Source organism: Companilactobacillus sp. HBUAS56275, from assembly GCF_036913655.1.
Taxonomy (GTDB): Bacteria; Bacillota; Bacilli; order Lactobacillales; family Lactobacillaceae; genus Companilactobacillus; species Companilactobacillus pullicola.
The window spans coordinates 57,672-242,275 of record NZ_JAYKKK010000005.1 but is presented as its reverse complement, the minus strand read 5'-3'; the positions used below and the strand labels follow the sequence as shown (position 1 = coordinate 242,275).

166 protein-coding genes, 2 tRNA genes and 1 other annotated feature (1 of these 169 only partly in view) are annotated in these 184,604 nt (G+C 35.7%); of the genes, 106 read left to right on the top strand and 62 right to left on the bottom strand.

Going from position 1 to position 184,604, the window contains the following annotated elements:
- The first annotated feature begins 802 nt into the window (after positions 1–802).
- Positions 803–3,433: a glycoside hydrolase family 3 protein gene (locus tag U8526_RS11060; protein WP_334342021.1), complete on the top strand. Its 2,631-nt coding sequence runs from the start codon at positions 803–805 to the stop codon at positions 3,431–3,433.
- Between the two features lie 685 nt (positions 3,434–4,118).
- Here U8526_RS11060 and U8526_RS11055 read toward each other — a convergent pair.
- Positions 4,119–4,667 (bottom strand): NADPH-dependent FMN reductase, encoded by a 549-nt coding sequence (locus tag U8526_RS11055; protein WP_334342020.1) that lies wholly within the window; start codon positions 4,665–4,667, stop codon positions 4,119–4,121.
- A 314-nt stretch (positions 4,668–4,981) separates the two neighbouring features.
- On the opposite strand from U8526_RS11055, the gene U8526_RS11050 reads away from it, so the two are divergent.
- A complete protein-coding gene (locus tag U8526_RS11050) occupies positions 4,982–5,662 on the top strand; it encodes a hypothetical protein (protein ID WP_334342019.1) in 681 nt (226 codons plus the stop codon).
- Positions 5,663–5,998: 336 nt separating this feature from the next.
- Positions 5,999–6,997 carry a zinc-binding alcohol dehydrogenase family protein gene (locus U8526_RS11045; protein WP_334342018.1) on the top strand — a complete coding sequence of 333 codons (999 nt, stop codon included), beginning with the start codon at positions 5,999–6,001 and terminating at the stop codon, positions 6,995–6,997.
- Between the two features lie 42 nt (positions 6,998–7,039).
- Here the strand turns inward: U8526_RS11045 and U8526_RS11040 are convergent, their stop codons facing one another.
- On the bottom strand, positions 7,040–7,816 hold the full coding sequence (locus U8526_RS11040) for a Cof-type HAD-IIB family hydrolase (protein WP_334342017.1): 777 nt from the start codon (positions 7,814–7,816) through the stop codon (positions 7,040–7,042).
- Positions 7,817–7,910: 94 nt separating this feature from the next.
- Between U8526_RS11040 and U8526_RS11035 the strand changes: the two genes are divergently transcribed.
- From U8526_RS11035 to U8526_RS11025, 3 genes are all read left to right on the top strand, one after another.
- Positions 7,911–8,660, top strand: coding sequence for a response regulator transcription factor (locus U8526_RS11035; protein ID WP_334342016.1), 750 nt, complete (start codon positions 7,911–7,913; stop codon positions 8,658–8,660).
- On the top strand, positions 8,660–10,153 hold the full coding sequence (locus U8526_RS11030) for a HAMP domain-containing sensor histidine kinase (RefSeq protein WP_334342015.1): 1,494 nt from the start codon (positions 8,660–8,662) through the stop codon (positions 10,151–10,153). The genes U8526_RS11035 and U8526_RS11030 overlap by 1 nt, the downstream gene beginning before the upstream one ends.
- A 185-nt stretch (positions 10,154–10,338) precedes the next feature.
- A complete protein-coding gene (locus U8526_RS11025) occupies positions 10,339–11,970 on the top strand; it encodes a hypothetical protein (RefSeq protein WP_334342014.1) in 1,632 nt (543 codons plus the stop codon).
- Between the two features lie 59 nt (positions 11,971–12,029).
- Here the strand turns inward: U8526_RS11025 and U8526_RS11020 are convergent, their stop codons facing one another.
- Both U8526_RS11020 and U8526_RS11015 read right to left on the bottom strand, forming a co-directional pair.
- The gene (locus U8526_RS11020) at positions 12,030–14,198 is read right to left on the bottom strand and encodes an LTA synthase family protein (protein ID WP_334342013.1); all 2,169 of its coding nucleotides are present in this window, start codon (positions 14,196–14,198) and stop codon (positions 12,030–12,032) included.
- A gap of 538 nt (positions 14,199–14,736) precedes the next feature.
- Positions 14,737–16,902, bottom strand: coding sequence for an LTA synthase family protein (locus U8526_RS11015; RefSeq protein ID WP_334342012.1), 2,166 nt, complete (start codon positions 16,900–16,902; stop codon positions 14,737–14,739).
- A 113-nt stretch (positions 16,903–17,015) separates the two neighbouring features.
- On the opposite strand from U8526_RS11015, the gene U8526_RS11010 reads away from it, so the two are divergent.
- The 4 genes from U8526_RS11010 to U8526_RS10995 all read left to right on the top strand — a co-directional run bounded on the left by U8526_RS11010 (position 17,016) and on the right by U8526_RS10995 (position 20,211).
- Positions 17,016–17,636: a VanZ family protein gene (locus tag U8526_RS11010; RefSeq protein WP_334342011.1), complete on the top strand. Its 621-nt coding sequence runs from the start codon at positions 17,016–17,018 to the stop codon at positions 17,634–17,636.
- A 55-nt stretch (positions 17,637–17,691) separates the two neighbouring features.
- Positions 17,692–19,032, top strand: a complete 1,341-nt coding sequence (locus tag U8526_RS11005) for a glucose-6-phosphate isomerase (protein ID WP_334342010.1) — start codon at positions 17,692–17,694, stop codon at positions 19,030–19,032.
- A 233-nt stretch (positions 19,033–19,265) separates the two neighbouring features.
- Complete coding sequence (locus tag U8526_RS11000) at positions 19,266–20,024, top strand: helix-turn-helix domain-containing protein (RefSeq protein ID WP_334342009.1); 759 nt, start codon at positions 19,266–19,268, stop codon at positions 20,022–20,024.
- Position 20,025: 1 nt separating this feature from the next.
- Complete coding sequence (locus tag U8526_RS10995; protein WP_334342008.1) at positions 20,026–20,211, top strand: hypothetical protein; 186 nt, start codon at positions 20,026–20,028, stop codon at positions 20,209–20,211.
- Positions 20,212–20,255: 44 nt separating this feature from the next.
- On the opposite strand, the gene U8526_RS10990 is transcribed toward U8526_RS10995, so the two are convergent.
- Positions 20,256–20,738: a GNAT family N-acetyltransferase gene (locus tag U8526_RS10990; protein WP_334342007.1), complete on the bottom strand. Its 483-nt coding sequence runs from the start codon at positions 20,736–20,738 to the stop codon at positions 20,256–20,258.
- 182 nt (positions 20,739–20,920) lie between these two features.
- On the bottom strand, positions 20,921–22,639 hold the full coding sequence (locus tag U8526_RS10985; RefSeq protein ID WP_334342006.1) for a DUF6792 domain-containing protein: 1,719 nt from the start codon (positions 22,637–22,639) through the stop codon (positions 20,921–20,923).
- A gap of 177 nt (positions 22,640–22,816) precedes the next feature.
- Between U8526_RS10985 and licT the strand changes: the two genes are divergently transcribed.
- From licT to U8526_RS10960, 5 genes are all read left to right on the top strand, one after another.
- On the top strand, positions 22,817–23,656 hold the full coding sequence (gene licT, locus U8526_RS10980) for a BglG family transcription antiterminator LicT (protein ID WP_334342005.1): 840 nt from the start codon (positions 22,817–22,819) through the stop codon (positions 23,654–23,656).
- 99 nt (positions 23,657–23,755) lie between these two features.
- Positions 23,756–25,618, top strand: a complete 1,863-nt coding sequence (locus tag U8526_RS10975) for a beta-glucoside-specific PTS transporter subunit IIABC (RefSeq protein ID WP_334342004.1) — start codon at positions 23,756–23,758, stop codon at positions 25,616–25,618.
- A gap of 17 nt (positions 25,619–25,635) precedes the next feature.
- Positions 25,636–27,075, top strand: a complete 1,440-nt coding sequence (locus U8526_RS10970; protein WP_334342003.1) for a glycoside hydrolase family 1 protein — start codon at positions 25,636–25,638, stop codon at positions 27,073–27,075.
- A 151-nt stretch (positions 27,076–27,226) separates the two neighbouring features.
- Positions 27,227–27,448 (top strand): transcriptional regulator, encoded by a 222-nt coding sequence (locus tag U8526_RS10965; protein ID WP_334342002.1) that lies wholly within the window; start codon positions 27,227–27,229, stop codon positions 27,446–27,448.
- Positions 27,449–27,460: 12 nt separating this feature from the next.
- Positions 27,461–29,545: an ATP-dependent Clp protease ATP-binding subunit gene (locus tag U8526_RS10960; RefSeq protein ID WP_334342001.1), complete on the top strand. Its 2,085-nt coding sequence runs from the start codon at positions 27,461–27,463 to the stop codon at positions 29,543–29,545.
- Positions 29,546–29,590: 45 nt separating this feature from the next.
- On the opposite strand, the gene U8526_RS10955 is transcribed toward U8526_RS10960, so the two are convergent.
- The 3 genes from U8526_RS10955 to U8526_RS10945 all read right to left on the bottom strand — a co-directional run bounded on the left by U8526_RS10955 (position 29,591) and on the right by U8526_RS10945 (position 32,923).
- Entirely contained in the window at positions 29,591–31,255 is a 1,665-nt protein-coding gene (locus tag U8526_RS10955) for an ABC transporter ATP-binding protein (RefSeq protein ID WP_334342000.1), read from the bottom strand.
- 103 nt (positions 31,256–31,358) lie between these two features.
- Complete coding sequence (locus U8526_RS10950) at positions 31,359–31,733, bottom strand: GNAT family N-acetyltransferase (RefSeq protein WP_334342028.1); 375 nt, start codon at positions 31,731–31,733, stop codon at positions 31,359–31,361.
- Positions 31,734–31,900: 167 nt separating this feature from the next.
- Entirely contained in the window at positions 31,901–32,923 is a 1,023-nt protein-coding gene (locus U8526_RS10945; protein ID WP_334341999.1) for an SLAP domain-containing protein, read from the bottom strand.
- A 358-nt stretch (positions 32,924–33,281) separates the two neighbouring features.
- Here U8526_RS10945 and U8526_RS10940 point away from each other — a divergent pair, with 358 nt between their 5' ends.
- Entirely contained in the window at positions 33,282–34,646 is a 1,365-nt protein-coding gene (locus U8526_RS10940; protein WP_442886247.1) for an NCS2 family permease, read from the top strand.
- Positions 34,647–34,793: 147 nt separating this feature from the next.
- Positions 34,794–35,141 carry a hypothetical protein gene (locus U8526_RS10935; protein ID WP_334341997.1) on the top strand — a complete coding sequence of 116 codons (348 nt, stop codon included), beginning with the start codon at positions 34,794–34,796 and terminating at the stop codon, positions 35,139–35,141.
- A gap of 33 nt (positions 35,142–35,174) precedes the next feature.
- On the opposite strand, the gene U8526_RS10930 is transcribed toward U8526_RS10935, so the two are convergent.
- From U8526_RS10930 to U8526_RS10920, 3 genes are all read right to left on the bottom strand, one after another.
- The gene (locus U8526_RS10930; protein ID WP_334341996.1) at positions 35,175–35,936 is read right to left on the bottom strand and encodes a LytR/AlgR family response regulator transcription factor; all 762 of its coding nucleotides are present in this window, start codon (positions 35,934–35,936) and stop codon (positions 35,175–35,177) included.
- The gene (locus U8526_RS10925) at positions 35,936–36,619 is read right to left on the bottom strand and encodes a GHKL domain-containing protein (protein ID WP_334341995.1); all 684 of its coding nucleotides are present in this window, start codon (positions 36,617–36,619) and stop codon (positions 35,936–35,938) included. Before U8526_RS10925 ends, U8526_RS10930 begins: the two co-directional genes overlap by 1 nt.
- Positions 36,620–37,345: 726 nt before the next feature.
- Complete coding sequence (locus tag U8526_RS10920; protein WP_334341994.1) at positions 37,346–38,677, bottom strand: sensor histidine kinase; 1,332 nt, start codon at positions 38,675–38,677, stop codon at positions 37,346–37,348.
- 178 nt (positions 38,678–38,855) lie between these two features.
- Here U8526_RS10920 and U8526_RS10915 point away from each other — a divergent pair, with 178 nt between their 5' ends.
- On the top strand, positions 38,856–39,692 hold the full coding sequence (locus tag U8526_RS10915; protein ID WP_334341993.1) for a helix-turn-helix transcriptional regulator: 837 nt from the start codon (positions 38,856–38,858) through the stop codon (positions 39,690–39,692).
- A gap of 36 nt (positions 39,693–39,728) precedes the next feature.
- Here the strand turns inward: U8526_RS10915 and U8526_RS10910 are convergent, their stop codons facing one another.
- From U8526_RS10910 to U8526_RS10900, 3 genes are all read right to left on the bottom strand, one after another.
- Positions 39,729–40,751, bottom strand: coding sequence for an SLAP domain-containing protein (locus U8526_RS10910; protein WP_334341992.1), 1,023 nt, complete (start codon positions 40,749–40,751; stop codon positions 39,729–39,731).
- Between the two features lie 170 nt (positions 40,752–40,921).
- The gene (locus U8526_RS10905; RefSeq protein WP_334341991.1) at positions 40,922–41,185 is read right to left on the bottom strand and encodes a DUF4430 domain-containing protein; all 264 of its coding nucleotides are present in this window, start codon (positions 41,183–41,185) and stop codon (positions 40,922–40,924) included.
- Entirely contained in the window at positions 41,172–41,303 is a 132-nt protein-coding gene (locus U8526_RS10900; protein ID WP_334341990.1) for a hypothetical protein, read from the bottom strand. Before U8526_RS10900 ends, U8526_RS10905 begins: the two co-directional genes overlap by 14 nt.
- Before the next feature lie 878 nt (positions 41,304–42,181).
- Here U8526_RS10900 and U8526_RS10895 point away from each other — a divergent pair.
- Genes U8526_RS10895 through U8526_RS10885 form a run of 3 tightly spaced genes read left to right on the top strand, consistent with a single transcriptional unit; the run spans position 42,182 to position 45,301 of the window.
- Entirely contained in the window at positions 42,182–43,102 is a 921-nt protein-coding gene (locus U8526_RS10895; protein ID WP_334341989.1) for an energy-coupling factor transporter transmembrane component T, read from the top strand.
- Positions 43,036–44,640, top strand: coding sequence for an ABC transporter ATP-binding protein (locus U8526_RS10890; RefSeq protein ID WP_334341988.1), 1,605 nt, complete (start codon positions 43,036–43,038; stop codon positions 44,638–44,640). Before U8526_RS10895 ends, U8526_RS10890 begins: the two co-directional genes overlap by 67 nt.
- Entirely contained in the window at positions 44,630–45,301 is a 672-nt protein-coding gene (locus tag U8526_RS10885; RefSeq protein WP_334341987.1) for an ECF transporter S component, read from the top strand. The genes U8526_RS10890 and U8526_RS10885 overlap by 11 nt, the downstream gene beginning before the upstream one ends.
- Before the next feature lie 243 nt (positions 45,302–45,544).
- Here the strand turns inward: U8526_RS10885 and U8526_RS10880 are convergent, their stop codons facing one another.
- Both U8526_RS10880 and U8526_RS10875 read right to left on the bottom strand, forming a co-directional pair.
- Entirely contained in the window at positions 45,545–46,378 is an 834-nt protein-coding gene (locus tag U8526_RS10880; RefSeq protein WP_334341986.1) for an aminoglycoside 6-adenylyltransferase, read from the bottom strand.
- 231 nt (positions 46,379–46,609) lie between these two features.
- Positions 46,610–47,329 (bottom strand): MIP/aquaporin family protein, encoded by a 720-nt coding sequence (locus U8526_RS10875; RefSeq protein WP_334341985.1) that lies wholly within the window; start codon positions 47,327–47,329, stop codon positions 46,610–46,612.
- Positions 47,330–47,477: 148 nt separating this feature from the next.
- Here U8526_RS10875 and U8526_RS10870 point away from each other — a divergent pair, with 148 nt between their 5' ends.
- Both U8526_RS10870 and U8526_RS10865 read left to right on the top strand, forming a co-directional pair.
- Complete coding sequence (locus U8526_RS10870; protein WP_334341984.1) at positions 47,478–48,047, top strand: cob(I)yrinic acid a,c-diamide adenosyltransferase; 570 nt, start codon at positions 47,478–47,480, stop codon at positions 48,045–48,047.
- 98 nt (positions 48,048–48,145) lie between these two features.
- Positions 48,146–48,754, top strand: coding sequence for a sugar O-acetyltransferase (locus U8526_RS10865; protein WP_334341983.1), 609 nt, complete (start codon positions 48,146–48,148; stop codon positions 48,752–48,754).
- Between the two features lie 225 nt (positions 48,755–48,979).
- Here the strand turns inward: U8526_RS10865 and U8526_RS10860 are convergent, their stop codons facing one another.
- The 4 genes from U8526_RS10860 to U8526_RS10845 form a co-directional block, all read right to left on the bottom strand.
- Positions 48,980–49,774 (bottom strand): Cof-type HAD-IIB family hydrolase, encoded by a 795-nt coding sequence (locus tag U8526_RS10860; RefSeq protein WP_334341982.1) that lies wholly within the window; start codon positions 49,772–49,774, stop codon positions 48,980–48,982.
- A gap of 2 nt (positions 49,775–49,776) precedes the next feature.
- The gene (locus U8526_RS10855) at positions 49,777–50,631 is read right to left on the bottom strand and encodes an AraC family transcriptional regulator (RefSeq protein WP_334341981.1); all 855 of its coding nucleotides are present in this window, start codon (positions 50,629–50,631) and stop codon (positions 49,777–49,779) included.
- Positions 50,631–51,440, bottom strand: coding sequence for a Cof-type HAD-IIB family hydrolase (locus U8526_RS10850; protein WP_334341980.1), 810 nt, complete (start codon positions 51,438–51,440; stop codon positions 50,631–50,633). Before U8526_RS10850 ends, U8526_RS10855 begins: the two co-directional genes overlap by 1 nt.
- Positions 51,441–52,136: 696 nt before the next feature.
- Positions 52,137–53,111, bottom strand: coding sequence for an ROK family protein (locus U8526_RS10845; protein WP_334341979.1), 975 nt, complete (start codon positions 53,109–53,111; stop codon positions 52,137–52,139).
- Between the two features lie 151 nt (positions 53,112–53,262).
- Here U8526_RS10845 and U8526_RS10840 point away from each other — a divergent pair, with 151 nt between their 5' ends.
- Positions 53,263–54,309 carry an alpha/beta hydrolase fold domain-containing protein gene (locus tag U8526_RS10840; RefSeq protein WP_334341978.1) on the top strand — a complete coding sequence of 349 codons (1,047 nt, stop codon included), beginning with the start codon at positions 53,263–53,265 and terminating at the stop codon, positions 54,307–54,309.
- A gap of 206 nt (positions 54,310–54,515) precedes the next feature.
- Here U8526_RS10840 and U8526_RS10835 read toward each other — a convergent pair whose 3' ends face one another.
- From U8526_RS10835 to U8526_RS10825, 3 genes are all read right to left on the bottom strand, one after another.
- A complete protein-coding gene (locus U8526_RS10835; protein ID WP_334341977.1) occupies positions 54,516–54,719 on the bottom strand; it encodes a hypothetical protein in 204 nt (67 codons plus the stop codon).
- A gap of 112 nt (positions 54,720–54,831) precedes the next feature.
- The gene (locus U8526_RS10830; protein WP_334341976.1) at positions 54,832–56,202 is read right to left on the bottom strand and encodes an MATE family efflux transporter; all 1,371 of its coding nucleotides are present in this window, start codon (positions 56,200–56,202) and stop codon (positions 54,832–54,834) included.
- Positions 56,203–56,374: 172 nt separating this feature from the next.
- Complete coding sequence (locus U8526_RS10825; RefSeq protein WP_334341975.1) at positions 56,375–59,077, bottom strand: glycoside hydrolase family 65 protein; 2,703 nt, start codon at positions 59,075–59,077, stop codon at positions 56,375–56,377.
- 203 nt (positions 59,078–59,280) lie between these two features.
- Here U8526_RS10825 and U8526_RS10820 point away from each other — a divergent pair, with 203 nt between their 5' ends.
- Positions 59,281–61,257, top strand: a complete 1,977-nt coding sequence (locus U8526_RS10820) for a glucose PTS transporter subunit IIA (protein WP_334341974.1) — start codon at positions 59,281–59,283, stop codon at positions 61,255–61,257.
- Between the two features lie 124 nt (positions 61,258–61,381).
- On the opposite strand, the gene U8526_RS10815 is transcribed toward U8526_RS10820, so the two are convergent.
- Positions 61,382–61,741, bottom strand: a complete 360-nt coding sequence (locus tag U8526_RS10815; RefSeq protein ID WP_334341973.1) for a transporter — start codon at positions 61,739–61,741, stop codon at positions 61,382–61,384.
- A gap of 175 nt (positions 61,742–61,916) precedes the next feature.
- Here U8526_RS10815 and U8526_RS10810 point away from each other — a divergent pair, with 175 nt between their 5' ends.
- The 4 genes from U8526_RS10810 to U8526_RS10795 all read left to right on the top strand — a co-directional run bounded on the left by U8526_RS10810 (position 61,917) and on the right by U8526_RS10795 (position 66,797).
- On the top strand, positions 61,917–62,444 hold the full coding sequence (locus U8526_RS10810; protein ID WP_334341972.1) for a GNAT family N-acetyltransferase: 528 nt from the start codon (positions 61,917–61,919) through the stop codon (positions 62,442–62,444).
- Between the two features lie 450 nt (positions 62,445–62,894).
- Positions 62,895–64,430 carry a gluconokinase gene (gene gntK, locus U8526_RS10805; protein WP_334341971.1) on the top strand — a complete coding sequence of 512 codons (1,536 nt, stop codon included), beginning with the start codon at positions 62,895–62,897 and terminating at the stop codon, positions 64,428–64,430.
- A gap of 57 nt (positions 64,431–64,487) precedes the next feature.
- Entirely contained in the window at positions 64,488–65,840 is a 1,353-nt protein-coding gene (locus U8526_RS10800) for a gluconate:H+ symporter (RefSeq protein WP_334341970.1), read from the top strand.
- Between the two features lie 246 nt (positions 65,841–66,086).
- A complete protein-coding gene (locus U8526_RS10795) occupies positions 66,087–66,797 on the top strand; it encodes a LysM peptidoglycan-binding domain-containing protein (RefSeq protein ID WP_334341969.1) in 711 nt (236 codons plus the stop codon).
- A gap of 77 nt (positions 66,798–66,874) precedes the next feature.
- On the opposite strand, the gene U8526_RS10790 is transcribed toward U8526_RS10795, so the two are convergent.
- Positions 66,875–67,180, bottom strand: a complete 306-nt coding sequence (locus U8526_RS10790) for a hypothetical protein (protein WP_334341968.1) — start codon at positions 67,178–67,180, stop codon at positions 66,875–66,877.
- Positions 67,181–67,962: 782 nt separating this feature from the next.
- Positions 67,963–68,820: a MurR/RpiR family transcriptional regulator gene (locus U8526_RS10785; RefSeq protein ID WP_334341967.1), complete on the bottom strand. Its 858-nt coding sequence runs from the start codon at positions 68,818–68,820 to the stop codon at positions 67,963–67,965.
- A gap of 139 nt (positions 68,821–68,959) precedes the next feature.
- Between U8526_RS10785 and gnd the strand changes: the two genes are divergently transcribed.
- The 8 genes from gnd to U8526_RS10745 all read left to right on the top strand — a co-directional run bounded on the left by gnd (position 68,960) and on the right by U8526_RS10745 (position 79,357).
- Positions 68,960–69,862: a phosphogluconate dehydrogenase (NAD(+)-dependent, decarboxylating) gene (gene gnd / locus U8526_RS10780; RefSeq protein ID WP_334341966.1), complete on the top strand. Its 903-nt coding sequence runs from the start codon at positions 68,960–68,962 to the stop codon at positions 69,860–69,862.
- 27 nt (positions 69,863–69,889) lie between these two features.
- Positions 69,890–71,425, top strand: a complete 1,536-nt coding sequence (gene gntK, locus U8526_RS10775) for a gluconokinase (protein ID WP_334341965.1) — start codon at positions 69,890–69,892, stop codon at positions 71,423–71,425.
- A gap of 70 nt (positions 71,426–71,495) precedes the next feature.
- Positions 71,496–72,848 (top strand): gluconate:H+ symporter, encoded by a 1,353-nt coding sequence (locus tag U8526_RS10770; protein WP_334341964.1) that lies wholly within the window; start codon positions 71,496–71,498, stop codon positions 72,846–72,848.
- A gap of 220 nt (positions 72,849–73,068) precedes the next feature.
- Positions 73,069–74,952, top strand: coding sequence for a BglG family transcription antiterminator (locus U8526_RS10765; protein WP_334341963.1), 1,884 nt, complete (start codon positions 73,069–73,071; stop codon positions 74,950–74,952).
- Positions 74,945–75,409, top strand: coding sequence for a PTS sugar transporter subunit IIA (locus tag U8526_RS10760; RefSeq protein WP_334341962.1), 465 nt, complete (start codon positions 74,945–74,947; stop codon positions 75,407–75,409). Before U8526_RS10765 ends, U8526_RS10760 begins: the two co-directional genes overlap by 8 nt.
- A 14-nt stretch (positions 75,410–75,423) precedes the next feature.
- Positions 75,424–76,860, top strand: coding sequence for a PTS fructose transporter subunit IIC (locus U8526_RS10755; protein WP_334341961.1), 1,437 nt, complete (start codon positions 75,424–75,426; stop codon positions 76,858–76,860).
- 124 nt (positions 76,861–76,984) lie between these two features.
- Entirely contained in the window at positions 76,985–78,412 is a 1,428-nt protein-coding gene (locus U8526_RS10750) for a C69 family dipeptidase (RefSeq protein WP_334341960.1), read from the top strand.
- Positions 78,413–78,520: 108 nt separating this feature from the next.
- Positions 78,521–79,357: an alpha/beta fold hydrolase gene (locus U8526_RS10745; RefSeq protein ID WP_334341959.1), complete on the top strand. Its 837-nt coding sequence runs from the start codon at positions 78,521–78,523 to the stop codon at positions 79,355–79,357.
- Between the two features lie 642 nt (positions 79,358–79,999).
- Here U8526_RS10745 and U8526_RS10740 read toward each other — a convergent pair.
- On the bottom strand, positions 80,000–80,434 hold the full coding sequence (locus U8526_RS10740) for an ACT domain-containing protein (protein WP_334341958.1): 435 nt from the start codon (positions 80,432–80,434) through the stop codon (positions 80,000–80,002).
- A 143-nt stretch (positions 80,435–80,577) separates the two neighbouring features.
- Between U8526_RS10740 and U8526_RS10735 the strand changes: the two genes are divergently transcribed.
- The 8 genes from U8526_RS10735 (at position 80,578) to U8526_RS10700 (ending at position 85,385) form a co-directional block, all read left to right on the top strand.
- On the top strand, positions 80,578–81,270 hold the full coding sequence (locus U8526_RS10735) for an NAD(P)H-dependent oxidoreductase (RefSeq protein WP_334341957.1): 693 nt from the start codon (positions 80,578–80,580) through the stop codon (positions 81,268–81,270).
- A 2-nt stretch (positions 81,271–81,272) separates the two neighbouring features.
- Positions 81,273–81,455 carry a hypothetical protein gene (locus tag U8526_RS10730; RefSeq protein WP_334341956.1) on the top strand — a complete coding sequence of 61 codons (183 nt, stop codon included), beginning with the start codon at positions 81,273–81,275 and terminating at the stop codon, positions 81,453–81,455.
- Positions 81,456–81,576: 121 nt separating this feature from the next.
- A complete protein-coding gene (locus tag U8526_RS10725) occupies positions 81,577–82,440 on the top strand; it encodes an SDR family oxidoreductase (protein ID WP_334341955.1) in 864 nt (287 codons plus the stop codon).
- Between the two features lie 120 nt (positions 82,441–82,560).
- Positions 82,561–83,184, top strand: coding sequence for a hypothetical protein (locus U8526_RS10720; RefSeq protein ID WP_334342027.1), 624 nt, complete (start codon positions 82,561–82,563; stop codon positions 83,182–83,184).
- Between the two features lie 134 nt (positions 83,185–83,318).
- On the top strand, positions 83,319–83,594 hold the full coding sequence (locus U8526_RS10715) for a hypothetical protein (RefSeq protein ID WP_334341954.1): 276 nt from the start codon (positions 83,319–83,321) through the stop codon (positions 83,592–83,594).
- Positions 83,595–83,704: 110 nt separating this feature from the next.
- Entirely contained in the window at positions 83,705–84,157 is a 453-nt protein-coding gene (locus U8526_RS10710; protein WP_334342026.1) for a MarR family winged helix-turn-helix transcriptional regulator, read from the top strand.
- Complete coding sequence (locus U8526_RS10705) at positions 84,154–84,675, top strand: GNAT family N-acetyltransferase (RefSeq protein WP_334341953.1); 522 nt, start codon at positions 84,154–84,156, stop codon at positions 84,673–84,675. The genes U8526_RS10710 and U8526_RS10705 overlap by 4 nt, the downstream gene beginning before the upstream one ends.
- Positions 84,672–85,385: a B3/B4 domain-containing protein gene (locus tag U8526_RS10700; RefSeq protein ID WP_334341952.1), complete on the top strand. Its 714-nt coding sequence runs from the start codon at positions 84,672–84,674 to the stop codon at positions 85,383–85,385. Before U8526_RS10705 ends, U8526_RS10700 begins: the two co-directional genes overlap by 4 nt.
- A 46-nt stretch (positions 85,386–85,431) precedes the next feature.
- On the opposite strand, the gene U8526_RS10695 is transcribed toward U8526_RS10700, so the two are convergent.
- Positions 85,432–86,637 (bottom strand): MFS transporter, encoded by a 1,206-nt coding sequence (locus U8526_RS10695; RefSeq protein WP_334341951.1) that lies wholly within the window; start codon positions 86,635–86,637, stop codon positions 85,432–85,434.
- A gap of 98 nt (positions 86,638–86,735) precedes the next feature.
- Positions 86,736–87,509, bottom strand: a complete 774-nt coding sequence (locus tag U8526_RS10690) for an NrtR DNA-binding winged helix domain-containing protein (RefSeq protein ID WP_334341950.1) — start codon at positions 87,507–87,509, stop codon at positions 86,736–86,738.
- Between the two features lie 225 nt (positions 87,510–87,734).
- Between U8526_RS10690 and U8526_RS10685 the strand changes: the two genes are divergently transcribed.
- Positions 87,735–88,325, top strand: coding sequence for a WxL domain-containing protein (locus tag U8526_RS10685; RefSeq protein ID WP_334341949.1), 591 nt, complete (start codon positions 87,735–87,737; stop codon positions 88,323–88,325).
- A gap of 67 nt (positions 88,326–88,392) precedes the next feature.
- Positions 88,393–89,451 (top strand): DUF916 and DUF3324 domain-containing protein, encoded by a 1,059-nt coding sequence (locus U8526_RS10680; protein WP_334341948.1) that lies wholly within the window; start codon positions 88,393–88,395, stop codon positions 89,449–89,451.
- An 84-nt stretch (positions 89,452–89,535) separates the two neighbouring features.
- On the opposite strand, the gene U8526_RS10675 is transcribed toward U8526_RS10680, so the two are convergent.
- Complete coding sequence (locus U8526_RS10675; RefSeq protein WP_334341947.1) at positions 89,536–89,847, bottom strand: DMT family transporter; 312 nt, start codon at positions 89,845–89,847, stop codon at positions 89,536–89,538.
- Between the two features lie 168 nt (positions 89,848–90,015).
- Here U8526_RS10675 and U8526_RS10670 point away from each other — a divergent pair, with 168 nt between their 5' ends.
- The 5 genes from U8526_RS10670 to U8526_RS10650 all read left to right on the top strand — a co-directional run bounded on the left by U8526_RS10670 (position 90,016) and on the right by U8526_RS10650 (position 96,350).
- Positions 90,016–91,206 (top strand): NADH-dependent flavin oxidoreductase, encoded by a 1,191-nt coding sequence (locus U8526_RS10670; protein WP_334341946.1) that lies wholly within the window; start codon positions 90,016–90,018, stop codon positions 91,204–91,206.
- A gap of 96 nt (positions 91,207–91,302) precedes the next feature.
- Positions 91,303–92,964 carry a DUF6056 family protein gene (locus U8526_RS10665; RefSeq protein ID WP_334341945.1) on the top strand — a complete coding sequence of 554 codons (1,662 nt, stop codon included), beginning with the start codon at positions 91,303–91,305 and terminating at the stop codon, positions 92,962–92,964.
- Between the two features lie 69 nt (positions 92,965–93,033).
- Positions 93,034–93,594, top strand: a complete 561-nt coding sequence (locus tag U8526_RS10660; RefSeq protein ID WP_334341944.1) for a sugar O-acetyltransferase — start codon at positions 93,034–93,036, stop codon at positions 93,592–93,594.
- Positions 93,595–93,684: 90 nt separating this feature from the next.
- A complete protein-coding gene (locus U8526_RS10655; RefSeq protein ID WP_334341943.1) occupies positions 93,685–94,164 on the top strand; it encodes a MerR family transcriptional regulator in 480 nt (159 codons plus the stop codon).
- Positions 94,165–94,253: 89 nt separating this feature from the next.
- On the top strand, positions 94,254–96,350 hold the full coding sequence (locus tag U8526_RS10650) for an LTA synthase family protein (protein ID WP_334341942.1): 2,097 nt from the start codon (positions 94,254–94,256) through the stop codon (positions 96,348–96,350).
- 59 nt (positions 96,351–96,409) lie between these two features.
- Here U8526_RS10650 and U8526_RS10645 read toward each other — a convergent pair whose 3' ends face one another.
- A complete protein-coding gene (locus tag U8526_RS10645) occupies positions 96,410–97,453 on the bottom strand; it encodes an alcohol dehydrogenase catalytic domain-containing protein (RefSeq protein ID WP_334341941.1) in 1,044 nt (347 codons plus the stop codon).
- A gap of 169 nt (positions 97,454–97,622) precedes the next feature.
- On the opposite strand from U8526_RS10645, the gene U8526_RS10640 reads away from it, so the two are divergent.
- From U8526_RS10640 to U8526_RS10630, 3 genes are read left to right on the top strand one after another with little or no spacing between them, the layout of a single operon-like run.
- Positions 97,623–98,330 carry an AzlC family ABC transporter permease gene (locus U8526_RS10640; protein ID WP_334341940.1) on the top strand — a complete coding sequence of 236 codons (708 nt, stop codon included), beginning with the start codon at positions 97,623–97,625 and terminating at the stop codon, positions 98,328–98,330.
- Positions 98,317–98,643 (top strand): AzlD domain-containing protein, encoded by a 327-nt coding sequence (locus U8526_RS10635; RefSeq protein WP_334341939.1) that lies wholly within the window; start codon positions 98,317–98,319, stop codon positions 98,641–98,643. The genes U8526_RS10640 and U8526_RS10635 overlap by 14 nt, the downstream gene beginning before the upstream one ends.
- A 28-nt stretch (positions 98,644–98,671) precedes the next feature.
- A complete protein-coding gene (locus U8526_RS10630) occupies positions 98,672–99,622 on the top strand; it encodes a zinc-binding alcohol dehydrogenase family protein (protein ID WP_334341938.1) in 951 nt (316 codons plus the stop codon).
- A gap of 147 nt (positions 99,623–99,769) precedes the next feature.
- Here the strand turns inward: U8526_RS10630 and U8526_RS10625 are convergent, their stop codons facing one another.
- Complete coding sequence (locus U8526_RS10625; protein ID WP_334341937.1) at positions 99,770–100,489, bottom strand: GntR family transcriptional regulator; 720 nt, start codon at positions 100,487–100,489, stop codon at positions 99,770–99,772.
- 189 nt (positions 100,490–100,678) lie between these two features.
- Between U8526_RS10625 and U8526_RS10620 the strand changes: the two genes are divergently transcribed.
- Genes U8526_RS10620 through U8526_RS10600 form a run of 5 tightly spaced genes read left to right on the top strand, consistent with a single transcriptional unit; the run spans position 100,679 to position 108,359 of the window.
- Positions 100,679–102,097 (top strand): PTS sugar transporter subunit IIC, encoded by a 1,419-nt coding sequence (locus U8526_RS10620; protein ID WP_334341936.1) that lies wholly within the window; start codon positions 100,679–100,681, stop codon positions 102,095–102,097.
- 26 nt (positions 102,098–102,123) lie between these two features.
- Positions 102,124–104,736 carry a glycoside hydrolase family 38 C-terminal domain-containing protein gene (locus U8526_RS10615; RefSeq protein ID WP_334341935.1) on the top strand — a complete coding sequence of 871 codons (2,613 nt, stop codon included), beginning with the start codon at positions 102,124–102,126 and terminating at the stop codon, positions 104,734–104,736.
- Between the two features lie 55 nt (positions 104,737–104,791).
- Complete coding sequence (locus U8526_RS10610) at positions 104,792–106,090, top strand: glycoside hydrolase family 125 protein (RefSeq protein WP_334341934.1); 1,299 nt, start codon at positions 104,792–104,794, stop codon at positions 106,088–106,090.
- Positions 106,091–106,095: 5 nt separating this feature from the next.
- Positions 106,096–106,857, top strand: coding sequence for a glycoside hydrolase family 3 N-terminal domain-containing protein (locus U8526_RS10605; protein WP_334341933.1), 762 nt, complete (start codon positions 106,096–106,098; stop codon positions 106,855–106,857).
- Positions 106,836–108,359, top strand: coding sequence for a glycoside hydrolase family 3 C-terminal domain-containing protein (locus U8526_RS10600; RefSeq protein WP_334341932.1), 1,524 nt, complete (start codon positions 106,836–106,838; stop codon positions 108,357–108,359). Before U8526_RS10605 ends, U8526_RS10600 begins: the two co-directional genes overlap by 22 nt.
- 116 nt (positions 108,360–108,475) lie before the next feature.
- Here the strand turns inward: U8526_RS10600 and U8526_RS10595 are convergent, their stop codons facing one another.
- Positions 108,476–109,150: a dihydrofolate reductase family protein gene (locus U8526_RS10595; protein ID WP_334341931.1), complete on the bottom strand. Its 675-nt coding sequence runs from the start codon at positions 109,148–109,150 to the stop codon at positions 108,476–108,478.
- Positions 109,151–109,304: 154 nt separating this feature from the next.
- On the opposite strand from U8526_RS10595, the gene U8526_RS10590 reads away from it, so the two are divergent.
- From U8526_RS10590 to U8526_RS10555, 8 genes are all read left to right on the top strand, one after another.
- Positions 109,305–109,829, top strand: coding sequence for a PadR family transcriptional regulator (locus U8526_RS10590; RefSeq protein WP_334341930.1), 525 nt, complete (start codon positions 109,305–109,307; stop codon positions 109,827–109,829).
- 30 nt (positions 109,830–109,859) lie between these two features.
- Complete coding sequence (locus U8526_RS10585; RefSeq protein ID WP_334342025.1) at positions 109,860–111,032, top strand: MFS transporter; 1,173 nt, start codon at positions 109,860–109,862, stop codon at positions 111,030–111,032.
- A gap of 816 nt (positions 111,033–111,848) precedes the next feature.
- A complete protein-coding gene (locus tag U8526_RS10580) occupies positions 111,849–113,012 on the top strand; it encodes a cation:proton antiporter (RefSeq protein ID WP_334341929.1) in 1,164 nt (387 codons plus the stop codon).
- A 107-nt stretch (positions 113,013–113,119) separates the two neighbouring features.
- Positions 113,120–114,220, top strand: a complete 1,101-nt coding sequence (locus U8526_RS10575) for a lactate oxidase (protein WP_334341928.1) — start codon at positions 113,120–113,122, stop codon at positions 114,218–114,220.
- A 171-nt stretch (positions 114,221–114,391) separates the two neighbouring features.
- Positions 114,392–116,155: an ABC transporter ATP-binding protein gene (locus tag U8526_RS10570; RefSeq protein WP_334341927.1), complete on the top strand. Its 1,764-nt coding sequence runs from the start codon at positions 114,392–114,394 to the stop codon at positions 116,153–116,155.
- Positions 116,142–117,941, top strand: coding sequence for an ABC transporter ATP-binding protein (locus tag U8526_RS10565; RefSeq protein WP_442886237.1), 1,800 nt, complete (start codon positions 116,142–116,144; stop codon positions 117,939–117,941). Before U8526_RS10570 ends, U8526_RS10565 begins: the two co-directional genes overlap by 14 nt.
- A 110-nt stretch (positions 117,942–118,051) precedes the next feature.
- On the top strand, positions 118,052–118,903 hold the full coding sequence (locus U8526_RS10560; protein ID WP_334341926.1) for a DUF3737 family protein: 852 nt from the start codon (positions 118,052–118,054) through the stop codon (positions 118,901–118,903).
- Positions 118,904–119,408: 505 nt separating this feature from the next.
- On the top strand, positions 119,409–120,584 hold the full coding sequence (locus U8526_RS10555) for a MalY/PatB family protein (RefSeq protein ID WP_334341925.1): 1,176 nt from the start codon (positions 119,409–119,411) through the stop codon (positions 120,582–120,584).
- Positions 120,585–120,659: 75 nt separating this feature from the next.
- Here U8526_RS10555 and U8526_RS10550 read toward each other — a convergent pair whose 3' ends face one another.
- Entirely contained in the window at positions 120,660–121,355 is a 696-nt protein-coding gene (locus U8526_RS10550) for a hypothetical protein (RefSeq protein WP_334341924.1), read from the bottom strand.
- Positions 121,356–121,438: 83 nt separating this feature from the next.
- Positions 121,439–122,155, bottom strand: a complete 717-nt coding sequence (locus tag U8526_RS10545; protein WP_334341923.1) for an alpha/beta hydrolase — start codon at positions 122,153–122,155, stop codon at positions 121,439–121,441.
- 74 nt (positions 122,156–122,229) lie between these two features.
- Positions 122,230–122,462, top strand: a binding site (T-box leader).
- 62 nt (positions 122,463–122,524) lie between these two features.
- Between U8526_RS10545 and asnS the strand changes: the two genes are divergently transcribed.
- The 4 genes from asnS (at position 122,525) to U8526_RS10525 (ending at position 127,188) form a co-directional block, all read left to right on the top strand.
- Entirely contained in the window at positions 122,525–123,916 is a 1,392-nt protein-coding gene (gene asnS, locus U8526_RS10540) for an asparagine--tRNA ligase (protein ID WP_334341922.1), read from the top strand.
- A 19-nt stretch (positions 123,917–123,935) separates the two neighbouring features.
- Complete coding sequence (locus tag U8526_RS10535; RefSeq protein ID WP_334341921.1) at positions 123,936–124,442, top strand: GNAT family N-acetyltransferase; 507 nt, start codon at positions 123,936–123,938, stop codon at positions 124,440–124,442.
- A 287-nt stretch (positions 124,443–124,729) separates the two neighbouring features.
- Positions 124,730–125,662 (top strand): ABC transporter ATP-binding protein, encoded by a 933-nt coding sequence (locus tag U8526_RS10530; protein WP_334341920.1) that lies wholly within the window; start codon positions 124,730–124,732, stop codon positions 125,660–125,662.
- On the top strand, positions 125,662–127,188 hold the full coding sequence (locus tag U8526_RS10525) for an ABC transporter permease/substrate-binding protein (protein ID WP_334341919.1): 1,527 nt from the start codon (positions 125,662–125,664) through the stop codon (positions 127,186–127,188). The genes U8526_RS10530 and U8526_RS10525 overlap by 1 nt, the downstream gene beginning before the upstream one ends.
- 52 nt (positions 127,189–127,240) lie before the next feature.
- Here the strand turns inward: U8526_RS10525 and U8526_RS10520 are convergent, their stop codons facing one another.
- Positions 127,241–127,510, bottom strand: a complete 270-nt coding sequence (locus U8526_RS10520; protein WP_442886246.1) for a SemiSWEET family transporter — start codon at positions 127,508–127,510, stop codon at positions 127,241–127,243.
- A gap of 259 nt (positions 127,511–127,769) precedes the next feature.
- Positions 127,770–128,954 (bottom strand): acetate/propionate family kinase, encoded by a 1,185-nt coding sequence (locus U8526_RS10515; protein ID WP_334341917.1) that lies wholly within the window; start codon positions 128,952–128,954, stop codon positions 127,770–127,772.
- A gap of 186 nt (positions 128,955–129,140) precedes the next feature.
- Here U8526_RS10515 and U8526_RS10510 point away from each other — a divergent pair, with 186 nt between their 5' ends.
- The 3 genes from U8526_RS10510 (at position 129,141) to U8526_RS10500 (ending at position 131,910) form a co-directional block, all read left to right on the top strand.
- A complete protein-coding gene (locus U8526_RS10510; RefSeq protein ID WP_334341916.1) occupies positions 129,141–130,610 on the top strand; it encodes an MFS transporter in 1,470 nt (489 codons plus the stop codon).
- 393 nt (positions 130,611–131,003) lie between these two features.
- On the top strand, positions 131,004–131,594 hold the full coding sequence (locus tag U8526_RS10505; RefSeq protein ID WP_334341915.1) for a type 1 glutamine amidotransferase family protein: 591 nt from the start codon (positions 131,004–131,006) through the stop codon (positions 131,592–131,594).
- A gap of 70 nt (positions 131,595–131,664) precedes the next feature.
- Positions 131,665–131,910, top strand: coding sequence for a GlsB/YeaQ/YmgE family stress response membrane protein (locus tag U8526_RS10500; protein WP_334341914.1), 246 nt, complete (start codon positions 131,665–131,667; stop codon positions 131,908–131,910).
- An 85-nt stretch (positions 131,911–131,995) separates the two neighbouring features.
- Here U8526_RS10500 and U8526_RS10495 read toward each other — a convergent pair whose 3' ends face one another.
- Positions 131,996–132,565, bottom strand: a complete 570-nt coding sequence (locus tag U8526_RS10495; RefSeq protein WP_334341913.1) for a TetR/AcrR family transcriptional regulator — start codon at positions 132,563–132,565, stop codon at positions 131,996–131,998.
- A 125-nt stretch (positions 132,566–132,690) separates the two neighbouring features.
- Here U8526_RS10495 and U8526_RS10490 point away from each other — a divergent pair, with 125 nt between their 5' ends.
- The gene (locus U8526_RS10490) at positions 132,691–133,722 is read left to right on the top strand and encodes an SDR family oxidoreductase (RefSeq protein WP_334341912.1); all 1,032 of its coding nucleotides are present in this window, start codon (positions 132,691–132,693) and stop codon (positions 133,720–133,722) included.
- 14 nt (positions 133,723–133,736) lie between these two features.
- Here U8526_RS10490 and U8526_RS10485 read toward each other — a convergent pair whose 3' ends face one another.
- Complete coding sequence (locus U8526_RS10485) at positions 133,737–134,651, bottom strand: hypothetical protein (RefSeq protein ID WP_334341911.1); 915 nt, start codon at positions 134,649–134,651, stop codon at positions 133,737–133,739.
- A 267-nt stretch (positions 134,652–134,918) separates the two neighbouring features.
- On the opposite strand from U8526_RS10485, the gene U8526_RS10480 reads away from it, so the two are divergent.
- Both U8526_RS10480 and U8526_RS10475 read left to right on the top strand, forming a co-directional pair.
- Positions 134,919–135,197, top strand: coding sequence for a hypothetical protein (locus tag U8526_RS10480; RefSeq protein WP_334341910.1), 279 nt, complete (start codon positions 134,919–134,921; stop codon positions 135,195–135,197).
- Positions 135,198–135,445: 248 nt separating this feature from the next.
- Positions 135,446–135,913, top strand: a complete 468-nt coding sequence (locus U8526_RS10475) for a DUF1097 family protein (protein ID WP_334341909.1) — start codon at positions 135,446–135,448, stop codon at positions 135,911–135,913.
- A gap of 397 nt (positions 135,914–136,310) precedes the next feature.
- On the opposite strand, the gene U8526_RS10470 is transcribed toward U8526_RS10475, so the two are convergent.
- Positions 136,311–136,382 (bottom strand) — tRNA-Gln (locus tag U8526_RS10470).
- A 473-nt stretch (positions 136,383–136,855) separates the two neighbouring features.
- Here U8526_RS10470 and U8526_RS10465 point away from each other — a divergent pair.
- The 10 genes from U8526_RS10465 (at position 136,856) to U8526_RS10420 (ending at position 147,194) form a co-directional block, all read left to right on the top strand.
- Complete coding sequence (locus tag U8526_RS10465) at positions 136,856–137,041, top strand: CsbD family protein (RefSeq protein ID WP_334341908.1); 186 nt, start codon at positions 136,856–136,858, stop codon at positions 137,039–137,041.
- 171 nt (positions 137,042–137,212) lie between these two features.
- Complete coding sequence (locus U8526_RS10460; protein ID WP_334341907.1) at positions 137,213–137,539, top strand: heavy metal-binding domain-containing protein; 327 nt, start codon at positions 137,213–137,215, stop codon at positions 137,537–137,539.
- A gap of 9 nt (positions 137,540–137,548) precedes the next feature.
- Positions 137,549–138,979, top strand: coding sequence for a C69 family dipeptidase (locus U8526_RS10455; RefSeq protein ID WP_334341906.1), 1,431 nt, complete (start codon positions 137,549–137,551; stop codon positions 138,977–138,979).
- Positions 138,980–139,018: 39 nt separating this feature from the next.
- A complete protein-coding gene (gene yjeM, locus U8526_RS10450) occupies positions 139,019–140,554 on the top strand; it encodes a glutamate/gamma-aminobutyrate family transporter YjeM (RefSeq protein WP_334341905.1) in 1,536 nt (511 codons plus the stop codon).
- Positions 140,555–140,704: 150 nt separating this feature from the next.
- Positions 140,705–141,526 (top strand): hypothetical protein, encoded by an 822-nt coding sequence (locus tag U8526_RS10445; RefSeq protein WP_334341904.1) that lies wholly within the window; start codon positions 140,705–140,707, stop codon positions 141,524–141,526.
- A gap of 178 nt (positions 141,527–141,704) precedes the next feature.
- Positions 141,705–142,754 (top strand): type I glyceraldehyde-3-phosphate dehydrogenase, encoded by a 1,050-nt coding sequence (gene gap / locus U8526_RS10440; RefSeq protein WP_334341903.1) that lies wholly within the window; start codon positions 141,705–141,707, stop codon positions 142,752–142,754.
- Between the two features lie 151 nt (positions 142,755–142,905).
- The gene (locus U8526_RS10435) at positions 142,906–143,859 is read left to right on the top strand and encodes a quinone oxidoreductase family protein (RefSeq protein ID WP_334341902.1); all 954 of its coding nucleotides are present in this window, start codon (positions 142,906–142,908) and stop codon (positions 143,857–143,859) included.
- Positions 143,859–144,293, top strand: a complete 435-nt coding sequence (locus U8526_RS10430; protein WP_334341901.1) for a MarR family winged helix-turn-helix transcriptional regulator — start codon at positions 143,859–143,861, stop codon at positions 144,291–144,293. Before U8526_RS10435 ends, U8526_RS10430 begins: the two co-directional genes overlap by 1 nt.
- 100 nt (positions 144,294–144,393) lie before the next feature.
- On the top strand, positions 144,394–146,232 hold the full coding sequence (locus U8526_RS10425) for an SLAP domain-containing protein (protein WP_334341900.1): 1,839 nt from the start codon (positions 144,394–144,396) through the stop codon (positions 146,230–146,232).
- Positions 146,233–146,360: 128 nt separating this feature from the next.
- Positions 146,361–147,194, top strand: a complete 834-nt coding sequence (locus U8526_RS10420; protein WP_334341899.1) for an SLAP domain-containing protein — start codon at positions 146,361–146,363, stop codon at positions 147,192–147,194.
- Positions 147,195–147,425: 231 nt separating this feature from the next.
- On the opposite strand, the gene U8526_RS10415 is transcribed toward U8526_RS10420, so the two are convergent.
- The 5 genes from U8526_RS10415 to U8526_RS10395 all read right to left on the bottom strand — a co-directional run bounded on the left by U8526_RS10415 (position 147,426) and on the right by U8526_RS10395 (position 151,848).
- Positions 147,426–148,097, bottom strand: coding sequence for a type 1 glutamine amidotransferase domain-containing protein (locus tag U8526_RS10415; RefSeq protein ID WP_334341898.1), 672 nt, complete (start codon positions 148,095–148,097; stop codon positions 147,426–147,428).
- A 3-nt stretch (positions 148,098–148,100) separates the two neighbouring features.
- Positions 148,101–149,315 (bottom strand): NADH:flavin oxidoreductase/NADH oxidase family protein, encoded by a 1,215-nt coding sequence (locus U8526_RS10410; protein ID WP_334341897.1) that lies wholly within the window; start codon positions 149,313–149,315, stop codon positions 148,101–148,103.
- Between the two features lie 63 nt (positions 149,316–149,378).
- Positions 149,379–149,687 carry an ArsR/SmtB family transcription factor gene (locus U8526_RS10405; protein WP_334341896.1) on the bottom strand — a complete coding sequence of 103 codons (309 nt, stop codon included), beginning with the start codon at positions 149,685–149,687 and terminating at the stop codon, positions 149,379–149,381.
- A gap of 105 nt (positions 149,688–149,792) precedes the next feature.
- Positions 149,793–151,031: a serine hydroxymethyltransferase gene (gene glyA / locus U8526_RS10400; protein ID WP_334341895.1), complete on the bottom strand. Its 1,239-nt coding sequence runs from the start codon at positions 151,029–151,031 to the stop codon at positions 149,793–149,795.
- A 4-nt stretch (positions 151,032–151,035) separates the two neighbouring features.
- Positions 151,036–151,848: a DNA/RNA non-specific endonuclease gene (locus U8526_RS10395; protein WP_334341894.1), complete on the bottom strand. Its 813-nt coding sequence runs from the start codon at positions 151,846–151,848 to the stop codon at positions 151,036–151,038.
- A 197-nt stretch (positions 151,849–152,045) separates the two neighbouring features.
- On the opposite strand from U8526_RS10395, the gene U8526_RS10390 reads away from it, so the two are divergent.
- Positions 152,046–152,642 carry a sugar O-acetyltransferase gene (locus U8526_RS10390; RefSeq protein ID WP_334341893.1) on the top strand — a complete coding sequence of 199 codons (597 nt, stop codon included), beginning with the start codon at positions 152,046–152,048 and terminating at the stop codon, positions 152,640–152,642.
- A gap of 55 nt (positions 152,643–152,697) precedes the next feature.
- Here the strand turns inward: U8526_RS10390 and U8526_RS10385 are convergent, their stop codons facing one another.
- From U8526_RS10385 to U8526_RS10375, 3 genes are all read right to left on the bottom strand, one after another.
- Complete coding sequence (locus U8526_RS10385; RefSeq protein WP_334341892.1) at positions 152,698–153,894, bottom strand: hypothetical protein; 1,197 nt, start codon at positions 153,892–153,894, stop codon at positions 152,698–152,700.
- A 195-nt stretch (positions 153,895–154,089) separates the two neighbouring features.
- Positions 154,090–154,998 carry a zinc metalloprotease HtpX gene (htpX, locus tag U8526_RS10380; RefSeq protein WP_334341891.1) on the bottom strand — a complete coding sequence of 303 codons (909 nt, stop codon included), beginning with the start codon at positions 154,996–154,998 and terminating at the stop codon, positions 154,090–154,092.
- A 12-nt stretch (positions 154,999–155,010) separates the two neighbouring features.
- A complete protein-coding gene (locus U8526_RS10375; RefSeq protein ID WP_334341890.1) occupies positions 155,011–155,559 on the bottom strand; it encodes a LemA family protein in 549 nt (182 codons plus the stop codon).
- Between the two features lie 163 nt (positions 155,560–155,722).
- On the opposite strand from U8526_RS10375, the gene U8526_RS10370 reads away from it, so the two are divergent.
- From U8526_RS10370 to U8526_RS10360, 3 genes are all read left to right on the top strand, one after another.
- Positions 155,723–156,799, top strand: a complete 1,077-nt coding sequence (locus tag U8526_RS10370; RefSeq protein WP_334341889.1) for a serine hydrolase domain-containing protein — start codon at positions 155,723–155,725, stop codon at positions 156,797–156,799.
- Between the two features lie 187 nt (positions 156,800–156,986).
- Positions 156,987–157,817 carry an aldo/keto reductase gene (locus U8526_RS10365; RefSeq protein ID WP_334341888.1) on the top strand — a complete coding sequence of 277 codons (831 nt, stop codon included), beginning with the start codon at positions 156,987–156,989 and terminating at the stop codon, positions 157,815–157,817.
- A 188-nt stretch (positions 157,818–158,005) separates the two neighbouring features.
- Positions 158,006–159,778 carry an oleate hydratase gene (locus tag U8526_RS10360; protein WP_334341887.1) on the top strand — a complete coding sequence of 591 codons (1,773 nt, stop codon included), beginning with the start codon at positions 158,006–158,008 and terminating at the stop codon, positions 159,776–159,778.
- Positions 159,779–159,826: 48 nt separating this feature from the next.
- Here U8526_RS10360 and U8526_RS10355 read toward each other — a convergent pair whose 3' ends face one another.
- From U8526_RS10355 to U8526_RS10345, 3 genes are all read right to left on the bottom strand, one after another.
- Positions 159,827–160,456: an NUDIX hydrolase gene (locus U8526_RS10355; RefSeq protein ID WP_334341886.1), complete on the bottom strand. Its 630-nt coding sequence runs from the start codon at positions 160,454–160,456 to the stop codon at positions 159,827–159,829.
- 48 nt (positions 160,457–160,504) lie between these two features.
- Complete coding sequence (locus tag U8526_RS10350; protein ID WP_334341885.1) at positions 160,505–161,332, bottom strand: helix-turn-helix domain-containing protein; 828 nt, start codon at positions 161,330–161,332, stop codon at positions 160,505–160,507.
- Positions 161,333–161,442: 110 nt separating this feature from the next.
- Entirely contained in the window at positions 161,443–161,619 is a 177-nt protein-coding gene (locus U8526_RS10345; protein ID WP_334341884.1) for a hypothetical protein, read from the bottom strand.
- Between the two features lie 192 nt (positions 161,620–161,811).
- On the opposite strand from U8526_RS10345, the gene U8526_RS10340 reads away from it, so the two are divergent.
- Complete coding sequence (locus U8526_RS10340; protein ID WP_334341883.1) at positions 161,812–162,249, top strand: hypothetical protein; 438 nt, start codon at positions 161,812–161,814, stop codon at positions 162,247–162,249.
- Positions 162,250–162,800: 551 nt separating this feature from the next.
- Complete coding sequence (locus U8526_RS10335) at positions 162,801–163,433, top strand: SAP domain-containing protein (RefSeq protein ID WP_334341882.1); 633 nt, start codon at positions 162,801–162,803, stop codon at positions 163,431–163,433.
- Here the strand turns inward: U8526_RS10335 and nfsA are convergent.
- The 3 genes from nfsA to U8526_RS10320 all read right to left on the bottom strand — a co-directional run bounded on the left by nfsA (position 163,430) and on the right by U8526_RS10320 (position 164,778).
- Entirely contained in the window at positions 163,430–164,167 is a 738-nt protein-coding gene (nfsA, locus tag U8526_RS10330; protein ID WP_334341881.1) for an oxygen-insensitive NADPH nitroreductase, read from the bottom strand. The two genes, U8526_RS10335 and nfsA, sit on opposite strands and share 4 nt — an antisense overlap.
- On the bottom strand, positions 164,151–164,543 hold the full coding sequence (locus U8526_RS10325) for a nuclear transport factor 2 family protein (protein ID WP_334341880.1): 393 nt from the start codon (positions 164,541–164,543) through the stop codon (positions 164,151–164,153). Before U8526_RS10325 ends, nfsA begins: the two co-directional genes overlap by 17 nt.
- Positions 164,544–164,643: 100 nt before the next feature.
- Positions 164,644–164,778, bottom strand: coding sequence for a hypothetical protein (locus tag U8526_RS10320; RefSeq protein WP_334341879.1), 135 nt, complete (start codon positions 164,776–164,778; stop codon positions 164,644–164,646).
- 132 nt (positions 164,779–164,910) lie between these two features.
- Between U8526_RS10320 and U8526_RS10315 the strand changes: the two genes are divergently transcribed.
- A complete protein-coding gene (locus U8526_RS10315; protein ID WP_334341878.1) occupies positions 164,911–166,095 on the top strand; it encodes an MFS transporter in 1,185 nt (394 codons plus the stop codon).
- Positions 166,096–166,110: 15 nt separating this feature from the next.
- Here the strand turns inward: U8526_RS10315 and U8526_RS10310 are convergent, their stop codons facing one another.
- Complete coding sequence (locus U8526_RS10310; protein WP_334341877.1) at positions 166,111–167,385, bottom strand: replication-associated recombination protein A; 1,275 nt, start codon at positions 167,383–167,385, stop codon at positions 166,111–166,113.
- A gap of 22 nt (positions 167,386–167,407) precedes the next feature.
- Positions 167,408–168,328: an AraC family transcriptional regulator gene (locus U8526_RS10305; protein ID WP_334341876.1), complete on the bottom strand. Its 921-nt coding sequence runs from the start codon at positions 168,326–168,328 to the stop codon at positions 167,408–167,410.
- Positions 168,329–168,442: 114 nt separating this feature from the next.
- Here U8526_RS10305 and U8526_RS10300 point away from each other — a divergent pair, with 114 nt between their 5' ends.
- Together U8526_RS10300 and U8526_RS10295 are read left to right on the top strand one after the other, a co-directional pair.
- A complete protein-coding gene (locus U8526_RS10300) occupies positions 168,443–170,728 on the top strand; it encodes an excinuclease ABC subunit UvrA (protein ID WP_334341875.1) in 2,286 nt (761 codons plus the stop codon).
- The gene (locus tag U8526_RS10295) at positions 170,725–171,375 is read left to right on the top strand and encodes a sugar O-acetyltransferase (RefSeq protein WP_334341874.1); all 651 of its coding nucleotides are present in this window, start codon (positions 170,725–170,727) and stop codon (positions 171,373–171,375) included. Before U8526_RS10300 ends, U8526_RS10295 begins: the two co-directional genes overlap by 4 nt.
- 320 nt (positions 171,376–171,695) lie before the next feature.
- Here U8526_RS10295 and U8526_RS10290 read toward each other — a convergent pair whose 3' ends face one another.
- A complete protein-coding gene (locus tag U8526_RS10290) occupies positions 171,696–172,457 on the bottom strand; it encodes an Abi family protein (protein WP_334342023.1) in 762 nt (253 codons plus the stop codon).
- A 10-nt stretch (positions 172,458–172,467) separates the two neighbouring features.
- Positions 172,468–172,635 (bottom strand): hypothetical protein, encoded by a 168-nt coding sequence (locus tag U8526_RS10285; RefSeq protein WP_334341873.1) that lies wholly within the window; start codon positions 172,633–172,635, stop codon positions 172,468–172,470.
- A gap of 422 nt (positions 172,636–173,057) precedes the next feature.
- On the opposite strand from U8526_RS10285, the gene U8526_RS10280 reads away from it, so the two are divergent.
- Positions 173,058–173,130, top strand: a tRNA-Glu gene (locus tag U8526_RS10280).
- Between the two features lie 76 nt (positions 173,131–173,206).
- Here the strand turns inward: U8526_RS10280 and U8526_RS10275 are convergent.
- Positions 173,207–173,425, bottom strand: coding sequence for a hypothetical protein (locus U8526_RS10275; protein WP_334341872.1), 219 nt, complete (start codon positions 173,423–173,425; stop codon positions 173,207–173,209).
- Positions 173,422–174,120, bottom strand: coding sequence for a CPBP family intramembrane glutamic endopeptidase (locus U8526_RS10270; RefSeq protein WP_334341871.1), 699 nt, complete (start codon positions 174,118–174,120; stop codon positions 173,422–173,424). The genes U8526_RS10275 and U8526_RS10270 overlap by 4 nt, the downstream gene beginning before the upstream one ends.
- Positions 174,121–174,217: 97 nt before the next feature.
- On the opposite strand from U8526_RS10270, the gene U8526_RS10265 reads away from it, so the two are divergent.
- From U8526_RS10265 to U8526_RS10240, 6 genes are all read left to right on the top strand, one after another.
- A complete protein-coding gene (locus tag U8526_RS10265; RefSeq protein ID WP_334341870.1) occupies positions 174,218–175,939 on the top strand; it encodes an ABC transporter ATP-binding protein in 1,722 nt (573 codons plus the stop codon).
- Positions 175,939–177,807, top strand: coding sequence for an ABC transporter ATP-binding protein (locus U8526_RS10260; RefSeq protein ID WP_334341869.1), 1,869 nt, complete (start codon positions 175,939–175,941; stop codon positions 177,805–177,807). The genes U8526_RS10265 and U8526_RS10260 overlap by 1 nt, the downstream gene beginning before the upstream one ends.
- Positions 177,808–178,498: 691 nt before the next feature.
- Positions 178,499–179,467: a serine hydrolase domain-containing protein gene (locus U8526_RS10255; protein WP_334341868.1), complete on the top strand. Its 969-nt coding sequence runs from the start codon at positions 178,499–178,501 to the stop codon at positions 179,465–179,467.
- A gap of 203 nt (positions 179,468–179,670) precedes the next feature.
- On the top strand, positions 179,671–180,411 hold the full coding sequence (locus U8526_RS10250) for a metal ABC transporter ATP-binding protein (protein WP_334341867.1): 741 nt from the start codon (positions 179,671–179,673) through the stop codon (positions 180,409–180,411).
- Complete coding sequence (locus U8526_RS10245) at positions 180,411–181,262, top strand: metal ABC transporter permease (protein WP_334341866.1); 852 nt, start codon at positions 180,411–180,413, stop codon at positions 181,260–181,262. The genes U8526_RS10250 and U8526_RS10245 overlap by 1 nt, the downstream gene beginning before the upstream one ends.
- Complete coding sequence (locus tag U8526_RS10240; protein WP_334341865.1) at positions 181,259–182,194, top strand: metal ABC transporter solute-binding protein, Zn/Mn family; 936 nt, start codon at positions 181,259–181,261, stop codon at positions 182,192–182,194. The genes U8526_RS10245 and U8526_RS10240 overlap by 4 nt, the downstream gene beginning before the upstream one ends.
- 98 nt (positions 182,195–182,292) lie before the next feature.
- Here U8526_RS10240 and U8526_RS10235 read toward each other — a convergent pair whose 3' ends face one another.
- On the bottom strand, positions 182,293–183,636 hold the full coding sequence (locus U8526_RS10235) for a Mur ligase family protein (protein WP_334341864.1): 1,344 nt from the start codon (positions 183,634–183,636) through the stop codon (positions 182,293–182,295).
- A 152-nt stretch (positions 183,637–183,788) separates the two neighbouring features.
- On the opposite strand from U8526_RS10235, the gene U8526_RS10230 reads away from it, so the two are divergent.
- Positions 183,789–184,370: a thymidine kinase gene (locus U8526_RS10230; RefSeq protein WP_334341863.1), complete on the top strand. Its 582-nt coding sequence runs from the start codon at positions 183,789–183,791 to the stop codon at positions 184,368–184,370.
- A gap of 17 nt (positions 184,371–184,387) precedes the next feature.
- Positions 184,388–184,604, top strand: the 5' end (the start) of a protein-coding gene (prfA, locus tag U8526_RS10225) for a peptide chain release factor 1 (protein ID WP_334341862.1). 881 nt of this gene lie beyond the right edge of the window; the window shows 217 of its 1,098 coding nt (coding positions 1–217); the start codon lies at positions 184,388–184,390; its stop codon lies off the right edge, out of view.

Sequence of the window (184,604 nt, the reverse complement as noted above, 5' to 3'; positions counted from 1 at the left end):
ATCTGATGTGTATTTCGGCATGAAATCCCTCCATGGCTGAGAATATGAATTTATAGTATTTAAAATGTCAACCATAGTGGGACTATAGCAGGACGCCGTGGGCACGATTTGGAGCTAATTATTTTACACTGCGTGCAAAATAATGGATCTTCAAAGTCGGCCTCATTGTAAGTGGCAAGCCACTAACAATGATTTCACAGCTGAAGGCATTTCCAATTTTCCCTCCGGACTAAAGTGTACTTTTGTTGTTTTGTTGGTGATAAATTATTTCATCCGCTATCCTTGTTTTAGAAAATGTACGCAAATAAAAATGTTTGTTTCGGTATTATTTGTATGTAAACGAGAGTATTAAAAATATAAGTCGATTAGCTGGAGGTCAGACATTAATAGTGTCTGATCTTTTTTGTTTTTAGAATTATGGTCTATAATCGCAGCTTGATTACATTGGGCCGAAAGAACCATATAACTGTGATTCTAACCCAATAATAGAATCAGAAATATAGTCGGGAGTAGAAAATCTGTGGGCCCTCAGTAGCGAAATTCTACTTAGCTTGCGAAGCAAGGTTAGTAGAAGACCGGACTTGGAGATCCATGATTTTTCGCGAAGTGAAAAATTATTAGCTCCAAGCCGTGTCCGCTACGTTCCAGTGGCCCACAGATTTTCTACTCCCGACGGGCATACTTACACCACATCGGTTGATATTAACAGAATATTACAATTGATTTAGAAATTACTTTTTAATCAATTATTCAAAAGTGTAAAATTAAGGTAATTACATTTCCACCAAAGGAGAGTATCGCGATGGAAAACGTTATTTCACAAAGAGAATTAGAAAATAAAGAATTGGCTAAACAAGCCGCTGAAGAAGGAATCGTTTTACTGCAAAATCGGAATGCTACTTTGCCGATCAAGAATAAGACGGTTGCTCTGTATGGAAGTGGGGCTTTTGCCACGGTTAAAGGTGGTACGGGTTCGGGTGATGTCAATCAACGAAATGTGGTCTCAATTCTGGATGGATTAGAGAGTCATGGATTTGACGTTACTACTAAGTCTTGGTTGAGTCGTTTAAATCGTTATTATCAAAAAGAAAAACAATTGCATGATCAAAAATTAAAAGATGATCCTTTGGCATTATTGGCTCCAGCTTTTAAGTTCGAAGATCCTGAAGTAGGGGATTTTGAAGATAGTTTAACTGGAATTTATGTTGTTTCGAGAAGTTCTGGTGAAAATTATGATCGTAAGAATGAAGCTGGTGACTTTAAGCTAACTGGTAATGAACTTTCTAACATCAAGCGCATGAGTGAATATTACACTAACAGTATTTTATTATTAAATGTTGGCGGTGTGGTCGATACTAGTTTTATTGAAGAATGTCCTTTACTTGATAGTATTGTGCTCGTTTCTCAGTTAGGAATGACGACAGGAGATGCTGTGGCTGATGTTATTGATGGTACGACGACTCCTTCTGGTAAGTTGACGGATACTTGGGCTTATTCTTATGATGACTATCCAACTTCTGAAAACTTTGGGATGGAAAATCCTAAATACGTTGAAGGTGTTTACGTTGGTTATCGTTATTTTGACAGTTTCAACGTGAAACCAAGATATGAGTTTGGTTACGGCTTGAGTTACGCTGATTTTTATTTAAAGACGCAAAAAGTAAATATTAATGAAAAAAGAATTAAATTAAGCGTCAATGTCGAAAATACTGGTAACAAATATTCTGGCCGTGAAGTCGTTCAAGTTTACGTTTCTAAGCCACAAACAGGAATTCCAACGCCGTATCAAGATTTGATTGGTTATGAGAAGACTGCCATTTTGCGTGCAAATGCCCAACAGACGCTTGATTTTGAAATTAATACGAGTGATTTAAGTATTTTTGATGATGAATTGGGAGCCTACGTATTGGTACCAGGGACTTATCTGTTACGAGTGGGAAATAGTTCTCGCAATACTAAAGTTGTAGCTTCATTCAAGTTGGATGAGAAAGTCATTTTGAAAAAAGTTGATCCATTAATGAAGCCGGAAACTGATCCTACTGTTTTCACTGAGAATAAAGTTGAATTAGAAAATGTGACTGATGTACCACGTTTTATTTTGAAAGCTAATAATTTCTCTGAAACTCAGTTTGTTCAATATCAAGAAAAATCCGACGTGACAACTTTCATCAATGATGAGGATAAATTGCCTGGTAAGGGATTAGATCAAGTTGTGGAAGAAGTTCGTAACGCTGCTGGAAAAACGCTAGACGACGTCAATAATGGCGATGTCGAGTTAGCTGAGCTTGTTGCTAGTTTATCTACTAAACAGTTAGTTGATTTGGTAGAGGGCCAACTTTCTACGAAGGAAAACAGTGTTGTCGGTATATCATCCGATATTGTCCCTGGTGCCGCTGGACAAACGGGAATCATCGATCACAAAGCTGTTCCGGCTTTAGTAATGGCTGATGGACCTGCTGGTGTTAGAATCGACCCCGTATTTGAAAGAAACGGACAAACTATTACTCACTATGCAACAGCTTGGCCAATCGGAACAGCTTTAGCTCAGACCTGGAATAAGCGTTTAGTTAAAAAAGTTGGATTTGCGATAGGTACAGAAATGATTGAGTTTGGAGTTGATTTGTGGTTAGCACCAGGAATGAATATCCATCGAGATCCACTAGGCGGACGTAATTTTGAATACTTTGCCGAAGATCCTTATCTTTCAGGAACTATCGCTGCAGCTGAAACTAACGGTGTGCAGGACCATAAAAAGATTGGTGTTACTCTAAAACACTTTATTGGTAATAATCAAGAGAGCTTCCGTAACTCCGGAAATAGTGTGATTGGTGAACAAGCTTTACGTGAAATTTATTTACGTAACTTTGAAATCGCTGTAAAACAAGGACAACCAGTTGCAATGATGACTTCATATAATAAAGTTAACGGTGTCTTTTCAGGAGCTAACTTCGAATTACTAACAAATATTTTACGAGATGAATGGCATTTTAGAGGGTTAGTAATGACTGACTGGTTTAGTTCCGCTGATCCTAAAGAAAGTATGCATGCTGGTAACGATTTGATTATGCCAGGAAATTCGAAATCAGAATTACTATGTGCAGCCAGTGATTTTGGACCAGAGTTTGATGATCAAGGTAATATTAAGGTCAAAGAAGAGCTTGATATTAAGACCAAGGGTATCAAACGGACTGAAATGTGGAATGATTTTGTTCTTGATCCGGATGGAGAAGTGTTGGTAAAAGTTAGAGTCGATAGTAATTCCAACTTAAACAAGCAAGTACAGGCATGGGTTTACACCGGTGAAGCTCAAATTGTTGATGATGATCACGTCTTATTGACAGGAAAGTGGAAAGATAATAACACACTATATCTAGGTGATTTACAAAAATCCGCTATTAATGTCTTAAGAACGGTATTGAAATTGAAATTCTAAGAATTTTGAGGAGAGGGTTAAATATGCCGTCTTCCGTAAAAATGGGAAATGTATTGGAACGCTATGGGCGCGATTTGAAGCTAATTATTTTACACTGCATGCAAAATAATGGATCTTCAAAGTCGGCCTCATTGTAAGTGGCAAGCCACTAACAATGATTTCATAGCTGAATACATTTCCCATTTTTACTCCAGATTAGATTCTATACTTTACTTATTTAATTTTTTGTTTCCATACTAGAAAGCACTAAATAATTATTTCAATTATTTATTCCTTGTGATTTAGAATTAAAAATAGCGTCTACTAAGAATTCCAAGGCAAGCAATGCGGAATTTCAAGTAGACGCTATTATTTTTTATAAAATTAGAAAGCAAAATATAAATAGGATTACAATTCAACCCGGAGCAACAAGCCCGATTGGTCTCAGCCGTGAGATTTTACTTGGTGATTTATCACCTAGTAAAAGACCTGAATTTGAGACAATTGTGAACTTCAATTGGCTCAAATCAGTGTCCACAGCGTTCCAGACCAATCGGGCTTGTTGTGGAGAGTGGCATACTTCCCACCCAAAAAAAATAAGGATGTAGAAATCAAAATTGACTTCTGCATCCTTATTTCCTTTGATACGTTATAAACCGTTTGCAATAGACTGATTACGTACCGAAAGTAATATTATACCATTATATTAATATCTGCCTAATAATTCAACATAAGCATCAACAATACTTTGTAAGAAACCGATACTTCCTTGTACGACGTTGCCATCTTCATCAAGAATATTAGTTACATTACCGATGTATGCTTCTGGTTGTTGAAGAACTGGCATGTTCAAAAATACTAATGATTGGCGTAGGTGATGGTTGGCACCGAATCCACTGATAGCACCGGGTGAAACACTGACAATAGCAGCTGGTTTCTTGTCCCAAATACTTTGACCATATGGTCTTGAACCAACATCAATAGCATTCTTCAATGCAGCAGGGACAGAACGGTTGTATTCTGGAGTTACAAATAGAACACCCTTAGCATCTTTCATTGTATTTCTAAATTCTGTATATGATGCTGGAACAGATTCAGGTGTATCAATATCCTCATTGTAAAGTGGTAAATTACCGATTTCGACGAATTCTGGTTCGTATTGACTAGGGAAAAGTTTAGCAAGATTCTTAGCAATTTGTTTTGAGTATGATCCCTTACGTAAACTACCAACTAAAATAGCAATTTTTTCTGACATATTAATTCCTCCGTAACCTTTGATATTTTTAAATTATCATAAAAAAGAAGAATCAACAAATATTTGTTCTCGCAAACAAAAATATTTTTTCAGATGAGAAAACGATTGCAAAATAATTCCGACTGTGTTTACAAATTGTCAACAGATGTTTAAAAATGCAGATTACGATATTTTAATTACAATATTATGACCTTGATTACAAAAGCATTACAAAAATAGCATCAAACTGATTTTTTTTATTCTCTTCGTAATATGATTGAAATATTTATCTTGTATAGTTTCCTCTGGTAAACGAAAAACCGGGGAGAGATTATTTGTTAAAGCAATTTAAATTAGAAGCACTACTGATCATTAGTTTGATCGTTACAGGGGGTATGGGATATACAGTTGCCCACGCCGCAGATTCATCTACAGATCAAACAAGTAATGCAACGAATTTTAGAAAAACATTAACTAACTTGGAAACAAATCAAGCAGTTGATGGAAATGCCGAAAAATTGAATAAGAAAATTATTTTACCAGGTAACAAAGAATTTATGCCTGGAATTAAAAATAGTGAAAAAGATCCAAATGTGAATATGGACGAGATTGCTGCACAAGCAGAACAAAAGCAACAAGAAGTTGATCACGCACCAGTTCAAGAATCACAACCAGAACAAATTGAAGAATCCCAACAAGCAATAACACAAGCCGCTGCCGAACCACCAGTAGAAATGCAGTCAACAGGTAGAAACGTTGGTACCTTTAAAATCAGTTTTTATGATCCAGCTGTTTTAGGATCAGATATGGGTTATTCAGGAGTTGCCACAAACCTAAGCGTTATTCCCAGAGGATCAAGCTTAAAAATTACAACAGCTCAAGGTGATGTTTATTATCGAACAGTTAACGATACAGGAACATTTGCCTACGACAATCCATATCAAATAGATATGGCCATGCCAAATAGCATGATTCCTTCTTACGGAATTACAAGTGCTACCGTGGAAATTTTATAAAAAGAGAGAGCGGAGCAGGGGCGGTCAGCCTCTGAGGATTTGCCTAAGAACTGGAATCGCACGCGTATTTTGCGGGCAATTTCAGTTCTGTAGCAAACCACAGGAGGTTGCCCCTGCGTAGCTCGTTTCCACTATAAAACATAGAACCATGGTTATCTAAAAAGACAAAGAACTAAATTCAACAAAAGAAGACCAGTGCAACAACCAAAACGGTTGAAAGCACTGGCCTTTTTAAATACCATATCATCATGAGTGGGACAATAATTTAATTAAGCATCCTCTTATTGTAGAATAGACATATTAATAATGTACTTATTAATAAAGAGGGTTAAACAGATGAAAGCATTTGGAGCAACTAATAACAAAGTAGAGAGTTTCATAGAGTTTGATAAAGCAAAAGAAAATCCAACTGGCAGAGATCTATTAGTCAAAATAGAGGGAATCTCAGTTAATCCAGTGGATATTGCTACACGTAAAAATATCAAAAATGAATTAAAAGATCCTAAAATTTTAGGCTACGATGGTTACGGAATTGTTGAAGCTATCGGAAATACTGTTGAGGATTTCCAAGTTGGTGATAAAGTATTTTTTGCTGGCGACTACACTCGTGATGGCTCATATCAAGAATATGAAGTAATCGATGAAAGAATTGTAGCTCATGCACCTGCACAAACTTCAATTGAAAAAAGTGTTGCCATGCCATTAGTTACTTTGACGGCAAGTGAATTATTATTTGAAAAATTAAACATCAATCCAGCTACAGATAATCGTAATAAGACTATTTTGATTATCAATGGTGCTGGTGGAGTGGGCTCGATTGCCACACAATTAGCTCATTTAGCGGGATTAAAAGTTATTGCCACAGCTTCCACTCCTGAAAAAGTTAAGTGGGTTAAAGATCTAGGAGCTGATCTTGTGGTTAACCATCATCAAGACTTAATTAAGCAAGTGCACGATTTAGGGATTGAAAATGTTGATTACATTATTGGCTTAAGTGATAATGATCCGCACTGGCAAGAGATCGTCGAATTGATCAAACCATTCGGTACTTTTGCAACGATTACTAACTTGCGTGAATCACAAGTAATGGACTTGAAGCAAAAATCAGTTAATTTTGCTTGGGAATGGATGTTCACTAAGGCTAAATTCAAATTAGATTCAATGTCCGATCAGGGAGCTTATTTAGAGAAACTCGCTGATGGTTTGGACAGTGGCATGATTAAGTCAACTGTTACTAAAGTTTTCCATGGGTTTAACGTTGAAAATATTAAAGCAGCTACAGAATTAGTTGAAGCAGGACACATGATGGGAAAAGTCGTTGTCTTAGCTAAATAGTAAAAAGGGGATGATACCAACGTATCACCCTCTTTTTAGACATTAGATTAAATTGTAGTGTTTTAGTCCATTAACGATACCACCGTTAACGTTTTCAGTGGTAACATAAGAAGCAATGGATTTGACGGTGTCTAAACCGTTACCCATGGCAACGCTGTAATCGGCAAATTCCAACATTGGTAAATCATTGTTACCATCACCAAAAGCGTAAGTTGGTTTGTCTTCAAGATCTAATTCTTTCAAGAGATGTTTGATACCGCTCATTTTTGAAACACCTTTATTAACGGTATCGACAGATCTAGGACCAGTTTTATAGAAAGTCAATTCATCAAAAATTTCTTGATAATTTGAGCCATCGCCGGCAGTAACGATAACGATCATGGGAACTTTATTAGTTTTATAGAAATCAGGATCAATCTCAGGTAACTCTAAGTGAACGCTCTTGTAAAAGTCTTCAACAAAGGGAGTAACTGAATTAAGATATGATTGATCAGCTGAGTGAACACTGACAGTATCACCAAACTTATTTGCTTGTTTAAGAAGCTTTTCAATTAAGTCTGGTTTAATATTGTTTTCGTAAACTACTTTGCCTTGAGATTGGACATAAGCACCATCTAAGGTAATGTATGTATCAATATCAGTTGAATTAAGCACGGGGGCGATCTCAATAGGAGCGCGTCCGGTGTTAACGACTGGTAAGTAGCCATTTTCTTTGAGTTCGCGAGTAGCTTGAGCAACGTCCTCATCAATTTCTGAGTGGTCATTTAAGAGCGTTCCGTCGAGGTCGAAGAAAACAGTTCCTTTATAATTTGTTTGCAAAAGATCACCAACCTAAATAAATTTTGTATACTTATAACATATTACCAAGTTTTGAGTAAATCAGACAGTATAACTTTACAATGGAGTGATATTAATGAAGATATTAATGATTGAAGATAATAAATCAGTTTCAGAAATGATGGGAATGTTCTTCCAAAAGGAGAAGTGGGATGCTAGTTTTGCCTATGATGGCAATGAAGCCGTTGATATGTTCAACGCCAGCCCCAATGATTGGGACATGATCACATTAGACCTAAACCTTCCTGGAAAAGACGGAATGGAAGTTGCTAAAGAGATCCGCAAAGTATCTAAGACAGTACCAATTATCATGTTAACTGCCCGCGATACCGAAAGTGATCAAGTATTGGGACTTGAATTTGGTGCCGACGATTACGTTACAAAACCATTCAGTCCTATTACTTTGATTGCTCGTATAAAGGCTATTCACAGACGTGACGAGAATATGGCCGAAAAATTGGCTGAAAACCAAAATGTCAATGCAACGGTGGAAGAAGCAGATGATGGGTACGACATCAATACTGGTTTCTTCAAGCTCAACTCTAGCACGCGTGAAGCTTATTTAAATGGTAAAGAAATTCCTGATTTAACACCAAAGGAATTTGACTTGTTGAAGACACTAGCTAGCAAGCCTAAGCAAGTATTCTCTCGTGAACAACTACTAGAATTGGTTTGGGACTACGACTATTTTGGAGAAGAAAGAACAGTCGACGCTCATATCAAGAAGTTGCGTCAAAAGATTGAAAAAGTAGGTCCACAAGTTATCGAAACTGTTTGGGGCGTGGGCTATAAATTTGATGATACGACAGCAAGGGCTGAGGCTTAATGCGATTAATTTATCAAAACATGCTTAGCTTTTTGATCGTTATTTTAACGACTTTAGGAATTATTTTATATTCAGTTACGAGTGCCTCAACTAGCCAAGAATATAATCGAACCTACAAGAGTTTGGAAAGCTATGCTGGTAATCTGGAGAAGATTGCTTTGAAGACGGACCCTAAGACGGGCCAGATTCATAATATTACTGGCGACAATATTCGAACGGTTGAACAAGTTTTGTCAGAAAGAAATGTACAATTTGCGATTTTTGACTACAACAACAATCAAGTTTATCCAACGCCACCAACAAATGTGAAATTGCATTTGAAGGACTCTTACTGGAAAAAGCTTAAGCAAGGTAAGACAATCCGCAATGTGCAAAACTTGCAAGATACTACTGGAAATCCACGGTTACGAAAGGATGATAATAGAAGTTATGTTTATGTTCTGACACCGTGGTTCCAAAATGGGAAGTTGATTGCGGCTGTTTGGGCTGGATCAGACGTGTCTGAATTACAAACGAATATTGGTGAGATCAACAGTCGTTTGTACTTTGCACTCTTGATTTCCTTATTAGCAGCGGTTATTTTGAGTTTCTTGCTGTCTAGATATCAAGTTAACCGAATCAATAGTTTGCGTAGTGCAACGAAGAAAGTTGCCAACAATGACTTTTCAGTTCATATCGAAAGTAAAGGTCGCGACGAATTGGATGACCTAGCGGATGATTTCAACCAAATGGTTAAGTCATTAAAGGCCTCAGATACCGAAATTAAGCGTCAGGAACAACGTCGTAAGGAATTTATGGCTGATGCATCACATGAGATGAGAACGCCGCTAACGACTATTAATGGACTATTAGAGGGATTGGCCTATGATGCTATTCCGGAAGAGTCCAAGGGTCAAAGTATTCAATTGATGAGAAACGAAACCAAACGTTTAATCAGATTAGTCAATGAGAACTTGGATTACGAGAAGATTCGGACTAATCAGATTACCATGGCTAAACGAGTCTTTGATGCTAATAAACCATTGACTGATATTACCTCACAGTTGGAGAAGAAGGCTAAAGGCTCAGGTGATGAGCTGATTTTGAAGAAATATGATGGCGAATTGAATACATTTGCCGACTATGATCGATTCGTTCAGGTTATGTTTAATATTATTCAAAATGCAATTCAGTTCACTAATGATGGCAAAATTTTTGTTAGTGGAACTCGCGAAGAAGGCCGTCACGCCTCCGTATTCACCGTTTCTGATACTGGAATTGGAATGTCAGAAGACCAAGTTAAAAATATTTGGGATCGTTATTACAAAGCTGATCCTTCCAGAAAGAATCGTAAGTATGGCGAGTCCGGTTTAGGATTATCTATTGTGCATCAACTGATAGAGAATCATGGTGGTGAAATCGAAGTTAAGAGTAAGTTAAATGAAGGAACAACCTTCACAGTTACACTCTTTGACGAAGGCTACGAACACAAACCAGGCGATGAGAAAGAGTAATTAGAAAGTTTGAATATGATCTATTTTAAAAAGGGTTTATATCAACCGTAATTGGTCGATATAAACCCTTTTTTTAGAAATTTTTTTACCAATTAAAGAATCAATTAAATTTAAAATGCTTTTTGTGTTTAGACAGATATATCTCATATAATATAAGTGAAACAATTGTATTGGAGATTAATCTTATGAAGATAAAAATATCTAAGTATAGATCGATTTATATTATAATTTTTTACGCCGTCTTAGCTTTGTTGATGTATCTAACCATCAGGGCTAAATTTGTCTGGTACGGCGATGATACTTACTATCATTTTATAAGAATTATGGGATTGTCTGATAATTTCAAGCAAGGGATGTTGCAGTCTGGAGTGACTACAAATTTCTTTGGGAAAATAGGTTATGGAGTTAATATCTTTTATCCATGGATAACTTTGATCCCGTTCACCTTTTTTGAAATGTTGACCAATAGTTGGATTCAGGCTTACTATTTAGGCTTGATGTTCTATTTTTTCATTTCTTTTTTGATCAGTCATTACGCAATGAAGCAGTTTTCTGGTAATACTTTTCAAGCAATTATCTTTGCAGTTATATATGGATTCAGTACTTATCGCTTAATAGATTTCTTTTCAAGAGCTGCCTTAGCGGAGTATATTTCCACAGTCTTTTTGCCGTTGTGTTTCCTAGGATTTTACAATTTATTCTTTGGCGATGGTAAAAATTGGAAACCACTAGCAATTGGTATGTCGATGATTATTCTGTCACATATTTTGACGACTTTTATGTGTGTCTTATTATTCATCGTTATCTTGATTATTTTTTATGCCAAAGTAAAATTAGATAAAAGCCGTGTAATTAATTTTTTTAAGGCTGTAGGGATGACTATCTTAGCAACGCTGATATTTACGGTACCTTTTATTGCAGAAGAAACTTTCCAAAAATATGGGATGCCTAGTCCACAAAAATTACAAGGCAAATCGTTACTATCATTAGTAAAAGCTAGCTTTATGAATGTCAGTGGCCGTCAATATGAAGGATTTATTTATAATATCGGCTTGGTTTTGATTTTGGCCTTGATTGTAGGAGCAGTTCTTTTTAGAAAGTTCGATGCAAGTATTAAGGGCATCTTCATTTTGGCAGTTTTAACATTCTTCATGTCGAGTAGTTTCTTTCCTTGGAAACTCTTAGAAATGACGCCAGTTAAAGTGATTCAATTTCCATTTAGAAACTTAATGTTTGCGACATTATTTGCGGCCGTCGTTGCGTCGAAGTGTTTAGTGATTCTCGTTCAAAATAGTCGAATCAATGTTATTGTAGCAATCGTTGCGATGACATTTCTAAGTGCTGGCTTGTGGTATCACTCCTTTAATCGAGCCCTAGTCGGTTCTTATATTAGTCAAAAGAATCTGTTAATTACTGAGGAAATGGCCGATAAAGGACGTATACCTGAGAATTATCTTGATCAATATGTTCCTAAAAAATCTCAAGACGACTTGACTAAGATCGAGCAACATGAGGGTTATATTAATGACAAAACTTTTAACCAAATACCTGGTATCCAAAATGGAAAGAACTATTTTGAGATCAAGAATGTCAAGAAGGGTGACGTGCTTGATTTGCCATATATCAGATATCGGTTCACAAGAATCCTTTTGAATGATGAAGTGGGGCAGTTGTTACCAAGCAAAAGAGGAACGGTTAAATTCGTGGCACCGAAAAATTTTGATAAGTTAAGGATTCAGATCAGTTACGACGTACCAGCATTTCAATTGCTTTTTATTTTGAGTGCATTAGCATGGTTGATTCTGATCGTAATATAAAAAAAGTTTCAAAATAGTTTTTCCATAAAATAAATTAGGAAGACTGTTTTGAAACTTTTTTATTTCTCCTTTTTGCCTAAGTACGACCAGCTGTCAATTGGTGAGCGGTCATCCTGTAGTTGCAAGGCATCGGTATTATACAAATTAGTAGTTGATTTATTGCCATTACGAGAATAGATGCTAGTTGATTTGACTCCTAGATCATCGCGTAATTTAACTAATTGTTGGACTTGATTTTGATAAGAATAATTAGTTGGATTAACAGGAATAAATCCTTGTGGCGTGTAGAATCTCAAAAGGTTCTTGTTGTTAACGTTGTCCGAAACTTTTAATTTCAAACTAACATCTTCCAACCATTTTTCAGCTTGTCTAGCTAATCTAGGATTATCCTTTAAGGCAACTTCTTGTCCCGTCTTATTTTCATAAACAAACGGTGTACCGGAATCGTTAGGATAGACAGTATATTTAGGCGTAATCAAACTCTTATTTCTAAAGGCCACAACTTGGCTATGTTGCTTTGATAATAGATCAGTTCCCAGTTGGACGTATTGACTAGTATTGACACCGGCTAGATGAAGAATCGTCGGCAAGACGTCAATTTCACCGCCATAAGTATGCTTAATGCCACCTTTGAGTCCTTTCATATGGATCATAAATGGAACTCTTTGATATTGAGTTTCATTGAATTTGCTCCAAGTGTCAGGATCTTGACCAAACAAGCCAGTTGCTAATTCTTTATGTTGACTTTCACCCTTGGAATTTTTGTCGATTCCATAATGATCTCCGTAAAGGACAATCATGCTGTCTTTTGACAAGCCAGAATCATCTAAATAATTGAAGAATTCTTCAATCGATTTATCCAAATAATGAGCAGTCTTGAAGTATTGATTGATCTCATCATCATCTAAGTCAGTTGATTTGAAATCGCCATTGTCTTCATCAGAAAATTGATAGCGGACATGGTTAGTAACAGTTAAGAATTTAGTATAGAACGGTTGTTGCATTTGCTCGAGGTACTTCACACTCTCGGATAGCAGTAATTTATCCTTGATACCATAAGTATTAAGCGAAGCAGTGTCAGGATTTTTAGTGTCGTAATAACTTTTATCAAAGAAATAGTTGTAACCCATATTCTTATAAACCGAGTTACGATCCCAGAAACTGCCGACGTTACCGTGGAAAACAGCGCTGGTGTAACCCTTCTTCTGTGAAAGAATTGCAGGAGCAGCTTGGAAGGTATTCGCTGTACCCAATTTAGTGAACACTGAAGTTCCATTAGGCAAACCGAAGAGACCAGATTCTAGCATCGTTTCAGCGTCACTAGTTCGTCCAGTACCAACTTCATTGAAAAAATTATCGTAGGCAATCGTATTTTTATTGTGATAGAGCTTATTCAAAAATGGCGTAACTTCGACACCATTGACCTTTAAGCCAATAAGAAATTGTTCGAAACTCTCCAAGTGAATAATAATAATATTTTTGCCATTGGCCTTACCGAAGTAAGTTGGATTAGGAGCGGCGTAATTTTGATGAGTGTAATCTAGGACTTTGTCCATTTCAGATTCACTAGCTTTTGAACGAACTTGATCATTTTGAGCCGAACGAATTGAATCATAAGGCAGGAAAGTGTTTATTCCCAAATATTTGACGATATAAGAGTGATCAAAGGTTCTTCCAAGTAATTGGGGGCGATTAGCTTCAGAACCTGCTAGATCAGCTGAAAACAGCATTATACCCAAACAAGTCGTAGCGACCGCATTCAATTTTCTAAAAGGACGACGATCAATTTTTATGAAGTGGAAAACAAATAAAAGAGCAATAAAGACAATGTCGATCAGATAAATAGCATCTCGTGCTTGAACGACACCCAGAGTAGTAGTTCCAAGTCCCTTAGCAACCTTACCGACACCAGTGATTGAATTAAAGGAAATGAAGTCGGAGAAGGAACGAAAGTATAGTACATTACTATAAATAAAAATAGAGTCCGCAATATAAATAATTCCCATTACGATGTAAGAGAGAAGTCCCTTGTTAAAGTAAAGGGCAATACTCATTAATAAAACGATTGTGGCAAAAGGATTAACGATTAATAAAAAATGTTGCAGTAAATTCTCAATACCCAAGGAGAAATCAAGGTAGTATGTAACAATAGTTTTTAACCATAAACAAAGAATTAAGAAGGTCATAAATCCTAATCTAGTGTTTAATATGGATTTAATTTTTTTCATTTTTGTCCTCATAACTTAGTTAGTTCACCTTTTAATAATACTTTATCTGGTCAAATAAAAAAAGTCGGCTCTAGTTGGGGGATATGCTTAGATGCCATCTTCCGCAAAAGCTGAGAATGCATTGGAACGCTATGGACACGACTTGAAGCTAATTATTTTACACTTTGTGCAAAATAATGGATCTCCAAGCTCGGTCTCAATCTAAGTGGCAAAGCCACTAAGATTGATTTCATAGCTGAATACATTCTCAGCTTTCAGACTGAATAGCACGTTGATTGTTTTATTCATGCTAAATGATTCAATTCACTATTTCTTTTGTTCTTTTTAGTTTCAATGAGACATATAAAAAATATCTCACCGTTATTTTTAATAAACAGTGGGATATTTTACGTTGAACAGGCTTAATAATTTTGAGGAGAATATATAAGAAAAGTTATCTATGTTTAATTCTGACTGTATTCATCGTCGTCTATTCAAACTACAGATATTTTTTAAAAAATGAATCAGATTACTTTTTTCTAGCTAAATAATCAGAATGCTATTTAGTAGAGGTGGTGCTCTTTGTCTCGGAGTCTTCTTTTAAAATGCTAGACCAACTATCGATGTAAGTTCGATCACCATTTAGTTCAGGTGCATCAGTAGTATAGAGATTAGTTGTTGACTTGTTGTTATTCTGTGAATAAACGCTTGTTGATTTAAGTCCCAAATCATTACGAGTTTGCACAAGTTTTTGAATTTCATTTTGATAATCGTAATTCTTAGGATTGACTGGTGTAAATCCAGTTGGTGTATAGAATCTCAAAAGATTTTTATTGTTGATGGTATCGGAAAGTTTCAGTTTGTCGTTGACGTATTGCTGCCACTTTTCGACCTTCTTTTTGAGGATGGGATTTTGATCAAGATCGATCAATTCACCAGTTTTATTGCGATAAACTTCAGGTTGGTCGCTATTACCTTTTAGAACAGTGTAATGCGGTGTGACAAAATTCTTATTTCTGAAGATGACAATAGGATTATGTTGTTCGGAAAGTAGATCAGTACCTAACTGAACGTACTGTTTAGTATTGATACCTGCTAAATGAAGTAGGGTAGGCAAGACATCAATTTCTCCACCATAAGTGTGATTGATACCACCTTTGAGCCCTTTCATATGGATCATGAACGGAACTTTTTGCATTTGTGAATCGTTAAAGTCAGTCCAATCCTTAGAGTCAATACCTAAAACTGGTGCTAAATCAGTATTTTGGCTATTTGATAATCCGTAGTGATCACCATAAAGGACAATCATGGAGTTATCGTAGATACCGCTGCTCTTAAGATAATTAAAGAATTCTTTTAAAGAATTATCCAAATAGTGAGCTGTTTCAAAATAACCATTAACGGTACTGTTGTCAGTATTTGGCGGTGTGAAATCATCTTTATCTTCATCGGTCAATTGGAATGGATAATGATTAGTGACGGTGATAAATTTGGCGTAGAAAGGTTGTTGCAATTGTTCTAGATACTTAACACTTTCTGAAAGCATTAGTTTATCTTTCATACCAAATCCGAGTGTTGAGTCGTCACTCTTATTGAAGTAACTGGAATCAAAGAAATAATTATATCCCATATTTTTATAAACAGACGTACGGTTCCAAAAGCTACCGACATTTCCGTGGAAAACGGCACTAGTATAGCCTTCTTTTTGACTCAAAATAGCAGGTGCAGCTTGGAAGGTATTGTCGCTTCCTAGTTTCGTGAAGAGCGAACCTTCAGGTAGTCCGAAGAGACCTGTTTCCAACATATTTTCAGCATCACTAGTCCGACCTTGGCCAACTTCGTGATAGAAATTGTCGAATGACATCGTGTTTTTATCGTTATACAGACTGTTTAAAAACGGTGTTACTTCTTGACCATTAACTTTGTCGTTGATCAGAAATTGTTGAAAACTTTCCAAGTGAATAATGATAATATTTTTACCCTTAGCTTTGCCAAAGTAAGATTTATTCGGCTTGGCATAATTCTGTTGAACATCAGCTAGGACGTTATCCATATCGGTACCAACGGCTTCTGAACGGACCTGATTGTTCTGAACAGTTTTGATAGAATCATAAGCTAAGAAAGTGTTCAATCCTAAATATTTAACGATATAAGAGCGGTCAAAGGTTCTTCCTAACAGCTGAGGACGATTACTTTCCGCAACAGTTAAATTAAAAGAAAAGAGGAAGACACCAAGCATAGTCGTCGCTATGGCGGTTAATTTCTTCATGGGACGGGGATCTATCTTAATAAAATGAGTGAATAATAAAATGGCGATGATAATAAAGTCTAAGCCGTAAAAAATATCATGAGCCTGAATCAAACTAGTTGCACTGCCTCCAAGACCCTTGGAGACTTTGGAAGCACTGGTGATCGTATTAAAAGACAAAAAGTCACTTAACTCACGATAGTAAAGAACGTTTCCATACAAAAGGGCCGATTCCAAAACGTATATCACACCCATAACGATGTAGGAAATCCTTGAACGAGTAACGTATAACGATACGCTCAATAAAATAACGGCTGTAGCGATAGGATTAAAAATCAAAATTGCATGTTGTAACGGGTCTGTTGCGCCTAGAGAAAAGTCAGTATAATACGCTATAATGGTCTTGAGCCAAAGAGTAAAGACTAATAATGTTAAAAATCCTAATCTTTTACTCAAAAATTGTTTTAATCTATTCATTGAAAGTTCCTTATTTGTAAAAATTCTTTAATAAAATCTATTTAAGTACTAAATAAATTGTTTAATTGTTAGTATAATACGTTATAGGTAAAAAGTGGGGAAGAATAAGAAAAATGATATTTTTAGGACCGTTGTATACATACATTTATGAAAAGTATGCGACTAGATTCAATCATTTTCCATTGATTAGGCTTTCTTTTTACGCTGTGGATAAAGCAATATTATATACCTTGTTTTTTGTCATCTTGCGGTATATATGGGTAAAAGTTAAAAAGAAAAATACAACCTTTGGCCGTGAATTCGGCTTGACCGTATTTGTCTTCTACGTTCTCCTACTTTTTGCTTTAACAGTCTTTCGAGATGGCTATTTCATTTGGCAGTTCAAGTTTTATTGGCACCGTCCATTGTCCCAAATAAATATAATTCCACTAGTAGAAACGATAAAATTATTAAATGGTCAGTCTTTAGTCGACTTTTTTTATAATTTATATGGTAATATTATGTGGTTCGTACCAATGGGAATATTTATACCAGCGCTTACTGAAAGACATTTTGGCTTTTTCAAAGTTGTTTTGATTGGCGCTTTGATCTCGACCTCAATTGAAACGCTCCAGTTTATTTTAAATACTGGTGTAACGGATATTGATGACGTTATCTTTAATACTCTCGGCGCTGCGGTAGGATATTTTTTGTATTTTGTAGGAAAATGGATAAAAAAGCTAATAAAAATTTGAAATTTTCTTCAAAAATGATTAATCTAGTTTTGACGATATATATGGAGGAGAGAAAATGACACAAATTAAATTTGACGATTCAAAATTAGGCAAATTCGTTCATGAAAACGAACTTGGCGAAATGCAAGCTTTAGTTACAGCTGCTGATGACGAATTACGTAAGGGTACTGGTGCTGGTGCCGACTTCCGTGGTTTCATCGACTTACCTGTTGACTATGACAAGGATGAATTCGCTCGCATTAAAAAAGCTGCTAAAAAGATCCAATCAGACTCAGAAGTCTTCGTTGGAATCGGTATTGGTGGTTCATACTTAGGTGCACGTGCTGCAATTGATTTCCTAAGTTCATCATTCTACAACGTTAAGAATGATAAAGATGTCCCAGAAGTTTACTTCTGTGGTAACTCAATTTCTCCAAACTACATTGCTGACTTACTAGAAGTTATCGGTGACCGTGACTTCAGTATCAACATTATTTCAAAATCTGGTACAACAACAGAACCATCAATCGCTTTCCGTATTTTGAAGGCTAAGTTGATTGAAAAGTATGGTGTTGAAGGTGCTAAGGGACGTATCTACGCTACAACAGATCGTGCTAAGGGTGCTTTGAAGACAGAATCAGATGCTGAAGGCTACGAAGAATTCGTTGTTCCTGATGATATCGGTGGTCGTTTCTCAGTTCTTACAGCCGTTGGTCTATTGCCAATCGCCGTTGCCGGTGCTGACATTGATAAGTTGATGGAAGGTGCTGCTGCTGCACGTACTGACTATTCATCAGCTGATCTTACAAAGAACGATGCTTACAAGTATGCTGCTTTGAGAAATATCTTATACCGTAAAGGTTACACAACAGAATTGCTAGAAAACTACGAACCAAACGTTCAATACTTTGGTGAATGGTGGAAGCAATTGATGGGTGAATCTGAAGGTAAAGATCAAAAGGGTATCTACCCATCATCAGCTAACTTCTCAACTGACTTGCACTCATTAGGTCAATATATCCAAGAAGGTCGTCGTAACCTTATGGAAACTGTTGTTTTGATTGACCAACCAAGACATGATGTTACAATTCCTGCTGAAAAAGATAACCTTGATGGTTTGAAGTACTTGGAAAACAAGTCAATGGACTTTGTTAACAAGAAGGCTTACGAAGGTGTTGTTCTTGCACATACTGACGGTGGCGTTCCTGTTATGTCAGTTCACATTGAAAAACAAGATGCCTTTAACTTAGGTTACTTGATGTACTTCTTTGAAATTGCTGTTGGTATTTCTGGTTACTTGAACGGTATCAACCCATTCAACCAACCAGGTGTTGAAGCATACAAGAAGAACATGTTTGGTCTACTTGGCCGTCCTGGTTACGAAGAACTTGGCGAAGAATTAAACAAGAGACTATAATTTTATAAATTGATTAAGCCTTACATCGAAAGATGCAAGGCTTTTTTTGTCTATTTTTCTTTAGTAAAATTTGAACCACTTTCTTCCATTTGATACTAAAAATGCTTCATGACAATTTCAGCTCGGTATAATTTCCTTTACAGATACTGCCTTGATTGTAGGCTTCGTTCTGGCCTGAGTTTTGGTAAATTTGTAAAATATAATTACAACTAATGGAAGGGGAGATTGCGACGATGGATGATTTGTTTTACACACAATATTTGGATCATCTGAAATCGTATGTTCACCAGAGACCTGAAAAAAAGGCAATTATATTGCTGGGATATATCCAAAGAGATTTTCTTCGATACTATCGTCGAGGTGATTTAGTAGATGGATTTGAATTTATAAAGGAAAATATTGAAAGAAATACCGAGTTGGTGAAACATCTAACTGTAAATCAAATAACTTCTCAAATGCATAGTTTTGTTGATGATTTAGCACATGAGGGCATTCAAAATCATGTCGAGATCTATCCTTTTTTAGAATTACAACAAAAGTATCATGATTTGTTAAAGGACAAACCGGTGAAGGATTATTTGAAATGGGTTCAAAAAGTGATCTATGATTTCAGTCTGTTAATGAGAATTGATAATTTATCCTTTTCAAGTCGCTTGGAACCAACCTTGGATATTATTTATTACATTAATACTAATATTTATCATAAGATCACTGTTAAAAATGTTTTGATTCATGCCAATCAATATTGCAATCCGGCAAAGGCACAAAGAGATTTCAAGTATGAGATGAACATGTCAATCAGTGAGTTTATTAGTGCTAAGAAAATGAGTATTGCTCAAAAGTTACTACGAAATACTGATGATTCCATACAAGTAATTGCAGAGAAATTAAAATTCTATGATCTGAACGATTTTTCTAAACAATTCAAGAAGAAAGTTGGAATATCACCATTAATGTATCGTAAAAATATCTGCCGAAAAGAGGATAAGTAATATGTTGAATATAGGTATTGTGATTTTCGCCATTGGATTTATATTCGCCGGCATTGCCACTATTAGTTTTAGAATTCGAGCAATTGCAAATAAACCAGCTTGGGGTGGTGTGGCACTTCCCTTGGGGATTATTGGTTTTATTGGTCTTGTTATAGGAGTTATTTTGATAGCAATAACTCGAGCATAAAAAAGGAAAACACTATGATGAAAGAGAATCATAGTGTTTTCCTTTTATTTTGTAAGAATAATGTATTCCAAGTTGCCGTAAGCTGTATTTTCAACCACTTGTTCATCGATAGGTTCAAATTCAAACATTTCGCAAAAAGCTTGGGCAAATAGATTATCTTTCAATACCAGTAGATAAAAATTGTCGAAGTCTTCCTGCAAAATATCTAGGGTTGATTGGAAAAGTTTTCGACCGATACCTTGATGTTGAAACTTTGGTAAAACGTAAAGTGAATAAACTTCTCCATAATTACTAAATTCTTTTCTGCGACCAGGTCCATAAGTACAGATACCAACGATTTTTCCGGAAACGGTGGCTAATAAGGTATTATTAACGCGTTCTTTGGGATGCCAGATATCAACAGTTAAATGATCTAAAAACTTTTGTGGAACTATGCCAATGTAGTCGTAAGTCCAAGTTTGATAATAGAGTTCCTTGATAGCCTTAAAATCAGTCTGTTGATTGGCTTTAACAATATTAAAATCCATATCTAATCTCGACTTTCAAAAACTTACTATGTTATATACTGATGATAATGGCTCAAAGAAAGTTTTACAAAAGTTAAATCAGTAGCCAAAAATCTAAAATGGCCGGTATGTCTAGTGTGATGGGAAAACTCATAAATAATATTGTCGATTCGTATACATTAACCATTTTGGAATTATAAAAATTAAAATTTTGTCGGCGTGCGATTAAGAAAGTGTTTGGCACCATCTATAACGTGGAAGTAGGTGGCAAGTTTGAACATATCAGTATTTATACTCTTTAAAAACGGCCACTCACGTAACGATCCACGCAAAACAGAATTATTTTGTTCGATAAATTCTTGTCCCACCTTTTGTGGTTGATCATAGAAAGCACCGGATTGATAGAGATAGTTAGAATAGTCGAAAAAGTATTTCGCTGTCTGAGGGTCATTGATGTTGTCGCGTAAAATTTTAGTTCGAAGGCGGATAAAACTGACACTGTTTCGTAAGACTTGTCTACTAGTATTGGAACTAGACAAGTAAGCAAATAATTGTTCGAAGAAATGTTGATAGGCATGCACTTCACCACTATTCAGATAAGCACGGGGATGATTTTTGAACGGATATTTCCAATTACTCAAATTGTATTCCCATTTTTGACCGATCCAAAACGTAAAAGGCAGTTCATAAAAGACTTGTGTCATATCTTGTTCAAAGACTTCATTGATAATCTGTGAATAATCATGTGGCAAAAGACGATTGATCTGTTGGCACAATTCAGGAGTAATAAATTTAACATCGTTTTTGTCATCAGTTAATTCGAATAACTTTTTCCAGACATCATCCGAGAAAAGAGTCGGTTTAACGTGTTGAATCAGTTTCAAATTAATAGGTGCAGAATTGAGCGTATAGCCAGCGTCAAAACAGTAGTCCATCAGTTGCAAAGTTTGCACAAAATGCCCGCCCAATGAATGTCCTAAGCCGTAGATCAAAGTTTGAGGAGCAATGTTAGCTTCGATATAACGCATGAAATCACGGGCTACATTAAGTTGACTGAGATTTTTATCACTACCGATCAAAATGGCGTTAACATTGTAATCCCAGTCCTTATAAGTCTCTAAGATAGCTTTTTCAAATCGCTTGCTGCGAGAACTAACAGTATAGTCAACATTGACCTCAGTACCCTTGAAAGTAACGTAACATTCCTTGACATCATCAATTGAAATCTCATAAGCAATTCCGGAGAAACCACATTCAGCTGCTTCAGGAATAATCTCACGCGCATCATAAGATTTCACATAATCAGGCATTCGTTGTACTCGCGTGTAGATAAGAAAGCGCAAGTAGTTTTCGGGTTTGAATTCTTGGTAAAGATAACGATCGTAGTCGAATTGCAGTAATTTAGTCCGAAAATCATTATCATGTAATAATTCGCCAGCTTGATAGGGTTCCTTTCGCAACTCGATTGGGAGCAGATGATGAATCAAAAGAATCACGTAAATTTGATTCAGGTAACCGTGACAGAGATTAAGATTCTCATCTTCAATCTTGTCGATCAATTGCTTGAGTTTATTGATCTTTCTATTTCTAGAAGGTTGTTTAAGTTTCTGTTTACTGTGATTTTCATCAATATTTTTGAGTTTCAAAGCTTTATCAATAAGTTGTGGATGAATCGTTTTATTCAAAGAAAATTCAGGAACACGCAAATCAATCACCTGATTCAATAGGAGATTGGTTAGACGTGTTTTTTCTTTATTTAAGTAAGAATAACTGAATTGAAGACGTTTATTTTTAGGCAAGAGTTGCTTGCTGTCAGCCTTATTGAAAGTCAAAGGCAGATCTTTATGGGCACGGAAATTAAGTAAATCAATTTGTTCATAAACATGATTTAATCGGCTTAAAGTGCTTAATAATTCTTTCATTAAATCACCTCTCGTTACCTTTATTCTAACAAATTGTTGATATATAAGGAATTGAGAACCTTTTTACAAAAATTAGTTTGACAATTAGGAAAGCGCTTACTACAATGTTTCGTGAATGATGTTGTAACTTAACTTTGATTGAGGCAAAAATCATTAATTTGGTAGTTGGAGAATATAATGATGAGAATATACAAAGTTCTTAATAATAATGCTGCTGTTTGTAAAACAGAGCAGGGTGAGAGTTTTGTAGTTACTGGAAGGGGGATAGCTTTCGGTAAAAAGCCAGGAGATCAAATTGAAAATTCTGATAAAGTAAGTGTTTATACTTTGTCGAATCAACTTTTAAACGAAAAGTTTCAGCAGGTAGTATCTAATATACCTATAGCATATATCGAAGTATCAGAACAAATTGTTAATTATGCTAAAAGAACATTAAATAAAGAGTTTAGTGACGTTGTTTATATCACTTTGCCAGATCATCTTTATGGATCAGTTACTAGATATCAAAAGGGAATTAAACTCAAGAATAAACTTTTGTTTGATATAAAGAGAATTTATCCTAAAGAATATAAAATAGGACAAATGGCAATCAAAAAGTTGGAAACGGAATTTGAGATTTCCTTTTTGCCCGATGAGGCGGCATTTATAGCTTTGCATTTTGTCAATGCAGAGTTAGGCGATGATATTAGTGACGTTCAGAATATGACAGAAATTATTGATGGGATTTTGAACATTGTTAAGTTCCATTTTGGGATTGTCTTTGACGATGATAGTATAAGTTATAGTAGATTTTTAACGCATTTGAAATTCTTTTGCTATCGAATGCAGACAGATAATTCTGAAGATGATGCGGCAGATGAAATGTTGCCAATATTGGAGAAAAAGTATCCAGATACAGTAAAGTGCGTTGATAAGATTGTTAAGATGTTGAAACAGAATTACAACTATCAGGTACATGATGATGAAAAGATGTACTTGATGATGCATATAAATAGAATTTTACAAGAAAGTTTGTAAATAGGATTGTAACTTTTGGTAGGCAAAACCTAGATTAAACTTCACTTTTATAGTGGATTTTAGTCTAGGTTTTTTATTTTTAGAAATAAGGTGAATTTTATGAGTATAGATGGATCAGTAAAAGAAATACTTAAAGATGTTGGTGGACCTAAGAATGTTTCAGATTTGGTTCACTGTTATACCAGACTTAGGTTTACTTTAAAAGACGATTCCATACCTGATGATAAGAAAATCGAAAAAATTGACGGAGTTATGGGAGTCAATCGAGCTTCAGGTCAATATCAAGTAATCATTGGTAACGATGTGGCTGATTACTTTAAAGCAATGGAACCATTACTAGATGGGAAAACGAGTTTAAATTCTGATGATAAAAAGGATAAGGGAAACTTGTGGGATCGATTCGTAAAGTTGATTACGTCAGCTATTATTCCAGTAATTCCTGCTATTATTGCTGGTGGATTAGTTAAAGTTGTACTTTCCATTTTAAATTTAGCGGGGATAGTAGCGACTGGGACAATTAATTACCGAATAATCAATGCAATTGGTGATGCTCCATTCTATTTTTTACCAATTTTAGTAGCATTTTATTGTGCAAGATATTTTAAGGTTAATGTGCCGATTGCTGTTGGTACGATTGGAGTGTTAATTTATCCTGATTTTATTAACCTCTTAGCTAAAGGAAATGTACATTTCTTTGGCATTCCAGTTTACAGCACCAGTTATTCATCATCAATTATTCCTGTGATTTTGATTATCTTAGTAATGTCCTATATTGAACCATTGATTGACAAAGTAATTCCTAAAATGACCAAAGCATTCTTAGAACCACTAGTAGAACTGATGATCATGGCTCCATTGGCATTTGTTGCTTTAGGACCAGTCGGAAATATTCTTAGCATTGGTCTAACGAATGGAATTCAATTTATTTATGACAAAACAGGTATTTTGGCAGTCGTATTATTTGCTGCTCTATATGCACTAATGGTATTGACAGGATTACATCAAGGACTTGGACCTATTGTTTTACAAAATATTGCGACGTTGGGGTATGATCCGTTCATGATGGCTGCATGTTTAGCAAGCAATATGTCACAAGGTGGTGCTGCTTTAGCGGTAGCTCTTAAAGCAAAAGATCCGAAGTTAAAGGCTACGGCAATGGGTGCTGGAATTTCGGCAGTGTTTGGTGGAGTTACCGAACCAGCTTTATTTGGGGTTAACTTGAGATTGAAAAAACCTCTGTATGCAGCCATGCTATCTGCTGGTATTACAGGTGTTTTTATTGGAATCTTTAAGTTAAGAACATATGTTGTAGTCTCACCAGGCGTTTTGTCATTAGGAATGTTTATTGGTGGTAAATCAATGACTAACTTTATTGTTGCTATTATTGCCACAATTATGGCGGTGATTATGTCATTTATTTTCACTCTTATCTTTTGGAAAGAAGAAGTTGTCACTACTGACAAGGAAACAACAGTTAAAGATAATAAGATTTCTGTACAGGGTATTTCTGAAACAATCGACAGTCCATTAGTGGGTCAGTTTAAAAAATTAGAGGATGTCCCTGATGCAACTTTTGCCAAGAAAATGCTAGGCGATGGAATTGCTGTATACCCAACAGAAGGAAAAGTTGTTGCACCGTTTGATGGTGTTGTAGAGTCACTATTTCCAACAGGTCATGCTATCGGGCTTAAAAGTAATGATGGTATCGAACTATTAATTCATTTAGGTCTTGAAACAGTTAATTTAAAGGGTAAATATTTTGAAGCGCATGTTAAGCAGGATGATGTCGTTAAAAAAGGACAAATATTAATTACCTTTGATTTAAAGAAGATTGAGGCAGCTGGTTATAACATGATTTCACCAGTTGTTATCACAAATATGAATGAAGTAAAAAATATTGAGGTCAATAGTGATTTGAAAGATGTTGACAGTAATACTGCAGTAATAATCGCAAATGCATAAATATTAAGGAGAAAATTATGTCTGGATTTAAGAAGAATTTTTTATGGGGAAGTGCAATAGCCGCAAATCAAGTTGAAGGCGCATGGGATATTAATGGGAAAGGTCCATCAACCGCTGACATGTTTACAAGTGGTTCACAAAAAGATCCCCGAATATTTACGGAAAAAGTTGAAAATGATAAGTATTATCCGAGTCATGATGGGGTTGATTTTTATCATCATTACAAAGAAGATATTAAATTGGCTGCTGAAGAAGGATTAAAGGCTTTTAGATTCTCAATTAATTGGACAAGAATTTTTCCTACTGGTATGGAAGGTAAGCCTAATGAAGAAGGTTTGAAATTTTATGATAAAGTTCTAGATGAATTAATAAAATACAAAATTGAACCAATTGTAACTATTTCCCATTTTGAAATACCTTATGGATTAGTTAAAGAATTGAATGGATGGGCAAGTCGGAGAACTATTGATTATTTTGTAAATTATTGCGAATCCATATTTGATCGTTATCAAAATAAAGTTAAATATTGGCTAACTTTTAATGAAATTAACAATAGTACAACAGTGGCTGGACCATTAATTTCATTGGGGTTATTACAAGGATATCGTGGTACGGTTTTTGATTATCATTGTGATATGCAAACTAGATTGCAAGCGCTACATCATCAATTAGTAGCCAGTGCTAAGGTCGTTATTTTGGCCCACAATAAGTATCCTCAATTTAAAATGGGAAATATGGTGGCCTTTATTCCGTACTATCCGTATACTTCAGATCCTAAAGATGTTTTAGAGGCTGAAAAGCAAATGAATATTCTAGATTGGTATGTTTCTGATGTTCAGGTGAAAGGTAGTTATCCATACTTTGCTAAGAAATATTGGAATGATAACAATATAAAATTGAATATAACACCTAAGGATGAAGAAATTCTAAAAGATGGTACTGTTGATTTTTATTCATTAAGTTATTACATGAGTATGTGCGCTGGGCTTCAAAAAGATGTTGATACATCAGCTGGTAATTTTATCGATGGCATGAGTAATCCTTATTTAAAGGCTAGTGACTGGGGATGGCAGTTAGATCCAGATGGCTTACGTTATTCGTTAAATCAAATCTATTCAAGATATCAAATTCCTATAATGGTAGTTGAAAATGGGCTTGGTGCTATTGATAAGGTAACGGAAGATGGGAAGATCCATGATACCTATCGAATTGATTATTTGCGTTCACATATTAAAGCTATGCGTGAAGCAGTTGATGATGGTGTTGATTTGATAGGTTATACAAGTTGGAGCTTTATTGATTTGGTAAGTGCTTCAACAGGAGAGATGAGTAAACGTTATGGATTAGTTTATATTGATAAACAAGATAATGGTAAGGGAACATTCAATCGTCTTAAAAAAGATTCATATTTTTGGTATCAAAATGTAATTAAAAGCAATGGAAAAAATATGTATTAAAGGTAGAGTAGCATCTATTAGAAATATTGTGTGTATTGCATAATACTTTTAATAGATGCTCTTTTTGTTGAAAAATATATCACATTTGTGGTACTTTACATTTGTGATATATCACAAACGTGCTATAATGTAGTTGTGGAGGTTAGGAGATATGCAAATAGATATCAAATCGTACTTAGAAGACAATGACTTAACAATTTATGTAATTTCGAAGAAGAGTGGGTATGGTTATACGACTTTGCATAAATCCTTTAATAAAAAACAATCTTCCGCCACATCGCTCAATTTGCGTGACATAGAGGCAATTGCCAAAGCGCAGGATACGCAAATGTGGAGAGTTCTGCGTGAATTGGAGTTGCATTATCTGAAGTGAGGAGGCTTTTATATGGCAAGATCATTTTGGGACGACGATCCATTTAACGATAATATGGACGAAATATTTAAGAGATTGATGAATCAACAAAATGGCAATTCACAGGCAAAGTACTACGTGAATGGTCAAGAGTTGACTCCAGAAGAATTAGCAAAATATCAAGAAGCAAGAACTGTAGGACAAAATATTCCAATTAGTGATAATAGTAAAAACAAAAAAGGTACCATTTTAGAAAAGTTAGGCCGTAATTTAACTAAAGAAGCTCAACAAGGACTTCTTGATCCGGTTATCGGCCGTGATAAAGAGATTCAAGAAACAGCAGAAGTTTTGAGTCGTAGAACTAAGAACAATCCAATTTTAGTTGGTGATGCAGGTGTTGGTAAGACTGCGGTAGTTGAAGGATTAGCACAAGCAATTGTGAAGGGTGACGTACCTGAAGCTATCAAGGATAAACAGATCATTTCAATTGATCTATCGTCTCTTGAAGCTGGAACACAGTATCGTGGGTCATTTGAAGAAAATATTCAAAACTTGCTCAAAGAAGTGAAAAAAGCAGGTAACGTAGTTTTATTCTTCGATGAAATTCATCAAATCATTGGTGCTGGATCTTCAGGTTCTGACTCGGGAAGTAAAGGTTTAGCCGATATTATCAAGCCAGCTTTAAGTCGTGGCGAAATTTCAATTATCGGTGCCACTACTCAAGACGAGTATCGTAATACGATCATGAAAGACGCTGCTCTAGCTAGAAGATTCAACGATGTAACAATTGACGAACCAAGTAAAGAAGTCACATTGGCTATTTTGAAGGGACTACGTAAAGCCTACGAAAATCATCATCATGTCAAATTACCAGATGAAGTTTTAAAGGCTGCCGTTGATTATTCGGTTCAATATATTCCACAAAGATCTTTACCCGATAAGGCAATTGATCTGATTGATATGACTGCTGCCCATTTAGCAGCTAGAAATCCGGTTACCGACAAAGTAAGCTTAGAAAAATCCTTGAAACAGGCTGAAAAGGATAAGGAAGCAGCGGCTCAAAAAGAAGATTATGAGAAAGCTGCTAGTTTGAAGAAACAAATTGAAGATTTACAAGCTAAGCTCAATAAAGGTGACGAAAATCCTGATGAACCAGTAGCTAAGGTCAATGATATTGCGGAATCAGTTCAAAGATTGACTGGTGTACCGGTTTCCCAAATGGGCGCTAATGATATTGAACGTTTAAAGGGAATGGGTAAGAGATTAAAGAGTAAAGTCATTGGACAAAATGAAGCGGTAGATATGGTCGTACGTGCCATTCGTCGTAACCGTGCTGGTTTTGATGATGGTAATCGTCCAATTGGTAGTTTCTTATTCGTTGGACCTACTGGCGTTGGTAAGACGGAATTAGTAAAACAGTTGGCTAAAGATATGTTTGGTAATAAGAATGCCATCGTTCGTTTGGATATGAGTGAGTATTCTGATTTAACTGCCGTATCTAAGTTGATTGGTACATCCGCTGGTTACGTAGGTTATGAAGATAACGGCAATACTTTGACTGAAAAAGTACGTCGTAATCCATATTCCATCGTATTGTTAGATGAAATTGAAAAAGCTAATCCACAAGTTTTAACATTGCTTTTGCAAGTAATGGATGATGGTCGTTTAACTGATGGCCAAGGTAACGTCGTGGACTTCAAGAATACGATTATCATCGCAACTTCTAATGCTGGATTCAGTGATAATACTGATAAAGATAAGAAGTTAATGGATAAATTAGCACCATACTTCAAACCAGAATTCTTGAATAGATTCAATGGTATCGTTGAATTTACTCATCTATCCAAAGAAGACTTGAACCAAATCGTTGATCTAATGATTGATGACGTGAACGCTAACTTAGCTAAGAAGAATATCACTTTGAAGATTACTCCTGAAGCTAAGGAATGGTTGATCGACGAAGGATACGATGAAGCTATGGGTGCAAGACCATTACGTCGAGTTATCGAACAACAGATTAGAGATAAAGTTGCTGAATTCTATCTTGATCATCTTGATGTGAAGAATTTGCAAGCTGACTTGGTTGATGGAACTATTAAAATTTCTGAAGCTAAATAATTAAGAAAATCGTTACGGAATTTAAATTCCGTAACGATTTTTTGTTTAACCAATTAAATTCAATTTTTTCAACCAAGAATGAACACCGAAATCATTTAAACCACCTTGAACTTTTACTTCGCCGTTATCAAGAATGATGATTTCATCGGCTTGTTCAAATAATTGCTCGTCAAATTGGTGGGTGACAGTGATCCAACCGGAATGTAGATTGGTAAGAATTTTACTTATATCGTGTGCTGTTTTGGGATCTAAGCCCGTTAAAGGTTCATCTAAAATTTTGAAGTTAGCGTTTCGCAATAATAATCTGCCCAAGGTGATACGGCGCTTTTCGCCACCGGAAAAATTGTTATTGTGTGAGGATAGACCAGTAACTGATGCGTATTTTTCTAGACCAACGATGTTAAGTGTGTTGATCAATTCTTTGTCCGAAAACTGCTTGGAATATAACGTTAGGTTATTTTTTAAACTGTCATTGAACAGGTAACTATCTTGTTCTAACAAGTTGATTTGATTCAAAATGTCGGCTAGATTGTAGTGATTCAATGAATGATCATTCAGAAAAATTTCACCTTCAAAAGTAGTATGGCCCAGAGGTAGATTGATTAAAGTTGATTTGCCACTACCACTCTTGCCAACTAATAAATAATGTTTAGTTGAATCGAAATTTAGAGAAATGTTATTCAGAATGTTTTTTTGGTGATCCTTGAAATAAACTTTAGCGTAATCGAGTGATTTCAATTTTGGAAGTGATAAGTAATTGATTCTTTCAGTGGTGAAATTAATTTTAGAATTAATTTTTTGAGCGGCTTCTTTACCGCCTAAGACGTCACCGATTAAACCAGATGCGGATTGGATTGGCTCAGAGATGAAGATCATCAGTTGGGAAAAGGCCACTAATTGTCCTAGGGTGATCGACTTTTGCAGTACAAAATAAATACCAACGACCCAAGTTCCTAGATATAAGAAATTATCGAGTAACTGGCTGATGCCGCCGATTTGTTTACGGGTCAATTGATCCTTATTCTGACTTTTCAGTAATTCACTATTTTGACGGCTAAAAATATCGGTAAGTGTCTTTTGAAGATTGAACAGTTGAATAGTACGTAGTCCATTGGTGATGTCTTGCAGACGACCGGTGTATTTTTCAGATATGGTGATTAATTGATGCTTATTTTTTTTCAAAGTTTTTTGTCGATAGAAAGGTAAGAACAATCCTGGAAGGCAGAGCAAAATGATGGCAAAACTCAAAGCGGGCTTAATCATCAGTGAAAGAACTATTGCAATAAGAAATTGACAGATCTGTTTATAACAATTGATGCTGCCTTGAAGATAATCTGAACGCAAAATATCGGTAGTGGAGGTGAAATCGTTGTAATAATCAGTGGTAACTTTTTTCATGTCATGTCCGACACCGGTATTTTGTTGGAACATTGCCGAAAGCAGTTTATTTTTAATGGCACTGAGAATGTCGTTTAAAGTCGTTTGTCCCAGATAAGATGAACCAAAGTAGACCAAGGCATCAATCACAATATAGAAAATAACGAGAAAAACTAAATTGATGTAGGATAGAGATCCCTTGCCAGTGGCAGTATCGGTGATTAATTGCAGAAGATATGAGATAGAAATTTCTATGGCTGATGCAAATGGAATTAGAAGCAGCAATAATATGGATTTAGATTTAGCCATCCTGAAAAATTTTGATAATAACATTAATAGTTCCCCTAAAATTATAAATATTTTAATTTAATTATAACTCTAATAATTATTTTTAGAAGGAAAATAAAAAACGCCTCCGTTTAAGGAGACGTTTTTGTTAATTGAATCGACGATCCATGACGAAAGCTCGACCATATCCAGATGGTTTAACTTCCTGAAAGCCTAGTGATTGATAAAAGGCCAGAGTCTTGTCTTCAGGATCAGTGATCAATATTGTTTGTCCAACATTCTGATGTTTCTTCAAAAATTTATTAACTAGCTCCGTACCGATATGTTGACCTTGGTAAGTGGGGTCGACCAAAATATCCTGAACGTAGAGGACAGTTTTGCTATCGGTGATTCCACGACATAAACCGACTAGTCTTTGGTTATCAACAGCCCAAAGGACAACAGAATTATTGAGTGCTTCAATTGTTGTCTGTGGTTGTTGAACATAAGCTAACCAATCGACACTTTGGTAAAGGTCGAGAATTTGTTTAGAATCGATAAAATCTGGTTTTTGAAATGTGTAATCTATCGTTATAAATCATCCTTTTATTAAAAGTCTGGCGTGATAGATTAATTACGACGTTTTGTCACTTCAATCATCTCATTTCGATTATTTGATGATTATTATAATACGATTATTTAATTTTACAATTACTTAAATAAGTTACCAGCAAAGTATGGTTCATATGCAGATGAGTTGGCTAGTTCTTGTTGTAGAATATTATCGGTAAAGATTGAGCTACCAAGTGGAATCCATTCGTTGTTTGAAACTTTGGCGAAGAAGTAACCAGCACTATTTTCAACAGAAGCATTAACTTTCCAAGATGATCCAGCTGGAAGTGTTCTAGTCATTGAGTTACTTGAAGTATCGTAAAGTTGAACAGCTTTGGTAAGAGTAACTGTGGCTGCACCGTTATTAAAGATAGAAGTATTCTTATCTTCAGTAGCTAGTACCCATTCGTTAGTTGCTACTTGGTAGTATTGATGTCCGTTGATAGTTTTTTCTTGAGCTACTTTCCATGAAGAACCTTTTGGTAGAGTTGTTCCAAGGCTAACACCATTTCCATTGTAAAGAGTGGCATTAGTGCGTAAGGTAATTGGTTGGTGAGCAGTTGGAGTAGATGGTATTACAACGGTATGACTATCATTATTAGTTTCAGCACTGAAGTCTAGAGCTTTGACCCATTCATTAGTTGCAACACGGTAGTATGGGTATGTGTTGATGAATTTTGTTTGATCGACTTTCCAAGATGATCCGGCAGGCAAAGTTACACCTAGAGAATTACCATTATTGTCAACAACAGTGGCTCCCTTAGCACCAACAGTTTCAATACGGTTGACATAAGAGATTTCACTGCTGATTGGGTTGAGTAGTTTACCATTTTGAGTGATGTCCATGGCACTGGCAGAGATATATTGGTTAGTTGCTACTTCGTAGTAAGGATTACCCCCGATAGTAATTCTTTGTCCCAATTTCCATGAAGTGTAATTACCAAAAGCAGCACCGTTAATAAAGTGACCACTAGCATCGACAGCGACAGCACCACCGTGTCTGATAGTACCGACTAATTGTGCATCAGCGTGAACGATTTGTGTGGTTGGAAGTGTATTTAAAGCAGCTGGAGCAAGCAAAATAGCAAGAGTAGAGGCTAAAACAATTTTTTTCTTATTCATAATAATGATTCTCCCTATAAGTAATGTATTGTTCAATTACAAACTACTACTATTAGGATTTTTTAACGCGCTAAAAAAGGCGCTTTAAGAAAAACTTAATAGTTCGGTAAAAGACGTATATGAAATGAGGTTATGTCTTAAATAGTTCACTAATATAAACTACGCATTTTTGCTAGCAATATTAAGATAAATCATCCATTAATTAACATTTTTGAGTTAAAATAAATAAAATTATTACTCAATACGAACAATTTTGATGAAAATACATATAAAAGTTTTTATTTAGCTTGAAAAACCGTTTAAAATCTGTAATACTATATGAGTTCTCAAAAGTTTATTATTTTACAAGGGGCGAATTATATTGAATTCATTAGATAATAGGGGAAACTTGAGCTTAGTTGAGCGCTTGTTTCACTTAGAAGAAGCCAAGACAAATGTTAGACGTGAACTTTTAGCTGGTTTAACAACTTTTGTTTCTATGGCTTATATTTTGTTTGTTAATCCTCAAGTTTTGGGAGACTCAGGGATGAACAAAGGAGCACTATTCACAGCTACTGCACTAACTGCCGTAGTTGGATCAGTTTTGATGGGAATTTTGGCTAATTATCCAATCGCCATTGCCCCAGGTTTAGGTGATAATGCCTTCTTCAGTTATTCAGTCGTTATTGCGATGGGTATTCCTTGGCAAACAGCGATGGCAGGGGTATTCGTTGCCAGTTTGATTTTCTTAGTACTTTCATTGATGAAAATTCGTGAAGTGGTTATCAACGCAATTCCTAAGGATTTGAAATTGGCGGTTGCCTCCGGATTAGGTATCTTCATCGCCTTCGTTGGTTTGCAAGGTGGAGGTTTGATCACAGCAAGTAAAGATTCACTTGTTGCAATCGGATCATTTACTAACCCAACTACATTATTAACAATCGCCGGATTATTAGTTACAGCAATTTTAATGGCACGTAAAGTTCCAGGATCAATTTTTATCGGAATGGTCTTCACAACAGTTGCCGGTTTGGTAACAAAATTGATTCCAGCACCAGCACATATCATTTCAGGAATACCAAGTTTGAAGCCAACTTTTGGTGTTGGTGTAGCGCACATCGTTGATATCAAAGAGCCTCAATTGTGGGCAGTCGTTATTATCTTCCTATTAGTAGCTTTCTTTGATACAGCTGGTACTTTAATCGGACTAGCTGAACAAGTTGACGTTATGCAAGATAAAGACGGTAAAATGCCAAGAATTGGTCACGCTTTGATGGCTGATTCCATTTCAATGGTCAGTGGGGCTGTCTTTGGTACAACTCCTCCAACAGCATATGTTGAATCGTCAGCCGGTATCGCCGTGGGTGGTAGAACTGGGTTAACATCAATCACGGTCGGAGTATTATTTGCATTATCAATGTTCTTCTCACCATTGTTGTCAGTCGTAACAAGTAACGTTACAGCACCAGTACTGATCATCGTCGGTACTTTGATGGCACAATCAATGCGTGGAATTCAATGGGATAGATTTGAAATTGCGCTACCAGCATTCTTAACAATTGTTGGGATGCCACTAACATATAATATTTCATACGGAATTGCTTTCGGATTCCTAGTTTATCCAATTACAATGTTAGCAGCAGGTAAGAGAAAAGAAATTAATCCAATTATGTATGGATTGTTCGTTGTCTTCGTTATCTTGCTATACATTATTAACATTTTGCCAAAAGCTAGTTTAGCTTAAATTTAATAGTCCAACTGTTTCTATATTATATAGAAGCAATTGGACTATTTTTTTGAATCAAGATATCAATATTCGGGGTTCAGGATACTCTACCTAATTTAGGAAGGAAAAGTATTATATTGGAATAAGGAGGGGATAGAAGATAATATGGAAGAAAAACGTGAAGAACTTATAGATTTGGTTGAAAAAGCCTATAAGGATGTGCGAGATCTAAAATTTAATACTTTTAGAATAAAACTTTTACAATTTTCTAAGGATTTACACAACGGTAAGGATTGTATAAAAATCATGCTTGATTTGAGAGCTGAATTGTTGCAGGCAGACCTTTCTTTGAAATTAAAGGATCGTATATCTGGTTTGCCTAAGGAATATGGGGATATTTATAACTTTATCTTTCCACAATTAAAGAGAATAGATTCTAAAGTTTTGGACAGATATAGTCGTTATGGTTTTATTCCACTTAGATATGGAAGTGCTGTTAAGTACAGTAAATAAGCGAAGCACTTCGTAATGAAGGATGCTCCGCTTTTATTTTCCAATTAATTCAGAATGTTCTTTAGAGAAATCAACTAGCTTTCTTCTAGATATATCACAAGAAGATCCGTCTTTGAAATAAATTTTTCGTTCGGATTTATTGATGGATTGAATATTATTGGGGTTAATTAATAAACTCTTATGTGCCCGATAGAAATAAGGAACTCTATTTGAGATGGATTTTAGTGTGTCAGGAAATTCAATATTTTGATTAACCGCATGTAAAAATACATTTGTTGTTCTTTCTAATGATTCGAAATAATTAATTTGATCAATATCAAAAGCATATTGTTTCGGGCCGATTTGAAATTTGAATTCTTTCAAACGTGTATTTTGTGGTCTTACTAGTCGTTCAACAGTAATATCTAAGTCAGTATATATCTTTTCTTTAATAGCATTGATTCCTGTTTCTTTGGCAATATAATCCAGAGGTTCAACCTTTCTTTCAAATATCATCGGCATTAATTCTTCGTGGGTAGTAATGAAAACAATCTTTGCGTTTAAATCATTTTTTCTGATTTTAGTAGCTAAATCGATACCGCGTACCTTCGAGTCAGGAAACTCAATATCCAATAGGAAAAATTTAATTTCATTTGAGTTGTTATCTAAATAGATATTTATGTCATTTGGATTACCTGTTGATAGAATGATTTTCATGTCTACGTCAGGATGAGATTTGATGTAATCTTTGATTATTAGTTGATAGTACATTCTAAGAGTTCTATTGTCTTCACAGATTATTATATTAAGTAGCATTATTTATCTTCCAATATAGTTAGGATTGTTGAAAAGTAACCATCTTCAACTTTAGTTTGTAAAAGTAGATTACTGTTAGAGTGAATGATTTTATTGACGGTCGATAGGCCCAAACCGTTGTGATTTTTTTTTGAAGTATAACCAGTTTTGTAGATTTGATCCAAATTAATTTTTTCAGATGGGGCAACGTTATTTTTAATGATGAACTCTAAATAATTATCGAACGAAACAAGAGCAAAATTAATTTGGGGATGATTTACTAGTATGGATGCTTCAATAGCATTATCAAATAAAATTCCTAGAATGCGGGTTATCTCAACAGATAAGGTTTTAGGAATAAATATATCTTGATCAACTTCAATGTTAGTTTCGATGTGCTTATTTTTGGCGGCTACTAATTTAGTAACAATAATTCCCTTAATTAAGTCATCATTAAGGTGATATAAGTTAGCACTTTCGATATTTGAAGTCATATCAACATTATTGTCAGCATAATCAAGTAGTCTTTGAATAGAATCATTGTCTTGATTGTTGGAATTTAATGAAACTGATAATGAGGAAAGCAGATTTTTATAGTCATGTTTGAAACGTCTCAGTTCAGTATTGTTCCGTTCAAGTTCCTTGATATATAAGTTTCTTTCTTTTAGGTGCCTGTTCTCATAGTTGGATTTTAATTCTTTCATATATCCTACTATTAACATGATGCTTCCGATTATTATAAACAGAGCTGATACTAGACTGATTGTTAATGTTGCTTCTAAGTATGTTAATTGATTGAAATTATGTTTAGTAATTAAAACTAAGGACACATATGAAATAGTTATTATGGCAATAGATAAAAGGGTTAATCTAATTGCCATTTTGTTATGAATGGCATTTGCAAGTGCATCTGATTTAAGCAAGTGTTTAATGGTACAAATTACTGCTATGGTCAGTAAATAATTAATTAGTATCAGTAGGAAAGTTGCCAGTAAAGTATTGTAAGAATAGTTATCAAATCGAAAATTAAACACTTTGATTACGAAATAACTGGCAATTCCTTGCGTCAGTGTTGTTATTAGTATGTCTAATATTAATACGATGAATTTTACTGATAAGTTTGTTTTAGGTCTGATTTTTACAAATAAGAGCCAGTATGTTAAGAGAATTAAGAACATTGATGCAGTTGGAATATAGAGATCAATATATGTGAATAAGACGGTGAATATAAGAGAAAAAGTAATATTTCTTTTACTTTTTATATTTGGAAGTAGCAAGAATACTACTATGTATACTAGCAATGTGTTAGAGGAATCCAAAAGGATCCAAGAAGACTCGATAAACTTTTCCAATTTAATCTTTTAATTCAACTTTTTTTGTTTTATTAAAAAAGTTGAATGTTCCCTCCTTTACATTGAGATTGAATAATATTACTTATTCTGCAATACAGTTAAAATTGTTGAAAAGTAATTTTTTGCAATTTTAGTCTGTAAAAGCAGGTTGGTATTAGCGTGGATAATTTTATTGACTGTTGAGAGCCCCAAACCATTGTGTCCGCTTTTAGTTGTATAGCCAATTTTAGAAATTTGATCTAAATTGATTTTTTTAGTTGATTTAATATTATTCTTTATGATGAATTCTAAATAGCCATCAAATGAAACAAGAGCAAACTCTATTTTGGGATGTTCTACTAGCAATGAAGCTTCAATTGCATTATCAAAAAGGATTCCTAAAATACGAGTTATTTCAACGGACAAGTATTTTGGGATGTGAACGTTTTGATCAATTTCAAAATTAGTTTCAATATTTTTATCCTTAGCTATTGCCAACTTTGTAATAATAATTCCTTTAACTAGGTCATCTTTAAGATGATATAAATTGGTATTTTCTATATTTGAAGTTAAATCAATATTGCTATCAGCGTAATCTAACAATGTTTGAATGGAATCGGTATCTCTGCTATCTGATTTTATAGATACGGATAATGACGCTAGAAGGTTTTTATAATCATGTTTGAATCTTCTTAATTCAGTATTACTTCGTTCTAGTTCTTTAATGTATAAATTTCTTTCAACTAAACTTTTACTTTCGTAATTGGATTTCAACTCTTTCATATAGCCCATTATTAGCATGATACTTCCCGTTATTATGAATATTGCTGATACTAAGTCAATTAACAGTGTGGTCTTTAAATACGTTAATTGATTAAATTCGTATTTAGATATTAAGGTTAAAGATAAATGAGAAATAGTCATTATGATAACTGATAAAAGGATTATTTTGATTACGGTTTTATTGTAAATAGTAGCTACAACGATTTTGAAATTAAGTAGATACTTTATTATAAATATTGCCGATATGGTTATTGAGTAATTTATCAATGTTAATAAAATGGTTGCGAATAATGTGTTATAAGAGTAACTACTAAGGTTAAATTTAAAAACTTCAATTACAAGATAACTGGCGATTCCTTGACCAATGGTACTTAGAAGAAATAACAATATTAAAGAAACGGTTTTTATTAGTGGTGTTATTTTAGGCTTGGTTTTAATGAATAATAGCCAATATGTCAAAATGAGTGGAAAAATCGCTGCATTTTCAAAATAGAAATCAATAAGAGTAAAAAATATGCTAAATATTAATGAGAGTATTATATTTCTTTTGTTTCTTGCACTTGGTATCAATAAGAATAATGATATATAAAATAATAATGTGTTTGAGAAATCAATAATTAGCCAAGAAAGTAGTGTAACTTTTTCCAATGTAATTTTCCTATCTAACTTTTCAAGTATATGTATTAGTTTTTAAAACGGAAAAATAACCAAACAATGTAGTATAGCATATATAAATTCTTCATTAAGAAATTACGTTAAAAGGTAAAATATAATTTCCAATGGTACAATTATACTAACTTGTAATAATGATTAGTGAGGTAGAGACTTGTTTTTAGGATCAGTAATTTATGATAAACGACGTAGTTTGAATCTAACTCAAAGTGACTTGGCTAATGGTTTGTGTAATCAAAATACTATTAGCAAAATGGAAAAGCATAATATGACACCGCAAATGGATGTCTTAATAAAGATTTGTCAGCGCTTGGATCTCTCGTTGAATGACGTTTTTAGTGAGTTTTCTAGTGATTCCAAGCCGGAACAAACTTTTATTTTGGATGATGTTGAAAAGGATGTCCTTTTGAATAATTTGGATTCGGTTGAGGATAAATTGGCTTTAATTCAAGATAAGCTTAAAGCCAAGGATCGAGCACAGTATGATTTTATTCTTGGAGTTGTGAAGTTTAAGGCTGGCAATTTTGAGTTGAGTTCATTCCACTTCGATAAAGTTTTACGCGAAACTAAGTCAGATGATGATAATATTTATACTTTGATGTCATATTTGTTCAAAGGCAAGATATATTATCGTCAAGAACATTTTGATGAAGCTGATTATTATCTTAATTTGATCAATAATTCATTAAAAGAGAATCTTAATGTTAATAACGCCAATGGTTTAGAGGTTATTTTCTTAGCTAAAATGGTCGGTAAAGCTTATCTACAAATAAAACGGTTCGATTTAGCTAAGCAAATTTCTGAACGTGGTTTGGAATTTGCAAATGATTATCACTTATCTTATTTCATGGATGAATTGAATTATAATCTTTATTCAGTTTATCAAGAGGGTAATGATAAAGATAAACAACAGTTATATAAGAATCGAGCTTTTTACTGTGCGGACGTATTAAACAATCGTAAGCTCCAAGAAAAAATTGAACATAAATAAAGACAGCCGAGTGGCTGCCTTATTTTTTTACAATTATTACTTAAAAAGACTGATGGCAAAACTTGGTTCGTAAGTAGCGGAATTAGCTAGTTCTTGCTGCAAAAGTCCGTCACTGAAAACTGATCCACCTAGTGGAATCCATTCGTTGTTCGAAACTTGAGCAAAGTAGTAGCCAGCACTGTTTTCTACAACGTTTGAAATCTTCCAAGAAGTATTGGCAGATAGAGATCTAGTCATTGAGTTTGAAGCGGTGTTATATAATTGGATATTTTTAGCTAAAGTACCAGTTGTAGCGCCATTGCTAAAGACCGAAGTGTTCTTATCTTCAGTTGCTAAAATCCATTCGTTAGTTGCGACTTGATAGTATTGATGACCGTTGATATTTTTTTCTTGAGATACTTTCCAAGAACTATTGCTTGGTAAAGTTTTGCCGGTATTTTGACCTTGACCATTGTAGATGACTGAATTAGTACGCAGTGTAATGGTTTTTAGAACATTAGTATTGGTGTTAGTAGTGGTATTATTTGTACCATTATAATCTGAAGTGAAGTTTAAAGCTTTGACCCATTCGTTAGTTGCGACACGATAGTATGGGTAACCGTTGATGACTTTGTATTGATCAACTCTCCATGAAGTTCCATTAGGAAGAGTGACTCCTAGGCTATATCCATTATCGTTGACGACAACGGCGTTGCTACCGGTAATAGTTTTAACGGCATTAACATAGGAAACTTCTTTTTGAACAGGATTAAGTACTTGGTTACCATTGCTGATGTTCATCGCTGTAGCATCAACGTATTGGTTAGTTGCGACTTCGTAGTAAGGATTACCACCGATAGTAATTCTTTGGTCTAATCTCCATGAAGTGAAATTCCCCAAATATCCTCCACGGACATAGTTGCCATTAGCGTCGACAGTGGCGGCACCACCTCGTCTAACAGTTCCGATTAGTTGAGTGTTAGCAGCTTGAACGGTGTGATTGGCAGGTAAATTATTAAGAACGGATGGAGCTAGTAAAACAGCAAGAGTGGAAGCTAAAACGATTTTCTTTTTATTCATAATCAATTCCTCCGTATATATTATACAAGTATAAAATAGCACTATTTAATATAATAGAAGAGAATTATTATCCTTATTAAGAAAATCTTAAATTAATAAAGTATTTTTTATGCAAAAAAATATGAGATGAAGATATTTGATTTATCCTCATCCCATATTTTGATTAATAATTAGCCATTATATTTTGATAATTTGAATACAACTTTATCTTTGTTGTGTAATTTCTTTTTATCAGCAGAAACGTTAACTTGTTTACCATTAACAGTGAATGTCCAATAGATTTTTTTCTTGTTATTTTGTTTGTGACCGTCGATAGCTGAGATAAAGCCGCCTTTATCATTTACTTTCCAGCCTTTCTTTAGACCATCAGTAACAGTGGCATTCTTTTTCAATGTGATAGTTTTCTTAGCAAGCTGTTTTTTATTTTTCTTCAAAGTATAAGTAACTTTGATGTTTCTTAGTAGATTTAGCTTGAACTGGTGTTGCAGCTGCTGGAGCGAATACTCCTAGTAGCATTAATAATGACAGTAGAAATGCTGTTATTTTTTTCATGATTTTCCTCCTCAATTTGTACAACGAGTTCAATTATAACAAAACAAAAACGAAATGAATCAAATAGATTTTTTTTGTGAATAAGTTAAAATAGGAATATTAGGTTGTGATCGATATCAACTGATGTTAGTTAAGGATGCCCGTCGGTAGTAGAAAATCTGTGGGCCACTGGAACGTGGTGGACACGACTTGAAGCTAATAATTTTACACTTCGTGCAAAATCATGGATCTCCAAGTCCGGTCTTCTACTAACCTTGCTTCGCAAGCTAAGTAGAATTTCACCACTTAGGGCCCACAGATTTTCTACTACCGACTATATTTCCGTTTCTATTCATAAAGGGATTAATGTTTAAGTGTTGTTCAGTTCCCAACATATTTAATTAGTGAGAATAACGTCTATTAAATATTTGTGGTATATGAGTGTACAGGAACCTTTTATATAGAAGGTAATTTTACTATTTAAAGTTTAAAAATACATAAACAACAGAACAAGACACTAGTCCGGAGCAACAAGCCCGATTGGTCTCAGCCGTGAAATTATACTTGGTGATTTATCAGTTCTTAAAAGATTTGGTTAAAACGCATATTAAAAATAGCCGTAACTCATTATTTTTCATCTTCTCGAACTAAATAATCAAAGTGCTGTTTAGTCCGGAGCAAAAATTGAAAATGCGTTCAGCTATGAAATTATTGTTATCGGCTTTGCCGATTACAATAAGGCCGACTTTTGAACTAATTATTTTGCACGAAGTGTAAAATAATTAGTTCAAAATCGCGCCCATAGCGTTCCAACAGCATTTCCAATTTTTGCGGAGGACGGCAGTTTACAACCAGCTAGAACTTGAACTGGATTCAAATTAAGAAAGGAGCATGGGAAGATGAATAAACTAATTTTGAATTTTCAGAAGAGAACTAATAGTGTGACCATTTTTGTTTATTTGATTGGTATTATTCTGATCTCACTGCTCTTTAACAATCCGATTATTTCTCTGATTAATTTAGTGGCTCTGATTTTTATGGCTAATCTAGTTAGTCGTGAAAAAATAAAAACGTATTTCAAATTTTCTTGCGTAATCTTTATAGTGACGTTTATTTTTAATCTGATTTTGAATCAACGTGGGAAAAGTATTCTGTGGATTTTTTATTCGTTTCAAATCACTCAGGAATCGTTGTTGAATGGATTTATTTTAGGAGTCTCTTTTGTGAATTTGTTGTGGGCTTTTTACATTTATAACGCCTTAATTCGAGTTAAAACAGTTTTTGAGTTATTGTCGAGTCTGTTAAAAAACGTTGCCTTGATTTTTATTCTGACAATTCAATTTATTCCTCGAATCATTCAAATCTATAACGAAACTAAAGCGATTAAAAAGTTTCGGACGCAAAAAGAATTACAACGGTCTAAACTGAAATCAACGATGGATTTAATGGAAATGATCTTGAATAAAGCTGTTGCTAGTTTTATGAATGTTTCTGATACCTTGATATTACGAGGTTTCAATAATCGTCAAAAAAGTGTCGGAAGATTGGAATATCGAGGTTCTGATTTTCTTTTGTCTGGATTAATAATTCTGGGCTTAGTAGCTGACATCGTAATGTCTATCAACAAAATTGGAGTCATCAATCTCGGTTCAATTGACGTCCGATTAAGCTTTACGAGTTCGGAATTGATTTTACTTTTGATAAACGTATTCTTAATATTATTGCCAGTTTTATTTGGAGGGGTAAATTACTTATGGTGGAAATTCTACATTTCAAAGATTACAGCTTCAGATACAACAACAGTCAAAAAATATCGTTAAATAATTTGAATTTTTCCGTGCAAACAGGGGATTTCATCATGTTGATCGGTGAGACTGGCAGTGGTAAAAGTACCTTGTTAAAACAAATGTTGCCAGATCTTGCAGTTGGGAAAGTATTGTCTGGTGAACTGGTGACTGACCTGTCACGAGATAACAATAGTTTTGCTTACGTTTCTCAATTTGTTGATAATCAGATGATTATGGAAACACCACGTGATGAGCTGAAATTTGTCTTGGATAATCAAGGCTGCGACCAAAATGAGATTCAACTTCGAATCACGGAAATAGCTAGTTATTTAGGGATTATTAGCTTGCTCGATCTTAATGAGAAGCACCTCTCTGGTGGCCAAAAACAGCTAGTTAATTTGGCTAGTGCCTTGATTTTAAAGCCTAAAGTTCTTTTATTGGATGAACCGACTTCACAGCTAGATCCAATTGCGGCTGAAAAATTGTTGCAGATGGTTCATAAAATCAACGAAGAGTTGAATATGACAGTATTGTTGGTGGAACACGAACTTGATCGGGCAATCCGTTACGCTAATAGATTGCTAGTCATGGAGAACGGCAAATTGATTGAGGATGCAACAGTGGATACAGGATTGCGTGATATCTATCAAAATCCGAAACTCAGAAACTATTTGACCCAGGTCGATCGTCTAATCCTAGAACTAAATTTACCCACAGAGAAGCCATTACCACTGAGCAATAAAGATGTCGGCCTTCTCATAAATCAACATAGGGAATCGCTTAATTGCGGTTCTCGTAAGATTGAGGTCGACACTTCCGCTGAAAATATTTTAGAGATCAAGCGATTAAATTTTCGTTTTGATTTCAATGGCCCACAGATTGTTGATAATGTCAGTTTTGAGCTCAAAAAAGGGCAGTCTTATTGTGTGATTGGTCCTAATGGAATGGGGAAGACGACTCTACTAAAGACGATCACTCGTCAATTAAAGCCGCAGTCAGGTAAGATTTTGTTTGCTGGTAAAAAACTGCAAGATGATTTCTATCAGAAAGTGTTTGTTCTCCCACAGAATCCAGCTACATTGTTTATGAAGGATACGGTAGCTGAAGAAATCAATTACCAATTGCAAGAAAGTAAGCGTGACACGAACCTTGAAGCGGTGCTAGAAAAATTTTCTCTAACAGGTCTGGAACAAACTAGTCCTTATGATCTCAGTGGTGGGCAACAGGAATTCTTAGCTCTGGCGTTAGGTTTCATTAAGAATCCTCAAATCCTATTTTTGGATGAACCGACTAAGGGATTAGATCCTAACAAGAAGTTGGAATTAGGAAAGATGTTGCAACAATTTCAAAAAGACGGTGGCACAGTGTTCGTAAATAGTCATGATTTGTTATTTGCGGCGAGGTTCTTTGATCAAATTGCGATGATGTTTGATGGCAAGATCAGTCAATTTGCAACACCAACGGTCTTTTTTAAGGATAAGTTTTTCTACACGACAGAAATAAATAAGGCAGTGCGAGAAACTTTCCCACTAGCCTTATCATGGAAGGATATTAAGAAACGTGAATCGTAAATCAATTTCACTATTAGTTTTGGCAGTCTTAGTACTAATCTTAATGGCTGTTTTTTCGAGTAAAAATTATCTACTATTTTCATTTGGATTTTTGATTTTAACTTTAGGAATATATTTTTGGAAGTTTGAGAAGTCACCACATACTTCACGAGAAATTGTCTTTATCGCTATTATTTGTGCTTTGGCGGTTGTCGGAAGAATTATCTTTGCGGCGATTCCAGCGGTCAAACCAGAATTATTCATTTTAATTTTGGGAGCAATTGTTAGTGGTCCGGAAACTGGTTTTTTAATGGGAACAATCATTGCCTTGACTTCAAATATGTATTTTGGACAAGGTGCTTGGACTCCCTGGCAAATGTTTGCTTTGGGCTTGATAGGTCTGGTTTCAGGTTTAATGTTGAATAAAAACGTCGCTACTTGGAAGTTAGTTGTTTGGGGCTTTCTATCAGGATTTATCATGGGTTGGATCATGGATATCTATTACATTATTGGCTTTGTAAATCCTATTAGTTGGCAAAGTATTTTAACTTCTTTAGCAGCTAGTTTTTATTTTGATGTGGTTCATGCCGTCTTTACCGCCGTCTTGTTATTATTGGTTGGTAAACGTTGGATCAAATTATTTGGTAACTATCAGAGAAAATATGATCTGTTTGAAAAATAGTGCTTTTATCGATCAACTTTAAGTCTAAATAGAAAACAGCTTCTATTAAGAAATTCAAGTACATCTACATGTCTTGAATACTCAATGGAAGCTGTTGTTTTTATTTAAGAATTAAAATCCCCATTTAGTGACTGGAACGCTAAGATGTTAGGTGTGTGGTGACGACTATCCATCTTAGATATGTTAGCCAATGTGCCAGCTGTCATCACTAGTTTTGATCCGTTTGTAGGGACAAAATAGCGACTATTGAAGTTTTGAAATCCAGTCCATTAATTGTGCTCGGCGTTCTGGCACAAAATCAGGAAGGGATAGGTGAAATGTTTTAATGTTTAGTGGCGTACACCAAGTCATCAGGTCCATCTCGATGTTAACCGATTGAAGAGCTTCCTTTAGAGAGCCTTGTTGGTAGGAATCGGCTAGGGACTGCTGTACCTCGCTGGGCAACTCCGAGGCTAAGTACCGATAGTTGGCTCCAGGATTATAGGTACCATGGTGCTGGCCACCAACGACCCAGGCTAGGTTTTTCAGTAACTCTGGACGAACGTGTTGATTGTTCATCTCGTTAGCAGCAATCAGGTTTTGACGGGCTAGGGCTTTAACAACATTGCCTAGGCACCAGTAAAACTCGTTAAGCGAGTCGGAGAATAGTTCGTCGAAAGGCATTGGTAATAAGTGGTCGCGGTCACTTGGGTGTTGGGGAGTCAAATCGTGGTTGCGGTCCCAAACCAAGATATTCAGTACGTCACATGTAAGATAGTCAGGAATATCCGTTTCTGGTGCAATTTTTAGGTCAATACGACGGTAACCGTCAAATTGGACCAAGTAGATATTCCAGATATGTCCGGTTCCCCAGAGATCATCATGATTATGCTGGACCATGACAGGGTGGCCGAATGACTGACACCAATCGTTGAAGTTAAACTGAGTAACGTCAGTCGTGAAGTAGGTGACATCGATGTCTTGCCAATCATCAGCAGGAATGTGTGGGTTGTTGAGGGAACCTTCGAATCCCATGGCTGTAATGAAAGTGTGGTTTTGGGCGTAAGTTTTGAGATGGATGAGGTCAGCTTTGATCATATTGAATTCCTCCTATTAGTTCTGTTTAAGAGTATAGGTAAGTAAAGTGTAGATTTAGTCATTTACTTATAATTTTAAATCTGGGGACTTAATAAAGATACGGTTCTAGATTAATTAAAACTATTACTGTAAATGTTAATCAAAAAAGCAGTATCCATTGAAGAATTACGATTTTTCTCTATTAGAGAAGGTGTAATTGAAATGGATGCTGCTTTTTAATATTTGATCTAATTATGGAATTAATAAGTATGCTAAAGCACCGATAGCTCCACCTGCTAATGGTCCAAGGATTGGAACCCAACTGTAACCCCAGTCGGAATCCCCCTTATTAGCGATAGGTAGAATTTGGTGTGCAATTCTTGGTCCTAAATCTCTGGCCGGATTGATGGCATAACCAGTTGTCCCACCAAGTGAGAATCCAATGGCAGTGATCAAAAGTCCGACAACGATTGGATTGAGTCCTTGTGTAAACTTACCTCTAGTAAAGGCGAGTAGGGCAAAGACTAAAACGAAGGTACCAATGAATTCACTGATAAAGTTCATTGGGTAATTTCTGATGGCTGGACCTGTGGCGAAAACGCCTAAAATAGCTTTAGAATCTTTAGTTTCTTGCCAATGTGGATAATAATTGATCCAGACAATTGCGGCACCGACGATGGCTCCTAAGATTTGAGCAATCATATAAGGGATAACGTAACCCCAATTGAAAACACCGGCAATCGCCATTCCTAAAGTTACAGCGGGATTTAAATGTGCTGGACTAAGGAAAGCAGAACAATAAATTCCCAAGGTTACAGCTAAACCCCAACCAATAGCGATGGCAACCCAACCGGAACCTTCAGCCTTTGACTTCTTCAAACTAACAGCTGCGACAACGCCGTCACCAAGGAGAACAAGAACTAAAGTACCGATAAATTCACCAAGTAATTGTAATGTTAAACTATCATGCATAAATTTGACCTCCCATTCATCATGACATCGTTTACATCTTTTGATTATACATAGATGAGGATAAGAAAGCTAAAAATAGTCATCGTTTTAACATTATTTCTTGTTATAGTTGTTAAGAAGAATAATTATTAAGCGAGGAATTTCAAATATGAAAATTTACACACGTACCGGAGATAAAGGTAAAACCAGAATTATCGGCAATGATGTTTTATACAAATCAGCTCAAAGAATCGAATCATATGGAACAATTGATGAACTGAATTCTCTAGTCGGGGTAGTGATTGCTAACTTATCCGAAAAGAATCTAGTTTTAAAGGATGAATTGCAAGAGATCCAGCAACTATTGTTTGATTGCGGAACAGATTTGGCAATTTCTGCCAGTGATGAGAAACACGAATTTATTTTTACAGAAGATAATAAGGCAGTTGACTGGTTAGAAAAGAAGATCGACGATTATACAGCCAAAGTTCCAGCCATCCAAAAATTCATTTTACCTGGTGGATCCAAAACAGCTTCTAACTTACATTTAGCAAGAACCGTGACGAGAAGAGCCGAACGTGAAATTGTGGCATTGTTACAAGAAGAACCTATCAATGATTATGTATTAAAGTTTATCAACCGTTTATCCGATTATTTCTTTGCTGCAGCAAGATACAGCAACGTTTTAGATGGAGTAGACGATATTCAATATCGTAATAGCAAACCGGTTTTTAGATAGAATAAAAATTGTACCCATTTACTTTTGTATCTGGGTATTTTTTTGTCAAAAAATTGTTATCCTAAGGGTAATAATTTTAAAAATAGAGGTTTGATAAAATGAGATCACAAAAAGAAAAAATGTTAGCCGGTGATTTGTATATTGCACATGACCCAGAACTTCGTAAGGACTTTTCCAAAGCCAAAAAACTTTTAAGAGAATTCAATCAAAGTACTGAAGAACAATTGCCTCGCAGAACTGAGATTTTACAAGATTTATTCAAAGAAGTAGGCGAGAAGCCATATATCACACCACCGTTTTACACAGACTATGGCTGCAACACGACGATTGGTAAGAATTTCTATGCTAATTACGATTTGATTCTTTTGGACATCGCACCCGTAAAGATCGGCGATAACGTTATGTTTGGACCTCGTGTGGGTGTCTATACGGCCGGTCATCCCATTGATCCTGTTATTAGAACAGAAGGATACGAATATGGCAAACCAATTGAAATTGGTGATAACGTCTGGGTTGGTGGTAATGTTGTCATCAATCCCAATGTCAAAATTGGTAATAATGTTGTTATTGGGTCAGGTTCAGTCGTAACAAAGGATATTCCGGATAATGTGGTAGCAGTTGGAAATCCTTGTCGAGTATTGAGAAAAATCAACGATGAGGATAAAAAGTATTGGGAATTAGAGAAACAACGATACTTTGAAAATTAGGACAAGCAAAAAGCTCAAAACCGTCAGCAAGCGATTTTGAGCTTTTTGTGTGAACTGAATCCGTAAGAAACAGTTTTTATTGTTAAGGGTTATACATTATCTATAGGGGGAAGGATAATCAAATGTTTTGTTATTTGATTATGTTTATACTTTACCGCCGACCTATGAATTAATTATTGAAAATATATGACGTTTATTTTATTTAAATGTGAAGAAAAAATGATTTTATACTTCAAAGAGCGATTCGAGATGTTCCAAAACGCCTTGATCATTGTTGTTAGTTGTCTGATAGGGAGCAGTTTCTAGAACGATAGGACTAGCATTTTCCATTGCTACACCATGTCCGACATAGCGCAACATTTCTAGGTCATTGCCACCATCACCGAAAGCACACATTTCTTCTGGTTTGATATTCAATTTTTTAGATAGATATTCCAAACCAGTAGCCTTATTAGCGTCAGATTGAATGATGTCGATATCGCCGTGACCACTAGAGACAACCGAAACATCTTTCCCAATATTATTAGCCAAGTGTTCCATATAGGCTTCAGTTTCATCTAAAGGACAGTTGACGGAGAATTTCAAGATTTCATCATCTACATCCTCAAGACTGTCAACTTGGGTAAGACGTGGAAAATAAAATTTACTAATCTTGTAGAATTCCGCGGTGGCACTCTTGAGAATGTAGGCAGACTTGCGACCACAGGCAATATATTGAATATGATCAGTATTTTCTAAAACGCTGAGAATCTTGTGAAATACTGTCGATGAGAAATGCCAAGTTTGGAAAATTTCATCGTGATCACCAACCAAAGCGCCATTTTCAGCTACAAATAACGTCTTAGGATAATCTTTGAAAAAATTTTTAAGTTGATAATATTGATTACCACTGGCCGAGACAAAGTAAATATTGTGCTCAGTCATATATTGATAAATTTTGTCGAATCTCTTGGAGTCAAAGTGTTTACTGTCATCCAAGAAGGTAGCGTCCATATCGGTTGCAACTAATTTAATGGTCATAATTAAATCCTTTCCAATTCAGCAAATTTTTTACGATATTGATAAGGGGTAATGTGTTTCCAATTCTTGAAGTTTCTGATAAATGATTTGGTGCTGTTAAAACCACTTTCAATGGCGATATAGTCAATATTTTGATTGGTATTGAGCAGTTTCTTCTGTGCGGCCAAAAGTCGGATTGTCGTGATATATTTATTGATCGGCATCTGGACCGTTTGGTGAAATTGTTGATTCAAAGTTGTTACGGAAGTATTCAACTCTTGTGCCAACACAGTGCCATTTAAATCTTCGGCGTAATTGTTGTTGATCAAGCTTAGTGCTTTATCGATCAAACTTTCATTGACGGAAATATTAGAAGTAACTTTGTGAGAAAAGTTATTGATGAGATTAGCCATCAGAATATAGATACGACCAGTTAAATCGAGATTGAATGTGTCATCCTTTGGTTCTTGCAACAATTGAATCATCATCCGCAATTGTTTTTCGAGGTCTTGGTATGCCAGCAGTTGTTTCAGACAGTTTGGCTTACCCTTGAGGTCAAATTGAATTTGGTCGATATCAGGATAAATCTTTTTGAGAAAGTCGTAGTCAATCAACAAGCAGAAGACGAAAACAGATTTTTTATTGATAAATTCAGTTTCGTGGATGTCTCGAGAGTTGATGACCCAGATGTCGCCTTGATGATATTCGGATTCTTGATTGTCATCTTTTACTAGAATGGTATTTTTGGAGACCATAAAGCCAAGTTCAACGTTTCGATGCCAATGTGGGGCAACACGTCTAGGTGAATTTTCATTGTGGAAGTAATATTTAAAAGGTACTTTTGGCGTCGGTTGAACAATTTCATGCGTAATTTGCATTAAAGGACATACTTCTTTAGAGCTTTAGCGATACCGTCATTGTCATTTGTGTCAGTAACGTAATTAGCGTGTTCTTTTGCAAGATCAGACCCATTTCCCATAGCAACCGCAGAGCCAACGAAATCAAACATTGGTAGGTCATTTTTTTCATCACCAAAAGCCATTACTTCATCTGGTTCCAAATTCAAAATTTCAGCTAGAGTAGTCAAACCTTTACCTTTATTGACATCGGGATGCATGATCTCAATGAAGTTAGCTCCAGCACGAACCACATAATATTCATCAGAAAATTCATCCTTGATAGCTTGTTCGTATTGATCCAACACATCTTTTTCGCCAACAACAGCAGCTTTAGCAATCTCAAAATCATCAGCTAATTCGTCTGGTTCACGGACAAAGATCCCAGCACCATTTTCCCAAGCCTGAATGACAGCAAAACGATTGATATTATGATTTGAAGTATAGACATTACTGTCATCATCAAGGACGTAATATTGCATTTTGTGTGCTTCAACAAATTTAACAATTCGTCTATAGTCAGGATTACCGATTGTTTTACGTGAGAGAACTTTGCCAGAAGCTGTTTCAACGAGGGCACCATTGTAGGTAATAACATATTGGTCATCGCCGTCAATACCAAGTTCGTCTAAATAGTGATCGACACCAGCTAATGGTCTACCAGAACAGAGGACGACTTTGATACCCTTATTTAGGGCTTCTGTTAAAGCCAATTTTGTAGACTCAGCAATTTTTTGTTGAGAAGTTAATAATGTATCATCAATATCTAAAGCAATTAGTTTTATACTCATGTTTTACCCCTTTTTAAACTTGGTTAATTAAGATAGGGATATTGTACCAAAAAAGTTAAGCGGTTTCAATTGATTACTGATTAAATATGCTTAAATTCCCGTCCTCTACAAAAATTGGGAATGCTGTTGGAACGCTATGGGCGCGATTCGGAGCTAATTATTTTACACTTCGTGCAAAATAATGGATCTCCGAAATCAGCCTCATTGTAATCGGCAAAGCCGATAACAATGATCTCATAGCTGAACGCATTCCCAATTTTTGCTCCAGACTAATGTACTGTTCAGTTGTTTATATATTTTTAAAATATTAGATAGTAAAACAGCATCTATTAAGAAATCTAAGTATATTTCTAGGGCGACAATATACTTTGAACGCGTAATAGGTGCTGCTTTATTTAAGGATTATTCAACTACAAAGAACTAGAAAGATTTTAAGTGTGGCAATTTTGATTAATATTTATAGAATCAGAAATACAGTCAGTAGGGGAAAATCTGTGGGCCCTAAGTGGCGAGATTCTACTCAGCTTGCGGAGCAAGGTTAGTAGAAGAACGGACTTGGAGATCCATGATTTTTCACAGAGTGAAAAACTATTATCAAGCCGTGTCCACCACGTTCCAGTGGCCCACAGATTTTTTACTACCGACGGCATACTTTCACTATCTTAGTTGATATTAATGACAATTAAGTAAAAGAAATCAATTACTGCTTAACTTTTTAAAGATATTATTTCGGCCGATTGTTGCCAAACCAAGTAGATAATCATTTCGAAAATTGCGATTGAAGTCTAGTTTATAATTTTGATGCAATGGTAAATGACGATGTAGTGTTTGAATGATTTGATTAACTTCTAAATCACTCAAATCTAGTTCATCAATATAAGCAATCAATAAATTAGGGTTGATCAAGCTAATAATATTACGTAAGTGATCGATGATTTGGTCTTTGTGTGATTCATTTTGATCAACCGTGCCGTATTGAACTTCGCCGGCCAAACCATCTGCACCGGTGATGAGTTGGTCGTTGATCACAATCCCTACTCCGGGGCCAAATAGTTTGGGGAAGTAAATTCCTGCAGCAATATTCTGACTTTCGTGTAACGATGAGGCAGCTCCAAAAATACAGGCATTGATGTCATTGACGATGATAGCTTCGACGTCGGTTGAAACTTCGATGGCTTTGGCAAGATTGATTCCTTGGAGTGATTTAACGTCGCTCAGCTGTAAATAACCGTTTAATTCGTCACCAGGAATACCGACAATTATTTTTTGCGGTTTGTTTTGGGCTGTCTGCTGTTTGATGAATTCTAGAAGTTGTTCGACTGAAGTTGTCTGCTCTTCGTAATCAGCCTGAAAAATAATTTTTCCTGATAAGTCTACCAAAAAGTAGTGTCCTTCAATACGGCCGTTGATTTCGTTTAATTGCAAGGCACCGAGGGTATAAGCTGAATAATTTATTTGATAAGTTTTAGCACGTCGACCTCGGGTATCGGTAAAATCGACGGTAAGAATATTTTTTTGTTCAAGTAATTCGATTAACTTATTGATGCTGACGACACTTAAACCAGTTAGGGTTGATAATTGTTTGGCAGAGAGGGCTTGATGGGTATCCAGTAAGTGTAGAATTGATTGTAAATTGTGTTCACGAGCTGAGATTTTGCTGTTAGATGTCACGTTAAATCCTCCTGGGACTGTAATTAGATTAATCAATATTAATAAAATTTATTGTTATAATTTAGTTTAAAATATGTTTAAACAGGATATATACTATTTGTAGGATAAATCTACAAATTGATTTAAATAAAAATAAAAGGTGGCTTTTATTATGCTGAATAGCGATTATAACGTTGAGTTAAGACGATTGAACCAGATTGAATCAGTCGATATTCCTCACCTAGAAAATGTCAAAATGATTGTTAAAGATAGAGTAGACGCTCATTCCTATGAACCAATGATTTGGGACCATTTGAAAACTTTGAGTGATGATCCGCAATTACCTGATGATTTAACAGCTTTACGTGCTGGCAATCAAAAAGCTGAGATAACTAATACTACTGATTCGACTGTAAGAGTGGATGTTGGAATTAGTGAAAGGTTAGAACGTAGAGTTCGTTATTTAAAGATATATCGCAATGATAGAAATTTGTCGACTAAAAATGCTCTGATTTATGCCCATGGTGGTGCTTATTATGGAGGAACTCCTGAAGATACGTTACCATTTTTACGCTTATTAGCTGCCAAATTCAATGGGGTTATTTACAGTGTGGATTATGGAATTGCCCCCGAAAATCCTTATCCATCCGCAATTGAAGACTGTCTAGCTGTCTTAGTAGACATTAAAGATAAACACGATCGGATTTCTTTATCAGGTGATTCGGCTGGAGCTGCGATTATTTTGGGTGTCAGTCAATTGAGCCATGATATGGGAATCAGCGATATTTATAAGCATATTTTATTCTATCCAACAGTGGTACATGGCTCTGATCACGAGGGTAGCCTCTGGAATGATCGTTTAATCCCAATTAATCCTGAACAACGTCGAGCATTACATAATAACTATACACAGTTTAAACGTTTAGATACTATTATGACGAAATATTATCTAGATGACGCGGATTATGATTTGTCAGCTCCAATTCTTTCTCCAATGTATGCCGATCCGTTGATTTTTAAGAAAGTTTTGGTAATGACGGGTGAGTTTGATCCATTCAGATTGCAAGACGAGGCCTTTGTCCAAAAAATTGGTATGGCAGGATGCGAAGCAGAATATATCCGTTATGGCGGTCTAGCTCATGCCTTTTTGAATTATGTTGGCAAAATCCCAGCTGTGGAAGATGCTTTGATTGAGTGTGCCGAGGCTTTAAATAGTTAAGGGAATCTCATGGCTGAGTCAATTTTCTTGTTGCTCCGGACTAAATCCAGCTTTGTTTATTAATCATTGTAAAATCTAAATACTAAAAAAAAACAGACTCTATTAAGAGATTCAAGCATATTTGCACGTCTTGAAATACTTAATGGGTCTGTTTTTAGTTTAGAATTTAAAAGTTTCTATTTTGATGCTTAATATAATTATAAAGTTTAGTAGAATGTGAACGTCATAACGCCCATGACGGCTATAAATAAACCGACGACACCGCTAGTCCAGAGTCCATACAGGATAAAGGGAGACGGATTGGTTAATTCACCGTTTTTTAGCTTCTTATAAGCTTTCCCAACGGAATAAAATACTTGAATTGAAAGAAGTATTAGAACAATACCTATGACAATAGACCAAGCACCCATGATAAGTTCCCTCCATGTTTAATAATTATATTTATAATTATTATATCACCGCTTTGTTAACGGTTACAAAAAATCCCGACCAAATTAATTGGTTGGGATTTTTCGTAATTTCTTATAAGGCTGTTTTATCAGTTTTATCATGCACTAAGACACTCTGTAAATTCTTCAGTTTCTTGATTTCTACATTCCAAGTACTTACTAAAACTAACACTGAGCCAATCCAAGCTAATGGGTTAGCCATAGCAGCACCGTAGAATCCAAAGAGACGGATCAAAACGACACCAGCGAAGACTCTCATTAATAGCTCGGCAATACCAGCAATGGTTGGGGCTTTCTGATTGCCCAGACCTTGCAGAGTATACCTGACAATAAAGAGAATTGAGAGAATAAAGTAAGTAGAACCGTTGAAGTAGTAGTAAATCTGAATCAAGTTCAGCACTTTTGTTTCACTGCCGTTCATAAATAGATGTGAGATTGATTGTCCAAAGAAGATTAAGAAGATACCAATGATCAAACTGGCAGTAACAGAAACGATAACGCCGTCTTTGACACCCTTAAGAATTCGGTCAAACTTCTCGGCTCCTATATTTTGAGCGGTATAGTTTACCAAAGCTAAACCAAAACTAAAGGCTGGTAATGTAGCAATCTGTTCAACTCTTCCGGCAACGGTGTAGGCAGCAACGGCATTGGCACCTAAAGTATTAAGCATGAATTGGAGAATGATTGAACCAATAGCGATAATTGAAGACTGGAAGCCCATTGGCAAACTAATTTTTAATAACTCTTTGATTTCATCCATATCAATCCTGAAATCAGAACGAGATAGGATTAGATATGGAATGTGCCTTCTAATGTAAAAATACAGAATCACGAAGGTAATTGTTTGAGCGACGACGGTAGCTAAACCTGCACCAGCCACGCCCATCTTTAAATAAAGAATGAAAACTAATTCTAGAAGAACGTTCAAAATTGTACTTACGATTAAAAAGAATAGGGGCACTCTAGAATCCCCGAGCGCTCGCATGGTGTTTCCCAAAAAGTCAAAACCTACAAAAGAAAAGATTCCTGCAAAAATTATCTCCAAGAAGATAAATGAATCATGCAACAGAACTTTAGGCGTCTGCATGGCGACAAGTAGTGGATAAGCTACTAACAAAGCAATCGCTGTGAAGACAACGATGATAAACAGCGAAATAATGATTCCGGAAGCAAAACTCTTTTTGACTCCATCCTCATCATCAGCTCCGTGTTTTCGTGCCGTTAAAATAGTTAAACCACTAGTCATCCCTTGTGCAAATCCGACGACAAGTCCTGTTAATCCCCCCGTTGCACCAACACTAGCTAAAGCGTTGACACTAATAGTTTTACCAACAATCAAAGTATCAATGAAACTATAGAATTGCTGGAAAAAGTTACCCAGAAGCAAGGGAATGGTGTACAGAAAAATTACTTTTATAGGTCTGCCATTAGTCAGATCTATCATATTTCTAACCCCCCATAAAGATTATGAATATTCTATCATTTTATTTTTTATTGGTAAGGGGGTAGCTCAGAAAGTTTAAGTTATTTTTGAGTAACTTGTCACATATGCAAATAAAACAAGCCACACCAACCGTAAGAGATTTATTACGATTAGTATGGCTTATTCGTTATATTTAATAAGTTAATTGGATCTCTTGGTTAGCTGTCAGTGGTAATTTTTTATCGAGAAATTTAATTTCAGTATCTTTATCAGTCGTAACGATAAAGGTATTTTCGGTTACTCGGAATTGGTAATTAACATCTCTGAAAGTCATATGGAAATCGACTTCGTCCCATTGTTCTGGCATGTGTGGATTAACTTCAAGCATCTTGCCCCGATAATCAACCCCGGCAAAGTAAGAAGTAACAACGGTTAATGTAGCGCCCATAACGCCTAGATGAATACCTTCAGCGGTAGTACCACCTTGGATATCGTAGTAATCGCTGGTTAAAGCCTCATAGAATAATTTCCAAGCTTTGCTATCCTCACCAATTTTGAGCATCAACATTGAGTAAACGATTCTCGATAACGTGGAACCATGAGTAGTTCTGGCAATGTAGTATTGAATATTGTCGTGAATAAATTTATTTGGATTAACGATAGGGTAGCCTAGATCCAACATGATCTTGAGAAAGGCATTTTCTCGGATATTAAACAGTGGCATCAAGGCGTCAGCTTGTTTGGCAACTTGATAATTATCAGGTGAATCGTCGTGAGCTTTCAAAATACGATCCATTCTGGCAATGTTGCCATATTGTTGGCGATACTGTTCAAAGTCAAGTTCCTTTAAGTCAAAGTAACCTTCAAATTGTCCAAGGATATCACCGCTGAAATCAAGTTTAAGATTGTGTCTGATATGATTAAGATCTTTGATATTTTGTTGGGTAAAGTTGGTTCTCTTGAGATTATCATCGATAACCTTAGCTGGTTCGTCTTCAATTAATTTGGAGAGTTTCTTGAAGAACCAGCTGACCATAATGTTGGTATAAGCATTGTTCTTTAGGCCTTCGTTATCAGTATCATCGGGATAATTCTCGTGGAATTCATCTGGACCCATAACGTCAGCAATAGTGTATTTACCGGATTCTGAATCAAGTTGAGATTTGCCAATCCAAAATTCAGCGATGTTAAAGAGCATCTCGAGACCATATTGACTCATGAAGGCTTCATCTTGGGTAACGTTATAGTAACTTAAAACGTTGTATGCAACCGCCAAGGAAACGTGACGTTGTTTTCTAGAATTGTCAGGGTCCCAAGTGTCAGTGATAGGGTTCAAGTGAACTTCTTGGGATTGTTCATCACCGTACATTCCGCTTTGCCAAGGGAACATAGCTCCATCATAACCGCTGACAGCAGCGTATTCTTTAGCAGCATTCAGTCGGTTATAACGATACATTATTAGATCTTTTACTAAATCTGGATAGTGGAGGAGATAGAAGTTCATGTCGAATAATTCATCCCAGAAAATATGTCCACGATAGCCTTCACCAGTTAGACCTCTGGAACCAACAGAAGCATCTAAATCCTTATTGGCATGTTCTTGAGCAGCAATCGTCATATGAAAACTATTTAGACGTAATAATTTTTGAGCTGTGATATCGCCAGAAACAACGATATTTTCTTTTTTCCAAACATCGTGCCAAGCATCTTTAGCAGCTTCTTGAGCTCCGGCAAAAGTAGGGATGAATTGATGAGTTAAGGCGGCGTCCATTATGTCAGTTGGCGTCTCTAATGATGTATAAATGCTGACACCTTTTTCTAGAGTATAAGTGTGGTTAGGTTTGACATTGAATTCGAGATATTGGCTAGCTACTTCGGATTTGTTCTCCATATAGTATTGAGCATTTTCAATATTAGGATAGGAAATATTAGTCTTAATAGCCAAGTTAATTTGTGATTGATTTGTGTGAGCCAACATTAACATTTCTTTGTCGGCATTTTCGATGTTGTCAACGGTTATGTGCTTGTTAGCCAAATTGCGATATCTTGCAACGTTACTGTTAACGACTGAAGCGTCAGTTTGAGTTAAGAAAGTTATTTTTCCGTAAAAATTAAGTGGCGTGACGGAATATTGTAAGTAGTAATCGTGATAATTTTTTAGATCAGCCAATTTTTTAGCAACTACTTTTAATGTTTTACCATCTTCCAATTCGACGATGTTAGAAATAGTTAAAATTCCGTGTTTCATATCCAAAGAGCGAACTGATTCTTTAATTAAATCATCTTTAATTCTGAGATAGTCGCCTTCATCTACTCTAAAGGAAATGTATTGAGAATTAGGTAAGTTGACTAGATCTTCATTAATAACTTCACGACCATTAATAGGGGTAGCCAATTGATTGAAAACACCAGCCACATAAGTAGCAGGATAGTTGTCATCACTAGCCTTAGCTTCTAAGTAAGTACCACGTAGGCCTAAGAATCCGTTACCGATAGTTTGCATGGATTCTTGACCATATTGACGTTTGTCATAATCAAAGTGATTGTAGTCGAGATGCCATCCAGAATAACTAGTAGCATTATGGACGGCCAAGTTCAAACCATTTTTGCGGATATCTTCTATATTAACTACCGGTACATGAAAAGCATTTTCCAAATCGTTTCGACAATCAATTATTTCTTCATTATAAGTAATCAAATTCTTGTTTAGTAAACTTTCATTTGTGTTTGTAAGTACCAAGGCGTCGATTTTATCTGGCACATATTTTGCAAATTCTTGAAAGTTTTCTTTCAAATCTTGTTCAGTATTAAATTCATAACTTTGTGCATCGGTTAAATCTTTATTGTTGGAATAAACAATTTCATCGTCTGTAAACATTAAGTATAAGGGCTTCATGACTATTTCCTCCATAAATAAAAATCTATTTATATTTGTTTAAACACATTATTACAACGTGTATTATACACCCCGTCAATACTGATTTAGTGCGAATTTTATAATAAAAAATGTTCTAACTTGATGTTTATACAGGACAAGTTGTATTATCATTATGGTTGAAAGATGTAACCGGTTACTAATTTTAAGGAGGTGCTATTCTTATGAAGAGTACAGTTAAAATGCTTGCTCCGGTAAATGGACAAGCTGTTCCAATAACTGAAGTTCATGATCCAATGTTTTCTGCAAAAGATATGGGTGATGGCTTTGGAGTTATTCCTACTGGTAATGATATTTTATCTCCAGTTTCTGGGAAAGTTATGTTAGTAGCTTCGACTAAGCACGCACTTGGCTTCACTACTGATGATGGACTAGAAGTTTTAGTTCACATGGGTGTTGATACAGTTGAACTAAATGGTGCTCCCTTCGAAATTTTCATTAAAGAGGGAGATACAGTCACAGCTGGTCAAAAGATAGCCACTATGGATATCGATGCCGTTAAAAAAGCTGGCAAGGTAACAGATGTTATCGTTGCTATCACCAATACCAGCAAAATGGTTAAAGATGTCGATGTTCAAAAAGGCGATGTTAAAGCCGGTGACGAAGCTGCCGAAGTTGTATTGTTGGCTCCTGGTGAAACAGCAGCTAAGAAACCATCTGGCAAAGTTGACTATGATCAACTTGGTGCAGATATCGTTAAAAATGTTGGTGGTGTCGCTAACGTAGATAACGTTATTCACTGTATTACACGTGTTCGTTTCTATTTAAAGGATGACAACAAAGCAAACGACGCCGTTATTAAGGGAATGAAAGGCGTTATCGATGTTGCTAAAGCTGGTGGCCAATATCAAGTTGTTATTGGACCAGCTGTTGAAGATGTTTATGATTCCGTTGTTAAGGCCTTAGGACCTGGATTCGGTGGAGACAGCAGTGATTCTTCTGTTAAAACTGAAAAAGAGAAAGCTCCAAAGGGTGTTTGGCCTAAGACAAAATTCTATTTTAGTGCTCTGATTGGTGTAATCACAGCCAGCATGATGCCTATCATTGGTTTGTTAGCTGCATCAGGTATTTTGAAAGGATTACTAGCTTTAATCGTTTCAGCTAAATGGCTTTCTGCAACAAGTTCTACATATATGATCATTAGTGCAATGGGAGATTCAGTCTTCTACTTCCTACCTATTTTAGTTGGTTTTACAGCTGCTAAGAGATTAGGTGCTAACCAAATTGTCGTCGGTGTTATCGGTGGTGTTTTGGCATATCCAACTTTGGTACAAGTAGCAACTAAAACAAGCACTACAGCAATGAATATTAATGGTAATTTCTTTGGTATCCCTGTTCATATTGCAAATTATACATATTCAATTTTCCCAATGATCGCTGCTGCATGGATTGCTTCTAAGATTGAACCATGGCTCAAGAAACATATTGTTTTGTCATTACGTATGATCCTTAGTCCTTTACTAGAAGTATTTATTGTCAGTGCCATTATCATCGTAGTTGTTGGACCAGTTATCACACTTCTAAGTTCCTACTTAGCAAGTGGTATCGTTGCTCTATTGAGTTTCAGTCCTGCCATTTCAGGATTAATCATCGGTGGACTTTATCAATGTTTGGTTATCTTCGGTTTACACTGGGCTGTTATTCCTGTCGTTGCTAGTCAAATTGCTACAACAGGACACAGTGCTTTGAATGCTATTGTTTCTGCAACAATGGTTGCTCAAGGTGCAGCTGCAATGGCCGTATTCTTCAAGATCAAGAAGAATGTTGATATGAAACAAATTGCCGGTGCTGCTACACTTTCAGCCTTTGCTGGAGTTACAGAACCTGCAATGTATGGTATTAACTTGAAATACGGACGTATCTTCTGGACAGCTAATATCGGTAGTGCCGTTGGTGGTTTAATTACCGGATTAATGCACGTTGATATGTGGGGCTTCGCCGGATCATTGATCGGTTTTGCTTCATTCATCAATCCAAAAGGTATCGATAGTAGTTTCACAGGATACTTAATTGCATCAGCCGCAACAATCATCGTTGCCTTTGTATGTACATACGCCTTCGGATTCAAAGAAGAAGACCTCGAAGCCAGCCATGCTGTTGAAAAGGTAAGATTAGGTAGCCGTGAACCTGCACAAGGTTAAGTAAATTGTAAAAATAGGAATGCTTTTATAGCGTTCCTATTTTTTAGTTAAATTAGTATTTGTTGAAACTTGGTTAAAAAGCGTTCACATAGCCAATATTTTGGTTAATATGAACGCTTTTTTATTAGTTAATTGATCTAGTTGGATGGTGCAAGAATATAAAGACTGTACCAATAATAATTACAACAATTGCTGGAAATGCTATCGCTGCACTTATAAGAAACAAAGCATTTCCTATAATTCCTAAAATAGGACCAACGATTGAAATCCCTTTTTTTCGACTTTGAATAAGGGCAATAATATTGAGAATAATACCAAAAGCAGCCATTAGATAGAAAAAGACTCCTGTTCCGCTAGTTAAGTTGGTGCCCCCAAATGCATCACTAGCTGCGGTACTAAAAATAACCGGCCATGATATTGCGAATAAAATACAGTTGATGATACCTAGAATTCCTGTCCAGATATTAATTTTCAGGTTCTTCATTTTTGAAAGAATCCTCCTAAACATCAGCTTTTCGTGTCGTCAGTATTTGGACACTATAAGTATAAAAAAATGTTTGAAAACTAGCATTAAAAAATGAACGATTTTTATTTAATATTTATTGATAAAAATTTGTAATATAATAAGAAAAAGTTCTTTAAATTTGGAGATGAACAATTTGTCAAAAGTAGAGTTACGACAAGCACAACCAGAGGATTTAGAAGAGTTCTGGGAATTAGCCTTTAGTGATCCCAATGCGGGATGGACCAAGTTAAATGGACCATATTTTCACGATGATTTACCTAGTAAAGAAAAGTTCATTAATGAATTAGCACCCAAAGTTTGGCTAGGGAATAAAGATCATCTATTGATTACTTCAGATGGTAAAATCGTCGGTTCAGTTGGTGGAGGATTCGAAGACGGAAAGTTAGCCAAATGGTATGACATGGGAATCACGATTTATGCTACCGATACTTGGGATAAACATATCGGAAGCCAAGCTCTAAAACTCTTTATTACTTATTTGTTTAAACTTTATGATTTGCCACACCTAGGATTAACAACATGGTCCGGTAATCCAAGAATGATGCATGTAGCCGAAAAAATCGGTATGAAGCAAGAAGCACGTATCCGTAAAGTACGTTTTTACGAAGGCAAGTATTATGATTCTGTTAAATACGGAATCTTACGCGATGAATGGGAATAGATATTAAAAGAAGTGTTTATGTTAACCGTTAAGGCTGACATAAACACTTTTTTGTTGTAAATGAAGAAGGTATACGAATGTACTCAAGCTTCTTATTAGATGCTGTGTTTGCTATTTAATATTTTGAAAGTATGTAAGAAATAGAACAGGACATTAGTCCGGAGCAACAAGAAAATTGGCTCAGCCATGAGATTTACCTTAGCGATTCATCGCTTAGGTAAAGGCCGAACTTGAAGATCCATGATTTCACACAAAGTGTGAAATCATTAGCTTCCAGTCGGCCCATGGCGTTCCAGCCAAATTTTCTTGTTGCGGAGGACGGCAATAGAAACACTATCCAAATAGTGTGATTTCAAAATATCATACTTCAACAGTTAAGATTTCTAAAAATTATTCGGGAAATATGCAATAATATTAATAGTCTAGAAAAATCACGTGAGGAGTTTATTTATGGAATATATGATTGGCGTTGATGTTGGAACGACCAGTACAAAAAGTGTCTTATATGACATGGAAGGAAAGGTCGTTGCATACGCTAATAGTGGCTACAAATTACACCAGGATGTTCCCGATATGGCAGAGGAAGATCCTGATGATATTTTTGATGCTGTAGTGGAGGTCTTAGGACAAGTTATTCGCAAGGGGAAAATCAAACCAGGCGAACTAAAAGGAATTTCATTCTCATCTGCAATGCACAGTTTGATCCTAATGGACCAAAACGATCAACCACTGACTCGGGCTATTACTTGGGCTGACAATCGTGCCGCTAAGTATAGTGAGGAATTGAAGGAAAATGGTGTGGGTGCACAAATCTACGCTAAAACAGGAACACCAATTCATCCTATGGCACCACTATCAAAGATTCTCTGGATCAAAAATGAAAAGCCAGAGTTGTTCGCACAAACTAAGAAATTCATTGATTTAAAAACTTATATTTTCTTCCGATTATTTGGTGTCTATAAGATGGAATATTCCATCGCCTCGGCCACTGGGATGTTCAACATTTTCAAGTTAGATTGGGAGCCACAGGTTTTGGATCTTTTAGGAATTACCGCCGATAAATTGCCTGAACTAGTAGAACCAACTGACACGATTACGGGACTTAATCCTAAATATGGTAAATTATTGGGAATTTCAAAGGATGTGCCATTTGTCTTTGGTGCCAGTGATGGCGTACTTTCCAATTTAGGTGTTGACGCTATTGATCCTGGCGTCGTAGCTGTAACGATTGGAACTAGTGGTGCCGTGCGTGTGGTAGTTGATAAACCGGTTGTCGATCCTGATGGTAACTTGTTCTGTTACGCTTTGACGAAAGATAAATGGGTCGTTGGTGGCCCGGTTAATAATGGGGGAATTGTTTTCCGCTGGGTCAAAGATCAATTGTTTGCTCCAGAGAAAATTACCGCTGAACAAATGCAAGTTTCTACCTATGATATATTGACACAAATTGCTGAAAAGATTCCGGCTGGTTCTGATGGCTTATTGTTCCATCCTTATTTGGGTGGGGAACGTGCTCCTATTTGGAACGCTTATGCTCGTGGATCATTCTTCGGCTTAACTAGAAAGCACACTCGTGCACATATGGTTAGAGCTGCTTTGGAAGGAATTGTTTACAACCTTTATATCGTAATGTTGACGATTGAAAAAGTAGCCGGTAAGCCTAAGAGTATTCAAGCCACTGGTGGTTTTGCCCGTTCAGCCTTGTGGAGACAAATGTTAGCTGATATTTTCGAACAAGACGTTACGATTCCTGAAAGCTTTGAAAGTTCTTGTTTAGGAGCTGCCGTTTTAGGGATGTACGCTCTAGGTTATGTTGACGATTTATCCGCAGTTAAAGGGATGGTCGGGGTGACTGATGTTCACAAACCTAATAAAGATAATTTTGAAGTTTATCGTGAGCTCTTACCAATTTGGATTCGCGTATCACAAGTATTGGAACCTGAATATAAGAGTATTGCGGAATTTCAAAAGAAACATGCTAAATAAACTAAAAGTGCGCTAATAACGCACTTATTTTATGTCAAAAATAAAAGGGGATTTTAAATGGCTTTCTTAGTATTGATCTTGGGCGTGGCATTATTGTTATTCTTGATCATCAAATTAAAATTTAATACGTTTCTTTCATTAATAATCACTTCTATAGTAGTAGGAATTGGTTTGGGAATTCCTTTGACTAAAATAGCAACCAGTATCCAAGATGGAATTGGTGGACAATTAGGGGAACTTTCGATTGTCTTCGGTTTTGGAGCAATGCTGGGCCGGTTAGTGGCTGATGCTGGTGGAGCTTATCGGATTTCACACACTTTAATTCAAAAATTTGGCAAAAAGAAATTGCAGCTGGCTATTGTTTTGGCGTCGTTCATTATCGGAATTGCACTGTTCTTTGAAGTAGGAATGGTATTGTTGATACCGATCGTCTTTGCTATTGCCGTTGAGGCCGGAGTTTCTATTCTTTATTTAGGAATTCCGATGGCAGCCGCTTTATCAGTAACACACGGATTTTTACCACCGCACCCAGCACCAACGGCTATCAGTACAGTTTTGAGTGCCAATGCGGGACAAGTTTTACTTTATGGGATCATTGTGGCAATTCCAGCTGTTGTAGTTTCCGGACCACTTTATACAAAATTGGCTCAGAAAATTGTTCCTGATGCTTTTAATCGTAAAGGTAATTTAACCGCATTGGGACCTCAAAAGAGTTTCAAATTAGAAGATACACCTAGTTTTGGCATCAGTGTTCTAACTTCTTTATTTCCAGTAGTTTTAATGGCTATTACAACAATTTATCAACTGACAATTGATGAAGGAGCGGTTCCTAAGAATCCTACGGCACTAGATTCAATCATTGCGTTTATTGGTACGCCGGCCATTACTATGACAATTTCTCTGTTATTAGCCATTTATACAATGGGATGGGCTAGAAGATTCAAAACTCCGGATATCATGAAAAGTTTGGAAGATGCTATCAAATCGATTGCCATGCTATTACTAGTAATTGGTGGTGGTGGAGCTTTCAAACAAGTTCTGATCGATGGTGGTGTCGGTGATGCGGTTATGAAACTTTTCACTGGCGTGAATATTTCGCCTCTATTATTGGGATGGGTAATCGCTGTAGTTTTAAGGATTGCTTTAGGATCAGCAACCGTTGCTTCTTTGACAGCCGCAGGATTGGTATTGCCGTTGATGACCTCAGCTGGCGTAAATCCGGCTTTGATGGTTTTGGCAATTGGTGCTGGTTCATTAGCGGTTTCTCATGTAAATGATGCAGGATTCTGGATGTTTAAAGAATATTTTGATTTGACCGTTAAGGAAACCTTAATGACTTGGACGGTATTAGAGACCTTGATATCAGTCGTTGGACTCATTTGCGTCATGATTTTAAGCATCTTTATTTAATAATCAGTATAAGAATACTCTCATATTTTCAGAATAAGTTTTAATTATTTTCAATTTTATAAAGTAGAGAATCTAGTTGTACCAACGGTAGTAGAACTCTTTGTTTCAGAATTGTTACGAAAATTACAAAAAATCCTTGTTTTGTAACTTGACAGAACTATGTATGTAATAAATACCTGTTAGTATATGCAACATAGCAAATGAGGGCTAGACAAATAATTTTAAATATAAGGATGTAATTAATTCATGAAAAAAGTTTTATCTATCGCTTTACTAAGTACAACAGCTTTATCAGCACTTGCAGCAACATCACAAACTGCTCAAGCTGCAGTACAACTCGACAGTAACCACGTTCAAGTTCAAGCAGGTGACACATATAAGAGTATTGCCGCTAATGCGGGTGTATCAATCGCTCAACTAGAACAAGCTAACGGCCGTGCAATTGGTGGATTTGACTTAATCTTCCCTGGTGAAACAGTTACATTGCCAGGTGTTGCTCAAGCAGCTACAACAACTACTGCACAACAAACAACAACACAAGATAATGCAACAAGTGACCAACAATCAGCTGCATCAACACAAGCACAGACACAAACACAACAACAAAGTACAACACAACAAAATACACAACAACAAGCTGTTACACAAAGTGCTTCACAATCACAATCAACAACAACAAGCACAACTGGTACATCACAAGGTTCATTCAAGATTTCTTTCTATGATCCAGCCGTACTAGGTTCAAACATGGGTTATGGTGGTGTTGCTGCCAACCTTTCAGTATTCCCTAAGGGTACAAGACTTAAGATCACACTTTCTGACGGTACAGTATTGATCAGAACAGTTAATGATACAGGTACATTTGCATACAGCAATCCTCGTCAATTAGACGTTGCTATGCCAAATAACCAAATCCCTTCATACGGTGTTACAACAGCATCTGTTGAAGTAATCTAATTAAAATTAAAAGTAATATAGAAAAGCCGACGAGTGAAATTAATTTTTCATCCGTCGGCTTTTTTGTTGAAATTAAACTATTTTATCGATGTTAAACCTTTAACGATAAAGTCAGTTACATGTTCTATTTCTAAAGGTTCGTTCCATTCAGTGTTATCAACGATAATATAATGCTGAATCAAGTATCCTAAAATATTTGAGGCTAGAAATCGAAAAATCTCAAGATTATCCCAATCAATCAATAAATCTTTTTGCTTTAATTCATCCAAAACCTGATTGAACTGTTTAAAAGATTTTTTAGGAATACTATCAATCAGACGGTCGTGTATCTCTTGATCGTAGATAAACTCATTTAAGAATATCTTCTTTATTTTTAAATGCAATGAAAAGATGATTAAAATATATTTTGTTTGATGTGTGGCCTGATAATAACTGATGTAGTTTAAGGATGCCGTCGGTAGTAGAAAATCTGTGGGCTTGGAATGCGGTGGACACGGCTTGAAGCTAATAATTTTGCACTTTGTGCAAAATTATGGATCTCCAAGTCCGGTCTTCTACTAACCTTGCTTCGCAAGCTAAGTGGAACTTCATCACTTAGGGCCCACAGATTTTCTACTACCGACTAGATTTCTAGTTCTATTAATATTTTCTAAAATTGTAGTGTTTGAATGGTTTTATGTAATCAAGTAAAGATTATGAATTTTTATTTGGGAGATGTTTATTGATTATATGAATCTGCCTGAAATCCTCAGGAATATTATTCAAGATTTTAAAAGTATGCAAACAGCAGAAGTACTCTTTAGTCCGGAGCAAAAATTGGGAATGCGTTCAGCTATGAAATTATTGTTATCGGCTTTGCCGATTACAATAAGGCCGACTTCGAAGATCCATTATTTTGCACGAAGTGTAAAATGATTAGCTTCGAATCGTGCCCATAGCGTTCCAACAGCATTCCCAATTTTTGTGGAGAACGGCAAATTTACACCATAAACATTTATCCATTTTGTATCTAATTCAATACCGTGTTTTCTTCATACAAATTGTCGTTAGTAAAGTTAATCATGTACGTTGATAATAATTGTATGCAATTAAAAAATGGGAAGTGCATTCTGCTATTACATTCATAGCGTTTCAATGCATTTCCCATTTTGTGGAAGATAGGTATTTATTTATTCAAACGAGTATCATTAATTGTTTCGCGAATTTCTTTGAAGACATCGGTTGTTTGCTTATCATCCTTCATTGCTGTGAGGACAAATAATGTATCAATCAAAGAAATCTGGGCAATAATAGCGTGCAAAGCCTCATCTTGATAATTAGTTTCTTCAGAAATTGATAACAAGGTGAGATCAACAATTTTGGTTAGCGATGAATTACCGTAACTGGTAATGCCGATAGTCTTAATTTGTTTCTCTTGAAGTTTTTCGACCAGTTTTAAGGCATCTCTATTTTCACCACTATGAGAAATGATGACAGCACAAGTATCAGATTTTAAAGTTGCGGCCATCATCAATTGCATGTGGAAATCATTAGCGAACAGCGGCGTCTTATCTGATTTTAAGAACTTATGATATCCGTCTAAGGCCACGATTCCTGAAGCACCCAGTCCGAAAAAGGCTATCGAGTCCTTCTTAGCAATGATGTCGATTGCCATCTGTAATTGTTGTTGACTTAAAGTATCGATGGTTGCATTCAAAGCCGAGACATTAGATGTGAAAACTTTTTTCGCCATTTCTTTCAAAGTGTCCTTAGGATTGATCTCCTGGAACAAATTGTTAGCTTCTTTGTCATCTGATGTTGAGGTCAGAAGATTTATCTTTAACTCTTGGAAGCTACTGAATCCTAACTTTTTAGCAAATCTTGAGATAGACGAAATGGAAGAATTAGTTTTCTTAGCCAGGTCAGTAATTGTCAAAGCGGAGCTAGTTTGGGGATTTTCTAAAAGATAATCTGCGATGTCCTTAGAAGTCCCGTTTAAGTTGTCATAGTAGGATTTGATCAACATATTAAAATTGTTTTGCATAGGCTTTACCTCACAATAATAAGATAGCACAATTTTTTGTCTCTGAAAAGAATTTTCTACATAACTATTGATTTTTAAAAATAATTTTCATATAATATAGTCAATAAATGAAAGCGTTTTACAAAAGGAGACAGTAAATATGAATTTAGCAATGATCGGTTTAGGAAAAATGGGAATTAACTTATGCGAAAACTTAATTAGAAATAATAATCAAGTTGTTGCCTTCGACTTGAATGAAATAGCTAGAAAAAAGGCCAGCGATATGGGAGCCAAAAGCGTTGCTAGTTTAGAAGAAGCTGTTCAAGCCTTAGATAAACCTAGAATTATGTGGGTAATGTTACCTGCTGGTAAACCTACTAATGATACGATCGACAAATTAAGTCAACTATTAGACAGTGACGATATTGTGATTGATGGTGGAAATTCATTCTATGAAGATTCACTTAAACACAATGAAATTTTGAAAGCTAAAGGAATTAAATTCTTCGACTGCGGAACATCCGGTGGTAAGAGTGGTGCTAATCAAGATGGTAACTTCATGATTGGTGGCGACGACTACAAGACTTTCCAATATATCGAACCAATTTTTAAAGGAATTGCGATGAAAGATGGTTATCTCTACACTGGTAAAGCTGGTAGCGGTCATTATCTCAAGATGGTTCACAACGGAATCGAATACGGAATGATGGAAGCTATCGCCGAAGGATTCGACGTTTTGGAACATAGCGATTTTGCTTATGATAATGAAGCAGTTGCCAAAGTTTGGTCAAACGGATCAGTTATTCGTGGCTGGTTGATGGAATTAGCTCAAGATGCCTTTTCAAAAGACAATGATCTAGAACACATTAAGGGAGTTATGCATTCATCTGGTGAAGGTAAGTGGACTTTGGATGAAGCCTTGAAGCTAAAAGTACCAACACCTGTTATCGGTATGTCATTAATGATGAGATATCGTTCTTTGGAAGATGATACTTTCACAGGAAAAGTTGTCTCAGCCTTACGTAATGAGTTTGGTGGACACGCAATTGATAAGAACAAATAATCTTGAGTTGATGTAAGGAGTTTAATTATGGAATACATGATTGGCGTTGATATTGGAACAACCAGTACTAAGAGTGTTTTGTACGATATGAAGGGTAAAGTTATTGCTCATGCAGATAGCGGCTATCAATTGTATCAAGATGTACCAGATATGGCCGAAGAAGATCCTGATGATATTTTTGATGCTGTGATCGAAGTTTTGGGACAAGTAATTCGTAAAGGTAAAGTTCAAAAAGGTGAGTTAAAGGGAGTTTCATTCTCATCAGCGATGCACAGTTTGATTTTGATGGATAAAGATGATCAACCATTAACACGTGCCATTACTTGGGCCGACAATCGTGCTGCTAAATATAGTGAAGAGCTAAAGGAAAATGGCATTGGAGCAGAAATTTACGCTAAGACAGGAACACCAATTCATCCAATGGCACCGCTATCAAAAATTTTATGGATCAAGAATGAGAAACCAGAATTATTCAATAAAACAAAGAAATTTATTGATCTTAAAACTTATATTTTCTTCAGATTATTTGGAACTTATAAGATGGAATATTCAATTGCTTCGGCAACCGGAATGTTCAACATCTTTAAATTAAAATGGGAACCACAAGCTTTAGATCTCCTCGGAATTACTGAAGAACAGTTGCCAGAATTAGTAGAACCAACTGATACGATTACAGGTATCAATTCAAATTACGGTAAAATTTTGGGAATTAGCAAGGATATTCCATTTGTCTTTGGTGCCAGCGATGGAGTCTTATCAAATCTTGGTGTTAATGCGATTGAACCCGGCGTTGTTGCCGTTACGATCGGAACTAGTGGTGCCGTCAGAGTTGTCGTTGATAAACCAGTTGTTGATCCTAATGGTAGATTGTTCTGTTACGCTTTGACAAAAGATAAATGGGTCGTTGGTGGTCCAGTTAACAATGGAGGCATTGTCTTCCGCTGGGTAAGAGATCAACTGTTTGCACCAGAAAAGATCACTGCTGAACAGATGCAAGTTTCTACTTATGATATCTTGACACAAATTGCCGAAAAGATTCCCGCTGGATCAGATGGATTGTTGTTCCATCCTTATCTAGGTGGTGAAAGAGCTCCAATTTGGGATGCTTATGCCAGAGGTTCATTCTTTGGCTTAACTAGAAAACATACCAGAGCGCATATGGTTAGAGCAGCTCTTGAAGGTATTGTCTACAACCTTTATCTCGTTATGTTGATGATCGAAGGAGTTGCTGGCAAACCAAAGAGTATTCAAGCAACAGGTGGCTTTGCTCGTTCAGCTCTATGGAGACAAATGTTAGCTGATATCTTTGAACAGGATGTAACAATTCCCGAAAGTTTTGAAAGCTCATGTTTAGGAGCAGCTGTTCTAGGGATGTATTCACTAGGTTATATTGATGACTTATCAGCTGTGAAAGATATGGTTGGTGTGACTGATGTTCACAAACCAAACAAGGAAAACTTCGAAGTTTATCGTGAATTATTGCCAATCTGGATCAGAGTATCAAGAGTTTTGGAACCAGAATATAAGAGTATTGCTGAATTTCAAAAGAAACACGTAAAATAAAAAAGTGCGCGCAATCGCACTTTTCTTCATGAACTTGTTGTAAGCGGTAACAAAAGAGGAGGAGACTAATATGGCTTTCTTAGTATTAATTTTAGGTGTAGCCTTTCTACTATTTTTAATTATTAAAATGAAACTTAATACCTTTGTTTCATTGATTATTACTTCTATTGCTGTTGGGATCGGACTAGGAATTCCAATGACAAAAATTGCCACAAGTATTCAAAACGGGATTGGTGGACAATTAGGTGAATTGTCGATCGTCTTTGGATTCGGTGCAATGTTAGGCCGACTGGTTGCCGATGCCGGTGGTGCCTATCGAATTTCACACACTTTGATTCAAAAATTTGGTAAAAAAAGATTGCAGCTAGCAATTGTTTTGGCATCATTCATTATCGGAATTGCATTGTTCTTTGAAGTAGGGATGGTTCTTTTGATTCCTATCGTCTTCGCTATTGCCGTTGAAGCAGGAGTTTCTATTCTTTATTTAGGAATTCCCATGGCCGCTGCACTTTCTGTAACGCATGGATTCTTACCACCACATCCTGCACCAACTGCAATTAGTGCTGTTTTAAGCGCCAATGCTGGACATGTCTTGCTTTACGGAATAATTGTCGCAATACCATCTGTTATTATTGCTGGTCCCGTTTATACAAAGATCGCTGAAAAATTGGTTCCTAAGGCATTTAGTCGTAAAGGTAATTTGACTGCTTTAGGACCACAAAAGAAGTTTCAATTGGAAGATACACCAGGATTTGGTATTAGTGTTCTAACCTCATTGTTCCCCGTTATCTTGATGGCTATTACAACGGTTTATCAATTGTTGTTCAACGGTGGATCAGTTCCTAAGAACCCCAGTCTATTAGATTCAATCATTGCCTTCATCGGTACACCAGCTATTACTATGACAATCTCGTTATTAGTAGCCATGTATACCATGGGTTGGGCAAGAAGATTTAAGACCCCAGAAATCATGAAAAGTCTTGAAGATGCCGTTAAATCAATCGCTATGTTACTACTAGTAATTGGTGGTGGCGGTGCCTTCAAACAAGTCCTAATTGATGGTGGTGTTGGTGACGCCGTTATGAAATTATTCACTGGCGTTAATATTTCACCGTTGATCTTAGGTTGGCTGATTGCTGTTGTCCTAAGAGTTGCACTAGGTTCAGCAACCGTTGCTTCCTTAACAGCTGCCGGATTAGTTTTACCATTGATGACTTCAGCCGGAGTAAATCCAGCCTTAATGGTTCTAGCCGTTGGCGCTGGTTCATTGGCTGCTTCACATGTTAACGATGCCGGTTTCTGGATGTTTAAGGAGTATTTCGACTTAACCGTTAAGGAAACTTTGTTAACTTGGACTGTATTGGAAAGTTTGATTTCCATTGTTGGTATTGTTTGTGTCATGATTTTGAGCTTGTTTGTTTAAATAAAATGTTAATAGAGAGTCCCAATTAGTTTAGGGACTCTCTTTTTGTGCCAGTAAATATTCGTTAACCGAAACAACTTTACCGTGTATCATTAAAAAGTGTTGCGGTGAAAGAAAGGAATAAGCCTGTATATTATATAAATGTAAGGGCTATCAATGCTGATGGAAGGGGGAAAAAACAATTATAACGAATTTAGAAATTGCTATTAGTAAATATATTTTGAATCAAAATATTGTTCACTATTCTGATTTGGAAAGGAAGTTCGATATATCCAAACCCACAGTTTCTAAAAATTTATCAAATGTTGATTCGTTTGTAGAATCTCTGAATAAAGACATTCGTTTAGTAAGAAGTAGACAGAGAGGGATTTACTTTTCAGGAGATGAAGGATACTTGTTAAAGATATTGGAGAGAAATAGTGAATGGCATCCAATTACTCCAAAAGATCGAAGAATGTTTATTCTTTCATCACTTTTGTTCAAAAAGAATGTAACTAGTATTTCTGAATTAGTTGATAAGCTCTTTGTTAGTCAGAGAACAATCGAAAATGATTTATTATGGGTCAGAAAATTCATTGCTGATAATAACGGCAAGTTGGTCAATGACTATGGAACCTTGAGACTACTAATGTCTAAAGATTACCTATATGCCTTTATGATTTATGTTTTTCATGATTACTGGGGGGATAACATTAATCAAAGTGACGATAAGAACGTCGTATTTCCACCGATACTTAAAAACTTTTTCAATGAGGATGATGCCAAAAGAATATTTAGATTTGTAGATAGTTTTTTGATGAAGTCTCAATTTCGAACTACAGAGTATGAGTACACTTCTTTAGTAATCTATTTACTGATTCAATATACGTTATTTAGTAATTCTAAAGATATTGTAAAAGTTAATAATTTAGATGATGCTTTTGATTCCTTCGAAGAAGAAACAATTGAGTTATCCGATGAATTTGAAAAGAAATTCAATTATCAATTTAAGAATGATCAAAAAAGTTTCTTGAATAATTTTATGATTTTAATAAAATCGGAGAACAATATGAGGCTCTCTTTTGACAATGAGAATGAGATTTCCAAAATAAAGAAAATTATTATCGGTAAAGATAAACGAGTAAACATTTATGATAATCAATTTTTAGAAGGATTAAGTAAACATATCTCCTTATCAATTAAAAGAATTCATTTTGGAATGAAAATAATCAATCCTTATACTTATAATTTCAAAAAGTCTTATCCTGTTTCATTCGAGGATGCTTTGAGACTATCTGAAAAAATAAATAAAGAATTTAATGTCAGCTTCAACGATGATGAGATAGCTTTGATGGGTATGTATTTTGCATCATTGAATGATAGAAAAGGTGTAATAAATAAAAAAATTACTGCAACGATTGTTTGTAATACTGGAATTGGAACTTCTAGATTTTTGGAAGGAAAGATTGAACAAGAGATGAGCGATGTCATAAGTGTGGATTCCGTAAAGGTAACTCATGAATTAGCATCTGAAAAAATTGATTCTGATATTGTAATATCTACAGTTCCGTTGACCGAAGTAAATAAACCGTATGCCTTCGTATCACCTTTTTTAACTAAAGAAGATAAAAATAAAATTTTGGAATTAATAAGACAGGTAGAAAATCCTAATAATTCTAAGAATCTACTCGAAAATTTAATTAATCCAAATTTGATAGTAACGGTGGAATCTCCGGGTAGTGACTATAAAAGTTCTCTTTTGGAGTTAACTGAACAGACTATAAAGTATGGTTATACAGATGATGAAATATTTGACTCAGCAATTGTGAGAGAAAAATTATCAAGTACGGCTATGGATGGTATGGCATTACCACATGGAACTACAGACCATATAAAGAAACCCTTTATTGGGGTTATTAGATCAAGGAAAGGTATTGAATGGTTGGGAGATGAAGTTCACATAGCATTTTTCATGGGGTTAAAGGGTATAGATGCCTCCCAAATGAAAAGTATCTATCATGAACTTAATAAAATTGTCGAAAGTAAAAAGATAATTAATAATCTTATAAACGCCCAAGACATAAATGGATTTTTAAAATACTTTGAGGAGGATAATTTTGGATAACAAAATTTTAAAACGTAATTATATATATACTGATATTTCTATTGAAAAAAGGGAGAAAAAAGAAGCACTGAATAAAATTTCAGAATTGCTTTCTGAGCCAATGGGATTATCGAAGAAAGAATTGGAAAAAGGATTATTAAAGCGTGAAGAGGAAGGTACAACCGGTTTTACTGATGGTCTTGCTATTCCTCATGCAACCTTAAAATCATTGGATGATCCTAAAGTTGGCGTAATTACTTTTACTGATCCTATTGAATGGGAATCATTAGATGGAGAAGGCGTTAAAGCAGCATTTGTTTTATTAACACCTGAAAATGGTGAAAATAATGTTCATCTTAAAATGTTGTCACAACTGTCACGCAATTTAATGAAAGAGGAATTTGTTAAAAATATTCAGAATAATCTATCAAATGGTGATGAATTATTCAATATTGTAGGTAATATTATTAATCAATAAAAGGGGGACTACAGATGACTACTTTAGTTGGTGTTACAAAGTGTCCAGTAGGGATTGCTCATACTTATATGGCAGCCGAAAAACTGGAACAAGCAGCAAAAAAGTTAGGTTATGATACAGTAAAAATTGAAACAGAGGGTGCTTCCGGTACTGAGAATACATTGACTCGTGAGGAAATTGTAAATGCTGATGCTATAGTATTCGGTGCCGATGTTGCCGTTGATGATATTGAAAGATTTGACGGACAGAAAGTTGTATTTGGGGATACAACTTCAGCAATCAAGGATGCAAAATCTCTCATTGAACAATATGAGAATGCTCCTGTTTATCACACTAAAGCTAATGCTCAAGAAGAAGAGACTGAAAAGAGTGAGACATCTAAGGGTCAACAAAATCCATTAGTTAAGCAATTATTAAACGGTGTTTCACACATGATTCCATTCGTAGTTGTTGGTGGTTTATTTATTGCTTTATCAATTGCTTTCGGAGGACATCCAACAAGTTCAGGGATGGTAATTCCTAAGGGTACTGTTTGGTCAGCTATGAACCAAGTTGGTACTTTAGGATTTACATTAATGATTCCTATTTTGGCAGGATATATTGCTGATGCTATTGCCGGAAGAGCTGCATTGGCACCTGTTATGATCAGTGCTTTAGTTTCAAATAGTCCTGATATTTTGGGAACTAAAGCAGGTACTGGATTCTTAGGTGCTATTCTTATTGGTTTTGCAGGTGGTTATTTAGTTAAATGGATTAATACTTGGAAGATACCAAAGGATCTTCGTCCTATTATGCCAATCTTTGTTATTCCATTATTAGGAACGGCAATTTTATCAGGTGCCTTTATTTATCTATTAGGTGGTCCAATTTCTTGGTTAATGACTGCACTAGAGGCAATGCTAAAATCATTATCAGCTAATCCATCAACAAGTATCCTACTAGGAGGAATTATTGGTTTGATGGTTGCATCAGATATGGGTGGCCCTATTAACAAAGTTGCTTTCTTATTCGGTGTCGCTTCAATAACGGCTAATACTCCGCAAATTATGGGAATGGTTGCATGTTGCGTTGCTGTACCTCCATTGACAGTTGGTATTTCTACATTGATCAATGGTAAAAATTACAGTAAGGATGAAAAATCTGCAGCATTGCCAGCCGTTTTAATGGGATTAATTGGTATTACTGAAGGAACTATTCCTTCAGCCACAGCTAATCCAAAACGAGTTTTCCCAAGTATTTTGATTGGATCAGCTGTTGCTGGTGCTATGGGTGCTATCTTTAAGATTACTGATGTTGTTCCTCATGGTGGTCCTATCGTTGGTGTCTTAGGTGCTACTAATAATTTATTGTTATTCTTATTAGCAATTGTTATCGGAGTAACAGCTGGAGTAGTTGTTATGACTGTTCTACAGAATAGAGCTGTAAAAAAGGGTAAGGCTAATCTAGATTAAATAATTAAATTAAAGATCACTTTCAAAATGAAAAGTGGTCTTTTTATTATAATTTTTCTAATAACCCCTCTAGATTAAACCAAACTTTAATCCTATACTGGTTTTATATAAGGGAGGGAACGAAATGAAAAATCCAAGTTCCGATTGTACTGAAATTCTAGTTGGTAAAGCCGCTAGTATGGATGGTTCCACTATAGTTGCCCGTAATGAGGATGGCTATGGCCCAATTAATCCGATTAAATTTGTCGCACACGCTGCTAAAGATCAAGAAAATGCATTTTATCTTTCTAAGACGACAGGTGTAAAAGTTCCGCTACCTGATCATGCTTATCGCTATACAGCAACTCCACAAGCTGATCAAAGCGATGGACAATATGAAGAAGCTGGTATCAACGAGTTCAACGTTGGTATGAGTTCAACTGAAACTACAGCTACAAATGCTCGTGTTTTAGGTTATGACCCATTGGTTCATGATGGTGTCGATGAGGAAGCTATGTTGACTTTGGTATTGCCATACATAAAGACAGCTAAGGAAGGTGTACTTCGTTTAGGGGAATTACTTGAAGAATATGGTACTGGAGAATCAAATAGTATCGCCTTTAATGATAAAAATGAAGTTTGGCTTTTAGAAACAGCTGGTGGACACCATTGGGGTGCTATGCGCTTGCCAGATGATGCTTATGCTATCGTTCCTAATCAAACTGTTATGGAAGAAGTCGATGTCAGCGACCCTGATAATTATTTGATTGCGACTGACTTAGTAGAATTCGTTGAAAAGCATCATTTGAATCCAAATCCAGGTCACTTTAATTTCCGTGAAATCTTTGGAACACAAAGTGAAGCTGATGCTTATTACAACACTCCACGTACATGGTATGGTCAAAAATTGTTTAACCCTGAGATTGAACAAGATCCTACTTCTCAAAAGATGCCTATGGTTAGAAAACCAAGTAAGAAATTGGCTATCGAAGATGTTGAGTACTTCTTGTCATCACACTATAACGGTACAAAGTATGATCCATTTGGAACATTTGCTTCAGGAACAGCCGACGAACAACGTCAATTCCGTTCTATTGCGATGGATCGTAATCAAGCTTCATCAATTTTACAAATTAGAAATGATGTTGATGATAACCACGCTGCCATTCAATGGTTAGCATTAGGCTTCTTTGCCTATAGCCCATACGTACCATTCTATACAAATATTACTGATACTCCTGAAGATTATAAGAATACAACTAATGAAGTTTCAGTTGATAATATGTATTGGCTAGAGAAGACTCTATCCGTTATGATCGAACCACATTATCATGAATATTCTGATATGGTTCATGCATATTTAGATGCTTGTCAATCATATGCTCGTCAAAGAATCGATGTTACCGATGAAGTGATTGACGGATTTAATAGCGATGTTTCAACATTTTTGACATCAAGTAACATGAAGACCGCTGCTGAAATTACAAAGCGTACACATCAATTGTTTAACGATTTAGTTAAAAAAGGTTTGATGTTATCCAAGACTACTTGGGAAAAGGGTCAAAATTTATAGTATTTATAGCTTGATAAACAGAAACCAATCTCATTAGAGGTTGGTTTTTTTATTGACTAAAGCCAGAATTGATTTAGAATTTGATAATAAATCAAATTGGTGATATTTATGAAAAAAAGAAATTTATTAATTAGCTTCTGCCTGATTGTCGTGAGTTTAATGATTGCAGGAGCCAGCTCACAGCAAGAAGTTACAGCTAGTACCGTGAAGCGACAAGTGCCAACATTGTTTTTTCATGGCTTTGGAGGAACGGTACATTCAATGGATTACTTAATTGATCAATCACAAGCTGACGGCTATGCCACTAGGACATTAACAATTTTTGTTTCACCGAAAGGTAAACTAAGTTTTGACGGTAACTGGCCGAAAACAGCAAAGAACCCTGAGATTCAGGTTCTATTTGGTAATAATCATGAATCAGATTATCATCAGACAGCCAAATGGATCAACTCAATTGTTAAAAGGTTACAACGCGACTATGGCGTTACAAAATTTAATGCGGTGGCTCATTCTTGGGGTAATAACGCCGTTATGTATTATTTGGAAAAATACAGTAATAGAAAGAATCAACCTCAAATTGATTCTTTAGTTAACATTGCCGCACCGATGCAAGTATTGAATCACAATATTTATCGTCGTAACGATTGGCGTTATTCACCACAATTAACGAAAGATTTTAGAACCTATACCGCACCTGATTCAACGATTCATAAATTACATATCCGAGAACTGAATATCATGGGGCAATTATCCATGAACGATCATTTCGACAAGGCAGTACCTGTTTCTTCAGCTAAATCTTTACGAAGAGTTTTCAAAGGACCTCACCAGACTTATCAAGCTCGTCTTTTTACTGGTCCAAAAGCAGAACACAGTGCTTTAACAAGACGGAATCCAAAAGTCTTACATGATATTGAGGACTTTCTTTGGGAAAGAAATAAGTAATTAAATTTACATAACAAATTCATTAATTCGTCACATTTATTTTGTAAAGTTCTTGTTATTGAAACTTAACAATAGAAATGACAGGTGACAGAATGAATTTCTTAATAATGGTAGCAATTTTTATTTTGGGCATATTTCTTTTTATGTCTGGCGGCCGTGTAAAAAGTAATGTCGTGTCGAAGATATTTTATTTTATGGGTACGTTCAGCGTTTTGTTAGCGATGTACATAGCTTGGCCCAAATAGGCTTTTAGAAGATATACTTAAATTTCCCGTCCTCCACAAAAATTGGGAATGCTGTTGGAGCGCTATGGGCACGATTTGAAACTAATTATTTTACACTTCGTGCAAAATAATGGATTTCCAAAGTCGGCCTCATTGTAACTGGCAAAGCCAGTAACAATGATCTCATAGCTGAACGCATCCCCAATTTTTGCTCCGGACTAAATCCTACTTTGATTGTTTAATTTTGGATAAATTGTTTAATCTACTATTCTTTCTATTTTGAATATTAAGTTTAAATAAAAATAATAGCTTCTATATAGGTTATTCAAGACACAGATATATGCCTTGAATCTCTTACATAGAAGCTATTTTTGTTTGATATTCGTATAGTAATTAATGAAGCAGAATTTAGTCCTGATTATTCTACCGCAATTAATTGTACATTATCAGCAATGTTAGATTGTTTTAATTTATCAAGTAAATCGTCAATCGTACCGTTAAGATGACTGATATCCAATGAGATAACAACGGTAGCAACTCCATGAATAGGAATATTTTGGTTGATTGTCAAAATACTGGCGTTAGATTCAGAAATATTTACTAGCACTTTAGACAATGTTCCTTGCTCATGTCGTAACATCATAGAAATGACGGCTTTACGATCGTTCATTTCCTCATCGGGTAAGAAGACCAAATCTTTGTACTTATAGTAAGTCCCTCGACTAATACCGACTTCTTTCACAGCCTCGCTGACGTTGTGAACTTTTCTAGTTTCCAACAAGTTACGAGCCTTGATTACTCTATCGAAGGATTCAGGAAGAATAGAACTGTCGACAATATAGTATTTTTCCATTATTAAGCTCCTTAGTTGTTCATCATACTATATTAAAGTATATCATTTCACAAAATTCATATTGATCAATTTTCGAAAATAAGTGATTCAACTGTATAAGTCAGCATATTTTTGCTATTCTAGGGGTGATTGGAGATGTTAATTTGAAAACGCTAATAATTGTTTCTCATCCGGAAATAAACAACTCGCAAACGCAGCAATTTTTAATGCAAGGAGCGAAGCTATATGATGTTACGTGGCACCATGTTGAAGGATTGAAAAAAATTGATGTCGATAATGAACAAAAGTTATTAAGAAGTGCCGACAGAATTATTTTTCAATTTCCCCTCTATTGGTATGCGGCCCCAGCTGGTCTCAAAGATTGGGAAGATAAAGTTTTAACTCGTAATTTTATTTATGGCGATGGTAATGACAATCTACGTGATAAGGAATTTGGAATTGTCGTCAGTACTGGTATGCCCCTAAAAGAATTTAGAAGAGGCGGTACTGAGAATATCACGATGGATCAAATTATGGCACCATTACATGCCATTGCTGATCGTGCCAAAATGAAAGTTTTACCAACCTTTATTATTTCACAATTTCAATATTTAAAAGAACAGGAACAGATGCAAACGTTGATCGATTACCAACGTTATCTAGCACAGAAGTATCCTGACACATTGGATAATCGTCAGGAATGGTTTGAACAAGAATTTACGGATCGGTTTAAAAACTTCGATGGAACGAATTGTAATGAATGTGAAACAATCTTGAATACGTTTATTCAACAAAAAGAAGATTTGAGCCAATTAAAAGATACCATTAGTCTGATCAAACAAGGGGAGGACGAATAATCATGGCAGAAGATACTGGAGTTTGGTTGAGTAAGGAACTTTCAAATTTAGCAGATAAACAAAAAGCATATGAGAATCGTGCTTTTTTAGTTGCTATGAAGAAAGTCGTTGAAGAACAAAATGATCGTATGAAATTATTACAAGGTGAAGTAGACGGTCGTCTATGGAATCATGAACAATGGTAAAAACGGCATCTGTTGAGGAATTTAGATATATTTTATATATTTGAATACTTAATAGATGTTTTTTAGTTGTTATCTTGTTATTTATATAGTAACATGTAGTGGGAAGTTGAAGGTGAATGAAATGAAATATATTATAACTGGTGCAACAGGTCATTTAGGAAGTCATATTTTTAATGATTTGATCAAATTAGTTCCTGCTTCTTCAATAACTGTGGGAGTTCATACGGTATCTAAGGCAGATAAGTTAGCCCAAGCCGGTGCTGAAGTTATTGGAATTGATTTTTATAATGAGGATACTTTGATCAAAGCCTTTCAAGATAAGGACGTTTTAATTTACGTTCCAAGTAAGAGCCATGACAGCTACAGTCGAATTACAGAATTGGAAAATGTTTTACAAGCTGCTAAAAAAGCTTCAGTCGGTCATATTTTGGCTATGGGCTTCATTGCAGATCAAGTTAATAATCCTTTTGATTTGTCAGCCTTTTATGGATATTTGCCAAGAAGATTAGCTGAAACGGAAATTCCTTATACAATTATTAGAAATGCCTTGTATGCTGATCCATTGGTTCCTTATTTACCAGAATTGATTGAACGTAAAAACGTAATTTATCCGATGAAAGATCAAGCTTTGTCATTCATTAGTTTGGATGATAGCTCAAAGGCTTTTGCTAAAGTTGCTGCTACGGAATCATTATTGAAGAATGGCAGAATTTATACGTTAACACAATCGAGAAATTACACGATGCCAGAGTTAGCTGAAGTATTATCGGAAGTTTCTGGTGCAGAAATTGGTTATCAACCAGTAACCTTGGATGAATTTGCTGCTATTTATAATGAAGGAAATGAAGGTCACATGTTGTCTTCAATGTATAAAGCTGGTGGCATGGGTCTATTAAATACAATCAGTTCAGACTATGAAGAAATTATGGGACATCCAGCTACGGATCTAAAGAAGTTCTTACAAACAAATTATCAAAATAATTAAATAATATTCTTATTTTAAATAAAAATTTTGTCACTTGGCATAGAATTGTTGTAACATATTCAACATACTGTGAGGAGTGATAGCATCAAAAATTCAATGCAAACAAGAGTAATTGGGCTAATAAGTGGTCTGATTCTGAATGCTTTTGGTAATGGTCTGTGTATAACTGCTGATATGGGAAGTGGGTTATGGACAGCTGCTGCCGTTAATTTAAATAAATGGTTCACATGGAATACCGGGATGATTTTATTTGTCTTCGGTGTTTTTAATGCCTTGACTAATCAATTTCTAATAAAGAAATTCGATGGCAAAAGATTTGTCGGTCAAATCCTTTATGTTTTATTCTTCAGTTATTTTGTTGATGTATTTACCAGATTATTAACATATGTGGGTGTGCCTAATTTGCCGATTGTGGTTAGAACATTTTTATCTTGTCTAGGAGTAGTCTTCTTCTGTGTTGCCATCTCCTTATACCAAAGAGCAAATATCGTAATGCATCCCAATGATGACACGACAAATATCCTTAGATTTTTCTATTTGAATGGCAATTCAACTAAGGCTCAAATAATTGATTTCTTGCCACCAATTATTATTATCATAATTGCAGCATTTGGTATTCATAATGTCTATTCAGTAAACATCGGAACACTATTCTCATTTATCTTTAATGGTATTCTAATCGCTACAGCCGATAAATTTATCTGGCCACAATTAAAACATAATTTCAAAACACAAACTGATTAATATCCGAATATGTTTGTTTTGACTGAAATTTTTTACTATAAGTCGTATAATAGAAATACAAGATATAGAAAACGCTTACAAAAGGGTGCTATCTTGTGAGAGGCTTTTAATAATTAATTAGGTGGTGCGTATTGATGAAACTAAATGACAATACAGAGGCAAAGAGAATTTTATCGGAGCTATATACTGACATTAATAATAATAAAGAGATCGACAAAAATGACTATAGTAAAGATTTTGTTTTGAAGACATATAATTTATTAGATAAAAATTATTCAGAAACATACTTATTTGGCCGTTTGCGAGATGACCGTCAAGTTCAACATGTTTTGAATCACATGGATAATGGTTCAAAATATCAAGAAAGAATTGACCAGCTTTCTCGTAATTTAAACTATGCGGTCAACTAGAATATATATAAATGGCAGCGAGGATGTTGCCATTTTTTTATGATCACAGTTTAGTTGCAAATGCAACAAAATGGTTGTACAATGTTTTCTATCGAAAGAGAGGTAGTTTGGTGGTTGAAATTTTGCGCTCAATTGGTGTGATTGCACGTTCCTTAGATTCAATCAGTAATATCGAATTCAAAGATTACGATTTGACTAAGGGACAATACTTATATTTAGTTAGAATTTACGAAAATCCAGGAATTATTCAAGAAAAATTAGCTGAGATGATCAAGGTAGATAAAACTACCGCAGCACGGGCAATCAAGAAGTTAGAGAAGAATGACTTTATTGTAAGAAAACAGGCAGCTGATAATAAGAAAGAAAAGAAATTATACGTAACTGAAAAGGGTAAAAAAGTTTATCCGGTTATCCATCGAGAAAATATTTACTCTAATAAAGTGGCCTTAAAAGGATTAGACGCTGCCGAACAAAAACAGATCTTAAGACTATTACAGACGGTTGAGGATAACGTAGCAGCTGATTGGGAATATGTTAAGAAAGGTAATAAAAGAAAATATTGATAATCGAACAATGTGATATAGAAAATTTAGATACTCTGCAAAAATTAAGTAGAGAAACTTATACAGCAACTTTTGGTAAGGATAATACAGAAGAGAATCTGAATGCTTACTTGGATCAAGCGTATAATACGAAACAACTAACTAGTGAACTGAAGAATCCCAATTCGACGTTTTATTTTATTTATCATGAAGATCAATTAGCAGGTTATTTGAAATTAAATACTTTAAAGGCTCAATCAGAAAAGATGCCCGACAATTATTTGGAAGTAGAACGGGTTTACTTTAAAGAAGAATTTCAACATTTGGGATTAGGAACGAAAGCATTCGAATTTGCTGAAAAGCAGGCACAAAAATTATCGAAGGATAATATTTGGCTAGGAGTTTGGGAATTTAATTATCCAGCTCAAAAGTTTTATCAAAAAATGGGCTATGAAAGATTTAGTGAACATAAATTTGTAATGGGAGATTCGGTGCAAACTGATTTCTTAATGAAAAAGAATTTGAGGGTGGAAAAATGACAAAAGTAATTATTGATGATAAATTCTGGGAATTATTCCCTGAAGCACAAATCAGTACTTTAACAATTCATAATATAAATAATCAGGTGGATGAAAAAGACGATCCGTATTTTGCCAAATTGTTAAGTGATGGTGCAGAAGAGTCGAAAAAATTTATCAATGAAGAAGTATTTCGTGAGAGTGAAGTTGTTGATCAGTGGCGTCAGGCTTTTCGCAAATTCAAGACTAAAAAAGGCGCTCGTTGTTCAATCGAAGCTTTGTTAAAACGAGTAAATCAGGGAAGAACCTTTTCACCAATCAATCCTTTGGTTGATATTTATAACAGTGTTTCTCTGAAATACGCAGTTCCTTGTGGTGGTGAAAACTTGAATGCTATGGCAGGTGACTTACATCTTGGTGAGGCTCAAGGTGGTGAAAGTTTTAAACCATTAGGTGCTGATGAAGATGCTCCAGCATTACCAGGTGAAATAATTTATTATGACAATGATGGTGCTATCTGTCGTTGTTTGAATTGGCGTGAAGCTCAAAGAACGATGTTGACTGAAGAAACAACGGACTCAGTTCTAGTAATTGAGGCTATTAATCAAGAACAAGCTCAAAGGGCTAACGAAGCAATTCAAGAATTGAAACAGTTGATTGAGGATTACTTCCACGTGGATGGAAAAATTGAAATCTTAAATAAAGACAACTCGGAAACAAACGAATTGTAGGCATTGAAAAAAGCTGCATCCAGATGGTTGCAGCTTTTTTTGATACCTATTTGTTTAGTTGAATATTTTTTTGATCATTATCGACCATTCCAAAAATCAATATCAGAATTCCAACAATCAATGAACCGACAAAGTAGAAGAAAATTGTTGAAATACTTAAATTAATACTCAATGAAAAACCAATTAGATAAGGTCCAATAGTAGCACCGATACGACCAATTGATTGAGTGAAACCAATGCCGACACCACGGATCTCCATTGGATATTGGGTTGGTGTTAAGGCAATCAAAATTCCCCAAGCGCCTAGCGTGAAAAAGGACAATAAACAGCTACTAAAGACAACCATGAAGACGGTTTGAGCGGTTCCAAATAGGAAGGCACCAATAATGGTTCCAATTAGATAGATTCCTAAAACTTTTTTACGAGTTAATTTACCCATCAAGTATGCCGCTAAAAAATATCCTGGTAATTGAGCAAAACTCATCAATAAGGTGTAACGAAAACTATGGACGACTGAGAAACCGCGTTTGATCAATACACTTGGTAACCATAGAAACATACCATAATAAGTGAACATGATGATAAACCATAATAAGCTTAGGCAGATAGTGGCGCGACGGAATTTCTTTGACCAAATCTGACTAAGGGCTAGTCGTAAATTTAGACGATTATTTTGAGTATTAGTCTGATCGGGAAGGTGTCGACGAATTACCAAAGTGTATAGTGCCATAATGGAAGTTGCGATAACGGTAAATCTCCAGCCATACATTGGCATGAAGAGAAAGGCTAATAGTGAGGCTAAGATCCAACCAATTGCCCAAAAACTATCGACCAGAATCAACATTTTTGAACGTCGATGACCGGAAAAGGAGTCGGCAATAATGGTAGTAGCGACAGGTAGCTCACCACCTAACCCGATACCTGTAATGAGACGAACTAGCATGAATTGTTCAACGTTGGTTGTTAAGGCTAAGACAAGATTACTGACGGAAAAAATTAAGAGCGTAACGATAATAATATTCTTCTTGCCAAACTTATCAGCCAAGTACCCGAATAAAAGAGCACCTATCATCATACCAACAGTGGTGATCGAACTGACTAAGCCAATCTGATTGTCAGTCAGAAGCCACTCTTTTTTGATCAGTGGCATGATAAAGGATAGTAAAGCTACATCAGCTGCGTCAAACAACCAAGCAGTACCAATAACCATTAAAAGTTTCAGGCCACTTTTTTCGTTTGTTTGTGTGTCCAAGATAAGAAAGTACCTCCTAAATTTATAAAAATAAATAAATTTTATTATTAAAGGTAAAATTTACCTTTAATAATGCAAAACAAAGACTAACATTAGTCTTATTTAGGGTCAAGTGTTTCCCTCAGTTTGTAAAGTTTAGCAGGACGACCACTTTTACCGTGCTCGGTTCCAATTTCGACGAAAAGATGAGTATGGGTTTTGCGGAAGTTAGAGTTATCAATGGTTTGATAAGGTTGTTTCCAAAAAGTTGAATAAACTTCACGTGCCTCTTTTAGTGTAAAATCGTCACCTAAAATCAACAGAATCGTTGGTAAATAATTTAAACGATTCGTAACTCTCTGAAAAGCTTTGCGTAAAATCAAAGCGTGATCGGAGCTCAAATACTTATCATTACTATATTTTTCCAGATGATCGTAAAAATCTTTATCCGATATTTCATCGCTTAAAGTTTTAAAAATTAAATCGTGATATTTCAATAAGAAACAATCTTTATCGTAATCAACTCTGAACCAGGCAACTTCTTGAGCACCATATCCTGCCGTTAATTCCGGCATGTAGGGCAGATACGTCATATAACTTAGAGCAATTTCTCGATTTGTTGCTGTGCGATTAACGTTACTAAAAGTGGCTAATTGTTCAGTATAAAAATTAGGCAATTTGATACCAATTTTTTCGTTGATCAATCTTAAAGAAGCTTCTTCAGCGTTTTCATTGTCTCGAAGCATCGTTGTGGGTAGGCCCCATTTTCCGATATTTGATCCGATAGAATTCTTAACTAAAAGAATCAATACCTTGTCAGTGGAGATGTCAAAACTCCAAATGATGTTGACAATATTAATTGTTAGTCCGTTATTAGTTGTTGTATCAGTCATTCTATCGCTCCATTCTAAATCTGATTTCATTATAATTTACTTGTTGTATAGTTCCAACGTTTTGACGAGTTTATTCTTGTTTATTTGACCAAAAGAATATATAACGTACGCAGAGATTGGATGAGATCTCTATGTGACGGATATATTTAATCCCACAGAGCCTGAGTCCGTTGCATTAAGGCTCTGCTCATAGCGATAAAAATCGTTTATGAGGGGGAAATTATTATGAAAAAACTCGTAAGAAATAGCATGTTAGTAGGGGCAGCAGTTTTAGGAATTGGATCGTTAGGTGGAGTTGCAAAAGCAGCTGATACACCAGCCGCTCCAGTTACAAGTACCGCTACGGCGGATATTACACCTGGAACGATTACTTTGGATTCGGCCCCTGGCTTTCAATTTGGTACGGTAGCAGCTTCAGCAAACGATATTTCGTATACATCGACTTCTTCATCAGGAGTCTTGGGTATCGCTGATGCTGGTTCTGGTACTGGATACACTGTAACTGTTGCAGCATCACCATTTACAGCAACAGGCGGTGCAACCTTAAAGAACGCACAATTGTCATTAGATAATAAAGAAACGACTCCTATTAAAGCGGATGATGCTGATAACGTATCAACACCTCCAGCACTTGTTGCAAATCTTTCACTATCTAGCTCTCCAGTAACTGTTGTTAATGCTGCAGCCGGTAGTGGTGTCGGTGCTTATACTGGAACATATGGTGCTACTGATGCAGCACTTAAGGTCCCAGCTGGTAATATCGGTGGTTCATATAGTTCAACATTAACTTGGACATTATCAAATGCACCAGCTTAAATATAGAAATTGAGGGCTTGTGACTTAGTTGTTGCATGCTCTCTTTTTTTCTTTGGGAGATGGTATTTTGAAGAAGCGTATTTGGATTCTCATGCTGTTTTTAATCAGCGTTATAACACTTGGAAATTTCAATAGTCAAACAGTTTCAGCAGCTGATACTGGAACTAAACCAGACGTTACATATACTATTGTACCGGAACTTACAAGTGATCAAGTTGATAAAAGCGTTGGTTATTTTGACTTGAAAGTTACTCCAAATCAAAAGTTACAAGCTAAATTTAAAATTAATAATAACGATACTAAAACGCATACCTATAGTGTAATGGTAAACCGTGCTGCAACTGATACTAATGGGGTTATCGTTTATAACGAACATGATCTTAAGGACGGTCCATCATTAAAGTATGATATTGAAAAATTAGTTACTTATCCTAAACAAGTGACAGTAAATGCAAAATCTTCTCAAGAAGTAACGGTTAATATCAATGCTCCAGCAGGCAACTTTGATGGTGTATTGTTAGGCGGTATTCTGATTGAACAAAATAATCAGGTCAGCAAGAATAATTCTAAAGGCGTAACCCTAAAGAATAAATACAATTATGTTTTAGGATTGCAACTAAGACAAAATACAGACACGATTCAACCGGATCTGAAACTAAATCGAGCTTATGAAGATACTGAGAATGGTCAAATTTCTGTAAATGCTTTGATTGGTAATGATGTTCCCAGACTAGTTCAAAAAGTTGATATTAAGGCTGAAATAACACCAGAGAATAATAAGAAAGATGTTATTTTACAATCTTCCAAGTCTAATATGTCGATTGCACCAAATAGCTATTTTACTTATCCAGTCAATGTTAATACTGTTGTCGGTGCTAACAAGAATAAGAGATTAAAACCTGGAACTTATATGATGTATTTAAACGTACAAGCTAATAACGGAAAAAATGTTTGGAAGCTTCAACGTAGATTTACAGTTACTGGCAAACAAAGTCAGGCTATCAATAGAAAGACACCAGTAAACAATACTAATAAGACTAATGGGGCACTAATTGGTGGTATTGCTGCATTAATAATTATCATCATTGGAATTGGTATCTGGTATATCAAGAAACGTAGAAAATAAAGGATTAAAAATATTTTAAAATCAAAAAGACACTCGTACTAACCCTGTATTGGTTAATATGAGTGTCTTTTTAGTGTTGATAATTTAAAAGACGTTAATAAGAACTGTACCAGATACGACTAAAAATAATCCTATGATTGAATAGATTGATAAAGTTTCGTGGTAGAAAACAATACCGGCAATAGTAACGAGTATCAATCCAATGCTTCCCCAGGTAGCATACGTTAAACTAAGTGGTAGTCGTTTGAGGACGTGGGAAAGAACGAATAGACAGATAAAATATGATGTTAACGTCCCCAATGTAGGTAAAAGGTTGGTAAAGCCATCAGTTTTCTTTAAGAGTGAAGTCCCTAAAACTTCAAAACCGATGGAGACCAATAATAGTAAGTAGTTCATAAGCTTTTCCTCGTTCAAAATTTCTTTCAATATCATACATTAAATTAACCAAAAAGACACCAATTATTTCTCAAAATTGAAATATTTTTTTATAAGATTCTCCAAAAGATGAAAAGGTTTACAAAAGTGAATATTGTGATAATCTGAATTTGAAAGCGAGGGATTGTAATGGCAGATTATAAGTTTTTGAAACCATACACGTTTGAGAAGAAGGGTATTACGGTAAAAAATCGTGTAGTTATTCCACCAATGACCGAGGAAATGAGTTTTTCAAATGGTGAAGTAACTTCTGATGAATTACGCTATTATCACATGCATAGTGGTGGCGTGGGGATGTTTATCACTGGTGTCGCTAATGTAAATGCTTTGGGTAAAGGTTTCGAAGGGGAACTAAGTGCTGAGGATGATAAGTTCATTCCAAGTTTGAGAAAACTAGCTTCAGCAATGCACGTAAACGGAACTAAAGCTATTTTACAAATTTTTAGTGCCGGTCGTATGTCTTCAACTGCAATTTTAAGAGGACAGCAACCAGTCAGTGCTAGTGCTGTCAAAGCAACAAGAAATAATTCTGAAGTACCACGTGAGTTGACTGAAGAGGAGATCGAACAAACAATCAAAGATTTCGGCCAAGCAACTAGACGTGCTATTGAGGCTGGCTTTGATGGTGTTGAAATTCATGGTGCTAATACATATTTAATTCAACAATTCTTCTCACCACATTCCAACCGTCGGACGGACAAATGGGGTGGCTCAGTAGAAAAGAGAATGACTTTCCCATTGGCAGTTGTCGATGAAGTTGAAAATGCTATTGAAAAGTACGCTGATAGACCATTCTTAATGGGATATCGTATTTCTCCAGAAGAGATTGAAGATCCAGGTATCAGATTTGAAGATACTTTGAAATTAGTCGATGCCTTGAAAGAGAAGCCATTAGATTACCTTCACGTTTCAATGGGTGATGTTTGGAGAAAGTCTTTGAACGATAAGACTATTACGACTCCTTTGAACTTAACAATCAAGGAACATATTGGCGACTTGCCATTGATTGGTGTCGGAGATATTCAAACACCAAGTGATGCGGAAAAAGTGCTTGATAATGGTTTAGATTTCGCAGCTATGGGTCGTGAAAGTTTGCGTGAACCACATTGGGTTCAAAAAGTAATGGCCGGCGATGAAGATGCTATTCGTTACACTATTTCTCCAGCAGATCATGAGGAATTAGGTCTCTACGGCACATTCTGGGACTTCTTGTTAACGGCATTCCATTCAGGATTGCAACTAAGCAGTGAACCACATACCGCAGAGGATCGTAAAGAATTTAACGGAATTTTAGACCACATCTTTGGTGGTGGAAAATAATTTAAGTTGAGCTATCTGAAAAGATAGCTTTTTTTTTAATTAAAATTGCACCACATGACATGTTGTGTGACTATTTTAATGGAGGGGGGAGTTTTAATGAAACAAAAAAATTTTAGTCAAAGCAAATTTATGATTGCCATTTTAGTTATTATTTTCTACGTATTAATTTATATACCTAATAGTATTTTGCCGATGATTTCAGATGATTTTTGGTATGGGAAAACAGATGGAAATATATTCCTAGTATCAATTCAGCATTATCTAAATTGGTCAGGAAGATTTCTAACTGATATGACCTCACGGATTATTTTGCCATATCCAGCAATTGCTAGTAGTGTAAAAACTATTGCGTTAGTAGCTTTAATTATTTTGATATCAATTCTTCCAAGTATAATAGTGGGGAGAAATATATTTTCTAAAATCAATTTATATTTAATTTTTATTACTTATTGGATCTGTAATCCTAATTTAGGACAAACAACTTTTTGGACCGTTGGGGCCAGTAATTATTTGTTTACCAATGTTTGGATACTAATATATTTAAATTTGGTCTTCTTTTTATTTCATCAAGATAAGGTAAGAAGTTATCAATATATTATTCTAGGTATTGCAGCATTTGCTGCAGGATTGTCCAATGAAAATATGGGGCCAACTATTCTTTTATTCTCTGTTGGAATGACAGTATATGCTTTTCGAACTCATAAAAAAATTAACATTTGGTTAACGAGTTCAGGACTGAATTTGTTAGGTTCTGCGATTTTGATATTGTCCCCTGGAAATAGAGTTAGACTAGATAGTCTGCCTTCAAAGTTTAATCAATTAACGCTTGGACAAAGAGTGTATAACTTTTTTACAGTTGGTGATTCGAGTAAATTGTTTAGTAATTATGGCTTTTTATTTCTTATTTTTGTATGTTTAATTGGATTTTTATTTTTGAAGAAACGTGTCTCCAAAGAATTGATCGGTTGGAGCTTAACGTTTTCTATATTAGCTATCATAGCCAACTTCGCATTTATGTTTTCTCCTATGATGATGCTTCGATCTTTGCAGGGGGGCTTTATACTATTCTTGGTTTCGCTAAGTTTTTTAGTTAGTGAACTTGTAAGTTCAAATAATTCTAAGACTTCTAGGATTTTATTTGTCGTAATGTTATCTGTCATGACGGGACTTTTCATAGTTAGCTATGGCTTAGAAATTAATTCATTTAGACTAGCACGAGCTGAATCTAATATCAGAACTAGTAGAGTTTTAAAGGCTCAAGAAAACTATAGTAAGTCTGTGATTATTCCAAGTTGGTATAAAGGTGAACTTTTACGACCAAAGAATGATTCATACGATACTTATTTGAGTCCTTATTATGGGAAGTATTATGGATATGAGGGAGACATCAGGGAAGTTGAAGTTCCTTTTGACTACACAAATATAAATAATTTTAAAAATAATGTTGAATATGTAACCGGTGGTAAATTAATTAAGGGTGTGAAATCTGTTAAAAATGTAGATTCTAATTGCAGTGGAGTAATTGTTTTTTTAAAGAGTGTTGATTCGAATTGTAACGTGGACTTGAAAATTCAGTATGAAAAAGAAACGAAGGACTATACTGTTCCAATGATAAATGAATTAAATATACAAGGTTATAAATTTGTGTCACTCGATTTAGATAGAATTATATTTAATGGCGATGTTAAAAAAGCCCAAATAATAGTTACCGACAGTGATAAACAAGTAGAAGAGCATTCGATTAATATTTTTAATTGAAAGTAGCAAATAAATTTTGACTTAAACATATGTTTAAGTGCTATCTTGTATCTTGATGAGGTGGTTAAAGTGAAAGAAATTGAAAAATTAGATAATGGCGATTGGTATTATTTTTTGGATCAAGATGTTGTGGATCGTAAGGCTAGAGCAGCCAAGTTATGCCAAGAATTTAATCAGATTCCAGCAACAGAAGCCGAAAAACAAACGGCTAAGATAAAAGAAATCTTCGGTTCATATGGTAAAAATATTTCCGTTCAAAGCCGCTTTAATTGTGATTATGGTAAAAACATTCACGTTGGCAATGATTTTTTGAGTAACTACAATTTAACAATTCTAGATGTAGCACCAGTCAATATCGGCAATAACGTCATGATTGGACCAAACGTTGATATTTATACAGTCAATCATCCGATGACAGCTCAAGGCAGACGTGATTATATGGGCAAAGGTTATCCAGTGACAATTGGTAACGATGTTTGGATCGGTGGTAAAGTTTCCATTGTTCCTGGGGTAACAATTGGCAATAATGTAGTCGTTGCGGCCGGAGCTGTCGTTACTAAGGATGTTCCCGATAACAGTTTGGTCGGTGGTGTCCCTGCTAAAGTTATTAAAAAATTAGATGAAGAATAAAATATTCCATGCTTCTCAAACGAGAGGTAATGGAATATTTTTTTGTTGTAAAATTAAAAGTAGAGACATACTGAGAAGAGGATTCGAAAAATGGAATATTTAATTGGTGATGTGGCTAAGAAGATGAATATCAATTCATCTGCAATACGTTTTTACGATAAAGAAGGCTTATTGCCTTTTGTCAAAAGGGATGAAGCTGGACGTCGTAAATTTAAGCAACAAGATATGAATTTTCTAGAAGTAATTGATTGTTTGAAAAAGAGTGGCGTTCCAGTAAAGGATATTGCACATTTCATTCGTTTATGTATGGAAGGTGATACAACGTTACGTGAGCGTTATGACTATTTGGATAATGAGGAGACTAATCTAGAAGAAAAGATTGCTGATTTGAACGATAAGTTAGCATTTCTACGATTCAAGAAGTGGTATTACAAGACTTCGGTTGAAGCTGGGACGGAAAAAATTCATTTTGTGCCTGGACAGAATTTAGTTGCTCCCGATACGAAAGCAAAGTATCAAGCTGAATTAGAGAAGACTGACAATATTCATGATTTGATTGATTTGAATTAAAAATAGTTAATTAATTCACAAATGACGTTGAAAACTCTATTTTGCCTAGCTTATACTTTAGTTACAGGGTAAGCGGGGGAATTGTATAAATGAAAGCAAAATGGAATTCACTAATTAAACTGACAAGAACAAAATTGATTTTGGCTTTGACGGCAGTACTTTGGTTAGAAACATTGATGGTTTATTATGTAGATTTTCGATTGGGAATCGAAGGTCCCTTACAATTTATCATTTCAATGTTCAATCCATTGGGATTTGTGTTATTGATTCTAAGTCTGGCCAATTTTTTTGTACGCAAAAAATCATTTACAATTTCATTGATGGTATTGTTTGCCTTAGAAATATTATTATTGGTGGCAAATGTCGTTTATTATCGAGAATTTTCCGATTTCATTTCGATAAATACGATGTTGAGTGCTCAAAAATTTAACGGGGCGATGGGTAAAAGTATTGTTACATTAATTTCACCTCATGATGCTATTTATTTATTGAATCTGATTTTAATTATAGGATTGCCATTCTTTGTCAAAAATAACTTGGTATCAACTCCAATTAGATTGGTCAGTAAAGTGGCTTTGACGTGTCTAAGTGCTTTTTTGATTATCTTAAACCTAACGATTTCCGAGATGAATCGTCCACAATTATTAGGAAGGACCTTTGATCAAACCTATATTGTTAAGTACCTCGGATTGAATTTTTACATGGCCTATAACACGGCCAGCAAGGTTAACGAGGACGCCGAAAAGAATAAAGTAACGACAATTGATATCGATTCGCCACTACAAGAAGCTGCCCAAGTGTATGCAAAGCCGAATAAGAAATATTATGGAATTGCACGTAAGAAGAATGTCATTATTATTCATTTGGAAAGTTTTCAACAATTTCTGATCAATATGAAAGTTAATGATCAAGAGGTAACACCATTTCTAAATAGTTTATATTCCGACAAGAATACTGTCAGTTTTTCCAACTTTTTCCATGAAGTAGGTCAGGGAAAAACCAGTGATGCGGAAAATATGCTTGAGTCAGGTTTGTTTGGATTGCCAACGGGATCATTATTTAACAAATTGGGGCCAACAAACACTTTTCAGAGTGCTCCAGCCATCTTGAAACAAAAAGAAGGCTATACGAGTGCTGTTTTTCATGGTAATGTCGGTAGTTTTTACACGAGGACTAAAACTTACAAGAGCTTAGGTTACAACTACTTTTTTGATCAAGGGTATTTTAAACAAACAGAAGATTCCAACGTTGGTTTCGGTTTGAAAGATAAGTTGATGCTTAAAGAGAGCGTGAAATATTTAGAAAAGTTGCAACAGCCGTTTTATGTGAAATACATTACGGTAACCAATCATTATCCATTTGACCTACCAGATGAAGATAATGATGGTTTTGTTAAACCGGAAACAAGCGACAATGTTATCAATAATTATTTTTTGACCGCACATTATCTGGATGCGTCGTTACGTGAATTTTTCGATTACTTAAAAGAAAGTGGTCTGTATGATCGTTCAATTGTTATTTTGTACGGTGATCACTATGGTATTTCGGATGATAAAAATGAAACTTTGGCACCATTGTTAGATAAAGATCCAAATGAATGGGATAACTTTGATAATATTCAATTACAGAGGGTTCCATTTATGATTCATATGAAAGGAATCGCAGGGCGTGTTGATAATGAATATGGTGGTGAAATTGACGTCTTGCCAACGCTTTTACACTTACTAGGAGTTAATACTAAAAATTATATTCAACTGGGGACTGATTTATTATCTAAACAGCATGATGGTAACGTTATTTTTAGAAATAATGGCATGATTAATAAAAAATATACAGTTACTAAAAAGTCCGATGGTTCATACAATATTTATGATAATAAGACAGGAGAATTGTTGGATATCGATCCGACATCTGATTTGTATAAGAAAATTGCTAAAAAGTATGAGCAAGAACGGCATTTGCTGGATATATCGGATACTATCAATCAAAAGAATCTTTTGAGATTTTACACTCCGATAGGATTTAAGCCAGTTGATCCTACAGATTACGATTATGAAAATCAAGTAGAGCAGCTGGATAAAATAAATAATACATTGGGGAACTCGTCGACAAGTATGTATTCACAGAATAATAATAAGTCGACGGTTTCAATGTATAAGACTGATGCACCAGAAAGTACCGATTAAATCAAAAAGCAACTATATTTCCCAAAAAGGAAGTATAGTTGCTTTTTATATGGATAAGATTAATCACTAACAACAACGTAAGATTTGATAACTTTTCTATCAGTCATTTCTTGATAAGCGTCGTTGATATGATCGAGATCGAAACTCTTAGTGAAGACTAGTCCAGGATTGATTTCGCCATCGAGAACTGCTTTTAGTAAACGACTCTTGTCGTAAGTAGTAACGGAAGCAGGACCACCGGCGATAATAATGTTATTTCCAAATGAAGTAGAAATATCCATCTTTCCAGTATGTGGCAAGCCAACACGACCAACGACAGAACCAGGACGTCCAACTTTCAAAGCGGTTTCGGTCGACAATTCAGTACCAACACATTCCAAAACTGCGTCAGCGCCAAAGCCGTTCGTTAACGCTAAAATCTTTTTAACACCCTCATCACCACGTTCAGCGACGTTGTCAGTTGCACCAAATTTTGCAGCTAAAGCTTGACGATCAGGATGACGACTAGTTGAAATTATTTTCTTAGCACCAAGTAATTTGGCGGAGATGATTCCACAAAGTCCAACAGCACCATCGCCCATGACAACAACGGTATCGCCATGTTTGATATTAGCAACAGTAGCGGCATGATAACCAGTAGCCATAACATCAGCTAAGGTCAAAAGTGATTTGAGCATACCTTCACTGTAATCACTAGGCTTACCGGGAATTTTAACTAGAGCCCATTGACCATGTTGGAATCTGACATATTCAGCTTGGTTGCCATTACTGAAGTTGTCAGTATGTGATTGACAATCGCCGTCGAAACCGGCTAAACAAGCAGGACAATGTCCACAACCATGTGTAAATGGTGCGATTACGAAATCTCCAGTTTTGACAGTCGTAATATCAGAACCGACGGCTTGAACGATACCGATCGACTCGTGTCCAGAGTTTTCAGAATTTTCAGCTTTGTCTTCTAGGCCACGATAAGCCCATAGGTCAGAACCACAAACGCAAGCACGGATTACCTTGATGATAACGTCGTCGGGCTGTTCAATTTTAGGAATGTCGACATCTTCAACATCCATTTGTCCAACTTTTTTAAAAATTGCTTTTTTCATAAAAAATCCTCCTCAATTTGATAACTCAATTATAGCGTTTTCAAAAAACGTTTTAATGTTAAATGAAACTTTATTTGTGTTATTAACATAGATTGAAATTTATGTCTAATTGACATATAAGTAAATTAAAATTATTATAATATTTTATGTAAAAAGGGGGAAACCAATAATGGATGACAGTTTAAGTGTTGAAAGTGCCATAAAAGATACTTTACCGACAGTTTTTGGTTATATCGGAATTGGAATTTCTTTTGGTATCGTAGCGGCATCTGCGGGGATGAGTGTCTTAATGGCAACTTTGATGTCATTGATCGTATATGCGGGTTCGGCCCAGTTCATTCTAGTTAGTCTGTTGGCAATTGGAACGCCAATTGTTTCAATTGTTTTGTCAGTTTTTTTAGTTAATTCACGAATGATTCTGATGAGTATGACAACAGCTAATTTTTTTAAAAAGAATTCTTTATTCGAAAATATTATTATAGGTAGTTTGATTACTGATGAGAGTTTTGCCTTAAGTATGAACAAGCTTAACTATACCGATGGTAAACTTTCGTTTAAGTGGTTTAATACGGTTAATTTATTAGCCTACTTAGTTTGGGCAGCTTCAACGATGGTTGGGGCGATGTTAGGCAAAGTCATTAGTGATCCACAAAAATTAGGCCTGGATTTTGCCTTGGTAGCGATGTTCATCGGTTTATTGTATTTGCAACTGATCAGTGATAAGTCGATTTCCTTAAAAGTTCAATTGATCGTTGTGGCTGTCATGTTGCCGCTGGTCTATTTCGGATTAATTTTTATTTCCAGTGATTTATTGATTTTGATCGTAACTTTAATTGGCTGTGCGTTAGGAGTGATTTTGAAACATGCCATCAACTAAATTTGTCCTTTGGACTTTAATCGCCTGTGGATTAGCGACTTGGCTATCCAGAGTTCTACCATTTGTTTTATTGAAAAAATTTAATTTGCCGGCTAAGGTAGTTGAGTTTCTCGGCTTCGTACCAATCACGATCATGGCTGCTTTATGGTTTGAGAATCTTTTCCATCAAAATATCGGTCACTTGCCACAAATTGATTACGCTAATTTGATTGCCTCAATACCGACTGTTTTGACAGCTGTATTAACTAAAAAATTATTATTGATCGTAGTTGCAGGCATTATCTCCCTAGCATTAGTCCGTTTAGCAATATAATAGTGTTATCAAGGCAGGAGGTAATGCTATGAAAGCAATTGTCGTCAGAAAGGCCGGTGGGCCAGAAGTTTTAAGTTATGAAGATGTACCAACTCCGCAAGTAAAGCCGGGATGGTCATTAGTTCAGGTTAAGGGTTTTGGTATCAATCATTCTGAAATCTTTACTCGTAAAGGCCTATCACCTAGTGTTAAATTCCCACGTATCTTAGGTATTGAGTGTGTTGGTGTAGTTGCCGACAGTACTTCAGATGAGTTAGCAGTTGGCCAAAAGGTTATCTCGATTATGGGTGAAATGGGACGTGCTTTTGACGGATCATATGCTGAATATGTTTTATTGCCTAATGAACAAATTTATCCGGTTCAGACAGATTTGGATTGGTCAGATTTAGCAGCTGTTCCTGAAACCTTTTACACAGCTTTTGGTTCTTTAAAACATCTACAATTAAAGCCAGAAGATACTATCTTGATTCGATCAGGTGCTAGTGGCGTTGGTATTTCAGCTTTGCGATTGATCAAAGCCAAATATCCAGATATGCAGGTTACCGGTTCAGTTAGAAGTCTTAAGAAACAAGATGTACTTTTGGATGCCGGCTATGATGCAGTGATTGAAGATAAAGATGGAAAGTTACAGACTACTGAAAAGTTTAGCAAGGTTTTGGAATTGGTCGGCCCAGCCACTTTGAAGGATACCTTCAACCATGTTTTACCATACGGCATTGTCTGCAATACCGGTGAGTTAGGCGGTCAATGGTATATGGACGGCTTTGATCCAATTAGTGATATTCACGAAGGTGCCTTACTAACATCTTTGTCATCAGGTGAAGTTAATAGTCAAAAACTTAATGAAATGTTGGATTATATTAAACAGTATCATGTTGAAGTTTCACCAACTAAGGTTTATAGATTGGATCAGGTTAGGGAAGCTCATGAGTATTTGGAGAGCGGACATAACTTGGGTAAAGTCGTTGTTGTTAACTAAATGTGATATGGAAATTGAAAATGTAATTTGATATATCGTTTTCTTTTTCAAAAGACGATAAATTAAAAGTGTTCGTATTGACCTAGATTGAAGATTTTTCAGTCATAGTCGATATGAACACTTTTTTTGTAAAAGTAATATTTTTATTTACCAAAATTCATTTCTATGTACATCTATTACAAATTTTGAATGATTTTCATCAAATCTGGATTTGGAATATTCAAAAGCTTCACCTTTTTGATCGTATGCAATCTGTTCAATAACTAATAGAGAAGCACCTTCGTCAACCTCAAGAGCTTGAGCACTTTCCTTAGTCGCAGATTCAGCGTAGATAACCCGTCTAGCATCTGTCATAAATATTTTCATAGTGCCACCAAGATATCCATAAATGGATCCCTTTAAAATGGATTCATCTAGTGGTGCAATTCTAGTGGGCATGATTGTATGTTCATAACTATAAATTTTATCATCACGTAATCGGACACGCTTAATTTCATATACAGGTTCATTAGCTTTTATTTTTAAATTTTTTTGTTCGACTTCATTAGGTAATCTTGCACCAAAAAATAATATTTTACTGGTTATTTTTTGATCACGGTGAGAGTAGGTCGCACCAATGGGAAGATCCAAAGGGAGTAATTCAGATGAATTTTCTTCCAACTGTGGACGGACATATGTACCACTGCCTTGATGGGTATGTATTAAGCCCTCATCAATTAGTAAATCCAAGGATTTTCTCAAAGTTATACGACTAATATTATATTTTTTTGCAAGTTCATCTTGAGTAGGCATTAATGTTCCCGAACGATAATGATTTCGTAAAATGTCTTTTTTTATATCTGAATATACTTCCTTATATCTATACAAATCTTTTCACCTCAATTGCCTTTGTTAGGGCTAATTATATCACTTATTAATAATTTGTATACAAATTCATACAAAGTATTTTAAATTCATCTATACAAATTTGGTGAAAGTTCTTTACATCAATACAAATCGAGATATAATTGGGGTTGTGGAAAGCGCTTCCAAATAAATTAAGGGGTTGAATATATAATGAAGTTCGATGTTAAAAAAGTTCAAGAACCTATATTAAAAGCTTCAGTATGGGTTCAAGGTAACAGCATTCTTCAAGCTATTAAGAATGCCTTCATCATGACTATTCCGTTCACAATTGTCGGTTCTTTCTCCAATGTTATTAAGATGCAACTTGATCAATTAATTAAAACTCAACATATCCATAGTGAAATTTTAACAGATATAAGTAATCTGTTTGGTTACTTAAATGCGGCAACATTGGGCATTATCGGGGTTATTGTTGTCTTATGTTCTTCATATTCTTATGCAAGAGAGTTAAAGAAAAAATATAAAGAAGTTAATATATTTCTTGCTGTTATTTTGGCTTTAGCCGCCTATTTCGTAATGGTTCCAAACAATGTCAATTTTGCAGATCCTAAGGCAAAAGTTATCCAAGGATTCTCTACTAACTTTTTTGATTATCAAGGAATGTTTACGGCTTTAGTTGTAGGTATGATTGCCGTTTGGATTTATGCTCGCTTTGGTAGAACTAAATTTAAGATCAAGATGCCTGACAGCGTACCGCAGAACATTTTCGATTCATTCGCATCTCTTGTACCCATTACTGGTGCATTAATGATTTTTGGTATCATTCGTATTATTATTCAGAATTTAGGCTACACTTCAATCATTGAAATTATTACAGAAGTTTTAGTCAAACCATTATTATCTGTTGGTACTGGTTTACCAGCAATTATCGTAGTAATTTTGATGGAACAAATTCTATGGTTCCTAGGATTACATGGATTCAATATCGTTTGGGGTGTTGTTTCAGCATTCTGGTTGCCAATTTATTTACAAAACTGTGCACAATATGCAAGAACTCAAAGCTTCGCAGGTATTGGAATTGCTCCTAATACAATGACAAATGTTTACGCTATGATTGGTGGTTCTGGTGCTACATTTGGTTTGTTAATTGCTATGCTCATTTTTACTCGTAAAGGTGAGAAGGAACGTGAAGTTGCAAAACTAGGATTTATCCCTGGATGTTTCGGTATTAATGAACCAATCATCTTTGGTTTACCAATTGTTTTGAATCCTATTATGTTCTTACCATGGATTTTTGTACCACTTATCAATGCCGTTATTGGTTATATCGTTACTAAGATTGGATGGGTTGTACCACTAGTAGTATTGAACTCAGGTAGTGAGCCGATATTCTTTAGTACTTGGTTAACAGGTGCGTTCCATACAAGTCCGGTAGTATTGACACTTGTATTAGTTATTTTGGATACCTTCTTATACGCTCCATTTGTAATTTTGAATCAACGTAGCGAACGTGCAGCCATCGCAAAACAGAATGAACAAAAGAATGATGAATCCGATAAATCGGTTTTCAAGAATGAAACTGAATCACAAACTGAAGAAGAACCTAACGTTGGTCCTGAAACAGCTTAAATAATACTAAGAAAGAAGACTCAACAATGAAAAAAGTATTCGTTATTGCTCATACTCATTGGGACTTCGAATGGTATTTCACCAGACAAGATGCTCGAATCCAATTTATATATCATATGGACGAAGTGCTTCGAGCTTTGAAGAATAATGTTATTGATTACTATCTATTAGACGGACAGATGTCTATTATCGATGATTATTTGGAAAGTGTGCCAGAGAATGCCTCAGAGTTAAGAAAATTTATAAAAGCTGGTCGTCTGTTTGTAGGCCCTTGGTACACTCAAGTTGATGAGATGGTTACATCTGGAGAATCAATGGTTCGTAATCTGCAACAAGGAATTAAGCTTTCATCTGAATTGGGAAGAAGTATTCCAATTGGTTATTTACCCGATTCATTTGGACAAAATCATGATATACCGAAAATTTATAATGGATTTGGCATTAAGAATGCTGTTTTCTGGAGAGGTATGCCTAAAGAGAAATCGGCCCGATACTTCTATTGGACAAGTGATGACAACTCAAGAGTTTTAGTTGCTAACCTGAGAAATGGGTATCCAGTAGGCGTTGATTTAATGGAGTCTTCAAATTATCCTGATCTATTACATAAGATTAGTACAAACACTGATGTCAATAACTTGGTGCTTCCCGTAGGTGGTGACCAAAGACCAGTTGATTTCAATTTAAAGCAAAAAATAAAAGAAGTTAATACTTCACAAAGCGACTTTGAATTAGTAGAAGGAACGTATCCTGAGTATTTTAAAGAACTCAGTAAAGAAAAGGGGTTACCTACTTATTCTGGTGAGTTTGTAGATCCTAGTACTTCTAAGATACACAGAGGAATCTATTCATCTAGAGCTGATCTTAAGATGTTGTACGATAGACTGGAAAGATTAATGACATTTGAAGTAGAGCCATTGATGGCTATGGCACAATTTCATGGAATTATGACCAAGCCTGGCGTAATTTCACAAATTTGGAAGACCATTTTTAGAGGTCAAGCACATGATTCTTCTGGTGGTTGTAACAGTGATGAGACAAATCGTGATATTCATCATAGAGGAGAAATTGCTTTGCAGTTAGGTCTTTCGTTGAAGGGTTATCTTCTTCGTAAGTTGAGTAGTAATGTTACTAATAAAATGGATTTATTCTTCTGGAATCCAACCGTTTCGCCCATCACTAAGATTTATAAAACATACGTAATTACTAAGAGTCCTAAATTTGAACTTATTGATGAAGAGGGAAACGAAGTCGAATATCAAGTTATTAAACAAGATAAGATTGACAAGGCAATATTACGTCATGATAAAGAAGAAATGGTACCTGATTATTATTACAAGACGACAGTTGCTGTAGCGTTAACTATTCAGTCCACTGATTGGACTGGTATTTTAGTAAAAGAAAATATTGATAGTAAAAACGTTGAGTCTAAAGGATCCCATGAAATTGAGAATGATCATTATCAAATTTCGATGAATCATTCCGGTCTTACTCTAGTGGATAAAGATAGTGGAAAAATTTATCATGATTTTCTTACTGTTGAAGATGGTGGAGATGAAGGTGACACATATGACTATTCACCTGCATACAGAGATTGGATATTATCATTAAACTTTAATGATTCTGAAATTAAAGGGATTGAAGGAAAATTATATAGTTCACTTTCTATCAAGGGAAATTGGTTATTACCAGTAGACTTAGAGGAAAGAGGTAAAAAAGAAAAGAGTAAAAAATTAGAATATAATTTGCAACTTACTCTGGAGAAAAACAATCCAGTAATTGGGGTTACATTGAAATTATCCAATAATGTTTTAGACCATAGACTAAGATTGGTAATTAATACCGGTATAAATGCCAAGAATAGCTATGCAGATACACCGTTTGGAGTGATTAGTCGTCCAGTGATTGATCCACATTTGAAAGATTGGAAAGAGATTGGCTATCATGAAGAGCCAACTTCAATAAGGCCATTTCTTCACTTTGCTAACATCCATAATAGTGAATCAAGTGTTTCGTTTATTGGACTAGGTGAAAAAGACTTTCAAGTAGTCGGTGATTCATTTAATAGTCTCGCTGTAACACTGTTTAGAGGAGTTGGATTTTTGGGTAGACCTGATTTACTGAGAAGACCAAGTGATGCATCAGGATTACAAACTAAATATGTTCCAACTCCTGATAGCCAACTTCAAGGAGACATGGTATTCGAAGGTGGTATCCTTATTAGCAAGAAGTTTGATCCTTCTAAATTACAAAGAGCGCATAATTTGTTAAGCGTTGATGATTTATTTTATCAAAATCAGGATATAGATAAATTTACGATGCGCGTTCAATATTTTGGAATCAATAAAAATATTGAACCACTAATTCATAAGCCATTAGTCAATATAAAGGCAGATGATTTAGTAAAAAGTACGTTTACATCGACACCAGATGGAACAGGCCTAGTTGTGAGACTTTATAATCCGTCTAAAGAAAAGATTAAAAATCCTGGAAGTATAAGATTGAATCTTAGCAGTAACGTTAAGATTTTGAATCTCAATAATCAAGTAATTGAAAATGGTGTCGATAACATTAAAGAATATGAATTAGCATCATTTAATCCAGGTGAAATAAGAACTTTTGGAATATACCCAATTAAATAAAAAACTAAAACACTCTATTTATGTAGGGTGTTTTAGTTAGTTATGGAGAATAATTATGAGGGAAATAGTAAAAGGTAATGTGCTTAAGTCAGTAATAGACGATCTTAATAAATATTCGAATAATCATGAATTAAATAATATTAGAAATACAAAATTATTTAGAAACTTATTAACTGATGTTCTGATAAAGGCAACAAAATACGAAAATGATGGATCATATTTTGTGAAAACTGGTGATATTCCAGCTATGTGGTTAAGGGACGCTACATTTCAAGTACTTCCATATGTGTCATTACTTGATGAGATACCAGATTTATATTACTTATTAACAGGGGTACTGAAGAGAGAACTACGATTCGTAAGACTGGATCCTTACGCAAATGCGTTTAATCAAACTTCATCTGGGGCCCATTGGAGTGATGATGATTCTAATATTTCTATTTCTGATCATGTTTGGGAAAGAAAATTTGAAATTGATTCATTATGTGCTCCGTTATTTTTAGCGAACAATTTGTACGAGACAACAGGAAAAACCGATATTTTTGATGAACAATTTTGGAATACACTTTCGATGATTATAGATGTATTTAAAACAGAACAACATCATAATACTTCGTCTTATTATTTTAGACGTAAAGATTGTCCTTCAAATGATACTTTATCAAATGATGGAAAAGGAACACCGGTTGGATATACCGGCATGATTTGGGATGGATTTAGACCAAGTGATAATGCTTGTGTCTACGGTTATCACATTCCTTCCAATATGTTTGTTGTTTCCGTTTTAACACCATTATTGGATAAAATTCCCAAAGGATTTGAAGCTTTAAAGAATGAAATATTAACATTATTGAATGATGTCAAATCAGGGATTAAACATTATGCAATTGTAAAACTGCCGAATAATCATTTGGGATATGCTTATGAAGTTGATGGGTTAGGAAATTATAAATTAATGGATGACGCAAATGTACCGAGTCTTTTGTCACTTCCGTTTATTAGGTACTGTTCAAAGGAAGAACCATTGTATATGAATACGCGTGAATTCGTTTTGAGTTCGAGAAATCCTTACTATTATTCGGGAACAGTATTGCAAGGAATTGGAAGTAATCATACTCCGGTTAATTATATTTGGCCGATCAGTATCGCTATGGAAGGGTTAACTTCGAATGATTTAAATAAGAAATCACATCAATTAGATATTATTTCAGAAACAGATAATGATACATCACAATGTCATGAGAGTATTGATATGAATGATCAGAGTAAATACACAAGAGAGTGGTTCTCTTGGTCAAATATGACATATTGCCAGTTGGCATTAGATCTCATTAACCAAGACGTAAGGAGGTAATACCTTTGTTTCCTTATCAAGATAAAGAATTAACTATTAGAGAACGGGTCAATGATTTAGTCTCTAGAATGACCATACAAGAAAAGATAGGTCAAGTTAACCAACATCTTTATGGATGGCAGTCATATTATAAAAATTCGTCAGGTATCAAACTAACTGATAAGTTTAAAGAACATGTCGATTGGGGTCAGGGCTTAGGTGCTCTTTATGGTCTATTTAGAGCCGATCCATGGTCTAAAAAAGACTATGATAACGGAATTCGTGCTAATGAAAGTGCTCATTTATCGAATATGATTCAATCGTATGTTATTAATAAATCACGTTTAGGAATACCAACTTTAATTGTTGAAGAAATGCCTCATGGACATCAAGCGTTAGATTCGGTTACATATCCGACTAATATTGGTAAGGGAAATACGTTCAACCCTGAACTTATAAAAAAGTCGGCTAAACTGCAAGCCGAAGAACTTAGACTTAAAGGTGGAAATTTAGCACTTGTAAGCTCTTTAGATTTATTGAAAGATCCTAGATGGGGAAGATCAGAAGAAACCTTTGGAGAAAGTCCATATTTAACAGAGACTTATACAAAAGCGATAATTGATGGTTTTCAAGGTGATCTCATTGGTGATTCTGACTTTTTAGATAATAAAGTGTCACAAGATAGCCGTAAGCACGTTGGTGTTGTGATTAAACATCTTATTGGACAAGGTGAAGCATTGGGGGGCACAATTCTGGAACGGTTCCGATGGGAAAAAGAGAGTTTTTAGAAGTTTACGGTCCTCTTATTTCTAGTCTAAAAAAAGCCGCCGGAGTGATGGCTGCATATAATGATATTGATGGTGTACCTTGTCATGCAAATCGTTATCTGTTAAATGATTTATTGCGTAAAAAAAATGAATTTCAAGGAATAGTTATGGCAGATGGTACTGCTTTGGACAGACTGATGGATCTTTATGGCAATTATAGTGATTCGGTATTCGCAGCACTAAATGCAGGAGTTGATTTGAGCCTTTGGGATGATGTTTATATGCACATATCAGATGCAATAGAACAATATCCTCAATTGCTGTTGAAACTTAATAATTCGGTAAAACGTGTACTTTCAATAAAGTTTTTGTTAGGACTCTTTGATGATCCATATATTGATGAAAATGATACAAACATGGAAGAAGTAATACATAAAAGTAATGACTTGAACTTAAAGATTTCATCTGAAAGTATGACTTTAGTTAAGAATACAATCTTACCTCTTAAGAAAGGAAGCAGCCTCGCTGTGATAGGTCCCCATGTAAAAAATATCTATCATTGGTTAGGTGATTACACTGCCCCTCAATTAGAAAATCAGTATGATTCGTTAATAGATTCCTTGAAAAATTATACTTCAAACATTATGTATGCCAAGGGAAGCAATATTAGAGAAATTACTGAGGATGATAAATTAATTAATGATGCAGTAGAAGTGTCTAATAAGGCTGATGCCGTTGTTTTAACAATGGGCGGCTCATCCATGAGAAACTTTAATATGAATTTTTTAAATAATGGAGCTGTGAGTGAAGAAAGTATTCTAAAAAATACCGATACTGGAGAAAATGTAGATGTTGCAAGTCTTAGTCTCGGTGGTAATCAAATTGACTTATTGAGAGCACTAAAGAAAACTAGGAAGCCAATTATTGTGGTCATGATTCAAGGTAGACCTTACGATATAACGGAAGTAATGCGATTGGCCGATGCCGTATTAATAGCATGGTATCCTGGACAGAAGGGGCCAAGAGCAATATCAGATATTCTATTCGGGAAAATAAATCCAAGTGGAAAATTACCAATCAGTTATCCTAGAAATACAGAACAGCTACCGGTTTATTATTATCAAAGACGAGTTTTGAAAAATGAAAATTATTTTGATGAAACGGGATGCCCTCTTTTTGAATTCGGATATGGACTTAGTTATGGTTCCTTTGACTATAAGAACTTAGAGGTAAGCTACAAAAATAATAGAGTTCTTGTATCTGTGGATATAAAAAATACTTCTAGTGTTAGTGCTAAAGAAACAGTTTTATTGTTTTCAAGTTTCTTTGGAACGGATGTGCTTCCACAGCGCAGACGACTAATGAGTTATAAGAAAATCCTCTTAGAACCCGGTCAAACTAAAAACATTGGATTTGAAATAAAAGATGACAGGTTGCTGTATATGAATAAAAGTATGAAATGGGACAAACCTAGGAGGGTTGAATTATCAATAAAGGGATTAAGTAAATCAATAACGTTATAAAGTTGATTTAATGTTGAATTGAAATTTTTACCGAGATAAAAAAGAAACGAATATCAATTAGATTATTCGCTTCTTTTTTATTTTTTTGAAAATGGTAAATAACTCTGATTTATTCTCTAGACAAGATAACGTAACCAAATGGCACCATCTTCATACGTTCTAGCACTCTGTAATTTCAAAGGCATCGGTTTGCGGTCTTTAGGACGACCATCAAAGACAGCAGGCATTCCTTCACGTCCGTCGACTCCGGGTCCAATTAATAGACTGATTTCATCAGTTAAACCGGCATCTAAGAATGATCCGTCAATGTGACCGCCACCGACGATGGCCATTCTTTCAACATTAAATTGTTCAGCTAAAATTTCAACAGCTCTGGATAAATCAATGTGATCTTTTCCCGTTGCAATCCAAGAGATTTGCTTGGAATCGAGATAGTCTAAGTAATCCTTTGTTACTTGTTCACTGGTAATAACGATATGTGGTTTGCTGTAATTGTGGTCTTCGTCCCAGAGTAAGGTTCCCTTAGTATCGGTAATTACTTTATAACCAGCAGAGTCATTATTTTTTGCAAAAGCTTCTTTATTAAGTGACTCATTAGTTTTGGATTGGAATTTTCCAGTTTGAGCTAATTCCAATTGAGCAGTAACGCGGCCACTTAAGGTTGTAGGAGCCTCAATAGTTTTAAGAGTCTCGTAGTATTCCTGCGTTCCTTGAAGTTGAGCAGTCATATCGCAATCAATACGACCATCAATGGATGTCATCATGTGACAGATAATATATGGTTTGTTCATCTTTGATCTCCTTAATAATTAACTTGATAAATTAACTCTATTACTTAAAGTCAACTTGAGGTCAAGTATAAATTTTAATTTGACTTTAAGTATCAGACTGATATATATTAGAAAAGTTGATTTATATCAGTCTGATATATAAGGGGATGAAACGATGTATGACTTATTTGTCTTAGGACAACTGATGGACGAGTCGATGAGCGGTTATTTGATGCGTCAGATTCTCCAGCAGATTGTTGGTCGTCAACGTAAGATTAGTTTTGGGATGATTTATCCATTATTTAAAAGGCTACATGAAGCCGGATATATTACATTGGATGACCAAACTGATAAACGTTCTAAAAAGATAGCGACGATTACTGATCGTGGTCGAACTCGTTTTCAAGAGTTGATGATGCAAGAAGTACCATTGAATCCCAATTTGGAATTCACATACAGTATTAAATTCCGTAATTTTCATCAAATAAAACCAGATTTACGACAAAAAATTTTGCAAGAATACAAAGATTACTTGTTAGCAAGTCAAGAAGATTTACGCCGGCAAGTAATTGATATTAAAAAAATACCTATCTCAGCACCTGATTTGAAGAATGCTGAATGGGTGATTTCATTGAAAAAAGTCCAGATGGAAGCTGCTTTACAATGGGTGGATTCATCTTTGAACGAATTTGTAAAGTAGGGGGATTTTAGTTTGGAAGAGACAGAAACTATGTCAAAAAAGACCATCCTTTTGATGGCGGTGGTAACGGGTGTCATTGTTGCCAACTTGAATTTTATTCAACCAATTGAAAATTTGATTGCGACTGACTTTAATATTTCTAAATCGGTTGTCGGGATGCTGGCCATGATCACACAATTGGGTTATGCCTTTGGATTGTTGTTAATTGTTCCATTGGGAGATATTTTTGATCGTTACCATTTGATTCAAGTTATGATGGTCTTGTCGATTGTTTCGTTATTATTAGCTTTTTGGGCACCGAATGCGGCCGTCTTTGCTGTGGCAACAGCTTTAATAGGGATTACCTCAGTAGCACCACAAATTATTATTCCTTATGCTGGCTATTTGGCTCCAGTTCTCCAACGAGGAAAAGTATTAGGAATTGTGCTGAGTGGATTGTTAACAGGTATTTTATTATCGCGTTCGTTCAGTGGTCTATTGGGCAGTATCATGCCGTGGCAATATATTTATTTGATTGCTGCAGGTGTCGACGTAGTATTCTTGTTGGTAGTCCATCTATTTATGCCTCATGATAAACGTGGTCATCAAGATTTAAAATATTTTGCTGTAATCAAAACTTTGCCTAAACTCTTCATTAAGCAAAAAGAGTTACGTGGTTCAGCTATTAATGGATTTTGCATGTTTGGAATGTCAAACGTATTGTGGTCAACATTAGCTTTTTATTTAGCAGATCAATACCATTTAGGCAGTAGCATCGCCGGATTATTAGGACTATTAGGAGTTGCCGGAATTTTGGTAGCACCTTGGGTCGGTAACTTAGTTGATCAAAAGTCGCCTAAATTGACGATTGGTTTAAGCATGGTTTTGTCAGGTCTAGGATTCGTAGTATTTTGGTTGATCGGATTCTGGATGATTGGTTTGATAGTGGGTATCGTCTTGCTTGATCTAGGAACACAATTCAGTCAAGTATCTAATCAAGCCATCGTGCAATCTTTGAATCGTGAACAAAGTAGTCGTAACAATTCAATCTTTATGTTCAGTTACTTTTTAGGCGGTTCAATAGGAACTTTGGCCGCAACTTGGGCTTGGAGTCGAATCGGTTGGACCGGTGTATGTTTAGTCGCCTTGGTATTCTTGATCATTGCGGTGATTGATCATTTTGTTATTGGTGAACCTGAAAAATTAAATACTGAAGTTGAATAGTGATTAGCGTATCCTTTTTGGATGCGCTTTTTTTGACTTTTTATGGATAAATTATTATTGTTTTTGTTGTTAATTAGTTTTCTGTTTTGGGATAATTTTTTATAAATAAGATTTTTGCTTAAATTTGGTTGTAATTGATATCAACCGAGGTGGTAGTAGGATGCCGTCGGTAGTAGAAAATCTGTGGGCCGCTGGAACGTAGCGGACACAGTTGGATAATAGTTTTGCACTTCGTACAAAATCATGAATCTCCAAGTCTGGTCTTCTACTAACCTTGCTTCGCAAGTTAAGTAGAATTTCGCTACTGAGGGCCCACAGATTTTCTACTACCGACTGTATTAATATTTACCGAAGTTGCAGTATTTGGATAGTACTTAATTCCATGTAAGGGACTCTATTCTAAGGGAAAAATAATACCCGTTAGCTTATATATGTGGAATTGTTTAACTTTATATTAAGTTCTGTACTATCAAGCATTTTAAGGTGTATAAGCAATAGAACAGAACATTAGCCCGGAGCAATAAGCCCGGTTGTTTCAGATGTGAAATTTAACTTGGCGTTTTATCGATTCTTAAAAGAAGCTTGGTTAAAATACATATTAATGAAATGATCGTAATTTGTTGTCTTACTATCTAATATTTAAAAACGTATAAACAATAGAAGCGCTCTTTAGTCCGGAGCAAAAATTGGGAATGCGTTCCAACAGCATTCCCAATTTTTGTGGAGGACGGGAAATTTAAACTATAATCAAATTTAAGTAGGAATTATAAACGAGTTTTGCAGGCCAATTTAGGTTTGCTCTCTGAGGATGGTATTATGGGAAAATTTGCTTTATTGATCGTATTGTTTGCTGCCTTGATCACGCCACTTATTACGGCAAGATTTCACTTGCAGCGAATGCCTACGGCTATTTCAGAAATTATTATGGGAATCATTATTGGTAAAACTGGTCTTAATATTGTTCACCCAGATGTCAGTGTTCAATATATTGCTAATTTAGGTGTGATCATGTTGATCTTTTTAGGTGGAATGGAGATTGATTTTTCGCTGTTGGAACCTAAAAAGGATAAATCAATTTATTCACCATTAGGCAATTCTTTTGCTGGATTCATGTCGATTTTTATTATGTCGATGATTCTAAGTGGCATCTTATATGTCACAGGAATCTTTAGTGAATTCATCCTGGCAGTTATCCTGTTCAGTACAATTGCTTTGGGTGTGATCATTTCACTTCTAAAAGAAGCAGATCTGTTGAATACAGATTATGGGCAGACGATTTTACTAACGTCAGCGTTTGGTGAATTTATCCCGTTAGTAGCTTTGACAATATATTCAGCTGTTAAGCAACAACATTATATTTCAGTACTCGGTTTGCCAGTTATCTTTTTCATTGCCATTATTCTATTGCGTCGTTTCAATCGAATTTACTTTTTCTTTGAAAAAATTGATAAGTCGACAACACAATTGGATATTCGTTTGGCATTCTTTTTGATCTTTACTCTAGTAGCTTTTGCCGAACAGATTGGTGCTGAGAATATTTTAGGTGCCTTCTTGGCTGGTGCGGTTATGAAATTATTGAAACCAAAGCCTGATACAGAAGAGAAATTGAGTTCGATGGGGTATGGATTCTTCATTCCAGTATTCTTTATTACCACAGGGGTAAATCTGAACCTAAGAACTCTATTCACTAATAAGCAGGCGTTGTTGTTGATTCCAATCTTTTTAGTGGCCTTTATCGTATCAAAAGCGATTGTTTACTTCGTCTTTCGGAAACGTTTTGGCAAACGCTATGCCAGTGCTGCTGCAATTGTGACTTCGACAACGATTACTTTAGTTTTGCCAATTTTACAAGTTGGTCGCAATTTGAAGATGATCACCACCGCTCAATCAGGAGCAATCACTTTGGCGGCCATTATTACTTGTCTAGTCTGTCCAGTTGTTTTCAATAAAATTATTAGCTCAAATGACACTGCGGAATAACGTTTTAAAATAAAATTGATATTTCCGGAACAAATCTCAGCATTTTAAATTAAGTTAGGTTAAACTGATCGTGTTGAATAAATACAAGTAAAAGGATGGGATTTTTAATGAAAAACAAGTATGAAGCAAGTACTGCTGAAAATCATATCGATATACTAAATATTGCGGGTCTAGAAGCTCGTGTAAAGGATCATATGAGTAACGAAAAGGGTGCTTTTGGTTATATCAGTGGTGGTTCAGAAGATGAATGGACTAAGGAAAGAAACACTGAATCCTTTAATGATGTAAGTATTGCACCACGTGTACTTCAAGGTATCGATCACGCAGATTTAAGTACAAAAATATGGGATATTGATTTAAAGACTCCTATTATTCAAGCACCATCTGCTGCCCAAGGATTAGCACATGCTAAGGGTGAAACTGACACTGCTAAGGGTGTTGCCGCTGCTGGTTCTATTTTCTCAATCAGTACTTATGCAAGTACTTCTGTTGAAGATGCAGCCGCTGCTGCCCCAGATGCTCCACAATTTTTCCAATTATATATGAGTAAAGATGATAAGTTTAACGAATTTTTGATCAAGAAGGCTGTTGCCGCTGGTGCTAAGGCTATTGTCTTAACAGTTGATTCAACTTTAGGTGGTTACCGTGAAGCTGATGTTGCTAATAAGTTCCAATTCCCACTTCCAATGCCTAACTTGGCTGGTTATTCAGCTGGTGACGGTGAAGGTAAGGGAATTTCTGAAATTTATGCTTCAGCTAAACAAGGAATCGTTCCTTCAGATATTCAAAAGATCAAGAATATGTCAGGTCTACCAGTTATCGTTAAGGGTATCCAATCACCTGACGATGCTGAATTGGCTATCAGTTTTGGTGCCGATGGTATTTGGGTATCTAACCATGGTGGCCGTCAACTAGATGGTGGTCCAGCTTCATTTGAAGTTTTACCAGATATTGCTGATGTTGTTGACAAACGTGTACCAGTTATCTTCGATAGTGGTGTACGCCGTGGTGAACATGTCTTCAAGGCTCTAGCTAGTGGTGCTGACTTAGTTGCCATTGGCCGTCCAATCATTTATGGATTGAATCTTGGTGGTGCTCAAGGTGTAACTGATGTTATCGAACACTTGAACATGGAACTATCAATCACAATGCAATTAGCCGGTACTAAGACAATCAATGATGTTAAAAACACTGAATTGCTTTGGTAGAGGGTTTTAATTAATTCAAAATAGCGGTATTCTTATTTAATTATGAGAATACCGCTATTTTTTTATAATCAAATTAAAAAAATAGTAATAAAGTGCTTTTGAGTTGCGTTAAAGTTAACTTGAGGGTGTAGAGTATTAATAATGTATTTTTTTGGATTGTAGGTGAGGTACATGGGGATTTTTTCTCGACTTAAATGGTTTTTTAAAAACCAATGGAAACAGTATTTAATTGGGGTTATAGCGTTAATCATTGTCGCAATTGTAAACGTGATTCCTCCTAAGATCATTGGAAACGTGGTCGATGCGGTAAGTAAACGTAACGTCACAGCTAGTTTCCTATGGGTAAGCATGTTGATCTTTTTAGGAACAGCGATTGCACAGTATCTTTTGAGGTTTTTATGGCGAAAGATGATATTTGGTAGTTCTTTTGTCTTAGAGAGGGATTTAAGAAGTCGTCTCTATCGTCAATTTATGAAGATGGATGCGACTTTTTATAAGAAATGGCGGACTGGTGACTTGATGGCTCACGCTACCAATGATATTGATGCGGTACGTGATGTTGCAGGACCAGGTATTTTGACTTTGGCAGACTCTATAATTACCGGAACTTCAACGATTTTGGCCATGGGATTATTTATTGGTTGGAAATTGACGATTCTGGCCGTTTTACCACTGATTCTTCTAGGAATCATGGCTAATATCTTGGGCGGCAAAGTTCATGACGCTTTTTCTAAGTCTCAAGCAGAATTTTCGAGTATCAACAACAAAACTCAAGAGAGTATTGTTGGTATCAAAGTTTTAAAGGCACTCGGTCAAGAGCGTGAAGACGAAGCTGATTTCAACAATTATGTTGATGACAATATCAAGGCCAATCGTCGTTCATATCGTTTGGATGCCTTATTTGATCCTTTGACGACATTAATCATGGGTATTTCTTACGTAATTACGATTATCTTTGGTGGTTTAGCTGTTTTGAATAAACAAATCACCATTGGACAATTAGTTTCGTTCATCACATATATGACACAACTAACTTGGCCAATGTACGCTGTTGGTAGTTTGTTTAATGTTTTGGAACGTGGCTCAGCTAGTTACGATCGTATCAGCGATTTACTAGGAGAAAAGTCTTCTTTGATTCGCCCTAAGCATGCGATTGAAACAATCACGGATTGTAATTTAGATTTTAATGTGCATTCTTTCCATTATCCAGACGATGACAGTGCCACTGCCTTGCATGATGTTCATTTTGAATTAAAAGAAGGCCAGACTCTAGGTATCGTGGGTCCAACTGGTGGTGGTAAATCGACAATCATCAGTCTATTGATGCGCGACTTTGACCATTATGATGGTTCAATCAAGATGGGTGAAAATGATATCAGAAAGTACGATATCGACAATTATTTAAGAACTATCGGTTATGTACCACAGACGAACTTCCTATTCTCAACTGACATTCGAGACAACGTTCGTTTTGCCAATATTGAGGCAAATCAGGCGCAAGTTGAGAATGCCAGTCAGATTGCTGATTTGGATGCTGATATTGAAAAAATGCCCGAAGGTTATGATACCGAAGTTGGTGAATTAGGAGTTTCTTTATCTGGTGGACAGAAACAACGTTTGGCAATTGCCAGAGCTATTTTGAGTGATCCTAAATTGCTGATTTTGGATGATTCTTTGTCAGCCGTCGATTTTAAGACTGAACGTAATATTGAACAAAGAATTGCCCATAATCGTAAGAATTCGACAACAATCATCGCCGCTAGTCGTTTGAGTTCAGTTGAAAATGCTGATCAGATTTTGGTTATGGATCACGGAACAATTATTGAAAAGGGAACTCATCAGGAGTTGTTGGATCAAAAGGGCTGGTATTACGATACCTTCCACTTGCAAGAAAAAACAGCCGAGTTAGAGGGGAGGTTGAATGATGAAAAATAATGAACAAGAAAATATTTTAAAAACTGTTCAATCACTGTCGCATAAAGATCGAAATAAGATTTTAAAGTGGTTGTTTAAGTTTGCTTGGGAATTCAAGATGCAATTTGGTGTGGCAATCGGTTTTGCTATCGTTTTGAGTGTCATCAATATCATGTTGCCCAGAATGTTGCAATACTACATGGATCATTATTTGACCAACCAAAATACCGGTGTACAGCTGATTATTGGTTTTGCCATTCTCTATGCGATTGGAACTATTATCCAAGCCATTGTTCAATTCATTCAGAATTTCTTCTTCTCAATGGGTGCTGAACGAACTTTGGAGAAAATCAGAAGTCAACTTTTCCACAAGCTACATACTTTGGGATTGAAATATTTTGATGTTACTCCTGCTGGTTCAATCGTGTCACGAGTAACGAATGATACCAAAACGCTATATAACTTTTGGACACTCTTTTTGATGATCATCATTGCCTTATTCTCGATGATGTCATCATTTATCGCTATGGCTTCAGTTAGTGTACCGTTGGCTATTTTTACAGCGTTATTCGTGGTTCTCTTGTATTTGGTCGTTTGGGTTTACCAACATATCAGTTCCAAGATTTATCAACGTTTACGTGAATATTTGAGTCAGATCAATACGAAGTTGAACGAATCATTGATGGGTATCAGTGTTATTCAACAATTTGGACAACAGGGACGTAAGACGGCGGAATTTGAAAATAAGAATAACGCTTATTATCAGATGCGTTCTCAGATGATCAATGTCAACTCTTTCTTGCTGAATCCAATGATCAACTTGATGTTTACCTTAGCCGAATTAGTAGCCTTATTAGGATTTGGGGTGCAGAGTATGAACAGTTTGGTAGCGGCTGGTGTCATCTACGCCTTCTTGTCTTACCAACAGAATTTCTTTAATCCGTTGTCTAACGTAATGAACTACATGTCCTTCTTCCAGGATGGCCTAGTAGCGGGTTACCGGATTATGCGGATGTTCAATAATGACTCTTATGCTCCTAAACAAAATGAAGACAGTGGTGCCAAGATTATTGACGGTAAAATTGAATTCCGTCACGTTACTTTTGGTTACAATCCTGACGAACCTATTTTGAAGGATATTTCCTTTGTAGTGGAACCGGGGGAAAATATTGCCTTTGTTGGGCATACCGGAAGTGGTAAGAGTTCGATCATCAATATCATGTTACGTTTTTATGAGTTTGGTGAAGGTCAGATTTTGATTGATGATCATGATATTCGTGACTATTCGACTCAGGAATTGCGTCGTCAATTAGGCTTAGTAATTCAGGAACCATACTTGTTCTACGGTGATATTGCCAAAAATATTCGTATGTTTGATGACAAAATTACTGATGAACAAGTCGAACAAGCGGCTAAATTTGTTGATGCAGATGAGTTTATTGAGAAATTACCAGAGAAGTATCATGCTCCAGTAACTGAACGTGGTGGCAGTTTCTCAACTGGACAACGTCAATTGATCTCATTTGCCAGAACAATTGTTAGAAATCCGAAAGTTTTGATTTTGGATGAAGCCACGGCTAATATTGATCCACAAACGGAACAAAGTATTACCAAGAGTTTGAAAAAAATGCGTGATGATCGAACAACGATTTCTATTGCTCACCGATTATCAACTGTTCAAGATGCCGATCAGATCTTAGTTTTGAGTGCAGGTAGAATCGTTGAACGTGGTACGCATGAAGAATTGATTGCCTTAGGTGGCAAGTACGCTGAATTGTATGCTTTACAATCAGTTGAAAATAATTAACCATAACAAAAAGGTATAGTTTGGTATTTAAAATAAGTATTTAACATATCGGTGATACTGGATAATAATTATCATCGTTAGAAAATTTTACAAAAAGGTTTGGTAATTAAATGAAGAAACAAATAAATGAAGGTTATTTTGATGGCGAACGTCCTTTATTTAAAGAACATGATGCTCAAATAACTGATACAACTTTTGGTGAAGGTGAATCTCCACTTAAAGAATCAAGAAATATTGATTTAAACGATGTCGTTTTTAAATGGAAGTATCCACTTTGGTATTCAAAACATGTTAAAGTTGATGACTCCATCTTCGAAACAATGTCACGTTCTGGTATTTGGTATACTGACGATATCGAAATTAACAATTCAGCATTGCAAGCACCAAAACTTTTCCGTCGTGCTTCCAATATTAGATTGAACAATGTTCATTTTGCTGACGCTGAAGAAACAATGTGGACTTGCAAGGATATCAAGATGAAAGATGTTGAAGTCAACGGCAATTACTTTGGTAAGGACAGTGAAAATATTTACGCTGAAAACTTAAATGTTGTTGGTAACTATGTCTTTGACGGTGCCAAGAATATTGAAATTCATAATTCAACTTTCGTTTCCAAAGATGCTTTCTGGAATTGCGATAATGTCACTATCTATGATTCAAAGATCAGTGGTGAATATTTAGCTTGGAACACTAAGAATATTACGTTGATTAATTGTACAATTGAAAGTGAACAGGGTCTTTGTTATATCGACAACTTGAAGATGGTCAATTGTAAGGTACTTAGAACTGATTTGGCTTTTGAATACTGTTCAAATATTGACGCTGAGATTACAACTGATGTGATGAGCATCAAGAATCCTATCAGTGGTTCAATCAGTGTTAAGTCAGTTGATGATATTATTTTTGATGATCCTGAAATTGATAAGACGAAGACTTCGATTAAGATAACTCAAAAGGTATAGGTTGGTGTAAGATGCCGTCCTCCGTAAAAATTGGGAATGCTGTTGGAACGCTATGGGCACGATTTGAAACTAATTATTTTACACTTCGTGCAAAATAATGGATTTCCAAAGTCGGCCTCATTGTAAATGGCATAGCCATTAACAATGATTTCATAGCTGAACGTATTCCCAATTTTTACTCCGGACTAGTGTGTTGTTCTGTTGTTTGTTTATTCCTAAGTTATTAGATAGTTAGATTGGTATTTGTTAAGAGAATCGAGTATTTTTACATACTATACCTGCTTAATAATGAACATTTAGTTATTTAGAACTAGGAAAACCCCAAACACTGCGATTTTGAACAATAATAGAATCAGAAATATACTTGGTAGTAGAAAACCCGTTGGCCCTCGGTAGCCGTGTCCGCTACGTTCCAGCGGCCTACAGATTTTCTACTACCGACGGCATACTTAAACTACATCAGTTAATATATTACCTTTAGACAAAAACTAAGGAGTGTAGCCTAATGAATTACGATTTTGAAACTTTAAACAAAGAACGTGCTGGAAACTCGGCTAAGTGGGATGTTGGTCAAGGTGAATTGCCAATGACTATTGCTGACATGGATTTCAAGACGGCTCCGGAAATTATTGAGGCTGTGCAGGATAAGATTTCTATGGGACTGTTTGGTTATGAAGAAATTCCTGATGAATATCGTAAGGCTGTAGCTGATTGGTATGAAACTGAACACGGTGTTCGTCCTCAAGAGGACTGGATGGTCTTTGCAACTGGAGTAGTGCCTTCTATTTCTTCGGCAGTGCGTCGTTTGACTTCGTTAGGTGACAATGTCTTGGTACAAGCACCTGTTTACAATATTTTCTATAACTCGATTGTTAATAACGGTCGTCATGTGGTCTCAAATGATTTGGTTTATGATCCACAGACTTATCAATACTCGATTGATTTTCAAGATTTGGAAGAGAAATTGAGTGATCCGTTAACTAATATGATGATCTTGTGTAATCCTCATAATCCAGTTGGAAAAGTTTGGACGGTTGAGGAATTAACTAAGATTGCTGATTTATGTTTGAAATATGATGTTAAATTGTTTAGTGATGAAATTCATGGTGACGTTACTTTTACTGAGGATGGTTATAATCCCGTTTTCGGATTGGAAGAAAAATATCTCAAGAATGTGATCGTTGCCGTATCACCAAGTAAAACATTTAACGTGGCTGCCTTTCATGCTTCAACGGTGATTGTTCCTAATGCTAATTTAAGGGCTCAGGTGAGTCGTGGTTTGAATAGTGAGGAATTGGCCGAACCTAACGTTGTGGCTGTTCCTGGAACGATTGCAGCTTATACAAAGGGACATGAGTGGTTGAAACAATTGAAACAAAAAGTTTTGGCCAATCGGAAATTAGTTTTGGATTTCTTGGAAGAAAATGTTCCTGAAATCAAATGGATCAAAGGGGATGCAACATACTTACTTTGGTTTGATGTATCGCAATTGACCGAGAATGTTGACGAGTTGACTGATTTTATTCGAAAAGACACTGGCTTGATTGTTACACCTGGCGATGTTTACGGTGGTGATGGTCATCACTGCATTCGTATGAATATTGCTAGTCCAACAGAGATGATTCAGGATGGCTTGAATCGTCTTCAAAAGGGTGTAAATGATTATAAACAAAAAGATTAGATAAAAAAAGACATCTATTGGAGTTCTAGTTAAAGAACTCAATAGATGTTTTTTTGTGTAGCACAGAAGTTAATATTAATTTGTTTGGGTTTGATTTAATTCTTGCTTAGGTTTGTAGGTATCAGACAAGATCAAAGTATAAGAGTTAACGCCGAAGAAGGCGACAATTACCATTAATCCCGTCATGAAGAAGCCTAAGAACATGAAGCCTAATCCCAATGCCAGTCCAAAGAGAGCAAAGCACAACATCAAGATTTTTGAAACGTTGACGAGACTGCGTTCACTTTTGAAGACATAATTATAAATTACGTCAATTTTTCTTGATTTGTAGGCAACATTTTCAACTTGGTGAAGCTCAAGGATTATTCCATATGGTTCAAAACCATTTTCTATAATATCTTTATCAAAATCAGTCGGAACAACTTTTTTGTATCTACCACCGGTTATTTTTATTGTGGGATAAACTCCTTGAGACATAATCTTTTTAAGATGAGAACTTAGTGGATAGGAGCCGATCACGACAGTTTCAAAACCGGGAATACGGGCTAGGACATTAATTTTCTTATCAAACGTATCTAAGCTGATAATAGCTGAATCAAGATTTGCCAATTGATGAATCCGAAAAATGAATTTGTTTTTTAGAATGTTTTTATCTTTTTTTCCTTCATATAAATCTTCGGGATTGATTGTTCTTACGTAGTTAATATAATTCTCAATAAAGGTTGTTGAATCCTCATTTAAAGTTAATTTCTTATCGAATAAAATAGTCATGTTTCCCCCAAAAATTGTAACGACTAGGGATAGTATACCAAAAATGTATGCGCTTTTGTGGGAATTTATGAAAACGTTTTAATTTATTTGATTATTTTTGTGTTTAGCCAATTTATTAATAATCTGCTTACAATATTTTGTTGTTTTCGATTACTGATAGAAGCGGATTTATCACCACTCTGTTTGCCATAGCTACCAAAGCCGGCGTGATTTCCACCCTGAATTTGTTCATAAACTGTATTATTTGGTAGTAATTTTTTGGCCTTGTTGTAGTTATTCCACTTTAAAATACCATCATTTGAAGCGGTAATTGATAAAACTGGCACCTTGGTTTTCCGTAAATCTCCTTTTTTCTCGGGATAACTAGCTAGGAAAAAGACACCTTTGAGATTTTTAGAATGATCGTGAGCATAACGACTTGCCATGGTTCCGCCGAGAGAGTGGCCTCCGATGACATAACCATTCGATTTAGAAACTTGGTCAGCCACGTTAGTTTTTAAAACAGCAAGATCTAATGGAAACCTTACTATGTAAACCGAATATCCTGCTTGAGCTACTTTCTTGGCCCAAATGCTGTAACTCTTGGGTTCTACCAAAGCTCCAGGATAGAAAATAACTTTAGGGTTCTGATTATTTCCTGAAAACTCCGTAATATTATTAGTAGTCGTGCTAACTTTATTGGCTGAAAGTGCTGCTGAAGAAGGTTGATACTCTTTATTTTTAACGACAAAGACAGAGATCAACACTATTACAGCTAGGGCAATGATGATTCCAATCAACCACTTGAAAAACTTTTTCATAATAATCCTCCTAATATCTATATTCTACTTTACAATTTGGTTGAAAATATGCTACATTTAAGAAAATTAAAATATCTAAAGATATTAAAAGAAGGAGTACTGTATACTTTATCCACAGGGAGTTAAGGAAAGTGAGAACTTAACGTGTCGGTATATGGGAAAAACATCTTTGTTATTCTAGCTGAAATCATTGAGAGTAGGTTTAGACGTGACCCAGTACGTTATAATTGGAGAGTATTTTAATGTACTTTTGAGGTGTTTTTTTAAAAACTTGGGTGGTACCGCGGAAAGATCTTTCGTCCCTTTTATTGGGGATGGAGGATCTTTTTTTCGTCTACAGTATTCCAGAGTTGAAGAGGAGAGAAAGCAATGACAGACGTTTTAGTTAAAGATTTATACAAAAAAGAATTTGCTGACGGTGATCAAGTCACACTTTCTGGTTGGATTCGTACAATCAGAGGTTCAAAACGAGTAGGTTTTATCGAATTAAATGACGGTTCATTCTTCAAGAATGTACAAGTTGTTATTACAAGTGATATGGACAACTATGCTGATGTAGTTAAGTTCCCAATCAGTACAACAATTAAAGTTGTTGGTGAAGTAGCACTAACACCTAAAGCTCAACAACCATTTGAAATCCATGCAACCCAAGTAGTTGAAGAGGGTGCTTCAGATTCAGATTATCCACTACAAAAGAAAGCTCACTCATATGAATTTATGAGAACAATTGCTCACTTACGTCCAAGAACAAATACTTTCTATTCAGTATTTAGAATTCGTTCACTAGCAGCATTTGCTATCCACGAATATCTACAACACAACGGCTTCGTTTACGTTCACACACCAATCATCACAAGTTCAGATGCCGAAGGTGCCGGTGAAATGTTCCAAGTAACAACTTTGGATATGAACAACGTACCAAAGACAGACGATGGTAAAGTTGACTACAACGAAGACTTCTTCAAGAAAGAAACTAACCTAACAGTTAGTGGACAACTAGAAGTAGAACCATTTGCTCTAGCCTTCAGAAACGTTTATACATTTGGACCAACTTTTAGAGCAGAGAACTCACATACAGGACGTCACGCTTCCGAATTCTGGATGATCGAACCAGAAATGGCATTCGCTGATCTTAAAGATGAGATGGATTGTTCCGAAGAGTTACTTAAATATGTTATCAACTACGTTATGGACAACGCTAAAGAAGAACTAGAATTCTTGAATGAAAACGTTGATAATACATTGATCGACCGCCTGAAAGCAACAGCAGGCGAAGAGTTTGCTCACGTTACTTATACAGATGCTATCGACATTCTTGAAAAAGCAACAGATGTTGAATTCGAAATCAAACCATATTGGGGACTTGATCTAGAATCAGAACATGAACGTTACCTATCAGAAAAAGTTTACAAGAAGCCAGTCTTCATCACAGACTATCCTAAGGAATTCAAAGCCTTCTACATGCGTGCCAATGACGACGGCAAGACCGTTGCTGCAGCCGACTTGTTAGTACCTGAAATCGGTGAATTAATTGGTGGATCACAACGTGAAGAACGTCTTGATAAACTTGAAAAGAGAATGTCAGAACTAGATATGAACGAAGAAGACTACAAGTGGTACTTAGAATTACGTAAGTACGGTGGTACAGTTCACTCAGGTTTCGGTATTGGATTTGAAAGATTGGTTATGTACATCACAGGTATGGAAAATATTCGTGACGTCATTGCTTACCCAAGAACACCTGGTAATGCTGAATTTTAATTAGTTAGGAAGTATGATTATGGCTATTAGAGAAGCTAAAATAAGTGATTTAGATAGAATCATGGAATTGATTGGTCAAGCTCAAAATTATTTTAAAGCTAATAATATTGATCAGTGGCAAAATAATTATCCGACTTCAGAAGTTATTTTAGCGGATATCCATAATCATGAGTGTTACGTTATCGAAGTAGATCGAAAAGTATTAGCAATCATGACATTGACTTTTACTGTTCAGCCAGAATATAGCAATATTTCCGGTGAGAATTGGAAAATTAATAGTGCTTATGCAACGATTCATCGAGTTGCAGTTGATAATGAAAGTAAAGGTCAAGGTTTAGCAACAGAGTTGTTAGATTTTGCAACCGCCAAGTGTTCTGTACATCGGGTACATAGTTTGCGAACTGATACTTATGAAAATAATAAATCAATGCAACACAGTTTATTAAAAAATGGTTTCGATAAAAGAGGAGTCATTCAAAGAGCTGGAGTTGCCGATATGATTGGATTCGAAAAGATAATAAAATAACCCTAAAGAAGGTCAAAATGGTTACCACAATATAAAGTGGTTATCATTTTGGCCTTCTTATTTCACTTTAAAAAATAATAAAATTTCCCTCAAAGACTTAATTAAATGAATGTACTGCCCTTTGAAGTAAGTATATCGTTATAAACAGTTGTTAAAAAACTTGACTGTAACGTAGATGTACAGTTTATTCTGTAACAAGTAAATTGATATTATTGTGCTAATTTTTTGTTTAAAAGTTAGAAGATATTTATTATTAAGGTAAGTTAGTTTCGGAGAGGGGAAATAAGTTGATAACGTATAAGAATGTAGGGATGAAATACGAAAAAAACTCTGTTTTACATGATATTAATTTAACCATCAATGACGGAGAATTGTTCGTATTAGTCGGTCCCAGTGGTAGCGGTAAAACAACATTATTGAGAATGTTAAACCAACTGACAGTACCCACCGATGGCGACGTCTATTTTGCTGACAAAAAGATCAAGGATTACGACGTACAGAAATTACGTCTCGACATGGGTTACGTTCTACAAGATAGCAGTTTATTCCCTAATCTGAATGTAGAAGATAATATTGCCATTCAACTGGAACAAAAGGGTGTTTCAAAGGTAGAACGTCATAAACGTGCAGCTGAATTATTGGAATCAGTTGAACTTGATCCTAAAAAATATGCTAAAAGAATGCCAGACGAGTTATCTGGTGGTCAACAACAACGTGTTGCTATTATCCGTGCTTTGGCAACCAGTCCTAAATTAGTTTTAATGGATGAATCTTTTAGTGCTTTGGATCCGGTTTTAAGACGTAAATCACAGGATTTAGTTTTAAAATTGCATGCTAAATATAAGATGACAGTTGTCTTTGTAACCCATGATATGCAAGAGGCTTTGCGGATGGGGCAGAGAATTGCCATCTTAAATCAGGGCGAGATTCAACAAGTTGGAACACCACATGAAATCATGCAAAATCCGGCCAATGATTTTGTTAAGAAATTCTTTGGTGCTAGAACGCCACATTGGTGGAATATGGACTTCTTGATTGGTTCCAAAGTTTTAACGGAAATTCCTAATTCAACCGAATATCCAGAAGTTGAGCTTTTTGGTGAACTGGTTAACAGTTTAAAAGACCACGCCGAAATAAAATTTAGTTATCAGGGTAAGTCATACTCATTGACCCCTCAACAGTTGTTAGCTTACTTTGAAAAAGAGGGGGACAATCAATAATGCAAATGTTATTACAAACGATGGTCAGCCAACGTGCTGAAATTTTCAAATCACTGTATCAGCATATTGGTATTTCATTTATTTCACTATTGATTGCCATGCTAATCGCAATACCGCTGGCTATTTTGTTACGAAACCATCGCCGCTTTGGTGAAGTGGGATTACAGATTGCTGGGATCATTCAGACGATTCCTAGTTTGGCCTTGTTGGGATTGTTGATTCCAATTGTAGGGATTGGAACGGTACCGGCAGTTGTAGCTTTAACAATGTATGCTATCATGCCTTTGTACCAAAATACTTATTCCGGATTGACCAATATTGATCATAATCTGGAGGAAGCTGCGGTTGCCTTTGGATTGTCGAAGTGGAAAAGATTACAACGACTAGAATTTCCGTTAGCTTTGCCAATGATTATCTCCGGAATCAGAATTGCTTTGGTCATGATTATTGGTACAGCAACATTAGCTGCCTTCATTGGTGCCGGTGGTTTAGGTGATTATATTATGTTGGGTATTCAACAAAATAATAATTATTACCTAATTATCGGTGGTGTTCTATCAGCTTTATTGGCCTTTATTTTCAGTGGACTCTTGAAATTTATTGGTTCTTCAAATCGTCGAATCTATGCGAGTGGCATTGTAGTACTCTTATTGTTACTAGGATTTGGTGGTAATAAAGTTTATCAGATGACCAAACCACAACCAGTTCAGATAACAATTGCTGGTAAACTAGGTAGTGAGCCTGAAATTTTGATCAACATGTACAAAGATTTGATCAAACAGGATAATCCCAAAGCTCAGGTAACTTTGAAGCCTAATTTTGGAGCTACAACTTTCTTGTACAAAGCATTGAAACGTCAAGATGTTGATATTTATCCAGAATTTACCGGAACAGTTTTGGAAGCTTTGGTAAAATACGATAAGCCGACACCAAAAGATCCAGAAAAGACCTATCAAATTGCCAAAGAAGAACTATCCGAGCAAGAAAATATGAGTTTCTTAAAACCAATGAAGTATGAGAACGGTTATGATTTGGCCGTAACTAAAGAGTTTTCTAAGAAATATCATGTTACTAAGTTAAGCGATTTGAAACGAGTGAATGATAAAGTTATTGCTGGATTTGATCCCGACTTTTCTAACCAGGCTGATGGTTATTTAGGATTAAAGAAAGAGTATGACTTAGACTTTGCTAACATTAAACGAATGGAACCGTCCTTGCGTTATAAGGCCATCGCCAATGACCGTGTTAATTTAGTAGATGGTTATACGACTGATCCAGAAGTTGCCGAGTATCATTTGGTAGTTTTGAAGGATGATAAGCATTTCTTCCCACCATATCAGGGTGCACCATTGATGAATGAGAGTTTTGCTAAGCAGAATCCTGGAGTCGTTAAGAGTTTGAATAAGTTGGCTGGTAAGATCTCTGCTGAAGATATGCAGAAGATGAATTATCAAGTCAGTGTTAAGAATAAGAAAGCCAGTGTTGTGGCTCATGATTATTTGGTTAAAAAAGGTTTATTGAAGTAAAAAATAACGGTATCTATAGGATAACTATAGATACCGTTTTTAAATCTTCAAATTAACCAAAATTAAATACTGCAGTGATGAATGTTGCTGCTCCAAGAAAGATACCAGGAATATTTGCCCATACGATAGGCCAATCCTTTTCTTTCTTGAGTAATCCATAAGCTGTCCAAATGGTGCAGTTGATAAAAGCAACGAGTGGTTGAATAGGATTTCCCTTACTACCAGATAGGTTGGAGATAATCTGGGGAATATAAGAAACGTACATTAAAACAGACATCGCACTAGCGATTGTCCCAATTCTCTCTACTTTTTCTGAACTTATCCTCTGCAATTAAATTAACTTCCTTTCAAATGCCCAGCTTTTTTCGTCGTCAGGTAAATTTTGGACGTTAAAAAAGTCATTATTATATTATTTAATTAATAATATTTGACCATACGTACAAAATAAACCAGACAATTTGTATTGTCAATCAATATACTGTTTCACAAAATTGAGAAACAAAAAGCCCCCATAACTCAACTTCTGAGTCATGGGGACTTTTACTTTTAAGTGGATTTGTCACACATTTATGTTGAAAAATTTAGTTTTGAATCTTAGCGACTTGGCGAACCATCATTAATTCTTCGTCAGTCGGAATCAAGAATACTTTGATAGCTGAGTCAGGACTACTGATCAATCCTTCTTGAGCGGCTTCATTTAATTTGTCGTCTAGTTTTACATTGAAAATAGCGAGTTCATCGATGATTTGTTTTCTTAACCAAGCGTTATTTTCAGCGATACCACCAGCAAAGACTAGGGCATCGGCGTGATGCAATTCAGTTAGGAAACTTCCGGCGTATTTAACAACGCGGTTAACGAAGATATCGATGGCTAGTTTAGCTTGTTCGTTAGTATCTTCTTGAGCCTTAATATCACGCATATCAGATGAGAATTCGGCAATTCCTAAGAGTCCTGATTTTTGGTTGAAGATGTCTAGAACTTGTTGTGGATCATCGAGTTTTAATTCTTTCATTAAAAAGGGCACTAAGGCGGGATCGATGTCTCCGGAACGTGTTCCCATTGTGACACCATTTAGAGGTGTGAATCCCATTGAAGTATCAAAAGCTTTACCATTTTTAACGGCGGCTAGAGAGGCACCACTGCCTAGATGCATTGTGACCAAGTTAACGTCTGCTTGTGGCTTGTTGAGTAATTTTGCAGCACGTTCAGTCAAATAACTGTGGGAAATACCGTGTTCGCCATAACGACGGATTTGATATTTCTTAGTTAATTCATAAGGCAAACTGTAGATAGCATTTTTCTCAGGTAAATCAGTGAAAAATTGACTATCGAAGACGGCATATTGTTTTACGTTAGGCAAAGTCTGTGCCATCGTTTCGATTCCTTTAGCCTCCATAGGATTGTGAAGTGGGGCAAAGTCACTGAGTGCTTTGATTTGTTTCAACACGTCAGGAGTAATTTCAACGGCATGTTTGAAAACTTGACCTCCGGCTACGACACGGTGTGCTACGGCGGTAATTTCAGATAGATCCTTAATGATATCTAGATTTTGCAATTCCTCAAAAACCATTTGTGCAGCTTGATTCTGAGTTAGATTATCTTGTGTTTTTTCAAATTTCTTACCATTATATTTCATCTTGAAGAAGGAAGCAGGGGCATTGATTCTTTCCACAGTACCACTTGCCAAAACTTTTTCGGAGGGCATTTCAAATAATTTCCATTTTAGGGATGAACTGCCGGCGTTGACGATCAACGTTTTTTCCATTACGAAATCACTCTTTTCTTTTAATATGAAGCTTTCATCACTAAATATGTTATATAAAGAAGCAAGTCATTGCAATAATATGGCGATTAATAAATGTCGAATTGTATTTTTGGTACCATATTTTATAAATATTTTTAACTTTGGTCTATAATCCTGTCACGAAAACAATAAAAGGAAGCTTTCATCATGTTAAAAAATAAGCGGTTAGATTTAATATTAACGATGATTGCTATTTTTATCGCGACTTTCATGACTTCGGTAGAAACGACAATTGTTACCACAGCCATGCCGACGATTATTAGTAAATTGAATGGTTTGGCTTTACAAAGTTGGGTCTTTGCAATGTATTTGTTGACGACAGCTGTCAGCACACCTGTATATGGGAAGCTATCTGATCAATTGGGGCGTAAACCGATATTCGTCAGTGGCTTAATTATTTTCTTATTAGGATCTTTCCTTTCAGGGATAGCGCCTAATATTTATCTGTTGATTATTTTCAGAGCCATTCAGGGATTTGGTGCCGGAGCAGTTATGCCAATGACATTCACCATAATTGCTGACCTGTTTCCGTATGACAAACGTTCAAATATCATAGCTTTGAATAATACCGGTTGGGGGATCTCAGCTTTGTTGGGTCCACTGATCGGCGGTTTTGTTGTTGATAGATTGAATTGGCACTGGATATTCTTTATCAATGTACCCTTAGGAATAATCGTGCTAATTCTAATTTTGATAGGGTTTGACGAAAGCAGAAAAGTAAAAGATAAAAAAGCTAACATTGATTACAAAGGAACTCTCAGTCTTACAGCAACATTAGTTTCACTATTGATTTTTCTACAGTTGATCGGTGAGACTAGATTGTCGATTCCATTGATCTTAGTAATGCTTGTTATCCTAATTATCTCCACAGTGGTCTTGGTCTATTCAGAAAGAAGATCAGACGATCCAATTATTCCATTGCCACTCTTTAAAAATCAATTGTTTAAAGTTCAAATTTTGACAACACTATTGCTAAGTGGAGTTCAGATAAGTTTTCAGATCTACTTCCCAATTTGGTTGCAATCAGTTTATCGAGTTTCCGCATCAATCGCAGGTTTGGCAATAACACCCAGTCCGGTATTGTGGTTGCCAGCATCATTCTTAGTAGGGATATTGGTTAAAAAGTTTATTCCCAAAAGGATTGCAATTCCTGTTCTCATAATTCAGATGCTGTTCTACTTGCTATTAGTCTTTGCTAGTCTCAATTTCCCAATGATAATGTTCTACATCATTGCTGCTATTACCGGTGGTGGTCTAGGTATCATTATTACCATGAATACCTTGATTTCTCAGGAAGTAGTGCCAGAAAATGACGTAGGTACAGCTTCATCAATGTTGACTCTAGGTAGAACCTTAGGACAGACAGTTATGACCGGTATTTTGGGATTAGTCTTTAATTTGTCGATTAATCATGAGTTAGTTAAATATCCTAATGTACCATTCCAACAAGTTGATAGATTCATTAGTTCTAACCAAAACTCGGAAGCTAGTTTAATTCCTTCAATGCAAAAGATAATTATTGAAGGGATGCACAATGTTTTCCTAGTTACGGTTGTACTGTTTGTTATTGTTTTGATTGTTAATATTAGAGATAAAAATAAGAATATTATTAAATAGTATGAAAGGGGGGATGACGCTTAAATTGTCGTCCTCCACAAAAACGGGAAATGCATTGGAACGCTATGGGCGCGATTCGAAACTAATTATTTTACACTTTGTGTAAAATAATGGATTTCCAAAGTCGGCCTTATTGTAATCGGCAAAGCCGATAACAATAATTTCATAGCTGAACGCATTTCCCGTTTTTGTTCCAGACTAAATAGTAGTTTGATTCTTAGTTTGGAGGATTACTATAGATTTTGGCTTAAAAATGTCTTTAAATTAAAAAGGTGCTCATATCAACCATATGTATTGGTTGCGTATGAACGCATTTTTGAATGTATAGTTGTTGATATTACGTTATGATTAATTGTTATATAAAATTTAAAATATCAAAGGAGTCATTAATTAATGAAAACAGCAATCTTTTTTATATTAAATGAATATGCCGACTGGGAGGGTTCTTATTTATCAAGTCAATTAAATCAGAATTCTGAATGGACAGTTAAGACTGCCTCCTTAACCGATGAGGTGACATCCATTGGTGGGTTCAAAACAATAGTTGATTATCAAATTGATGAATTACCTGAACAAATTGATTTGTTAGTTCTAATTGGTGGAAACTCATGGGATGTTGAGAATGAAAAATTAAAAGAACTAATTTCTGATAGATTAGACAATAATCAACCGGTTGGTGCTATCTGTGGTGCTGTTGATTACTTAGCTAAAAATGGATTGTTGACTGGTTATAAACATACGGGAAACTCCCAAGCAATTTGGAAGAATTACTCAGAATACGATAATTCTGATCAATTTCTACCTCAACAAGTAGTTAGTGATAGGAATTTAGTAACTGCTAATGGTACAGCTGCATTAGATTTTACTGAAGCTGTTTTAAAATTAATCCAGTTTTTGCCTGATGAGCAATTAAAACCTTTGATTGAATTGTATGATAATGGATTCTACGAGTATTGTAAAAAATATGGTAATCCATTTCAGTAGCATATTTCGTGCGTAACTTACTGGAATTTAATAATATTAGGATATAAATATTATTAAGGAGGGTAATCTTATGCACTGGTTATGGGTAATCATTGTCGGAGCTATTATTGGTGCTCTTGCGGGTGCCATTACTAATAATGGAAAATCAATGGGATGGATCAGCAATATTTTAGCTGGTATTGTGGGATCAGCTCTAGGTGAGGGAATATTAGGAGCCTGGGGTCCACAACTAGCGGGGATGGCGATTATCCCTTCGTTGATAGGAGCTATTATTTTAGTCTTAGTGGTATCATTTTTCGTCAAAAAAACATCGTGAGGTATAACTATGGATACAGTAAAATCAGTTTTTAAATTTATGGCTGTTAGTACCCTAATAGTCGGTGGAGTTCTTGTCGGTGGTACTATTTTGTCGTTTCATTTTCTAAAGCTTTTAGGGTTGAGATTTGAAAATCGGCCAACAGGACATGAATGTCATTGATGGTCTCATTTTGACCACTGATCAGCCATTCACGCCAAATCGCATAGACACCAGCACTCATAAATTTGACCCAGTATTTGCGTTGCATAGGGGAGAACTGACTCCAATTCATAGTTTGATCGTAAAATTTGGTCATATTTTTATTGAAAATATCCTGAATGATCGATTCATAGTGCCTATTAACGGCCATTTTCAAAGTGTCAGCTATTTCTTCAAAGAATGAACCCAAGGCGTTCAGCTTTTGATCTTGAGGGATGCGATTGATGATATTTTCAAAACTAGCATTTATTTTGGGTTCGATATAGGCTATCAAAACGTCGTCTAGACTTTCAAAGTTACGGTAAAAGGCCATTCGACTAACACCAGCTCGTTTTACAACTTGAGTAACAGTGATATCGTTAAAATCCTTAGTCTTTAATAATTGTAATAGTGCGGTGATGAGATATTGCTGGGAATCTTGTTTGATTTTCTGTGAATGCTCGGTCGCTGCCATAACACTTTCTCCATTCTGTCACAGATGCTTCCGATTTACTTGAGCAACTGTTTCTTACATAGTAGGATACATTCATGCACGTTACAAGTGAAACGTCAGTTAAAATGAAAATGGAGTTATTAAATATGAAAAAACAATTAGTAGTCGTTACCGGTGGTAGTGGTTTTATCGCAGTTCACATTATTTTGCAATTATTACAACAAGGCTATGCCGTCAGGACGACAGTTCGTGCCGCTAAAAAAGAAGATGTCATCAAAGAGATGCTATTCAATGGCGGAGTAAAAGATTTTTCCGACCTGTCATTTGCTCAAGCAGATTTGTCCTCGGATAAGAATTGGGAAGAGACTATGCGTGGTGCAACGTATGTTATTCACGTGGCTTCACCAACCCCAAAGCTTAACTTCAAAAATGAGGATGAAATGATTCGTCCAGCCGTAGATGGAGTTTTGCGTGTTCTAAAAGCCTCGAAGGATGCTGGAGTTAAACGAGTAGTTTTGACATCAGCTTATGGCGCTGTTTTTGCTGGTCATAAGAACCGCACGACACCGTACACTGAAAAAGATTGGTCAGATCTGTCTGCCAAAAATATTCATCCATATCAAAAATCAAAGACGATGTCAGAAATGGCTGCTTGGGATTTTATCAAGAAACAAGGAGATGGGTTAGAATTAGCAACTGTCAATCCAGTTGGGGTTATGGGACCAGTTCTGTCAGCTAAGTACTCCCATTCCAACATTCAGATTCAACAAATGCTAGAGGGCAGGATTAAGGCTTTACCTAAGGTTGATTCAGGTTATGTTGATGTTCGCGACGTAGCCAGCTTACATATCTTGGCTATGACCTCACCAAAGGCCAACGGAGAAAGATTCTTAGCTACAACTGGTGAAACTTTGTCGATGATGGATGTGGCCGATATTTTACGAAATGAGTTTCCTGATTACGCTAAAAATATCCCGACAAAGACGATTCCTAATGTAGTTGTGAAAACGGCAGCGTTATCTAATCCTCAATTAAGAATGATTGCTTCGATTGTTGGTAAATACGCCGGAACTAGCAACGAAAAGGCTAAGGACTTGTTAGGATGGAATCCTCGTTCTGCCAAGACAGCCATTATTGCCACAGCTCAGTCAATGATCGATCTGGGAATTGTAAGATGAAAAAATGACTCTCATTAAATTTGAGAGTCATTTTCTACTTTTATAGGAGTGAAATATTTTTTGAGAAGTACGATTGAACCTAAGAAAAAGAGCGTCGCTAAAACAGCGGTTAGGGGCAACATGTGAAACATATTAGTAGGCAAAACGAGAGCTAGAAGTGGAAAAGCAAAGGCTGCTGGTAACTTGATTTTTAAAAGTTGAAGTAAAACAAATACCAGTGGTAGGGCAATGATAGCTGAAATTAACCACGAGCTGATAAAAGTGTGAACTAAAACGCCAATGCTGGCGGCACCAACTAAAGCAATAAAGTGCTTGAGAGCCATTTTCCAACTGTATTCGGGTTTTTGCAAAACCTCAAAGAACACAACCATAATCGGCGGGATGGCGGCCATCTGTGAGAAACCAAAGAACCAGACACCACCGACCCAAATCAGTGCCATGATGGCAAAAATTAGCATGTGATGTTTTTTGATGATCGAACTCGGTGTTGTTTCTTTGTAGTTGCCTTGAACGAAGACACCAATTGTCAATACTAAGGTGAATAGTAGAATGGCAATAATGAATGACCAGTGTGTAGCGTTAATAATGATCGGCAATAGTCCCGTCGCAAACGAAGGTGCTAAATTTGAGTGCAGGACACGTAACAAAATTAGCATTAGAAGTAGACCTAAGAGAACTTTTTGAGCGTAGCCGATTGCTAACTGATTGATCAGAAAACCAATGATAGCCGTTCCTGATGGAGCTAGAAAAATCTTCAAAGGTTGATTGATCCAGCCTCCATTTTGATAAATCCACGTCCCGGCCGTTAAGGCTCCTATCTCCGGTAAAATGATTTCCATATCGTTTAATAAGGTGGCACTCGCTACCATGACAATAATGAATGAAAACCCAATTAGATAATTTCTCTTCTCAGTAGTACTTAAATGCATGTTTGTCTCGTCCTTTCTGAATGTAAACTGCTGATACTTTTTCAGCAAAACGAGACTAGTTTAACATAGAATATAACTTTTGAAAATAAAAGATATATAATTTTGGAATATAAAGTAGGAGTTACCACAACAAAATAAAAATTTACATTCTGGATAATAGACTAGCTTTAACTTCGAAAGCTATTAAAATAAAGGTCAAACAAGCGAATTACAAATAGGCGATAGAAATAATGTCAATTTGCTTGTGACCTGAAGGGAGTATTTATTATGGACGAAGTTAAAGAGAAAAATCTAACCAGAACTTATAATATGGATGATATCGACGACTTACTATGTGAGCTGGATGATTCAAAAATCAGAATAAATGCTTTAATGGATTACAATTTGAAACTTAAACGTATAAATGACGATCAAATCAATAAAAATGTTTTGTCCCATGAGTATCGGAGATTGAGTTCGATCATTGAACTTCTAAATACAGAAATTTTTGAATCGATTGATAAATCGATTAGTATTTTGGATTCTGGAACTAAGGAAAAGAAATAAGCATAAATAAGGTCATTCTAAAAAGTACATCTTAGCTGGTATTTAATAGGATGTTCTTTTTTTTGGAGAAAAGACATCTTGAATATTCGTCTATACTTTCGTTTGTGACAGTAGTTTATTGCTAATTTGCTACACTTATAACTCTTATTTTTTAAAACCTAATTAATAGCATAATGATTAAAATGATGTTTAAATAGCGGCAAAAAAGATGGATATAAAACCATATTGAAAATTGTGAGATGATCAAGATGAAAAGGGTATATGTTCAAGCCATTGCCGTCGCCATTTTGCCACCTATCTGGGCCGCACTTTCAACTATGTTTGGTTTCACTACTGGTGCAGTGGCCTTGATGACAGCGGGTTTGGTAATGATCAGTAGGGATAGTGGTTTAGCTTTATCAGTTGGTTTGTTAATTGGCGATATTTGGGGAGCTGTTTCATTTAGTTTAATAGCGTTGGCCCCACCGTCATTAAATATTTTGGCACAAGTAATAGTTTTAGCTATATTTGGATTTTTGGCTGTAATTATTAATTACTATTTAAGAAAAGTCAACATGGTGTCTTGGTTCATTGGCTGGGCGCTGACTATTCAAATTTTAAGCATGACACCAAAAAGTAAGTGGCCAATTACTGTACTAATGATTGGCGTCTCAATGCTTGTCGGCATTTACTACATTGGTTACGGTATTAGATATATTATGAGTAGATTTGGATAGACAAAAATAAGCTACCTGTCTCAAAATATGAGAACAGATAGCTTATTTTTATAAAAACCGTCAATTAAGAAAATTTGATAATTGTATTGCTATTGATCAAGGAAACAAAGCACTAGATACAAAAAAGGGCCAGACACTGGCATATCTGACCCAAAAGTAATTTATTCAAATGTAATTTAGGCGACGACATTAAGGCTTTTGGGACTGAAGATTGCCTTCTTTAGTCTTTTTTAATGTCTTCGTTTACGTATTGATAATAGCACGAAACAAATTGCATTGACAATCGATTATGATTCTTATTTATGGATATGGCTAATTTACGTTTATTAATAAATAATAATAGTTACTTCAATGCAAAAAAAAGAAACCCTCGATATAGGATTTCCTGATATATATATTGGGCATATTGGGTTCGAACCAATAAATTGCGGATTCAGAGTCCGCTGCCTTACCATTTGGCGAATGCCCATTAATATAAAATATTAAACAACACTAAAATGTTATAAAAAAAACGCTGTAATGTCAATAGTAATTACGTATTCATTATAAATGGAAGTCATATTTTTATCATCTATTAGGTTTTATCGTAACTAAACGATATATGATGAAGAATTTCAAAGAAGTTGTGGATAATACTTAAGGATTCTTTAAGAAATGACCATTACAATCGAAGTATTATAAAATAGAACCGTAAGAACGAAAGCGGGTGTAACAAATGACGAGAATTGATAGATTGCGTAAAAGAAGAAGATCAGAAAGAATTGATCGTAATGTGGTCATTTTAAAGTTGTGTATTGTTATAGCTGTGACTTATTTTATCTGTCAAGCAGTTGCAACAATCCATTAGTTTAAATTTTTTTGACGTGAAAGCTTCTAATTTGCTGAATCAACAGGAAACTTGCTAAGCTTTAATCATATTAAAGATATGAGAGGAGTTTTATTATGAGTGTTGATAGCAAAAAAGATGCAATCAAAGGTAAAACAAATCAAGCCTTAGGGAAGGCTTCTGGTAACGACAAACAAGAATTAAAAGGTAAAGTTCAAGAAGCGGTTGGTAAAGCTAAGGATAAAGTAGATGAAGCAGTTGATAAGGTTGCTCATAAGGTAAATGAGAAAACTGATAAATAAAAATCAAGTGTTATTCTTTAAAAGTGCTGTCACAATAGGTGTGATGGCGCTTTTATTTTTTTAATCTCCTTAAAAATAGTGTAATTAAATTCTAAATAACTACTCATAATACCTTTTGAATGTGTTACATTATTTAATGGAGTGAAATAAATATTTTTGTGAGGTGAATCAATGGATAAGAACGAGATTTTGGTAACTACAACTGAGCATATTCCAGGACATGAATACGAAATTATTGGTGAAGTTTTCGGATTGACTACTCAATCAAAGAACGTCGTTAAGAATATCGGTGCTGGATTTAAAAACATCGTTGGTGGCGAAATTAAAGCTTACACTGAACTACTAACAGAAGCTCGTGATATTGCAATTAGTCGTCTGCGACAAAATGCAATTGACATGGGTGCTGATGCTGTAGTCATGATGCGTTTTGATTCCGATTCTATCAGTGCTGATATGGAAACAGTTGCAGCATATGGTACTGCAGTAAAATTTAAGTAAGGTGATTTGATGGCATTAGAGTACAACAAGAGTTCTTTGTCTGCATGTACCAGCATTTTAATTGGTAAGAGTGCGACTGTCGATGGTTCTACTATTATTGGTAGAAACGAAGACGCTAAAGCATCCTGGCCAAAGCATTTTGTGATTCATGAACATAAAGAATTTACTGAGCAACAAAGATTTGTTTCTCAAGCCAATGATTTTCAAATGGACTTACCTAAAATTCGCAATAAATATTCTGCTACTCCTGAATGGACCTCAAAAGAGGGGCTGTTCGAAGAGGATGGCTTTAATGAATACGGAGTTGGGATGAGTGCTACCGAAAGTGCTTATGCTAACCAACGTGTTTTAGGTGCAGATCCTCTTGAAGAAAATGGTATTGGTGAGGAAGCTATGATTACAGTAGTTTTACCTTACGTCAAGACAGCTCAAGAAGGTGTTTTGCGTTTAGGTGAAATTATTGAAAAATACGGAACTTGTGAAACTAACGGAGTCCTTTTCTCGGATAAAGATGAGGTTTGGTACTTCGAAAGTGGATCAGGTCACTATTGGGTAGCACAGCGTATTCCCGACGATAGCTACGCTGTGGTAGCCAACCAACTAGCAATTCAAGATATTGATTTTGACGATCATGAGAATTTCTTGTATCACAAGGATATTCAAAAATTTGTCGCCGATAATCACTTGAATGCTAGACCAGATACGTTCAATTTTAGAGAAATTTTTGGAACACATGATTTGTCCGATGAGATTTATAGTACGCCACGGGTTTGGTGGGGCCAACAAGAGTTTTCCGGCAAGACGGATGAAAGTCCTGAAAGTGAAAACTTGTCCTTTATCAAAAAGGCTAATCGTTTATTGAGTGTCGATGATGCTCAAGATTACTTGGCTTCACATTTCCAAAAGACGCCTTATGATCCGTTGAACGAATCAAAAGATAACAAACGTTATCGCCCAATCAGTTTGGCTAAAACTCAAGAGTCACATGTCTTACAAATAAGACCAAATATGGCTCCTGAGATTGCCTGTGTGCAGTGGTTAGCAATGGGTGTAGCTTCACAAAGTGTCTATGTTCCTTTCTATATGGGAATTACCGATACTCCTGAAGAATACAAGATTGGCAAACTACCATACGACAGTAAGTCAGCCTATTGGGTTTATAAACTGGCCGGAGTTTTATTAGATGGTCACTATAAAGAACTTGGAAAAATGTTCCAAGACAAGCAAGAGGCGATTAACATCACATTGCGTAATAAATTACGTGATTTTGATGAACAAGCTTCAAGCAAAGATGATGAGGAATTACCTAATTATTTAACAAAAGCCTCTTTTGAAATGGCAAAAATTTCAATGGATGGTTATAAAGAGCTAATTGCTCAATTAATTACGGACTCGACTGATTTTTCACCTCTTAACTTCAAGACAGATATGAATTTGTAAAAATTCGTACATTGAAAATTAAATGAGGGGTTTTAAAAAATGGATGATAGTAATTCGCCGAAAAAAACAATCACATTATTTGGATTAATAATGATGATCTTCACGGCAATCTTTGGATTCGCTAATACAACAGTTGCTTACGAGCAAATGGGATTGGCAAGTATTATTTGGTACATCTTCGCCGCACTTTTATTCTTCCTACCTGTAGGATTCATGGTAGCCGAATATGGTGCCGCCTTTAATGAAGCAAAGGGTGGAATTTATTCCTGGATCGAGGGAGCCGTTGGTGCAAAATGGGCTTTCATCGGTACCTTTATGTGGTTAGCTTCATGGGAAGTTTGGCTAGTGTCAACTTCTTCAAAAGTTTGGATCCCACTTTCAACAATGTTTGCAGGACATGATGTTACACAAACATGGGGTCTCTTTGGATTAAGTGCTACACAAGTTATTGGTATTTTAGCTGTTCTATGGATCATTTTTGTTACATATACTGCTTCACAAGGTATTGACAAGATTTCTAAGATTTCTAACTTTGGTGGAATCATGACAATCGCCTTACAAGTTATTTTCTTTGTTTTAAGTTTGGCAGTTTTATTCATGTCAGGATTCCATACAGCTGAACCTATCAATGGTTTGGATACCTTTATTCATTCTGCTAATCCTGCCTTTGCTTCACCACTAGGGATGGTTTCCTTTATCGTTTATGCAATCTTTGCATATGGTGGTTTGGAATCCGTTGGTGGTGTTACTGATAGTATGAAGAATCCTAAGAAGGATTTTCCACGTGGTGTTTTAATTGCGGCCGTTATTATGGCTTTAGTTTACTCACTAACAATCTTTTGTTGGGCAATGAGTACTAACTGGAACGCTGTTATCGCTAAAGGTAATGTTAACTTAGGTAATATTACTTACGTTATGATGAGTAATCTTGGTTACCAATTTGGTAGTCATATTGGTTTAAGTAGTGCCGCTGCCATCGCCTTAGGTGAATGGTTAGCTAGATTTACAGGTTTCGATATGTTCGTTCTTTACATGGGTGCTTTCTTTGTTTTGATTTATTCACCATTGAAATCATTCATCTTGGGTACACCAAAAGATTTGTGGCCTTCAAAAGTTACAAAGTTAAATAAACATGGTATGCCTGCTTACGCAATGTGGATTCAAGCCGCTGTTGTTATCGTTCTTATCTTAGTTGTTGATATGGGTGGTAAGAATGCCAAAGCACTTTATAACGTTTTGACATTGATGGCTAATGTTTCTACAACGGTTCCATATTTATTCTTAGTTGGTGCATATCCATTCTTTAATATGAATAAGAATATTGAAAAACCATACTTCTTCTATAAGAATAAAAAAGCTATGTGGACTGTTACATCAGTTGTCTTCCTAGTTTTGGCTTTTGCCATTATCTTTACATTGCTCCAACCAATCATGGAAGGTGCATATACAGATGCTCTTTGGACAATTATTGGACCAGTCGTCTTTGGTTTAGTCGGATTCGGACTTTACTACAGATACGAACATAGATCTAAAGACAAGACAAAAGCAGCTAATACTGCTAATGCAACAGATTAAAAGATTAATAGATCTTATCAATTCTGATAAGGTCTATTTTTTTTGCGTGAATTTTATAAAAAAATAAATAAAGTACTGTAATTGTCATGTTGTGTCATAGGCATTTGTTAGTATCTGGGTATAAACAATGTTTATAGGGGGAAAGCGGTTATGAAGTTAAAAAGATTATTGGTATATGTTGCAGCACTGTCCTTTGCAGCTATTGGAGCCGTTTCAGTGTCACAAAATGATGCTGACGCTGCTGTTACCAAGGTAGCCACTACCAACAGTGGTAATGTAGTACGATTATATAGATTAGATGGTTCTTTAATTACTAATAGAGCCTTAGGTCCAGATACTAATTGGTTGGTTGATAGAATTTTTACACATAATAACGAAACATTTTATCAAGTGGCTACCAATGAATATTTAAAGGCTAGTGATTCGAAGAGACTGTACGATAAAAGTAATCCAGATTCGAGTTATACACCTAATATTCAAAGAATAAATTATTACTTTATTCAATATTTGAATGCTTTACATCGTGCTAATGGTACTCCAGAAGTTTCTACGTCTTCAGATATGTTTGAATATGCTAATCATCGTGCTTATCAACAAGTTGGCAATACGTTGAATCACACGACTGCTGAAAGGGAAACGGCAGAAAATCTATATAGTATTGGGTATAGTTTTATATTAAAATTAGGAAAGTGGGCTGGAATAAATTCCGATCGTGATGTGGCTTATTATCTTATTAAAGGTTGGTATGACGACGACAATAATGCTTCATTTGGTCCTGGCCAGGTAGGTCATTTTGGTCATCGTGCAGCACTAATTTATGCAGGTTCACCCGCTGCACTTGGAATGTCAGACAATGCCACGTCTTTGAATTCTGAATGGGATCCAAATCAGTATTCTGAATTTAATAGCATTTATTACTACACGGGAACTAATCCAAACACCAAATTTATTTCAAAAGATGCAGTAAAATAATCTTACACAAAAACGAATCTTCAATCTGAAGGTTCGTTTTTGCGTCTAAGAGGGTAGAAACTATCCAATCTGTACGGTTCAAGAGCTCGCTTTATTATTTGTCTAAACATCTTGGCAGAATTATAACTGTGGTCGGTTATGATCAACAAATTATCTTCTATATATGGAGGAGTTTTCTATGACAACTAAGATTGGTATCAATGGATTCGGAAGAATCGGACGCTTAGCATTTCGTAAGATTAAGGAACTACAAGACAAGGGTCAAACTGACCTCGAAGTTGTAGCTATCAACGATTTGACATCACCCGCAATGTTGGCTCATCTATTGAAATATGATACAGCCCACGGCAGCTTCATGACGGATAAAATTTTCTCAACTGAAGATGCTATTGTGGTTGATGGCACTGAGATCAAAGTTTATGCAGAAACTGATGCTTCCAAATTGAAATGGGTCGATAATGATGACGTAGAAATCGTTTTGGAATGTACAGGATTCTATACTTCAATGGAAAAATCTCAAGCACATATCGATGCTGGTGCTAAGAGAGTTCTAATTTCAGCTCCTGCTGGACCAATGCCTACAATTGTTTATGGTGTAAACGAAGACACATTAACAAGCGATGATCATATTGTTTCAGCCGGTTCTTGTACAACTAATTGTTTAGCACTTTTGGCTAATGCAGTTGAAAAGAGCTTCGGTATCAAAGTGGGTACAATGACAACAGTTCACGCTTATACTGCAACTCAAAAATTGCAAGATGGTCCTGATCGTGGTGGAAATGTTCGTGCTGCGCGTGCCGCTGCTGGAAATATCATTCCTCATACAACAGGTGCTGCTAAAGCTATCGGCTTGGTAATTCCTGAATTAAACGGTAAATTGAATGGACATGCTCAACGTGTGCCAGTAATTACAGGTTCAATTACAGAGTTGGTAACTAAATTAAATAAAGAAGTAACAGCTGACGAAGTTAACTCAGCTATCAAGAAATTCACTGATGGTAGTGAATCATTCGGATATAATGATGATGAAGTTGTTTCATCTGATATTATCGACACAACTTATGGTTCAATCTTTGATCCAACACAAACAGAAGTTGTTGGCGATGGCGAAGATCAATTAGTTAAAACTGTAGCTTGGTACGACAATGAAGCTGGATTCGTTGCTCAAATGGTTCGTACATTACAAAAATTAGCAAGTTTTGACTCAGAACCTACTTATGGTGAATAATTAATTATTCAATAGAGCTTGTCATTCGATAAGCTCTATTTTTTTACGAAAAAATTAGTTGCATTATGCACATAATGGTGTTATTTTGATTAGGTGCAAAACACACATAATATACAAAATATAAAATTATAAAAAAAGAGGTAATTAATTTATGAAAGCAGCAATCGTTACAGAAAAAGGAACTACACCAATTTATTCAACTTTTGAAGAACCAGAATCTAAGGAACAAAATGTGCTTGTAAATGTTAAGGCTTCGGCTTTAAGTAATCTAACCAAAATGCGAGCTATGGGAAATCACTATTCAGCTGGTCACGTTTATCCGAATGTGGCAGGAACTGATGGAGTGGGGGAAGTTAACGGCCAACGAATTTATTTCTTAGCTACTAATGCGCCTTATGGATCACTTGCTGAACAAACTTTGATCAATGAACACTTGATGGTTCCACTCCCCGACGGTATCGATGATGTTACAGCCGCCGCTATTGCTAATCCAGGGATGTCATCGTGGGCAGCTTTAGTCAGTCGCGCACATTTTCAAGCTGGTCAGACAGTATTAATTAATGGAGCTACTGGAACAGCCGGAAGTTTAGCCGTTAAAATTGCTTATCATTTGGGAGCTAAGAAGATAATTGTTACTGGAAGAAATGCGGTCAAATTAGCTAAATTGGAAGCAGATGAAGCAATTGCCTTTGATATGAGTAAAGCTGATGGTGCCAAGAAATTTACAGATGATTTAGCAGAAGTATTCAAAGCAGGCGTTGATGTTGTTCTGGATTATCTTTGGGGTGACAGTGCCCTAGCTATCATGACAGCCGTAGCACAATTTGGTGGTCATCATGTAACTAAATTTGTCAGTATTGGGGCATCAGCCGGAAAAGGTGATATTGCCTTGCCATCAGCTATCCTGCGTTCATCGGCTATCGAAATTTTGGGCAGTGGCGTGAAAAGTGCCACGATGCCAGAATTACTTTCTGCTATCAATGGCGTTTTCGAATGGGCCGCAGAAGAAAAAATTGTAATGTCAGTAAATGAATTCGGATTAGAAGATATCGAACAAGCTTGGCAAGCACCATTGAATCCTCGTGCTGTGGTGGTGATGAAATAATGGATAATCAATTAATCGAATCGTTAGTTACCATCGTTACATTCTTTAATCGAACCGACCGTGATCAAGCTTTTATCAAGCAAGCCGGAGTCGATTTAGAAGCTGTTTCATTTCAATTGTTTGTGACTATTGGCCGCATGCAACCAACAAACGTCTCTGATTTGGCCAATATTTTGGGCAAAAGTCACTCTAGCGTCAGTCGCCAGATCGACAAGTTGGAACAAAAACAATTGGTTACAACAAAGGATGGAGAACAAGATGCCCGGGTTCGTTCAATCGTCTTGTCCGGGTCTGGAGAAAAATTGAAAAAGATTCTCGATCAAACCAGAGTTAAGATGATTGATTCTGCTTTGGAGAGCTGGTCTGAAGACGAAAAAAAAGCCTTATCAGATAATTTAGGTCATCTGGCTAAGACTTTAAAAAATATTAAATAAAATTTCAAAAAAATTTTAGTGGAGCGTTTGTATTGTCATATCGTGTCATGGCGGTGTGCTAGTCTTTCATGGTAAACAAAATGTTATGGAGGATGAAATTTTGAACAAAAAGATTAAATATATGGGGATTGCGGCTGCAACATTGTTGACCGTCGTTCCTATCGCTGCACCAGTTTTTAATTCTGCAACAGAGATCACCGCTAAGGCAGATACAGTAAATGACAGTGTTAAGACAGGTACAAGTGCCGCTGAAACAAGTAAAGTGACAGATGCCAATACAAATGCTGATGCAAGCACAGATACAAATGAAGATAAGAAAACAGACGCTGATGCAACCTCTACAGGTACTACTAAGAATACTACATCAGATGTGACTACAGATACTAATACAAATAGTAATAATAATGATGAATTAAATGATGCTGAAGATACAGTAAATGACAATTCTGTTTATAAGACGTCATTAACGGAAGATATGATTCAAACGAATACGGATGATAATGGACAACCAATTAATTATCTTTCTGGTACTTTTCCGGCAATGAAAGATGGTAAGCAAATTCAAATTCCCTATAATCGTGTTGGTGTTATTGGAGATGGTATGAATAGTAGGAGTCTTATCGCAATACCGCACATTGAAGGATATACAGCAAATCAAGATTATACAACATTTGGCGTGAAGAGAGACCCCAAAACAAATCAACCAATAGGTATCACACTTGCTAATGGAATGCCAATATATACAAAGAATGGATCACCAACAACTACAACAACTGAAAATATAGAAGCTTACGAAACAAGCACCATGTTTCCAGATCGTAAAGGACAAGAAAGCTTAAAGGATTCCACTGATATTACATCTGAACAAAAATCCCATGCTCAACAATGGGTAAAGGATATGAAGAGTACTATCCGACTAGCTAAGGATACTCCTCTGGTTACCAATGATGATGTTTCGGTAATTTATATTGTTGGTTCTGATGGTTGGTTTTCAATGGGTTCTTCTAATTTGACCCCAGAAAGTGATATCATGGAAACTTTTAGTGATGATAATCACAATGCAACCGAATTTTTTATGCAATTTAACGATAAAAATGACGCTTTCTTTGATAATGATAATTATCATGTGTTTGCAACGGCAACGGCAAATGATGGTGGAACTAAGAGAAATCTTGCAGCTTTTGAAATTAATAAGCTATTAAGTCAGAAAGGTGGTAAAGGTGTAACTTTCCATTTCGGCGTTCATTATGTTGCTGATCCTGAGAGTGGAAGTGTTTCTATAGATAATGGTAACGAGCATATTGTAGCTGCTGGCGGTTGGTGGGCTCAATTCTTGGAAGGTAACTCAAAACAGGTAGCTTCTAAGGATGTTGTTGTATTACCATATGATGCTGACTCAGAAACTACAGGATCAAATACGAATACAGGAAGTACTACAAATACTGGTTCAAACACAAATACAGGAAATACAACCAACACAGGTACTTCAACCAATACTAATACAAATACTTCAACAACTACTGATGAAAACACAAATGATGATAAGACAACACCAGTAGCATCATATAGTTCTGTATATACACCAACAACAGGTACTGAATTGTATAACGATAATGGTGAACTAATCACCAACGTAAGTCTTGGTAAGAACACAGCATGGAAAGTTGACCAGAAAAAAGTTGTTAAAGGTGTAACTTATCTACGTGTTGCCACAAATGAGTGGGTTAAAGTAGATAATGGTTTGGAAATTAAGTTAGTAGATTCAGTTATTACAACTAATAAACAAGCAATTTTATACAACAGCAAGGGTGAAAGAATCACTAACCGTGTATTAGGCGCTAATACTGCATGGAGAACTGATAGAACAGCTCAAATCAATGGTCAAACAATGTACCGTGTTGCCACAAACGAATGGATTCCCGCAAGTAACGTTCAATAATCTTATTTAAATAACAGTATGAAAATAATTTTTAGAAAAAGATTAGTGGTAAGGCCTGAATTGTCATATAGTGTCACAGCCACATGCTAATCTTATGTAGTAAATAAAATGTTAGGGAGGATAAGATTTTGAATAAAAAATTTAAATATATGGGGATCACAATTGCTGCATTGTTGTTAACAGCTGGTCCAGTTATTGCACCTATTGAGGCAACTAACGTACAGGCTGCTGTTGATTCCGATGGCAATGTTGAAAGACCTGATGGTACATATACAGATAATGGTGATGGTACATATACATTACATGGAGTTATGTATGCGGATATTTGGACAACTGGAGAACATCCTACTGAAACAGGAAATGCATTGACCGTATCATTAGACGGAATAAAAGTAAATTCTACTGGTGAGTTACAACTTCCTGCACCTGAAATTAAGGGATACACTAATTCTTCCGATGGTACTTATAACATCGAACTTGAGGATGGAAATGTATATGTGCTTAATTCATTAGCTTACGTACCTGCTAATGCTGCGACAGCCAACGAAAATAAGAAGTTTGGTATACCTTATTCAACTACTATTACTCTTACAAAAACTGCATATACAGTTGACGATACTGGACTACCAATTACAAAACCAGGAACAAAGGATTTTGTAACATTGCCTACTGGTTCTACTTGGAAAGTAGATCGTGAAATGTTTAGAGACGATGGAGAAGTATATTATCGTGTAGGTAAAAACATGTGGATCGACAATAGAGCTGGAAGTGAGAAATCTCACTTAGGTGTCGTAACTACTAAGAATCAAGCCGCCTTGTTTACAAAAGATGGTTCAAAAATTTCTAACCGTGTCTTGGGTGCAAACACAGCTTGGTTAACTGATCAAACTGCAACTATTAATGGTCAAACAATGTATCGTGTTGCTACTAATGAATGGCTTGCATCAAGAGATGTTAAATAGTATTTTTTAGATAAAAATTAAATATCAAAAAAAATCCCACTTTATACAATTATTTTTGTATAAGGTGGGATTTTGACATATTGTGACGTTGCCGAACTGTATACTGTAACTTGGAATCAGATGATTCCGAATATTTCCTCTATATTATTTATGACTACATGGACATCCCCGTGTCTGTGACTAAACAAAGAATCCAGAAGTCAATTTGATTTCTGGATTTTTTGTTAGCTTTTAATTTTGAATTAATATTTTAGCAACAGCTCTGGCGGAGAATGGATTTTGTCCGGTGATCAGTTGACCATCTTGGATGGCGAATTCTTTGTAGGCACGTTTCTTTTGGAAGTTGGCACCATGTAGCTTGGCAACTTCTTCATTGAGAAATGGCACAACTTTTCTTTTGCCAGCAAGGATCTCTTCAGCAGTCGTGAAGCCAGTTATTTTTTTACCAGCAATCAAGTAATTGTCGTCGGCGTCTTTAACATTCAATAGACCCGCGATTCCGTGACAAACGGAGGTAACGAAACCACCTTGTTGATAAATTTTTCTAGTGATGTCTTGCAATTCTGGATTAGTAGGGAAGTCCCACATGACACCGTGACCACCAGTGTAATAAATAGCTTGATAATCTTCGGGATGAACTTCTGATGGCTTCAGCGAGTTAGTTAAAGCTCGTTGTTGAAAATCAGAACTGCTGTAAATATCCATTGTGGATTTGTCGGTATATTTGAAACTGCGTGGATCGAGAGGAACGAAACCGCCTTTGGGGCTGACGTAATCAATGTCGAATCCGGCTTTAGTCACTTCATCGACGAATTCAGTGGCTTCACCTAACCAAAGTCCGGTAGCCTGATCGGTGCCGTTATATTCAATTGTGTTAGTTAGAACAACTAAAATTTTTCCCATAATTTACTCCTTATCACGTTGTGGCATTAAAGCGGATAGTCCTTGGTGTCTGAGAGAGAATAGTAAAGAACCCCAAGCATTAGTTGTGTGTTGTATTGCTTTATCTTCAGCGATGCGCAACATTTGTAGTTGATAGAAACTTAATCCAACTAAGGAGCCCACTTTTTTGTCCAATTTCTTGGAACCAGTAGTTAAATGATGTAATTTTACAGAAGTGAAGTTACCCCATTTTAGTTGATTAGGCAAGTCAGGCACCATCACTAAGGGACGAGCTAAGCCGATGAAGTCAGTCTCTTCATTTTGAATGGCACTTTCCATACCGGTGGCAGTATTGAAGCCACCTGTAACAACAATAGGAGTGGAGATAGTTTGTTTCACTTTTTGAGCATAGTCGATGAAGAAAGCTCCTTTACCGATACCCTGCATTTTAGGATTCTCGTAATTACCACCAGAAATTTCAATCAAATCAATTCCTAACTGATCCATCTTTTGAATTACTTGAAGTGAATCTGCTTCAGAAAAACCATCACTACTGAAGTCAGATGAATTGATCTTTAAGGCGATAGGGAAATCAGTACCGACTTTCTCACGAATACCTGTATAAATTTCGGTTAAGATACGCATTCTGTTTTCTAACGAACCACCGTACTCATCGTTTCTCTGATTATCGTGTGGAGAAAGAAATTGATTTAAAAGATATCCGTGAGCGGCATGAATTTCAACACCTGAGAAGCCAGCTTGTTGGGCAATTTCTGCGGCATCAATAAATTTGCTGATGATTTGCTTGATTTCAGATGTACTCAAGGCTCGAGGATCATTGAATGCAAAGCTGTTGGAACCTGTCATTGGAATGGCACTGGGAGCAACGGGCTGTTTACTGATAGTTTTAGGTGATTGCTTGCCGGGATGATTTAGTTGCATGAAAATTTTTGTATCGTTAGCAGTTCCAGCCTTAGCCCACTTTTTCAATGGATTTAAATCTTGTTGACGGTCAACAACGACATTGCCATATTCACCACGAGCATTACGATCGACCATGACATTTCCAGTAATAAGTAGGCCCGTACCGCCGTTAGCCCAATGTTGATAAAGTGAGATGAGTTCTGAAGTAGGTTGGTAATTCTTGTCGCCTAAAGCTTCACTCAAAGCAGCCTTGACGAAACGATTTTTAATTGTAGTACCATTTTTTAAAGTTAGAGGTGTAAAGATTGTTGTCATAATTCATTCTCCTGATAATAAGTTTAAACATTTGAACCTATGGGGCAAAAAATAAATTTCACCTTATTTAGATGAAATACTTTTTTCGAGTGAAACAGTTAAATCTTTTAATAGTTGCACCGTCTCGTCTAACGAAACACGATAAAAACGTTCTTTACCAACCTTATTGACGGTAATAACACCAGCGTCTAGCATTAATTTAAGATGATGGGAGACAGCAGGGCGAGATAAATTTATTTGATCGGTGATTTGATTAACGGTCAGTTCTTTATTTTTGCATAATAAGATAATTATCTTTTGACGATTCTCATCTTGAAAGATACTAAAGATGGGCATGCCTTTTCGAAAAAGATCCATTGTTTCTTCAGCCATATCGTTCTCCTTAATTAATAGGTTTAAATGTTTAAACTCATAATAATCATTACAGAATAAAAAGTCAACAAAAAAAACAGAGCCTATGCTCTGTTTTGGAAATTACTATTTGATAGGGTGCTTGTCAGTCAATGCTTTTGTACGAGCATCCAATTTCTTTAATTCTTCAGGATCATTGTGATACTTAATAGCGTCAATGATAATACGTGCTACTTCTTCACAATCTTCTTCGTTAAAGCCTCTTGATGTGATAGCAGGTGTACCTAGACGTAGTCCAGATGTGTACTTAGGAGGTAATGGATCGTTAGGAATGGCTTCCTTGTTAGCTGTGATGTGAATTGTATCAAGAAGGTTTTGTACTTCCATACCATTCAAGTCTGTTTCAGTTAGAACCACGTTTAGCAAGTGATTGTCTGTACCACCAGTTAGAACTGATAGGTCTTCAGAATCATTGATAACTTTGGCCATAGCTGCAGCATTTTTCACAACTTGTTCCATATAATCCTTAAATTGAGGTTGAAGATCTTCACCGAAGGCAACGGCCTTACCGGCAATAACGTGTTCTAGTGGACCACCTTGAGTTCCTGGGAAAATAGCTGAGTTGATCTTTTTACCTAATTCAGCTTTGGCAAAAATCATACCACCACGAGGTCCTCTAAGTGTCTTATGAGTAGTTGTTGTAACGATATCAGCAACACCAATTGGAGTTGGGTGTAAACCAACAGCAACTAATCCAGCGATGTGAGCCATATCAACCATTAGATAAGCTCCAACGGAATCAGCAATTTCACGGAATTTGTTAAAGTCGATAATACGGCTATATGCAGAAGCACCGGCAACAATAAGTTTTGGTTGAACTTCTTCGGCAATCTTTTGAACATCGTCGTAATCGATAAAACCTTCAGCGTTAACGCCATATGAATGGAAGTTATACATTTTACCAGAGAAATTAACTTTTGAACCATGTGTTAAGTGACCGCCGGCATTAAGATCCATACCTAAAACAGAGTCGCCAGGCTTTAGAACAGCTTGATAAGCTGCAGCATTAGCTTGTGAGCCTGAGTGAGGTTGAACATTAACATATTCAGCGTTGAATAACTTCTTAGCACGATCAATTGCAATTTGTTCAATTTGATCGATGTATTCACAACCACCATAATAACGGTGACCTGGATAACCTTCAGCGTATTTGTTTGTTAAAACTGATCCTTGCGCCTTTCTAACATTGTCAGAAACAAGGTTTTCAGAAGCAATCAACTCAATATTTCTATTTTGTCGGTCTTCCTCTTTTTTGATTAGATCAAAAACTTCTTTATCTCCTGTACTATATTGCACTACGACCATCTCCTTAATAATTATTATTAACTACACTTGTACCATCGCTATAATTAATCTTAACACCTTTTTCAATGTTAAAAATATAGACATTGAACGATACTGCTTTATCCGGTTGACCAGCTGAAGTCATTGACTCAGCCATCATTTGCACGCCACGAGCAACTAATTCATCGTTACGATATATCGGTTTGACCCGATACCTAATATAGTTGCCAGGATTTTGCTTTAGGTAGTAGGCAATATCGTTTTCGTGTTTGAGCATTTCCGGGGAATTCAAAGAGCGAGTACCAGTCATCAAATTCTTAGGATTATTATTTTGTCCTGTTAATTGATAACCAATGAGGTGCGAACGATTATATAGCCAGCCACCCTGAATGTGTTTGTTATGCCAACCAGTTGGATTAACATAAAGTCGCTCACGTTTTTGGGTAGGCATTAAGCTCTTGCTTAATAGTGCATCAGCTTGAATCGCACGGTTTAGATTATCTAGATCGGCGAACTCTTGCCAGGGACCATTTGAGACATTTAGTTCGGATTTTGTAAAAGTAGGCGTATTGTTATTGACTTCTATTTCTTGGCTACCATTGTAATTGAGATTAGCTAGACTAGAACTCGAGTAAGTTTTGTTTTTCTCGACTCGACTCGGGTTATCACCGTTACTAACTCCATTGTTCTGGTAGGATTCGTAAACGCCTGATCCACCAACGACAATCATCAGTAACCCTAAGGATACCAACTTGCGGTGAAGACGTTTTTTAGGCTTGACCATGAATGTTGTAAACAACACGATGGCACCTAATAAAACAAGTAATAACATATACATAAAATCGTTCCCCTTACTATGAAGATTTTAGGAAATCTCCATGTATGATTTTATCATATATTTTCAGAAATCTTGAACATTATTTATGAAATTACAAAAATTTATTCGGAATTAACTTGATTAATTAGAGAAATTATATTAATTAATGATAGAATTTGGTTAATAAGTATTAATAGATAAGATCTTGGGGGATAAGCATGAATTTAGATGAAAAGTTTCAATATATGGCAACAGGAAAGCCATACAACGATTTGGATCAATTATTAGTGGACGCTAGAGCAAAATCGACAGAATTAACAACTAAAATCAATAATGAAGATGATGAAGTTAAGAAAGAGGAATTAGTTCGTCAATTGTTTGGTAGAGCCGGTAAGGCACCATTTGTTAATCCTAACTTTCGTTGTGAATTTGGACGTAATATCTTTGTCGGCGATGACTTCTATGCCAACTACGATTGTGTAATTTTAGATGGTGCTAAAGTAACGATTGGAAATAAAGTTTTGTTCGGACCCAAAGTTGGTTTGTACACTAGTAATCATTTATTCGATGCTAGAGAACGTGAGATAGGTGGGTGTATTGCTAAACCAATTTCAATCGGTAATCGTACTTGGTTGGCTGCCAATGTTACGGTTTTGCCAGGAGTAACGATTGGAAATGATGTAATTATAGGTGCTGGTAGTGTTGTAACGCATGATATTCCGGACAAGGTCATCGCAGCCGGTAATCCTTGTAAGGTGATACGTCCAATTGCTGATGCTGACAAAACTGGATTTGTTGGTCGTGATTTTATCTAAGTTACATGGAAAAGGCCTAAGAACGAAAGTTCTTGGGCCTTTTTTGTGGTAGATGTCATTGCTTTTTGTAACCATATAAAGCGACGATCACGCCAAAAATTATGGTTATGATGCCGGTTATTTGCCATAGAACTAATGTTTTAACGGTAATCCATGCTGCTAAGTAGCTGACAACTGAGAATAATGCAAAGGTTGATGTTGAAAGTGCGTGCATTGCCGATATATCCCCAACGTTATATGATCGATACATTAATTTTTCAAAAACGTTTCCTGACATCCCCATGACAATTCCCGCTATTAAAAGAAGAGTCAGTCTTATAAAGTTGTTAATTGGAAATGTGATGACTACAAAACAAATTCCGGAGAGAATGTAATCAACTGCAAAAAAGGTTGGTGCACGCCATTTAACCAATGGAGCCAACAGACCGCCTGCTAAATCACCTGTTTTTTGAACGGCATTAACGATTGAGAACATTGCTACAGCTAATCCTAATTCTTTCATGGTTAGTGGCAACAATTCGAATAATAGACCGGTTATACCGCCTAAAATGGCTTCGAATAGGATAATTAAAAAGGCAGGCATGGTGTGTGAAAACTGATATAACGAATTCAGCATTTGTTTTAAATATGGTTGTTCAGCTTCATTCTCAGCTCTGTCTTTGGGTAGATCAAATTTTTCATCATAACTAATTAACCAGTAAAAAATGATGCCGATTGGTGCACTGGCAAAACTTACTATTAAGAGCCAAATGCTGCCAGACTTTACTAATATAATTGAACTAATAATACTAGTTATAATCGTTATTCCGGAACCCATGAAGTATTGAAAATCAACTGATTTTTCAATCATATCTTCATTTTCTTGGAAGACGACCGGCACAAATCCGACCTCTACAGATCCTGAAATTGTATCTGCGGTACTCAGTATGAAATATAAGATTCCGATACTAAATAGGTTAATATGGTTTATCAAAAATACTCCACCCACAAGAATTGCAGCGGTGGAAATTAATTGCAAACTGATTAAAACTCTTTTATTGTTTCGTATTTGTCCTAGCTTTGGAGATAGAAAGATAATCAAAGCGGGAGGGAGTGCCGCTATTCCTCCAAAAACAGCAACGATTCGCGCATTAGCCCGGTATTCTTGAACTAATAAATAGAGCAGTACCGTTGAATACAAGGTAAATGAAATTAATAATAAAGCTTGTCCGACGACTAATTTAAAAAGATTCCTATTTTGTTTAAGCATCATAAGTCAGAACGTCCCATCCATACCAATTGAACAGCTTGATATTATTATTTATGATATTCATTTATAAGAATTTTAATGGAGACGTGGGTGCGTGTACAAATAATTAAAGTTTACATATAGTATGGCTTTTATCTCTAAATCAAAAAAGACACTCATATCAACCGTATCTTGGTCAATATGAGTGCCTTTAGCATATTATTCAAAAGTCTTTTTCAATGCGGCAATTCGATCATCCAAAGGTGGATGAGTATCGAAAAGTCCTGAGAAATGTTTCTTTTTAGTTGGATCATCAATATATAACGAAGCACTCGCATCATCGACACGGCGCATCGGTTTGGTGCTTTCTTTTAATTTTTCCAAAGCATTGATCAATCCTTGAGGATTACGAGTCAATTCAGCTCCAGAGACGTCAGCTAAGTATTCACGATTTCTAGAGATTGCCATTTGAACTAAACTGGCAATCAATGGTCCCAAAATGGCAAACACCAAACCAACTAGCCAGAGAACAACCCGGATAGCACCCGAATTGTTGTTATCACGATCGTCACGGTCCACGGGAATCCACCAGCGGTAGGCGTTACCGATGAAGTAAGAAATCAAAATGATAGCCGAGGACAAAGCTACGGAAATTGTTGATACACGAATATCGTAATTTTTAACGTGAGAGATCTCATGGGCTAAAACACCTTCGAGTTCTTCACGATTCATCATTTCGTAAAGTCCACTGGTAACAGCTACAGCAGCATGTTGTGGATCACGTCCGGTTGCAAAAGCATTGGGACTAGGATCGTTGATAATGTAAATATCTGGCAAAGGGATATCGGCAACCATTGAAAGGTCTTCGACGATATGCCAGAGATCTGGAGCATCTTTAGCCGATTCCAATTTCTTAGCACCATTCATTTGCATGACGATACTAGTCGATTGAAAGTAGGTTATCAATGTATAGACGATAGCTATTACCAAGGCAATGACGATACCGGAATAGATATTATCAAAAAAGTAAGCACCGATAAAACTACCTAAAGCTGCTAGTATTAAAAAGAAGAAAAAGAAAATAAAGTAAGTTTTACGTTTATTACGATCAATTTGTTCATAAATCATAGGAGACCCCGATTAAAACTTAACCTTAGGTGCCTCTTTATCGGCGTCAGGGATTTGAAGAAAGTCCATTTCCTTGAATCCGTGGATACCGGCAATAAGGTTACGAGGGAATGTTTCAATTGCCGTATCGTAGGCTTGAACTTGACTGTTATAAGCTTGACGTGCATAAGATACTTTATTTTCAGTATTTGAAAGTTCTTCCATTAATTGTGAAAATTGTTGATTAGCTTTCAAATCTGGATAGCTTTCAGCTAAAGCAAAAACTTGTCTTAAAGCACCAGTCAAAGCGTTGTCGGCCTCAACCTTATCTTGGAGACTGTCAGCGTTAGTAACGTTGTTTCTCATAGCAACAACATTTGCTAGTGTTTCCTTTTCATGTGTAGCGTAACCTTTAACAGTTTCGACCAAGTTAGGAATTAAGTCAGTACGACGTTTTAGTTGAACATCGATTTGAGAACTGAACTCACGAGCACGATTGCGATATTTTACCAAACTGTTGTACATGCCCGCATAGGCAACAATTATTACTAAAATAATGGCAATTATTATTATTGTTTTCATTTAAATCTCCTTCGTTTCTTATTGGGTATATTCTACCATATTGCAATGATTCAAGTGAAAAAAGACATATTGAAAACTTTGGCTAAAACGTTATTAATTTTTTCAAAACTATTCTATACTTACACTTAAGGAAGGTATTCGAACAGGTTTTAAGGTGAATATTATGAAAAAAATGTTTTTACCCATTTTAGTGCTTTCATCCGCTTTGTTAGGCATTGCACCATCGACGGCATGTGTGGATAGTTCGGTTGATACAAATTACACTGATGAATTTGCCCAAAAAGCCAATACAATTTTGGATCAGAAGGGTTTTTCCGGTAGTTTACTAGTCGTAAAAAATGGTAAACCGATATTTGAAACTAGTCGAGGATATTCAAATTACGGTACTAGTGTTTACAACAATTCTAATACAGCATATGAAATAGACTCAGTTCAGAAGAATTTAACGGCAGCAATGATCATGAAATTAGTTCAAGAAAACAAATTGAGCTTGGATGACAAGTTGTCACAATTTTATCCAGAGGTACCTGGTAGTAACAATATCACCATCAAACAAATGATGGCTATGACATCGGGTCTAATGTTAAAGGGGGACGTTGGCCCATATCGAGTTATGTCAGATTCAGAAATTATAAATGCTGATATTAAGAATACGAAATATATCGGTTTATTGCACAATAAATGGAATTATCAAGCTATTAATTTTAATCTTTTAAGTGGTATTTTGGAAAAAATGACAGGTAAGACTTATCAACAATTATTTACGGAGACATATATTGATAAGTTAAACCTCAAGCATACGATTTTTGCTTATGATTATTCACCCGATGTCGTTAAGGCTGTTGGTTATCAAAATCCCAATCCTTTGGCAGTCAAGATGGATTATCAAAATGTTTTTTACACCAAGAGATATTATGAATATGATGAGCTAGGTACTGGTCAAGTTTATATGAGTGCTAAAGATCTTTATAAAGTTGAAGAGTATATTATGGATGGTTCTATGTTGACAGCAAAATCTCGTAAAGAACTATTTACTCCCGGCAGTATCAGTACTTATGGTGGTGGAATGTACCACGCTAAAGATGATAACTACGCTAATGGTTGGGGATATGGCTTCCAAGGAGTTGTTCATATTTCTGACGATGGCAAGACTGCCGTAATTGCTCTAGAGAATTACTCCAGAAGAGCAGCGGATGTAAAACCATATGTTAAACAAATATATCAACTAGCTAATGATTAGTTAGTGTGTTACTATATTAGAGGCAGATAGCCTATCTGCTTTTGACTGTTCCATACATTCCAAAGATTTCTATGGAACGGTCTGGAGTCCTACATCACGGATTGATGTAGGACTTTTTTTTATGCAAAAAATTAATTGTTTGATTAACTAAAAAGAGTTACGTTAATATTAACTTATGAAAGGGTGGATGTTGATGTATAAGTTAAATGATGGACAAAAAATACCAGAAATAGGTTTTGGAACTTATAAGTTGAATGGTCGTAAAGGCGTTCAAAGTATTGTTTCTGCAATCAATAATGGTTATAAAATGTTAGATACAGCTTATAATTATGAAAACGAGGGTGCCGTAGGTCGCGCTATTTCAGAAAGTGGCGTTAATCGCGATGATTTAGTCGTTACTTCTAAGTTGCCAGGTAGATACTATGCTTATGATGACGCGATCGCTGCTTTGCAAGAATCACTTTATCGAGCACACTTAGATTATTTCGATCTTTATTTGTTACACTGGCCTAATCCTAAACGTGGAATGTATGTTGAAGCTTGGCAAGCCTTGATCGATGCTCAAAAATTTGGATTAGTTAAGTCGATCGGTGTATGCAATTTCTTGCCAGAGCACTTGAACAAGTTGAAACAAGAGACTGGCATTTTACCAACAATCAATCAAATTGAATTGCATCCATACTTTAATCAAGCTGACATGCGTAAGTTTGATAAAGATAATGGAATTGTGACAATGGATTGGAGTCCACTTGGCCGCGCTAGCTCTGTCTTGACAAATCCAGTCTTGATCGAACTAAGCAAAAAGTATAATAAGTCAGTTGGACAAATTATTTTAAGATGGGAACATCAATTAGACACAGTGCCAATTCCTAAGTCATCATCTCCAATTAGACAAGTGGAGAATATGAATATTTTTGATTTTGAAATATCAAATACTGATATGGATAAAATTAATTCATTGACTAAACCAGATGGTCGTAATAAAGACCAAGATCCTGCTGTCTACGAGGAATTCTAAAATGAGAGTGATATTTGAGATTATCTCAAATACCACTCTTTTTTTATATTGTCTCATTTTTTAGAAAATATAAAATTCAAAAAATAATATTATTTTAGAATATCTATTGAATTTTAAAAAAATAAGAACTATATTCTAGCTGTAAACGATTTCAACTAAGAAAGCTAATAATTCAAGAGGTGGTTCTTATGTATAGAAGTAACGGAAATTATGAGGCATTTGCTAAACCAATGAAACCAGTTGGTGTTGATGATAAATCAGCTTATATCGTTGGTTCAGGACTAGCTGGTTTGGCTGCTGCAACATTTCTTATACGTGATGGTCAAATGAAAGGCGACAAGATTCATGTCCTAGAAGAACTTGCTCTACCTGGTGGTAGTATGGATGGTATTTGGAACGAACAAAAGGGCTATATCATCCGTGGTGGTAGAGAGATGGAACCTCATTTCGAAACACTTTGGGATTTGTTCAGATCAATTCCATCATTGGAAAATCCCGATGCATCTGTTTTGGATGAATTTTATTGGTTGAATAAGAAAGATCCTAGTTTCTCACATGGCAGAGTTATCCAAGAGCAACGTAAGGAATTGCCAACTGAAGGAGATTTGACTCTCACACCAAAAGCAGTTCAAGAATTGCTTGATTTGGTTATGACGCCTGAAAAAGATTTGGGTGACAAGAAGATCAATGAAGTCTTCTCAGAGGACTTTTTGAACTCTAACTTCTGGCTCTACTGGTCAACCATGTTTGCTTTCGAACCATGGGCTAGTGCTATGGAGATGAGACGTTACTTGATGCGCTTCTGTCATCATATCGACTCACTTTCAAATCTATCATCTTTGAGATTTACTAAGTACAATCAATACGAATCCTTGATTCAACCATTGATCAAATTCTTGGAAGATAAGGGTGTTCAATTTACATACAATACTCACGTAAACAATATTAAAGTCGATACATCAAATGGTTCCAAAGTAGCTAAAGAAATCGAGTTAACAACCGATGGTAAAGACGACACGATCAGTTTGACCGAAAATGATTTAGTCTTTGTAACTAATGGATCAATCACCGAGAGTACAACTTATGGTGACAAGACACATCCAGCACCAACTGAACACGAATTAGGTAGCAGTTGGCAATTATGGGAAAACTTAGCCAAACAAGATGAGGCTTTTGGTCATCCAGATAAGTTCTGTAAGAATATCCCTGAAGCAAACTGGACAATTTCTGGAACAATTACTTTGACTGATGATGAAGTAACACCATACATCGAAAAGATCAGTAAGAAAGATCCACACAGTGGTTCCATCGTAACTAGTGGTCCTGTAAGTATTAAGGATTCCAACTGGCTATATGGTTATTCCATCAGTCGTCAAAAACACTTCAAGAGACAAAAGGATAACGAATTGGTAGTTTGGGTTTACGGATTATTCTCAGACAAACCAGGTAACTTCGTAAATAAGAAGATCACTGAGTGTACTGGTGATGAACTATGTGAAGAGTGGTTATATCATATCGGTGTTCCAACTGATAAGATCAAGGATATCGCTGAAAATCATGCAAATACTATTCCAGCACATATGCCATATATCACTTCATACTTCATGCCAAGACAACTTGGAGATCGTCCACTAGTCGTACCAGAAGGTTCAAAGAATTTAGCCTTTATCGGTAACTTTGCGGAAACAGACCGTGATACAGTCTTCACAACTGAATATTCAGTTAGAACTGCTATGGAAGCCGTTTATACATTGCTTGATGTTGACCGTGGTGTTCCTGAAGTCTTCGGTTCAGCCTTTGATGTACGTACATTGATGCGTGCTATTTACTACTTGGATGGAAAGAAGAAAATCGAGGATATCAAGTTACCATTTAAGGAACGTATGGTAGAGAAGAAAGTTATGGAGAAGATCCATGGAACTTATATTGAAGAACTATTGAAAGATAATAATTTGTTGTAATACACAAAGAGACGTTTCAATTCGCAAATGAATTGAAACGTCTCTTTTTTAATCGAAATAAGTTTGCCAATCTTTAGAGTGATGACATTCAAAAGCTAATTTGAAGTCTTTTGGAAGATTTCTTTCCAATGAAAGATTTAAATTTAATGCTTCATCGAGGGTGAAGTACTTAACATCGGAAGTCTCAACACCACTGTGAAGATCATCTTCTGTTGGGGTACATTCGAAAAATAATTTATAGATATAACTGAGATTCTTTTTAGGATAGTGGTTCTTTTGCATATCTTTGATAGCAATTAAACGGAGCGGCTTGGTCTTTATACCAGCTTCCTCAAAGGTTTCTTTTGTAGCAATTTCACTAGCAGAGTAACCAATATCAGCCCAACCACCAGGAATAGACCACTTACCATTACTTTTTTCACGAACTAACAAAATCTTATCATCCTTAAAAGTTGCGGCACGGACATCGACTTTAGGAGTGACATAACCTGTATCTGAGTCAAAAAAGATGTTGAGGTTTTCAGGTGTGGCGTTGTTGGTTAACTGGGCAGTTAATTTCTTAGCAACGTCTTCTAATTGTTGATACCGTTCCAAATCAAAAACATCTTTGCCGTAATGTTTACCAGACTGGGCAATTGCTTGAAGCTTTTCAAGTAATAATTCAATATCATTATCCATTGTTATACCTTCCTTTTGATGAAAGTATAACATTTATAATTATATTTTTTAATTGACCTTAGCGTAAGGACGTTCGTGAATGAAGTCATTGAAAATATCGTATTTTTTAACATTTTCTAATTTGTGACAACTGTCCTGAATCTTTTCGGTGATATGGGCCATTAGATAGATGCTGTCCAATAACATGAAGTGAGAGTTATTTTTGCGAGTAAAATTGATACCTCTTTCGACCATTTTGATAGCCAAATCATACTTGTTGAGGGCTAAGTAGGAGAGTGCTGCTACAAAGTAGATGATGTTGAGATTCTCATCGTAAGTAATTTGGTCGAGATTTCTTAACGCTACATTGATTTGTTTAATGGCAGAGGTACGTAGTCCTTGTTTAGCGTAAACGTAAGCCAGGGTGATATTGCAGATACGTGTTAAAGTTGTTTGCTTGCGACTGTGACCAGTGCTGGCTAGAGATAACTTCAAAAATTCCTTAGAACTGTCAAAATTATGTTCCAAGTGCAGATCACAAACAGCTAGATAAAAGTAATAGGCTTGCATCTGCTTACTAGTCTCAACCAACTCAGTAACAGTGGGGCGATTTAAATAAGATTTTAGTAATTGATAGTTTCTACTATTATATAGTGAACGAACTTTTTGATTGAAATATCTGTCCTTACAGATACTGAAATTTTGTGCTAAAAGTAGATCATCAAAATTGATTGATAACCTTTGGCACAAACTGATCAAAAGCTGAGTATTAGGGATGTACTTGTTATGCTCGATTTCTGAAAGAGTAGATTGAGAACAAATATTTTCAGCTGTTTCCAGTTGCGAAAGCTGTCGACGCTGACGAGTTTCTTTTAATATGTCCCCTAAATTGTCCATATATTAACACCTACTTATCTTAATTAATAAATCTATAAGTAGATGATATAAAAGTAGTGTGTATTTTCTGTTCAATTATTGTAAAGTTTTGTAAATATGTTTGTAAATTTTCAGGAAAAATTATGTTTATTGATCAAACCAGGTTGAATTGCACGTTGATTTTTGTCTGGAGCAACCTGATAATTAATAATCATATTAACTGAATCAATAGTCAAAATGTCGATAATAGAATTTTTCATAATCGTTAATTCATAACCACGAAAAGTTCTATCTTCAATGGGTGCCATGATTAATTACCTCCAAACTCTATCTTTGAAACAATACATTGTAAGGCTGTAAAGATTGAGGGGAGTAATGATTTGCTCTAACTATTTTAATTGTCTATTTTGACGGGATGGAATCGAATTTTTTTATCTTCTATAAGGCTGGTGTTATATTAACTCCAAATATATCCATAGCAATTATGTGTGGTGATAAATATGAAGAAGGTTAGATTGCATCGGTCGACGACGCATAAGATATTTAATGCTTTTGGTGTGGTTTTTATTGCGATTATCATTTTGCTGATTTTGATGTCTAGGTTGGTAAGGACTAGCAATATAGATGTAACTTCAGTTTGTGGCTTCCTGCTTATCGTTCCTTTGACAGGAGTTGTTGGTGCGGTTAATGAAAAAGAAAAACAACATATTTCTTTTGTTGCCTTGAATATGACATTTTGGATCATGGTGGCTTTGGGTCTATCTTTCTTGAATTTTGAGTTCTCAAAACGTTGGGCCTTGGGATTAGGCTTTTTCGCCGCCGCAACTTCAATTTTGATTACCGTTTCGGATACGGTTTTTCAAAATGAAGCGGATAAGTGGATGATTCAAAGAAAGATTAATGAACGAGATCGTGCGAAGAAACATGATAAGGAGTAAGATTTGGATTCTTTCTCAAACTCGGTTGTGATATAAAATTTCCGTCCTCCACAAAAATTGGGAATGCTGTTGGAACGCTATGGGCGCGATTCGAAGCTAATTATTTTACACTTCGTGCAAAATAATGGATCTCCGAAATCGACCTTATTGTAATCGGCAAAGCCGATAACAATAATCTCATAGCTGAACGCATTTCCAATTTTTGCTCCGGACTAAAGAGTGCTTCTATTGTTTGTTTATTTTTAAGCTTTCAGATAGTAAGATGGCAAATTACAGTTATTTTGTTAATATGTATTTTAACCATGTAAGGCTAGATGATATCTAACTTTACATGGTTTCCGATAACATTAGAAACGAATATCTAGTCGGTAGTAAAAAATTATTAGCTTCAAGCCGTGTCCACCACGTTCCAGTGGCCCACAGATTTTTTACGGACGACGGCATATTTCAACTACATCAGTTAGTATTAATGATACAACCGAGTTTGAGTAAGAACCAAAATTTGTTAAAAAAAATACCACGAAATTCGTGATATTTGATGGGAGATTCTAATGGTTGATAGACCATGTTTTTCTAAAGAATTATCAGTAGAAACCTTCAAAAACTTCTATTGGTATAAAACGGAGTTGGTGAAAATCTGTAAAGATAATCACTTACCAACTTACGGGACCAAGGCTGAATTGAATCAGTATATTATTCAATATTTAAATGGTATACCGCAGTCGCAAATAAAAGTTGTTCGGACTAATACTCAGACATCTTCATTGAAAGCTGAACAAATCAATTCGCAAACTAAATTGTTGGCTTCAGGATTCAGTTTGAATGCAGAAGCTAGAAATTTTTTTGCCAATTATTTTCAAATAGACAAATTCAGTTTTAAAAAAGCTATGGCTATCAAAATGCGTCAAGTCCAAAGTGAGCATGACGATTCAGCTACGGTTCAAGATCTCATTGATGCTTATCAAAATGGAATTTCGACTGATAATAAGGAAGAACATACTTATCAATGGAATAATTTCGTGAAAGCCTTCAATCGTGATGAGCGTTCGAAAGACTATTCTCAAAAAATGAAAGTGGCCGCAATTATTTGGTCTAAAGTTCGTGATAGTCAAATGGAAAAAGTTTACAGTCCTAAGTTGATTGACCAATATCAAAGTGAAATTTCAAAATATCGTAAAGTTTAAGCTAGTGTGAAACCTTGTTCTTTAAGGAAACTGGCTACTTCTGGGCGTCTAATTTGTTTGAAGATGGCCAGATTTTTTTCGGACCAATTAGTATCGGATGCATTAGTTTTGCGGTTAGCGTAGTAATCGTGAACTACTTGATCGTAATTTGCTAAGTCGGTGAATTGATGGTTGTTGTAAGAATTAGTTGCTACTTGGCAGTTCTGTGGCAAACGAGGTTTATGTTGATTCTTAGTTTTGGGAACACCGACAGTCATACCAAAAACAGGAATTGTAAGTTTAGGCAAGTTCAGTAACTCGGCAACACGTTTGATGTTATTGCGGAGACTGCCGATGTAGCAAATACCTAAATCCATTGATTCAGCGGCTACAGCCATACTTTGAGCCGCGATAGTCGTGTCCACAATGCTGACAATCAAGGATTCCATATTTTTTAAACTATCTAGATTTTGGTCATGAGCTTTTAAAATTTGAGCTTGACGGTTCAAATCAGCTACGAAAACGTAAAAAGTATCCGCCTTTTTTACGTGTGGGGAGCTTATCGTAATATCAGCTAACTCATTTCTTAGTTTTGAATCAGTTATTTCAATAATAGAAAAAGCTTGGACAAATTCAGATGTTGAGCCACTTTGAGCAGCCATTAACAGTGCTTGTTTTTGTTCATTAGTGATAGCTTGGTCTTTAAAGTCACGTACAGATACGTGTTCAGTCATCTTTTTAATCGTTGGATTCATTTTTTCCCTCTTTTTTAAATGGTCGAAAAGTTTCATGCTTGGATTGATATTCAGCGACGTCAATAATTTTATTATTTTTGAACTCGATTATTGAGGCACCGTCGAAATCATATTCAGTATGTTCGACAGCATGAAAATACCATAACACTGTATAAGTATTTTTGTCTGTTGGTAGGATTTTGTCGATGCGCCAATTTAAAACTTTTTGACGATTCATCATGTTATCGATCCATTGATGTAATTCGTCCAAACCGATGTAGATAGGACCATAACATTCACGATAAATTATTTTTTCATCAAAATAAGTATCGAGGTCTGAAAAATCCCTTATAAGCCAGGATTGAAAATATTTCCTAATAATATCTGTATTGTCCATAAGATTCTCCGTTAAAATTTACAAGATACTAATAATTATAGAAATCTTTGTTGGTCTTTTCTAGTAGAAGATGACAATTAAAAATCGTTAGCCGAGTGGACTAACGATTTTTTTGAGCTATTAAATATCCAATGCCAAGTACGGACGTACCAAGGAATAGCCATTGATACCATTTATTAGGTTTATGTGCTTCGAAAGAGATAGTGACGTTTTTACCTTTGTAAACTTTTTTCATATTTTCCTCCAAAGACTGATTGTTTGATTTGAATTGATTGTAACATGAAAAATATATCTATAACTATTTTAATTAGAACGGTAACATTATAATTAGTAAGAGAATTCTGAACAAAGTAGAGGATTAAATTAAATGAATAAGTATAAATTGCAGGCAGCGGCGTTTGTCTTAGTGTCATTTATGCTGGGATGTAACGAGTTTATCGTTGTCGGAATAATTTCTGATATCTCAAGTTCATTGAAGGTGGCCGTTACGACTGTTGGTTATATGATTACAATGTTTGCCATAGTCTATGCCATCAGTACGCCAGTTTTGACTATTTTGACCAGTCGTTTTAACCAATATCATACTTTTATGGTACTGATGATAATTTTTTTAATAGGAAATACTTTGACAGGTTTTGCGACAAGTTTTCCGTTGATGTTAATGTCGCGAATGATCACGGCAATTGTAGCGGGGACGCTTGAGTCATTGAGCATCGCTATTTCCAGTGTCATTGCGCCAAAAGATAAGAGAGCTATCTTGATTTCTTGGCTGGCGGCGGGATTTAGTATTGCTTCTGTTATCGGAGTCCCCATTGGAACAGCCATCAGTACTCATTTTGGTTGGCAAAATGCATTCCACGTTATTTCGCTGTTGAGTCTAGTGACGTGTATTATTCTAGGACTGGTTTTACCGAAGAACTTGAATCATCCAACCAGCAGTATAAAAGATCAATTAATTATCTTGAAGGATAAGCGTATTTATCTTGCATCCGCATTGACTCTCTTTGCCGCCGCAACTTCCTACGCTTATTACACTTATATTCGTCCTCTGATCACGAATACGTTGGGATTCAGTACTTCGACGTTGAATTGGCTTTTGATGCTGATTGGGATCGTAAGTATTATCGGTAATCGACTTTCAGGCACATTAGCTGAACATAATGGATTAAAAATTTTGCCTAAGTTCTACGGGGTAAATATCGGATTGTTGCTGATTTTTTCAATTGCAATGGGTAATAGGTGGACTGGTTATGGGCTGTTATTACTGCTGACATTATTAGTATTGATTGGTGGATCTCCTATTCAGATTCACTTCCTGGATGTGGCGGAGGCCGACTATCCACAAGCTACGGCATTTGCTTCAGCTCTGGGTGCTATTTTCTTTAATGTCGGTATCTCACTAGGATCAGCGACTGCTTCAGTGAATTTGCATGTTATGGGATTGCGTAATTTAGGATGGGGAGCAGCTGTCTTCATGGCAATATCCTTAGGTATCGTTATATATTTGAATCACGTTAATAAAGAATTCCAAAATAAAAAATCGTTAGTCTAATGTGACTAGCGATTTTTATTTTTGGTCGGGATCTTTGTAATCCTCTTGATAAATATACTTATGCAATTTTAAATACTGTTCACCTAATTTTTGTTCATTAGCGTTGTCTTTAGGATAGTAATAACGACGACCAGCTAAACCTTTAGGCATGTAATTTTGTTGAGCAATCTGATGCGGCGAGGCAAATGGAGAATCTATCAAACCACCACCAGTAATTTCTTCAGAATGCTTATAGTGCATATCTCTTAATCCTTTGGGCATGGGATGTTCGTTAGGGTGTTCAGTATCTTGATCTAATTTATCCCAAGTTTCGTCAAATGAACCTGACTTAGGAGAGATACACATTAGCATCGTGGCGAACATCAGTGGATATTTGGCCTTAGGCATTCCAATCTTTTCGGCTTGATTAGCGGCAACCACGATTTGGGTAACTTGTTGCGGATTAGCTAAACCGATATAAGTGTAGGGGATTTCTCGTAATCTCCGCACAACAGAAGGTAAGTCGTTATTTTTTAACAGCACCGCTAAATAATACAAGGCCGCATCTGTGTCAGAACCGGCCATAGAATCGGAATAAGCGGAAAGGTAATCATAGTGTTTAGTAGCCTTTTTGTCGTAATTAAAATGTTGTTGCTGAGCAAATTTTTTCACGTTTTCAACAGTGATTTTATCCGGATTAATAGCGTGAATCGTTTCTAAACTATTTAAAGCAATTCTCAAGTCACCGTCAGCTGAAATGGCTATTAGCTTTAGAGCTTCAGCTTCAAATTGTTTATCGTCTAATTTGTAAATATCAGTCACGGCACGTTTGAGCATGGTGATGATATCTTCGTCATTGAGAGATTTGAATTCAAAAATTTGGCTCCTCGAACGAATAGCAGGAACGATGGACATGATAGGATTCTCAGTCGTAGAGCCAATTAACAAGATGTGACCATTTTCCAAATAAGGTAGTAGGAAATCCTGTAAAGTTTTGGTCATACGGTGAATTTCATCTATTAATAGAACGAACGAATCGTCAGGGTATTGGTTGATTTGTTTAGTCAATTTAGCCTTATTGTCAGTCGATGCATTGAATGCTTCAAAAGGATAATTGTATTGTTTAGCAATAATTTTGGCTAAAGTAGTCTTGCCCGTGCCAGGTGGTCCCCAGAGTAACAGTGGGATGTTGACGTGTTGATCGATGATTTGCCTCAATGGCTGACCAGATTTCAAGAGTTCCTGTTGTCCAACCATTTCATCTAAAGTTTGTGGCCGCATTAAATCGGCTAGTGGTGTTTTGAATGCCAATGTTTTGTTCCTTTCTGTGGGTTTAATTTACAACTGATGATTTTTCTAATCGATATTTTTTAGGAGTGGTTTCATAACGTCTATGGAATTCCTTACCAAAATAGCTGGCTGTATTGAAACCACACATTTGAGTAATCTCTTTAACCGATCGTGTCGTCGTTATTAGAAACATTTCGGCCATAGACATCCGATAATCATTTAAGTATTCCATTGGAGTTTGATTAAGGACAGCTTTAAATGCTCGGAAACATTCTGCACGACTAATATTGGCAGCACTTGCCAAGTCGTTAACGGTTAGGTGAGGACGTTGATAGTTTTCGTGAATGAATTGAATCGTAGATCTAATTCTTTCCGACTGAATATTTTTAGGTTGTTTGATTTGATCGTAGTGGTGTTGTTGGAAAGAGACCAACATTAATCTCCAAATTCGACAAACTAATTCTACACTGTGAAGTTCGTAACCGATTTCTTTTTCAGATAATTTGCATAATTCTTCGATACTTTCACTAATTATGTGGTCTTGTTTGTCTTCTCGGCTCCAGTATAAATAATTTACACCTGATCTGCTAATAGGTAGCACTGAACTATTTTTTAATGTCATGAAAGATTTAAATTCAAAAAAAGTTGGAGGTAGAACACAACAGGCCGTTATGGTGTTTGGTTCTAATGCTTGAACACTGTGCAAAGCAGCTGAATTGATAAAAATGCCATCATCAGGTTTTAGACTGATTGTTGTGAGTTTGTTATTGCTGTCTTGAACCTGATACTGACACTTTCCTTGTAGTAAGGTAGTGAATTCAAAGCCTTCATGCCAATGCATACTCCATTGTCGACTAGTGTATTCATCAAAGTTATCAATACAAGTAACTAGTGGAATAGTGTGTTCATCATAGATTACTTTTTCATAGAGCCCATTTATTAAGTGGAGTGATTTTAATTTCATTATTAAGACCTCTGATACGAAAGTGATATTTTTGGAGACTATATTGGCTATTAATGTAATTATAATGTCACTATAATAACATCGTGTTATACGAAAATAAAAGGGGCTTAATTTATGAAGACAGATACTATAGAGGTAATTGGTGCTAATGAAAATAACTTGAAAAATATCAATTTGAATATTCCCAAAAATAAATTAGTTGTTTTTGCAGGAATTTCCGGTTCGGGCAAAAGTTCATTAGTATTTGATACTTTAGCAGTTGAAAGTAATCGTGAGTGGCAAAGTTCTTATTCACTGTATATCAGAAACAAGATGCCCCATTATCAACGTCCCCAAGTGGAACAAATCAATAATTTAACACCCGCAGTAGTTATTCGCCAACAATCTTTTAATGCCAGTAGTCGCTCTACAATGGGGACGGCTGTTGATGCAGCTCCACTAGTACGTTTGTTATATTCACGTGTTGGAAAACCTAGTGCTGGTGGATCAATGGCTTATTCGTTTAATCATCCGGCAGGCATGTGTCTAACTTGTACCGGATTAGGAAAGATTCAAATCCTCGATGAAAGTAGTTTGTTTGATTTGGATAAAACGTTAAATGAGAAAGCTATTAAATTTTCACCATTCAATTCTGGTTGGCAAAATAATATCTATACAACTAACTTAGCTCTTGATCCAGATAAAAAATTACGTGAGTTTAACGAAAATGAATGGAAAATTCTTTGTTATGGAGCTGATGAGCCAATCAAAATTGAGATACGTTCAAATAAAACTGGGCGTGTTGATCATGTTGATTATGAAGGGATTATTCCCAGATTTAAGCGATTATATTTAAAACGTGATATTTCGAAACTTAAAGGTAAGCTACACGACGAAATTATGACGCATATAACGACAGCACCATGTCCGGATTGTGATGGTACAGGATTAAATCCTAAGGCCTTGACTTCAAAGATTAATGGTTTGAATATTATTGATTTTATGAGTTTACCTGTCGAAGATCTCTTACCTAAACTGCGACAGATCAAAGATGAACGTGGACAATCATTGAGTGGACAGATAGAACAACTTTTAAAAAGAATGGTCGCTATTGGAATCGGCTATCTATCGTTAATTCGTCAAAGTGATACTCTGTCGGGTGGAGAAATGCAACGGTTAAAAATTGTTCGTAATCTTGGTAGTAGCTTGAATAATATAACTTATATTTTGGATGAACCAACTACTGGGTTACATCCAGCCGATGTTGATAAAATTGGTAAAATGCTTCTTGGTTTGCGTGATGATCATAACAATGTGTTAGTTGTTGAACATTCACGACAAATTATTGAAATTGCTGATGAAGTAGTGGAAATGGGACCTAGAGCTGGTTCTCATGGTGGACAGGTCGTTTATCAGGGGAATGTTGATGGTTTGAAGAAAGCCGATACTCTGACAGCACGCGATATTAGTCATAAGTTACAGATAAATGATAATCCGAAACAGTGGTCAAATAGTTTTCCAATTAGGGATGCCCATTGTCATAATCTCAAACATATTGATGTTGATATACCTAAGGGGATTTTGACTGCAGTAACTGGGGTGGCTGGGTCGGGGAAGAGTTCCTTGATTCGTTATGATTTTATCGATCAAAATCCTGGTGCAATTGTAATTGATCAAAAACCCATTGGTAAGTCAATTCGTTCCACGCCGGCAACTTATACAGAAATTATGGATGAAATCCGTAAAGTATTCGGTAAAACTAATCATGTGGCACCTAGTTGGTTCAGTTCTAACTCAAAAGGTGCCTGTCCTGTTTGTAAGGGCAAAGGAAAAATAAAATATGACATGGCCTTTGCTGACGCGGTTGAGGTTATCTGTGAAGAATGTCAAGGACGTCGATATAACGATAGGGCTCTAAGCTATACTTACAGAAATAAAAATATTGAAGATGTAATGGATTTAACTGTTGATCAAGCGATTGAGTTTTTCAATGATGAAAAAATCACGAAGGCATTGCAGAATTTGATCAAGGTAGGTTTAGGCTACCTTACATTAGGACAACCAACTAGTACACTTTCTGGTGGTGAGATTCAGAGAGTAAAAATAGCAGCAGAATTGAACAAAACGGGAAATGTTTATGTTATGGATGAACCAAGTGCAGGATTACATAGTGAAGATATTAAAGTATTGACACGTTTATTACGGAACCTTGTAGAACATAGCAACACCGTGATTATAATTGAGCATCGTCTAGAACTGATCAGCCAAGCTGATTGGATTATCGATGTTGGACCTGATGGTGGCACACATGGTGGAGAAATTTGTTTTACTGGTACACCAAGCAAATTATTAGATAATGAAATTTCAAAGACAGCTAAGTACTTGAGACTAGCAACAAACAAGGGAGAGTTAATACGATGATATCAAAAGAAAAAATTGAAGCATTTAAGAAAATGGCTAATTCTGGTGAAATTTATGATAGTGTCGATGAAGAATTTTTAGACTATCAACATGAATTGGTACAAAGAATCAATGAATTCAATCAAACTCCAGAAACAAAAGTGGGATTGAAGAAACGTGATGAGATCTTACAGGAAGCAATGGGAACCTATTCTGAGGGATTATATATTATTCCCCCTATCTATGCTAATTCTGGATTGTCAAATGTTCATGTTGGAAAGAACGTTTTTATCAACTTCAATAATAATTTTGTAGACGATGGTGAAGTTTTTATTGGAAGCGATACGATGATTGGACCAAATTGTACTTTCGCAACTGCAGTCCATCCGATATCACCGAGGTTGAGAAGACAGAAATTGCAATTTAATAAACCAATTCACATCGGTGAAAATGTTTGGTTAGGAGGTAACGTTACTGTACTTCCAGGAGTTTCAATAGGTGAGAATTCTATTGTTGGTGCTGGCAGTATTGTTACCAAAGATATTCCGGCTAACGTGATTGCGGTGGGTAATCCCGCTCGTGTTTTAAGGGAAATAACTGAAAAAGACGACGAATTCTATGATAAGGATAAGAAAGTTCCTCAAGAGATTCTCGATAAGTATATGTAATTCGTGAGGTTATAATGTCGCTTCAAATTAAAGAACGTAATATATTACGGAAATAAAAATTATCAATGAACTTTAAGAGAATTTAAAAAAATTGTTGCTCGTTTAGAAAATAGATCTTTGATTATAGCAATTTCAGATGGGGTAAAAGATGAGTCCTTCTTTAAGTTTTGTTATGGAGAATTAAATCCTACTTTGCTATGTTTGAGTAATAAATAAAACGACCTTTATTAAGAATTTCAAGTTTTAAATACTTAATAAAGGTCGCTTTTTTATGAATTATTATAAAAGATTACGATAATTTTCTGTAAAATGCATATCGTTTAAAATAGCAGAGAATTCAACCGATTGAAATTTGTTAGTAAAGGTATTAATAAGATTAAATATATTTTTTTCAGTGTAAGATAATCCTTTTTATTAAGAACAAGTTTTAAAGAAAGGATTAATTCGAAAACTTCTTTCTGACTGGTAACGTCAAAGTTTGATAGCCCAAGATTTCTCTTAATACTTTTATAACTAGGTCCCCTGTCTAATGATTTAGAATAAGTGATTTCACCATGTGCTACAGCATTTCTAAAATGATTAACCATATGATTTATGGCTTCAATAGAGTCTACATCAACACTTATATTAGTATTATAGGAACGATTGTATTTCTTGGAAAAGTCTTTTGCTATTATTATTTTTAAATTATTTTTAGAATTATGATAAAAATAATTTAAATCACCAAAAGTCAAAAAATTGACGAGTACCCATAGTGGAACATGACCGTGATTGTTTACATAGTGTTTTATGGCATTATTATCTTGTCTTTTACTTGATTTCTGTTTGATGACATTTGATAGGGAGCTAATAGTACCCACTACTGAGGCAACAGATTCAGAGTTTCGTGAATAATTATCCATAGCAAGATAGGAATGTTCTTCGGGATGTTGTTCGGAAAACCGATACGATATTTCCGCACCCAAATTGGATTCATATTCTAATAATGCATTATGAAGTATTGATCTTAATGATTTGTCAAAGTCATACAAGCTTTGTATTTCAGAGAATTGAGTACCTGGAATATACTTTTCAGGATGAATTACTTTACCTTTAGAGTCTTTTTGAAGAAAGAGCCATTTTATATCCGTTAATTATAGAATAGTATCCAAACTGTTCTAAGCTTCTTTTAGCGGAAGAAGGAACTTCCAGACCTCTTTTTCTTAAAATAATTAATTGTTGGTTTAGTGTTTTAAAGGGCTTACTATTTTCTTTATTCATATTTTCTCTCCAAAACAAAAACCCCAGCTCTATTAATAAAAATAGAAACTGAGGTTTTGTTAGTTCAGCACCTACTCCTCGGGCCCTCTGAACTTGATCTATATTTATATATTACTGATTATTAATTAAACTTTCAAGTAAATTGCAATAGTTTAACCATGAAACTTACAGAATAAGTATTGTTATTTTTGAGTTCTTGAGGCTTATTTTATGTGTAAATATGGATGTATATTCTTATATTATATTTTTACAGTAACGATATGAAAATCAATTATATAGAAATAAGACTTACATTTGTGTTCTTATTGTACAATGCTTTATTATTTAAATTAAACAAAAAGTCGTGAAAAAAGATAAAATAATTAACAACTGTTGTTGACACAACCACTACTTTTTAGGTAAAATAACAGTTGTTGTTTAATTGCCCGTTGGTCAAATGGTTTAAGACGCCACCCTCTCAAGGTGGAGTTATGGGTTCGATTCCCATACGGGTGATAAGAGAAATTCACTTAGCTGTTATATCGGTTTAAAAGCCTGGTATAGCAGCTTTTTTTATTGCCTATTTATATTATTAATTATTTTTATCCTTAGTTTTGATTATCAAGATATAAATCAACATCCCAATCAAAACAATAGTATAAATAGCACTAACAAATCCAGCATACTCCATAATGATCCAGCCGGTAATTCTGGCACTGGCCATCAGTAACATTGAAAGTACGCCGAACATCACGATTTTTCTCAAAAGGTTCTGATAGATCTCATTAAACTTTTTTTGATTATTTCTCATAGTAAAATAACTCCTGAAATGACTAAACCGCTCAAGCCAGCAAGAAAATTATTGAGGAAATGCACGGTAATATCAGCTTTAATATTCTTAGTTCGATAATAAACACCTGCTAAAACGATACCTAATAGTACTTTTGATAAGGCATAGATCCAATCTGTTCCGGCTCCAAAGGGTGCGTGAACGTAACCAAAGAAGATTCCACTCAATAAAATTGATATCAGTGGCTTATTAACGAAGAACCAATTCATGAAGATACCACGGAAAATTATTTCCTCTAAAATTGGAGCGACAATAATACTGAAAAAAATCAGAATAGCCATATTATTTTTACCAATCAATTGTAGAGCTTCAACGTTGGCATTGCTACTCTTCATAAAAGGAACGGTGGCAAAATTAATGAAGGCTATTAAAGCGGTGGCGATAACGATGATCAACCAAGTTTTTTTCGTGAATTTCTGAGTTGGAAATTTTTGAACTCGTTTAAAAACAAAAATAATTATGGTGGCAGCCACAATTAGCAATATAATGGTTATAATTGGTGCAATTTTTAGGTAAGATTGATAACTAGAACCCAGCTCCTTTTTTGTCAAAGTTAGGATACTTAGTGGGAGTTGTTCCAATAAAAATAGAACCAAAAAGGCTATAATATGAAATATAGTTTTTATAGGTTGATAATTATTTTTAGTATTATTCATTAAAATGCCACCTTATTTAGGATAATTATTAGAATTATTTGATAATTAGTGCTTTAATACTATAATGCTATGTGAGTTTTTAAAAGGGAGTGAATAGATGTTTAAGATTGCTCGTGGTAGGATCAACGTTTGGCAAGTACTTGCTGCAATCATTTTTATGATTTTTCAAGTTGTTGCGACGTTATACATACCTAATTTAACCTCAGACATTGTTAATAAAGGTGTTATTACAGGTGACACTAATTATATCGTAAATGCTGGTATTAAGATGATTGTTGTATCATTTATTACCGTTATAGCAGCGTTTGGTAATGTTCTGATGGCGTCACAAGCGTCACAAGGATTAGGTCGAAAATTAAGATCCGATTTATTCAAGAAAATATTATACTTTACACACGATGAGTTCGACAAATTTGAGACATCGTCTTTAACAACCAGAACGACTAATGATGTTGTCCAAATTCAGAACGTTATGATCATGATGTTGAGAATGATGATTATGGCACCAATTATGTTGATCGGTGCTAGTTTCATGGCTTATCAAAAGAACGCCGAAATGACTAAGATCTTTTTGATCTCGATTCCAATCTTGTTAGTGCTAGTTGGGGTTGTGATGTTTTTTGCTGTTCCTTTGTTTAAAGCAATGCAGAAGAAAACTGATCGTTTGAACTTGGTCTTTCGTGAAGGTTTGACAGGGGTTCGTGTTATTCGTGCCTTCAGACAAGATAAGTTTGAACAGGATAGATTCAACGATGCTAACGAAGACTACACTAACAATGCGGTTAAAGTATTTAGTATCGTAGCTTTAATGTTTCCTATTGTTACATTAATTATGAGTGGTACTAATGTTGGTATTACTTGGTTAGGTGCTCATTACATTGCTAACCAGTCGATGGAAATTGGTAACATGATTGCCTTCATGACTTACGCTATGCAAATTCTAATGAGTTTTATGATCCTATCAATGGTCTTCGTATTTGTTCCCCGTGCTTCAGCTTCAGCTGCCCGTATTCAGGAAGTGTTTGAAACAGAAAGCAAAATTGATGTTGTGGCTAAACCAGCTAAGCTTAAAGATGAGCCAGCTCTTAGTTTCAACGATGTTAACTTTAGATACAATGGAGCAGAAAGATTAGCTCTATCTAATTTGAACTTTAACATGACTAAGGGACAAACTCTAGCTATTATTGGTGGTACTGGTTCAGGTAAGAGTACTTTGATCAACCTGATTCCTCGATTCTACGACGCTGAAACAGGTGTTGTAAGTATCAATGGAACAGATGTCAAAGCATTGAGTACTGAAGATATCAATAGTAAAGTTTCGATGGTTCCTCAAAAAGCTTACTTATTTAAAGGGACAATTCGTGACAATATGCTTTATGGTAAGCCAGATGCTACTGATGATGAAGTTTGGCATGCCCTAGAAGTTGCTCAAGCTGCTGACTTCGTTAGAGAATTGGATGATAAATTGGATTCCGAAGTTGAACAAGGTGGAGAAAACTTCTCTGGTGGTCAAAAACAACGTTTGGCTATTGCTAGAGCCTTGGTCAAGGACGCTTCAATTTATGTTTTTGATGATTCATTCTCAGCACTTGATTTCAAGACTGACTTGAATTTAAGAACTGCTTTGAGAAATGATGAAAAAATTAGTCAGAGTGTGGTTGTTATCGTCGGTCAACGTATTTCAACAGTTGCCGATGCTGATCAAATTGTTGTCTTGGATGACGGTAAGATGGTCGGATTGGGAACTCACGCTGAATTGAAAGAAAATAATAAGACTTATCAAGAAATTATCGAGTCTCAAATAAAGGAGGGTAAGTAATGGCTGATAAAAATAATCAATCCCCTTCAGTAGGACATGGTCCGGGACGTGGTCCAGCAATCGTTGTTAAACCTAAGAACTTCTGGAAAACAACAGGCCGTCTGGCTAAGTATATGTCCAGTTACATAATTGGAATAGTCTTTGTTTTGATTTTGGCGATTGCTTCAGCTGTCTTTCAAATTAAGACTCCTAAGATTTTAGGTGAGGCCACGACTGAAATTTATAAAGGTTTGATGACGGGTGTTGCCCAACAAAAAGCTGGAATAAAGATCAATGGTCTACCAATCGACTTTAGCAAGATCGAACATATTATTTTAATTGTCGTCTTGATGTACTTAGCTTCAGCCATCTTCAACTTTATTCAACAGTTCGTAATGACACGTATTTCACAACGAACAGTTTACAAGTTGAGACGTGATTTGAAGTCCAAGATGCAACGCCTACCAATCGTTTATTACGATTCTCACTCTAATGGTGATATCATGTCACGTGCCATTAATGATATGGATAATATCGCCGGAACCTTGCAACAAAGTTTGACCCAGTTGGTAACTAGTACCGTAACGTTTATCGGTGTTATTTGGATGATGCTTACAATTAGTTGGCAAATGACCTTGATTGCTTTAGCAACGGTTCCTTTAAGTTTGATTGTTGTAGGTATTATTGCTCCACAATCACAAAAATTCTTCAAACGTCAACAAGCTTCTTTAGGTCTCTTGAACAACCAAGTTGAAGAAAACTATGCTGGTCACGTTGTCGTTAAGAGTTTTAACCATGAAGATGAATCAATCGATAAGTTTGAAAAAGAGAATGCCAAACTTTATAAAGCTTCTTGGAAAGCTCAAATGATTTCTGGTATCGTTATGCCTTTGATGACCTTCATTAATAACTTGGGTTATGTTCTAGTAGCCATCTATGGTGGTATTCAAGTTGCTAATGGTAATGTCTCCTTAGGTAATATTCAAGCCTTCTTGCAATACATGAATCAATTTTCTCAACCAATTTCACAATTGGCTAACTTAACTAACACAATTCAAGCTACTGTTGCTTCAGCTGAGCGTGTCTTTGAAATTTTGGATGAACCCGAAATGGAAAATGATAAGGTTGATGTACCAGACGTTGAAACTGACAACAAGGTAACACTTGATCATGTGAAGTTTGGTTATGAAAACAAGCCAATTCTTCTGGAAGACTACAACTTGGATGTTAAACCAGGCCAGATGATAGCTATCGTTGGACCAACTGGTGCCGGTAAGACAACTATCATTAACTTACTAGAACGTTTCTACGACGTTAAAGGTGGTTCGATCAAGTTAGATGGTAAAGATATCCGTAATATGACTCGTGAACAAGTTAGAAGTCATTACGCAATGGTACTTCAAGATACTTGGCTCTTCACCGGTTCGATTTATGATAATTTGAAATACAGTCGAGAAGATGCTACTAAGGATGAAATCATTGAAGCTGCCAAAGCCGCCCATGTTGACAACTTTGTTCGTCAATTGCCAAACGGTTATGATACTGTCTTGAATGAGGAAGCTTCAAACATTTCTCAAGGACAAAGACAATTGATAACAATTGCTAGAGCCTTTGTAGCCAACCCTGAAATCTTGATTTTGGATGAAGCCACAAGTTCAGTTGATACAAGAACAGAGTTACACATTCAACATGCGATGGAACGTTTGTTGAAGAACAGAACAAGTTTCGTTGTAGCTCACAGACTTTCAACAATTCAAAATGCCGATAAAATTATCGTGATGAATCATGGTTCAATCGTTGAAACAGGTAACCACGATGAGCTAATGGCTAAGAACGGCTTCTATGCGGATCTTTATAATTCACAATTCGCTGGAAATGTCGCTTTGTAAAAAAGATAGATATATAATTGGAACGTGTTTATGGCACGTTCTTTTTTTTATATCGTGGTTTGAATTAATATCAACTGAAATAGGTGAAGTATGCCCGTCGGTAGTAGAGAATCTGTGGGTTTGGAATGCGGTGGACACGACTTGAAGCTAATAATTTTGTACTTCGCACAAAATCATGGATCTCCAAGCTCGGTCTTCTGGTAACCTTGCTTCGCAAGCTAACCAGAACTTCACCACTGAGGGCCCACAGATTTTCTACTACCGACTGTATTTCTGATTCTATTATTATTTACTAAGATTGCAGTATATGGATATTTTTTAGTTTTATGTAATTCAAATGGAATTACGAGTTTTGTTATAAGAAAAATGGATGTTCAATTAAATATATGGATTTATCTGAAATCCTTAGTAGTAAATGTTATTTTTGCTATCTAGTATTTAAGGATGTACAAACAATAGAACAGAAGATTAGTCCGGAGCAACAAGAAAATTGGCTCAGCCATGAAATTTACCTTAGCAATTTATTGCTTAGGTAAAGGCCGAACTTGAAGATCCATGAATTTGCACAAAGTGCAAATTTATTAGCTTCCAGGCCGCCCTGCGTTCCAGCCAAATTTTCTTGTTGTGGAGGACGGCAAGTTTAGACTATAAAGAATTTTTTACACTTTTTATTACGAGAGGGCAGGATTTTATGGCAAGTTTTGAAGAGACAAAAGCACAAATTATTGATTTAGCGAATAAACAAGTTGTTCCGGGAGTTAGTTTTGGCTTCATAAACTCGTCACAGACGCAAAAGTACACTTATGGCAATAAGTCATGGGTACCAGAAATAACACCTCTCAAAGGCGACGAATTGCACGATTTAGCGTCATTAACTAAGGTGATGGGGACAGTACCTTTGATTTTGAAGATGTTAGACGATAAATTGATTAATCTGCATGATCCAGTTAAGAAATATTTGCCTGAATTTAAAGATGATCGAGTAGAGTTGTTTCACTTGATCACACATACTTCGGGTATCAAAGGATTCATTCCCAATCGTGATGCCTTAAGTTGTGAGGAACTGATTCAAGCATTATTGGCGTTGCCTGTTACTGATACTTTTAATAAAAAGGTTGTTTATACCGATACAGGATTGATTTTTTTAGGATTAATAGCTGAAAAGTTTTATAAAATGCCGGTTCAAGATGCCATTATGAAATACATTGTGAAGCCAGAAGGATTAAAGGATGCTACTTTTGAACCTGATCCAACTCGTTGTGTGCCAACTTATCCAGTTGCTGGTAAGATGCTTTATGGAATCCCTAATGATCCTAAAGCTCGTCAATTAGGTAAACATTGTGGATCAGCAGGAATGTTTGCAACGTTGGATGATGTTATGAAATTTGCCAGCGACATGTTAAAGCCGGATAAAGAATTTCTTTATCATAACTACACTAAATTGAACCCGGGACGTTCTTTGGGTTGGGACGTAAAGCCAGATGGTTCAGGACATGTATTGTTCCACACAGGCTATACGGGTGAATTTTTGGCAGTTGATTATCAACATCAAAATGCAATGGTCGTTATGACTAATCGAGTTCATCCTAACCAATATAATGAAATCTTTTTACAACGTCGTGAAACGATTTTGGAGTCATTTTTAAACGAGAGCAAGTAATGACTATTTATTTCAATTAAATTAAAATAGCGTCTATTTAGAATTTTCATCTGAATAGACGCTATTTTTTGCTTTTAAAGAGAAAAATATTTTAAACTGACTAAAAATGAAATTAAGTCAGCCTAATAAATTTGTTGAAACGTCATGAAGTATATGATAATCTGGATTTAGGGCGGAAAACCGCCAATATAAGGAGGCTCTTTATGCTTAATGTTAAGAACCTCACTGTCGCTTACGATGACGCACCAGTATTTTCTGATGTTGCCGTTAACTTCAACGCAGGGAAAATTACTGGAATCATTGGACCGAATGGTGCAGGTAAATCGACTTTAATCAAAGCTATTTTGAATTTGATCAAAGTTCAAAAAGGTGAGGTCGACTATAATGGTCAACCGATAGAAAAGATTCAAAAGCAAATTGCTTACGTTGAACAAAGAAAGGATTTGGATCTAACTTTTCCCATCAGTGTCTTTGATCTAGTTATGACGGGGACTTACGGGAAATTGGGGTTGTTTAGAAGTCCTGGTAAGAAAGAAAAACAAGTTAGTCATGAAGCGTTAAAGAAGGTTACGCTAGAAAAATTTTCTAAACGTCAAATCGGAAATTTATCTGGTGGCCAATTACAACGCGTTTTCATTGCTCGAGCCATTGTCCAAGAAGCTGAAGTAATCATTTTAGATGAACCATTTGTCGGAATTGATCTGCAAAGTGAGACAGCTATTATGGAAATTTTGAAACAGTGGCGAGACGAGAATAAAACTATTATTGTTATTCATCATGATTTGAATAAAGTTACGAAGTATTTTGATGACTTAGTTATTTTAAATCACGGTATTGTCGACTTTGGACCAACACAAGAAGTTTATAACCCTAGTAATATTGAAAGTGCCTTTAGTGCAGATCTTTCTTCGGTACTGTTCCAGGAAAAGGAAGGTGTGCAGTGATGACATCAGTTGTGGAGTTTATAAATGCTTTAGGGAAATATGATTTTTTACAGAGTGCGTTATTAACCGCTATTATGGTTGGTATCATGTCAGGAATCGTGGGTAGTTTTATTATTCTACGGGGAATGTCGTTGATGGGAGATGCTATTTCTCATGCAGTTTTACCCGGTGTAGCAGTGGCCTACATGTTCGGCTTCAATATTTTAATAGGAGCTTCACTATTTGGTATTTTGGCTGCTATATTGATTGGTTTCGTAGCTTCCCGCAGTAAAATCAAAACAGATACATCCATTGGAGTGGTCTTCAGTGCCTTTTATGCCTTAGGATTCATTCTAATTTCTATGGCTGAAAGTTCGACTAATTTACATCATATTTTATTTGGAAACATTCTAGCAGTTAGTGATAGTGACATTATGACGACAGCGGTTGTTTTAGGAATTGTCATCTTATTCGTGGTTATTTTCTACAAGGAATTACTAGTGACCTCATTTGACGAAACGTATGCCAGAACTTACGGTTTAAAAGTTCAGATAATTCATTATGCCTTAATGTTAGTCCTGACTTTAGTAACAGTTTCCGCTTTACAGACGGTAGGGATCATCTTAGTAGTCGCAATGTTGATCACGCCAGCAGCCACAGCTTTTCTCTGGACAGATAAGCTAAGCTGGATGTTAGTCTTATCAGCCATCTTGGGTGTGATATCTTCAACAGTTGGACTCTATTTCAGTTATACCTTCAATTGGGCCTCAGGTCCCGCAATCGTGATCGTAGCCGCAATTCTGTTTGCTATTTCCTTTATTTTTTCACCAAAACAAAACTTCTTTAAGTTAAAAAGGAGTGTTGCGCAATGAAAAAAATCCTTATCACGCTTGTATCGGTAGTGGCAATGATCAGTGGCGTTTACTGGTTCTTACAGCAAAGAACGCATAACACTTCAAATTTACCAAGTAATGAAAAGTTACAAGTTGTAACGACTAATTCGATTTTAGAAGACATGGTCAAAAATGTTGGTCGTGATCGGATTGAACTTTATAGTATCGTCAAACGAGGCGTTGATCCGCACGAATATGAACCCCAGCCAAGTGACATTTCCAAAGCTAATGACGCCGATGCTATTTTCCATAACGGTTTGAACTTGGAAACTGGCGGTAATGGTTGGTTCACTAAATTAGTTGAAACGACGCATAAGAATTTTGACAAAGAAGTTTTTTCTACCAGTGAAGACGTTGAGGCCAAGCATTTGACCACTAATAAGAATGAGGTCGACCCGCACGCTTGGTTAGACCTGGCAAATGGTATTAAGTATGTCAAAACGATAACCAATGTTTTGAAAGAAAAAGATCCCCGTAATGCCAGTTTTTATCAAGATAACGCAGACGAATACATTGCCAAATTAGAACGCCTACATCAAGAGGCTCAGTCGAAGTATCTGCGTATACCGGAGAAACAACGGTTATTAGTTACTTCCGAAGGTGCCTTCAAGTATTTTGGCGAGGCTTATCACGTCACACCAGCTTATATTTGGGAGATCAACACGGAATCACAGGGAACACCAGAACAAATGGAGAAAATTTTGAAACAAATCAATACTTCTGAAGTAAAAAGTTTATTTGTTGAATCATCCGTGTCACCCAAATCAATGGATAAAGTATCTAAAGAGTCAGGATTGAAGATCCATTCCAAAATTTTTACCGACTCATTAGCCAAAAAAGGAACCACCGGCGATACTTACTATTCGATGATGAAATGGAATATTGATCAGATATACGCTGGATTGAAGTAAAAAATATTGAATTTGGTGGGTCACTGAAACGTGGCGGAGGACGGCAAACAAAAAACACCTCTAAGTAAGAATTACACTTACTCAGAGGTGTTTTAAAATTATTTGTGTTTGATATATCCTTGATCACCAAGAACCTTACGAAGTCCTAACATAGCTGTATAAGTAGCTAAAACGTAAATTTTCTTAGTTGGGATCTTAGGAATTTGTTTAACAAAATCTTCGATTTCAACGGTTTCAATATTCTTGTTCATATCCAAACCGGCAATCTTGAAACGGTAAGTTACATCTTTGACACGTTTACCACCAGTAATAACCAATGGTAGCTTTTCATAGTCGAAGTCTTCGAAGTTAGCGTCCCAGATCCAACTAGTGTCGATACCATCTGCGTAATTAGCATTTAATAAGAAAGCTAATGAGTAAGGATCTTTGTCACTTAAAACAGTTTCAATAACTTGATTCAAACCAACTGGATTCTTAACTAAGATGATGTTGACGTCCTTGTCTCCTACAGTAATTGTTTCTTGACGTCCAAAGACTTTTTCATCATAGGCAAAGGCCTTACGGATCTGTTCCACGCTGATACCCATTTCAGAAGCAATGGCGTAGGCAGCTAAAGCGTTATAGACGTTATATTTACCACCGATGTTCATAGTGAATTTGTTGCCGTCAATTTCAAACTCAGTTTTGTTAGGAAGAAGTGTTGAAATATTTGTAACTTGATACTTCAATTCGCCACGTTTGAAGTTACAGTTAGGACAGAAGTAACTACCCAAGTTAGCGTATGAGATCATATGATAGTGCATGATATGATTACATCTAGGACAAAGGACGCCATCTGTATTGGTAGGTGCTTTGAAATCTTCATTCTCATGACCTTTGTCTGAGAAACCATAGTTGATAACGATGTTAGGAAGCTTCTTAGAAGCAAAGATAGCTGCATCACCGTTGGCAATAACGATAGCGTCAGGTGCTAATTTAATACCATCGAGAATCTTTTGATAAGTTGTATAAATTTCACCATAACGATCCATTTGATCACGGAAAATATTAGTTAGAACGAAGAACTTAGGCTTAATGTATTTACAGATGATAGGAACATTAGCTTCATCAACTTCCAAAACAGCCAAAGGTTTCTTGCTTTTTTTGTGATGAGTAACAAAACTAGTTACAATACCTTGGATCATGTTGGAGCCAGTTGGATTTGTTAAGACATCATCATATTTTTGAACGAGCATCTTATTGATCAAAGATGTAGTCAAAGTTTTACCATTGGTACCAGTTACGACGATCAATTGGTAATCTCTACCAAGACTTTTTAAAATATCAGGATCAATCTTATAAGCAATTTTTCCTGGATATGAAGAACCACCATTGAAAAATTTGCTTAAAATAAAATAAGATGTTTTTCCTGTTAATGTTGCAATACCTGATTTTAATGTCATTATGAAAACCCCAAATTGAATTAATTAAAACAATATTATCATACCTAACAAGTATTTTAAGCGATTTTGTTTGAAAATGAAAAATGTTTAATGTGTTCAAGAGGCAGTTTTTTCGTTATAATTTTGAAGGATATTATTTTGGAGGCGTAAAATTGGCTCAATTATTTTTTAAATACGGTGCTATGAATAGTGGAAAATCGATTGAGATTTTAAAAGTGGCGCATAATTATGAAGAACAGGGTAAGTCGGTTATTTTGATGACAAGCATTATTGATACTCGTTCGGGTACTGGAAAGATACAGAGTCGTATGGGATTAACTCGTCCAGCAATTGCTCTCAAAGATGATTCAGATGTTTTTGAGATCGTGAAGGAAAGAAATCCTGATGCGTCATGTGTATTGATCGATGAATGTGAATTCATGACAAAAGATCAAGTTTTGCAGGCAACAAAAGTGGTTGACGATTTAGGTATTCCCGTCATGGCTTTTGGTCTGAAGAATGATTTTCGTAATGAATTATTCGAAGGTACAAAGTATTTATTGTTATATGCAGATAAATTGGAAGAAATGAAGACTATCTGTTGGTTCTGTACAAAAAAAGCTACAATGAATATGCGTATGTCAAATGGCAAGCCGGTTTTTGAGGGAGAACAAGTTTCAATTGGTGGCAATGAAATGTACTATCCAGTTTGTCGCCGTCATTACAACCATCCTCCAATGCTAGATAATAAATAAGAGAAAGGATTGTTAAGTTGGATAAAATATTTGAACAACTAGAAACGTTGCTTGAAAGATATCAGGAACTCCAAGAATTAATGAGTGACCCTGAAGTTATCAACGATACTAAGCGCTACATGGCTTACTCAAAAGAAGAAGCTGATATGCGTGAAGTCGTTGCTGCTTTCAAGCACTACAAAGAATTAAAGAAGAGTATCAGTGATAGCGATGAGATCTTACGTGAGACTGATG

Bases quoted from the DNA above. Each gene is read 5' to 3' on its own strand.
- U8526_RS11060 (WP_334342021.1), top strand. From the start codon at position 803: ATGGAAAACGTTATTTCACAAAGAGAATTAGAAAATAAAGAATTGGCT.
- U8526_RS11055 (WP_334342020.1), bottom strand. From the start codon at position 4,667: ATGTCAGAAAAAATTGCTATTTTAGTTGGTAGTTTACGTAAGGGATCA.
- U8526_RS11045 (WP_334342018.1), top strand. From the start codon at position 5,999: ATGAAAGCATTTGGAGCAACTAATAACAAAGTAGAGAGTTTCATAGAG.
- U8526_RS11035 (WP_334342016.1), top strand. From the start codon at position 7,911: ATGAAGATATTAATGATTGAAGATAATAAATCAGTTTCAGAAATGATG.
- U8526_RS11030 (WP_334342015.1), top strand. From the start codon at position 8,660: ATGCGATTAATTTATCAAAACATGCTTAGCTTTTTGATCGTTATTTTA.
- U8526_RS11025 (WP_334342014.1), top strand. From the start codon at position 10,339: ATGAAGATAAAAATATCTAAGTATAGATCGATTTATATTATAATTTTT.
- U8526_RS11020 (WP_334342013.1), bottom strand. From the start codon at position 14,198: ATGAAAAAAATTAAATCCATATTAAACACTAGATTAGGATTTATGACC.
- U8526_RS11015 (WP_334342012.1), bottom strand. From the start codon at position 16,902: ATGAATAGATTAAAACAATTTTTGAGTAAAAGATTAGGATTTTTAACA.
- U8526_RS11010 (WP_334342011.1), top strand. From the start codon at position 17,016: ATGATATTTTTAGGACCGTTGTATACATACATTTATGAAAAGTATGCG.
- U8526_RS11005 (WP_334342010.1), top strand. From the start codon at position 17,692: ATGACACAAATTAAATTTGACGATTCAAAATTAGGCAAATTCGTTCAT.
- U8526_RS11000 (WP_334342009.1), top strand. From the start codon at position 19,266: ATGGATGATTTGTTTTACACACAATATTTGGATCATCTGAAATCGTAT.
- U8526_RS10995 (WP_334342008.1), top strand. From the start codon at position 20,026: ATGTTGAATATAGGTATTGTGATTTTCGCCATTGGATTTATATTCGCC.
- U8526_RS10990 (WP_334342007.1), bottom strand. From the start codon at position 20,738: ATGGATTTTAATATTGTTAAAGCCAATCAACAGACTGATTTTAAGGCT.
- U8526_RS10985 (WP_334342006.1), bottom strand. From the start codon at position 22,639: ATGAAAGAATTATTAAGCACTTTAAGCCGATTAAATCATGTTTATGAA.
- licT (WP_334342005.1), top strand. From the start codon at position 22,817: ATGATGAGAATATACAAAGTTCTTAATAATAATGCTGCTGTTTGTAAA.
- U8526_RS10975 (WP_334342004.1), top strand. From the start codon at position 23,756: ATGAGTATAGATGGATCAGTAAAAGAAATACTTAAAGATGTTGGTGGA.
- U8526_RS10970 (WP_334342003.1), top strand. From the start codon at position 25,636: ATGTCTGGATTTAAGAAGAATTTTTTATGGGGAAGTGCAATAGCCGCA.
- U8526_RS10965 (WP_334342002.1), top strand. From the start codon at position 27,227: ATGCAAATAGATATCAAATCGTACTTAGAAGACAATGACTTAACAATT.
- U8526_RS10960 (WP_334342001.1), top strand. From the start codon at position 27,461: ATGGCAAGATCATTTTGGGACGACGATCCATTTAACGATAATATGGAC.
- U8526_RS10955 (WP_334342000.1), bottom strand. From the start codon at position 31,255: ATGTTATTATCAAAATTTTTCAGGATGGCTAAATCTAAATCCATATTA.
- U8526_RS10945 (WP_334341999.1), bottom strand. From the start codon at position 32,923: ATGAATAAGAAAAAAATTGTTTTAGCCTCTACTCTTGCTATTTTGCTT.
- U8526_RS10935 (WP_334341997.1), top strand. From the start codon at position 34,794: ATGGAAGAAAAACGTGAAGAACTTATAGATTTGGTTGAAAAAGCCTAT.
- U8526_RS10930 (WP_334341996.1), bottom strand. From the start codon at position 35,936: ATGCTACTTAATATAATAATCTGTGAAGACAATAGAACTCTTAGAATG.
- U8526_RS10925 (WP_334341995.1), bottom strand. From the start codon at position 36,619: ATGAAAGAATTAAAATCCAACTATGAGAACAGGCACCTAAAAGAAAGA.
- U8526_RS10910 (WP_334341992.1), bottom strand. From the start codon at position 40,751: ATGAATAAAAAGAAAATCGTTTTAGCTTCCACTCTTGCTGTTTTACTA.
- U8526_RS10900 (WP_334341990.1), bottom strand. From the start codon at position 41,303: ATGAAAAAAATAACAGCATTTCTACTGTCATTATTAATGCTACTAGGA.
- U8526_RS10895 (WP_334341989.1), top strand. From the start codon at position 42,182: ATGAATAAACTAATTTTGAATTTTCAGAAGAGAACTAATAGTGTGACC.
- U8526_RS10890 (WP_334341988.1), top strand. From the start codon at position 43,036: ATGGTGGAAATTCTACATTTCAAAGATTACAGCTTCAGATACAACAAC.
- U8526_RS10880 (WP_334341986.1), bottom strand. From the start codon at position 46,378: ATGATCAAAGCTGACCTCATCCATCTCAAAACTTACGCCCAAAACCAC.
- U8526_RS10875 (WP_334341985.1), bottom strand. From the start codon at position 47,329: ATGCATGATAGTTTAACATTACAATTACTTGGTGAATTTATCGGTACT.
- U8526_RS10870 (WP_334341984.1), top strand. From the start codon at position 47,478: ATGAAAATTTACACACGTACCGGAGATAAAGGTAAAACCAGAATTATC.
- U8526_RS10865 (WP_334341983.1), top strand. From the start codon at position 48,146: ATGAGATCACAAAAAGAAAAAATGTTAGCCGGTGATTTGTATATTGCA.
- U8526_RS10860 (WP_334341982.1), bottom strand. From the start codon at position 49,774: ATGACCATTAAATTAGTTGCAACCGATATGGACGCTACCTTCTTGGAT.
- U8526_RS10855 (WP_334341981.1), bottom strand. From the start codon at position 50,631: ATGCAAATTACGCATGAAATTGTTCAACCGACGCCAAAAGTACCTTTT.
- U8526_RS10850 (WP_334341980.1), bottom strand. From the start codon at position 51,440: ATGAGTATAAAACTAATTGCTTTAGATATTGATGATACATTATTAACT.
- U8526_RS10840 (WP_334341978.1), top strand. From the start codon at position 53,263: ATGCTGAATAGCGATTATAACGTTGAGTTAAGACGATTGAACCAGATT.
- U8526_RS10835 (WP_334341977.1), bottom strand. From the start codon at position 54,719: ATGGGTGCTTGGTCTATTGTCATAGGTATTGTTCTAATACTTCTTTCA.
- U8526_RS10830 (WP_334341976.1), bottom strand. From the start codon at position 56,202: ATGATAGATCTGACTAATGGCAGACCTATAAAAGTAATTTTTCTGTAC.
- U8526_RS10825 (WP_334341975.1), bottom strand. From the start codon at position 59,077: ATGAAGCCCTTATACTTAATGTTTACAGACGATGAAATTGTTTATTCC.
- U8526_RS10820 (WP_334341974.1), top strand. From the start codon at position 59,281: ATGAAGAGTACAGTTAAAATGCTTGCTCCGGTAAATGGACAAGCTGTT.
- U8526_RS10815 (WP_334341973.1), bottom strand. From the start codon at position 61,741: ATGAAGAACCTGAAAATTAATATCTGGACAGGAATTCTAGGTATCATC.
- gntK (WP_334341971.1), top strand. From the start codon at position 62,895: ATGGAATATATGATTGGCGTTGATGTTGGAACGACCAGTACAAAAAGT.
- U8526_RS10800 (WP_334341970.1), top strand. From the start codon at position 64,488: ATGGCTTTCTTAGTATTGATCTTGGGCGTGGCATTATTGTTATTCTTG.
- U8526_RS10795 (WP_334341969.1), top strand. From the start codon at position 66,087: ATGAAAAAAGTTTTATCTATCGCTTTACTAAGTACAACAGCTTTATCA.
- U8526_RS10785 (WP_334341967.1), bottom strand. From the start codon at position 68,820: ATGCAAAACAATTTTAATATGTTGATCAAATCCTACTATGACAACTTA.
- gnd (WP_334341966.1), top strand. From the start codon at position 68,960: ATGAATTTAGCAATGATCGGTTTAGGAAAAATGGGAATTAACTTATGC.
- gntK (WP_334341965.1), top strand. From the start codon at position 69,890: ATGGAATACATGATTGGCGTTGATATTGGAACAACCAGTACTAAGAGT.
- U8526_RS10770 (WP_334341964.1), top strand. From the start codon at position 71,496: ATGGCTTTCTTAGTATTAATTTTAGGTGTAGCCTTTCTACTATTTTTA.
- U8526_RS10755 (WP_334341961.1), top strand. From the start codon at position 75,424: ATGACTACTTTAGTTGGTGTTACAAAGTGTCCAGTAGGGATTGCTCAT.
- U8526_RS10750 (WP_334341960.1), top strand. From the start codon at position 76,985: ATGAAAAATCCAAGTTCCGATTGTACTGAAATTCTAGTTGGTAAAGCC.
- U8526_RS10745 (WP_334341959.1), top strand. From the start codon at position 78,521: ATGAAAAAAAGAAATTTATTAATTAGCTTCTGCCTGATTGTCGTGAGT.
- U8526_RS10740 (WP_334341958.1), bottom strand. From the start codon at position 80,434: ATGGAAAAATACTATATTGTCGACAGTTCTATTCTTCCTGAATCCTTC.
- U8526_RS10730 (WP_334341956.1), top strand. From the start codon at position 81,273: ATGGCAGAAGATACTGGAGTTTGGTTGAGTAAGGAACTTTCAAATTTA.
- U8526_RS10725 (WP_334341955.1), top strand. From the start codon at position 81,577: ATGAAATATATTATAACTGGTGCAACAGGTCATTTAGGAAGTCATATT.
- U8526_RS10715 (WP_334341954.1), top strand. From the start codon at position 83,319: ATGAAACTAAATGACAATACAGAGGCAAAGAGAATTTTATCGGAGCTA.
- U8526_RS10700 (WP_334341952.1), top strand. From the start codon at position 84,672: ATGACAAAAGTAATTATTGATGATAAATTCTGGGAATTATTCCCTGAA.
- U8526_RS10690 (WP_334341950.1), bottom strand. From the start codon at position 87,509: ATGACTGATACAACAACTAATAACGGACTAACAATTAATATTGTCAAC.
- U8526_RS10685 (WP_334341949.1), top strand. From the start codon at position 87,735: ATGAAAAAACTCGTAAGAAATAGCATGTTAGTAGGGGCAGCAGTTTTA.
- U8526_RS10675 (WP_334341947.1), bottom strand. From the start codon at position 89,847: ATGAACTACTTACTATTATTGGTCTCCATCGGTTTTGAAGTTTTAGGG.
- U8526_RS10670 (WP_334341946.1), top strand. From the start codon at position 90,016: ATGGCAGATTATAAGTTTTTGAAACCATACACGTTTGAGAAGAAGGGT.
- U8526_RS10665 (WP_334341945.1), top strand. From the start codon at position 91,303: ATGAAACAAAAAAATTTTAGTCAAAGCAAATTTATGATTGCCATTTTA.
- U8526_RS10655 (WP_334341943.1), top strand. From the start codon at position 93,685: ATGGAATATTTAATTGGTGATGTGGCTAAGAAGATGAATATCAATTCA.
- U8526_RS10650 (WP_334341942.1), top strand. From the start codon at position 94,254: ATGAAAGCAAAATGGAATTCACTAATTAAACTGACAAGAACAAAATTG.
- U8526_RS10645 (WP_334341941.1), bottom strand. From the start codon at position 97,453: ATGAAAAAAGCAATTTTTAAAAAAGTTGGACAAATGGATGTTGAAGAT.
- U8526_RS10640 (WP_334341940.1), top strand. From the start codon at position 97,623: ATGGATGACAGTTTAAGTGTTGAAAGTGCCATAAAAGATACTTTACCG.
- U8526_RS10635 (WP_334341939.1), top strand. From the start codon at position 98,317: ATGCCATCAACTAAATTTGTCCTTTGGACTTTAATCGCCTGTGGATTA.
- U8526_RS10630 (WP_334341938.1), top strand. From the start codon at position 98,672: ATGAAAGCAATTGTCGTCAGAAAGGCCGGTGGGCCAGAAGTTTTAAGT.
- U8526_RS10620 (WP_334341936.1), top strand. From the start codon at position 100,679: ATGAAGTTCGATGTTAAAAAAGTTCAAGAACCTATATTAAAAGCTTCA.
- U8526_RS10615 (WP_334341935.1), top strand. From the start codon at position 102,124: ATGAAAAAAGTATTCGTTATTGCTCATACTCATTGGGACTTCGAATGG.
- U8526_RS10610 (WP_334341934.1), top strand. From the start codon at position 104,792: ATGAGGGAAATAGTAAAAGGTAATGTGCTTAAGTCAGTAATAGACGAT.
- U8526_RS10600 (WP_334341932.1), top strand. From the start codon at position 106,836: ATGGGAAAAAGAGAGTTTTTAGAAGTTTACGGTCCTCTTATTTCTAGT.
- U8526_RS10595 (WP_334341931.1), bottom strand. From the start codon at position 109,150: ATGAACAAACCATATATTATCTGTCACATGATGACATCCATTGATGGT.
- U8526_RS10590 (WP_334341930.1), top strand. From the start codon at position 109,305: ATGTATGACTTATTTGTCTTAGGACAACTGATGGACGAGTCGATGAGC.
- U8526_RS10585 (WP_334342025.1), top strand. From the start codon at position 109,860: ATGTCAAAAAAGACCATCCTTTTGATGGCGGTGGTAACGGGTGTCATT.
- U8526_RS10580 (WP_334341929.1), top strand. From the start codon at position 111,849: ATGGGAAAATTTGCTTTATTGATCGTATTGTTTGCTGCCTTGATCACG.
- U8526_RS10575 (WP_334341928.1), top strand. From the start codon at position 113,120: ATGAAAAACAAGTATGAAGCAAGTACTGCTGAAAATCATATCGATATA.
- U8526_RS10570 (WP_334341927.1), top strand. From the start codon at position 114,392: ATGGGGATTTTTTCTCGACTTAAATGGTTTTTTAAAAACCAATGGAAA.
- U8526_RS10565 (WP_442886237.1), top strand. From the start codon at position 116,142: ATGATGAAAAATAATGAACAAGAAAATATTTTAAAAACTGTTCAATCA.
- U8526_RS10560 (WP_334341926.1), top strand. From the start codon at position 118,052: ATGAAGAAACAAATAAATGAAGGTTATTTTGATGGCGAACGTCCTTTA.
- U8526_RS10555 (WP_334341925.1), top strand. From the start codon at position 119,409: ATGAATTACGATTTTGAAACTTTAAACAAAGAACGTGCTGGAAACTCG.
- U8526_RS10550 (WP_334341924.1), bottom strand. From the start codon at position 121,355: ATGACTATTTTATTCGATAAGAAATTAACTTTAAATGAGGATTCAACA.
- U8526_RS10545 (WP_334341923.1), bottom strand. From the start codon at position 122,155: ATGAAAAAGTTTTTCAAGTGGTTGATTGGAATCATCATTGCCCTAGCT.
- asnS (WP_334341922.1), top strand. From the start codon at position 122,525: ATGACAGACGTTTTAGTTAAAGATTTATACAAAAAAGAATTTGCTGAC.
- U8526_RS10535 (WP_334341921.1), top strand. From the start codon at position 123,936: ATGGCTATTAGAGAAGCTAAAATAAGTGATTTAGATAGAATCATGGAA.
- U8526_RS10525 (WP_334341919.1), top strand. From the start codon at position 125,662: ATGCAAATGTTATTACAAACGATGGTCAGCCAACGTGCTGAAATTTTC.
- U8526_RS10515 (WP_334341917.1), bottom strand. From the start codon at position 128,954: ATGGAAAAAACGTTGATCGTCAACGCCGGCAGTTCATCCCTAAAATGG.
- U8526_RS10510 (WP_334341916.1), top strand. From the start codon at position 129,141: ATGTTAAAAAATAAGCGGTTAGATTTAATATTAACGATGATTGCTATT.
- U8526_RS10505 (WP_334341915.1), top strand. From the start codon at position 131,004: ATGAAAACAGCAATCTTTTTTATATTAAATGAATATGCCGACTGGGAG.
- U8526_RS10500 (WP_334341914.1), top strand. From the start codon at position 131,665: ATGCACTGGTTATGGGTAATCATTGTCGGAGCTATTATTGGTGCTCTT.
- U8526_RS10495 (WP_334341913.1), bottom strand. From the start codon at position 132,565: ATGGCAGCGACCGAGCATTCACAGAAAATCAAACAAGATTCCCAGCAA.
- U8526_RS10490 (WP_334341912.1), top strand. From the start codon at position 132,691: ATGAAAAAACAATTAGTAGTCGTTACCGGTGGTAGTGGTTTTATCGCA.
- U8526_RS10485 (WP_334341911.1), bottom strand. From the start codon at position 134,651: ATGCATTTAAGTACTACTGAGAAGAGAAATTATCTAATTGGGTTTTCA.
- U8526_RS10480 (WP_334341910.1), top strand. From the start codon at position 134,919: ATGGACGAAGTTAAAGAGAAAAATCTAACCAGAACTTATAATATGGAT.
- U8526_RS10475 (WP_334341909.1), top strand. From the start codon at position 135,446: ATGAAAAGGGTATATGTTCAAGCCATTGCCGTCGCCATTTTGCCACCT.
- U8526_RS10465 (WP_334341908.1), top strand. From the start codon at position 136,856: ATGAGTGTTGATAGCAAAAAAGATGCAATCAAAGGTAAAACAAATCAA.
- U8526_RS10460 (WP_334341907.1), top strand. From the start codon at position 137,213: ATGGATAAGAACGAGATTTTGGTAACTACAACTGAGCATATTCCAGGA.
- U8526_RS10455 (WP_334341906.1), top strand. From the start codon at position 137,549: ATGGCATTAGAGTACAACAAGAGTTCTTTGTCTGCATGTACCAGCATT.
- yjeM (WP_334341905.1), top strand. From the start codon at position 139,019: ATGGATGATAGTAATTCGCCGAAAAAAACAATCACATTATTTGGATTA.
- U8526_RS10445 (WP_334341904.1), top strand. From the start codon at position 140,705: ATGAAGTTAAAAAGATTATTGGTATATGTTGCAGCACTGTCCTTTGCA.
- gap (WP_334341903.1), top strand. From the start codon at position 141,705: ATGACAACTAAGATTGGTATCAATGGATTCGGAAGAATCGGACGCTTA.
- U8526_RS10435 (WP_334341902.1), top strand. From the start codon at position 142,906: ATGAAAGCAGCAATCGTTACAGAAAAAGGAACTACACCAATTTATTCA.
- U8526_RS10430 (WP_334341901.1), top strand. From the start codon at position 143,859: ATGGATAATCAATTAATCGAATCGTTAGTTACCATCGTTACATTCTTT.
- U8526_RS10415 (WP_334341898.1), bottom strand. From the start codon at position 148,097: ATGGGAAAAATTTTAGTTGTTCTAACTAACACAATTGAATATAACGGC.
- U8526_RS10410 (WP_334341897.1), bottom strand. From the start codon at position 149,315: ATGACAACAATCTTTACACCTCTAACTTTAAAAAATGGTACTACAATT.
- U8526_RS10405 (WP_334341896.1), bottom strand. From the start codon at position 149,687: ATGGCTGAAGAAACAATGGATCTTTTTCGAAAAGGCATGCCCATCTTT.
- glyA (WP_334341895.1), bottom strand. From the start codon at position 151,031: ATGGTCGTAGTGCAATATAGTACAGGAGATAAAGAAGTTTTTGATCTA.
- U8526_RS10395 (WP_334341894.1), bottom strand. From the start codon at position 151,848: ATGTATATGTTATTACTTGTTTTATTAGGTGCCATCGTGTTGTTTACA.
- U8526_RS10390 (WP_334341893.1), top strand. From the start codon at position 152,046: ATGAATTTAGATGAAAAGTTTCAATATATGGCAACAGGAAAGCCATAC.
- U8526_RS10385 (WP_334341892.1), bottom strand. From the start codon at position 153,894: ATGATGCTTAAACAAAATAGGAATCTTTTTAAATTAGTCGTCGGACAA.
- htpX (WP_334341891.1), bottom strand. From the start codon at position 154,998: ATGATTTATGAACAAATTGATCGTAATAAACGTAAAACTTACTTTATT.
- U8526_RS10375 (WP_334341890.1), bottom strand. From the start codon at position 155,559: ATGAAAACAATAATAATAATTGCCATTATTTTAGTAATAATTGTTGCC.
- U8526_RS10370 (WP_334341889.1), top strand. From the start codon at position 155,723: ATGAAAAAAATGTTTTTACCCATTTTAGTGCTTTCATCCGCTTTGTTA.
- U8526_RS10365 (WP_334341888.1), top strand. From the start codon at position 156,987: ATGTTGATGTATAAGTTAAATGATGGACAAAAAATACCAGAAATAGGT.
- U8526_RS10360 (WP_334341887.1), top strand. From the start codon at position 158,006: ATGTATAGAAGTAACGGAAATTATGAGGCATTTGCTAAACCAATGAAA.
- U8526_RS10355 (WP_334341886.1), bottom strand. From the start codon at position 160,456: ATGGATAATGATATTGAATTATTACTTGAAAAGCTTCAAGCAATTGCC.
- U8526_RS10350 (WP_334341885.1), bottom strand. From the start codon at position 161,332: ATGGACAATTTAGGGGACATATTAAAAGAAACTCGTCAGCGTCGACAG.
- U8526_RS10345 (WP_334341884.1), bottom strand. From the start codon at position 161,619: ATGGCACCCATTGAAGATAGAACTTTTCGTGGTTATGAATTAACGATT.
- U8526_RS10340 (WP_334341883.1), top strand. From the start codon at position 161,812: ATGAAGAAGGTTAGATTGCATCGGTCGACGACGCATAAGATATTTAAT.
- U8526_RS10335 (WP_334341882.1), top strand. From the start codon at position 162,801: ATGGTTGATAGACCATGTTTTTCTAAAGAATTATCAGTAGAAACCTTC.
- nfsA (WP_334341881.1), bottom strand. From the start codon at position 164,167: ATGAATCCAACGATTAAAAAGATGACTGAACACGTATCTGTACGTGAC.
- U8526_RS10325 (WP_334341880.1), bottom strand. From the start codon at position 164,543: ATGGACAATACAGATATTATTAGGAAATATTTTCAATCCTGGCTTATA.
- U8526_RS10320 (WP_334341879.1), bottom strand. From the start codon at position 164,778: ATGAAAAAAGTTTACAAAGGTAAAAACGTCACTATCTCTTTCGAAGCA.
- U8526_RS10315 (WP_334341878.1), top strand. From the start codon at position 164,911: ATGAATAAGTATAAATTGCAGGCAGCGGCGTTTGTCTTAGTGTCATTT.
- U8526_RS10305 (WP_334341876.1), bottom strand. From the start codon at position 168,328: ATGAAATTAAAATCACTCCACTTAATAAATGGGCTCTATGAAAAAGTA.
- U8526_RS10300 (WP_334341875.1), top strand. From the start codon at position 168,443: ATGAAGACAGATACTATAGAGGTAATTGGTGCTAATGAAAATAACTTG.
- U8526_RS10295 (WP_334341874.1), top strand. From the start codon at position 170,725: ATGATATCAAAAGAAAAAATTGAAGCATTTAAGAAAATGGCTAATTCT.
- U8526_RS10285 (WP_334341873.1), bottom strand. From the start codon at position 172,635: ATGAATAAAGAAAATAGTAAGCCCTTTAAAACACTAAACCAACAATTA.
- U8526_RS10275 (WP_334341872.1), bottom strand. From the start codon at position 173,425: ATGAGAAATAATCAAAAAAAGTTTAATGAGATCTATCAGAACCTTTTG.
- U8526_RS10270 (WP_334341871.1), bottom strand. From the start codon at position 174,120: ATGAATAATACTAAAAATAATTATCAACCTATAAAAACTATATTTCAT.
- U8526_RS10265 (WP_334341870.1), top strand. From the start codon at position 174,218: ATGTTTAAGATTGCTCGTGGTAGGATCAACGTTTGGCAAGTACTTGCT.
- U8526_RS10260 (WP_334341869.1), top strand. From the start codon at position 175,939: ATGGCTGATAAAAATAATCAATCCCCTTCAGTAGGACATGGTCCGGGA.
- U8526_RS10255 (WP_334341868.1), top strand. From the start codon at position 178,499: ATGGCAAGTTTTGAAGAGACAAAAGCACAAATTATTGATTTAGCGAAT.
- U8526_RS10250 (WP_334341867.1), top strand. From the start codon at position 179,671: ATGCTTAATGTTAAGAACCTCACTGTCGCTTACGATGACGCACCAGTA.
- U8526_RS10245 (WP_334341866.1), top strand. From the start codon at position 180,411: ATGACATCAGTTGTGGAGTTTATAAATGCTTTAGGGAAATATGATTTT.
- U8526_RS10240 (WP_334341865.1), top strand. From the start codon at position 181,259: ATGAAAAAAATCCTTATCACGCTTGTATCGGTAGTGGCAATGATCAGT.
- U8526_RS10235 (WP_334341864.1), bottom strand. From the start codon at position 183,636: ATGACATTAAAATCAGGTATTGCAACATTAACAGGAAAAACATCTTAT.